Here is a 230,686-nt window from a genome sequence, read left to right as displayed (position 1 = left end):
CAACGAAGGTAAATCTCTGGAAGGAACGCTATGGGCCGATACCCGACCGTCATTGATGCTGACTCTTGAGGAACAACAGATTACGCCGCTGCGCATTAAACGTATGCGTGTCAAAATCTCGCACTGGAGCCGTACAAGAAGTGCCGAAACCATACACCAGTTGGCGACATTGCTAAAGGCAGGGTTAACGCTCTCAACAGGGCTAGCTCTGCTTGCTGAACAGCATCCCAGCAGTCAATGGCAGGCGCTACTGCGTACGCTGGCTTACGATATGGAACAGGGCATAACCCTCTCCGCCTCGTTATCACAATGGCAACACGTTTTTCCGCCCCTTTACCAGGCAATGATCCGTACCGGAGAACTTACGGGTAAGCTGGACGACTGCTGTTTTGAACTCGCCTACCAGCAAAAGAAACAACAGCAACTTGCTGATAAAGTTAAAAAATCCCTGCGCTATCCGATCATCATCATAACAATGGCGGTGATGGTCGTATTTGCGATGCTGCAGTTTGTACTCCCTGAGTTTGCCGCTATCTACCAGACGTTCAACACCCCGCTACCGGCGCTCACTCAGTGGATTATTACCATCGCACACTGTAGCAGCCAATGGGGATGGCTGGCGGTAGCGCTTGGCCTGGTAGCAGTTGCCACACATCATTTGATAAAGCAGAAACCGTACTGGCTCATTCTGCGCCAGAAATTGCTGCTCAGCCTCCCGGTCATAGGGCCGATGGTGAGAGGGCAAAAACTCACGCAGATATTCACTGTTCTGGCGTTAACGCAAAATGCGGGCATTCCCTTTTTGCAGGGTCTTGAGAGCGTTACCGAAACGCTGGCTAACCCTTTCTGGTCGCAACGTTTAGCACTGGTTCAGCAGGACATTAGCTCTGGAAAACCGATCTGGTTAGCGCTTAAAAATAGCGGTGAATTCAGCCCATTGTGTATACAGCTGGTCAGAACGGGTGAAGCTTCCGGCTCGCTGGATGCAATGCTGCGCAATCTTGCTCATCACCATGGCGAGAAAACCCTGGCTCAGGCTGAGAATTTGGCTGCATTACTTGAGCCTGCGTTGCTGGTCATTACGGGGCTTATCATCGGTACGCTGGTCGTCGCGATGTATTTACCGATTTTCCATCTGGGAGATGCGATGAGCGGGGTGGGATAGATTCAAATGCCGGATGGCGGCGTAACGCCATCAGGCATTTCACAGAACTAGCTGTTCTTACAGGCTATTGAAAACGCGGTTTTCTTGTTCCTGTACACGAATAAACGTTGTACGTTTGGTCAGCTCTTTCAGACGGGATGCGCCCACATAGGTACAAGCAGAACGCAAACCGCCGAGAATATCGCGAGCGGTATTATCAACCGGGCCGCGCAGTGGCAGCTTGACGGTTTTACCTTCTGCAGCGCGGTACTGTGCAACACCACCTACGTGACGCGTCATGGCAGATTCAGAGCTCATACCGTAGAACAGCATGAATTTCTCACCGTTCTCTTCAACAATTTTGCCGCCACTTTCTTCATGACCAGCCAGCATGCCGCCGAGCATCACGAAGTCTGCACCGCCACCGAACGCTTTTGCCACATCACCCGGCATGGTGCAGCCGCCGTCGCTGACAATCATTCCACCCAGACCGTGGGCTGCATCGGCGCATTCAATAACCGCAGAAAGCTGTGGATAGCCAACGCCGGTTTTTACACGCGTGGTACATACAGAACCTGGGCCAATGCCGACTTTGACAATATCAGCACCGGAGAGCACCAGCTCTTCACACATTTCACCGGTGACCACATTGCCCGCACAGATCGTTTTAGTCGGCCATGCTTCACGCGCTTTCGACACGAACTGAACAAAATGCTCTGAGTAGCCATTGGCCACATCAATGCAGATAAAGTTCAACGCGGGGTTGAGCGCCAGAATCTGTTTAGTTTTTTCGAAATCTGCATCAGACGTACCGGTTGAAACCATTACGTGTTTGAGCACATCGGCAGAGCTCTCTGCGATGAAGGCGGCCCAGTCTTCAACAGAATAGTGTTTGTGCACAGCGGTCAGGATGTCGAAGGAAGCCAGTGCCGTTGCCATGGCAAACGTCCCGACAGTGTCCATGTTCGCGGCAATAATAGGTACGCCGGACCAGGTCTGACCTGAATGCTTAAAGGTAAATTGACGTTCCAGCTCAACATCGGAACGGCTTTTGAGAGTAGAACGCTTAGGGCGGATAAGAACGTCTTTGAAACCTAACTTCAGATCTTCTTCGATACGCATGTGCGGATTCCTGGGGTTAATGGCGAAAAATCGAAACTCACAACTCCAGTGACGCTATCATACGCACTAATCAATGCCGCGCAAGACTGCGAAATTCTCTTTTTTTACGCTACAATCCCATAAATTTACCTGGCGAATAGTAGGTTAATCCTGCAGCAGCCTCGCCTTCGCACGCATAACTTTTAACTGTTTGATAATCAAACTTAAACTCCAGGATCGGCATCTATGAGGTATACGGTAGCCTTAACCGGCGGCATTGGCAGTGGTAAAAGCACCGTTGCAAATGCGTTCGCTGACCTCGGAATAAACGTCATTGATGCAGATATTATTGCGCGCCAGGTGGTTGAACCCGGCACACCTGCTCTTAAGGCGATCGAAGAACATTTTGGTTCCGACGTTATAGCCGCAGACGGATCGTTGCAGCGACGCATTTTACGCGAACGCATTTTTTCCAATCCTGAGGAGAAAAGCTGGCTGAATGCTCTGCTTCATCCGCTTATTCAGCAGGAAACCCAGCGTCAGTTTCAGCAAGCAACCTCTCCTTATCTGCTATGGGTTGTCCCTTTGCTGGTGGAAAATTCGCTGTATAAAAAAGCCGACCGCGTACTCGTGGTGGATGTCACCCCCGAAACCCAGCTCAGACGCACCATGCAGCGTGATGACGTCACGCGTGAGCATGTTGAACAAATTCTTGCTGCCCAGGCAACGCGTGAAGCGCGGCTGGCCGTGGCAGACGATGTTATTGATAATAATGGCGCACCGGAAGCCATCGCCTCGGATGTCGCCCGCCTGCACGCGCTCTATTTGCAATGCGCGTCGCAGTTTGTCTCACAGGAAAAACCGTAATGCACACCCAGGTCCTTTTTGAACACCCTCTCAATGAGAAGATGCGTACATGGCTGCGCATTGAGTTTTTAATCCAACAGCTCTCCGTTAATTTGCCCATTGCTGACCATGCCGGCGCTCTGCATTTTTTCCGCAATATCGGAGATTTACTGGATGTATTTGAACGCGGCGAAGTCCGTACCGAACTCCTCAAAGAACTGGAGCGACAGCAGCGTAAACTCCAGGCCTGGGTCGAAGTTCCCGGCGTCGATCAAAGCAGAATAGACTCTTTGCGTCAGCAGCTAAAAAGTGCAGGCAGCATTCTGATTTCTGCCCCGCGTATTGGACAGACGCTGCGCGAAGATCGTCTGATTGGTCTCGTACGTCAGCGTTTAAGTATTCCTGGCGGGTGCTGCAGTTTCGATCTGCCGACCCTGCATATCTGGTTACACCTGGCACAGTCGCATCGTGACGCGCAGGTTGAAACCTGGCTTGCCAGCCTGAATCCGCTCAACCAGGCGCTGTCGCTGGTACTGGATTTAATTCGCAACTCAGCACCGTTTCGTAAGCAAACCAGCCTGAATGGTTTTTATCAGGACAACGGCGAAGATGCAGATCTGCTACGCTTGCAGCTGCCGCTTGATTCGCTGCTTTATCCGCAAATCTCTGGTCATAAGAGCCGTTTTGCCATCCGCTTTATGCCGCTGGATAGCGAGAATGGTCAGGTGCCTGAGCGCCTCGATTTTGAACTGGCGTGCTGTTAAGGAGTCAACATGTCTGAACAAACCATCGTCAACTGCCCAACCTGCGGCAAGCCTGTAGTATGGGCTGAGGTCAGTCCGTTTCGCCCATTCTGCAGCAAGCGCTGCCAGTTAATCGATCTGGGAGAGTGGGCCGCGGAAGAGAAACGCATCCCAAGCTCTGGTGATCTGTCAGAAAGCGACGACTGGAGTGAAGAGCAGAAGTAATTCTGCTAAAACGGTGGGTCGGATAAGGCAATGCCGCATCCGACATTTTATGTTGTTTTGCCTGATGGCGCTGCGCTTATCAGGCCTACGAACTAAAACGTAGGGCGGGCAAGCGTAGCGCCCCCGCCATAATTTGCCGGATGCGGCGTTGCCTTATCCGGCCTACAGCACCATTAGCCAGCTATCAGCTTTTCAATGACCGGTGCATTCGCGGGCGGGAAATCCTGCGCATTCAGAGCATCTTGCGCAATCCACTGCGCCGGTTGCCCCTCTTTTCCCCACGGCTCGCCTTCCCAGCTTTCAACCAGCCAGAACCACAGAGTGATATGCCTGTCCGGAAACTGATACTCCAGCTTTTCGAACAATGAGCTTTGAGTCGGCGTGATCCCCACTTCTTCCTGTAGCTCGCGAATCAGCGCCTGCTCCGGCGTTTCGCCCGCTTCAATTTTCCCGCCGGGGAACTCCAGCTTATTGGCCATGTGAGCATCAGCCGCACGCTGGGTGATAAAAATTTCATGTTGCTGATTACGAATAATCCCGACGGCAATTTGCAGTATTTTCATCTTTATCGTCCATAAAAAAGGCGCAGAATTCTGCGCCTTTTCAGTAAGTTATTTTCTTAGCTCAGACGGCCGTGGCACTGTTTGTATTTTTTGCCAGAGCCGCAAGGACACGGATCGTTACGACCCACTTTACGATCGCCGGTTTGTGCTGCCAGCTCTTCTGCCGCGGCAGAATCGTCGCCTTTATGACTCAACTGCTGCATCTGCGCTAAGCGCTCAGCTTCTTCACGACGCTGCTGCTCCATGGCTTCGACTTCTTCAGGCATACGCACCTGAACTTTGCTCAGGGTGCTGATCACTTCATATTTCAGTGATTCCAGCATTGACGCAAACATAGAGAAGGATTCACGCTTGTATTCCTGCTTCGGATCTTTTTGCGCATAACCACGCAGGTGGATACCCTGACGCAGATAGTCCATCGCAGCAAGGTGCTCTTTCCACAGAGAGTCGAGAGTTTGCAGCATCACGCCTTTTTCGAAGTGACGCATCATCTCCGCGCCCACAACTTCTTCTTTACGCTGATAAACTTCGATGGCGTTTGCCAGGATACGTTCACGCAGCGTTTCTTCGTGCAGCTCAGGCTCTTTATCCAGCCACTCTGAAATCGGCATCTCAAGATCGAAGTCGTTTTTCAGACGTTCCTGCAGACCCGGGATATCCCACATTTCTTCCAGAGACTGCGGCGGAATATAGGCATCAATAGTTGCTTTGAAGACATCTTCACGGATGCTGTTGATGGTTTCGCTAACGTCAGTTACGTCCAGCAGTTCGTTACGCTGGGTGTAGATAGCACGACGCTGATCGTTGGCAACGTCATCATATTCCAGCAGCTGCTTACGAATATCGAAGTTGCGGCTTTCCACTTTACGCTGCGCGTTAGCAATTGCTTTGGTCACCCATGGGTGTTCAATGGCTTCACCTGGCTTCATACCCAGTTTACGCATCATGCCTGACACGCGGTCAGAGGCAAAAATACGCATCAGCGCATCTTCCATCGACAGATAGAAACGGGAAGAGCCCGCATCACCCTGACGACCCGAACGACCACGCAGCTGGTTATCGATACGGCGAGATTCGTGACGCTCGGTACCGATAATATGCAAGCCACCGGCAGCTAATACCGCGTCATGGCGAACCTGCCAATCGGCTTTAATCTGCGCGATTTGTTCCGGAGTTGGGTTTTCCAGCTCGGCAACTTCCGCCTGCCAGCTACCGCCCAGCACGATATCGGTACCACGACCGGCCATGTTCGTCGCGATAGTCACGGCTGACGGGTAACCCGCCTGGGCGACGATTGCAGCTTCGTTGGCGTGGAACTTGGCGTTCAGAACATTGTGTTTGATACCCGCTTTGCTCAGCTCGTTAGACACTACTTCCGATTTTTCAATGGAGATAGTACCTACCAGTACCGGCTGGCCATTTGCGGTACGCTCTTTAATATCTTCAATGATTGCCTGAATTTTTTCCGCTTCGGTCATGTACACCAGATCCGGTAAATCCTTACGGATCATCGGACGGTTGGTCGGCACAACCACGGTATCCAGTTTGTAGATGGAGCTAAATTCAAACGCTTCAGTGTCGGCTGTACCGGTCATACCGGCCAGTTTTTCGTACAAACGGAAGTAGTTCTGGAAGGTAATAGATGCCAGCGTCTGGTTCTCGTTCTGGATCTCTACGCCTTCTTTAGCTTCAACAGCCTGGTGCAGACCATCGGACCAGCGACGCCCCTGCATGGTACGACCGGTGTGTTCATCGACGATGATAACTTCGCCGTCTTTCACGATGTAGTCTACGTCGCGGGTAAACAGCACGTGCGCACGCAGTGCGGCAGTCACGTGGTGCATCAGCATAATGTTGCCTGGAGAGTACAGTGACTCGCCCTCGTCCATAATGCCTTCGTTAACCAGCAGCTCTTCAATCAGTACCAGACCACGTTCGGTCAGGTTAACCTGGCGCGCTTTCTCATCAACTGAGAAGTGGCCTTCGCCCTGGAACGTGTCGGAATCTTCCTTCTCCTGACGGATCAGGTGCGGGATGATTTTATTCACTTTTTTGTACATTTCCGAGCTGTCTTCAGCCGGGCCGGAAATGATCAGCGGCGTACGCGCTTCATCGATCAGGATGGAGTCGACTTCATCGACCAGCGCATAGTGCAGTTTACGTTGAACACGCTCTTCCGGACTAAACGCCATGTTGTCACGCAGGTAGTCAAAGCCGTATTCGTTGTTGGTACCGTAAGTAATATCGGCGTTGTAGGCTTCACGCTTGGCTGGTGCAGGCAGGCCAGACATGTTGATACCAACGGTCATGCCGAGGAATTCAAACAGCGGGCGGTTATTTTCGGCATCACGCTGAGCCAGATAGTCGTTCACGGTAACCACGTGTACGCCCTTCCCGCTTAATGCGTTCAGGTAGGCTGGCAGCGTCGCGGTAAGGGTTTTACCTTCACCAGTACGCATTTCCGCGATGCAGCGATCGTTCAGGACCATACCGCCCAGCAGCTGAACGTCGAAGTGACGCATACCGAACACGCGTTTACTCGCTTCACGCACTACTGCGAACGCTTCCGGGATCAGGCTCTCAACGCTGGCACCTTTTTCCAGACGGGCGCGGAATTCAGCGGTCTTCGCTTTCAGTTCATCATCGGAGAGTTTTTCCATCTCCGGTTCCATCGCGTTGATGACATTGACCACTTTACGCATACGACGCAGCGTACGCTCGTTACGGCTACCGAATACTTTCGTTAATAATTTAATTAGCATAATAAAATCTCAAACGCCCCGCGGTGCGGAGTCAAAAATTATAAGTTGGAAGGTTCTTTTTTAGCTGAGGCGTTGAGGACCAGCGCGGATACCCTGCAGCTGGCTGATCCAGACCGGAACGCTAAACGCGGCCTGAGAGGTAAAGTGTGCGTATGTCACGCGACTTACTGTCGCGGGCGGAGTGCCTTCCTGCGTCAGCATCGCGCTGAGCGTATTCAGTAACGCAAGATGGTGCGCCTGGATTGGCAATGGCTCTTCGGCAACGGGCAACGCCTGAGGCGCCATGGCAAAAGAAAGATGGCGGATAACCGTACGAATGGCATGTTGATGCCAGTAATCGACGGTAAAATTTGGGCGGCGATTAGTCGCTTCCAGCAAAGCAAGCTGGCTAAAGTTAACTTTAGCACCTTGATCGTGATTGCTGGCGGTCGCCTTCGCGGGGGTATTAGGTTCAGCAGCATTACCGAGCGCGGGCAGGCCAAAACTAGCCGCGACCATCCCCAACAGGAGATGCGGCCAGAAGTACCGTCTGCCTAACTGTCGCCAGCGCGTCAGTATTCCACTCACGTTATTGCCACCTGATATACCCTGCGTTTGGGGTTACAAATGCAAAACCATTTTTTGCGCACAAATCTTACCATTAATGCGTTCGCACCACAGCAGTAATGACAGCAAGTCGCGGGTAAATATGCTTAAGAAAGCAGCGATCGAACGGTATTTTAATCTACCTGTGGGGAAAAAGTCGCTTCAGATAAGGTGGTTTGCACTCGGAAGATAAAAAAACGACTGGCTCACCTGGCCGGAGAGAGTGCCAGATTGACCAGTCGAATTTATGCGACAACGTATGTCGTTATGCCAGTACGGTCGAAGGTGCTTTGAACGCCAACGGCAGTTCTGCATCGTCCTGGAAGGTCACATATTCCCAGGCTTCCTGTTTTGCCAGGACCGCCTGCAACAGTTTGTTATTCAATGCATGACCGGATTTATACGCGGTAAATGCACCAATAATGTTGTGACCACACATGAACAAGTCACCGATCGCGTCGAGCATTTTGTGACGAACGAATTCATCTTCAAAACGCAGGCCGTCTTCGTTCAATACGCGATAATCGTCAACAACGATGGCACAATCGAAGCTGCCGCCCAGGCACAGGCCGCGGGACTGCAGATATTCGATATCACGCATGAAGCCGAAAGTACGCGCACGGCTGATCTGACGCATGAACGCATCCGCAGAGAAGTTCATCGCGTAGCGCTGCGTGCTGGAGTCGATCGCCGGATGGTTAAAGTCGATGGTGAAATCCAACGTAAAACCATTATACGGCTTAAACTCAGCCCACTTATCGCCATCTTCGACACGAACGGTCTCTTTGATGCGAACAAATTTTTTGGCGCTGCTCAGTTCTTCAATACCTGCATCAAGCAGCAGATAAACGAACGGAGCGGCACTGCCATCCATGATCGGGATTTCCGGTGCGTTAACTTCAATAACGATGTTATCGATACCTAAACCCGCCAGAGCAGCATTAAGGTGCTCTACGGTTGAAATCCGTACATCATGCTCATTGACCAGACACGTACAGAGCATGGTATCACGCACAGATTTGGCATCGGCCGGGAAATCTACCGGAGGATTCAAGTCGGTGCGACGATAGATGACCCCGGTGTTGGCCGGCGCAGGGCGTAATGTCAGGGTGACTTTTTTGCCGGTATGCAAACCGACGCCAGTCGCCTGAACGATACGTTTAAGAGTCCTTTGTTTGATCATCGTATAATCTCGCCAAATTACCTATCCAACCGAAGTGTACTATACATTCGGTGGGCCAGTTTAGCACAAAGAGCCACAATTCCCAAATTCCAGCTAATTCTTAATCAGCTTGCTTACGCAGGAATGCTGGGATATCCAGATAATCCGGCTCTTTGGTGGTTTGCGGCGTATTGTCGTTAACCACTTTCGCTACCGGTTTCTGCTCTTGCGTCAACGGCGCCATGCCGTGCTGCTGGTAACGATCCATTACCGGCTGCTGTACCTGCTTGTTGGTCACCAGAGTGATTTCAGGACGTTTGTCCATACCAATTCCAGTTGCAACAACGGTCACGCGCAGTTCGTCGTTCATATCCGGGTCCAGGGAGGTACCGATAACCACGGTCGCATTATCCGATGCAAAGGCACGAATCGTGTTACCGACGGTTTCGAACTCATCCAGACGCAGGTCGAAGCCCGCAGTAATGTTGACCAGCACGCCGCGCGCGCCAGACAGATCGATGTCTTCCAGCAGCGGAGAAGAGATAGCCATTTCAGCCGCTTCTTCTGCACGGTCTTCACCGCTTGCCACGCCTGAACCCATCATCGCGTAGCCCATTTCGGACATCACGGTGCGCACGTCTGCAAAGTCGACGTTCATCAGGCCCGGACGAGTAATCAGTTCAGCGATACCCTGGACTGCGCCTTTCAGCACGTCGTTCGCTGCGCCAAACGCATCCAGCAGGGAGATACCGCGACCCAGCACTTTCAGCAGCTTGTCATTCGGAATAGTGATCAGAGAGTCCACATGTTTGGACAGCTCGGTGATACCCTGCTCCGCGAATGCCATACGCTTCTTACCTTCAAAGTTGAAAGGCTTAGTCACGACAGCAACGGTCAGAATACCTAAATCTTTTGCTACTTCAGCAACCACTGGCGCTGCACCGGTACCGGTACCGCCGCCCATGCCAGCTGCGATAAACACCATGTCTGCGCCGTCAAGCGCTGCACGCAGAGCTTCACGATCTTCGTCTGCCGCATTACGGCCTACTTCCGGGTTTGCACCCGCGCCCAGACCTTTGGTGATGCCGCTACCAATCTGAATGGTCTGTCCAACCGCCGTTTTACGCAACGCCTGAGCGTCGGTATTTACCGCGAAGAATTCAACACCTTCGATGCGCTCGCGCACCATGTGTTCAACGGCATTACCGCCGCCGCCGCCGACGCCGATGACTTTAATCACCGCGTCATTGGTAAGTTCCATAGGTTCAAACATAGTTTCTCTCTCCGTTGTGCCTGTCGCCTGAGACCGTTAATGTGCGTTGGTCTCTTTAAAAATTAAAACTCTTTTCGCAGCCAGCTATTGAGTCGTTTGATCCACGAGCCAACTGATGCCGTAACGCGTTTTTCAACTTCAGCCTCACCACTCAAATGGGATTCTTTCCCGTAGTGAAGCAGCCCCACTGCCGTTGAATAATACGGCTCCTGGGCATAATCCGTCAGACCAGTGATATTCAGCGGTGCGCCAATACGTACTTGCGTATGGAACACGCGCTGTGCGCAGGCCGCAAGACCTTCAATTTGCGCAGCGCCACCGGTTAACACAATCCCCGCCGCCAGATGATGTTTCACACCCTGCTGGCGAAGCTGTTCTTGTAATTGCAAAATTTCTTCGTTGACCAGGTTGAGCAGCTCGGTATAACGCGGCTCAATGACCTCTGCCAGGGTCTGACGTTGCAGGCTACGCGGTGGACGACCACCTACGCTTGGCACTTCAACGCTTTCGTCTTTACCCACGATGGAGCCCAGCGCGCAACCATGGCGCACTTTGATGGCTTCAGCATCGCTTGGCGGCGTACCAAAGGCATACGCGATATCGCTGGTCACTACATTCCCTGCATAAGGGATAACTTTAGTGTGGCGCAACGCCCCGCCAGTATAAACGGCGATGTCCATTGTACCACCACCAATATCCACCACGCAGACACCCAGCTCACGTTCATCTTCCGTCAACACGGAATAACTGGCTGCCAACCCGGCAAAAATCAGTTGGTCAACTTTCAGACCACAACGTTCAACGGCTTTGACAATGTTCTTTGCCATGTCGTTGTGGCAGGTAATAAGATGGACTTTTGCCTGCATACGCACGCCGGAAAGACCGACCGGATTTTTAATGCCTTCCTGGTAGTCGATGGCGTATTCCTGCGGAATAACGTGCAGAACACGATGTTCATCGCGAACGCGTACGGATTTTGCCGTATGTACCACGTTTTCCACATCTTCCTGCGTCACTTCCTCTTCGGAAATGGGCACCATACCAATTTCATTTTGACAGCTAATATGTTTACCGGAAAGTGCCAGATACACCGAGGAAATCTGGCAATCTGCCATCAGTTCAGCCTGGTCAATGGCGCGCTGTACGCACTTCACCACTGACTCAAGGTCATTCACCCCGCCTTTATCCATACCTCGCGATGGACAACTGCCCACGCCAATGATATTGACCATACCGTCGGGCAGAACTTCCCCTACTAAAGCGGCTACCTTCGCGGTGCCAATCTCCAGTCCAACTACCAGTTTTCTGTCCGTCGCCTTGATCATTGTTGTTCTGCCTGTGCCTGATTCTGTTGCTGATTAGATTCCTCAGGAGGCAAGGGAACCCAGCCTACTGCCGCTCCTGAGTCATAACGCAAATCAACGTAGCTAATCCGTTTGCCATCGGTTTGCGCCTGCTGCTGTAAAACCGGGTAGAGTTCCACAAAGCGAGCCAAACGTTTTATCGTATCGCCCCTGCCCAGATTCAGCTTAATATCGTTATTCAGCGTCAACTGCCAGGAACGACGAGCGGTCATCGCCGCTTCCTTCAGGGTGAATCTATCCTTAGCCAGCACCTGCCCCATATCGCGGAACCCTTGCAACACTTCACTTGCGCTGCCTTCCGGTCCATACAACATGGGTAATACCTGCTTATTGGCCCGACCGGTTGGAACACTGAACGTATTTCCTTCAGCATCCACCATATGTTGGTCATTCCAACGCGCAATGGGCACATATTCAACCAGATGAATCTTCAATTCATCGGGCCATTGCTTTCTGACGCTCGCCTGTTTAATCCAGGGGAGGCGTTCAATTTGACTCTGGATGATGTTCACATCCTGAGTCATAAAGGTTCCCGGAGCGCCCAGTGCCAAAATGGACTGACGAATATCGTCATTGCGCGTGTAATGCCGTTCGCCGGTTAACACCAGTTTCGATAAAGGCAAACGTTGCGCATCTTCCATCCATCCCAACACTACCCAGCCGCTGACAAACACGGTGCACAGCACTGTCAGCAGGAACAATATTCCTGCAAGACGCGTTCCATTATTGCGGCGTGAGGAGTTTACTTCTTCTTCATCACCGTTTCGCGTGTTCAGCGCAGCCTGCGACATATCAGTCCGCCAACTCCAGAATTCTTACCACCAACTGCGAGAAGCTCAGGCCCGCCTGACGCGCCGCCATCGGCACCAGACTGTGGCTGGTCATACCCGGAGAGGTATTCGCTTCCAGCAGATAAAACTGGCCATCGCTGTCCAGCATGACGTCAATGCGACCCCAACCTTTACAGCCCAATGTGGTCCACGCTTTCAGGACTAATTCCTGTAAACGGGCCTCTTGTTCGACTTCCAGACCGGCAGGGCAGAAATATTGTGTCTCATCAGAGAGATACTTCGCCTCATAATCATAGAAGGTTCCCGCAGGTTGGATACGTATTGACGGTAAAATTTCTTCACCAAGTATCGCAACTGTAAATTCCGGGCCACTGAGCCATTTTTCGATCAGTACTTCTTCATCATGCTGAAAAGCCAATGCTAATGCACCATGCAAAGCATTTTCTTCTTCAACTTTTGACATCCCTACGCTTGAGCCTTCACGGCTGGGCTTCACAATCAGCGGCAAACCTAGCGCAGAAATCTCCGTAACCACCTCATCATTAAGGCCTTTTTCGAACTCAGCGCGGGTCAATGCGACCCAAGGCGCGACCGGTAAACCGGCCCCCTGCCACAGTAGTTTGCTGCGCAGTTTGTCCATCGAAATCGCAGAAGCCATGACGCCACTACCGGTGTACGGCAGACCAATCAGCTCCAGCATGCCCTGCAACGTGCCATCTTCACCACCACGACCGTGCAGCGCAATAAACACCTTTTGAAAACCCATCGATTTCAAAAGCGTGACATCAACCTCTTTTGGGTCAATTGGATGAGCATCCACACCACCTTCGCGTAACCCTGCCAGTACGGCCGCGCCGGAATTCAGCGAAACGTCACGCTCTGCGGAGGTTCCCCCTAACAGGACCGCGATTTTATCAGCCATGTTGTTCTTCCTCCGGGTTTTGCGGCTTCAGTTTGATTTCAGCTAAGGAACGCGCGATTTTGCCGATATTTCCAGCGCCCTGCACCAAAATCAGATCGTTGCCGGTTAATACCGGCGCCAGCATGTCTGCCACCTGAGCCGGATCGGAAACCAGAATCGGGTCGATCTTACCGCGACCACGGATCGTACGGCACAGCGAGCGGCTGTCGGCTCCTGGAATCGCGGCTTCACCCGCGGCGTACACATCCAGCATCAACAGTGCATCGACCTGAGTCAGCACGTTGGCAAAGTCGTCATACAGATCGCGAGTACGCGTAAAGCGGTGCGGCTGGAATAGCATCACCAAATTTTTGTCCGGCCAGCCCGCGCGTGCAGCTTTAATCGTGGCATCCACTTCCGTAGGGTGATGACCATAATCATCCACCAGCATCGCCGTCCCGGCTTTACCGTTTACCGGCTCAAGCGGGAATTCGCCGAGGAAGTCAAAACGTCGTCCGGTGCCCTGGAAACTTTCCAGCGCGCGCAGAATTGCGTCGTCTTCAATGCCTTCTTCTGTTGCAACTGCTACCGCCGCCGCCGCGTTCAGCGCATTGTGACGGCCCGGTGCGTTCAACGTCACGCGTAAATCGGCCATCCCCTGACGCAGCAGCGTGAAGTGTCCTTGTGGACCAATCTGCTGGTAATCTTCGACGCGCACATCAGCATCATCGCTGAAACCATAGGTTGTGGTTTGACGACCAACTCGCGGCAACAACTCGCGGATCACTGGGTCGTCAACGCACATCACCGCACGACCATAAAACGGCAAGTTATGCAGGAAATTAATAAACGTCTGCTTTAAATTTTCGAAGTCGCCATGGTAGGTATCCATATGATCGGCTTCGATATTGGTAACAATCGCTACCATCGGCTGCAAATGCAGGAACGACGCATCGCTCTCATCCGCCTCCGCTATTAAATAACGGCTATGACCCAGACGCGCATGGACGCCTGCGGCCTTCACCAGACCGCCGTTGACAAACGTCGGATCCAGCCCCGCTTCCGCGTAGATACTGGAGACCATCGCTGTGGTCGTGGTTTTACCGTGCGTCCCGGCAATGGCGATACCGTGACGAAAACGCATTAACTCCGCCAGCATTTCAGCACGACGGATCACCGGAATGCGCGCTTCATGCGCCGCAACAATTTCCGGGTTATCCGCAGAAATGGCGCTGGATACCACCACCACGCTCGCATCGCGCACGTTTTCCGGGCGATGGTTGAAGAAAATCGTGGCGCCCAGATTCGTCAACTGCTGCGTCACCGGGTTCGGCGCTAAGTCAGAACCGCTGATCTGATAACCTTCGTTGGCCAAAACTTCGGCAATACCGCCCATACCAGCACCACCGATGCCGACAAAGTGAATGTGCCGAACGCGACGCATTTCGGGCACGATGGAACGCAGTTTTGCCAGTTGTTGTGTATTCATTCTTTAGCCATTAACTTCTTAGTTCATGCGATGCAAAAGGCATCACCACAATTACGCCCGGGCAGCCCGGCTCACTTCATTAGCAACGCGCTCTGTAGCATCCGGAATGGAAGCGGCGCGCGCACGTTCTGCCATGGTTAATAAGGTTTCTCGCGACCACCCGGAAAGGGTGTTAGCGACGGCATCCACAGTAAACTGCGGCTGCTCAAGAATTTTGGCGGCGCCCGCTTTCTCCAGCGGCAGCGCATTCCAGTACTGCTGTCGGTCTTTATGCTGAAAAGGCACAAACAGCGCAGGCAAACCTGCCGCGGCAATTTCGCTTACCGTCAACGCGCCGGAGCGACAAACTACAACATCCGCCCACGCGTAGGCAGCTGCCATATCATCAATAAACTCAGTGACCTTGTGCTGCGGTTGTCCCGCGTCGGCATACGCCTGTTCAACGGTTTGCTGCGCGCCTTTGCCACTCTGGTGCCAGATAGTCACCGCGTCATCAAGCTTTGCGGCAACCTGCGGCATCGTCTGGTTCAATACGCGTGCGCCCTGAGATCCCCCGACGACCAGCACGCGAACCGGGCCTTCACGCCCCGCCAGACGCGCTTCGGGCAACGGCAGCGCCAGAACGTCGGTGCGTACTGGGTTACCCACTACTTCCGCATTCGGGAAAGCGCCAGGAAAAGCCTGCATCACCTTCGTTGCAATCTTCGCCAGCCACTTGTTAGTTAATCCCGCAATGCCGTTCTGCTCATGCAGGACAACCGGAATGCCTAATGACCAGGCAGCCAGACCGCCAGGGCCGGACACGTAGCCGCCCATCCCCAGCACCACATCAGGCTTAAACTGCTTCATGATGGCGCGCGCCTGACGCCAGGCATTAAAAATACGCACGGGGGCGGCAAGCAGCGCGTTGACACCTTTGCCACGCAAACCGGAGATGCGAATAAAGTCAATTTCAATGCCATGCTTCGGCACTAAGTCCGCTTCCATACGATCGGCGGTGCCCAGCCAACGAACCTGCCAGCCCTGGGCCATTAAATGGTGCGCGACCGCCAGCCCCGGGAACACATGCCCGCCGGTACCGCCTGCCATCACCATTAACCGCTTCGGTTGACCACTCATCGTGCACCTCGTGTAAACGCCTGGGCTTTTTCCAGACGCGTTTCATAATCAATACGTAACAAAAACATGATGGCCGTCGACATAATCAACAAACTGGAACCACCATAACTGATCAGCGGTAACGTCAGACCTTTTGTTGGCAGCATACCTGCTGCCGCGCCGACGTTTACCAGGGCCTGGAAGCTAAACCAAATCCCGATGGAGCAGGCTAAAAAGCCTGAAAAACGGTGGTCAATTTCCAGCGCTTTGCGGCCAATCGACATCGCGCGAAAAGCGACGAAGAATACCATTAAAAGTGCCAATACCACACCGATATAACCCAGCTCTTCCCCAATGATGGCGAAGATGAAGTCGGTGTGCGCCTCCGGTAAATACTCCAGTTTTTGCACTGAATTACCTAACCCCTGACCCCAAACCTCACCGCGACCAAAAGCCATCAGCGATTGCGTTAACTGATAGCCGCTGCCAAACGGATCTTCCCATGGGTTCCAGAAAGAGGTTACGCGGCGAATACGATACGGTTCGGCAAGGATCAGCAGCACCACCGCCGAAATCCCCATGCCGATAATGGCAATGAACTGCCACAGTTTCGCACCAGCGAGAAACAGCATCGCCAGCGTCGTGACAAACAGTACCACTACCGTACCAAGGTCAGGCTGCGCCAGCAGTAAGACTGCCAGCACCAGAATCACACCCATCGGTTTTAAGAAGCCGCGCAGGTTATTACGCACCTCATCGACTTTACGCACCAGGTAGTTAGCGAGATAACAGAACAGCGACAGCTTGGTGAATTCCGCAGGCTGAATACGCAGCGGCCCCAGCGCAATCCAGCGCGACGCCCCGTTAACGGAGCTACCCACCACCAGCACGATCAACAACATGATGATCGAGGCGATCAGCATCGTCGTGCTGTACTTTTGCCAGAACTCCATCGGCAGACGCAGCGTCACCATCGCCAGACAGAACGCGAGGAAGATATACAGCGCGTCACGCTTAGCAAACAGGAAGGGATCGCCTGCCAGGCGTTGCCCTACGGGCATCGATGCCGATGTCACCATCACAAAACCGATCGCTGCCAGACCAAAAGTCAGCCACAGCAGCATGCGGTCATACATGATCAGGCTGTCCGCGTCTTTATCACGCGAAGCCATCACCCAGCCTTTAAGTGCCGCGAAGATCCACGCCAGGACACCCAGTCCCGGTACGCGCGGCATTTTCAGACGAGGGAGAGAGAAGCGCATCAACCCAACTCCTTCGCCAAACGGGTAAAGACGTCACCGCGTTGCTCAAAGTTCTTGAACTGGTCAAGGCTGGCGCAGGCTGGCGACAGCAGCACCATATCACCCGACTTCACACGCGGTGCGAGCAGACGCATTGCCTGCTCCATGGTTTCAGTGTGTTCCGCAACCTCAGGACGCAGAGCGGCAAGCTGCGCGCCATCGCGACCAAAGCAGTACAGACGAATGTTGTCGCCAGTCAGGTAGCGTTGCAGCGGCATAAAGTCGGCGGATTTCCCATCGCCGCCCAGCAGCAGGTGCAACGTACCGTCAACGTGCAGACCATTCAGTGCCGCTTCTGTGCTGCCAACGTTGGTGGCTTTTGAATCGTTGATCCAACGCACACCGTTATGATTCAGTACCAACTGGAAACGATGCGCCAGACCGGTAAAGGTAGTCAGCGCTTTCAGGCTGGATGCCCGCGGCAGACCCGCAGCATCCGCCAGCGCCAGCGCCGCCAGAGCGTTGGTATAGTTATGCTGGCCGGTAAGCGTCATCTCTTTCACGTTCAGGACTTTTTCACCCTTCACCCGCAGCCAGGTTTCACCCTGCTGACGATTGAGATGATAGTCACCCATGTTGATGCCAAAGCTCACGCAGCGCTCATCCGCCCCGCGAATCGGCATGGTCAGCGCATCATCGGCATTAACCACACACACTTTCGCATTCTCATAGACGCGCAGTTTGGCCGCACGGTACTGCTGCAAGCCAAACGGATACCTGTCCATATGATCTTCGGTGACGTTCAAAATGGTGGCGGCTACGGCCTGTAAGCTGGAGGTTGTCTCCAGTTGGAAGCTCGACAGCTCCAGTACATACAGCTCACGTTCGTCATCCAGCAGCATCAGCGCGGGCAGGCCGATATTTCCGCCAACACCCACGTTCACACCAGCCGCTTTCGCCATTTCTCCCACCAACGTGGTGACGGTGCTTTTCCCGTTGGAACCGGTGATCGCGACGATCGGCGCCTGCGCTTCACGACAGAACAGCTCGATGTCACCGACAATTTCGATCCCTGCATCAGCAGCGGCGCTCAGCGAAGGATGCGCCAGGGCAATACCAGGGCTGGCGACGATGAGATCGGCGGCCAGCAGCCAATCATCATTCAGGCTGCCAACATGACGCTCAACCGCTTCCGGCAATTTATCCAGGCCAGGTGGCGTTGCACGGGTATCCATCACACGCGGCGTCACGCCACGCGCCAGAAAGAAATCCACGCAGGACAGCCCGGTCAATCCCAGACCGATAATGACGACTTTTTTACCCTGGTAATCAGCCATGATTAACGTACCTTCAGCGTTGCCAGGCCAATCAGCACCAGCATCAGCGAAATAATCCAGAAGCGCACAATTACGCGCGGTTCCGGCCAGCCTTTCAGTTCATAGTGATGGTGAATCGGCGCCATACGGAAGATGCGCTGTCCGCGCAGCTTAAAGGAGCCAACCTGCAGAATGACCGACAGCGTTTCCACAACAAATACGCCGCCCATAATTACCAGCAGGAATTCCTGACGCAGCAGCACGGCAATAATGCCCAGCGCGCCGCCCAGCGCCAGAGAACCGACGTCGCCCATAAAGACCTGCGCCGGATAGGTGTTAAACCACAGGAAGCCTAACCCCGCACCGACAATCGCCGTACAGACGATCACCAGTTCGCCGGCATGGCGTAAATAGGGAATGTGCAGGTAGTTGGCAAAGTTCATGTTACCTGTAGCCCATGCCACCAGCGCAAAACCTGCGGCCACGAACACGGTCGGCATAATCGCCAGACCGTCCAGGCCATCGGTGAGGTTTACCGCATTGCCAGTACCCACAATAACGAAGTACGCCAGCAGCACGTAGAACAGCCCCAATTGCGGCATGACATCTTTAAAGAACGGCACCACCAGCTCGGTAGCCGGGGTATCTTTACCGGCGAGGTACAGCGCAAAGGCTACACCCAGCGCAATCACCGACATCCAGAAGTACTTCCAGCGGGCAATCAGCCCCTTGGTATCTTTACGCACCACTTTGCGGTAGTCATCGACAAAACCGATAATGCCGTAGCCAATCAATACCACCAGCACGCACCATACGTACGGGTTCGACGGATATGCCCACAACAGAACGGAGATAACAATCGCGGTGAGGATCATGATCCCGCCCATGGTTGGCGTACCGCGTTTACTGAAGTGCGATTCCGGGCCGTCGTTACGTACGACCTGTCCAAAGGACATTTTTTGCAAGCGGGCAATCATGCGCGGGCCCATCCACAAAGAGATGAACAGCGCGGTCAGCAGGCTGACGATGGCGCGAAACGTCAGATAGGAAAAGACGTTAAAGCCGGAATAATATTTGACCAAATGTTCGGCCAGCCAAACTAACATGTCCCATTCTCCTGTAATGCGCGTACTACCTCTTCCATGGCGGCACTACGTGAACCCTTCACTAAAATCGTCATGACCTGATGTTCTGCAATCAATGCTTTAAGATGCGCGGCCAGCGCGCTTTTATCCGCAAAATGTTCGCCAACGCCGCTGGCGTCGCTAATTGCCTGACTCAGTTTTCCTGTACTCAGTACACGGTCGATACCTGCTGCTTTCGCAGCAACACCTACCTGTACATGGCATGCTTCACTTTCTGCGCCAAGCTCTGCCATATCGCCAACGACCAGTACGCGATAGCCCGGCATTTCAGACAGCACCTGCACCGCTGCGGTCATCGAACCGACGTTCGCGTTATAGGAGTCATCCAGCAGCAGCTGATTTTCTGCGAGTTGAATCGGGAACAGACGTCCCGGTACCGCTTGCAGATCCTTCAAACCCGCTTTGATCGCCTCGTGCGTCGCGCCTACCGCCATAGAAAGCGCCGCCGCCGCAAGGGCGTTAGCGATATTGTGGCGACCCGGTAACGGCAGCAGGACATCAATGCTCCCGGTCGGCGTTTGCAGAGAAAATTCTGTACCATGCGAGGTCACATGAACGTTGGTTGCCGAAAAGTCGCTGTTGGCCGCATTCGGGGAGAAGCGCCAGACTTTGCGTTCGCCGATGATGCTTTGCCAGTTCAACCAGTCGTTGTTGTCGGCATTCATAATGGCGATACCATTCTCAGACAGGCCGGTAAAAATCTCACCTTTTGCCTTCGCAACGCCCGCCAGAGAGCCGAAACCTTCCAGGTGCGCGGCGGCCAGATTGTTCACCAGCGCCGCTTCCGGACGCGTCAGGCCGACGGTCCAGGCGATTTCGCCCTGATGGTTGGCGCCGAGCTCAATCACGGCATAGTCGTAATCGTTGTTTAAGCGCAGCAGCGTCATCGGTACGCCGATGTCGTTATTCAGATTGCCCGCGGTATATAGGGTGTTACCACACTGGCTCAGAATAGCAGCCGTCATCTCTTTGACGGACGTTTTACCGGATGAGCCGGTCAGCGCGACAACGCGCGCCGGAACCTGAGCGCGAACCCACGCCGCCAGTTCACCAAACGCCAGACGCGTATCTTTAACAATCAGCTGCGGCAGGTTGGTGTCCAACGGGCGGCTGACCAGCAGCGCACCCGCCCCGCTCTCTTGCGCTTTGTCTGCAAAATCATGGGCATCAAAGCGTTCGCCTTTCAGCGCCACAAACAGGCAGCCCGGCGTCACTTTACGCGTATCGGTTGTTACGGCATCAAGGGTCAGATCGGCCCCTTTCAGTTCGCCACGGAGGATCTCCGCCAGTTGGCTGAGCGTTACGCTAATCATGCGATAACCCCCAGCAGACGCGCTGCGGTCACGCGGTCAGAATAGTCGAGACGCTGCGAGCCGACGATCTGGTAATCTTCGTGACCTTTCCCGGCCACCAGCACCACGTCGTTTTCTTTCGCCTGCATAATGGCGTTTGTCACGGCTTCTGCGCGCCCTTCCATCACCTTCGCCTGTCCGGCATCCAGCATACCCGCCAGAATGTCGTTAATAATGGCGCGCGGCTCTTCGGTACGCGGGTTGTCATCAGTCACCACGACAACATCTGCAAACTGCTCAGCGATTGCGCCCATCAACGGACGTTTGCCTTTATCGCGATCGCCGCCGCAGCCAAAGACGCACCACAGTTTGCCAGTACAGTGCAGACGTGCCGCCTGCAGCGCTTTTTCCAGCGCATCTGGCGTATGAGCGTAATCAACCACCACGGTGGTTTTACCCGGCGCGCTGAATACTTCCATACGTCCGCAAACCGGCTGCAATTGTGTCGCCGTTTTCAGTAAATCAGCTAACGGATAGCCCAGTGCCAACAGCGTTGCCAGCGCCAGCAGAAGATTGCTGACGTTAAACGCCCCCATCAGGCGGCTTTCAATTTCGCCGTCGCCCCATGAGGAGGTAAAACGAATCGTTGCCCCACTGTCGTGATACTTCACGTCAACCGCTTTTAACCAACGACCATGACAGTTCGGGTTGATGTGGTCTCCCATCGAAACGGCAACCGCATCCGGGAGTTTCGCCAGCCAGCGACGACCGACTTCATCATCCGCATTGACGATGGCCTGACCGCAATGGTGCGTGGAATACAGCAGCCATTTCGCGGCTTCGTAATGTTCCATGTCGCCGTGGTAGTCGAGATGGTCGCGGCTTAAGTTAGTAAATACTGATGCGGCAAACTTCAGCGCCGCCACGCGATGCTGAACCAGGCCGTGTGAAGAGACTTCCATCGCGCCAACCGTTGCGCCCTGCGCAGCCAGCCCCGCCAGCACATGCTGGACATCAACGGCTGAACCGGTGGTATTTTCCGTCGGGATCACTTTGCCCAGCAGGCCATTGCCTACTGTTCCCATTACCGCGCTGGTTTCGCCAAGCAGTTGGCTCCACTGGGCCAGCAATTGGGTGGTGGTGGTTTTACCGTTAGTCCCGGTTACGCCGACCAGACGCATTTTCTCAGAAGGCTCGTGGTAAAAACGGCCCGCCAGTGCAGATAAACGTTCGTTAAGCTGACTGAGATAGATGACCGGAACACCATGCATTTCACGGATTTCACCATCAGTAGCTTCATCTTTTGCTTCTGCAATAATGGCAGCCACACCTTGCGCTATCGCCTGCGGGATATACCGACGCCCGTCCGCCTGATGACCCAATACTGCGACAAAGAGATCGCCTGATGCAGCCACACGGCTGTCAAGCGTCATCTCCCGCAGTGCTCGCTCCGGTGCACCCGGCACCCATGGAGCAAGAAGGTCGCGCAAATTACGATCTGCCACCTGTTGCCTCGCCTTGATTATTCACAAATTCATTTTTATCGCCCGTTGTCAGCGCATCCGGCTCGATGTTCATGGTGCGCAGTACGCCGCCCATGATGGCACCAAAGACCGGCGCGGAAACGGCGCCACCGTAGTATTTACCCGCCTGCGGATCGTTGATAACAACAACCAGCGCGAAGCGCGGCTGACTCGCAGGCGCAACGCCTGCGGTATAAGCAATGTATTTGTTGATGTAGCGGCCATCCGGCCCTACTTTTTTCGCTGTACCGGTTTTAATAGCGATGCGATAGCCTTTAATCGCCGCCTTCACGCCGCCGCCGCCCGGCAGCGCCACGCTTTCCATCATATGCACGACGGTACGCACGGTATCTTCCGGGAAGATACGCTCACCCGGAACAGGAGGGTCAACTTTGGTAATCGACAGTGGACGATAAACGCCGTAGCTGCCGATCGTTGCATAGACTCGCGCTAACTGTAACGGCGTTACCATTAGCCCGTAGCCGAAAGAGAAGGTGGCCCTCTCTATGTCAGACCACCGTTGTTTTTGAGGATATAAGCCACTGCGTTCTCCGACCAACCCCAAATTGGTCGCTTTTCCCAGCCCAAAACGTGAGTAAGTATCTACTAACGCTGAGGACGGCATCGCTAACGCCAGCTTGGAAACACCGACGTTACTCGACTTCTGCAAAACCCCGGTGAGGGTTAATTCGCTATAACGCGCCACGTCTTTGATTTCGTGACCATTAATTCGGTAAGGGATAGTGTTAAGGACGGTATTTTCGCGTACCACTCCACGCTGCAGCGCGGTCATCACCACCATCGGTTTAACGGTAGAACCCGGTTCAAACACGTCGGTGATGGTACGGTTACGCATCGCGTCTTTTGGCGTACCGGTGAGATTGTTCGGGTTGTAGGACGGACTGTTGGCCATGGCCAGCACTTCACCGGTGTTTACATCCACCAGTACCGCACTGCCTGACTCCGCCTTGTTGAACGCCACGGCGTTATTCAGTTCACGGTAGACCAGTGCCTGTAAACGCTCATCAATGCTCAACGCGAGGTTATGCGCCGCCTGGCTGTCGGTAGAGGAGATATCTTCAATGACGCGGCCATAACGGTCTTTACGTACAATACGTTCGCCAGGTTGTCCGGTGAGCCACTTATCGAAGCTCTTCTCAACGCCTTCAATCCCCTGGCTGTCGACGTTAGTAAATCCGATGAGGTGAGCAGTCACTTCTCCGGAAGGATAGTAACGGCGGGATTCTTCGCGCAGGTGGATACCTGGCAGCTTCAGTTTCTTGATGTAGTCGGCCATGTCAGGGTTTACCTGACGCGCCAGATAGATGAAGCGCCCTTTCGGGTTGGCGTTAATGCGGGAAGCCAGTTGATCGAGCGGGAGATTCAGCGCGGTTGACAGCGCTCTCCAGCGTTCGCCAACGCTCACGCCGCCTGCATCATGTACTTCTTTCGGGTCGGCCCATATCGCTTTAACCGGAACGCTCACCGCCAGCGGGCGACCAGAGCGGTCGGTAATCATTCCGCGTGATGTAGACACTTCCTGGACGCGTAGAGAGCGCATATCACCCTGACGCACCAGCATGTCCGGCGCGATGATTTGCAGCCAGGCAACGCGCCCCAGCAGAAAACCCAGTGCCAGCAAAATACAGCCGCACAGTAACGCAAAACGCCAACTGATAAAGTTGGCTTGTTCTTCCTGGCGTTTTGGTTTGTGCGTTTTTGCCGCTGCTTTCATGCGTCGCGTTTATCCTTATTTTTGTACTACGATATTTTCTTGTGAGGGATCGACATGCTGCATTTGCAGCTTTTCCGTTGCGATCCGTTCAACACGGCTATGGTCGCCGAGCGCGTTCTCCTCAAGGATCAAGTTGCGCCATTCGATATCCAGCGCATCTCGCTCCAGAACCAGCTGCTCACGCTGCGCAGTCAGTAAGCGCGTATGGTGTGCTGTTGTCACGACGGTAACCGCCGTCAAAATAATGCAAATGAACAGGCAGAGTGGCAGCTTCCCAAACCGCAAAAGATCGTCACCGATCACGCCAGGCAAGGCATGGCGCTCGTTGCTTCCTATCGATCCTTTAACTTTGCTGAGGGCTTCTGTCACTCTGCTGATCATGCGTTCGTCCTCTCTGCAATACGCAGAACTGAACTACGGGCACGAGGATTCTCAGCTACCTCTTCTTCACCCGGCATCATCTTGCCTAGTGCTCTTAACTCACGGCCGCCCAGCTTTTTGATCTGCGCTTCGGTCATCGGTATTCCAGCCGGTACCTGAGGACCACGGCTTTGTTCACGCATAAAGCGTTTCACAATGCGGTCTTCAAGCGAATGGAAACTGATGATCGAAAGGCGACCACCTGGAGCCAGCACGCTGAGCGAGCTTTTTAGCGCCTGCTCTATCTCCTCCAGTTCACTGTTCACCCAAATGCGCACCGCCTGGAAGGTACGGGTCGCGGGATGTTTGAATTTGTCCTTCACCGGCATTGCCGCTGCAATAACTTCCGCCAGCTCTTTGGTGCGGGTCATCGGTTCGATGCGGTTGCGCTCCACGATGGCGCGCGCAATGCGTTTGCCGAAGCGCTCTTCGCCAAAGGTTTTAATCACCCAGGCAATGTCTGCTTCATCGGCGGTTTGCAGCCATTCGGCCGCTGACTGACCGCGTGTTGGGTCCATACGCATATCTAACGGACCGTCACGCATAAACGAGAAACCGCGCTCTGCGTCATCGAGCTGCGGTGAAGAAACGCCGAGATCGAGAAGAATCCCGTCGATCTTACCGGTCAGTCCACGCTCGGCGACATAGTCAGTCAGCGCAGAGAAAGGTCCATGTACGATGGAGAAACGGGGATCGGTAATCGTTTTTGCAACAGCAATAGCCTGCGGATCGCGATCGATTGCCAGTAAACGTCCCTCTTCGCCAAGCTGGGAGAGGATCAGACGTGAGTGACCACCGCGACCAAATGTCCCGTCAATGTAGATGCCGTCTGGACGAATATTCAGGCCGTTTACGGCTTCATCCAGCAACACCGTTGTATGTTTATAATTTTCCGTCATTTTATAGAGACAAATCCTGCAATCGTTCCGACAACGCGCCAGTAACAGACTGCTCAGCGTCGATATCTTCCTTGACCTGTTGATACCAGGTCGTTTCATCCCACAGCTCAAACTTATTGAACTGCCCAACCAGCATCACTTCTTTCGTTAGCCCTGCGTGTTGCCGCAGAATGGGTGCTATCAGTAATCGACCAGCGTTATCCATCTGACATTCGCTGGCATGACCCAACAATAAGCGCTGTACGCGACGCTCAACTGGATTCATGCTCGACAGACGCGATAGCTTCTGCTCGATTATTTCCCATTCAGGCAGGGGGTACAGCAGCAGGCACGGGTGATGGATGTCAATGGTGCAAACCATTTGACCGGTAGCGCTCTCAAGCAGTTGATCCCGATAACGGGTAGGCACGGATAAGCGCCCTTTACTGTCGAGATTAACTAACGTTGCTCCCCGGAACATGCCAGTCTCACCCCCAATTACCACTTTATCCCACAAATTCCCACTTAAAGGAGTTTACGGAGCGGAGGAAAACCTTGTCAAGCAAGTCGCGGCGCTTAGCGGAGCAAAAAACCCATTGTTTACGGCTAATATCAGCGTTGAACAAATTCCGTACAGCAAACGAAGCAAATTAACGTCATGAATATTTGTAAGAAAAAAATCCAACAACTCATCATTGTTTAAAACAACTGAATATCATCCAAAGAAAATATAAAGTGTCAGTTTGCGACGCGAGCGGCATTTTAGGACAATATGCAGCGAGTTAACAGTACCAGTTAATCGGTCTGTACGCCGCGCAGAGCCGAGGAAAGCACCAGATGGCCGCAATACGAGAGCAAAGTGTTTGTTAATTCGGCAAATCCATACATGCATGTAACAAAATAATACAAGCGTAACGCGTCGTTACGTATCAATAACCCAAAAATGGATAGTTGCATTTTTAATTCGGGGTATTTCAAGAATGAATTTCAGATAATTCTAAAGAATATTCTTAAATATAATGCGGTTATTTCTGAGAATAGAAAAATTGAAGACGTCAGGGGCTTATCCCGCCGACGTCATCAATTGAGGAAACTTAGTTACGGCTGAGAATACCGCGACGGTACAGATTACGCCGTATACGCGTTAAACCTGGTTTTGGTTTACGCGGTTCGTCCAGACTTGCCAGTACAATCTCCAGCACGCGTTCCGCGACATCACGATGGCGCTGTGCCACTGCCAGTACCGGGCACTGCAGGAAGTCGAGCAGTTCGTGATCGCCAAAAGTCGCAATCGCTAAATCAGACGGCAGTTGCCCATCACGACGCAGGGTCACATCCATCACGCCCTGCAACAGGGCAAACGACGTGGTAAACAACGCCTGAGGCATTGGGTGCGTTTCCAGCCATTTATCAAACAGCTGCGCAGCCGCTTCCCGCTCATAGCTGTTGGCGTACAGGAAATGGACTTCACGCGGATCGTCCTTCCACGCGGTACGAAAACCCTGCTCGCGCAGGAAACTGACGGATAATTCAGGAAGCGCGCCCAGATAGAGAACGGTTTCAGCAGGGAATTTGCGTAACTCCTCTGCCAGCATTTCCGCATCATCCTGATCCGCACCCACAACGCTGGTAAAATGTTCGCGGTCCAGTGCACGGTCCAGCGCCACAATCGGGAATGAACTGTTTGCCCAGCGTTGGTAGAACGGATGCTCAGGCGGCAATGAAGTCGACACAATAATGGCATCGACCTGGCGCTGTAAAAGATGCTCAATACAGCGCATTTCGTTATCCGGCTGATCTTCAGAGCAGGCAATCAACAGCTGATACCCACGCTGACGCGCCTGGCGTTCCAGATAGTTTGCGATCCGGGTATAGCTTGTGTTCTCAAGATCCGGGATCACCAGCCCGATAGAACGTGTGCGTCCAGCACGCAGCCCGGCCGCCACGGCATTCGGGTGGTAATTATGCTCACGCACCACCGCCATGACTTTTTCAACCGTTTTGTCGCTTACGCGATATTGCTTTGCTTTGCCATTAATAACGTAGCTTGCAGTCGTTCGCGAAACGCCGGCCAACCGAGCGATTTCATCCAGTTTCACAATTGCCCCTTGCGTAAAATGTACAAACCATAACCTTTTAGATGGCATGGGTTAAACTTCTTAACATCTAAGCGCAGAATAATGACTGCGGCAACCGCTTTTGTCTCTGGTTACTGCTGATTTCGCAAAAAAAAGCGCAGCAGGTAGCATCAGCGAAAGCGGGTTCGTTACCTGCAGGCAGGATAAGGCGTTTATGCCGCTATCCGGCATGACCTCCACGATGAGGCCTGATAGCGCTTTGCTTACCAGGCCTACGGTTGACGATTAGCGCATAATTTTATCGCCACGGGAGAGTCCCACCACACCGGAACGAGCAACTTCCACAATTTTGGCGACTTCACGCAAGGTTGCCAGAAACGCATCCAGCTTGTCGCTGGTGCCCGCCAGTTGTACGGTGTAGATAGACGGCGTCACGTCGATGATTTGCCCGCGGAAAATCTCCGTGTTGCGTTTCACCTCCTCCCGGCCATAACCGCTGGCCTGGATTTTCACCAGCATGATTTCTCGTTCAACATGGGCACCCTGCCCCAGCTCGCTAACGCGCAGAACATCCACCAGTTTGTGGAGCTGCTTTTCGATCTGCTCAAGGACTTTCTCATCCCCTACCGTCTGAATCGTCATCCGCGATAAGGTGGGGTCGTCGGTCGGCGCGACGGTCAGGCTTTCAATGTTGTATCCACGCTGGGCGAAGAGGCCAATCACCCGCGACAATGCACCCGACTCATTTTCCAGCAATACTGATAATATCCGGCGCATAATCAGGTCCTCTCCGTTTTGCTTAGCCACATTTCATCCATCCCGCCCCCACGAATCTGCATCGGGTAGACATGCTCACTGCCGTCGACGGTGACGTCGACAAACACCAGGCGATGGTTACGCACATGCTCCAGCGCTTCACCCAGCTTGCTCTCCAGTTCATCTGGATGATTAATCTGGATACCGATATGCCCATAAGCCTCAGCAAGGCGCACAAAATCGGGCAGCGACTGCATGTAAGACTGGGAGTGACGCCCGGAGTAGATCATGTCCTGCCATTGTTTGACCATGCCGAGATAACGGTTGTTAAGGTTGAGCACCAGCACCGGCAGTTCATACTGCAGCGCCGTCGACAGCTCCTGGATGTTCATCTGAATGCTGCCATCCCCGGTGACGCACACTACCGTTTCATCCGGCAATGCCATTTTCACCCCTAACGCCGCAGGTAAACCGAATCCCATCGTGCCGAGGCCGCCTGAGTTAATCCAGCGACGCGGTTTATCGAACGGATAATAAAGTGCGGCAAACATCTGATGCTGGCCAACGTCAGAGGTCACATACGCTTCCCCTTTCGTCAGACGCCAGATGGTTTCAATCACCGCCTGCGGCTTAATGCTTTCGCTTTGCGTGTCGTATTTCAGACACTGACGGGCGCGCCAGTGCTCAATCTGTTGCCACCAGTCACGGTTATCATCCAGTGGCTGCTGTGATTTCTCTTGCTCCAGCAGTTCGAGCATTTGATCCAGCACCAGACGGGCATCACCCACAATCGGAATATCCGCAGTAACGGTTTTAGAAATAGAGGTCGGGTCGATGTCGATATGCAGCACGGTCGCATTCGGACAGTATTTTGCCAGGTTATTTGTCGTTCGATCGTCAAAGCGAACGCCGACAGCAAAGATCACATCGGAATGATGCATGGTCATATTCGCTTCGTAGGTACCGTGCATCCCTAACATGCCCAGCGCCTGACGATGCGTGGCCGGAAACGCGCCCAACCCCATTAGCGAGGATACAACCGGCAGATTCAGCGCTTCAGCAATCTGAGCTAACTGCTCATGGCAAGCAGCATTGACCGCGCCACCGCCCACATAGACAACCGGTTTCTTCGCCGCAACCAGCGTCTGTAGCGCCCGTTTGATCTGTCCTTTGTGCCCCGTCGTCGTCGGATTATACGAGCGCATACTCACCGAGTCCGGCCAGCTATAAGGCAGTTTCTTCGCCGGATTCAGAATATCCTTCGGCAAATCCACCACCACCGGCCCAGGACGACCGCTTGCTGCCAGCCAGAAGGCTTTTTTCAGCACCTGTGGGATATCTTCCGTTTGTTTGACCAGGAAGCTGTGTTTTACCACCGGGCGGGATATACCTACCATGTCGCACTCCTGGAAGGCATCGTAGCCAATCAGCGACGTTGCGACCTGTCCGGAGAGGATCACCAGCGGAATGGAATCCATGTAAGCCGTTGCGATTCCGGTAATCGCGTTGGTCGCCCCCGGTCCGGAGGTAACTAATACGACCCCCACTTCTCCCGTGGCACGCGCAAGGCCATCAGCCATATGTACCGCCGCTTGTTCATGGCGGACCAGCACATGATCAATACCGCCGACCGTATGCAGCGCATCATAAATATCGAGGACGGCCCCCCCGGGATAACCGAATACCTGCTTCACACCCTGATCGATGAGCGATCGGACGACCATCTCGGCTCCAGACAACATCTCCATGGCTTGCCTCACTCTTATAATGAATTACGGTTTAACAACACATTAACCGCTGACGATGACGCATGGCAATTGACTCCGAAGGGGTGTCACTGGAGTAAATAAGAATAAAAAGGAGGAAAGACGCGAATAAACGGAGAATTAAACCAGCATAAGCAATCAGTATGATAAATAATCGCTTAAAAATGGGAACTTACAGCAATTACTCTATTTTTTGACACTTTTGGACAGACGTAAAAAATAGAGTTCAGCATAAAATTTCAGTTATAAAGACAAAAGCAGAATAAACAGGATGTATTGTCCGGTTTACTCTGCCGAGTGCTACTGCTTACAAACGGAGACTAACAGCTCTTCCATCCATTGATGTCCTTTATCCCGGCCCGCGGCTTCATGCCAGGAAAGATAGCATGTGCGGCTGTTCAATTTTAACGGTAAAGGTAAGATCTGTAGTTCTAAAGAATCGGCAAATTCTTCTGCTAACCAACGCGGCGCAATAGAGACCAAATGCGTTTGCGACACAATATTAAGAACGCTAATTAATGCCATGCCCTGATAAGCTACGCAGGATTGTTTATCCGGTGTGTCATACCATGGTTGGCTGAATGATGCGAAGCGATCAAGTGACACCACCGCATGCTGTTCATTATAGACATCGCTTTCCAGTAACGGACCACTAATGCGCGGATGCTTTTTACTTGCGACTAACACCATTTCGTCATTGAATAACGGAATACTGGTAAATTCAGGACGACGGAATTCTTCATAGCTAATAACGAATTCTGTTTCCTGGTAACGTAATTGATGCTCTGTATTTTGATTGAGTGAAGATTTAAATACGACATGAATGTTTGGCGCTACTTGCTCAACCCGATTATAAATCAACGACGTCAGAATATTATCCAATGGGCTGCATACGCAAAGATTGAATACGCGCTCGCTGCTGGCTGGCTCAAAACCCGATCCAGGCAGTTCATTTTGCACTAATTGCAATGCCTGGCGAACAGAACCAAATAGCTGGAAGGCTCTTGCTGTCGGCTGGATACCGCGTCCATAACGAACAAAAAGCTCATCATTAAACATCACTTTCAGGCGCGCGACCGCATTACTGACAGCGGGTTGGGACATCCCCAAAGTATGCGCGGCACGGGTAATGTTTTGTTCTTGCATCACCGCATCAAAGACGGTTAATAAATTAAGATCAACCATGCGAAGCTGTGGCTTCCCCATATCTATAATATTTGTTTTATCTATTATTTTTACTTCTGGCATATTTAACTCCACTGTCACTCTAAACTCCCTTTTCCCAGACGGAGTGAAGAAATAATCTCCGTTAATATGATTTACCATACATATAAGATGAGAAAAAGAAAAAACATTAAAATTAGGAAAACATAAAGGCACAAACCTAAATGAACAAAAAACCAATGCGAGCGCAGTGTGGCAGGTGTCACTGCACGGTGATTCATATGTTTAAATTTCAAAAACAATATAACCATAAGCATGGCGAATATACAATCATACGTATCGTGAATACGTATTTAAGTTTTAATTAAATGTTTATATTATTAATACATTAAAAGTTAACATTAATTTATCAATTATGTGGAGTCATACCGCACATAGCCATTCACGATTACTATAAAAACAGTCAAATCATAAAGATATGAAATCCCAAGAGCGGCCTTTTCTTCAGTTCGCCGTTACAATAAATGCAAATAATTATGCTCAAATATGTCAAACCATGAAAAGTATGTACAACCATCAACTGATTAATTTTATGTACTCCGCAAAATTCAGCACAATTCGCTTAAGTTTTGCAGAAACTTCTCCCCTCAAGTAAGGCATTTGCAGGGGTGAGGGTTGACATCAGTCTTCATATCCAGTACCACTAAAAGCATATCGCATTCGCCTGGAGCTTAATTGATGACTTACATTGCTCGTTTTAACGGTCTACTACTACTAAACGCATCTTTATTGCGCGGTAGACTGGTGGACGACATTCAGCATTAAGTCAGCTCCAGTTAAGACAAAAACCCGCGCCGTTGCGCGGGTTTTTTTATGCTCGAAGCAAGGCGCCCTAAGAAACCAAGGACCTAAACCATGAGCCAGCAAGTCATTATTTTCGATACCACCTTACGCGATGGTGAACAGGCGTTACAGGCAAGCCTGAGTGTGAAAGAAAAACTGCAGATTGCGCTGGCCCTTGAGCGTATGGGCGTTGACGTGATGGAAGTAGGTTTCCCCGTTTCTTCACCGGGCGACTTTGAGTCAGTTCAGACCATTGCTCGTCAGGTTAAAAACAGCCGCGTTTGCGCCTTAGCACGCTGCGTAGAAAAAGATATCGACGTCGCAGCAGAATCGCTGAAAGTCGCTGAAGCTTTCCGTATTCATACGTTTATCGCCACCTCGCCGATGCACATCGCGACGAAATTACGCAGTACGCTGGATGAGGTCATTGAGCGCGCGGTCTACATGGTTAAGCGTGCGCGTAATTATACCGATGACGTGGAGTTCTCCTGCGAAGATGCAGGCCGTACCCCTATCGCCGATCTGGCTCGCGTGGTTGAAGCTGCCATTAACGCGGGTGCTAAAACCATTAACATCCCCGATACCGTCGGTTACACCATGCCTTTCGAATTTGGGGCAATCATTTCTGGCCTGTATGAACGCGTACCAAATATCGATAAAGCCATCATCTCCGTACACACCCATGATGATTTAGGTTTGGGCGTCGGCAACGCGCTGGCAGCCGTTCACGCCGGAGCGCGTCAGGTGGAAGGCGCGATGAACGGTATCGGCGAACGCGCCGGTAACTGCTCACTGGAAGAAGTGATCATGGCGATCAAGGTGCGTAAAGATATCCTGAATGTACAGACCCGCATCAATCACCAGGAGATCTGGCGTACCAGTCAGTTAGTCAGCCAAATCTGCAACATGCCAATTCCGGCAAACAAAGCCATTGTCGGTAGCGGCGCCTTTGCCCACTCCTCCGGCATCCATCAGGACGGCGTACTGAAAAACCGTGAAAACTACGAAATCATGACGCCTGAATCCATTGGTCTGAACCAGGTACAGCTGAACCTGACCTCCCGTTCCGGACGCGCCGCGGTGAAACACCGTATGGATGAGATGGGATATAAAGAAAATGAATACAGCCTGGACAACCTGTATGACGCATTCCTGAAACTGGCGGATAAAAAAGGTCAGGTATTTGATTACGACCTGGAAGCGCTGGCCTTCATTAATAAACAGCAGGAAGAACCAGAGCATTTCCGTCTGGATTACTTCAGCGTGCAGTCCGGCTCAAACGACATCGCCACCGCCTCCGTCAAGCTGGCCTGCGGTGAAGAAGTTAAAGCCGAAGCGGCGAACGGTAACGGTCCGGTCGATGCTATTTATCAGGCCATCAACCGTGTAACTGAGTACAACATCGAACTGGTGAAATACAGCCTGACCGCCAAAGGGCACGGTAAAGATGCGCTGGGTCAGGTGGATATCGTTGCCAACTATAACGGTCGTCGTTTCCACGGCGTCGGTCTGGCGACGGATATCGTCGAATCTTCTGCTAAAGCGATGGTGCATGTGCTGAACAACATCTGGCGCGCCGAAGAAGTCGAAAAAGAATTGCAACGCAAAGCTCAGAACAACGAGAACAACAAGGAAACCGTGTGATGTCGAAGAATTATCATATTGCTGTTTTGCCGGGTGACGGTATTGGCCCGGAAGTGATGGCGCAAGCCCTGAAGGTACTGGACGCAATCCGTAACCGTTTTAACATGCGCATTACCACCAGCCACTACGACGTGGGTGGTGCCGCGATCGATAACCACGGTCAGCCGCTGCCACCTGCAACGGTTGAAGGCTGTGAACAAGCTGACGCCATTTTGTTTGGCTCCGTTGGCGGCCCGAAATGGGAAAACCTGCCGCCAAACCAGCAGCCAGAGCGTGGCGCACTGCTGCCATTGCGTAAGCACTTCAAATTATTCAGCAACCTGCGCCCGGCTAAGCTCTACCAGGGGCTAGAAGCGTTTTGCCCTCTGCGCGCAGATATTGCCGCGAACGGTTTCGACATCCTGTGCGTACGCGAACTGACTGGCGGGATTTACTTCGGTCAACCAAAAGGCCGCGAAGGCAGCGGACAACATGAAAAAGCCTTTGATACCGAGGTTTATCACCGTTTCGAGATCGAACGTATTGCGCGTATCGCGTTTGAATCCGCTCGCAAACGTCGCCGTAAAGTTACGTCGATTGATAAAGCTAACGTACTGCAAACGTCTATTCTGTGGCGCGAAATCGTCAATGAAATTGCTAATGAATACCCGGACGTTGAACTGGCGCATATGTACATCGACAACGCGACTATGCAATTAATTAAAGATCCATCCCAGTTCGACGTGTTGCTGTGCTCTAACCTGTTTGGTGACATTCTGTCTGATGAGTGCGCCATGATCACCGGTTCAATGGGCATGTTACCGTCCGCCAGCCTGAATGAGCAGGGCTTCGGTTTGTACGAGCCTGCTGGCGGCTCCGCTCCGGACATCGCCGGAAAAAACATTGCCAACCCTATCGCCCAGATCCTGTCGCTGGCGCTGCTGCTGCGCTACAGCCTGGATGCCAATGATGCGGCAACCGCAATTGAGAGCGCCATCAACCGCGCATTAGAAGAAGGCATTCGCACCGGTGACTTAGCCCGTGGCGCTGCCGCAGTCAGTACCGATGAAATGGGCGACATCATTGCCCGTTACGTCGCAGAAGGGGTGTAATCATGGCCAAAACGTTGTACGAAAAATTGTTTGATGCGCACGTCGTCTTTGAGGCGCAAAACGAAACCCCACTGTTGTACATCGACAGGCATCTGGTGCATGAAGTGACCTCTCCGCAGGCGTTTGATGGTCTGCGCGCGCATGGCCGTCAGGTGCGCCAGCCAGGTAAAACCTTTGCCACCATGGACCACAACGTCTCTACCCAGACCAAAGACATCAACGCGTCGGGTGAGATGGCGCGCATCCAGATGCAGGAGCTGATTAAGAACTGTAACGAATTTGGCGTCGAGCTGTACGACCTGAACCATCCGTATCAGGGTATCGTTCACGTGATGGGGCCAGAACAAGGCGTGACGTTGCCGGGTATGACCATCGTCTGCGGCGATTCCCACACCGCTACACACGGCGCGTTCGGCGCACTGGCGTTTGGCATTGGCACCTCTGAAGTTGAACACGTTCTGGCGACGCAGACCCTGAAACAGGGGCGCGCCAAAACCATGAAGATTGAAGTCAACGGTAAAGCAGCCGCTGGCATTACCGCCAAAGATATCGTGCTGGCGATTATCGGTAAAACCGGTAGCGCAGGCGGAACCGGACACGTGGTTGAGTTTTGTGGCGAAGCCATCCGTGCATTGAGCATGGAAGGCCGGATGACCCTGTGCAACATGGCCATTGAAATGGGCGCCAAAGCGGGTCTGGTCGCACCGGATGAAACGACCTTTAACTATGTTCAGGGTCGTTTACACGCACCGAAGGGCGAGGATTTTGACCACGCGGTTACATACTGGAAAACCCTGAAAACCGACGACAACGCGACGTTTGATACCGTCGTTACCCTGCAGGCAGAAGAGATCGCTCCGCAGGTCACCTGGGGAACAAACCCGGGTCAGGTCATCTCGGTGAACGATAATATTCCCGACCCGGCGTCATTTGCCGATCCCGTTGAGCGTGCATCAGCTGAAAAAGCGCTGGCGTATATGGGGCTGAAACCGGGTATTCCGTTAACGGAAGTGGCTATCGATAAAGTGTTCATCGGTTCCTGCACCAACTCGCGTATTGAAGATTTACGCGCCGCGGCAGAAATCGCCAAAGGGCGCAAAGTTGCGCCGGGCGTGCAGGCACTGGTGGTGCCGGGCTCTGGTCCGGTGAAAGCGCAGGCGGAAGCAGAAGGTCTGGATAAGATCTTTATCGAAGCCGGTTTTGAATGGCGTTTACCGGGCTGTTCCATGTGCCTGGCGATGAACAATGACCGCCTGAACCCTGGCGAACGCTGCGCATCCACCAGCAACCGTAATTTTGAAGGTCGTCAGGGCCGCGGTGGTCGCACGCATTTAGTCAGCCCGGCCATGGCCGCCGCTGCCGCCGTAACCGGTCATTTTGCCGACATTCGCAGCATCAAATAAGGAAACTACCATGGCAGAGAAATTTACCCAGCATACCGGCCTGGTTGTCCCACTGGATGCCGCCAACGTTGATACCGACGCAATTATCCCTAAACAGTTTTTGCAGAAGGTTACGCGCACCGGTTTTGGCGCCCATCTGTTTAACGACTGGCGTTTCCTGGACGAAAAGGGCCAACAGCCGAATCCTGAGTTCGTTTTAAACTTCCCGGAATATAAAGGGGCATCAATTCTGCTCGCACGGGAAAACTTTGGCTGCGGCTCTTCACGCGAACATGCGCCGTGGGCACTGACCGATTACGGCTTTAAAGTGGTGATCGCACCAAGCTTCGCCGACATCTTCTACGGCAACAGTTTCAATAACCAACTGTTGCCGGTGACCCTGAGCGACGCGCAGGTAGATGAAATGTTCGCGCTGGTGAAAGCCAATCCGGGCATTAAATTTGAAGTGGATCTGGAAGCGCAGGTGGTGAAAGCAGGCGATAAGTCCTACAGCTTTAAAATTGACGACTTCCGCCGTCACTGCATGCTGAACGGTCTGGACAGCATCGGGTTGACGCTGCAGCATGAAGCGGCCATCACCGAGTACGAAGACAAGCAGCCAGCATTTATGCAGTAATCTCTTCCGCTGGTCACCGCACGGTGGCCAGCCCTTTCTCTTCGCCTACAGCGTATCGCCGTAATAGATTTGGTAGCCAAGATTGACGCTGCCCGGCGCATCTTTCCCGTTCAAACGCTTAATCAGAATATCCGCCGCCGTTTTGCCAATCTCAAAGCGTGGCGTAATCACGCTGGCGATTTTTTGCAGCCGCGCACGGCCAATTTCCAGCCCGTGGAAACCGGCAATCGCCATTTTTCCCGGCACATCGTACTGCTGTGCCTGACACTCCAGCAGCGCGCCAACCGCCAGGTCATCGTTGGTACAGAAAATAGCGTCAATATCCGGCTTTTCCGCCATCGCCTGCTGGAACATCTTGCGGCCCAGCGCCACCGACGAAATAGTTTTTGGCGCCAGGTGGTACGCTTCCAGTCCCTGCGCCGCCAGCGCTTTCTCGGTGCCGCGAAAACGGCTAAGGTCTCGGGGGTCATCCATCGAGCCAAAGAAAGCAATGCTGCGTTTACCGCTGTCGATAAAAGCCTGCGTCATTTCAAAAGCGGCTTTTTCGTTATCAAACCCAACCTGTATATCAAGATACTGGCCGCTAATATCCATCAGTTCCGCCACCGGTACGCCGCTGGCGCGCACGTACTGGATCATTCGCTCGGTATGCAGCTTTCCCGTGAGGATCAGGCCGTCGATATTGTAAGAGAGCAGGTTCAGCACCTCGCGTTCTTCACGCTCGGCATCATATTCGTAGTTGGCGATCAGCGTCTGGTACTGGCAGGCCGAGGTGACGGATTCAATCCCTGCCAGCACGTCGGCAAAGATCTGATTACGAAACGAGGGGATCAGCACACCAATGGTTTTGCTGCGTGCGTTGAGCAGAATTTCCGGGGCGCGGTTGGGGATGTAGTTGTTCTCTTCCATCACTTTCGAAATCAATTCGCGGCTGCGTTGCGACACCTGATTTGGGTCACGCAGATAACGGCTGACCGTCATCTTATTCAGCCCGGCCAGATTAGCGATATCCTGTAATGTCATCCGATTGTTTTTCATGAGGTTCTCTACGACCAACAGCCCATTATGCTCGCAGAGAACCTTATCACAGCCGGTTAGCGACTGCACTCCTCGCTCAACCTTAACGCGTAGCCATCTCAGCCGACGGCGACGTGGTTTCATTTTGCGCACGAACGCAGTACATCAGCACCACCGACGCCAGCAGAGCAATCGCCATGAAGGTGTAGGAAAAGCCCGGCCCGCCGGTCACGCCGTTGAGGTAACCCACCAGCCACGCGCCGAGGAATGCCCCTAACGCGCCAAAACTGTTGATCATCCCCATCGACACGCCGGAGACGTTGCGCGGCAGCAGTTCGGGGATCAGCGCAAAGAACGGCCCGTAAGGCGCATACATACAGGCGGCGGCCACAACCAGCAGCGCGTAGGAGAGCCAGAAGGACTGGTTGCCCAACAGCCACGAGGCAAAGAACGCGATGGCGGCAATCAACAGCAGCGGCCAGATAAACAGTTTACGATTTTGGAACTTATCGGACAGCCAGGAGACGGTCAGCATCAGGCAGATCGCCGCCAGATACGGTACCGCTGCCAGCCAGCCCACCGCCACGATGTCCATCTGCGCCGCATTTTTGAGGATTGACGGCATCCACATCATGAAGCCATACACCCCGATGCTCCACAGCGCATGCACCGCGCAAAGCATAATGACGCTGCGTGAACGCATCGCTTCACCGTAGTTACGCATCGGTTTGATGTCGCGCTGCTCGCGATCCATCGCCTGCTGTAATGCCTGTTTCTCCTGCTCGCTCAACCAGCCCGCATCCGCCGGTTTGTCGCGTACCAGAATCACCCAGCAGAACGCCCAGATCACCGCCGGGATACCTTCGATAATAAACATTTCGCGCCAGCCCCAGGCTTCAATCAGGTAGCCGGAGACTATCGACATCCACAGCACTGTGACCGGGTTGCCAAGAATTAAAAAGGTGTTGGCGCGCGAGCGTTCAGTTTTGGTAAACCAGTTGCTGATATAAATCAGCATCGCGGGCATCACCGCTGCTTCGACGATGCCGAGAATAAAGCGGATCGCCATCAGCGTTGGGATATTGCTGACAAAGCCGGTCGCCGCGGCACAAAGCCCCCAAAGGATCAGGCTGTAAAAAATCATTTTGCGCACGCTATGTTTAACGGCGTACATCGCGCCCGGCACCTGGAAAAAGAAATAGCCCAGGAAGAATAACGCGCCAATTAACGATGCTGTTCCCTGAGTAATCCCTAAGTCATGTTCAATACCGGCGGCAGCGGCAAAGCCGTAATTGGCGCGGTCGAGATAAGCTAAGCTGTAGGTAATAAAAATAATCGGCATTAAATACCACCAGCGACGCGCTGGCAGTTTTGCGAGCATATTCATACTCACTCCTTGGATTATTGTTTTATCGCTCAGGCCGCGCGTTGCGGCCCATTATTGATCAGACCGCGGCCAGCATGCCGCCGTCCACAAACAGAAGATGCCCATTCACAAAGTCAGAAGCGGGCGCGGCAAGATAAACCGCCGCGCCGATCAGCTCCTCCGGGTTACCCCAGCGAGCGGCGGGCGTGCGCTGGAACAGCCAGGCGGAGAATGCTTCATCGTTGACCAGCGCGGTGGTCATGTCGGTGGCGAAATAGCCGGGAGCAATGCCGTTGACCTGAATATTGTATTCCGCCAGCTCCACGCACATGCCACGGGTTAACATTTTGACCGCGCCTTTTGACGCCGCATATGGAGTAATGGTTTTACGACCTAATTCGCTTTGCATTGAGCAGATATTAATAATCTTCCCGCGGCGGCGTTGCACCATGTAGCGGGAAACCTGCTGCGACACCAGAAAGACCGATTTCTGGTTTACATCAATCACTTTGTCCCATTCAGCCTCCGGGAATTCGGTGAAGGGAAAACGACGCTGAATTCCGGCGTTGTTAATTAAAATATCAATGGCCCCAACTTCCTTTTCAATTTGCGCGATGGCGCGCGCCACCTCTTCCCCGTTGGTGACATCAAATCCATAGCCAACGGCGCGATAGCCTTCGGCAACCAGTTTGTCCGCCGCCGCCTGAGCGCGCTGCTGGGTAATATCGTTAATCACAATCTCAGCACCGTGCGCCGCCAGACCGTTGGCCAGCAGGTTACCAATGCCCTGAGCGGAACCGGTAATCAGCGCGCGTTTACCGGTCAGGTCGAATAGGTTCTTCATAAAAAACTCCTTTTTTTCTACTGTTACGCGTAACTGTATACGCGTAACAGTAGAAAAAAGAAGAACCAGGAAGAGGAAAATGATCGTTATGTGATCAACATTGCATTTACGTGCAAGATGAAAAAAAGAGGGATTAGCCTGATAAGCGTAACGCGATCAGGCCGTAAGGACAGGTTGCCGGATGGCGGCGTAAACGCCTTATCCGGCCTACAAAAACGACAAAAGCGAATACGAAATGTCGTCCGGTCGAGCACTGCAACGCCGGGACTGCACCGGACTAAACATCCTTCACCCGACCAGTCATCCACAGCGTCACCACCGAAATCACCGCAATCACCCAATAGACGGCATAGTGACCGTAGCTTTGCGCAACAGCCCCCTGAATCACCCCTGCCAGAATGACTCCCGTTGAAATACTGTTGGTAAATAATGTGGTCGCTGAGCCCGCACGTCCGGGCATCAGATCCTGAAACCACAGCATGCCTATCCCGGCGATAATACCGATAAATACCGCGTTAAACAGTTGCAGCACCAGCAGCGCCGTACGGCTGTGAAAGAAGATCAAACCAAGATAAAACAGCACGCCTGCCGCGACGGCCGCGATCATCATTCGCCGTTTGCCAAAGCGCTTCACGTAATAGCCCGCAAGAATCATCGCCGGAATTTCCAGTCCAGCCGCCGTCCCCATTAGAATCCCGGCCAGCTTGTCCGGCAAGCCCAGTTCGAGGCTTATCCACAGCGGCATATCGATGATGTACATGGTGTTGCAGGTCCACATCAGCGTGGAGGCAATAAACAACATACGCACATTTTTGTCCTGCCAACCGCCGGTCTGTTCCAGCGGCACGTCTACAGGCTGCTCCACCCGAGCAACTGACGGCAGTATCAGCGCAATCAGCACCAGGCTAATGGCAAAAATCCCTGCGGCAATGGAAAACATCGCCGTAAAGCCGTAATTCAGCGCCAGCATAAAAGCCAGCGGTGGGCCAATTACCCAGGCCAATGAAAGCTGCGCACGCATCACCGAGCTAAACATCACCACTTCACGCGCGGAGTTATCAGCATATTCCCGCGCCAGCGCAAACAGCTGCGGCATGGCGGTGTTCGCCAGCGAGGCCAGCAGCACACCGCAGGTGATCAGCGTAAGATAGTGACGATTAAAGGCAAACAGCAACGCATTGCCAATTGCCATCAGGCAGCAGAACATGATCAACTTACGTCGATCGCCCTGGCTGTCGGATCGTTTCGCGAGGCCAAGGCTGACGACGATCCCGACAATCGCATTGACGGTGTAAAACAGCCCGACCCAAAATGGCTGCGCCCCGACTTCACGGCTCAGGAACAGACTCAGCGTGGGTGCCTGCAATGCCCCCGCCACGCCCATCATAAAAGCGACCAGCATAAATGCTGCGTAAACGCCGTTGAGGCGCCGTCCCATGGTCATAATCCAGAGCATTGTTATCCCTATTGGCTGGGCTGATACGAAAAAAGCCAGCAGAAAAAATCTGCTGGCGGGTGATTTTACACCAATACTCAGTCACACATGATGTCTGCAATTTCCAATTCAGGAGTCAGATGTCATCTCCCACTGCATCAGCTCTTCGAGCATCTTTAAGCGCTGCGGGGCACTCAGGCAAGCCAACCAGGACGATTTTTCTGTCGCGGTAAAGTACTTCAACCAGAACTGACGCATAGATGACCCCTTCGTTGTCTCATCGCTTCATCGGAATCTATTATTGGCTTAATATAGGGATTATAAAATTGCTGAGTTTTCCGCAGGAGTTCCCCTTTTATGTCTTCTGGTCGTTTGCAACAACAGTTCATCCGTCTGTGGCAATGCTGTGACGGCAAGACGCAAGACACGACGCTCAACGAGCTGGCGGATCTGCTGAGCTGCTCGCGCCGCCATATGCGTACGCTGCTTAATACCATGCAGGATCGTGGCTGGTTAACGTGGGAAGCTGAAGTTGGACGAGGCAAACGCTCGCGACTGACATTCCTCTATACCGGGCTGGCGCTCCAGCAGCAGCGCGCGGAAGATCTACTGGAACAGGATCGCATCGATCAACTAGTGCAGCTTGTCGGTGACAAAACGGCCGTACGGCAAATGCTGGTCTCCCACTTGGGCCGCAGCTTTCGCCAGGGTCGGCATATCATGCGCGTTCTCTATTATCGCCCGATGCACAACCTGCTCCCCGGCACGGCATTACGCCGCTCCGAAACCCATATCGCCCGGCAAATCTTCAGTGCCTTAATTCGGGTAAATGAGGAAAATGGGGAACTGGAAGCGGACATTGCTCATCACTGGCAGCAAATTTCACCTTTGCATTGGCGGTTCTTCCTGCGCCCGGGGATCCATTTCCATCATGGCCGCGAGCTGGAAATGGAAGATGTTATCGCCTCGCTGAGGCGCATTAACGCTCTGCCGCTGTATTCGCACATCACGCAAATAGTTTCTCCCACGGCCTGGACGTTGGATATCCATCTGGCCCAGCCCGATCGCTGGCTTCCCTGGCTATTGGGGCAGGTCCCCGCCATGATCCTGCCGCGAGAATGGGAAACGCTAAACAACTTCTCCAGTCACCCGATTGGTACTGGTCCGTATGCGGTAATACGGAACACCAGTAACCAATTGAAAATTCATGCGTTTGATGATTACTTTGGCTACCGTGCCTTGATCGACGAAGTGAACGTTTGGGTATTACCCGACATCGGAGAAGAGCCTGGCGGCGGGTTGACGCTAAAAGGTCCCACAGAGGATGAAAAGGCGATCGAAAGCCGCCTCGAAGAAGGTTGCTACTACCTGTTGTTTGATGCGCGTAGCCACCGTGGCGCTAATCAGGAGGTTCGCGAGTGGGCAAGCCGCGTTCTCTCGCCAACGAATTTAATCTGCCACGCCGATGAACAGTACCAGCGGTTGTGGTTTCCCGCCTACGGTTTGCTTCCCCGCTGGCATCACGCCAAACCTGGCCATGGTGAAAAACCCGCCGGGCTGGAAACGCTGACGATCACCTACTATCGCGATCATATCGAACACCGGATTATCGCGCAGATCATGAAAACGTTGCTGGCGCAGCATCAGGTACAGTTGAATATTCAGGAGATCGACTACGATCAATGGCATGCAGGTGAAATCGTCAGCGATATCTGGCTCAACAGCGCCAACTTTACCCTCCCGCTGGACTTCTCACTGTTCGCCCATTTGTGCGAAGTCCCTTTGCTGCAAAACTGTATCTCGCGGGACTGGGAAAACGATGCGGCTCGCTGGCGAACGGGCGAAATGAGCCTGGCAGCATGGTGCCAACAGTTGCTCGCCACAAAGGCCATTGTGCCATTAATCCACCACTGGCTGATCATTCAGGGACAGCGCAGCATGCGCGGGCTGCGCATGAATACCCTCGGCTGGTTTGATTTTAAATCGGCATGGTTTGCGCCGCCGGATCCTTAATTGCTGCTGAGCAACAAAATCATTACACTAACGCCGTTCTCAACGGGGTGCTAAATAAAAAACATACACAAGATCATTCATGATGCATCAAGGCGGCAAGCGAGTGAGTCCCCAGGAGCATAGATAACTATGTGACTGGGGTGAGCGAGCGCTGCCAACACAGAGGCAGCGTGAATGATGAAGTGTATGGGCTGAGAGATACCCGTCGAACCTGATCCGGATAATGCCGGCGAAGGGATTTGAGGCTTATCTCAAGTCCTTTGCCACCCAACTCTTGAGGTGCAAAGTGTTTAAAAAATGTCTTCCGCTGTTACTGCTGTGCGCAGCGCCTGTCTTCGCCAAACCTGTACTGACCGTCTATACCTACGACTCGTTTGCAGCTGACTGGGGCCCGGGCCCGACAATCAAAAAAGCCTTTGAAGCTGACTGCAACTGCGAGCTAAAACTGGTCGCGCTGGAAGATGGCGTTTCGCTGCTTAACCGCTTGCGCATGGAAGGAAAAAACAGCAAAGCCGACGTCGTACTGGGTCTGGATAACAACCTTCTGGAAGCCGCTACACAAACCAAACTGTTTGCCAAAAGTGGTGTTGCAAACGACGCCGTTAACGTACCCGGCGGCTGGAAAAACGATACCTTCGTTCCGTTTGATTACGGCTATTTCGCCTTCGTTTATGATAAGAACAAGCTCAAGAATCCGCCCAAAAGCCTGAAAGAACTGGTAGAGAGCGACCAAAAATGGCGCGTCATTTATCAGGATCCACGCACCAGCACGCCAGGATTGGGTCTGCTGCTATGGATGCAGAAAGTCTATGGTGATAAAGCGCCAGAGGCGTGGCAGAAACTGGCAGCCAAAACCGTCACCGTCACCAAGGGCTGGAGCGAAGCCTACGGCTTGTTCCTGAAAGGTGAAAGCGATCTGGTGCTCAGTTACACCACCTCTCCGGCCTATCACATCATCGCCGATAAAAAAGACAACTACGCCGCGGCCAACTTTAGCGAAGGCCACTATTTGCAGGTGGAAGTCGCCGCCCGTACCGCGGCCAGCAAGCAGCCGGAACTGGCCGAGAAATTCCTGAAGTTTATGGTATCCCCGGCATTCCAGAATGCGATTCCGACCGGCAACTGGATGTATCCCGTGACGCAAGTCGCCCTACCGCCAGGATTCGAGCAACTGAATAAACCGGCCACCGCGCTGGAATTTACGCCGCAGCAGGTTGCGGCTCAACGTCAGGCATGGATTAGCGAATGGCAACGCGCCGTCAGCCGTTAATCCCCGGCTGGCTGGTTCCAGGGCTTACCGCCGCCACGCTGATGGTGGCCGTTGCCCTGGCCGCATTTTTGGCACTGTGGTTTAACGCCCCGCAGGGAGAATGGCTCTTGCTGTGGCAAGATGACTACCTGTGGCACGTGGTGCGCTTTTCTTTCTGGCAGGCATTTTTATCCGCTGTGCTGTCGGTTGTCCCGGCGATTTTCCTTGCCAGAGCGCTCTATCGTCGCCGTTTTCCTGGACGTATGGCGCTGCTGCGTCTGTGCGCGATGACGTTAATCCTGCCAGTGCTGGTCGCGGTATTCGGTATTCTTAGCGTCTACGGTCGCCAGGGTTGGCTGGCCTCGCTCTGGCATACATTCGGGCTGGAGTGGACGTTTTCGCCATACGGTTTGCAGGGCATTCTGCTGGCGCATGTCTTTTTCAATCTGCCGATGGCCAGCCGCCTGCTGTTACAGTCGCTGGAGAATATTCCCGGCGAACAGCGGCAGTTAGCCGCTCAGTTGGGTATGCGTGGCTGGCATTTCTTCCGTTTTGTTGAATGGCCGTGGCTGCGTCGTCAGATCCTGCCCGTCGCGGCACTTATCTTTATGTTGTGCTTCGCCAGCTTCGCCACCGTTCTGTCGCTTGGCGGCGGGCCACAGGCCACCACCATCGAGCTGGCTATCTATCAGGCGCTGAATTTTGATTACGATCCTGCCCGCGCAGCCATGCTGGCGTTGATCCAGATGGTTTGTTGTTTGGCGCTGGTGCTCCTCAGCCAACGTCTGAGCCGCGCGATTGCTCCCGGTGCTACCCTGGTACAAGGCTGGCGCGATCCCGACGATCGCCTGCACAGCCGACTGGCTGACGCAATCCTGATTATTCTTGCCCTGTTGCTGTTACTGCCGCCGTTGCTGGCGGTGATTGTCGATGGCTTAAACCGCCATGTTCTGGATGTACTGATGCAGCCAGTGCTGTGGCAGGCGCTGGGAACCTCGCTGCGCATCGCATTAGCAGCAGGAGCGTTATGCGTCGTGCTCACTATGATGCTGTTATGGAGCAGTCGTGAACTTCGTGCCCGACAGCAACTGCTGGCAGGTCAGATGCTGGAGTTGAGCGGCATGATGATCCTCGCCATGCCGGGCATCGTGCTGGCAACCGGCTTCTTTCTGCTGCTCAATAACACCATTGGTCTTCTTGAATCTGCCGACGGCATTGTCATTTTTACCAATGCATTGATGGCGATCCCTTACGCACTGAAGGTACTGGAAAACCCAATGCGTGACGTCACTGCGCGCTACAGTATGTTGTGCCAGTCGTTGGGCATTGAGGGATGGTCGCGCCTGAAAGTGGTTGAACTGCGCGCCCTGAAGCGCCCGCTGGCGCAGGCGATGGCGTTTGCCTGCGTCCTGTCGATTGGCGATTTTGGCGTAGTGGCGTTATTTGGTAATGAGGATTTCCGTACCCTGCCGTTTTATTTATATCAGCAGATTGGCTCTTATCGCAGTCAGGATGGCGCGGTTACGGCGTTATTACTGCTGATCCTGTGCTTTACGCTGTTTACCGTTATTGAGAAATTGCCGGGTCGAAATGTTAAAACTGATTGATATCACATGGCTGTATCACCATTTGCCTATGCGCTTTACGCTGTCGGTCACGCGCGGTGAGCAAATAGCTGTACTCGGGCCCAGCGGCGCCGGGAAAAGTACGCTGCTGAATCTGATTGCCGGCTTTCTCACGCCTGCCAGCGGTACCATGATGATTGACGGTGAAGATCACACCACCACGCCTCCCTCACGCCGTCCCGTTTCCATGTTGTTTCAGGAAAATAACCTGTTCAGCCATCTGAGCGTACAGCAAAACATCGGCCTGGGCCTGAATCCGGGATTGAAGCTGAACACATCGCAGCGGGAGAAAATGCACCACATCGCTCAACAAATGGGACTCGACTCTCTGCTGGAACGCCTCCCCGGCGAACTTTCCGGCGGGCAGCGACAGCGCGTGGCGCTGGCGCGTTGTCTGGTGCGGGAACAACCTATTTTACTGCTTGATGAACCGTTCTCAGCGCTCGATCCCGCGCTGCGCCAGGAGATGCTAACGCTGGTCGCCGAAGTCTGTCGCGAGAAGCAGCTGACGTTACTGATGGTTTCTCACAGCGTAGAAGATGCGGCGCGAATTGCGTCCCGCTCGATTGTGGTCGCCGATGGGCGCATCGCGTGGCAGGGCAAAACGGACGATCTGTTAAGCGGCAACGCCAGCGCCTCGGCGCTATTGGGCATTAAAGCATAATGCGTTGCCGGATGACGGCGTGAACGCCTTATCCGGCCTGTAGGTCGCACATTTTGTAGGCCGGATAAGGCGAAGCCGCCATCCCGCAAAGGTATCGTCAGTAACCTACAACCTTACGCAGAATGTCGATATACACCGGCATCAGCGGATGGCGCAGTAACGCCACCAGCGCGACCACGCCGATCCCGAGCGTTAACGGCGCCAGATACAGCAAACGGCTGCGGGGGAAATACGCCGTTAAGCGATCAACAGCCGCTTTGCCACTACGCCATAGCCGCCAGCAAAACCAGCCGCCCACCCAGAGCAACACCGCCGTCGCCAGCAGCAACCATTTAAAATCCCCGCTCTGCATATCAGAAGGGATATCAATTGCCGCTCCCGCTAGGATCCCCGGCAGGAAGTAGAACGGTGGCCACAGCACGCAGCCAATAATATTCGGGACGATAAATTTAGCGACAGGCAGATCCAGCATGCCTGCTACCATCGGCACCAGCGGGCGCGTCGGTCCGACAAAACGCCCCACCAGAATAGTAAACATGCTGTGCTGATGCAGGGCGTGCTCGGTTTTATCCAGCAACGCCTTGTTCTTTTTCATGAATGACCAACGGTGCAATGGCTTTTTAAAGCGCCAGCCCAACCAGAAGGAGATCCAGTCCCCCAACAGGCAGCCGACAATGCCCGCAAGCCAGGCATGCCAGAAGTTCAGTTCGCCGCTGCCAATCAGCGCGCCCAACCCCGCCATCATCACGGTCCCGGGCAGAATCAGACCAACCAGCGCCAGCGACTCCAAAAAAGCCACCAGAAGTACGGCGATCAGAGAGTACAGGGCGGACTGGAGAATAAAGTGTTCCAGCAATGCTTGCATAATGTGTCCGTCAAATTTACGAAGCAGGGATTTTGATAACCCCTCTCAACTTCGTCAAGCCATCAATTGTCTGAATAGATTGCGAGTTATGACAACTTTCAGGATACATCATTCACTTTTTATTCACATCCTGCACGAAACTCGCTCGGACTGGCACCGGTACATTTTTTGAAAACACGAGAGAAATAGAGCTGGTCGTCAAAGCCAACATTGCGACCCACGGTGGCAATGGGCATACGTGTGGTACTCAGCAGTAACTTCGCCTGGCTGATGCGCTGGTCCTCGCGCCAGCTTAATACGCTGATCCCCAACTGCTGACGGAACAGATGCGACAAACGGGAAGGCGACAGGCAGACGTGCTGCGCGACGCTGGCGATATCAAAATTGCTGTCCGCCAGGTGATCGCTGATGTACTGGCAGGCATCGCGGACGCGGTTGTCCATGGGCGGGTGTAGCGATTCATTGATGGCTTCCATACGTCGGAGCAACAACTGCTCCAGTAAATTAATCGCCAGCAGTTCGGAATAACGACCTTCTCCCTGCCCTGCGTTAATTATCTGCCCAAACAGTTCGTTAAAATGCGGCTGATGTGCTTCATCCGGGCGGAAAAAACCGGTCTGGCCAAAAATGGCCGGCCAGGTCAGCCACTCCTGCCAGTAGGCGCGCGGACGAAAGTAAACCCACTGGTGATACCACTCGCTGGCATCAGGGTGGCGCCCGTAGTGATGAATTTCTCCAGGTGGAAACAACAGAATATCGCCAGGCCGGCAGACAAACTGCTTGCCCTGATTATTGATAACCCCTTCGCCACGGATGGTGAGATTGAGGATATAGCCCTTCATTCCCAGCGGCCTGTCGATAAAAAAATCCAGGTATCCGTTCGCCTCAATGGGGGTTAATCCGGCCACCAAATGCGCGTTAAACGAATAACCTGGCAACAGGGGATCGTTTTGCGTTTCAGCCATAATTTCAATACTCCCTACGTCCTGCCAAGAAACAATTTGTCCATATTACGCCAGACATCATCGCTGTCGCCCCTGCGGGCCGCTGTATTTGCGGCAATGGACCACCAACCCCGCTTGTGAAAAGCTCTTTGTAAAAAACATGTACTACGCCAACGTCAAAATCGGCTAACAAAAGTGTCTATAACTACGGCAGAAATGTCCACATTGATTATTTGCACAGCGTCACACTTTGTGATGCCACAGCATTTTAGTCCATAAGATTAGCGGATCCTGCCTGACGGTTTTTATCGCTACTCACTACTGTTTATCCATACCCGTATTTTTGGATGGAGTAAGACGATGGCGATTGCAATTGGCCTCGATTTTGGTAGTGATTCAGTACGCGCTTTGGCGGTGGAATGTGCCACCGGCGAAGAGATCGCCACCAGCGTTGAGTGGTACCCACGTTGGCAGGAAGGGCAGTATTGCGATGGCCCAAACAACCAGTTTCGCCATCATCCGCGCGACTACATTGAATCCATGGAAGCGGCGCTGAAAACCGTACTGGCCGAACTGAGCGCTGAGCAGCGCGCGGAAGTGGTCGGTATTGGCGTTGACAGTACCGGCTCAACCCCGGCCCCCATCGATGCAGATGGTAATGTACTGGCGCTGCGTCCGGAGTTCGCGGAAAACCCGAATGCGATGTTTGTCCTGTGGAAAGATCACACCTCAGTAGAAGAAGCCGAAGAAATCACCCGCCTGTGCCATACACCGGGCAAGATCGATTACTCCCGCTATATCGGCGGCATTTATTCCAGCGAATGGTTCTGGGCCAAAATCCTGCATGTCACTCGTCAGGACCACGCAGTTGCCGAGGCTGCGGTTTCGTGGATTGAGCTATGCGACTGGGTTCCGGCCCTGCTCTCCAACACCGTACGCCCACAGGATATTCGTCGCGGTCGCTGCAGCGCCGGGCATAAATCTCTGTGGCATGAAAGCTGGGGTGGTCTGCCGCCAGCCAGTTTCTTTGACGAACTCGACCCCATCCTCAACCGCCATCTGCAATACCCAATGTTTACCGATACCTTCACCGCGGATCTGCCGGTTGGCACCCTGTGCGCCGAGTGGGCACAGCGTCTGGGGCTACCGGAGAGTGTGGTGATTGCAGGCGGTGCTTTTGACTGCCATATGGGCGCGGTCGGCGCAGGTGCACAGCCTAACACGCTGGTGAAAGTCATCGGCACGTCAACCTGCGACATTCTGATTGCCGACAAGCAAAGCGTTGGCGAGCGTGCGGTGAAAGGCATTTGCGGCCAGGTTGATGGCAGCGTGGTGCCGCATTTTATCGGTCTGGAAGCGGGGCAATCTGCTTTCGGCGATATCTATGCCTGGTTTAGCCGTGTATTGAGCTGGCCGCTGGAACAGCTTGCCGCGCAGCACCCGGAACTGAAAACACAGATTAAAGCCAGCCAAAAACAGCTGCTGCCTGCGCTCACCGAAGCCTGGGCGAAAAATCCGTCGCTGGATCACCTGCCGGTGGTGCTCGACTGGTTCAATGGTCGTCGTACGCCGAATGCCAACCAGCGTCTGAAAGGCGTCATTACCGACCTGAATCTGGCAACCGATGCACCAGCGCTGTTCGGTGGTCTGATTGCCGCCACGGCCTTTGGCGCACGCGCCATCATGGAATGCTTCACCGAACAAGGCATTGCGGTTAACAACGTGATGGCGCTTGGCGGTATCGCGCGCAAGAACCCGGTCATCATGCAGGCCTGCTGTGACGTGCTGAACCGTCCGCTACAGATTGTCGCTTCAGACCAGTGCTGCGCACTCGGTGCGGCTATCTTCGCCGCCGTTGCCGCGAAAGTACACGCCGATATCCCTGCCGCTCAGCAGCAGATGGCAAGCGCCGTGGAAAACACGCTGCAACCTCGCCCAGAGCAGGCTCAACGTTTTGAACAGCTTTACCGCCGCTATCAGCAGTGGGCAGTAAGCGCTGAACAGCAATACCTTCCGACTGCCGCTCCGGCGCAACAAGCCCCGGTAGACCTGGCAACCCTGACACATTAAGGACACGACAATGACGATTTTTGATAACTATGAAGTGTGGTTTGTGATTGGTAGCCAGCATCTGTATGGCCCTGAAACCCTGCGTCAGGTAACCCAACATGCCGAGCACGTCGTTAACGCACTGAATACTGAAGCCAAACTGCCCTGCAAGCTGGTATTAAAACCGCTGGGCACTTCCCCTGACGAGATTACCGCTATCTGTCGTGACGCGAACTACGACGATCGCTGTGCAGGGATGGTGGTCTGGCTGCATACCTTCTCCCCGGCCAAAATGTGGATTAACGGTCTGACTATCCTCAACAAGCCGCTGATGCAGTTCCACACCCAGTTCAATGCCGCCCTGCCGTGGGACAGCATTGATATGGACTTTATGAACCTGAACCAGACTGCGCACGGCGGTCGTGAGTTCGGCTTCATCGGCGCGCGTATGCGTCAGCAGCATGCCGTGGTCACCGGTCACTGGCAGGATAAACAAGCGCACGAACGCATTGGCTCCTGGATGCGCCAGGCCGTGTCCAAACAGGATACCCGCCACCTGAAAGTCTGCCGTTTTGGCGACAACATGCGTGAAGTTGCGGTCACCGATGGCGATAAAGTCGCTGCGCAGATCAAGTTCGGCTTCTCGGTAAACACCTGGGCCGTGGGCGATCTGGTGCAGGTAGTGAACGCAATTAGCGACGGTGAAATCAACGCGCTAATCGATGAGTACGAAAGCACCTACACCATGACGGCGGCGACGCAAGTCCACGGTGAAAAACGTCAGAATGTCCTGGAAGCGGCCCGTATTGAACTGGGGATGAAGCGCTTCCTGGAACAGGGCGGATTCCACGCCTTCACCACCACATTTGAAGATTTACACGGCCTGAAACAGCTCCCTGGTCTGGCCGTACAGCGTCTGATGCAGCAAGGCTACGGCTTTGCGGGCGAAGGCGACTGGAAAACCGCCGCTCTGCTTCGCATCATGAAGGTGATGTCAACCGGTCTGCAGGGCGGCACCTCATTTATGGAGGATTACACCTACCACTTCGAGAAAGGCAACGATCTGGTGCTCGGCTCGCACATGCTGGAAGTGTGCCCGTCCATCGCGGTGGAAGAGAAACCGATCCTCGACGTACAGCACCTCGGCATTGGTGGTAAAGACGATCCTGCCCGTCTGATCTTCAACACCAAAACCGGCCCGGCAGTGGTTGCCAGCCTGATCGATCTCGGCGATCGCTATCGCCTGCTGGTTAACTGCATCGACACGGTACAAACGCCGCACTCCCTGCCAAAACTGCCTGTCGCTAACGCACTGTGGAAAGCTCAACCGGATCTGCCAACCGCTTCTGAAGCCTGGATCCTGGCCGGTGGCGCACACCACACCGTGTTCAGCCACGCGCTGGATCTGAACGACATGCGTCAGTTCGCTGAAATGCACGATATCGAGATCGCGGTGATCGATAACGATACCCGCCTGCCGGCCTTTAAGGACGCGCTGCGCTGGAACGAAGTGTATTACGGTTTCAAACGTTAATTGGTGAAACGGATTGCCCGGTGGCATTTCATTTACCGGGCCTACAAATTACGTAGGCCGGATAAGCGAAGCGCCATCCGGCATTCAGGAGTTAACATGCTAGAAGATCTTAAACGTCAGGTACTGGAAGCGAATCTGGCGCTGCCAAAGCACAACCTGGTGACGCTGACCTGGGGAAACGTTAGCGCCGTCGATCGCGAGCGCGGCGTGTTTGTGATTAAACCTTCCGGTGTCGATTACAGCGTCATGACCGCAGACGATATGGTTGTTGTCAGTATCGCCACTGGGGAAGTCGTTGAAGGCACGAAAAAGCCCTCCTCCGATACTCCAACACACCGTTTGTTATATCAGGCATTCCCGAGCATTGGCGGTATTGTTCATACCCACTCGCGCCACGCGACAATCTGGGCGCAGGCGGGTCAGTCAATTCCAGCGACAGGCACCACCCACGCGGACTATTTCTACGGTTCGATTCCCTGCACACGCAAAATGACCGACGAAGAAATCAACGGCGAATATGAATGGGAAACCGGTAACGTAATCGTTGAAACCTTTGAAAAACAAGGTATTGACGCCGCACAGATGCCTGGCGTGCTGGTGCACTCTCACGGTCCATTTGCCTGGGGAAAAAATGCCGAAGATGCGGTGCATAACGCCATCGTGCTGGAAGAAGTCGCCTATATGGGGATCTTCTGTCGCCAGCTCGCGCCGCAGTTACCGGATATGCAGCAAACCCTGCTAGATAAACACTACCTGCGCAAACACGGTGCAAAAGCGTATTACGGGCAGTAACCTCTTCTGAGCATGACAACTGTATAAAATCACAGCTAATCTATCAGAACCAGGCTATAATAATGCCTGGTTTTTTGACGGATACGCAGCGTGGCGCAAGCAGGTTTTATTTTAACCCGGCACTGGCGGGACACCCCGCAGGGAACTGAGGTCTCATTCTGGCTGGCTACAGACGATGGGCCGCTGCAGGTCACGCTCGCGCCTCAGGAGTCGGTCGCGTTTATTCCCACCAGTCAGGTTCCTCGCGTAATGTCATTATTACCCACTGAAAACGGCTATCACCTGAAATCGCTGCAATTGCAAGACTTCCACCGCCATCCTGTTTCCGGCCTGTATTGCCGCTCACATCGCCAGCTCATGCGGTTGGAAAAACTGCTGCGCGAAAACGCAGTCACCGTCTATGAGGGCGACGTACGCCCACCTGAGCGGTATCTGATGGAGCGCTTTATCACCTCCCCTGTTTGGGTCGAAGGCGACAGACATAATGACATGCTGCTGAATGCCCGCCTGAAGCCGAACCCTGACTATCGACCACCGCTAAAATGGGTATCGCTGGATATTGAAACCACGCGCCACGGCGAACTCTATTGCATCGGTCTTGAAGGCTGTGGGCAGCGTATTGTCTACATGCTCGGCCCGCCAAACGGCGACGCCTCTACGCTTGATTTTGAACTTGAGTACGTAGCAAGCCGCCCGCAGTTGCTGGAAAAACTCAATGACTGGATTGCCCGTCACGATCCTGATGTGATAATCGGCTGGAACGTCGTGCAATTCGATTTACGCGTCCTGCAAAAGCACGCCGAACGTTACCGCATTCCCCTGCGTTTTGGTCGTGATAATAGCGAACTGGAGTGGCGCGAGCATGGCTTCAAAAACGGCGTGTTCTTCGCGCAGGCTAAGGGGCGCCTGATTATCGACGGTATTGAGGCGCTAAAATCAGCGTTCTGGAATTTCTCGTCATTCTCGCTGGAAACGGTGTCGCAAGAATTGCTGGGTGAAGGCAAGTCGATTGATAACCCGTGGGACCGAATGGACGAAATTGACCGTCGGTTTGCCCAGGATAAACCCGCGCTCGCCACCTACAATCTCAAAGACTGTGAGCTGGTCACGTGCATTTTTCATAAAACCGAGATCATGCCATTTCTGCTGGAGCGCTCGACGGTCAACGGTCTGCCGGTCGACCGTCACGGTGGTTCGGTTGCCGCCTTCGGCCACCTCTACCTTCCGCGCATGCACCGGGCGGGTTATGTGGCGCCGAATCTCGGTGAAGTCCCCGCGCACGCCAGTCCCGGCGGCTATGTGATGGACTCGCGCCCAGGCTTATACGACTCCGTACTGGTGCTGGATTACAAAAGCCTGTATCCCTCAATAATTCGTACTTTTTTAATCGATCCGGTGGGGCTTATCGAAGGGATGGCGCAGCCGGATCCGGAACACAGCACCGAAGGTTTCCTTGACGCCTGGTTTTCACGCGAAAAGCACTGCCTGCCTGAAATCGTTACTCAGATCTGGCACGGGCGCGAAGAAGCAAAACGCCGCGGCAATAAGCCACTCTCGCAGGCGTTGAAAATCATCATGAACGCATTTTACGGCGTGCTGGGCACCACCGCCTGTCGCTTTTTCGACCCGAGACTGGCCTCGTCCATTACCATGCGCGGCCATGCGATCATGCGCCAGACCAAAGCGTTAATTGAGGCTCAGGGTTACGATGTCATTTATGGCGATACCGATTCCACCTTTGTCTGGCTGAAAAAGGCGCACTCAGAAGACGATGCAGCCCGAATTGGTCGGGAACTGGTGAGCTATGTCAACACCTGGTGGGCGCAATCGCTGAAGCAACAAAATCTGACCAGCGCGCTGGAGCTGGAATTTGAAACCCATTTTTGTCGCTTTCTGATGCCGACCATTCGCGGTGCAGATACCGGCAGTAAAAAACGCTATGCGGGGATGATTCAGGACGGTGCTGAGCAACGTATGGTGTTTAAGGGACTGGAAACGGTACGAACCGACTGGACGCCGCTGGCCCAACAGTTTCAGCAGGAGCTATACCTGCGAATTTTTCGTAACGAACCTTATCAGGAGTTTGTTCGTGAGACTATTGACCGTCTGATGGCCGGTGAAATGGATGAACAACTGGTGTACCGCAAGCGCCTGCGCCGCCCGTTAAGCGAATACCAGCGAAATGTTCCACCACACGTTCGTGCCGCGCGACTTGCCGATGAGCAGAATGTAAAACTGGGGCGTCCACCGCAGTATCAGAATCGCGGAACCATAAAATATGTCTGGACGGTCAATGGCCCAGAACCTGTTGATTATCAGCTATCTTCGCTCGATTACGAGCATTATCTGACCCGCCAGATCCAACCTGTTGCTGAGGGAATTCTTCCCTTTATTGACGATAATTTTGCTACACTACTCACAGGACAACTGGGGTTATTTTGACGCGTGACGAAACCGCCGCCATCCAGTACCATAGCGCCCTTTCCATTCCTGGACCCATTTAACACCACTACCACTGATTTATTAGCCTGGTAGCGGGGTCGTATGCTCTCAATAACGGGGATTAGCCCGGAAAATGACGAGTATTGCCTGCAATTAAAGATATAGAGCCGAACATATATGCCTTTTACACTTGGTCAACGCTGGATCAGCGATACAGAAAGCGAATTGGGACTTGGTACTGTTGTCGCCATGGATGCGCGAACCGTCACTTTACTTTTCTCATCGACGGGCGAAAACCGTCTGTATGCGCGCAGTGATTCCCCCGTGACCCGCGTGATGTTCAATCCTGGCGATACGATAACAAGCCATGAAGGCTGGCAACTGCATGTCGATGAAGTAAAAGAAGAAAACGGCCTGCTTGCCTATATCGGAACCCGCCTGGATACCGAAGAAACCGGTGTCATGCTGCGTGAAGTACTGCTCGACAGCAAACTGGTATTCAGCAAACCACAAGATCGCCTGTTTGCTGGCCAGATTGACCGCATGGATCGCTTTGCTCTGCGCTATCGCGCCCGTAAATTTCAGAGCGAACAATACCGTATGCCGTGGAGTGGGTTGCGTGGTCAACGTACCAGCCTGATTCCTCACCAGCTGAACATTGCCCATGATGTTGGCCGTCGTCATGCCCCTCGCGTTTTACTGGCAGATGAAGTGGGTTTAGGTAAAACCATTGAAGCCGGGATGATCCTGCATCAACAACTGCTGTCCGGCGCCGCAGAGCGCGTGCTGATCATCGTCCCGGAGACATTACAGCACCAGTGGCTGGTCGAAATGCTGCGCCGCTTCAACCTGCGTTTTGCGCTGTTTGATGATGAGCGTTATGCAGAAGCGCAGCACGACGCCTACAACCCGTTTGAAACCGAACAACTGGTCATCTGCTCGCTGGACTTTGCCCGTCGTAATAAACAACGTCTGGAGCACCTGTGTGACGCCGAGTGGGATCTGCTGATTGTCGATGAAGCCCATCACCTTGTGTGGAGCGAAGACGCGCCCAGCCGCGAATATATGGCCATTGAACAACTGGCAGAACGTGTGCCGGGCATCCTGCTGCTAACCGCGACACCGGAGCAGTTGGGCATGGAAAGTCACTTTGCACGCCTGCGCCTGCTGGACCCGAGCCGTTTCCATGATTTCGCCCAGTTTGTTGAAGAGCAAAAAAATTATCGTCCGGTCGCCGACGCCGTCGCCATGTTGCTGGCAGGTCACAAGCTGAGTAACAATGAGCTGAACATGTTAGGCGACATGATTGGCGAGCAGGACATTGAGCCGCTATTGCAGGCGGCAAACAGCGACAGCGAAGACGCCCAGAGCGCGCGTCAGGAACTGGTTTCGATGCTGATGGACCGCCATGGCACCAGCCGTGTGCTGTTCCGTAACACCCGTAACGGTGTGAAAGGCTTCCCGAAACGCGAGCTGCATACCATCAAGCTGCCGCTGCCGACCCAATACCAGACGGCGATTAAAGTCTCCGGCATTATGGGCGCGCGTAAAAGTGCAGAAGACCGGGCACGCGACATGCTCTATCCGGAACAGATTTATCAGGAATTCGAAGGCGACACCGGCACCTGGTGGAACTTTGACCCGCGCGTGGAATGGCTGATGGGCTACCTGACCAGCCACCGCTCGCAAAAAGTATTAGTTATCTGTGCAAAAGCCACCACCGCGCTTCAGCTGGAGCAGGTTCTGCGCGAACGCGAAGGTATCCGCGCTGCCGTATTCCATGAAGGGATGTCGATCATTGAACGTGACCGCGCCGCAGCATGGTTTAGCGAAGAAGATAGCGGCGCCCAGGTAATGCTGTGCTCTGAAATCGGCTCCGAAGGGCGTAACTTCCAGTTCGCCAGCAATCTGGTGATGTTTGACCTGCCGTTCAACCCGGATCTGCTGGAACAGCGTATTGGCCGTCTGGACCGTATTGGTCAGGCGCATGATATTCAGATTCACGTTCCGTACCTGGAAAAAACCGCGCAATCTGTGCTGGTGCGCTGGTACCACGAAGGTCTGGATGCGTTCGAACACACCTGTCCGACCGGCCGTACTATCTATGACACGGTCTATAACAATCTGATCGGCTACCTGGCTGAACCAGAAAATACCGAGGGCTTTGACGATCTGATCAAAACCTGCCGCGAACAACATGACGCGCTGAAAGCACAGCTAGAGCAAGGTCGCGATCGCCTGCTGGAGATCCACTCTAACGGCGGCGAAAAAGCACTGGCGCTGGCTGAGAGTATTGAAGAACAGGACGACGATACCAGCCTGATCGCCTTCGCCATGAACCTGTTTGATATCGTCGGTATTAATCAGGATGACCGTGGCGACAATTTAATCGTGCTGACGCCGTCCGATCATATGCTGGTGCCGGATTTCCCTGGGCTGCCGGAAGATGGCTGCACCATTACATTCGAGCGCGATGTCGCCCTGTCGCGTGAAGATGCCCAGTTTATTACCTGGGAGCATCCGCTGATCCGCAATGGTCTGGATCTGATCCTCTCCGGCGACACCGGAAGCAGCACTATTTCGTTGTTGAAAAACAAAGCATTACCTGTTGGTACACTGCTGGTTGAGCTGGTCTATGTTGTTGAAGCGCAAGCGCCGAAACAACTGCAGCTAAACCGCTTCCTGCCACCAACGCCGGTACGCATGCTGCTGGATAAAAACGGCAATAACCTTGCTGCACAGGTTGAGTTCGAAACCTTTAACCGTCAGCTCAGCGCCGTTAACCGCCACACTGGCAGCAAACTGGTCAACGCCGTGCAGCAGGATGTTCATGCCATTCTGCAACTCGGTGAAGCGCAGGTGGAAAAATCAGCCCGTGCGCTGATCGACGCAGCGCGTAAAGAAGCTGACGAGAAGCTGACGGCAGAACTTTCCCGTCTCGAAGCGCTGCGTGCCGTTAACCCGAACATCCGTGATGACGAACTTAGCGCAATTGAAAGCAACCGTCAGCAGGTGATGGAAAGCCTGGATCAGGCGGGCTGGCGTCTCGATGCCCTGCGCCTGATCGTCGTGACGCATCAGTAACGGAGCCATACATGGGGATGGAAAACTACAATCCGCCGCAGGAACCCTGGCTGGTCATCCTGTATCAGGATGAGCACATTATGGTGGTCAACAAGCCGAGCGGCTTGTTGTCTGTGCCAGGTCGTCTGGATGAGCACAAAGACAGCGTGATGACGCGTATTCAGCGCGATTATCCGCAGGCTGAATCCGTGCATCGTCTGGATATGGCAACCAGCGGCGTGATTGTAGTCGCGCTAACCAAAGCGGCAGAGCGCGAGCTAAAACGCCAGTTTCGCGAGCGCGAACCGAAAAAACAGTATGTCGCACGCGTCTGGGGGCATCCTGCTCCGGCCGAGGGTCTGGTTGATTTACCGCTGATTTGCGACTGGCCAAACAGGCCAAAGCAAAAAGTGTGTTATGAGACCGGGAAATCGGCGCAGACCGAGTATGAAGTTGTGGAGTTCGCGGCGGATAACACCGCCCGGGTAGTGCTCAAGCCCATTACCGGACGCTCCCACCAGCTGCGTGTGCATATGCTGGCTTTAGGGCATCCTATCCTGGGCGACCGCTTCTATGCTCCGCCGGAAGCTCTGGCGTTAGCGCCGCGCCTGTTGCTGCATGCAGAGATGTTAACCATCACGCATCCCGAATACGGCAACAGTATGACGTTTAAAGTCCCGGCGGATTTTTAAATTCTGAGCCAATTTATGCCGGGGGCGCTTCGCTTACCCGGCATACATTCATTAACGTAGGCCGGATAAGGCGCTAGCCGCATCCAGCAATTCAATCACTTGAATCCTTTTTGATCCTTAATCAGCTCGTAAGCCTTTTGGATTTCCTGCGCTTTTTGTTTCGCCATTTCCATCATCTCTGGCGGCAGACCTTTCGCGACCAGTTTGTCCGGATGGTGCTCGCTCATCAGCTTACGGTAAGCCCGCTTGATGGTGGTCGCATCGTCGGTCGTTTTCACACCCAGCACATTACAGGCGTCTTCCAGCGTCGGGCCGCGTTGCGCCTGCTGCCAGCCACCGCCGCCAGACTGCTGCTGATATCCGCCGCCAAACTGTGCGCCGCCCTGCATCATGCGCAGGAACTGATCAAATTGGGTGCGTGAGATCCCCAACTCTTCAGCAATCACATACAGCACTTCACGTTCGTTAGGATGCAACGACCCATCGGCAAATGCCGCCTGGATCTGAATCTCCAGAAACATGCGGATCAGATCGAATCGACCAAAACAGACGCTGCGAAACTGACGCATCTTTTCACGTAATGGGTAATTATCCGATTTTCCTACCCGGAAGGCATGTTGTGCAGCCGTTCGCGAGTCACCGTGCAAATTCATCCGATCCATCAACTGGCTGGCGATATGTATATCGGCTTCCGTGACGCGACCTTTGGATTTGGTCAGATGTCCCATCACCTCAAAAGTGGTGGCAAAAAACAGCGCCTGGCGTTCACGTTGGTTGGCAAACCACGCCATTTTGCGCATGCGGGCTTTGTCGAACATGTGGCCAACTAACAGCCCCAGAACCACACCCCAGAAGCCGCCGCCCATCATTAAGGCCACGGCTACACCAATTATCTTTCCCCAATACTGCATAGACTCCCCAAATCTTTCCGCTCTCAGCCAGGCTATGTCCCACAATATAAGGTGCTTTTACCGATTTACGGCTGCGGTCAATTGTGGGACATCGCCTATAATTTGCATTATCATACCTGTCATTCAATGCCGTGCCTAACACCACAAACGCTATACCCGTTGGATTTCAAGTTGCAGCAAGGCGGCAACGTAGTGAGTCCCCTGGAGCTTACCCATGTAAGTGACTGGGGTGAACGAGGAAGACAACGAAGATGCAGCTTGAAAGGTGGCGGGTATAAAATGGGCAGGATTAATACTAGCGAAGTGAAGATGAGATAAGTTAGGCTGTGACCGTTTGTCACGCGCGACGCTACTGATGATGGAACAATAAATACAACGTATGAAAAAACGTATTCCCACTCTTCTGGCCACCATGATTGCCAGCGCCCTCTATAGCCATCAGGGCCTGGCAGCCGATCTCGCCTCACAGTGTATGCTGGGCGTGCCGAGCTATGACCGTCCTCTGGTACAGGGCGAGACTAATGAGTTACCCGTCACCATCAATGCCGACAACGCAAAAGGGAATTATCCCGATGACGCGGTGTTTACCGGCAACGTGGATATCGCACAGGGTAACAGCCGCCTGCAGGCCGACGAAGTACAGCTTCATCAGAAGCAGGCTGAAGGCCAGCCGGAGCCAGTACGTACCGTCGATGCGTTGGGCAATGTCCATTATGACGACAATCAGGTTATTCTGAAGGGACCGAAGGGCTGGTCCAATCTGAATACCAAAGATACCAACATCTGGGAAGGTGATTACCAGATGGTGGGCCGTCAGGGGCGCGGGAAAGCCGACCTGATGAAACAGCGTGGGGAAAACCGTTATACCATTCTGGAAAACGGTAGCTTTACCTCCTGTCTGCCAGGTTCAGATACCTGGAGCGTCGTCGGTAGCGAAGTTATCCACGACCGTGAAGAACAGGTCGCGGAGATCTGGAACGCCCGTTTTAAACTGGGTCCGGTTCCGGTCTTTTACAGTCCTTATTTACAGTTACCCGTCGGCGATAAGCGCCGTTCCGGTTTCCTGATCCCGAACGCAAAATATTCCACCAATAACTATTTTGAGTTCTACCTCCCGTATTACTGGAACATTGCGCCCAATATGGACGCCACCATCACGCCACATTATATGCACCGTCGTGGCGGGATCATGTGGGAGAACGAATTCCGCTACCTCACCCAGGCGGGTGCGGGCTTGATGGAGTTCGACTATCTGAATTCCGATAAAGTGTACGAGGACGAACATCCGAATGATGACAATTCACGTCGCTGGCTGTTCTACTGGCAGCACGCTGGCGTAATGGACCAGGTGTGGCGTTTCAACGTCGACTACACCAAGGTCAGCGACATCAGCTACTTTAACGATTTCGATAATAAATACGGCTCCAGTACCGACGGCTACGCCACGCAGAAATTCAGCGTCGGCTACGCGGTACAAAACTTTGACGCTACGGTATCGACCAAGCAGTTCCAGGTCTTCGACGCACAAAACAGTAATAGCTACTCTGCGCAGCCGCAGTTAGACGTCAACTATTACCAGAATGACGTTGGTCCATTTGATACCCGTATTTATGGCCAGGCGGTCCATTTCGTCAATACCAATGACAACATGCCGGAAGCAACGCGTGTTCACCTGGAACCGACGATCAATCTGCCGTTGTCGAATAACTGGGGCAGTATCAATACCGAAGCGAAGCTGCTGGCGACACACTATCAGCAGACCAATCTGGATTGGTACAACAACAACCCGAGTAACGTTAACAAGCTCGACGAGTCAGCCAATCGCGTCATGCCGCAGTTTAAAGTTGACGGCAAAATGGTATTCGAGCGCGACATGCAAATGCTGGCACCGGGCTATACCCAGACGCTGGAGCCGCGCGCGCAGTACCTTTACGTCCCGTATCGCGACCAAAGTCATATCTATAACTATGACTCCTCCCTGCTGCAATCTGACTACAGCGGCCTGTTCCGTGACCGTACTTATGGCGGCCTGGACCGTATTGCTTCTGCCAACCAGGTGACGACCGGGGTCACATCTCGCGTTTATGATGACGCGGCCGTTGAACGTTTTAATATTTCTGTGGGTCAAATCTACTATTTCACCGAGTCTCGCACCGGCGATGACAACATCAAATGGGAGAATGACGACAAAACGGGTTCACTGGTATGGGCCGGCGATACCTACTGGCGCATCTCCGATCGTTGGGGTTTACGCAGTGGGATCCAGTACGACACGCGTCTGGACAGCGTTGCAACCAGCAGTAGCAGTATCGAATACCGTCGCGACGAAAATCGTATGCTGCAATTGAATTACCGTTACGCCAGCCCGGAATATATCCAGGCGACTCTACCGTCTTACTACTCTACGGCAGAGCAGTATAAAAACGGGATTTCGCAGGTGGGCGCGGTGGCAAGCTTCCCGATCGCCGATCGTTGGTCGATTGTTGGTGCTTACTACTTCGATACCAACGTGAACAAAGAAGCAGATTCAATGTTGGGCTTACAGTACAACTCCTGCTGTTACGCCATTCGCTTTGGCTACGAGCGTAAGCTGAACGGTTGGGATGACAAAATGCAGCACGCGATTTATGACAACACGATCGGCTTTAATATCGAACTGCGCGGCCTGAGCTCAAACTACGGTCTCGGCACGACTCAAATGTTACGTTCGAACATTTTGCCGTATCAAAGCGCTTTATGATCTGATTGATTTACAACGTAATCCGCATTGCGGTTAATTAATAATGGAAAAAGTATGAAGAACTGGAAAACGCTGCTTCTCGGTATCGCCATGATCGCGAATACCAGTTTCGCTGCCCCACAGGTAGTCGATAAAGTTGCAGCCGTCGTCAATAACGGCGTCGTTCTGGAAAGCGACGTCGATGGCTTAATGCAGTCAGTAAAACTGAATGCAGGTCAGGCAGGTCAGCAATTACCGGATGACGCTACGCTGCGTCATCAGATCCTGGAACGTTTGATCATGGATCAAATCCTCCTGCAAATGGGTCAGAAGATGGGGGTGAAAATCTCTGACGAGCAGTTGGATCAGGCTATTGCCAACATCGCCAAACAGAACAACATGACGCTGGATCAGATGCGCAGCCGCTTGGCACAGGATGGCTTAAGCTATTCAACCTATCGTAGCCAGATCCGCAAAGAGATGACCATCTCCGAAGTGCGTAACAACGAAGTTCGCCGTCGCATCACCATCCTGCCTCAGGAAGTAGATGCCCTGGCGCAACAGGTGGGCAACCAAAACGATGCCAGCACCGAGCTGAACCTGAGCCACATTCTGATCCCATTACCGGAAAACCCAACGTCTGACCAGGTTAACGCGGCTGAAAGCCAGGCGCGCTCTGTTGTTGATGAAGCGCGTAACGGTAGTGATTTCGGCAAACTGGCTATTACTTATTCCGCTGACCAGCAGGCGCTGAAAGGCGGTCAGATGGGTTGGGGACGTATTCAGGAGCTGCCGGGTATCTTTGCCCAGGCGTTAAGCACTGCGAAAAAAGGCGATATCATTGGCCCAATTCGTTCCGGTGTCGGCTTCCACATCCTGAAAGTCAACGATATGCGTGGCCAAAGCCAGAGCATCTCCGTGACTGAAGTTCATGCTCGCCACATTCTGCTTAAGCCGTCGCCGATCATGACCGATCAGCAGGCGCGTCTGAAGCTGGAACAAATCGCGGCAGATATTAAGAGCGGTAAAACTACCTTCGCGGCAGCCGCTAAAGAGTTTTCTCAGGATCCAGGCTCTGCCAACCAGGGCGGCGATCTGGGCTGGGCTGCAGCAGATATTTTCGACCCTGCTTTCCGCGATGCGCTGACCAAACTTAACAAAGGCCAGATGAGCGCCCCGGTGCACTCCTCTTTCGGTTGGCATCTGATCGAACTGCTGGATACGCGTAACGTTGATAAAACTGACGCAGCGCAGAAAGACAGAGCTTACCGTATGCTGATGAACCGTAAATTCTCGGAAGAAGCAGCAACCTGGATGCAGGAACAGCGCGCCAGCGCTTACGTTAAAGTTCTGAGCAACTAATGACTCGTGCTCAACGCGTTGTTATCACTCCCGGCGAACCCGCCGGGATTGGCCCGGACCTGGTGGTTCAGCTCGCCCAGCGCGATTGGCCTGTAGAACTTGTTGTCTGTGCGGATGCAGCACTCCTCAATGACCGGGCAGCGATGCTCGGTTTACCGCTTTCACTCCTCCCCTACTCTCCAGATACCCCAGCCAAACCGCAATCAGCAGGCACATTGACGCTGTTACCGATTGCGCTGCGGGCACCTGTTGTCGCGGGTCAGTTGGCGGTAGAAAACGGGCAATATGTGGTGGATACGCTGGCTCGCGCCTGCGATGGCTGTCTGCAAGGTGAGTTTGCGGCGCTGATCACCGGCCCGGTTCACAAGGGCGTTATCAATGACGCTGGCGTCCCGTTTACCGGACATACCGAGTTTTTTGAAGAGCGCTCACAGGCAAAGAAAGTTGTTATGATGCTGGCGACCGAAGAGCTGCGCGTTGCCCTGGCAACCACGCATTTGCCGCTCAGAGCCGTTGCCGACGCCATTACGCCCGCCCTGCTTCAGGAAGTGATCGGCATTTTGCATCATGATTTACGCACCAAGTTCGGCATTGCCGATCCGCATATTCTGGTGTGCGGTCTTAACCCGCATGCTGGTGAAGGCGGTCATATGGGAACGGAAGAGATAGATACCATCATTCCGGTACTCGATGAACTGCGTGCGCAGGGAATGAAATTAAACGGTCCGCTGCCCGCAGATACGCTGTTTCAGCCCAAATATCTCGACCACGCGGATGCCGTGCTGGCAATGTACCACGATCAGGGTCTCCCCGTGCTAAAATACCAGGGATTTGGTCGCGGTGTGAATATCACGCTGGGCCTGCCCTTTATTCGCACATCCGTCGATCACGGCACCGCACTTGAACTCGCGGGCCGTGGACAAGCAGATGTCGGCAGTTTTATTACGGCGCTTAATCTCGCCATCAAAATGATTGTTAATACCAATGAATAATCGAGTCCATCAGGGCCATTTAGCCCGTAAACGTTTCGGGCAGAACTTCCTCAACGATCAGTTTGTGATCGAAAGTATTGTCTCTGCTATCAACCCGCAGAAAGGTCAGGCTATGGTCGAAATCGGCCCAGGCCTGGCGGCATTGACCGAACCAGTAGGTGAACGTCTGGACAAGCTCACGGTCATTGAACTCGACCGCGATCTGGCAGCACGCCTACAGACACACCCGTTTTTAGGGCCTAAGCTGACGATTTATCAGCAAGATGCCATGACCATGAACTTCGGCGAACTGGCACAAACGATGGGACAGCCGCTGCGCGTATTCGGCAACCTGCCGTACAACATCTCCACGCCGCTCATGTTCCATCTTTTTTCCTATACTGATGCCATTGCCGACATGCATTTCATGTTGCAAAAAGAGGTGGTGAATCGTCTGGTTGCAGGGCCAAACAGTAAAGCGTATGGTCGATTAAGCGTCATGGCGCAGTATTACTGCAATGTGATCCCGGTACTTGAAGTACCGCCTTCCGCATTTACGCCAGCGCCTAAAGTTGATTCAGCCGTTGTGCGTCTGGTCCCTCATACGACGATGCCGTACCCGGTTAAAGATGTTCGTGTGCTGAGCCGTATTACCACTGAAGCGTTTAATCAGCGCCGTAAAACGGTACGTAACAGTCTCGGCAACCTGTTTAGCGTTGAAGTACTGACAGAGCTGGGCATTGATCCGGCGATGCGAGCGGAAAATATCTCTGTCGCGCAATACTGCCGGATGGCTAACTATCTGTCAGAAAACGCGCCATCGAAGGAGAGTTAAACATGATCAATTCGCCCCGAGTGTGCATTCAGGTACAAAGCGTCTACATTGAGGCGCAATCCTCACCTGATGATGAACGTTACGTTTTTGCTTACACCGTAACTATCCGCAATTTGGGGCGAGCGCCTGTGCAGCTGTTGGGGCGTTATTGGTTGATCACTAATGGTCATGGCCGCGAAACCGAAGTTCAGGGTGAAGGCGTGGTTGGCGTCCAGCCCCACATCGAACCCGGCGAAGAGTACCAGTACACCAGCGGTGCGGTGATTGAAACACCGCTGGGCACCATGCAGGGTCATTACGAAATGATCGATGAACAAGGCATCGCCTTTACCATCGATATTCCCGTATTCCGACTCGCCGTTCCAACACTCATTCATTAAAACAATAACTATGGCGACATACCTTATTGGCGACGTTCACGGTTGTTACGATGAACTGGTAGCCTTGCTGCATCAGGTAGACTTTAATTCCGAAAAAGACACCCTATGGCTCACCGGCGATCTGGTCGCTCGTGGACCGGGCTCGCTGGATGTTTTGCGCTACGTGAAATCACTGGGCGACAGCGTGCGGTTAGTATTGGGTAATCACGATTTACACCTGCTGGCCGTATTTGCTGGTATCAGTCGTAATAAACCTAAAGACAGGGTCACATCGCTGCTCGAAGCACCGGATGCCGACGAATTACTTAACTGGCTCCGCCGTCAACCGCTGTTGCAGGTAGACGAAGAGAAGAAGCTGGTGATGGCGCATGCCGGTATTACCCCACAGTGGGACCTGCAGACGGCAAAAGACTGTGCTCGCGATGTTGAAGCCGTGTTGTCGAGCGACTCGTATCCCTTCTTCCTTGATGCGATGTACGGCGACATGCCCAATAACTGGACCCCGGAACTGACCGGGCTGGCACGCCTGCGTTTTATTACCAACGCCTTTACCCGCATGCGCTACTGCTTCCCTAACGGTCAGTTGGATATGTACAGCAAAGAGTCACCAGAAGACGCACCTGCCCCGCTGAAGCCCTGGTTTGCCATTCCTGGACCTGTCAGTGAAGCATACAGCATTGCATTCGGGCACTGGGCATCGCTGGAGGGTAAAGGCACGCCAGAAGGCATTTACGCGCTGGATACGGGGTGTTGCTGGGGAGGCGATCTCACCTGTCTGCGCTGGGAAGATAAACAGTACTTCGTGCAGCCGTCAAATCGCCATCTGAATCTGGATCCTGGCGAAGCGGTCAACGCCTGATAGTCGTTTGCCGGATGCGGTGCTCGCACCTTATCCGGCCTACATTAGCTGGATGATAAGGCGTTTCGCCGCTATCCGGCACTTACAGTATTAACGACGTTCCAGAATCTCGAAGCAGTAGCTGTGAGAGTTTTGCGCGTCGGAATCGTGGAATTCACTGAACACCGACTCCCAGTCATCCGGTTCGTAGTCCGGGAAATGCGTATCCCCTTCCACTTCCGCATCAATGTGCGTCAGATACAGTTTCTGTGCTTTTGGCAGGAACTGCTCATACACACGCCCACCGCCAATTACCATAATTTCAGGTTCATCGCCGCAGGCCGCAATTGCTTCATCCACAGACTTCACCCACTGCACGCGATCGTCGGTGCCAGGCTTACTGCTGATGACGATATTTTTACGCCCAGGTAACGGTCGCCCGATGGATTCCCAGGTATGGCGTCCCATGACAACCGGCTTGTTTAAGGTATTACGTTTAAACCAGGCGAGATCGGCAGGGAGGTTCCACGGCATGGCGTTCTCCATACCGATGACGCGATCTACCGCTAACGCCGCAATCAGACTGATCATTGAATATTTCCCGGATACAAAAAAATTGTCGCCACTATACGGAAAGCGCAATCTTTCGTCGACTGGCGGAAAGAGGATGAACAGGAAAATTTTCCGTTCTGCTGGCGAACCGACCTATTTAAGGTGGTACGCCAGCATTACAGTAGTTCAAAAACAGCCAATTAGCAGTAAAGTTTGCAGAACATCACATTTTTTACCCTATGCTGACGGTTTCACTTCCGGCTCATCGGCGACGTCGCCCGTATGCTTACCTTCATCCGTGCCTTGCCAGCCATGGCGCTGAATTAACGATAAGTGCTGACGATCTTCCGCAATAATTTCACTCAGCATTGCGCTGGTGCGTTTATAAACGGCCGCGCGGGAAGTCGCGTCATTTTCCCCTTTCACCATCTCCTCTACCATCATGGTATTGAATCGGCGGAATACGTCAGCCCGCTCACGTGCCTCATAGCGCCCAAGCCCGAGACCTTCCAGCGCCAGACGTCCGGTCTTCAGTGCACCTTCAAAGGTTTCACGTTCCGGCATATCCACGCCCGCCTGGCGCAGGCGGATGTAATGATCCACGTCGCGCGCACGAGCAATAATTTGCAGATGCGGGAAATGCTCTTTCACCATTTCGGTTAATTGCAGACTGGTTTGCGGATCGTCAATGGCATTAATAATGACTTCAGCTTTCGCCGCCCCGGCAGACTCCAGCAGATCCATCCGGGTCGCGTCGCCATAGAAAACCTTCATCCCGAATTTACGCAGCGTTTCGATATGGTCCGGGTCATGATCAAGAACCACCATTTTGACCCCGCTCGACAACAGCAAACGACCGGTTATCTGGCCAAATCGCCCAAACCCGGCAATGATCACCCTAGGTTGTTCCTCATCGATTTCATCGGCTTCGCGCTCTTCCTCAGTCGCCGATTTTTCCAGACGCGTCAAAATCACCAGCAAAATCGGCGTAGCCGCCATCGACAACGCCACCGCCAGCGTCAGCGATTTCGCCCAGTCAGGATCGAGCACATTTGCCATTTGCGCCGCGCCAAACACCACAAAGGCAAACTCACTGCCCTGCCCTAATAATACGGCAAACCAGCGACGCTGCTTGTTCGGCACCTGCAACGGTTTCGCTATCAACCACAACATGACGGTTTTGATAACCAGGAAACCGACCAGTAGAATGATAATACGCAAGGGATTATCAATCAGCGTACCAAAGTCGATAGACATCCCTACACCGATGAAGAACAGCCCCAGCAGCAGTCCTTTAAATGGCTCAATGTCGCTTTCCAACGCGTGGCGATACTCAGAGCTTGCCAGCAGCACCCCGGCCAGGAATGCCCCCATCGCCATCGACAATCCAACCTCTTCCAACAGCAGACCGAAGCCAAACACGAGGAACAGCGCAACGGCACTGAACACTTCCCGTAGGCCCGAACGGGCGACAAAACGCAAGGCAGGACGTGTGACATAACGACCTAACAGCACCACCAGCACCAGTGCGCCCGCTACCTTAAGGGCAGACAATGCAAACGCCCCAAGCGTTGTTGATGCGCCACTCGCTGCCAGTAATGGGATCATCGCCACCAGTGGAATAGCAGCGATATCCTGGAACAGCAGCACGGCAAACGCGCTGCGGCCCATTTGCGAAACCATCAGGTTGCGTTCATTCATTGCCTGCATAGCGATAGCCGTAGAGGAAAGCGCCAGCGTCATGCCGATCAGCTCCGCTACCTGCCAGCGCAGGCCGAGGAACATACAGAACACACCAATCAGGCCTCCGCAGACCACCATTTGCAATGCGCCGCCGCCGAACACCGAGGCTCGCAGTTTCCACAAACGTTGCGGATCCAGCTCCAGACCAATGACAAACAGCATCAGCACCACACCGATCTCCGCAAAATGCAGGATGGATTCGGCGTCCGTCACCAGCCTCAGGCCCCATGGGCCGATAATGCACCCGGCGATGAGATACCCCAGTACCGACCCGAGCCCCAGCCGTACGGCGATGGGGACAATCAGTGCCGCCGATCCGAGATAAATCAGCGCCTGTATCAGCGTATGGCTATCCATGGTGTGCCTCCTGCCATTCCATCAGACGCTGTTTGTAGTGACGCGCCTGCGCTTGCAGGGTTTCATCATCACAGATAAACGTACAGTGCATCGCAAACGGCGGTAGCCATTTGAGGCCACAATAAAGTGCCGTCGCCTGTAAGGGTTGAGAAAGCACATCAAATCCGGGATGGGAGCCAATATCGAAGTGGTTTTCACCGCCGCCGGTCGTCACCGCCCACAGCAGATGTTTACCGTGCAGCGCAGTACCGCCATGGCCATACGCCCAGCCGTGCGAAAGGACTTTATCCATCCACAGCTTGAGTAATGGAGGTGTGCTGTACCACTGCATCGGATGCTGCCAGATGATCAAATCAGCACGTGCCAGCGCATCCTGTTCAGCGGCAATATCGATATTGAAGTCGGGGTAGAGCTGGTAGAGCGAGCGGATCTCCACGCCCTCCAGCGTCCTTGCCTGTTCAAGCATCCGCTTATTCGCATGCGAATGCTGCGGATAGGGATGCGCATAAATGATGAGGATCATGATTAGCCTGTTTCACTGCATTATTGTAATAACAGTGAGTTTAGTCAGTTAATCCACAGGCTAACAGTCAATATTATTGAGTGGCTGAATGGAGAAAACTGAACTAGTTATCAAGTTCACTCATATCCTTAACCTGATCGCGGTTAATCTGTTCCGTCTTACCCGTTTGCGCATTTTTATACGACACCAGGCCAGTATCATCATCGACTTGCGGTTTGCCGTCAGTGACGATTGTTTTACCATCGGTGGTTTTAACCGCCTGGTTTGAGGAACAACCGGCCACGGTAAACAGTGCTGCTGCAGTAAAAATTGAGGTGATCAGGATATGTTTTTGCATGGTGTTCTCCCTGCTTTTCAGTTGTTTTCTGTGATATACCCAGTTAACTGTAGGCTAACTGACTGAGTTGCAGGGAAAATACAGAACACTCCTAATAACTCGCTCTGGTCACGGGCTTACTGCGAATCGTCATTTGACTGGTTTGAGCCAGCGTCAGACCTCGCGTTTCCGGGGCGAAAGCGATGGACACCAGCAGGCCAATCAGCGAAATTCCTGCGCCCATCAGCATGACATTGCTGATCCCGTATTTGGTAATGAACACCGGCAGCGCCCAGGTTGAAACAATGGTGCCAATGCGGCTTAAGGACATAATCACCCCGACGGCAGATGCGCGAATGTCGGTAGGGAACAGTTCATTTGGGTACAGCCACTGAAGATTTCCCGGTCCCCCCGAGAAAAAGGCGTACACGGCAAACGCCAGCACCACCAGCCACGCTCCCATATCAGGAATTAACCCCAGCACGGCCAGCGCCAGCGTCATCATAATAAAGCTGCCAATTAACAATGGCCGACGGCCCGCGCTATTGAGCCAGAACATGGGCGGAATGCACCCCAGCATAAAGCACAGGCTTATCACCACATTGCCCAACGCCGCGCTTTTCCCGGCACCAAGCCCCAACAGTCCAACAATCTGCGGACCAAAGGTATAAATGGCGAACATCGGGATCACCTGACAGGTCCAGATAGCGGCAACAAACAGGACAAACGGGAAATGACGGCGGTTAAACAGCTGTAGGAAGCGCGTCTCCTGCGGCGCCTCTTCGTCGAACACCACCGGTTCGCCGAACAGCTTGATCATCATCGCTTCACACTCTTTCACCCGACCTTTACGCAGCAGCCAGCGCGGCGATTCAGGAAGATCGAAGCGCCCAATCAGGATCAAAATACAGGGGATCACCGCGCTGCCCAGCATCCAGCGCCATCCTCCCTCAACATCATATAGCCAGTAACCGACCAGATCGGCACAGGTGGCGCCGACATACCACATCGCGGCGATAAAACCGATGGAGAAAGCGCGCTGGCGGGTATTGGAGAACTCGGTAATCATCGAGGTAGCAATCGGATAATCGGCACCAATCACAATACCGATCAGCACACGCATTACCAACAGCTCAATGGGTGAGGAAACAAACATGGTTGCCGCCGATATCACGCCAATGGCAATAATATCGATGATAAACATTTTCCGCCGCCCGACCTTATCGGAAATGTAGCCAAACAGCGACGTCCCCACAAACAGACCGGCGAGCGTGCCGGCCCCCAGCAGACCAATCCACTGAGCGTCCAGTTTCAACGCTGGCGTGAGCTGTTCCAGCGCCACGCCAATCATCACCAGCACATAACCATCCAGAAATGGCCCACCGCTTCCCCACAGCATTATCCGGCGGTGAATAGAGGTAAATTTGATGTCATCAAAGTTCCTGGGCTGCTGCATAGCGACTTCCTGTTCCAACACGGGCAAAGCGTCATCTGTAAGCCGGATAAGGCGTTTACGCCGCCATCCGGCATTGGCGCCACATGATTGCCGGATGGCGACGCTACCACGTCTTATCCGACCTACGGGTGCACAACCTCGTACTTATTAGCCGTAGCGAAACTCCACGCCAAATGTCCCGCGCGGGTATTCCCATTTTTCCAACGCTGTATCAAGTCCGAGAATGCGGCACGTTCCGCACTCCAGGCATCCGGCGTAATCAAAACGGACGCTGCCGTCGTCCTGCTTTTTATACAGTCCGGCCGGACAGGCCTTAATCAGTACTTCCAGCGCCTGTTTATCAGGATCGGTTTTGAGAATGATATGCGGGCTGTCTTCATCCACATTGAACTTATTGACGCCCAGTTTGACGTCCACATTGACGGGAGATGTCATAATACGGTCACTCCTTTCAGGCCATCTTTCATCAGGTTGATGAAGCCCACTTTCTTCGCATGACGCAGGATTTTTTTGCGCATTGGCACCGGAGCAGAGCCATCTACGGTGAACAGGTCGCGCGCGATGCTGACCGCCATTTCGGGATAGGCGGTAAACATGCGTGGGTTATCTAGGAAAGCGGGAAGCTTCTGATACATGCGCATATCGCGCATTGGACCATCATCGAGATGCTGACGGTATTCGCCCAGCGACTGTTTGCTGAAGTCGTCGCGCTTCATTGCGGAAAGCACCGTTTTCGCGGCCGCTTCGCCTGCGGATATGGCGAGATCCATACCGCGGATGGTAAAGCCGAGGTTCATACACATTCCGGCAGCATCACCGGCAATCAGCACACCGTCACCCACCAGTTCAGGCTGCATATTCATACCGGCCTCCGGTACGACGTGCGCGGCATATTCCACCAGCTTGCCACCGGCGATCAGTGGGGCAACCGCCGGATGCTGTTTGAAATCTTCCAGCATTTGTGGGACCGATTTTTTAGCATCTTTCAGATGATGAAGACCGCAGACCAGCCCCAGAGAAAGGGTCGTTTCATTAGTATAGAGGAAGCCCCCGCCCATCAACCCATCGGTTGGAGAACCGGCAAACAGGCAAGCTGCACCTTCGTTCCCCTGTAACTGGAAACGATCTTCAATCACCGATTTTGGCAATTCGATCAGCTCTTTTACGCCAACGGCAACATGCGATGCCTCAACGCGCTTTGCCATGCCCAGTTTTTCTGCCAACAGAGAATTCACCCCGTCAGCGAGGATCACCACTTTGGCTTCCAGAATATCGCCGTCGGCTTCCACGCCCACGACTTTGCCTTCGCGTTGCACAACGTTATCCACCCGAATACCGGTGATAAGCTGGGCTCCCGCCTCCTCGGCCTGCTCCATCAGCCAAGCGTCAAATTTGCTGCGTAAGACGGAATAAGAAACCTGCGACGATGCGGCCTCTTCACCATTGCAATAGTCGATGGTCATCGCCCCTTTGTCGGTCATAAAGGCGAGTTTTTCGTGGGTGATTATGCGTTCAATGGGGGCCTGCTCAGCAAAGCCGGGAATGATGCGTTCCAGGCTATGGGCATACATGCGCCCACCGGTGACATTCTTCGCGCCAGCAGAATTGCCGCGCTCGATGACCAGCACCTGTGCACCTTCCCGAGCCAGCACCAGCGCCGCAACCGAACCGGCCAGACCTGCACCCACGATGATGGCATCAAAGATATCTTCGGACATACGTACTCCTGTCAGTGGCAGGATACTTTCGCACCCTGCCCGAATGGTTTAACGCGCCAGAGCAGCCGTCAGCGCAGGCAGGATCTTCAGCGCATCGCCAACGATGCCAAAATCTGCGTACTGGAAGATCGGCGCATTTTTATCTTTGTTGATGGCGAAAATCGTCTGCGCGCCGTTGGCGCCGACCATATGTTGGATCTGCCCGGAGATCCCCACGGCCAGGTACAGTTCTGGCTTGAGCATCAGGTTGGAAATGCCGACGTAGCGTTCGTGCTCCATCCACTTCTCGTTTTCCGCCACCGGACGTGAACAGGCCAGCTCAGCGCCAATCGCCTGGCACAGCGCTTCGGCCAGCGAGATATTTTCTTTGCTACCAATACCGCGTCCCACGCTGACCACCAGACGGGCTTTGTCGAGATCGACGCTGTTGCTCTGACGCGCCTGCGTTGCCGTACGGGTCACGGCGATAGTCGGAGCCTGCCACTGAACGGTGTGCACCTCGCCGCTGCGGGCGGTATCCGGTTGCTGCGCGTCAAACGTTCCGCTACTGAGAGTGATCACGGCAAACGGTGAAGCGATTGTTTCTGCTCCCATCGCCAGGCCGCCGTAGACCATATGTTTGACCGCCGCTTTTCCGTCCTGTACTTCGACTGCGCTGGCGTCGTTTGAGACTGCAGCCGACAAGCGAAAGCCCAGCTTTGCCGCTAACAGCTTGCCCCGACGCGTATTCGGCAGCAGCACCGCGCCGCCCTCGCTGTGCTGACGAATGGTTTCGGCCATCGCATCGGCGTAGTCTTCAACCATACGGTCTTCTGGTTTGCCGCTGAGCAGCCAGACATGATCCGCACCTAAATGGCATGCCGCCGCGCTGTCCTCATCGCTGAGCACAAACGTGTTAACGTTTTCACCTAAAGCCTGCGCACCATTCATCAGTTCCGGCAGACGAGAAGGGGTATCGCTGAATACCCAGACACTGGAAAATTTGTTCATAACATCCCCTGATAATTAAATGATTTTGCGAAGATTCTCGACAAACGCGGCAATCTGTTCTTCACCGTCACCTTCAATCACAACGCGCTGACGCTCGCGCTGCTTCGGTGCGGCAACCTGTTGTTCGGAATACGCTTGCGCGCCGTTCAGCCCAATGTCCGCAGACGACCAGACCTGGACCGGTTTTTTCGCTGCACCAAGAATGGCTTTCATGGAAGGGATTTGAGGGGTGTTGATGTCGGTAGAGACCGCGATCACCGCCGGAAGCGGGATACTCAGGGTTTCAACTTCATCTTCCAGTTCACGCTCTACCGTCAGCGTGCTGTCGGTAAGAGAGAGGATTTTACTCACGCCGTTAATCGCCGGCACGTTCAGCATTTCGCCCACCAGCAGACCAACCTGCTGTGCATAAAGATCGGAAGAACCGTCGCCGCAAATAAGCAGATCAAAACCTGATTTTTGTGCGGCGGCAGCCAGCGCAGTGGCGGTTTGTTGCGGCAGCGCCTGTTCAAATTGATCGTCAATGACAACAATCAGTTCATCAGGGCCACGGGAGAGCACATCTTTGCGCCCTTTTGCATTGGTCAGCGCTTTGCCGCCGACGCTCATGGCCACAACCTGAGCCTCTCCCACCTGCTGTTTTAACTGGCAAGCCGCTTCGATCGCATTCAGATCATATTGGCTGATTTTGCCATCTGCTTTGCTGAAATCGAGTGTTCCATCAGCATTATTAATCGCAATATCCTGCTCATCAGGTACGCATTTGTAGCAAGTAATTATCTTCATTGCATCTCCAGAAATCATGAAGGAAACGTATTTATATCGGCGGTGTTAAATACAGATATCACGCTCTTTAATTCGGAAATAAAACATTAATCACCAATATTGAAAATGTCACACATTGATATTCGTAACTTTCAATAGTGTTATGCACCTCACCAATATTGAAAGAAACATGTCAAACACGAAAATTTTCAATATTGTTTGCTGGTTCAACAATATTGAACGTCAGTCACTTAAAAAAGTTAAAAAAGCAACATCAACATTATGATTAACAAGGGAATTATTTGTATTTTCAGACAAAATAACTAGCATAAGAAAGTGTGACGCAGATAACAGAATAGCCGGAAATGAATACCCATTATGAGTTACTCACTGAGGCGCCCAGAGGTTAAAAGGTTATCAACAAATCATTAATAATAAATAAACAAACGATCACATACGGGCACGCTAAATAAATTTCGTTTTCACACTGGAATTCACTTATGAAAAATGAAAAGAGAAAGTCGGGAATTGAACCGAAGGTTTTTTTTCCGCCATTAATAATTGTTGGGATACTTTGTTGGTTAACAGTAAGAGATCTTGATGCCGCTAACGTCGTTATTAATGCGGTATTCAGTTATGTCACCAACGTCTGGGGCTGGGCATTCGAATGGTATATGGTCGTCATGCTCTTCGGCTGGTTCTGGTTGGTCTTTGGCCCGTATTCGAAAAAGAAATTAGGCGACGAAAAACCTGAGTTTAGTACCGCCAGCTGGATTTTTATGATGTTCGCTTCCTGTACATCCGCCGCGGTGCTGTTCTGGGGTTCCATCGAGATCTACTACTATATCTCTACCCCGCCGTTTGCTCTCGCCCCCAACTCCGTTGGCGCAAAAGAGATAGCTCTGGCGTACAGCTTGTTCCACTGGGGACCGCTGCCGTGGGCGACCTACAGCTTCCTTTCAGTCGCGTTCGCCTACTTCTTCTTTGTACGCAAAATGGACGTTATCCGCCCCAGTTCCACGCTGGTACCGTTAGTTGGCGAGAAGCATGCTAAGGGCTTGTTCGGCACCATCGTCGATAACTTCTATCTGGTGGCGCTGATCTTCGCGATGGGCACCAGCCTCGGTCTCGCTACCCCGCTGGTAACCGAGTGTATGCAATGGCTGTTCGGTATTCCGCATACGCTGCAACTCGACGCCATCATCATTACCTGCTGGATCATATTGAACGCCATTTGCGTGGCCTGCGGCCTGCAAAAAGGGGTCAAGATCGCCAGCGACGTACGTAGTTATCTGAGCTTCCTGATGCTCGGCTGGGTGTTTATCGTCAGTGGCGCCAGCTTCATCATGAACTACTTCACCGACTCGGTCGGCATGCTGCTGATGCATCTGCCGCGCATGCTGTTCTATACCGATGCCATCGGCAAAGGCGGCTTCCCGCAGGGCTGGACTGTTTTCTACTGGGCGTGGTGGGTTATTTACGCTATCCAGATGAGTATCTTCCTGGCACGTATTTCTCGGGGTCGTACCGTACGTGAACTGTGTTTCGGGATGGTACTGGGCCTGACCGCTTCCACCTGGATCCTGTGGACCGTCCTTGGCAGCAACACGCTGCTGCTGATGGATAAAAACATTCTCAACATCCCACAACTGATTGAACAACACGGCGTGGCGCGCGCCATTATCGAAACCTGGGCTGCTTTACCGCTCAGCACCGCCACCATGTGGGGATTCTTTATCCTCTGCTTTATTGCCACCGTCACGCTGATTAACGCCTGCTCCTACACCCTGGCGATGTCCACCTGTCGCGAAGTTCGTGATGGTGAAGAACCGCCGCTGTTGGTGCGTATCGGTTGGTCCGTTCTGGTCGGCGTCATCGGCATCGTTCTGCTGGCGCTGGGTGGGCTGAAGCCTATTCAGACCGCAATTATCGCCGGGGGATGTCCGCTGTTCTTCGTCAACATCATGGTGACGCTGTCCTTTATTAAAGACGCCAAAGTGCACTGGAAAGACAAGTAATTCTTATTAACCCAATTGATCAAGAGGCTGAAAGATGGATTTCAACTTAAATGACGAGCAGGAACTGTTTGTCGCCGGTATTCGTGAACTGATGGCCAGTGAGAACTGGGAAGCTTATTTTGCCGAGTGCGATCGCGACAGCGTCTACCCTGAGCGTTTTGTAAAAGCGCTGGCGGATATGGGCATCGATAGCCTGTTGATCCCGGAAGAACACGGCGGGCTGGAAGCCGGTTTTGTCACCGTTGCCGCCGTCTGGATGGAACTCGGACGTCTTGGCGCACCGACTTACGTGTTGTACCAATTACCAGGCGGTTTTAACACTTTTCTGCGTGAAGGTACCCAAGAGCAAATTGATAAAATCATGGCGTTCCAGGGCACCGGTAAGCAGATGTGGAACTCTGCTATCACCGAACCGGGAGCGGGATCGGATGTTGGCAGTCTGAAAACCACTTATACACGCAAAAATGGTAAGGTTTATCTTAATGGCAGTAAGTGCTTTATCACCAGTAGCGCCTATACCCCGTACATCGTAGTGATGGCGAGAGATGGTGCATCACCGGATAAACCTGTTTATACCGAGTGGTTTGTTGACATGAGCAAAGCGGGTATCAAGGTCAACAAACTGGAGAAACTCGGTCTGCGCATGGATAGCTGCTGTGAAATCACCTTTGATAACGTTGAACTGGACGAGAAAGACATGTTCGGTCGGGAAGGTAATGGCTTCAACCGTGTGAAAGAAGAGTTTGACCATGAACGCTTCCTCGTCGCGCTGACCAACTACGGTACGGCAATGTGCGCTTTTGAAGACGCCGCGCGTTACGCCAACCAACGCGTACAGTTTGGCGAAACGATCGGCCGTTTCCAGCTGATCCAGGAGAAGTTCGCGCACATGGCGATCAAACTGAATTCCATGAAAAACATGCTGTTGGAAGCCGCATGGAAAGCGGATAACGGCACCATTACTTCTGGTGACGCGGCAATGTGTAAATACTTCTGCGCCAACGCCGCGTTTGAAGTGGTAGACACCGCCATGCAGGTACTGGGAGGTGTTGGTATCGCGGGCAACCACCGCATCACGCGTTTCTGGCGTGACCTGCGCGTTGACCGTGTTTCTGGTGGTTCTGACGAAATGCAGATCCTGACGTTGGGTCGTGCGGTACTCAAGCAATACCGATAGAACGACGCAACCTGTAGGCCTGATAAGACGCCTTAGCGTTGCCATCAGGCAATCAATGCCGGATGGCGGCGCGAGCGCCTTATCCGGCCTACATGGACACCCATAAATGCCAGGAGAAAAATGATGAATCATTTACCAATGCCAGCCTTCGGCCCGCTTTCCGGGGTACGCGTTGTTTTTTCAGGGATCGAAATCGCCGGTCCGTTCGCCGGACAGATGTTCGCCGAATGGGGTGCCGAGGTTATCTGGATTGAAAACGTCGCATGGGCCGATACCATCCGCGTACAGCCTAACTATCCGCAGCTCTCACGCCGTAACCTGCACGCCCTGTCGCTGAATATTTTCAAAGATGAAGGCCGGGAAGCGTTTCTGAAGCTGATGGAAACCACCGATATTTTCATTGAAGCCAGTAAAGGTCCGGCCTTTGCCCGCCGAGGTATTACCGATGAAGTGCTGTGGGAACATAACCCGAAACTGGTTATCGCCCACCTTTCCGGCTTCGGCCAGTTTGGTACCGAGGAGTACACCAATCTTCCGGCGTATAACACCATCGCGCAAGCGTTCAGCGGCTATCTGATCCAAAACGGCGACGTGGATCAGCCAATGCCCGCCTTCCCGTACACCGCCGATTACTTCTCCGGGATGACCGCAACGACAGCAGCGCTGGCGGCCCTGCACAAAGTGCGCGAAACGGGTAAAGGTGAAAGCATCGATATCGCTATGTACGAAGTGATGCTGCGCATGGGTCAGTATTTCATGATGGATTACTTCAACGGCGGCGAAATTTGCCCACGCATGACCAAAGGCAAAGACCCGTATTACGCTGGCTGCGGCCTGTATAAATGCGCCGATGGCTATATCGTTATGGAGCTGGTCGGCATCACGCAAATCAACGAATGCTTCAAGGATATTGGCCTCGCCCACATTCTTGGCACACCGGAAGTCCCGGAAGGCACCCAGCTTATCCATCGTGTTGAATGCCCTTACGGCCCGCTTGTGGAAGAGAAACTGGACGCCTGGCTGGCAACGCACACCATCGCCAAAGTCCAGGCGCGCTTTGCTGAGCTGAACATCGCCTGCGCGAAGGTGCTGACTATTCCTGAACTGGAAGGCAACCCGCAGTACGTTGCCCGTGAATCTATTACGCAGTGGCAAACAATGGATGGCCGCACCTGCAAAGGGCCAAACATCATGCCGAAATTTAAAAACAACCCGGGGAAAATCTGGCGTGGCATGCCGTCACATGGCATGGATACTGCCGCCATTCTGAAAAATATTGGTTATAGCGAAGCAGACATAAATGAGCTGGTCGGCAAAGGCCTGGCCAGAGTTGAGGAATAAACGCGACGCGCTGACCCCTCGATGGTTAGCGCTCACGCCTGATTTCAGTGGATAAAGCAATATGGATATCGTTGGCGGACAAAACTTACGTCAGATGTGGGACGACCTGGCCGGGGTGTACGGAGATAAAACGGCGTTAATTTTCGAATCCTGCGAAGGAGTCGTTCGGCAGTTTAGCTATGCCTCGCTCAATGAAGAGATTAACCGCACGGCAAACCTGTTCCATTCCTTAGGGATCCGCAAGGGCGATAAGGTCGCATTGCATCTGGATAACTGTCCGGAATTCATTTTTTGCTGGTTTGGGCTGGCAAAAATTGGCGCCATCATGGTACCGATTAATGCCCGCTTGCTGGGTGAAGAAAGTGCCTGGATCCTGCAAAACAGCCAGGTAAGTCTGCTGGTCACCAGCGCCCAGTTTTATCCTATATACCGCCAGATACGGCTGGAAAATAGCACCCCGCTTAATCATATCTGTCTGATTGGCGAACAGCTTCCGGCTGACGACGGCGTGAGTCACTTCACCCAACTGCAATCCCGCCAGTCCACCACGCTGTGCTATACGCCCGCGTTATCCACTGACGATACGGCGGAAATTCTGTTTACTTCAGGCACCACCTCACGGCCTAAAGGGGTGGTAATTACCCACTACAACCTGCGTTTTGCAGGCTACTACTCTGCCTGGCAAATCGCCCTGCGCGATGATGACGTCTACATGACGGTGATGCCCGCGTTTCATATCGACTGTCAGTGTACCGCCGCAATGCCCGCATTCTCCGCTGGCAGCACCTTTGTGCTGCTAGAGAAGTACAGTGCCAGGGCATTCTGGAATCAGGTGCATAGATATAAGGCGACCGTTACCGAATGCATTCCGATGATGATCAGAACGCTAATGGTGCAGCCCGCTACACCAACCGACAGACAGCATCACCTGCGCGAAGTGATGTTCTATCTCAATTTATCCGAGCAGGAAAAAGACGATTTTACCGAACGCTTTGGCGTCAGGCTGCTGACCTCCTACGGTATGACTGAAACCATCGTCGGTATTATCGGCGACCGTCCCGGTGACAAACGACGCTGGCCCTCCATTGGTCGCGTGGGATTTAGCTATGAAGCCGAAATCCGTGACGATCACAACCGTCCCCTGCCCGCCGGAGAAATTGGCGAAATCTGTATTAAAGGCGTGCCGGGCAAAACAATCTTCAAAGAGTACTACGCGCAGCCGGAGGCTACCGCCAAAGCGCTGGAACCTGAGGGCTGGTTACATACCGGTGATTCGGGCTATCAGGATGAGGATGGCTATTTTTATTTCGTCGACAGGCGCTGCAACATGATTAAACGCGGCGGGGAAAATGTCTCCTGCGTCGAGCTGGAAAATATTATTTCTGCGCATCCCAAAATTCAGGACATTGTGGTTGTCGGTATTAAAGATTCGATCCGTGATGAAGCTATTAAAGCGTTTATCGTCCTTAATGAAGGTGAAACATTAAGCGAAGCCGAGTTCTTCAGCTTCTGCGAAAACAATATGGCGAAATTCAAGGTTCCCTCTTTTATGGAGATAAGAACCGACCTGCCGCGCAATTGTTCAGGAAAAATAATCAAAAAAAATCTGAAATAACCCTTCCGACAGGAACTCCTCCTGCCGGGAAATCTATTTATCTGGAGATGAACTATGAGTGATTCATTACATCTGACCCGTAACGGCCCGATCCTGGAAATTACCCTCGACCGGCCTAAAGCCAATGCCATTGACGCCAAAACCAGCTTTGCCATGGGTGAAGCGTTTCTTAATTTTCGTGACGACCCGGAATTACGCGTAGCGATTATCACCGGCGGCGGTGAGAAATTCTTTTCTGCGGGCTGGGACTTAAAAGCGGCAGCTGAAGGTGAAGCACCAGATGCCGATTTTGGCCCAGGCGGCTTCGCCGGTTTAACCGAAATTTTCGACCTCGATAAGCCGGTCATCGCTGCGGTAAACGGCTATGCGTTTGGCGGTGGTTTTGAGCTGGCGCTGGCAGCGGATTTTATTGTCTGCGCGGAAAACGCCAGCTTCGCACTGCCGGAAGCCAAGCTCGGGATCGTGCCTGACAGCGGCGGCGTACTGCGTCTGCCTAAGCTGCTGCCACCGGCAATCGTCAACGAAATGGTGATGACCGGCAGACGAATGAGCGCCGAAGAAGCGCTGCGTTGGGGCATCGTCAACCGCGTTGTCAGCCAGGGCGAACTGATGGATAGCGCGCGTGAACTGGCGCAGCAGTTGGTCAATAGCGCTCCGCTGGCTATCGCCGCACTGAAAGAGATCTATCGCACCACCAGCGAAATGCCGGTGGAAGAAGGCTACCGCTACATCCGCAGCGGCGTGCTGAAACACTATCCATCTGTACTGCATTCGGAAGATGCGCTTGAAGGTCCGCAGGCGTTTGCAGAAAAACGCGACCCGGTGTGGAAAGGTCGTTAATGAGCCGATGCCGGATAGCGATTCGCTGATCCGGCAATAAAACCGAGATAAAACGATGAGCTACTACGCCTTTGAGGGCCTGATCCCGGTGGTACATCCGGATGCCTTTGTCCATCCCAGCGCCGTGCTGATTGGCGATGTCATAGTGGGTGCCGGAGTTTATATTGGTCCGCACGCGTCATTACGCGGTGACTATGGTCGCTTGATCCTGGAGGCAGGTTCTAATCTGCAGGATGGCTGCATTATGCACGGCTACTGCGACACCGACACCATCGTGCATGAGAACGGACACATCGGCCATGGCGCAATCCTGCACGGTTGCGTGGTGGGCAGAGATGCGCTGATCGGCATGAATAGCGTCATTATGGACGGCGCAGCGATTGGCGAAGAGAGCATTGTCGCCGCCATGAGCTTTGTCAAAGCCGGATTTCAGGGAGAGGCAAGGCAGATGCTGGTTGGCTCACCCGCTCGCGTATTGCGTGAAGTCACGGACCAGGAACTGCACTGGAAACGGCTAAACACCAAAGAGTATCAGGATCTTGCAACTCGCTGCCACACAGGTCTACACGAAACACTACCCTTAACGCGGGTCGAAGAAAACCGGCCACGCCTGAAAGGCACAACGGACGTAAAACCCAAATCAGCACAGTAATTGATGCCGGATGCGCTCACGCTTATCCGGCCTACGCGTCAATCACCGTTTATGCCGCCATCAGGCAAACTGATTATTAGCGACGCATACTCTTGGAGAGCATCATCTGCCATTTCTGCTCACGGTTGAGCTCTGTTGGAGGAACGGCAGACAGGCGTGGCGTTTTCGCCATGCTCACCTTTTTCTCCTGCAAATTGTGATTCAGTCGGCTATAGAGATGAGAGTCAATGCTCACGACTTTCACCAGACGCTGGCACTGACAACCCCGGCCGGCAATCTGATTAGGGATCATCTTAACTTCACAAACAATTTCTCCCACTTCCGACAGAATATAAGAGAGCGTATTAATTGCTTTGCAGTGCTCGATATCAAAATGGCGGGAAATTTCCTTTGCGGTGATCCAACGATCCTCGGCCATCATCCAGTCAGCAATTAACAAATAAAGCGGTCTTTCAACATATTTTTCACACATAAGCACACCATTTTCACAAATTAAAAATCTGGCTACGGCCTGTCCAAATTAATAAAAACTAAGCCATATTAAAATTGTGGATATAAAGGATAGTATGCGACTTGAATGTTGATTAGTGTGAGCAATATCGTGCTTATTACATTGAAAATGTGGTTACGGAAACGGACTTGTCCAGGAATGACCTTACGCAAGACAAAAAAAGGGTTTCTTTACAGAAACCCTTTCAAAATTATATTACAGATCCGGTTAGAGCAATATTCACCGGACCTTTTGTTTATTACTTTTTGATCTGCGCGTGCATTTCCTGCACCGAGGTTACCTTCTCGGTGGCATCGGCATTCAACGCCATCGCTGTGGCGAAACCGCCGTTCAGCGTAGTGTCATAATGCACTTTGTACTGCAGCGCGCTGCGGCGAATAAGCTTGGAGTCTTCAATCGCCTGACGACCTTCGGTGGTGTTGATGATATAGGTGTACTCGCCATTCTTGATACGGTCCTGAATGTGCGGACGACCTTCATGCACCTTGTTCACCAGACGTGGATTGATACCCGCTTCACCCAGCACAATCGCGGTCCCGTGCGTCGCATCCAGCTCGAAGCCAAACTTCAGCAGTTTCGCTGCCAGGTCAACCACACGCTCTTTATCGCCTTCGCGAACGGAGAGCAGTGCACGACCCTGTTTTTTCATGGTGGAGCTGCTGCCCAGCTGTGCCTTGGCGAACGCTTCCGCGAAGGTACGGCCCACGCCCATCACTTCCCCGGTAGAGCGCATTTCTGGCCCTAACAGCGGGTCAACGCCCGGGAACTTGTTGAACGGCAGCACCACTTCTTTTACCGAGTAGTACGGCGGGATAACTTCTTTGGTTACGCCCTGCTGTGCCAGCGTTTTCCCGGCCATCACGCGCGCCGCGACTTTCGCCAGCGGTACACCAGTTGCCTTGGAGACGAACGGAACGGTACGTGCCGCACGCGGGTTCACTTCAATCAGGTAAACTTCGTTATTCTTCACCGCAAACTGGACGTTCATCAGACCGCGAACCTGCAGTTCGAAGGCCAGTTTCTGCACCTGTTGGCGCATCACATCCTGAATTTCCTGGCTCAGGGTGTAAGCAGGCAGAGAACATGCGGAGTCACCGGAGTGCACGCCCGCCTGTTCGATGTGCTCCATGATGCCACCAATCAGCACCATTTCACCGTCGCAGATAGCGTCCACGTCCACCTCAACCGCATCGTCAAGGAAACGGTCCAGCAGTACCGGCGCATCGTTAGAAACGCTGACTGCGGTCTGGAAGTAGCGACGCAGGTCGGCTTCGTCGTAGACGATTTCCATCGCGCGACCACCGAGAACATACGACGGACGCACTACCAGCGGGTAGCCAATCTCTTTCGCCTTCTCAACAGCCTGTTCGATAGCCGTTACGGTAGCATTCGCCGGTTGTTTCAGCTTCAGACGGTCAACCGCCTGCTGGAAACGCTCGCGGTCTTCCGCGCGGTCGATGGCATCCGGGCTGGTACCGATAACCGGTACACCTGCCGCTTCCAGCGCACGCGCCAGCTTCAGCGGGGTCTGTCCGCCGTACTGTACGATGACGCCTTTCGGCTTCTCGATACGAACGATTTCCAGTACGTCTTCCAGCGTGACCGGTTCGAAGTACAGGCGGTCAGAGGTGTCGTAATCAGTTGAAACGGTTTCCGGGTTACAGTTGACCATGATGGTCTCGTAACCGTCTTCGCGCAGCGCCAGCGAGGCGTGTACGCAGCAGTAGTCAAACTCAATACCCTGACCGATACGGTTTGGACCACCGCCCAACACCATGATTTTATCGCGGTCAACGGACGGGTTCGCTTCGCACTCATCTTCATAGGTGGAGTACATGTAAGCGGTGTCGGTGGCAAATTCTGCCGCACAGGTATCCACGCGTTTGTAGACCGGGTGCAGATTGTACTGGTCGCGCAGTTTGCGGATTTCCGCTTCGCGAACGCCGGCCAGTTTCGCCAGACGCGCATCGGCGAAGCCTTTGCGCTTCAGTACGCGCAGGAAGTCAGCGTCGAGGCCGTTGATGCCAAGGTCGGTGACTTTTTCTTCCAGACGTACCAGCTCTTCAATCTGCACCAGGAACCAGCGGTCGATGTTGGTCAGATTGAACACGCCATCGACGGACAGGCCAGCACGGAAGGCATCGGCGATGTACCAGATACGCTCAGCGCCAGCGTCTTTCAGCTCGCGGCGGATTTTGGTCAATGCTTCCGGATCGTCGAGGCTTACTTTCGGGTCGAAGCCGGTTGCGCCCACTTCCAGACCGCGCAGCGCTTTCTGCAACGATTCCTGCTGGGTACGACCAATCGCCATCACTTCACCGACAGATTTCATCTGCGTGGTCAGGCGGTCGTTAGCACCAACGAATTTCTCGAAGTTGAAGCGTGGTATTTTCGTCACAACGTAGTCGATGGACGGTTCAAACGAGGCCGGAGTACGACCACCGGTGATGTCGTTCATCAGTTCGTCGAGGGTGTAACCTACGGCCAGCTTGGCGGCAACTTTCGCAATCGGGAAGCCGGTAGCTTTGGACGCCAGCGCCGAGGAGCGGGACACGCGCGGGTTCATCTCGATGACAATCAGGCGACCGTTTTTCGGGTTTACCGCAAACTGGACGTTAGAGCCGCCGGTTTCTACGCCGATTTCACGCAGTACCGCCATCGAGGCGTTACGCATGATTTGATATTCTTTGTCGGTCAGCGTCTGGGCAGGTGCTACGGTGATGGAGTCACCGGTATGGATGCCCATCGCGTCGAAGTTTTCGATGGAGCAGACGATGATGCAGTTGTCGTTTTTATCACGCACCACTTCCATCTCGTACTCTTTCCAGCCAATCAGTGATTCATCAATCAGCAGCTCGTTGGTTGGGGAAAGATCCAGACCGCGTTCGCAGATTTCTTCGAACTCTTCGCGGTTATAGGCGATACCGCCACCGGTGCCGCCCATGGTGAAGCTAGGGCGGATAATGCACGGGAAGCCAACGTCAGCGGCAACCGCCAGCGCTTCTTCCATGGTGTGAGCGATGCCTGAACGTGCGGTGTCGAGACCAATCTTTTTCATCGCGATATCGAAGCGACGACGATCTTCCGCTTTATCAATGGCATCCGCCGTTGCGCCAATCATGGTCACGCCGAATTCAGCCAGTACGCCCTGGCGTTCCAGTTCCAGCGCACAGTTCAGCGCTGTCTGACCGCCCATGGTTGGCAGCACCGCATCCGGGCGTTCTTTCTCAATAATTTTGCGCACCACTTCCCAGTGAATCGGCTCGATGTAAGTGGCATCGGCCATTTCCGGATCGGTCATGATGGTTGCCGGGTTCGAGTTCACCAGAATAACGCGGTAACCCTCTTCACGCAGGGCTTTACACGCCTGCGCGCCGGAATAGTCAAACTCACACGCCTGACCGATAACAATCGGACCCGCGCCCAGAATCAGGATACTTTTTATGTCTGTACGTTTTGGCATGGCTCTATTACTCCTGATTATTTCGCGGACTGACGGTATTGCTCAATTAACTCGATAAAGTGGTCGAACAACGGTGCAGCGTCGTGCGGACCCGGACTCGCTTCAGGGTGTCCCTGGAAGCTGAACGCCGGTTTGTCGGTACGGTGAATCCCCTGCAAGGTGCCGTCGAACAGTGACTTGTGGGTCACGCGCAGGTTGGCAGGCATGGAAGCTTCATCTACAGCAAAACCGTGGTTCTGTGCGGTGATCATCACGGTATTGTTATCAATATCTTTTACCGGATGGTTACCGCCGTGGTGGCCAAACTTCATCTTAATGGTCTTCGCACCGCTCGCCAGCGCCAGCAGCTGATGGCCGAGGCAGATGCCAAATACCGGAATATCGGTTTCGAGGAATTTCTGAATCGCGGTAATTGCATAGTCGCACGGCGCCGGGTCGCCAGGGCCGTTGGACAGGAAGATACCGTCCGGATTCATCTTCAGAACGTCTTCTGCTGAGGTTTTCGCCGGTACAACCGTCAGGCGGCAGCCGCGGTCCGCTAACATACGCAGAATGTTACGTTTGGCGCCGAAATCGTAAGCCACAACGTGGAACGGCATTTCATCGGCAGATTTCGCTTCCGGCAGGTCACCGGCTAGCGTCCAGCTCCCCTGCGTCCAACTATAAGGCTCCGCGGTGGTCACTTCTTTCGCCAGATCCATACCGTTCAGGCCTGGGAAAGCTTTTGCTTTTTCCAGTGCCAGCGCCGCATCCGGGTTATCGCCCGCGATGATGCAGCCGTTCTGTGCGCCCTTTTCACGCAGCAAACGCGTCAGCTTACGGGTATCGATATCAGCAATCGCCACAATGTTATGGCGCTTGAGGTAAGAAGAGAGGTCTTCAGTATCGCGGAAGTTGCTGGCAATCAGCGGCAGGTCGCGGATGACCAGGCCTTGCGCATGTACCTGAGAAGATTCTGCATCGGCTTCATTGGTGCCGACATTACCGATATGAGGATAAGTAAGAGTGACGATTTGGCGGGAATAGGAAGGATCAGTGAGGATTTCTTGATAACCGGTCATTGAAGTATTGAAAACGACTTCCCCAACCGCCGAACCTGTTGCCCCTATGGCCCGACCGTGAAACTGGGTTCCGTCTTCCAGAACCAATAGCGCTGACTTAATCAAAACACCCTCCAGAGAATATTCACTCACTTTATTTGCATATTAATTCATTAACACCTCATGAATCAATGCAAATTTGCTTACCTATGGATTTCTGGCAAACGGCGGCATTCTAGAGATAGCTCACACAAAAGTCTACCCAAAAGGGCTTTTTTTATTATTATTTTGCGCCACTGGGATAAAACACACGATTTAACAGGCAAAAAGATCAGCTAACTCAGGGTAGAAAACGCTTGCGGTAGGCAAAGAGTGTAAAAACAGAATGCGGGAGAGAAAAAAGTGGACCATTTGGTCAAAATTTACATTGAGATAACACAAACACCCAACAAAACATATAAAAACACTAATCTTAAAGAAAAAATACACCAAAAAGTGAAAAATAATAGGGCAATAAAATATTGCCCTATGCAATCAAATAATTATGATTACAATAACCACATCACGAAGGGTAATGAAAGCTATAAACTGCGTAAATCAAGCACATCTTTCATGTCAAAAAGACCATTTGACTTTGATTTTAGCCAAATTGCCGAACGCACTGCGCCATTGGCAAAAGTCATGCGGCTGGACGCTTTATGCGTGATCTCAATACGCTCGCCAATATCAGCAAACATCGCGGTATGCTCACCGACGATATCCCCCGCCCGCACCGTGGCAAAACCGATCGTGCCCGGTACGCGCTCGCCGGTGTAACCTTCACGCGAATAGACGGCACACTCTTTTAAATCCTTATCCAGCGCCCCGGCAATCGCCTCGCCCATCGCCAGCGCAGTGCCTGACGGCGCATCAACTTTATGGCGGTGGTGAGCTTCAATAATCTCAATATCGGTGTAATCGCCCATCACTTTCGCCGCCTTCTCCAGCAGCTTAAGCATAACGTTCACGCCGACGCTAAAGTTCGCGGCGAAAACAATCGCAATCTCCTGCGCGGCATCACGAATAGCCTGTTTACCGGCATCGTCAAAGCCGGTGGTGCCAATCACCATCCCTTTACCGTGCTGGCGGCAAAACGCCAGATGCGCCAACGTGCCTTCCGGGCGGGTAAAATCGATGAAAACATCGAAATCATCTTTCACCGCGTCAAGGCTGCTTTGCACGGTAACGCCCGTTTTTCCGGCCCCCGCTAATTCTCCGGCATCGCTTCCCAGTAAGGACGAGCCTTCGCGCTCTAACGCGGCACCCAATTGAACACCTTCCATCGCCATGGCGGCCTGGATTAACTGCCGTCCCATGCGGCCACCGGCGCCGGCAATGGCGACACGGATTTGTGCTTCATGCATAGCTATTCTCTTTTATAAAAATTGCGTAAACCGTTTTCAGAGTAACCAGCGCGCCCGGAGGCCGCTAGCTGAAAACACCCATAATTAGAATTTAATGATAAACAGAGGGGAATATCAGTAAAAGACATGATTCATCCCGCAGGATGAATCATTGCTGGAGCACAGGAAAGAAGTCAAACTTACTCAGTATGGCGCAAAATGATGGGAAAACGACGGAAATACGAGCAGAAATCAGCCAGTCTGCGTAGATATTTTCGCGAGTGTGGTTTTATGGCACGAGCGTGTAGTTGACGATCATTTGCCCTTTTTTCATCTTCACCTGAGTAATCGTCACCGGTCCAATCTCAGAGAGATGGGCAACATGCGTCCCTCCGCAGGGATAAGCGAGGAGAGGACCAAATCCAACCTGCCGCAACCCGTCGGTGAATGTCACTTGTCTGGAGAGATTGTCTGCCTGCCAGGCGTTGATTTTCTCCTGCAGCGATAGCGTATCCGGTAACGTACCGTTTTCACCGGCGGCGAAAGTAATGCGCCCCTCATTGGGCCAATGGTGTGCTTTCACCGGGAGCCAGCCAAACGCTGTACCCGCCAGGCCGATAAGATGTCCTGCCGAGTGCAGGCGGGCGTGCAGTTGACGCAACGCGGCATCCACACACAGGTTCACGATGCCGGGGAGGAGCGGTTTTGCCACGATGTGCACCACATCGTCACCGCGCGCGAGGACTGTTTCAACCCGCTCATCATCAATCCAGCCCGCATCCGCAGGCTGCCCGCCTCCCTGCGGGTGAAAAAGGGTTCTATCCAGTACCACCGCGTACCGTCCATCCGGTTCAGCCGAGCAACTCAGTAAGTTAGCCTGGCCTTCAGTGTTATCGCTGGTGTAATAAAGACGTTCAGTCATGATTGCTCTCCTCTTGATGGGAAGAGTATATTCACTTTACTGACGGCGATAATCCTGCGCTGGTTCAATGCATTTTTGCCTGGTACGCACAAATGAATCCTAACCTTCTTCCCGACCTTGCCACCTTTGTGTTGATTATCGACCAGGGGAGCTTCTCCGCTGCCGCCAAAGCCTCGGGTGCTACGCCTTCCGCTATTAGCCGCAGCGCTTCACGCCTCGAGAAGGCGTTGGGCAGTAAGCTGCTGCACCGTACGACGCGCAAGCTGGCGCTCAGCGAAACGGGCAAAATTGTGTATGCACACGCGCAGGAAATGCTGCATGCGGCGCAAATGGCCGTCGACTCAGGCAGCAGTCGACAAACCATCGCGCAAGGGCAACTGACCCTCAGCGTGCCGAAAGCGGTGGGGCGATTTGTCATTCATCCACTGATGGCCGAATTCTTTACGCGCTACCCGCAAGTGGACGTCTGCCTTCGGCTGGAAGACCGGTATATGGATTTAATCGACGACGGCGTCGACCTTGCACTGCGCATCAGTCAGTCGCCCTCCCCGGGCCTGTACGGGAAACCGCTGATGCCGGTCAGCCATGTGATATGCGCAACCCCCGAATACTTACGCAAGCACGGTACGCCCGAGCATCCACAGGCACTGCGCGAGCATAGCTGTATCAGTCTTGGCGAGACACCTGCGGATTCACGTTGGAAGTTTCGACGCGGTGAGCGCATGGAGACCATTCAGACTCATGGCCGCTACGCCGCCAACCACACCGGTGTACGTCTGGACGCGGTAAAAAAGGATCTGGGAATCGGCAGCCTGCCACTGTTCACCGCCAGCGAGGCACTCGCCAATGGCGAGATTGTCCAGGTACTGCCAGAATGGGAATTTATCAGCGACTACAGCGGGGAACTGTGGCTGCTATGGACGCGCAATCAACATATGCCCGCCAGAATGCGGGCGATGATTGATTATCTCAGCGAGAAGGTGCCGTTGCACAACACCTGATTACAGCGCGCGGGCAAATACCTCTGCCACCCACTGCTGGAATCCCTCAACGTCAAGATCCAGCGCAACCTGCGCATTTGCCGGATGCCCCAAGCGTCCTTCGATGTCCACCACCGTCGTACCCGAGGTATATTCGCCCTGGGTTTCAACCGCCACGAAACACGACTGCAGGGTAAACAGTTCCGGGCGCACCAGCCAGGCAATGGCACACAGATCGTGCATTCGCAGCCCCGTATTCATGCTGCCGCTACGGTAATGGCTAAACAGTGCATGCAGCATTTTTCCCGTCTGGTTAAGTTGAGGCAACGTCGCCAGATAGTCTGGGGCGAGCATGGCCTGATTGGTCACATCCAGCCCACACATCACAATCTCCAGCCCACTCTGGAAGACTTTCGCTGCGGCCTCGGGATCGATAGCAATATTAAACTCGGCGTTGGGTGTGAAGTTCCCACGCCCGGCAGAGCCGCCCATAATCACCAGACGGTGAATGTTGAATACGCATTCAGGATAATGGGTCAGCAGCAGCGCAATGTTGGTCAGCGGGCCAATTGCCACCAGCGTCACGGGCTGCGGGGCATGCATCAGCGCATCGCGAATCGCCTGGAAGGCGGGTTTTGCCATCGCCTGCCGGTCGTGCTCGACAAATTCATACCCTTCCATACCGGACTCGCCGTGCACGGAAGCGGCATCACGCAGCGGTCGCACCAGCGGCATTGATGCTCCCTGCGCTAGCGGAACATCCGCATTCCAGAAGTGCAGCAGTTGCAACGCATTACGGGTGGTTTTTTCCACCGACACATTGCCTGCTACCGTGGTCATCAGTTGCAGATCCAGCTCAGGGGCAAACAGCGCGGCGGCAATGGCCGCGGCATCATCAATGCCGGGATCGGTATCAAGAATGATCGGTAAGCGCATGGTTTCTCCATAAAAAATGCCAGACGTTAAGTCTGGCATCTTCTCATAATCGTAACCGGAAAGACTTACTCTACTTCACGAACATCCACACGCAGCTCTTTCGGCACTTCGAAAACGATGTTCTCTTCGCGGCCTTCCAGTGGGATCGCTTCCCCACCGCCAAGCTCTTGCAGGCGAGCAATCACGTTTTGCACCAGGATATCCGGCGCCGAGGCTCCGGCCGTCACGCCCACACACTTCGCTTCTTTCACCCACGCTTCCTGAATGTCGGTCGCATCGTCAATCAAATACGCCGCTTTCCCCATTCGCTGGGCCAGTTCAGCCAGACGGTTGGAGTTAGAGGAGTTCTTCGAGCCGACCACCAGCACAACATCAGCCTGTTCCGCCAGCGCGCGAACCGCTTCCTGACGGTTGGTGGTGGCATAACAGATATCGTCTTTGCGCGGCCCGACAATTTTCGGGAAGCGTTGACGCAGCGCATCAATAACGTCAGAAGTGTCGTCAACGGAAAGCGTTGTCTGCGTCATGAAGGATAATTTTCCTTCATTTTTCACATTCAGTTTCAGCACATCATCTGGTGATTCAACCAGATACATTCCCCCTTGCGGGTTGCTGTACTGGCCCATCGTGCCTTCGACTTCCGGGTGCCCAGCGTGACCAATCAGAATGGATTCTTCGCCACGACGACTGGCACGGGCAACTTCCATATGCACTTTCGTTACCAGCGGGCAGGTCGCATCAAAAACCGTGAGGTCACGGCCTTTGGCTTCGTTACGCACCGCCTGAGATACGCCATGAGCGGAGAAAATCAGGATCGCGCCATCCGGCACTTCGCTGATTTGCTCGATAAAAATAGCACCGCGCTCGCGCAGGCTATCCACCACATAGCGGTTATGCACCACTTCGTGACGGACATAAATCGGCGCGCCATAAATAGCCAGCGCGTTTTCCACAATGCTGATAGCGCGGTCTACGCCAGCGCAAAAACCGCGCGGGTTGGCCAACAGGATCTGCATTTTACGCCTCCAGTGCCGGTTCGACTTCCAGCACTTCAATATCAAAATGAACGGTATGCCCGGCCAGCGGATGGTTGAAATCAACCGTGATCGAGTCACCGTTGATTTCGCGGATCACGCCAGGCATCTCACTGCCGTCCATTGCGGTAAAGAGCATGATAGCGCCAATTTCTGGCTCGCCCGCGTCCATAAACTCCCGACGCGAGAAATACTGAATTAAGTCCGGACTTGACACGCCAAAGGCGGCATCCGGTTCCAGAGCAAAAGTGGTTTTATCACCTTCTTTTAGCCCCAGCAGGTGTTGTTCCAGTCCTTCAGACAGAGAACCGTCGCCCAGGCGAAACAGCGCAGGCTTGCCGTTATTGCGGGTTGACTCTGCGGTTGAGCCATCGTCGAGCTTAAGGGTGAAGTGCACCAGCACCGCACTGTTACTCTGTACTGATTTAGACATGCAGGTTGCTCTTTAAAATTGCTGCCGCCTGTTTGCCCGGTGGCGCTACGCTTACCGGGCAAACAAGGATCGCAGTATATTGTAGGCCGGATTAGCATAGCGCCATCCGGCATTTTTTTATGCGGCTTTTTTCTCTTTCGACGGCAGGAAGCCTTCGAGAACAATCAATGCCGCGCCGATACAGATAGCAGTATCGGCCAGATTGAAGGTCGCGAAATGCCAGTCGCCGACGTAAAAGTCAATCATATCAACCACGAAGCCGTGCCACAGGCGGTCGAACAAGTTGCCCAGCGCACCGCCAATGATTAACGCATACGCGATGTTGTTCAGCTTTTGCGTCGCCTTCGAGCGATACATCATCACCATCAGGATGACGCAAATACCGATGGCGATGCCGGCAAAGAACCAACGTTGCCAGCCGCCGCTGTCGGCTAAGAAGCTAAACGCCGCACCATAGTTACGCGCGTAGTGCAGATTAAGCGACGGAAACAGCGACACTGTATCCCCCAGAGCAAAGTTCTGGAGGATCAGGTATTTGCTGCCTAAATCGATAATCAGCACGACTACCACCAGCCACAGCCAGCGTAGTCCTGTTGAACAAAGAGGCTTACTCATCAGGCAAACTTACGTTGTTCGCCATCACCGGCGATGTTGCTGACACAGCGTCCGCAGATATCTGCATGTTCCGCCACCTGGCCGACGTCGGTAGTGTAATGCCAGCAGCGCGGGCATTTCTCACCTTCGGCTTTGCTCAGTACGATTTTCAGACCTTTGAGCAGTTCGCTCTGCTGAGCATCAGCAGGAGCCGCTGCATAATCCGCAACCGTCGCACCAGAGGTCAGAAGTACAAAACGCAACTCTTCGCCCAGCGCGGTCAGTTTCGCCGCCAGCTCAGGTTCAGCGTACAGGGTCACTGCAGCCTCCAGAGAACCACCGACTTTCTTATCCGCACGCGCCTGTTCGATGACCTTGTTCACTTCACCACGCACTTTCAGCAGTTCGTCCCAGAAGGCGTCGTTCATCGCCTCGGTTTCGCCTAAGCCAAACAGACCTTCGTACCACTCACCGGTAAAGACGTACTTCTCACGATCGCCCGGCAGGTAGCCCCAGATTTCATCGGCGGTGAAGGACATGATCGGCGCCATCCAACGAACCAGCGCTTCAGCGATATGGAACAGCGCAGTTTGGCAGCTACGACGCGCCACGCTGTCCGCTTTCGCGGTGTACTGACGGTCTTTGATGATGTCGAGGTAGAACGAACCCATTTCGACGGAGCAGAAGCGCATCAGGCGCTGTACCACTTCGTGGAAGTCATAGGCTTCATAGGCTTTCAGGATTTCGTCCTGCGCCGCTTGCGCACAACCTACCGCCCACCTGTCCAGCACCACCATCTCTTCCGGTTTCACCATGTCTTTAACCGGATCGAACCCATTCAGGTTCGCCAGCAGGAAGCGCGCGGTGTTACGGATACGACGATAGCTGTCGGCAGCACGTTTCAGAATTTCGTCAGAAACGGCCATTTCACCGGTATAGTCGGTTGAAGCCACCCACAGACGCAGAATATCCGCGCCCAGTTTGTTCATCACATCCTGCGGAGAAACGGTGTTACCGATAGACTTGGACATCTTACGGCCCTGACCATCAACGGTGAAACCGTGAGTCAGTACCTGGCGATAAGGTGCTTTGCCTTTCATGGCGGTGGAGATCATCAGAGATGACATGAACCAGCCACGGTGCTGGTCAGAGCCTTCCAGATACATATCTGCCGCATGGCCTGCAAACTCAGGACGTACGTCCACGACGGAGGAGTGGGTTGAACCAGAGTCGAACCACACGTCCAGCGTATCCGGGACTTTGACATACTGGTCAGCTTCGTCACCGAGGATATCTTTCGGATCGAGATCCCACCACGCCTGGATGCCGTCAACTTCAACGCGTTTAGCCACTTCTTCCATCAGTTCGATAGCGCGCGGATGCAGCTCTTCGGTGTCTTTGTGAACAAACAGAGACATCGGCACACCCCACGTACGCTGACGGGAGATACACCAGTCAGGACGGTTGGCAACCATCGATTCAATACGCGCCTGGCCCCAGTCCGGGATCCACTGCACGCCTTTGATCTCTTTCAGGGACTGCGCGCGCAGGCCTTTCTGATCCATGCTGACGAACCACTGCGGCGTCGCACGGAAGATGATCGGTGACTTGTGACGCCAGCAGCATGGGTAGCTGTGCTGCATCTTCTCAACGTGCAGCAGCGCGCCTTTTTCGCTCAGCAGCGCAACGATTTTGTCGTTGGCTTTAAAGACGTTCACACCGTCCAGATCCGGATAAGTACCCGCCAGGTATGCGCCGTCCGGGCCAACCGGGTTAGCGATTTCCAGACCGTATTTCTGGCTGATGACGTAGTCATCCGGACCGTGACCGCCAGCGGTATGAACCGCACCGGTACCCGCATCCAGCGTAACGTGATCGCCAAGGATAGCTGGCACATCAAAGCCCATAAACGGATGGGTAAAGCGCAGCAGTTCCAGCTCAGCGCCTTTAACGGTGCCGAGAATGGTGTATTCAGCCGCGCCAATACGCTGCATGACGCTTTCAACCAGATCTTTCGCCAGAATCACAGCCTGGCCGTCAATCTGCACCAGCGCATAGTCAAAATCAGGTGCCAGAGAGATTGCGCGGTTCGCCGGTAACGTCCACGGGGTAGTGGTCCAGATAACCAGAGAGATCGGGCCGTTGACGTCAGAAACGCCAAATTTCGCTTTCACCGCGTCCTGATCGGCGGCGTGGAACGCCACGTCGATGGACGGGGAGGTTTTGTCATAATACTCAACTTCCGCTTCCGCCAGCGCGGAACGGCAGTCAACGCACCAGTGCACCGGCTTCGCACCTTTGTGCAGGTGACCGTTACCGATGATTTTACCCAGCGCACGAATGATGTTGGCTTCGGTTTTGAAGTCCATGGTCAGGTACGGATGCGACCAGTCGCCCAGTACGCCAAGACGGATAAAGTCTTTACGCTGACCGTCAACCTGGGTCGCTGCGTATTCGCGGCACTTGGCACGGAACTCAGCGGCGGTAAACTTCTCGCCCGGTTTGCCGTATTCCTGCTCTACTTTCAGCTCGATCGGCAGACCGTGGCAGTCCCAGCCCGGAACGTAAGGCGAGTCATAACCCGTGAGTCCTTTGGACTTCACGATAATGTCTTTCAGAATCTTGTTAACCGAGTGACCAATATGAATGCTGCCATTCGCATAAGGAGGGCCATCATGCAGAATGAAGGTTTTTTTGCCTTTTTTGGCCGCACGAATGATGCCGTACAGGTCATCATCAGTCCAACGCGCCAGCATTCCCGGTTCGCGCTTGGCGAGATCGCCGCGCATCGGGAACCCTGTTTCCGGCAAATTCAGGGTTGATTTATAGTCACTCATCAGATTCTCGGTTCCGTATTTAAAACTCGTATAGGCATTAAGCCGGTTTTGTTAGCCCAAAAAATTCACGGGCAGTCAACTCATCACGCGCAATCTGCGCTTTTAGCTCATCCAGCGAGGCAAATCGCTGTTCACTGCGTATTTTTTTACGCAGTACTACATCTATATGGCGACCATACAGGTCCATTACAACGTCCAATAGATGCACTTCCAACTGTTGGCGTACGCCTGCTACCGTCGGGCGGGTGCCGATGTTGGCGACGCCGGGCAACGGTTTGTCACCCAGTCCCATCACTTCAACCGCATAAACCCCTTTCACCGGAGAAACCTGGCGACGCAGCGGTAAGTTTGCCGTCGGAAAACCGATGGTGCGCCCTAATTCATCACCGTGAACGACACGTCCTGAGATAGTAAAAGGATGCCCAAGCAGGCTTTCGGCCAGTTGCAGGTTATCTTCTGCCAGCGCCTGACGTACCGCAGTGCTGCTAATGCGCACACCGCCTTCGCAGAAGGTTTGGGTGCTGGTGATATCAAAACCATACTCAGCGCCCGCTTCCTGTAATAACAAGAAATCGCCCGCTCGGCTAGCGCCAAAGCGGAAATCATCACCAACGGCAAGAAATTGTACACCAAGGCGCTTAACCAGCAGATCGCTGATGAAGGTCTGCGCCGTTAATGCCGCAAAGCGCCTGTCAAAACGCACGCACAGCACGTAGTCCACGCCGCATTCCGCCAGATAACGCAGTTTTTCGCGCAGGCGAGTGAGGCGCGCAGGAGACTTGTCGGTCGCAAACAGCTCTAGCGGCTGCGGCTCGAAAATCATCACCATCACCGGTAAATTGCGTTTGCGCCCTTCTTCCCGTAAACCCTGCAGCAACGCACGGTGGCCACGGTGCACGCCGTCGAAATTACCAATAGTCAGCACACACCCATGCGGGGCCTGACTGAGATTATGTATGCCTCGTATCAGCTTCATGTCTGGCTCAAAACAGTGAAAATCGTGAAAGTATACCCTGTACCGCGGTCAACGTTAACCGGCGATTGTTTCTACGAAACAGAAAGAGGATTGTTTTCATTGTTATGAAACAAATTGCAGACCTTCACGGGCACGCCAATGCAATTTTTCTCGTGGAAAAGCTGTATTCACGCCACGCAAGCTGGTAGAATCCTGCGCCATCACTACGCAACGAGTGCTGCAATTTAAACGGCGCTTATTTGCACAAATCCATTGACAAAAGAAGGCTAAAAGGGCATATTCCTCGGCCTTTGAATTGTCCATATAGAACACATTTGGGAGTTGGACCTTGGCTAATATCAAATCAGCTAAGAAGCGCGCCGTTCAGTCTGAAAAGGCCCGCAAGCACAACGCTAGCCGTCGCTCTATGATGCGTACTTTCATCAAGAAAGTATACGCAGCTATCGAAGCTGGCGACAAAGCTACTGCACTGAAAGCATTTAACGAAATGCAACCAATCGTGGACCGTCAGGCTGCTAAAGGTCTGATCCACAAAAACAAAGCTGCACGTCATAAAGCAAACCTGACTGCACAGATCAACAAACTGGCTTAATCGCCTGCTTGTTGTCGCTTTGTGAAAAACCCGCGCAAGCGGGTTTTTTTATGCCTGCTATCTGACGTTTTTCTCTTTAGCCACTGATGTTGTTCTCGCTCGTTCACACTCTTCCTGACCAGCCTGTTTTTTCAGCTATCCCTTCCTCAGTCGCGTCGCGTAATACGTGAAAGTTATTTTCTTTCACTGTTTTCCTTTTTTTATTTCATTATTAAAAAAACTGTGACTACCTTAGCAAATAGAAACATCGTTCATTCAAAAACGAATAAACGCAATCCTGATGTAAGATTTGATAATTGATTGCTGCGGTAGGGTTAACTACTTTTCATGTACACCTTACTCACTCATTTTAATCTGAGGTTAAATTCAGTAACGACATAAAAAATAATATTTAAAACTTGCTTGGAAAGTAGAAGCTGTTTTTCTGGGCGTATCGTTCCAGTATCGGAGTTATTATTATGAGTTCTGTTATTGAGGATACCCAGTCATGCGGGTCAACATCATTATCTTTACTACAGCGTATTAGCTACGGCTCTTTGGATGTGGCGGGTAATCTGCTGTATTGTTTCGGTTCAACTTACATTTTATATTTCTACACAGACGTTGCAGGTATTAGCCTCGCCGTAGCAGGCGTCATCCTGCTGCTGGCGCGTATTGTCGATGGCATAGACGCCCCCATATGGGGGATCATCATCGATAAAACGCGTTCGCGTTACGGTAAATGCCGCCCCTGGTTTTTATGGTTGCCATTACCTTTTGCCGTATTCAGCGCCCTGTCATTTTGGTCTCCTGATATCAGTATGACCGGAAAAGCTATCTATGCAGCAATATCTTATATGATTGCCAGCATTCTATTTACCGGACTTAACACACCGCTCAGTGCAATATTACCCCTGATGACCTTATCTCCTAAGGAAAGACTGGTTTTAAATTCCTGGCGAATGACCGGTGGGCAAATTGGGGTTTTATTAATGAATGCGACCGCACTGCCGTTAGTTGCTTTTTTAGGTAACGGAAATGATCATGCGGGTTTTATTTATACGGCGATTATATTTGCCGTAATATCCTGTTCGTTAACGCTTTTCGCCTTTAAAAATATCCGAGAAATGAATACGGATAAAATTCAACAAGAACCTAAATTGCCGATGAAAAAGAGTTTTGCGGCAATGAAAGGCAACTGGCCATGGATCCTGATGGTGCTGGCAAACCTGATCTTCTGGATTGCCCTACAACAACGCTCCACAACGATTGTCTACTATCTGACCTACAATCTCGACCGCAAAGATCTGGTTCCGCTGATTAATAGCCTGGCGACAATTCAGATCCTGTTTATCATCGCTATCCTCTTCTTTAGCAAATACCTGGCTAAAACATGGATATGGGTAGGCGGTCTGCTGGTCGCCGCGCTTGGCGGCGTCATGATGTGGCTGGCAGCGGACAACATTCCTTTTCTCATCGCCGCCTGGGTACTCGGCAATATCGGCAGCGGTATCGCCTGCTCAATGCCGTTTGCCATGCTGGGCTTCGCAGTCGACTTCGGCGCATGGAAGACGGGTATTAAGGCTACCGGCATTCTTATCGCCTTCGGCAGCACCTTCTGCATCAAGATGGGTAGTGGCCTCGGTACCGCTTTCGCTGCCTGGATCATGAACAGTTTTGGCTATGTCCCCAACCATGCCCAGAGTGCTGCGGGTCTGGAGGGAATTACCTGGGCCTTTATCTGGGCACCCGCCCTACTCTTCGCGCTCGCAGCGATCCCACTACTTTTCTTTCGTAAATACGAAGCGATGGAAGAGAAGATTCGCCACGATCTGGAAACCATCAACTAAAAACGATCTTTACCTTCACCCTCGAAATATGGGAGGCACCACCATGCCATTTATGCAACATGACCCGCGTCGCCTGGTCTGGCAGCAAAACGATCGCTATTTATGGATTGAACCCTGGGGCGAGAACAGCCTGCGCGTACGCAGTGGCCGTCATCTGCCGGTAATGAGAAATGAAGACTGGGCATTGACTGAGCCAGTCGCAGAAAGCCACTGCCACATTGATTATGAGCACCACCAGGCGACGCTGACCAACGGCAAAATTATCGCTATCGTCAATCAAAAAGGACAAGTTACCTTTTACCGCCATCCACACAAACCTCTGTTGCAGGAGTTCTGGCGCCTGCGGGGCGAAATTGGCGAGGATGAATCTTCTCACGGCCAGTACGTCAGCGCACTCAACCTTGAAGGGCGCGAATTCCGACCTATTCAGGGTGGGAAATATTCACTTAAAGCCCGCTTCGAAGCCACCGAAGGGGAAAAAATTTATGGTATGGGGCAGTATCAACAGGCTAACCTGGATCTCAAAGGATGCGTTCTTGAGCTGGCGCAACGTAACTCCCAGGCCTCAGTACCGTTTATGCTCTCCAGTCTGGGCTACGGATTTTTATGGAACAACCCGGCAGTCGGGCGCGTAACCTTTGCCCACAACGTTACCGAATGGGAAGCACAGGTCAGCGAACAGCTGGACTACTGGATCACGGCTGGCGATACCCCAGCAGAAATTAGCCGGGCATATGCGCTGGCTACCGGCACACCGCCGATGATGCCGGACTACGCCATGGGCTTCTGGCAGTGCAAACTCCGCTATCGTACGCAGGCAGAGCTGCTGGAGGTTGCCCGCGAATATAAGCGCCGCAATCTGCCTATCTCGGTGATCGTTATCGACTTCTTTCACTGGCCGAATCAGGGTGACTGGATGTTCGATGCGCGCGACTGGCCCGACCCTGATGCCATGATTGCCGAGCTGAAATCGCTGGGAATTGAGCTGATGGTCTCCGTCTGGCCGACGGTGGATAACCGCACCGAAAGCTATCGGGAGATGCGCGAAAACGGCTGGCTGGTACAAACGGAACGTGGCTTGCCGATCAATATGGATTTCCTCGGCAACACCACTTTCTTTGATGCTACCCATCCGGGTGCGCGGGACTACGTCTGGGGAAAAGCCAAACGCAACTATTATGATAAAGGCGTGAAGCTATTCTGGTTAGACGAAGCCGAACCTGAGTTCAGCGTTTATGACTATGACAACTATCGCTACCATGCCGGGCCGGTACTGGAAGTGGGCAATATCTACCCGCGAATGTACGCCAAAACCTTTTTTGATGGTATGAAAGCCGATGGTGAAGACAAGGTTATCAACCTGCTACGCTGCGCCTGGGCCGGCAGTCAAAAGTATGGCGCACTGGTCTGGTCAGGTGATATTCACTCCTCGTTTAGATCGCTACGCAACCAGTTTGCCGCCGGACTCAATATGGGAATCGCGGGGATACCGTGGTGGACGACGGATATCGGTGGTTTTCATGGCGGTAATATTCACGACCCACATTTCCATGAACTGCTGATCCGCTGGTTCCAGTGGGGCGTATTTAGCCCGGTGATGCGTCTGCACGGCAACCGCGATCCGCAGATTTTACCGGAACAACCGTACCGGGATGGTATCGCCCAGTGTCCTACCGGTGCACCGAACGAAGTCTGGAGCTACGGTGAGGACGTGTGCGACGTACTGACGGGTTGCCTGGCGTTGCGAGAGAAACTGAAGCCCTATATCAAAGCGCTGATGGAGGAAACCCATAAGCACAATACGCCAGTGATGCGCCCCCTGTTTTTTGATTTCCCCGAACAGGAAACAAGTTGGGCAATCACCGACCAGTACTGTTTTGGTCCTGACCTGCTGATCGCCCCCGTAATGCATGAAGGTATGCGCGAACGTGATATCTGGCTACCGGAAGGGGAAACATGGACGGATCTTACGACCGGCGAGAGTTATTCGGGAGGGCAAACGTTGCACTATGCCGCGCCATTGAACAGAATTCCGGTATTTATCCGCGAAGGTGGGCAGTATCGTAGCTTATTGAGGCTATAGCATGAAACCGGCTGCGGGTGAGTACCGCAGCCGGAAGTAATACGGTAAGTATGTCTACTGTGGCTTGAACAATGCCGAGTAGTCCGCATTGCAAATACGCTGCACCGCCGGATGCTGGATCATTCTTTCCGCAAATATGGCGTGATACTCTTCCATCACATTTTCTACGCGTCCAATTTCAACAATAGAATCATCAGCATAGAAATTGTGCGAATACAGAGTTGGTGCAACAAAAATAGCATTATGCGTTGCCCCAAACGCTTTCATCAGCGCAGCGTCATCAAACTCACCGAGGATTTCGACATTCAATCCTTGTGAGTTGATCCAGTTCAGCAGCTTACGTCCGAGCATCGAACGACGTCCTGGGATCAGTAACCGACGTTCCTCAAGGCAGGCCGGGAATGGTTTTTCAGGCAGCGGTTTGGTGCACCAAAAACTCACGCTGCACTCGCCTATCCGCACTGAGAACAACCCTTCCTGCTGCGTAGAATCGATCGGGCAGTCGGAGATAATCATATCCAGCTTATGCTGGCTGAGTTGATCCAACAGCATCTCGTGCGTTGACTCAAAACAACGCAGATGGATTTGTTCATCTTCAACCACAGCGGCATCCAGTACGCTGCTGACCAACTGCTTCGATAGCGCATCCGCCACGCCGACATCGAACAGCAAATTAGACTCTTTGCGGTAGTTCACGATATCCAGCATTTCCTGGCTTAAGGTGAACATCTTATCCGCGTAACGAAAAACCAATTCGCCTAACTCACTGGGCTCCAGCCCACGCCCCTTCCGCTTAAACAATTTTCCCTGTAAGCGTTCCTCAAGCGCTTTAATCTGCCCGGTAATGGTCTGCGGTGTCAGATAAAGCGCTTCTGCTGCACCAACCACTGACCCTTCTTTATAGACATGCCAAAAGTAGTACAGATGGTTGTAATTTATATGAGACATACTCTCTCCCTGAAAATTGCCACGAAAGGGTTATCCCGTCAGGCTGATGCGTTCAACCGGGCACGTAACCAGCAATAACCTATCACTGCCGACAACAAGGAGCCGATCAGGATCCCCAGTTTTGCCCAGTTAATCAGCTCAGGATCGACGTTGCCAAACGCCAGGCTGGCAATAAAAATCGACATCGTAAAGCCAATACCGCAAAGAATACCGACCGCCATAATCTGCTGGAAATTCGTTCCTTCCGGCAATTGCGCCACCTTGAGGCGTAACGCCAGCCAGCAAAACAGACTGATACCCAACGGTTTGCCGATCAACAGGCCGGCAATGATCCCCAGCGGTAATATCGAGGTCAGTCCATCAATAGTGACGCCCTGCAGTGAAACGCCCGCGTTGGCGAAAGCAAACAGTGGCAGGATCAGGTATGCCACCCATGGATGCAGAACATGCTCCAGTCGCTTCGCCGGTGAACGCCCGTGTTTTTCCTTCAATGGAATGAAGAAGCCCACGATCACGCCCGCCAGCGTTGCATGCACGCCAGACTTCAGTACGGCAGTCCACAGCACTACGCCGACCAGAATATAAATACCGGTGCGTCTCACTCCGCACAGATTCAATCCTGCCAAAACAAGGATTGCGCACGCGGCAACGCCCAGCGACAGCAGCGAGAGGTCGCTGGTATAGAACAGTGCGATGATTACGATAGCGCCGAGGTCATCAATAATCGCCAGCGCCATCAGGAAGATTTTCAACGCCAGTGGTACACGACTGCCCAACAACGCCAGCACACCTAACGCAAAAGCAATATCCGTTGCCGCCGGGATCGCCCACCCTTCACGGGTGATGGGATCGGCATAGTTGAATGCCAGGTACAGCAGCGCCGGGACAATCATGCCCCCGATAGCAGCAATGATCGGGAACGCCGCCTGACGCAGACTGGCCAGCGAACCTTGCATTAACTCGCGCTTTACTTCCAGACCAATCAACAGGAAGAACACCGCCATCAACGCGTCGTTGATCCACAACAGCATATTTTTGTTGATCTCAAGCGCGCCAACCCGCAGTTGAACGGGCGTTTCCAAAAAGGCGTGGTACCATCCACTGGTAACCCCGATATTTGCCATCAGCATAGCGACCACGGCTGCGATGATCAGAATGATGCCCCCCGAGGCGTCACTACTAAAAAAACGATGCAGATGTTTCACTTTTATTCTCTCTATTGGGTGAATACTTCGTAAATACTATCTTACACCCTCAAAAAGCTCGTTAAAATTAGATTATTCATGATGGATAAATCGGTTTTTACGATCTATACAGAGTAAGTCGATAAAGATTTTCCGAGCGGAAAACAGAAATAAAAAAGCCTGAGACTTTTCAGTCCCAGGCTTTTTATTCGAGATAAAACTGCGAATTAGCGAGTCAGATCGTCAAAGAACTTCTTCACACCGTCGAAGAAACTTTTGGAGCGCGGACTGTTTTGTTCGCCGGTCGGGCCGCCAAAGCTGTCCTGCAGATCTTTGAGCAGTTGCTTCTGCTTGTCGTTCAGGCCCACTGGGGTTTCAACCACCACGCGGCACAGCAGGTCGCCCTGAGCGCCACCGCGTACAGACTTGACGCCCTTTCCACGCATGCGGAAAAGTTTGCCAGTTTGCGTTTCGCCCGGAATTTTTAGCTTCACGCGACCGTCCAGCGTTGGGACTTCAATCTCGCCGCCCAGCGCAGCCATCGCAAAGTTAATCGGTACTTCGCAGTACAGGTTATTGCCTTCACGTTCGAAAATTGGGTGCTGTTTTACCTGCACCTGAACGTACAAATCACCTGCTGGCGCACCATGTTCACCGGCTTCACCTTCGCCCGCTAAACGAATGCGGTCGCCGGTATCAACCCCTGCCGGGATCTTAACGGACAGCGTTTTGCTTTTCTCAACACGACCATGACCGTGGCATTTGTTGCACGGATCTTTGATCAGCGTACCGCGGCCCTGACAGTGTGGACAGGTCTGCTGTACGGCAAAAAAGCCCTGACGCATCTGTACCTGACCAGAACCGTGACAGGTTGGACAGGTCTGTGGCTGAGTACCTGCCTTCGCACCGCTACCGTGGCAGACGTCACACTCTTCCAGAGTCGGAATACGGATCTCTTTGGTGACGCCACGCACGGCTTCTTCCAGAGTGAGATCCATGTTGTAACGTAAATCAGCACCACGTGAGGCGCGCTGACGACCACGACCGCCGCCAAAGATATCGCCAAACACGTCACCAAAGATATCGCTGAAGTCAGCCCCGCCGCCAAAACCGCCGCCGCCGCCCATGCCGCCTTGCTCAAACGCAGCATGACCGTACTGATCGTAAGCCGCACGTTTTTGCGCATCGGTCAGGATTTCGTACGCTTCTTTGATCTCTTTAAACTTGGCTTCGGCCTCTTTATCACCCTGGTTGCGGTCCGGGTGAAATTTCATGGCCAGGCGCTTGTAGGCCTTTTTGATTTCACGCTCTTCCGCTGACTTGGAAACGCCTAAAATCTCGTAATAGTCTTGCTTAGCCATCTCTTTTTATCTGCCCCTAACATGCGTGCACGGGCGGAGAGGAAACCTCTTCGCCCGTGCCAGTAATTACCCGTTCAAAGGGCGATTATTTTTTGTCTTTCACTTCTTCAAACTCGGCATCGACAACGTCGTCATCTTTAGCGTTGTTTGCAGAAGCATCAGCGCCTGCTGCACCAGCCTGCTGCTGTGCGTGCTGCTGCTGAGCGATTTCCATCAGTTTCTGGGAAACCTGTGCCAGCGCCTGCATTTTCGCTTCGATATCCGCTTTGTCTTCGCCTTTCAGAGAAGTTTCCAGCGCGGTCAGTGCAGACTCGATGGCAGTTTTGTCGTCAGCTGGCAGTTTGTCGCCTGCTTCTTCAACCTGCTTACGAGTGCTGTGCAGCAGATGGTCACCCTGGTTACGAGTCTGAACCAGCTCTTCAAACTTACGGTCAGATTCTGCGTTCGCTTCTGCTTCGCGAACCATTTTCTGAATTTCTTCTTCGTTCAGACCAGAAGAAGCCTTGATGGTGATCTTCTGCTCTTTACCGCTGTTTTTGTCTTTCGCGGAAACGTGCAGGATACCGTCGGCATCGATGTCAAAAGTAACTTCGATCTGCGGCATACCGCGCGGAGCCGGGCTGATACCATCCAGGTTAAACTGACCCAGATCTTTGTTATCAGCGGCGCGTTTACGTTCACCCTGCAGCACGTGGATGGTTACCGCAGACTGGTTGTCTTCAGCGGTAGAGAACACCTGGCTGTGCTTGGTCGGGATAGTGGTGTTTTTCGCGATCAGTGGAGTCATCACGCCACCCATGGTTTCGATACCCAGAGACAGCGGGGTAACGTCCAGCAGCAGCACGTCTTTCACATCACCGGTCAATACACCACCCTGAACGGCAGCACCGATTGCCACTGCTTCGTCCGGGTTAACGTCTTTACGCGGCTCTTTACCGAAGAACTCAGCAACTTTCTTCTGTACCATCGGCATACGAGTCTGACCACCGACCAGGATAACGTCCTGAACGTCGGAAACAGACAGACCAGCATCCTGCAGAGCAACTTTCAGCGGCTCGATAGAACGGTTAACCAGGTCTTCAACCAGGCTTTCCAGTTTCGCACGGGTCACTTTGATGTTCATGTGTTTCGGACCAGTCGCGTCTGCAGTAATGTACGGCAGGTTCACGTCGGTCTGCTGAGCGGAAGACAGTTCGATCTTCGCTTTCTCAGCGGCTTCTTTAAGACGCTGCATCGCCAGCGGGTCATTACGCAGATCGATACCCTGATCTTTCTTAAATTCGTCAACCAGGTAGTTGATCATACGGCTGTCGAAGTCTTCACCACCCAGGTGGGTATCACCGTTGGTTGCCAGAACTTCGAAGGTTTTTTCGCCGTCAACTTCGTCGATTTCGATAATAGAGATATCGAAAGTACCACCACCGAGGTCATAAACCGCGATAGTACGGTTGCCGACTTCTTTATCCAGACCGTAAGCCAGTGCCGCTGCGGTCGGTTCGTTGATGATACGTTTTACTTCCAGACCTGCGATACGGCCAGCATCTTTGGTTGCCTGACGCTGAGCATCGTTGAAGTATGCAGGTACGGTGATAACCGCTTCAGTTACCGGTTCGCCCAGGTAATCTTCAGCCGTTTTCTTCATTTTTTTCAGCACTTCAGCAGAAATCTGCGGCGGTGCCATTTTCTGACCTTTTACGTCAATCCATGCATCACCGTTGTCAGCACCGATGATTTTGTACGGCATGATGGCTTCATCACGCTGTACTTCTTCGTCCTGGAAGCGGCGGCCAATCAGGCGTTTAATCGCAAACAGGGTGTTTTGCGGGTTTGTCACTGCCTGACGTTTAGCCGGCTGACCAACCAGAGTTTCACCATCCTGGGTATAAGCAATGATAGAAGGCGTGGTGCGATCGCCCTCGGCGTTCTCCAGCACACGTGCAGTAGTGCCATCCATAATCGCTACACAAGAGTTGGTAGTACCCAGGTCGATACCAATAATTTTACCCATCTAAACGTCTCCACTAAAAATTCGGTCATCATGTGGTTGTGAATCTGTAATAAGGGCGAAACGTGCGGTTTCAACTACCCTGAATCGTTTTTTTTCAGACTCACCACTGCGGTTGTCTACAAGATGGGGTCGTAACCCACGTCATCAAGGGGGGCATGAAAATTTTTTTTAGCACAGTGGCGATAAAATTAAGGTAAAAGGCAGAAAGGCAAAAAAACGAATAGTTTCCAATCAAAATCAATTCACAAAACAAATCAAAACCAGCACGGTCATTCATGTGAAAATTGTAATAAAAAGAAAAGATTACGACCATGAAACGGTTTCCCGTCGGCGGTAAGATAGTCTGATGTCACACACTTTTACAGCCGTCAAAGAGAAATTCCATGAAATCCGTGTTAACCCTTTCCACCAGCCTGCTTATGGGCCTGCTGCTGAGCAGCGCCGCGCACGCTAACGATCATAAAGTTCTGGGTATGATTGCGATGCCCCGCAACGCAACCAACGATCTCACGCTGAGAATTCCCGTTTGCCGGGTAGTGAAGCGCATTCAGCTCACCGCCGATCGCGGTGATATTAAACTTAACGGCGCATCCGTCTACTTCAAAGCAGTACGCACTTCCAGCCAAAGCCTGAACGTCCCGTCATCTATTAAAGAGGGACAAACGACCAACTGGATCTCTATTAATAGCGACAACGACAATAAACGCTGCGTGTCTAAAATCACCTTCTCAGGCCAGTCAGTAAACTCCTCTGACATGGCAACGCTGAAAGTTATTGGCGACGATTAATTCTGCACATTTTGATTCAGAAGCCATAGAAAACATGCGGGGCAGACACGCGGTTGATGTGAAAGCCTTTGATCTGGAATAACCACTGCCGCGCCCATGACGCAGCGCCATCTGGCGATGGGTATTTCTTACCAGATCGTCCACCAAATCCCTCAGTTCCCGGCGGTACTTCAAATCGTCTGTCTTAGCAAAATGATCAACCACGCGTAAGCGTGATGCCCATCACAGGGAAAATAATTCATTTTCCCTTCGTTAGATCATAGACAGTGCCCTCTCCCCTGATTATCATGCCGCGCCCCGAAGACAGTGATCGTTATTTGGGGAAACTATTTCACCATTCAATCAATGATGATTTTGAGGAATTATGGGCAACACTAAGTTGGCTAATCCGGCACCGCTGGGCCTGATGGGCTTTGGCATGACCACCATTCTGCTTAACCTGCACAACGCGGGTTTCTTCGCCTTTGACGTTATTATTCTGGCGATGGGCATTTTCTACGGCGGTATCGCGCAAATATTTGCCGGTCTGCTGGAATATAAAAAGGGCAATACCTTCGGTTTAACCGCCTTTACCTCCTACGGTTCGTTCTGGCTGACGCTGGTTGCAATCCTGATCATGCCGAAAATGGGCCTGGCGGATGCAACCAATGGTCAGTTCCTGGGCGTATACCTGGGTCTGTGGGGCGTGTTTACACTGTTCATGTTCTTCGGCACGCTGAAAGCTAACCGCGCGTTGCAGTTTGTCTTCCTGAGCCTGACAGTGCTGTTCGCACTGCTGGCGGTCGGCAACATTGCAGGTAACGAAGCGATCATTCACGTTGCTGGCTGGATTGGCTTAGTGTGTGGCGCAAGCGCCATTTACCTGGCGATGGGTGAAGTGCTGAACGAACAGTTTGGCCGTACCATCCTGCCGATTGGTGAAGCGCACTAATCTGACGCTATCCCCCCGAACGGGGGGATATTCCTTACAAGCGCTGTAACTCTCCCTGCACGCTCGTATCGCGATGATAAATATCCTGTCGCAGCCAAACCCCCAGACCTAATCCCACCAGCGATAACGCCAGCACATACCAGGCCGGAGCCATTGGCGACACGCTCATTAACATCGTCACGGCGATTGGTGTCAGACCACCAAAAATGGCGTACGACACGTTGTAAGAAAAGGAGATTCCGGTAAAGCGGACCTCCGCCGGAAACGCCCGCACCATCACATAAGGCACAGCCCCCACCACGCCAACGCACAACCCTACCAGCCCGTATAGCAAGAACAAGTGCTGAGGATGGCTGCCGGTCAGATGATAGAAAAACCAGCTTGAACAGGCCAGCAGCAGGCTGCCGACAATAAAGGTTTTGCTGGCGCCGACCCGGTCGACAATAAACCCGGCCAGCAGACAGCCGACGCACAGCATAATGGTCGCGACACTGTTGGCTTGTAACGTCAACGCCGGTGCAAAACCATACTGCTTCTGCAACCAGACTGGCGACATCAGGATCACCACCACAATCCCGGCCGATAACAGCCAGGTCAGCAGCATAGAAATAACCACCGCTTTTTTATGTTTGCTCACCACCGACTTCACCGGTAGCTCTTGCGCCAGCGCTTTACGCTGCTGCATTTCGAGGAAAATGGGCGTTTCCTGCAACCAGCGACGCAGGTACATCGCCACCAGCCCAAACACGCCCCCCAGCAGGAACGGGATACGCCAGCCGTAGTCATGCACCGCCTGCTGCGTCAGGCTGGTATTCACCAGCGTCGCAACCACCGATCCCAGCAGAATCCCCACCGTCAGCCCGGCGGTCAGCGTGCCACAGGCAATGCCGATGCGGCGCTCCGGTACGTGCTCTGCCACGAACACCCACGCGCCCGGCACTTCTCCGCCGATGGCAGCGCCTTGCAAAATGCGCATCAGGAGTAACAGCAGCGGCGCGAGGATCCCCATTGAGGCGTAGGTAGGCAAAAGACCAATCGCCAGCGTCGGTATCGCCATCAGCAAAATGCTCAGGGTGAACATTTTCTTACGCCCGACCAGATCGCCAAAGTGCGCCATGATGATGCCACCCAGTGGACGCGCCAGATATCCGGCGGCAAAAATGCCGAAGGTTTGCACCTGACGTAGCCATTCAGGAATGTCTGCCGGGAAGAAGAGTTCGCCAACAACAGCGGCAAAGAAGACGAAGATAATGAAATCATAAAACTCAAGCGCACCGCCGAGGGCAGCAAGCGTAAGAGTTTTATAATCCTGGCGATTCAGCGGTCGAGTGTGTTGTGACATAGCAAACCATGAGTCAGTGGAGTTATTGAATCTGTCTGTCGATATATGTAAAGCAAAAATTACTATATCGTAAACAATTCAATACTCCACTGTCATTGGCACTTATGTCACGATCGGGCTACTTTCAGGCGTTTGTATCGCGGATTGCGCTTTTAGGACGAAAAGATGCTACAACAGCCGGTGCGGTTTCCACATACGGCCCATCCAGTAACTGTATACAATACGGTACACTTGCAAAAATACCCGGCACGATAACCTTACCGTCGGCATCTTTCACGCCTTCCAGCGTTTCTTTGATCGATTTCGGCTGCCCTGGCAGATTCAGAATCAACGCCTGTTTGCGAATCACACCAACCTGGCGGGAGAGAATAGCCGTTGGCACAAAGTGCAGGCTTATCTGGCGCATCTGCTCGCCAAAGCCCGGCATCTGGCGGTCGGCTACGGCCAGCGTGGCATCAGGCGTTACATCGCGGCGGGCCGGACCCGTTCCGCCGGTAGTCAGCACCAGATGACAGCTCATTTCATCCACCAGCTCACATAAGGTCTGTTCGATGATCGCCTGTTCATCCGGGATCAGTCGCGTTTGCAGCTCAAAAGGGGTGGTAAGGGCAGATGCCAGCCACTCTTCAAGGGCCGGGATACCTTTATCCTGGTAAACGCCGCTGGAAGCACGGTCAGAAATGGAAACCAGGCCAATGCGTAAAGTATTCATGATTATTCCGTTTAAACAGTCTCGTTAAACAGAATGATACACTGCGAAGGGAAGGACAGACAGGTTTCAGAAGAGGTAGCGTGACCCATATCAGGGCCACGCATTAATGATTACAGCAGATCGCCGATCATTTTTTCCAGTTTACCCTGGTCTACAGCAAACTTACGGATACCGTCCGCCAGTTTGTCTACAGCCATCGGATCCTGGTTGTGCTGCCACAGGAACTCAGCTTCGGTGATGCGTGCAGGACGCGCTTTCACTTCACCAGAGAAGGACAGTTTACGTTCGATAGTGCCTTCGCTTTCCGCCAGTTCTTTCAGCAGTGCCGGAGCAATAGTCAGACGATCGCAGCCTGCCAGCTCAATGATTTCGCCGACGTTACGGAAGCTCGCACCCATCACCACGGTTTCGTAACCGTGCTGTTTGTAGTACTCATAGATTTCCGTTACGGAAACCACACCCGGATCTTCTGCCGGTGCATACTCTTTCTTGTCAGTGTTGGCTTTGTACCAGTCCAGAATACGACCAACAAACGGAGAAATCAGATATACGCCAGCTTCTGCACATGCGCGCGCCTGAGCGAAGGAGAACAGCAGAGTCAGGTTACAGTTGATACCTTCTTTTTCCAGCTGCTCAGCGGCACGGATGCCCTGCCAGGTTGAAGCCAGTTTGATCAGAATGCGATCGTTGCTGATGCCAGCATCGTTGTACATTTTGATCAGACGTTTTGCTTTCGCGATGGACGCGTCGGTGTCGTAGGACAGACGAGCGTCAACTTCAGTGGAGATACGACCCGGGACCAGTTTCAGGATCTCCAGACCGATATTTACTGCCAGTTTGTCGGTCGCGTCGACGATCTGCTGTGCGCGGTCGTTGCTCTGCTGCTTAGCCCAGGCTACAGCGTCATCAATCAGCTTGCGGTATTCTGGGATCTGCGCTGCGTTAAGAATGAGAGAAGGGTTAGTTGTGGCATCCTGAGGCTGATACAGCTTCATTGCCGCGATGTCTCCGGTGTCGGCCACTACTGTGGTGAACTGACGAAGGGAGGTCAATTTGTCCGTCATGATAGCGATTCTCTTTAAACAGCTTGTTAGGGGGATGTAACCGATCTTCCCTGATGATAGCACGACGCACTCTCAGCGCAACCGCCTGGATTGTCCGACCCGCCGCTCAGCCCTGATTACGCATCTCACAGCTCGTGATGCGCAATTAAGGATATACCCATTGTTATGGTAAACTCCCGCAATCAATCACCTTATAAGGTATATACTGGTCGATAATTGGTAGCGCTTACACGGGATTATTCGCGCTTACCGGCATCAACAAGAGGGATGTTAATGCCTGATTTTTTCTCATTTATTAATGAAATACTCTGGGGATCGGTGATGATCTACCTCCTGCTTGGCGCAGGATGTTGGTTCACCTGGCGTACAGGGTTCGTGCAGTTCCGCTATATTCGCCAGTTTGGCAAAAGTCTTAAAAACAGCATCAGCCCGCAGCCGGGCGGTTTAACTTCTTTTCAGGCTCTGTGCACCAGTCTTGCCGCGCGCGTCGGTAGCGGAAATCTGGCGGGTGTGGCGTTGGCGATCGCCGCCGGCGGCGCGGGAGCCATTTTCTGGATGTGGGTCTCGGCGGTCATTGGTATGGCAACCTCATTCGCCGAATGTTCCCTTGCCCAGCTGTATAAAGAGCGCGACAGCAAGGGACAGTTTCGCGGCGGTCCTGCATGGTACATGGCCCGTGGATTGGGCATGCGCTGGATGGGCGTGCTGTTTGCCATCTTTTTACTCATTGCCTATGGCCTGATTTTTAACAGCGTGCAGGCAAACTCAGTCTCTCGTGCGTTGACCTTTGCTTTTGACATCCCTCCCCTCTTCTCCGGTATCGCACTGGCAATAGTGTCATTACTGGTCATCGTCGGCGGCATTAAAGGCGTTGCCCGCCTGATGCAATGGTTTGTTCCGATGATGGCGCTGCTGTGGATCGGTTGTAGCCTCGTCATCTGCCTTTGGCATTTCGGACAGCTCCCCGGCATTATCATGACCATCATAAAAAGCGCCTTTGGCTGGCAGGAAGCCGCGGCCGGTGCAGCCGGGTATACGCTAAGCCAGGCCATTGCCAGCGGTTTTCAGCGCGGTATGTTCTCTAATGAAGCCGGAATGGGCTCAACTCCGAACGCGGCTGCCTCGGCAGCATCCTGGCCGCCACACCCTGCAGCACAAGGCATTGTGCAAATGATTGGTGTATTGGGCGATACGCTAATTCTTTGTACGGCCAGCGCAATGATCATTTTACTGGCGGGTAATGGCACCACTTATGTGCCAATGGAAGGCATCCAGTTGCTGCAACGAGCCATGGTCTCGCTGACGGGTGAATGGGGGGCCGGATTCGTTGCCTTAATAGTGATTCTGTTTGCCTTTAGCTCTATCGTCGCCAACTACATTTATGCGGAAAACAACCTCATATTTCTGAAACTGGACAACATCCGGGTTATCTGGCTATTACGAATCGCCACCGTTTGCACAGTCATTGGTGGTACGTTAATCAGTTTTCCGCTGGTTTGGCAACTTGCCGACATCATCATGGCTTGTATGGCCATTACTAACCTGACGGCGATTCTGCTGCTTTCTCCGGTTGTACATACCATCGCCAGCGATTATCTGCGCCAGCGAAAACTCGGGGTGCGCCCGGAATTCGATCCGCGCCGTTATCCTGATATCAGACAACAGCTTGCGCCCGATAGCTGGGATGAAACGCCGCGCGAATAGCGCGGCAATCGCAACCATCGATCAATTCAGTCGTTTTTTTTGCTAAAGTCGCAGTAAATTTCCTGCAAGGACTGGATATGCTGATTCTGATTTCACCTGCAAAAACGCTCGACTACCAAAGCCCGCTGGCAACGACACGTCATACGCTGCCCGAGTTGCTGGATCACTCTCAGCAGCTTATTCACGTGGCACGCCAGCTCTCTGCACCGCAGATTGGCAAGCTCATGGGGATTAGCGACAAGCTGGCGGATCTGAACGCCACCCGTTTCCATGACTGGCAGCCTGACTTCACGCCGGACAATGCACGTCAGGCCATTCTGGCGTTTAAAGGCGACGTCTATACAGGGTTGCAGGCTGAAACCTTCAGCGAGGCGGATTTCGACTTCGCTCAACAGCATTTACGGATGCTGTCCGGGTTGTACGGCGTTTTGCGTCCGCTGGATTTGATGCAGCCATACCGTCTGGAGATGGGCATTCGTCTGGCCAATGCGAAGGGTAAAGATCTCTACCAGTTCTGGGGAGATACCATCACCGATAAACTTAACGAAGCGCTGGAAGCGCAAGGCGACAGCGTGGTGATCAACCTCGCCTCGGATGAGTATTTTAAATCCGTGAAGCCGAAAAAACTCAACGCTGAGCTTATCAAACCGGTCTTCCTCGACGAGAAGAACGGCAAGTTTAAAGTCATCAGCTTCTATGCCAAAAAAGCGCGCGGCCTGATGAGTCGCTACATTATTGAGAACCGCTTAACGCAACCGGAACAGCTGACCGCATTTAACAGCGAAGGCTACTTCTTTGATGAAGAAGCATCAGGAAACGGCGAACTGGTGTTTAAACGCCACGAGCAATAGTAAAAAGGCCGGATGACGGCTAACGCCTTATCCGGCCTACAGGTTTTGTCGGCCCGCTATGCAAAGCGCCAGCGGGCGCAACCGTTAACCGCGGGTCATCATCAGCTTGCGCAGTTCAGCAAAATCAGCTGGCAGGTGATGAGAAAGCAGCGGCAGGTCCGCGCGTTCCGCCAGTTCTTTTGGCAACGCCAGCGTCAGGTCAAGAATCTCTTCAACGCTTTCTTTAAACTTCGCCGGATGCGCAGTACCAAGGAACAGGCCGTACTCGCCTGGATTCAGTTGGTCACGCAGCGCTCGGTAAGCCACCGCCGCATGCGGTTCTGAGGTGTAGCCTATCTCATGTAACTCACGCATCGTGTCCTGAGTCGTCGCATCGTCAACAGCGGCATAACCCAGCTCATTCAGACGCCAGATTTTACGGCGGAACAGTTCTTCCACGCGCGGCCAGTTGTTCGGCTGGCTGACATCCATCGCATTCGACAACGTTGCCTGGGTCGCTTTCGGCGCCCACTCACCTTCTGCAAGGAAACGCGGAACCGTATCGTTAACGTTAGTCGCCGCGATAAAACGCTTCACCGGCAAGCCCAGTGATTTCGCCAGCAGCCCGGCGGTCAGATCGCCAAAGTTACCGCTGGGAACGGAAATCACCAGTTGATTACGCGCCTCTTGCGGCAGTTGGGCCACAGCCTCAAAGTAGTAACAGATTTGCGCCAACAGACGGCTGATGTTAATTGAGTTAGCCGAGTTCAGTCCCAGAGCCACCTTCAGCTCTTCGTCATCAAACGCCTGTTTCACCAGCGCCTGGCAGGCATCAAAATCGCCATCAATCGCCACAGTTTCAATGTTACCGCCCAGCGTACAGAACAGTTTTTCCTGTAATGGGCTGATCTTGCCTTTCGGATAGAGGATCACCACGCGCACATTTTTCAGGCCATAAAAGGCATGCGCAACCGCCGCCCCGGTGTCTCCGGAAGTCGCCGTCAGAATCGTTACCGGTTTGTCGCCACTGATGTGCGTCAGCATCTGCGCCATAAAGCGCCCGCCAAAGTCTTTAAATGCAAGCGTAGGGCCGTGGAACAGTTCCAGACAGCCGACATCCGCGGCAACCTGGGCAACCGGAGCCGGAAAGGCAAATGCCGCACGCACGCGCTCTTCCAGAATTTCCTGAGGGATCTCATCACCAATAAATGCGGACAGGATCTTCGCGCTGCGGCTAACGAAGTCCTGGTTCAGCATCTCATCCACTTCTGTCAGATTGAATTCCGGTAGATCGTGCGGAAAAAACAATCCCTGATTCTTGCCCAGTCCTTGCGTAACAGCCTGTGCAAAGCTGACCTGTTCGTTGTGATCTTTCAGATTATACAGTTTCATTGATTATCCCAGTACCCGTGCGCCCGCCGTGTCCAGCCGGCAAATATGAACAAAGCCTTCCTGATTTTGTAGGTAATTTTTACCCAGCCAATCTGCTACGCGCTGTGCCGTATCCGGCTTATCGCACAAAGCGAACAGCGTCGGCCCTGACCCGGATATACCGCTGGCCAGCGCGCCAATTTCTGCGACCGCCTGACGCGCCTGGCTAAAGCCTGGCAGCAAGCGGGTACGATACGGCTCAGCAATGACATCTTTCATCAGCTTCGCGGCCAGAAGAGGCTGACGGGAATAGCAGGCATGGATGAATCCAGCCAGATGCCGCCCGTGAGCGATACAGTCCTGACGGCGATACTGCGCTGGGAGAATCGCCCGCGCTTCAGCCGTCGACACTTTAATCCCTGGATACGCCAGTACCCACAGCCACTCATCAAAGCCTGGCACCTGCTGGCTAATAATGCCGTTTTCTTCAATCATTAACTGCATACCGCCCAAAAAGCACGGGGCGACGTTATCGTAATGAATGCTGCCGGAGATACGCCCTTCAAGTTCGCCCATTATCGCTAACAGGCGCGTATCGTTGAGCGGCTTGCCGCAGTGTTCGTTCATAGCGACTAACGCCGCCACGACGGAACAGGCGCTGGAGCCTAACCCGGAGCCAATCGGCATATTTTTTTCCAGCGTCATCGCCACCGGAACGGTTTTACCCAACTCCTGGCAGAATCGCTCCCAACACTGGTAGACAATATTTTCACGTGGCTCGGACGGCAGTTTGTTGGCAAAGCGCCCAAGGTTGTTCAGGCTGAACTGGTCAGCCGCCTCAACAGACACCACATCACCCAACAGCGAACCGTCCACCGGAGTTACCGCCGCACCGAGTACATCAAACCCGACGCTCATATTGGCACTGGAAGCCGGGGCATAAACTCTCACCATGTCAGACTCCTAACTTCCATGAAAGGGTGCGTAGCAGGTCGGCAAAGACGCCCGCCGCCGTCACATCGTTACCCGCGCCATATCCGCGCAGAACCAACGGTAACGGCTGATAATAGTGGCTATAGAACGCCAGCGCGTTTTCACCGTTTTTCACTTTAAACAGCGGATCGTTGCCGTCTACTGCATCAATTTTCACGCGACAAACGCCGTCCTCTTCGATATTGCCAACATAGCGCAATACTTTTCCCTCATCACGGGCTTTCGCCACGCGCGCGGCAAAGACGTCATCCAGCTGCGACAATTTCGCCATAAACGCGGAAACATCACCGGAGTCATCAAACTCTTTTGGCAGGACCGGCTCAATGACAATGTCAGAAAGCTCCAGCTCACGACCGGTTTCACGGGCCAGGATCAGCAGCTTACGCGCCACGTCCGTACCGGAAAGATCGTCACGCGGATCGGGTTCGGTATAGCCCATCTCACGCGCCAGGGTGGTGGCCTGCGAGAAGCTCATGCCTTCATCCAGCTTGCCGAAAATAAACGACAGTGAGCCAGAAAGGATGCCTGAAAAACGTTGCAGTTCATCACCTGCGCTGAGCAGATTTTGCAGGTTTTCAATAACCGGCAAGCCCGCGCCCACGTTGGTGTCGTACAGGAATTTACGACGAGACTTCGCGGCGGCAAAACGCAGCTGATGATAGTAATCCATCGACGACGTGTTGGCCTTTTTGTTCGGCGTAACCACGTGGAAGCCTTCACGCAAGAAGTCGGCATATTGATCCGCTACCGCCTGGCTTGACGTACAGTCGACAATCACCGGATTGAGCAGATGGTATTCTTTCACCAGACGAATTAAGCGCCCAAGGTTGAAAGGCTCTTTCGCGCTCTCCAGCTCCGACTGCCAGTTTTCCAGATTCAGACCGTGGACGTTGGTCAGCAGGGCCTTCGAGTTCGCCACACCGCACACGCGCAGATCGATATGCTTCTTTTTGAGCCAGGTTTGCTGACGTTTAAGCTGCTCCAGCAGCGCACCGCCCACGCCGCCTACGCCAATCACAAACACTTCAATCACCTGGTCGGTGTTGAACAGCATTTGATGGGTCACGCGTACGCCGGTGGTCGCGTCATCGTTATTCACCACCACCGAAATAGAACGCTCAGACGAGCCCTGGGCTATCGCTACAATATTGATGTTCGCCCGAGCCAGCGCGGCAAAGAACTTCGCCGAGATGCCGCGCAGGGTGCGCATACCATCGCCAACAACAGAGATGATGGCCAGACGCTCAGTCACCGCCAGCGGCTCCAGCAGGCCTTCTTTCAGCTCGAGGTAGAATTCATCCTGCATGGCGCGTTGTGCACGCGTGCAGTCGCCCTGCGGGACGCAGAAGCTGATGCTGTATTCAGAAGAGGATTGGGTGATCAGCACTACCGAGATGCCCGCACGCGACATTGCGGCAAAAACGCGCGCCGCCATGCCCACCATGCCTTTCATTCCAGGGCCGGAAACGCTAAACATCGCCATGTTATTGAGGTTAGAAATACCTTTTACCGGCAAATCATCGTCATCACTGCTGGCACCGATCAGCGTACCGGGCGCTTGCGGATTGCCGGTATTTTTAATCAGGCACGGGATCTGGAACTGGGCAATAGGGGTAATGGTGCGCGGGTGCAGCACTTTAGCGCCGAAGTAAGAAAGCTCCATCGCTTCCTGATAAGACATCGACTTAAGCAGTCGGGCGTCGGGTACCTGACGCGGATCGCAAGTATATACACCGTCGACATCGGTCCAGATTTCACAACAATCGGCACGCAAACAGGCGGCCAGTACGGCGGCAGAGTAGTCAGAGCCATTACGCCCCAACACCACTAACTCACCTTTTTCATTTCCAGCGGTAAACCCTGCCATCAGAATCATGTGGTCCGCAGGAATACGGCTGGCGGCGATGCGGCGCGTAGATTCGGCGATATCAACGGTAGATTCGAGGTAATGGCCGACAGCCAGCAATTTCTCCACCGGGTCGATGACCGTTACGTTATGCCCGCGTGCTTCCAACAGGCCGGCCATGATAGCAATCGACATTTTTTCACCACGGCAGATAAGCGCGGCATTGATACTGTCCGGGCACTGTCCCAGCAGGCTGATGCCGTGCAGGACGTGCTTAATCTGGGCAAATTCTTGTTCAACAAAGGCTTTGAGCTGCGCCAGCGGAAAACCTGGTTGCTCGGCGGCAAGACCCGCCAGCAGCTCGGAGAAAATGCGTTCGGCGTCGCTGATATTAGCTAAAGCATCCTGACCACCGATGGTCTTCTCAATCATTGCCACCAGATGGTTGGTAATTTTTGCGGGGGCAGAGAGAACGGTCGCGACCTGCCCCTGTCTGGCATTGCTTTCCAGAATATCGGCAACCCGCAGAAAGCGCTCTGCATTTGCCACTGATGTACCGCCGAACTTCAACACTCGCATGGTTTACCTCATTGCCTTTGGTCGAAAAAAAAGCCCGCACTGTTTAGGTGCGGGCTTTTTCTTGTGTTTCCTGTACGCGTCAGCCCGCACCGTTACCTGTGGTAATGGTGATGGTTGTAGTAATGGTGATGCTGATGCGTTTCATGATGTTGTGTGCTCTGTAATTATTTATTATCTGTCCTGTATTCTTTTAGGGTTAAAGTATCTGCTGACCTAAGTCAATAAATTTTTAAATTGATCACATTCCGAAACTTGTTCATGAGCGACTGCTTGCCCTTTTACTTTCAACCAATACAGCATGTTGAGCCCACTTGAACCAAGAACAAAACACTACACAACAAAGATTGTTCGACATTTTATTTTGTGATGTTTTTTTCAATATCATGTAAAAAACGGTGCAACATTGCCGTGTCTCGCTGCCCCAACAGACCCATTCGCTGTTGCAACCAGTCCGTCAGCTTGATGTCGTCAGAAACGTTCAGCGTGGCTAATAAACGCAAAACGCGTGCGCGCAATGCCTGCAGCTGAAGTTCATCCGTCACCTCAACGTTTTTGGCCGGTTGTTGTATTAAACCTGCTAATTGATAGCAATACACCATCACCGCCTGCCCCAAATTGAGTGAAGGATAGTCAGCGACCATCGGTACACCAGTGAGTACATCTGCCAGCGCTAATTCTTCATTGGTCAGCCCCGAATCTTCACGACCAAACACCAGCGCTGCATGTTCCATCCACGTGGATTTCTCCTGTAACAGGGGAACCAGTTCGACCGGGGTGGCGTAATAATGGAACTTCGCCCGGCTACGCGCGGTGGTCGCAACGGTAAAATCAACGTCGTGAAGCGCATCGGCTAACGTTGGAAAAACGTTAATATTATCAATAATGTCGCCCGATCCATGCGCGACCCATCGCGTGGCGGGTTCCAGGTGCGCCTCGCTGTCAACGATACGTAATTGAGTGAATCCCATGGTCTTCATCGCACGGGCAGCCGCACCAATATTTTCCGCTCTGGCAGGGGCAACCAGAATAATTGTTAAACGCATTTCGATACTCTTTTTGGTCAGTCTGCAAGTAATAATGTGACGCACGTCAACATATTACGCAGCGCAAATTTACATTTTTTTAACAGAAGTCACTGAAAAAGGATTTCGCATCCGGTAAAAAATGCTAAACTATTTCCAAACTGTACTATTGCTTTTTATGTTAACAAAAGTTGTATATCCCTCTGTTTATCCATGATAATTTATTTTAAAATGGATCGCATTGGTTGGATTCATTACATTTATTAATTAGCTCGTGCAACTAGTTGTAATATTGCAATTTTGTGATGAAAGCAAACATTTGGATACGTTGATTTCATCAAACTGTTAACGTGCTACAATTGAACTTGATATATGTCAACGAAGCGTAGTTTTATTGGGTGTCCGGCATGTCTTAGCCTGTTATGTTGCTGTTAAAATGGTTAGGATGACAGCCGTTTTTGACACTGTCGGGTCCAGAGGGAAACTACCCACGACCAAGCTAATGATGTTGTTGACGTTGATGGAAAGTGCATCAAGAACGCAATTACGTACTTTAGTCATGTTACGCCGATCATGTTAATTTACGGCATGCATCAGGCAGGTCAGGGACTTTTGTACTTCCTGTTTCGATTTAGTTGGCAATTTAGGTAGCAAACATGCAGACCCCGCACATTCTTATCGTTGAAGACGAGTTAGTAACACGCAACACGTTGAAAAGCATTTTCGAAGCAGAAGGCTATGATGTATTCGAAGCGACAGATGGCGCGGAAATGCATCAGATTCTCTCTGAATATGACATCAACCTTGTGATTATGGATATCAATCTGCCTGGGAAAAATGGCCTCCTGTTAGCGCGCGAACTTCGCGAACAAGCTAACGTTGCGCTGATGTTCCTGACGGGCCGTGATAACGAAGTCGATAAAATTCTCGGCCTCGAAATCGGCGCAGACGATTACATCACCAAGCCGTTTAACCCGCGCGAACTGACTATCCGTGCTCGTAACCTGCTGTCCCGTACCATGAACCTGGGTACTGTCAGCGAAGAACGCCGTAGCGTCGAAAGCTACAAGTTCAACGGCTGGGAGCTGGACATTAACAGCCGCTCTCTGATTGGTCCTGACGGCGAGCAGTATAAACTGCCACGCAGCGAATTCCGTGCAATGCTTCACTTCTGTGAGAATCCGGGCAAAATCCAGTCTCGCGCAGAACTGCTGAAAAAAATGACCGGTCGCGAACTGAAGCCGCATGACCGTACCGTTGACGTGACTATCCGCCGCATTCGTAAACATTTCGAATCTACGCCGGATACGCCAGAAATCATCGCCACCATTCACGGTGAAGGCTACCGTTTCTGCGGCGACCTGCAGGATTAATTCAATCCTCACAGGTAAAAAAACGGCGCGTTATGCGCCGTTTTTCATTTCCCCACCGCCCTATTTCCATAGGCGAAACTCGTCACTCTGCGCAGGCAGAGGCTCCGGAATTTCTGTCGGCTTTGGTTTTGGCTGTGCCAGCGAGTGCCAGTCAAGATGACGCGTCAGGAACATCACGCCACACAACGCGACCAACAGCACGCCGGTTCCCAGCAGTAAAGAGCTGTCCTGTGAACGTAGCAGCACCCACATCACCCCATCCAACCCCAGCAGCGCCACGGTGAATAAAATACTGTTCCGCCAACTCTGTAATATCGCCTGCAGATACACCCCGTTCATTAACGCGCCTACCAGGCTTGCCGTAATCCACGCCGCCGTAAACCCAATGTGCTCAGACAATGCCAGCAGCAGCAGATAAAACATCACCAGCGATAGCCCCACCAGCAGATACTGCATCGGGTGCAGACGCAGGCTGGTCATACTTTCAAGCACGAAGAAAGACATAAAGGTCAGTACAATCAGCAGGATGGCATACTTGGTAGCCCTGTCCGTTAACTGATACTGATCCGCTGGCGTGGCGACGGCAACGCTAAATGCAGGCATTCCCTTCCAGCCAATCTTTTCGCCATCAAAGCGTTCGCCGAGGTTATTCGCGAACCAGCTGCTCTGCCACTGGGCCTTAAATCCTGATTCGCTGATTTCGCGCTTCGCCGGGAGGAAATCCCCCAGAAAGTTGGGATGCGGCCAGTTGCTGGTTAAAGTCATTTCACTGTTACGGCCAACCGGAACAACGGAGAAATCTCCGGTTCCGCTCAAATTCAACGACAGCACCATGCTCAGGTTTTGCTCCGCCCAGCTCGCGTCAGGTAGCGGTATGTGGATCCCTTGAGCTCCCCCATCCAGCCCCGTCCCTGGCTCAACGGCCAGCAATTCCCCATTGACCTGCGGCGCTTGCACCACACCAATCCCGCGCGCATCCCCCACGCCAACCACGATAAACGGTTTGCCGACGCTGACGTTGGGATGGTTTAAATCGCGCAAGCGTTCAGCGTTAAACTCGGCCTTCACCGAGAGGTCATTGTGCCAGACCTGGCCTTCGTAAATACCGATTTTACGCGCTTCAACGTTCTGATTCCCCTCAACCACCAACGACTCCGGCAGCCAGAAATGGATATAGCTGCGCTTACGCTGGATCTGTTTGTCGCCTTCCAGCTCGATATACAGTTCCGTCACCGGGACGGCAATCAGCGGCCCGACCATCTTTTGCGGCCCGCTGGTGCTCTGACGAATAGCATCTTCGACTTCATCACGATAATCCGATCGCTCAACGATTATCTGCCTGACCATCGTCAGTGGAATTAACAGCAATAATATGGCGCCGCCTAAGGTGACGATTTTCCAAAACAGGGGTGATTTAAACATAGCGTTCTCCTTTGCAATATCAGTAAGGTAGAACAGCTATGTGCGGAGAATTTGAAGTTATGTGAAGTGACGGTGAAGCGTAAACGAGGCCTGGGCGCCGCCCTCTGGTCGGTTAGATAATGTCACCGTACCTTCATGCAGTCGTGCAACTTCATTGACAAACGCCAGCCCCAAACCGCTGCTCTTGTGTCCATTCTCGCGGGGCAGCGAGTAGAAGCGCTCAAAAATACGCGGCAACGCAAAATCAGGGATCCCGCTACCGCTGTCGGTAACCTGCAATGTGACCAGCTCCTCCTGCTGATGCGCGCTCAACGTAATCGTCCCGCCCTGTGGCGTGAAGTCGATAGCGTTGTCGAGCAAGTTCCCCAATGCCTGCTCCAGTAACGCGGGATCGGCAGCGACGCTAAGCGATGAAGGCAGAATGGTCAGCGTAATGTTTTTTGCCGCCAGCTGCACGCTACGCGCCTCTTTGAGCTGAGCAAAAAGCGTATCTACCTCCACCGCCGTCAACGTAATGTCCTGTCGATTCTCCAGTCGCGCCTGGCGCAGCAAAGTTTCGACCAGCGCCTGCATGCGCGCATTTTGCGTCAGAATATTATCGGTAAAACGCGCTACCACGTTTGGCGGCGGGCCTTCGCGCAATATCTCTGCCGCGCCACGAATGGCCGCCAGCGGACTTTTCAGCTCATGCGTTAACGCGTAGACATACTGCTCAATGTAGTTCTTGCCTTCGAGCTTCAGACGCATACTTTCCAGCGCCTGCGCCAGTTTGCGTAACTCGCTGCTGCCTAAATCAGGCAGTGGGACGGGGCGATTCTCGGTAACGGAGTCGGCATAACGCGCCAGCCGGGCAATGGATCGGTTTATCCACCATACCATCCCGAAGCCAATCACCAGGGCAATGCCCAGCAATACGGCGCTGGCCCACAGCATTCGCCGTTCACTGCGTTTAATCACCGGTGCCATCGCCGCATTTGGTTTGCCGACACTGAGCACGCCGATAATACGCCCACCGTCTACGATCGGCGCGGCAACGTACATCACTGAGCTTTCCGGATCGTTCGGGTTTTGCGGCGTGCTGCGGGCACCATACTGCCCACGCAGCGTTAACCACACATCGTTCCAGCGGGAGTAGTCCTGACCGACGGCCTGGTTAGCTGAATCAAACAACACCTTGCCCTGCGCGTCCGTCATGTAGACATGGTATTCATTACGCACTTTGTTAATGCCGCTGATGTTGGCGTTAAATGGGCGGTTATGCAGCTGCGCAAATGCCTGCGCCAGCTTGCCGTTAGCCGGTGAGTCAGAGAGCACGTCATCACGCGCCAGTGCAGCCAGCAGCGTGGCGGTATCAATTAGAGTACCTTCGGTCGCCCGACGAACGCCTGGCTTAATTTCCTGCACAAAGATCGACAGAACAAACCAGGCGGCGACCGCGACAATCAGAAAATAGCCGAGCAGCAAACGCATGCCAATGCGCATCAGCAGTTCCTCAGGCTGTATCCCATACCGCGATGTGTATTGATGGGGGAAAGCTCCGGATTGATAGCCCGCAGCTTGGCACGCAGCGTTTTGATGTGAGTATCAACCGTTCTGTCAAAGGTATCCTGCGCGTCTGCCCAGACTAAATCCATCAGCTGCTGGCGAGAGTAAATACGTCCCGGCGACATCAGCAATGTTTTCAGCAGCAGGAATTCATAGCGCGTCAGGTTCAACGGCATGTCGAACCAGGTAATCTGCGCGGCCAGCTCATTAAGTTCAAAATCCCCACAGCGCGTCGTCGATGAAGGCGTGGAGAATTTTTGCACCCGCCGCAGCAGCGTACGCACACGAGCGCACACCTCACGCGGCGAGAAAGGCTTGGCAACATAGTCATCTGCGCCAATTTCCAGCCCCAACAGGCGATCCACTTCATCGCTGCGCGCGGTCAGAAAGAGGATCGGCAACGCCGGGTGGCGTTCCAGTAAACGTCGGCACAGTTCAAAACCACTGATATCCGGTAGCCCGACATCCAGAATGATGGCATCAGGGCATTGCTGGCGAGATTTCTCCAGCACGGGAAATCCGCGCTCAAACGCCTCTACACTAAACCCTTCCTGTTGCAGCATGTAGATAAGCGTATCAGCGATTCCCTGCTCATCCTCAACCAACCAGATCAACGGCTGTTGCATTGTGCTTCCTTGTTATTGCCGCCACGGCATGATGGGTACCGCGCTAATGGCATTTTTGGGCGATCCATCGACCACTTTATCTGAATAGGCCAGATAGGCCAGCGCATTACGTTTCGCATCGTAAAAACGCACGACCTGTAAAGATTTAAACACCAGCGAGGTACGTTTCTTAAATACCACTTCGCCCTGAGCTTTACCGTTCTTGATTCTGTCGCTCAGTTCTACCGGCCCAACCTGCTGGCAAGAGATGGCGGCATCGGAGGTATCTTCCGCCAGCCCCAGTCCACCTTTGATGCCGCCGGTCTTCGCACGACTCACGTAACAGGTCACATTGGTAACATCCGGATCGTCAAACGCTTCGACCACAATTTTATGATCCGGCCCAAACATTTTGAACACCGTATCGACAGATCCAATCTGCTCCGCATGGGCGACCTGCGCCAACATCAGCAGAATTGAGGAAATGACTAAGCTCTTATATTTCATATTGTTACCATTCTTAAAAGTTGTTCTGCGTAATTATTAAACATTCTAAGATAAAATGTATACAGATCACAGGATTACAATAATCACGCTTTCGTATGTCCGAAAAAAGCACTTATGAGCAAAAAAAACACTGAATGCTAAAACAGCAAAAAATGCTATTATCCTCATACCTGACGTCAGGTACTCGTTGTTGAAAGGATGAGGATATTTTATGGATCAGGCTGGCATTATTCGCGACCTATTAATCTGGCTGGAAGGTCATCTGGATCAGCCTTTGTCGCTTGACAATGTGGCGGCAAAAGCGGGCTATTCCAAGTGGCACCTGCAGAGAATGTTTAAGGACGTGACGGGCCATGCTATTGGCGCCTATATCCGCGCCCGTCGTTTATCGAAATCCGCAGTGGCGCTGCGCCTGACTGCGCGTCCAATTTTGGATATTGCGCTGCAATATCGCTTCGACTCTCAACAAACCTTTACTCGCGCGTTCAAGAAACAATTTTCGCAGACACCAGCGCTGTATCGCCGTTCACCGGAATGGAGTGCGTTTGGTATTCGCCCGCCAATGCGACTGGGTGAATTTACGATGCCTGCGCACGAGTTTGTCACCCTGGAAGATACGCAACTGCTCGGCACCACGCAAAGCTATTCCTGCTCGCTGGAACAGATTTCAGATTTCCGTCATGAAATGCGTATTCAGTTCTGGCGCGACTTCCTTGCTCAGGCTCCGGCGATCCCGCCAGTGCTGTACGGGCTTAACGAAACGCGTCCGAGCATTGAAAAAGACGACGAACAGGAAGTGTTTTACACCACAGCACTGACGCCGGAACAGGCCAATGGCTATGTGCCGTCGGCGCAGCCTATCCTGTTACAGGGTGGCGAGTATGTGATGTTTACCTACGAAGGGCTGGGAACCGGCGTGCAAGAGTTTATCCTGACGGTTTACGGCACATGCATGCCGATGCTGAACCTGACGCGCCGTAAAGGACAGGATATCGAGCGATACTACCCGGCAGAAGATGCCAAAGCGGGAGATCGCCCGATCAACCTGCGCTGCGAATTCCTGATTCCGATTCGCCGCTAGCGCTGTAGTTCATCCAACGCAGGGGCGTCCAGATGTGAGATGTCCCCTGCCGTTTCAACGACCCATCCCGGCGCCAGCCATAAGCTTTCCTGGTAATCAACACGAGAAATTGAACAGTTGCGCAGACGCAAGCGACGTTCAGCCCATGCCGGTAATCCCAGAATTGTGCTCACCAGGCAACCCAGCGCGATACCGTGGCTGACCAGCAGTGGACGACTTCCCGGCGGCAGCTCCAGACAGGATGCCAGCGCCGCATTGACGCGATCGCTCAGCTCCTGCATCGATTCCCCTTCCGGAATACGACCATCCACCGTGCCGTTCACCAACTGGCGACGCCAGCCCTCTTCCTCTGGCGTCAGCGTATCGATGTGACGTTTTTCCAGCACCCCCATATTCAGCTCACGCAGACGAGAATCATAGGTGATATCACAGCCGCAGGCCTGGGCGATGATTTCTGCGGTGCGTCGTGTACGACCAAGATCGCTACTGATGACATGCGTAATACCAAACGAGCGGGCGCGTTCTCCCACCTGCATGGCTTGTTGTTCACCTTTAGCGGTTAGTGGGCTGTCTGACTGGCCTTGAATACGTCGCTCGGCGTTCCACTGCGTTTCGCCATGGCGAACAAGGTATACCTGTAACATGCTTTTTTTCCGTTATATACTCGTCATACTTTGAGTAGACTCTGCGATGAATTTTCAAACTGAGCTTAATTATGCACAAGGTTATCTCTGCGACCACCAATCCTGCCAAAATTCAGGCAATTCTGCGGGCATTTGAAGAGATTTTCGGGGAAGGATCCTGCCATATTGAACCCGTCGCCGTCGAGAGTGGCGTGCCGGAACAACCTTTCGGAAACCAGGAAACGCGCACTGGCGCACGAAATCGCGTTGATAACGCTCGCCGCCTGCACCCGCAGGCTGATTTCTGGGTCGCCATTGAAGCAGGAATTGACGACGATGCCACCTTTAGTTGGGTGGTGATTGATAACGGCATTCAGCGCGGTGAAGCCCGTTCAGCCACGCTGCCATTGCCTACTGTCATTCTCGACAGAGTCCGTAAAGGTGAAGCGCTCGGCCCGGTGATGTCGGACTATGCGGGTATTGATGAAATTGGCCGTAAAGAAGGCGCAATCGGCGTTTTTACCGCGGGCAAGCTGACGCGCTCAAGCGTCTATCACCAGGCGGTGATTCTGGCGCTCAGCCCGTTTCATAACGCGATATACGATGAGTCATTGTAATTTGTAGGCCTGATAAGCGTAGCGCCATCAGGCAAGCAGCGCGCACCATTGCCGGATGGCGGCTTCGCCTTATCCGGCCTACGAGAGAATCAGACACTTTTTAGCAGTACCTGCTCCAGCCACTGACGCAAATCCACCGGTGCGGATTTGAGGCTGTTCGACCCCCGCGTAATAGTGGCAATTCCCGCCCCGAGCTCGTTTTTAAGCTCACGCTGGCTCATCTCGCCGCGCAGCAGCTCTTCAATGATACGCACACGCGTGCCCAACGCTTCACGCTCATCCGGCGTTAACATCAAATTGAGCAGTGGCAGGTGTAAATCTTGTTCGTAGGCGTGTTTAAGCAGATCGACAAAACGTAACCACTCCTGGTGACGTTGTTCTGCCATCTCTGCTGAATAGGGTGATTGCTGAGTCATAAGATATCGCCATCGTTGCGGGGGAAGCGTGCTTGCTTCCCCCTTTTGTACTCTTTAACGAGTACGATAGCATAACACAATCGACACGATCAGTAACGACGTTGCCATTCTGCGTCGCTCATCAACTCCGGTTTATCGCCGAGGAAATAGCGATAGTACGCATCATAAGCCAGCACGTTCTTCACATAACCACGCGTCTCTGAGAATGGAATACTTTCGACAAACGCCACAGCATCAATGCGGCCAGCGCTATTGCCAAGCCAGGTGCGAACGCGTCCCGGACCGGCGTTATAGGCTGCCGACGCAAAGATGCGGTTATTGTCGAATTGCTGATATACGTACTGCAAATAGCTGGTACCAATGTTGATGTTGGTATCAGGATCCAGTAGCTGGCTCGGACTGCTGTAACCTGGAATCGAGAACATTTTCACCGTATGCGTCGCCGTGCCCGGCATAATCTGCATCAGCCCGCTGGCGCCGACCGGTGATTTCACTTTCGGGTTCCAGGCGCTTTCCTGACGCGCTATCGCCATCGCATAGCTTGGCTGAATATCCTTGCCGCTGGTGTAACGGGTAAACAGATCTTTATAGGCCAATGGGAAGCGCTCTTCCAGATGATCCCACAGCTTACCGGCGATCGTCGCCTGAACGCTCAGATCCCACCAGTGATTGTTGAACGCGTAACGTGCCAGTTGAGCCTGCTCGGACTTGGTACGGCTGGTAACCAGATTCGCCCATTCACTGCGCGCGGTATTATCCATGTTCCAGTACATTAGCTCGCGTACGCGTGCCATTTCTGGCCCCTGAGTCAGCGCAGAATCAACGTTCGCTGGCGCTTTATCCACTTTCAGCTCGTACTCTTCGCCCAGGCGCTGTGCCGCCACCATCGGATAGAAACCACGCTGCTGCATAAGCTGGTGCAGGATCTCTTTGGCTTCCGCATCACGTCCGCGCTCCAGCAGCAGATCAGCCTGCCAGTAGCGCCACTCGTCTTTTTCTTTTGCTTCCATTGGCAGACGTGCCAGCCAGGTATTCAGGCCACGACGATCGCCGGTTCCCAGCGCCATGCGCACGCGACGCTCCACAAGCGAGGTGGAATTGGAGCGCATAATCGCATCATCACGCCATTTGGCCTGCTCGTCAGTGACGTCATTGCCCATCAGACGCCAGGCAACAATATCGCGTAGCTCCTGGGTTTGCTCGTCATTAAGCTGTTGCGCCTGTACCAGGGACGGGATCATCAGGCGGGCGTTTTCCACATCCTGACGCGCCACGCTGGCAAAGGCGACCGCCGCCATCTGTCGGGTGAAATCCGTGGCGCCGGTGGTACGTGCAAAAGTCATCACCGAATTCGGATCGTTGGCCAGCGAGATGATCGCAGAGGCAATGGTTTGGTATTGCGCGGGCATCTGTCCGGCCAGCGCCGTCACCAGACCGGTATTCCCGGCTTTCATCGCCAGACGAATACGCTCCAGATACGCCAGCGGATCCTGAGTGCCTGAGGCGCGCCATACGCCAAATAATTTGTCACAGGCATTCGGCTGACTTTTCCCGGTCAACCACAGCTCTTTCGCGCCCTGCCAGGCTTCTTCGGTTTGCCCGGTACTCCATTTCGCGAAGTAATAGTTACATTGCGCTTCCGTGGTACCCGGTTTTTCCGGGCTGAACGCCAGCAGTCCGCGCCAGTCTTCGCGGCGCGCCAGTTCATTCACGAAACGCGATTGCAGCGTACGCGCAGGGGGCAGTGTCGGATTGGCACGCACAAAATTGGTAACGGTAATGGTGGGCTGATTCATCAGATCGTCAGTGATCTGACGATATTCCAGATACGGGTACAGAGGATAGTTCTTCAGGCCGGGCATCATCTGCTCTACGACATCCATCTGTCGGTTGTCCCAGGCTTGCTTGATTTGCGCATAACGATTGCGCTGCTCATCCAGGGAGTCGGCTCGCGCCACCTGACTTACCGTCAGCAGACATACGCTGGCTGCCAGCAGGCGCCAGGTAAATTGATTGGCTTTGTCCACAAGCTCTTCCTCTTCTCATGTTACGTCTGTGCAGCATCATGCCGCTTAATTAATTCATGCTAACCAGACATTGCAGAATGCGCCACGTCACGGACACTTTTTTACTTTTGTTGCGAGTGGGATCTGCTGGCTGGGATTGGGCAATGAAAAAGGCTACACTTCGCCTTTGATAACTATTTACCAATAATTAGCCCTAAATAATTCAAGTTGCAGCAAGGCGGCGAGGAAGTGAATCCCCTAAGCGTACAAAAGTACGTGACTGGAGTGAACGACACAGCCAACGCATCTGCGGCTTGAAGTATGACGGGATAAACATAGAGGCGAGTCCAACGTGGCCCAATTCGTTTATACCATGCATCGTGTCGGCAAGGTCGTTCCGCCGAAACGTCATATTCTTAAAAACATCTCACTGAGCTTCTTCCCTGGCGCCAAAATCGGTGTTCTCGGTCTGAACGGTGCGGGTAAATCTACCCTGCTGCGCATCATGGCCGGTATTGATACCGATATCGAAGGTGAAGCTCGCCCACAGCCAGGCATTAAAATCGGTTACCTGCCGCAGGAACCAAAACTGAACCCAGAACATACCGTTCGTGAATCCGTTGAAGAAGCGGTTGCCGAAGTGGTTAGTGCACTGAAAGGTCTGGATGAAGTTTACGCCAAGTACGCCGAGCCGGACGCCGACTTCGATAAACTGGCCGCACAACAGGGCAAGTTTGAAGAAATTATCCAGGCGCACGACGGCCATAACCTGAACGTGCAGCTTGAGCGTGCCGCTGACGCCCTGCGTCTGCCGGACTGGGACGCTAAAATTGAGAATCTCTCCGGTGGTGAACGCCGCCGCGTTGCGCTGTGCCGCCTGCTGCTGGAAAAACCAGACATGCTGCTGCTCGACGAACCGACCAACCACCTGGATGCGGAATCCGTCGCGTGGCTGGAACGCTTCCTGCACGATTTCGAAGGCACCGTAGTGGCGATTACCCACGACCGTTACTTCCTCGACAACGTTGCGGGCTGGATCCTGGAGCTGGACCGTGGTGAAGGTATTCCGTGGGAAGGTAACTACTCTTCCTGGCTGGAGCAGAAAGATCAGCGTCTGGCCCAGGAAGCCTCTCAGGAAGCGGCTCGCCGTAAATCCATTGAGAAAGAGCTGGAGTGGGTGCGTCAGGGCGCTAAAGGTCGTCAGTCTAAGGGTAAAGCCCGTCTGGCACGCTTTGAAGAGCTGAACAACACCGAATACCAGAAACGTAACGAAACCAACGAACTGTTTATTCCACCTGGAGCACGTCTGGGCGATAAAGTCGTTGAAGTCACCAATCTGCGTAAATCCTACGGCGATCGCGTTCTGATCGACGATCTGACTTTCTCCGTACCGAAAGGCGCAATTGTCGGCATCATCGGTCCGAACGGCGCGGGTAAATCTACCCTGTTCCGTATGATGTCCGGTCAGGAACAGCCTGACAGCGGCACCATCACGCTGGGTGAAACCGTCAAACTGGCCTCCGTTGACCAGTTCCGTGACGCCATGGACAACAGCAAAACCGTGTGGGAAGAAGTTTCCGGCGGGCTGGATATCATGCGAATCGGCAACACCGAGATGCCAAGCCGTGCCTACGTGGGCCGCTTCAACTTCAAAGGTGTGGATCAGGGCAAACGCGTCGGCGAGCTGTCCGGTGGTGAGCGTGGTCGTCTGCACCTGGCGAAGCTGCTGCAGGTTGGCGGCAACATGCTGCTGCTCGATGAACCAACCAACGACCTGGATATCGAAACCCTGCGCGCGCTGGAAAACGCCCTACTGGAATTCCCGGGCTGCGCGATGGTTATCTCGCACGACCGTTGGTTCCTCGACCGTATCGCCACCCACATTCTGGATTACCAGGATGAAGGTAAGGTTGAGTTCTTCGAAGGTAACTTTACCGAATACGAAGAGTACAAGAAACGTACGCTGGGCGCCGATGCGCTGGAGCCGAAACGTATTAAGTACAAGCGTATTTCTAAGTAATTAGCGTTAAGCGCCGGATGGCGGCGTTACGCCTTATCCGGCCTACGAGGTTAGTGCGACTTGTAGGCCGGATAAGCGCAGCGCATCCGGCATTAAAATCTACCTTTGCTCACCCATTAGTTCTTTCACCAACTCCACGCAGCGCAGGAAGCGGCCGTCGTAGTCAGGCTCCTGAACGTGCACAAAATTGATATTGTTTTCCTGCAGCATCTCGACCAGCAGCGTCTGAAACGCTTTTCTGTCAACTGAGCTTCCAAGGCTGCGTAAGCCATCCGCCACCCATGGGGTGTTGTTTTCCAGCAGGATCACCAGGTCGAAGCGATACTCATCAATAAGCGCTTGCACAAACGGGTGTTCACGCCCTTCATACTTTTTACAGAAGGCCTGAGTGGTCACGAAATCGGTGTCGATGAATGCCACTTTATTGGCGTATTTAACAGCAAAATCGATGTATTGCGCTTGTCCCAGGGCGATTTTATCGTAGTCAGAATACTGCAACGCCATCTCATCGCCGCCCAAATGGGAGAAGACATAATCACGCCCGTATTCCCACGCACTGGTGGTGTTAAAGATATTGGCGAGCTTATTCACCAGCGTCGATTTACCGCTCGACTCCCCGCCGAGGATCGCCACGGTGCGCACGAAGAACGGCTTCACTTCGGTCGGAATGTACTCCCAGTAGCGAAACGGGTTTTCACGGATTTGCCCGCCGCTGATGCTCATGAACGTCCGCTTAGGATCCACCAGCACGGTTTCGATCCCCAAATGTTCGAGATACTGCGGGGCATCTGATTCTTCAGAGGTGTAGATCCAGTTTGGCTGGATCCCTTTCTCCTGCATAAACCTTTTGATCCCGTTGCTCCACACGTCCCAGCCGTGCGGATACGGCTCCATGCCTTCTTCGTTGAAGGCATGAATACGGATATTTTTCTGATACTTAAAGGTTTGCAGCAGCCAGCGTAAACGATCGGGCACCGTAGGCTGTTGTGACATGGCACTGTCTTCAAACAGGCTGCGATCGCGCGTGTCGTCATAGCCCATGATGATATGCAGTTCATCGACCTGGCTACAGGCGCGCTGGATAAGATAGATATGGCCGGTGTGCAGCGGATAAAACTTGCCGAATACCACACCGATATTTTTCTGCTGGCGCGGAAACTCCAGACCGAGAAAGCGGTGCAACGCCTCCAGCTTCTGCGCGCTGGGGCTTTTGATTTTGGCATTCAGCAGTTGGCTTAGGTATCCCTTGGTCATGCCACTGGCATCCGCCACCTGTTGCAGGGTACAGCCCTTTTGCTTTATGGCGGTTTTCAGATATTCAAATGACACAAGAGCCTCCTGCTGGAAAAATCGCGTAACACTGCCTGATGGCGCTTCGCTTATCAGGCCTACTAAATCAGTATGTACGGGTATTTGATTATAGGTCGTCAAACACGCTTAACGCATCCGCAAGCTTCTTAACGCCAAAGACCTGCATGCCTTCCGGTACTTTTTTCGGTACGTTAGCGGCAGGGACAATCGCCCGGCGAAAGCCGTGCTTCGCCGCTTCCGAAATACGCTCCTGCCCGCTGGGTACCGGACGGATTTCGCCCGCCAACCCCACTTCGCCAAAGACCACTAAATCCTGTGGCAGCGGTCTGTCACGCAGGCTGGAGACCATTGCCAGCAGCAACGCCAGGTCGGCGCTGGTTTCGGTGACTTTTACGCCGCCGACTACGTTAACAAACACGTCCTGATCCGCCATCTGCAAGCCACCGTGACGATGCAGCACCGCCAGCAGAATCGCCAGACGGTTCTGTTCCAGACCGACCGCCACGCGACGCGGGTTCGCCATCATTGAGTGATCGACCAGCGCCTGAATCTCTACCAGCAGCGGGCGCGTACCTTCCCAGACCACCATCACCGAACTGCCGGAGGTGACCTCATCGCCACGGCTTAAGAAGATAGCGGAAGGGTTGCTGACTTCACGCAGGCCCTGTTCGGTCATGGCAAAGACGCCCAGCTCATTCACCGCGCCAAAGCGGTTTTTATGGCTACGCAGAGTGCGGAAACGGGAATCGGCGTCACCATCGAGCAGTACCGAACAGTCAATACAGTGTTCGAGCACCTTCGGCCCGGCCAGCGAGCCGTCTTTGGTGACGTGGCCGACCATCACAATCGCCACGCCGCGCGTTTTGGCAAAGCGCGTCAGATAAGCCGCCGTTTCACGCACCTGCGCCACGCTGCCCGGCGAAGACTGAATATCCGCCATGTGCATTACCTGAATGGAGTCGATCACCATCAGCTTCGGCTGTTCTTCTTCGGCAATCAGGCAAATTTGTTCGATACTGGTTTCCGACAGCATATTCAGATTCGCTGTCGGCAAACCGAGCCGGTGCGCACGCATCGCCACCTGCTGCAGTGACTCTTCACCGGTGACGTACAGAGTTTTCATCTGCTCAGCGAGCTTGCACAGCGTTTGCAGCAGCAGCGTTGATTTCCCCGCGCCGGGGTTACCGCCAATCAGAATAGCGCTGCCGGGTACCACACCGCCGCCCAGCACGCGGTCAAACTCTTTAAATCCAGTGGAAAAACGCGGTAGTTCTTCAAGGCTGATGTCAGACAGCTTCTGCACTTTTGCCACGCCTGCATTCCCGGCATAGCCACTGAGCCGCTCGTTACGCGCCACCGTTGGCGATGCGGCAAGGCGCACCTCGGTAATGGTATTCCATGCCTGACAGGCGCTGCATTGCCCCTGCCAGCGCGGGTAATCGGCCCCGCATTCATTACAAACAAAGGCGCGTTTTGGAGCTTTGGCCACGTTTTACCTCTTTCGTTAACGCTTTTGCCGGATGGCGCAGGCGCTTATCCGGCCTACGGACACCTTGCCATCAGGCAATTTAATCATTTCTGGTTCATGCTGCCGGAGAGAATGCAGAACACGCCCATCAGGTCAGCGTGGCGGATAGTAATCTCCGTCTTTTCATTCACTTTCGGTTTAGCATGATACGCAATACCCAGCCCAGCCGTTTTGATCATCGGCAGATCGTTAGCACCGTCGCCGATCGCCACCGTCTGCGCCATCGGGATCTCATACTCTTGCGCCAGGCGGGTCAGGGTATTGGCTTTGTACTGGGCATCGACGATATCGCCGATCACGTTGCCGGTAAATTTACCGTCCATGATCTCCAGCTCGTTTGCTACAGCCGCCGTCAGACGCAGTTTATTACGCAGGTAATCGGCAAAGAAGGTAAAGCCGCCAGAGGCAATAGCCACTTTCCAGCCGAGCGTTTCCAGTTTTAACACCAGCTGTGTCAGGCCTGGCATCAGCGGTAGCGTTTCGCGCACCTGGTGCAGAATATTGGCATCAGCGCCCTTCAGCGTCGCCACGCGACTACGCAGGCTGGCGGTAAAGTCCAGTTCGCCGCGCATTGCGCGTTCCGTGACTTCCGCAACCATCTCACCGGTTCCAGCCAGTTTAGCAATTTCATCAATGCATTCGATCTGGATTGCCGTTGAGTCCATGTCCATCACCAGTAAACCCGGTGTGCGCAGATGCGGAATTTTGCCTAACGGGGCAACATCCAGTTTGGCATCATGCGCCAGTTTTGCCGCGCGCGGCGTTAACGAACCCGCCAGGCGAATCACCTGATAATCCTCGACGCACCAGGCAGCAACAATCACCATCGCTGCACCCAGTTTGCTCTGGTATTGCGTTAAACGTTGTTTATCCAGCCCACGACCGTACAGCAGCCAGCCACTGCGGCCCGCGTGGTAGTCCAGCGGCATGACTTCATCGCCACTTAAAGAGAGAGGCAGACCTGGCCACAGAGAAACATCTTCAGGTAGATCGCACCAGGTTATGTTAGGCATTAAAGCTCCTGTAAAATCGTTCGGGTCGGAATCATCAGGGGAAAATAACGCATGAGGCTACCCTGTAACCAGCGCTTCTGGCAACATTAAGTCTCAAATTTTCAGCAGGTGGAATATGGCTCGCGCAAAACTGAAATTCCGACTTCATCGTGCAGTGATTGTATTGTTCTGTCTTGCTCTGCTCGTCGCCCTGATGCAGGGCGCATCCTGGTTTAGTCAAAGTCACCAGCAGCAGCGTAATCCGCAGCTCGAAGAGCTGGCCCGTACGCTGGCCCGCCAGGTGGCGCTAAATGTTGCTCCGCTAATGCGTACCGAAACGCCGGATGAAAAACGCATCAAAGCGGTACTCACACAGCTGACGGAAAGTAGCCGTATTCTGGACGCTGGCGTGTACGATGAACAGGGAGACCTGATTACGCGTACCGGCGAGAGCGTCAACGTTCGTGACCGACTGGCGCTCGACGGCAAAAAAGCCGGGGGTTATTTTAACCAGCAGATTGTCGAACCCATTCAGGGGAAAAATGGTCCGCTGGGCTATTTGCGTCTGACGCTGGATACCCACACCCTCGCCACCGAGGCGAAGCAGGTAGATAACACCACCAATATCTTACGCCTGATGCTGCTGCTGGCGCTGGCGATTGGCGTCGTGCTCACCCGTACCTTATTGCAAGGCAAGCGTACCCGCTGGCAGCAATCCCCTTTCCTGCTAACCGCCAACAAACCGGTGCAGGAAGAAGACAACGAGAAAAAAGAGTAAAAGCAGTAAAAACTGTAAAACAGAAGGGAAATCAACCATGACTACACTACGCCTGCTTATCTCAGACTCTTACGATCCGTGGTTTAACCTCGCGGTCGAAGAGTGCATTTTTCGCCAGATGCCCGCCACGCAGCGCGTCCTGTTCTTGTGGCGTAACGCCGATACGGTGGTGATTGGCCGGGCGCAAAACCCGTGGAAAGAGTGTAATACCCGCCGTATGGAGGAAGACAACGTGCGGCTCGCCCGCCGTAGCAGCGGCGGCGGCGCGGTGTTCCATGACTTAGGTAATACCTGCTTTACCTTTATGGCCGGTAAACCGGAGTACGACAAAACCATTTCCACCGCGATTGTCCTCAACGCATTGAATTCTCTGGGTGTGACGGCGGACACCTCCGGGCGTAACGATCTGGTTGTGAAAACGCCAGACGGCGATCGCAAGGTTTCAGGCTCTGCTTATCGGGAAACGAAAGATCGCGGCTTCCACCACGGCACGCTGCTGCTAAATGCCGATCTCAGCCGCCTGGCAAATTATCTCAATCCCGACAAAAAGAAACTCGCGGCCAAGGGGATCACCTCTGTCCGCTCACGGGTGGCGAATTTGACGGAGCTGTTACCGGGCATCACCCATGAACAGGTCTGTCAGGCCATCACGGAAGCCTTTTTTGCTCATTATGGCGAACGCGTTGAAGCGGAAGTGATCTCACCAGATAAAACGCCGGACCTGCCAAATTTTGCCGAAACCTTTGCCCGCCAGAGCAGTTGGGAATGGAATTTTGGTCAGGCACCTGCTTTCTCGCATCTGCTGGACGAGCGTTTCACCTGGGGTGGCGTTGAGCTGCATTTCGACGTCGAAAAAGGTCATATCACGCGCACACAGGTGTTTACCGACAGTCTCAATCCCGCGCCGTTAGAAGCGCTGGCGGAGCGGCTACAGGGCTGCCAGTATCGCGCCGATGTTTTACAGCAGACTTGCGAAGCGCTGGTTACGGAATATGCGGATCAGGAAAACGAGCTGCGTGAACTGGCAGCGTGGGTGGCGAAGGCCGTGCGTTAAGCGATTAGTGGCGAATTGCCGGATGGCGGCTGCGCCTTATCCGGCCTACAAGACCGCTCCTGTAGGCCTGACAAGCGAAGCGCCATCAGGCATTAATAGCGGCATTTCCGTAGGCCCGGTAAGCGAAGCGCCACCGGGCCACAACAACCCTTACTCTTTATCGCCCAGCAGAACGGATTCCAGCGCGATTTTGATCATGTCGTTGAAGGTCGTCTGACGTTCAGCGGCAGTGGTCTGCTCGTGAGTACGGATATGGTCGGAAACGGTGCAGATGGTCAGCGCTTTTGCACCAAATTCCGCAGCAACACCGTAGATGCCCGCCGCTTCCATTTCCACGCCCAGCACGCCGTATTTTTCCATCACGTCGAACATTTCACCGTCCGGAGAGTAGAACAGGTCAGCAGAGAACAGGTTGCCCACGCGCGCGTCTACACCCAGTGCTTTTGCCGCATCAACCGCGTTACGTACCATGTCAAAGTCAGCGATAGCCGCAAAGTCATGATCTTTAAAACGGATACGGTTCACCTTGGAGTCGGTGCAGGCGCCCATACCGATAACCACGTCACGCAGTTTAACGTCCATACGCACAGCGCCGCAGGAGCCTACGCGAATGATTTTCTTCACGCCGAAATCGGTGATCAGCTCTTTGGTGTAGATGGAGCAGGACGGGATACCCATACCGTGACCCATAACGGAGATCTTACGGCCTTTGTAAGTACCGGTAAAACCTAACATGCCGCGAACGTTGTTCACTTCACGAACATCTTCGAGGAAAGTTTCAGCAATATGCTTTGCACGCAGCGGGTCGCCCGGCATCAATACGACGTCAGCGAAATCACCCATTTCTGCATTAATATGTGGAGTTGCCATTTTTTGTCCTTATTTCGTTGTTATTGCCTGATGGCGGCTACGCCTTATCAGGCCTACAAAACGTATGCAAAACAGTGAAATACCCTAAGGATTTCGCGTTGTAGGAAGGCGACGAATTCGTGAATCCCCGGGAGCATAGATTCACTATGTGACCGGGGTGAGCGAATGAAGTCAACGCATCTACAGCGCGAAAGACAACGGGTATTACAGCATGTTTTTACCGTAGTCCATCGGTGACGTACCAAAGTAGCTCGCCAGCGTCTGACCGATATCCGCGAAGGTTTCACGGTGACCTAAAGAACCTGGTTTCACTTTCGGGCCGTAGACCAGTACCGGGATGTGTTCACGGGTGTGGTCAGTGCCGGTCCAGCTTGGGTCGCAGCCGTGGTCAGCGGTCAGGATCAGAATGTCATCTTCACCCACCAGCTCCATCAGCTCAGGCAGACGGCGGTCGAACAGTTCCAGGCCCGCAGCATAACCGGCGATATCGCGACGATGTCCCCAGGAAGAGTCGAAATCAACGAAGTTGGTGAAGACGATGGTCTTATCACCTGCTTCTTTCATCTCTTTGATGGTGGCGTCGAACAGCGCGTCCAGACCGGTGGCTTTCACTTTTTTGGTGATGCCGCAGTTAGCGTAGATATCCGCGATTTTACCGACGGAAACCACGTGACCGTCTTTTTCGTCGACCAGTTTCTGCAGCACGGTCGGTGCTGGCGGCTCAACGGCCAGGTCGTGACGGTTACCGGTACGCTGGAAGTTACCGGCTTTATCACCGATAAACGGACGTGCGATAACACGACCGATGTTGTAACCACCTTCGGTCAGCTCTTCACGTGCGATTTCGCACAGCTCGTAGAGTTTATCCAGGCCAAACGTCTCTTCGTGGCAGGCAATCTGGAACACGGAGTCAGCGGAGGTATAGAAAATCGGCTTGCCGGTTTTCATATGCTCTTCACCCAGCTGATCCAGGATCACGGTACCGGAAGAGTGGCAGTTGCCGAGGTAGCCTGGCAGGTTGGCACGTTTTACCAGTTTATCCAGCAGTTCCTGCGGGAAGCTGTTTTCATGATCGGAGAAATAACCCCAATCAAACAGAACCGGGACACCCGCGATTTCCCAGTGGCCAGACGGCGTGTCTTTCCCGGAAGAAAGTTCATGCGCCCATGCGTAGGCACCAATCACTTCCGCGTTACCGTCCATACCAGCAGCAATTTTACCGGTAGAACCTTCGTGAGCTTTCACCAGGCCCAGACGGGTCAGGTTAGGCAGATTCAGTGGACCTTTGCGACCATTGTCAGCCTCACCTTTCGCACAGGCTTCTGCAATGTGTCCCATAGTGTCTGAACCTACGTCGCCAAAGCGATCCGCATCTTCAGTCGCACCAATACCAAAGGAGTCCAGCACCATAATAAATGCACGTTTCATCTTGTTCTCCATACATCTGCGCCGCAAAAAAGCGATCAGATCAGTATACAGTTATTCGGTAATACGACGATAGACTGTCGGTGTAATTTCTGGCGCTTTATCGTCAAGGCTAATTGCCGCTTTGACCGCTTTCGCCGCTTCCTGCCAGCTGGCTTCGTCTTTCGCGTGGATCACCGCCAGCGGGCGTTGTCCGTCTACGCTGTCGCCCAGACGCGCCATATCGCTAAAGCCAACGCTGTAATCAATGGTGTCCGAAGCCTGACGACGACCGCCGCCCATGGAAACGACCGCCATCCCCAGCGCGCGGGTATCCATCGCGCTGACAAAGCCTTCGGTATCAGCATATACCGCTTTGCTGAGCATTGCCGTCGGCAGATACTTCGCATAATTTTCGACGAAATCGGTCGGGCCTTTTTGCGCCGCAACCATGCGACCAAAAATCTCTGCCGCTTTACCGTTGTCCAGCACGGTCTGCAATTTCGCACGGGCTTCGGCGTCATCTTTCGCCAGATTACCGGAGATCAGCATTTCCACGCACAGCGCCATGGTGACGTCTAACAGACGTGGATTGCGGTATTCACCGGTCAGGAACTGCACCGCTTCGCGAACTTCGACCGCGTTACCTGCGCTGGAGGCCAGCACCTGGTTCATATCGGTTAACAGCGCAGTGGTACGTACACCCGCACCGTTTGCCACACCGACAATCGCTTCAGCAAGAGCTTCAGAAAGCTCGTAGGTCGGCATAAAGGCGCCGCTGCCCACTTTCACATCCATCACTAGCGCATCCAGCCCTTCCGCCAGTTTTTTCGCCAGAATGGAACCGGTAATCAGCGGGATGGAATCCACCGTCGCGGTAATATCGCGGGTGGCATAAAAACGTTTATCCGCCGGTGCGAGCGAGCTGGTTTGCCCAATAATCGCCACACCCACGTCTTTAATAATTTCACGGAAGCGCGCGTCGTCCGGGAAGATGTCAAATCCAGGAATCGCTTCCAGTTTATCGAGCGTACCGCCGGTATGCCCCAGGCCACGCCCGGAGATCATCGGAATATAGCCGCCGCACGCTGCGACCATCGGGCCTAACATCAGTGACGTTACGTCACCCACACCGCCGGTAGAGTGTTTATCCACAATCGGGCCGTTCAGCTGCAGGCTTTTCCAGTCCAGCACGGTTCCTGAATCACGCATTGCCATGGTCAGCGAAACTCGCTCAGGCATTGTCATATCGTGGAAGAAAATGGTCATCGCCAGGGCGGCGATTTGCCCTTCAGAGATGGTGTTGTCGCGAATACCATTGATAAAGAAACGAATTTCTTCATCGCTCAGCGCATGACCATCACGTTTTTTACGAATAATTTCTTGTGCGAGAAACACGGTAACCCCCAGGGGAAAAGAGTAGAAGGCCGTTGTAGGCCGGGTAAGCAACGCGCCACCCGGCAGTCGTCTTAATGCCGGATGGCGGCTACGCCTTATCCGGCCTACGTCGCTACAGCTCCGGCAATATAAGGCTTAGTAGCTGCTTGCGCTCTTGCCGTCGCCGTGACCCAGCGCTTTCAGCAGGCTCGCCAGCAGGCTGGATGCGCCAAAACGGTAGTGACGAGAATCAGCCCAGTCAGCGCCAAACAGTTCATCGGCAATCGCCAGGAACTGCTGTGCATCTTCTGCAGTGCGCACGCCACCAGCCGGTTTGAAACCTACAGTTTTAGAAACACCCATGTCGCGGATCACTTCCATCATGATGCGTGCGCTTTCCGGCGTCGCATTGACCGGCACTTTACCGGTAGAAGTTTTGATGAAATCAGCACCGGCTTTGATGGAGATTTCAGACGCTTTGCGAATCAGTGCTTCTTCTTTCAGCTCACCGGTTTCGATGATGACTTTCAGCAGCACGTTTGCCGCCGCACACGCGTCTTTGCAGGCTTTAACCAGATCGAAACCAATCTGCTCGTTACCGGCGATCAGCGCACGGTACGGGAACACCACGTCAACTTCATCTGCGCCGTAAGCAATCGCCGCGCGGGTTTCAGCCAGCGCAATCTCGATGTCGTCGTTGCCGTGCGGGAAGTTGGTTACGGTTGCAATGCGGATGTCCGGCGTGCCCTGCTCTTTCAGGGTCTTACGCGCAATAGGGATGAAACGCGGATAGATACAGATTGCGGCAGTGTTGCCAACCGGGGTCTTCGCCTGATGACACAGCGCGATCACTTTTTCATTGGTGTCGTCGTCATTCAGGGTAGTCAGGTCCATCAGTTTCAGTGCACGCAGGCTGCTTGCTGTTAAATCGGTCATAACATTCTCCAACGGCATCGCCGTATAAAATTTCACCTTGCGAGTTTGTTAGTATTCTAACATCCGCTCGCTATTACACTTCGATATACATCACAGTTAATGAAAACCACATACAGATTTGCATTACTCTAATGAGATCTACTTCAAATAAATCACCTTTTCTAAAGGGATGCGGTGGCATCAGGCGCATCCGGATCAAAGGTTGCGGCGGCGTTGCTTTCTACAATGGCGTTACACCTTCGGGATAAAAAGGAATCAACGATGCCCACTTCAAGCGAACTCGCGCTGCAACAGCGTTGCCAACAAATCGTGACCAGCCCAGTGCTCAGCCCTGAGCAGAAACGCCACTTTCTGGCGCTGGAAGCTGAGAACGCGCTGCCTTACCCGCAACTGCCTGCACAGGCACGTCAGGCGCTGGATGATGGGGTAATCTGCGATATGTACGAAGGTCATGCCCCGTTCAAACCGCGCTATGTTTTACCCGATTACGCGCATTTTCTGGCCAATGGCTCATCGTGGCTGGAGCTGGAAGGCGCCTGGGATCTTGATGACGCATTATCCTTACTCACTATTCTTTACCACCATGTTCCGTCAGTGACGTCGATGCCGGTTTATCTCGGCCAGCTCGATGCCTTGCTGCAACCGTATGTTAGAATTCTAACACAAGACGAGATCGATATTCGAATAAAACGTTTCTGGCGTTATCTCGACAGAACCCTGCCAGACGCGTTTATGCATGCCAATATCGGCCCCGCCGATACACCAGTCACCCGTGCAATTTTACGCGCAGACGCAGAGTTAAAGCAGGTTTCGCCTAATCTGACATTCATTTATGACCCGCAAATCACACCTGACGATCTGCTGCTCAACGTGGCGCAAAATATCTGCGAGTGCAGTAAGCCGCATATTTCCAACGGCCCTGAAAATGATAAAATTTTCACAAAAGGTCAGTATGGCGTCGTCAGTTGTTACAACTCTTTGCCGCTCGCCGGGGGGGGAAGCACGCTGGTCAGGCTTAATCTGAAAGCCATCGCAGAGCGCAGCACCTCTGTCGATGACTTCTTTACGCGCACCCTACCGCACTACTGCCAGCAGCAAATCGCCATCATTGATTCACGATGTGAATTCCTCTATGAGAAATCACATTTCTTTGAGAATAGCTTCCTCGTGCAGGAAGGGTTGATTGATCCCGAACGTTTTGTGCCTATGTTCGGGATGTATGGTCTGGCGGAGGCGGTTAACCTGCTGTGCGATAAGTCGGGACAGAATGCGCGCTATGGGAAAGATGAGTTCGCCAATCAGCTCGGCTATCGTATTAGCGCCTACCTGGCTGAGTTTGTCGAAAACACCCCGGTGAAATATGGCTGGAAGCAGCGCGCGATGCTGCATGCACAGTCGGGGATCAGTTCTGACATCGGCACCACGCCAGGGGCACGCCTGCCTTACGGCGATGAGCCGGATCCGATCACCCATCTGCAAACCGTCGCGCCACATCACGCGTTTTATCACGCCGGGATCAGCGACATTCTCACGCTGGATGAAACCATCAAGCGTAATCCTCAGGCGCTGGTGCAGTTGTGCCTCGGGGCGTTTAAAGCCGGAATGCGCGAGTTTACCGCCAACGTGAGCGGCAACGATCTGGTTCGCGTTACGGGTTACATGGTGCGCCTGTCGGATCTGGAAAAGTATCGCGCCGAAGGGTCACGAACCAACACCACCTGGCTTGGCGAAGAAGCCGCGCGCAATACGCGCATTCTGGAACGACAACCTCGCGTGATTAGCCATGAACAGCAGATGCGCTTTAGTCAGTAGGCTGATTCCTTTCTCCTGCGTCGATGGGCCGGGCAGTCGTCTGGCTCTGTTTCTGCAAGGATGTAATCTGCGCTGTAAAAATTGCCACAATCCGTGGACGATGGGACGCTGCAACGACTGCGGGGAGTGTGTGCTGCATTGCCCGCATGAGGCGCTGAGCCTGAGCGCAGGGAAAGTGTGGTGGCAGTCCGATGTGTGTCAGCAGTGTGACACCTGCCTGCACATGTGCCCCCAGCAGGCCACGCCGATGGCGCAGAGTATGAGCGTTGATGAAGTGCTGCAACATATTCGTAAAGCGTCACTGTTTATCGAAGGGATAACCGTTAGTGGCGGTGAAGCGACTACCCAGCTCCCCTTTATTGTGGCGCTATTTACCGCGATAAAAACCGATCCGCAGTTGCAACACCTGACCTGCATGGTCGACAGCAACGGCATGCTGAGCGAAACCGGCTGGCAGAAGCTGCTGCCGGTGTGCGACGGCGTAATGCTGGATTTAAAAGCCTGGGACAGCACGTGTCATCGGCAGCTTACCGGCCGCGATAACACGCTGATTAAACAAAGCATTACCTTTTTGTCCGGGCAGAGCAAACTGGCGGAACTCCGCCTGCTGGTTATTCCTGGTCAGGAAGATTATCTACAGCATATCGATGCGCTGGCGGCGTTTATCAAACGCACCGGCGACGTACCGGTACGGTTGAATGCCTTTCATGCGCACGGGGTGTATGGCGAAGCGAAGGACTGGCCGAGCGCCACGCCGAAGGATGTGGAACACCTGGCGCAAAGATTGCGCGAGCGCAGGGTGGATAATTTGATCTTCCCGGCGCTGTACCTGTGATTGCCGGATGCGGCTACATCATTTGCAGGCCGGAGAAAACACAGCCACCATCCGGCAAAGTTATGCCTGATGCGCTTTGCTTATCAGGCCTACGGAGCGCCTACTTTTGTAGGCCGGATAAGACGCAGCCGCCATCCGGCGAAGTTATGCCTGATGCGCTTCGCTTATCAGGCCTACGGAGCGCATACTTTTGTAGGCCGGATAAGGCGCAGCCGCCATCCGGCAAAAATATGCCTGATGCGCTTTGCTTATCAGGCCTACGAAGCACACACTTTTGTAGGCCGGATAAGACGCAGCCGCCATCCGGCAAAGATATGCCTGATGCGCTTCGCTTATCAGGCCTACGAAGCGGACACTTTTGTTGGCTGGGTACGCCATCCAATCACATGTTAAACAACGCCGTGGCATTACGATACAGCGCGTCAGCGATCACGTCCGCAGGTTCCGGGCGCAGTTCGCATAAGACGTCAAAGACTCTGACTACCTGCTCCGGGCGATTGGGCTGCCCCTGAAAGCCGTTGAGCGGCATATCCGGCGCGTCGGTTTCCAGCAACAGCGATTCCAGCGGCAGTTGCGCTATTACCTCGCGGGTTTTACTGGCGCGCGGATAGGTAATAGTGCCTCCCACGCCAATTTTGTATCCCAGTTGCACAAAGCGCTCTGCCTGCTGCACGCTCCCGGAAAAACCATGCACCACGCCAGTTCGTGGCAAAGTATGACGTTTCAGGTGCATCGCCAGCTTGTCATGGGTACGCCGCGAATGCAGGATCACCGGCAATTCATACCGCTTCGCCAGCTTTAGCTGCGCTTCCAGCACCCGCTCTTGCTTATCGAATTGCGGATCGTCCCGATACAGATCCAATCCAATCTCGCCTAGCGCCACCAGCTTTTGTGGGCGCTTATCCAGCTCCTGTCGCAACTGGTCCAGGCTGTCATCGCTATGTTGTTCGATAACAATGGGATGCAGACCAAGCGCGGCAAACAATGGAGGATAATTTTCCGCTAACGCCAGTACGCGGGGAAAATTCGCCGCCTGGGTGGCCGGAACGATAATGCTCTGTACACCAACCTCCACCGCGCGCTGAATGCTGGCAGATTCATCTCCGGTAAACGGCGGGAAATCAAAGTGACAATGCGTATCGATAAAACGATAACTCACGCCAAATCCTCATTATCAAACGTCGTGTCGTTCGCCTGAGGCGCATTGGTCACCACTGGCACATGGGCATCGTTGGCCACCGGCGCGGGAGGAACTACCACCGGTCCCGGCACTACAATCTTCGGCGTCTGACGAGGCAGCGGCGCATTTTTCGCCAACAGTTTGCCAACTGTCGCCAGAAAGTAACGACCGCACAGGCGTCCGGTTTTGTAATCTTCCCGCAGTGCCGGAATACGGCTGCCCAACGCCATGCTATGGAGTGGTTTTGGCGGATAGATCTCAAAAATACGCAGCTTGCCCGGCGGCTTCTCAATAAAGCTCTGGATAGCACGATAGCTGGTCTCATGATGCTGCACCAGATTCAGAAACGGTTGCAGGCTACTTTCACCCAACCAGCGCTCCATACGTTTGAACCACTGCGGGGTGTAGTACATTTGCGAAGGCACAGTGCGAATCACTACCAACGTTTTTGCCCCCTGCTTCGCTGCCTCCTGCACAGGTATGGCATCACTAACTCCTCCATCCAGATAGTTCACACCGTCCAATACAACCCCTGTGCGGTAGAACCCAGGAATCGCGCTGGAGGCTCGAATGAGGTCGAGCCAGTTTTGCCGGTTCGGCGAAAAATAGCCGGGCGTGTAATCATCGCCCCGACAGGCGCACATATAAAACGCTTTCCCTGCGGCAAACAGACGCTCGGCGTTATCCATTGCCAGCGGCATCTGGGACGCAGTCGAATCCACCAGCCAGTCGAGATCGATTAAGTTTCCCCCGCGCACAAAGCGCACCGGGTCAAAAAATTCGCGTCGGGTAGTGTATCGCATAATAACTTTGCGGCCGTAACCGGGCTGGTTACAGAGATAGGCTGAAAGGTTTTGCGCGCCAGCGGACGTCCCGTAGAAGAGCTCAAAAGGATTAAACTGCGCGCGCATGAATTCATCCAGTACGCCAGCGGTAAAGATACCTCTTTGTCCCCCACCCTCGCACACCAGCGCCATATTGCCTGGTTGAAACGGACGTAACGATAACGGCGCAATATTACCGAGCGTGACGGGTATTCTCTGCCCCACCTCTGCCTTCCTGTTGTTTTTGTAATAGAGCAACAAAGTAACGCAAATTGCCTGACGCTAAAACCGTAAAAGCCAGTCCAATGGACTGGCTTAGTAGCAATTTTTCTTTACGGCTATGGGCTAGGGTCGTTTACGCCCGGTAAACAGGCTGACCAAAAACAGAATGATCCCCACCACAAACACAATTTTCGCTGCGCCGGCTGCAGTACCCGCCAGTCCACCAAAACCGAGTGCGGCGGCAATTAACGCGATAACCAGAAATATGATGCCCCATCGAAACATATGCTTCTCCTTTACCATAGTTAATTTCACCGCTTGATATGAGCGCTCAGGCTGCCCATCGGCGATATTTTCAGTGTGGTGCACAACACGCCTCCCGACAAACGTCAGGAGGACGAATTAAGTCTAATTACTGAGTTTTGAGATCGTTTTTGACGCTTTTCACGCCATCAATCGCTTTGGCGATGCTCTCAGCACGATCGCTTTGAGCCTGTGAATCGACGGTGCCTGAAAGTTGCACTACGCCCTCGGTGGTCTCAACTTTCACCTTGCGGGAAGGGACGATATCATCGGCCAGCAGCTTGGCTTTTACCTCACTGGTGATTGCCGTATCGCCCGCATAGCCTTTAACGGAGGTGTCTTTACTATCACGCACATGCAGTTTGTCGCTAACGGAGGTCACGCCCTCAACGCCTTTCGCCACTTTCACCGCTTCTTCGGCCTGTGCCTGGCTTTCAACAAACCCGCTTAGTGTCACCACCTTTTGATCTGTTTTGACGGAAATATCGGTGCTCTTAATGCTTTCGTGGTCCACCAGCGCGGCTTTTACTTTCGCGGTGATGGTGCTGTCATCCATGAAATTACCGACTTTGTTCATAGAGCTATCGACTTTCTGCCCCGCACTTTCGACGCCGGATTGCGCTTTATCCATCGTGGCGTTTTCTGCATAAGCAGAACCCGTTGCAACAGCGGAGGTCAGCATCACGGCCAGCAGCGTTTTAGAAATCTTAAGTCCTGTCATTGTCATCGATGTATTCCTGTATGTTTTGCCAAACGCTATGCTCTGCCGTTAAACGGCTTGAGCCAGCAACTAATCTTGTAAGTGGAATAAATATCAGCAATAGACGCTGCAACAGGCAGCCTAAAAAGCATTTAACGCCGATATTTATGTCATCACATTGTTAAATATAGTTCACGATTTCGTGATCGCAGTCAGAATTGATTAAAAAACAGGCAAACAAAAGAAAAACGCGAGGTTTTAAGAACATTCCGCAAGGGATTTAAAAGACAGGAAAAGTTGCAGGACACGGCGGATACCGTGCCCTGGAAGGTCGATTAGTGTTCGCGTGTTTTACGGAACTGAACGTCCGGGTAACGTTCCTGGGTGAGATTCAGGTTAACCATGGTTGGTGCGATATAGGTGAGGTTATCGCCGCCATCCAGCGCTAGCTGAATTTCGTTCTTACGCTTAAATTCTTCGAATTTCTTCACGTCAGAACATTCTACCCAGCGCGCAGTCGCCACGTTGACGGATTCATAAATCGCTTCAACGTTGTACTCGCTCTTCAGACGTGAGACCACCACGTCAAACTGCAGCACACCGACAGCGCCCACGATCAAATCGTTATTGGCGATCGGACGGAATACCTGCACTGCGCCCTCTTCTGACAACTGAACCAGCCCTTTCAGCAGCTGTTTCTGCTTCAATGGATCCTTCAGACGAATACGACGGAACAGCTCCGGTGCGAAGTTCGGAATACCGGTGAACTTCATCATTTCGCCCTGGGTAAAGGTATCGCCGATCTGGATAGTGCCGTGGTTATGCAGACCGAGAATATCGCCCGGATACGCTTCTTCCACATGAGAACGGTCACCGGCCATAAAGGTGAGTGCGTCGGAGATCACCACGTCTTTACCAATGCGCACCTGGCGCATTTTCATGCCTTTCTCATACTTGCCGGATACCACACGCATGAACGCCACGCGGTCACGGTGTTTCGGGTCCATGTTGGCCTGAATTTTAAACACGAAACCGGTGAACTTCTCTTCTGAGGCTTCGACGACGCGGGTGTCGGTTTTACGCGGCATCGGCGCAGGCGCCCACTCCACTAGGCCGTCCAGCATATGGTCAACGCCGAAGTTACCCAGCGCGGTACCGAAGAAGACCGGGGTGATTTCGCCCGCGAGGAACAGCTCATGGTCGAACTCGTTGGACGCGCCCTGCACCAGCTCCAGCTCGTCACGCAACTGCTGCGCCAGGTCTTCACCCACGGCAGCATCAAGTTCCGGGTTGTTCAGACCTTTAACAACACGCACTTCCTGAATGGTGTGGCCTTTACCGGTCTGATACAGGTAAGTTTCATCTTTATAAAGGTGATAGACACCTTTGAACAACTTACCGCAGCCAATCGGCCAGGTGATTGGCGCACAGCCGATTTTCAGTTCGTTCTCGACTTCATCCAGCAGCTCCATCGGATCGCGGATGTCACGGTCGAGTTTGTTCATAAAGGTCAGGATCGGCGTATCGCGCAGACGGGTAACTTCCATCAGCTTACGGGTACGATCTTCGACGCCTTTTGCAGCATCGATAACCATCAGGCAGCAGTCCACCGCCGTCAGAGTACGATAGGTATCTTCGGAGAAGTCTTCGTGCCCCGGGGTGTCCAGCAGGTTCACCAGGCAGTCATGATACGGAAACTGCATCACAGAGGTGGTAATGGAGATACCACGCTGCTTTTCCATTTCCATCCAGTCAGATTTTGCATGCTGGCTGGAGCCACGGCCTTTTACCGTACCGGCGGTCTGAATGGCCTGTCCGAATAACAGTACCTTTTCAGTAATTGTCGTTTTACCGGCATCCGGGTGAGAAATAATGGCAAAAGTGCGGCGTTTGGCCACCTCTTGCAAATAAGGAGACAACGTCATAGTCAAATCTTCTTAGGTAAGCACGGCAACGGGCCGGGCAAGTTGAATACGAAAAATTGCGGCTATTTTACCCATCAACGGGGGGGAGGCAATCAGTGTTTACACAGGAGCTGCTCCAGTTCGCTTAATGACGCTACGGTCCAGGTCGGCTGAATGCCCGCTGGCTGCTCGCGGTGGTGCGTATTTAGCCAGCAGGTGGATAGCCCGGCGTTAATGCCGCCAAGAATATCGGACTCTGCGGTGTCACCCACCATCAGCACGCGAGAACGGTCCGGATTACCCGCCTGCTCCAGCGCATGGTCAAAAATACGGGGGTCGGGTTTTGCCACCCCAACCTGCTCAGAAATCACCAGCAGGTCGAAATAGTCGCGCAGCCCCGTCCGCTCAAGTCGGATTTGCTGCAACGCGGTAAAACCGTTAGTAATGATACCGATTTTCGTTTTATCACGAATCGCATTGAGCAGAGAAACTGCCCCCGGCAACGGTGAGCAGATCTCCGCCATCGCATTGATGAATGCGTCATTAAGCTGGCCCGGTTCAACCTTCAGGCGTTCGGCCCAGCTCTGAAAACGAGCATGCTGCAGTTGTAATGAGGTAATCGCGCCGTTTTGGTAATCCACCCACAGCGGTTTATTCACGGCCTGGTAGTCCTGAAAATCTTCAGCGGTAAAGGTAATGCTATAGTCGAGAAACATCCGCTGTAAGCCGGTAAACGAGTCAAACGTAAACAGCGTTTCGTCGGCATCAAAGAAAATCCAGTCCCACTTCTTCATCATTATACCTTATCTTACATGCTGATTGGCAACGCCATGATGATGGCGTCTTCGTGACCATCGGCCGTTGGATAGTAGTTGCGACGGATCGTCGCCTCGTTAAAGCCTAAGCTTTCGTACAGCGCGATAGCGGCCGCATTCGAGGCGCGCACTTCAAGCCACAGGGTCAAAATGCCACGCTTTTCCAGCTCATCGATCAGATGCTCCAGCAGCTCACGTCCCAGGCCCCGGCGCTGAAAGTCAGGATCGACGGCGATATTGAACAACGTCGCTTCATCCAGTACGACCTGCGTAATTGCAAAGGCGGCCATCACGTCGTCAACCCTCAACTGAAAATTGAGGTAGCGATCGCCCTGGTTGCTGGCAAATGTTTTTTCACTCCACGGAAAAGCGTGGGCGCGTTTTTCAATCTGAAATGCTGCGGGTAAATCAGTCGGCTCGAGGGAAGAAATCGTGTTCATATGCGCAGATTTGTTGCCATAACGCGGCGCGTGCCGCTGGGTTTTCCCGTAATTCATTAAACGCAGGACTCTCGACCTGAGCGCCCTCCAGCAGCAGCGGCTCTTCGGTTCCCAGCCGCCAGCTATTACAGCGACTGCCTTGCGGCAGCATGGCGACACGGTCAGGCGTCAGTTGTAAAACCTGATCCGGGCTAACGGTTAATGCGCGTAAAATATCGCTGATCAACGGTTCGGTTAGCGCGGGTAACTGTGCAGCAACCATCACCAAACGGACATGCGCAGGAATGGAAATCGCGATCTCGCCCTGCAGTGCGCCAGGACGACGCAACGACCACTGCGTAATGCCCAGTTGCTGTAACTGCCAGTCTCGTCGGGATGTCATAGCGAAACACTCCTGTCTATCAGGGGCGCAAATATAGCAAATTTGTCGAATCCGTGCCATCAAACAACTATAATCCCCCGCTGTACAATTTAAGGAGCATTCCATGTCTGCTTTTACCCCGGCAAGTGAAGTCTTGCTGCGCCACAGTGATGATTTCGAACAAAGCCGTATTCTGTTTGCCGGTGATTTGCAGGATGACCTGCCTGCCCATTTTGAAAGCGCTGCCAGCCGTGCGCACACCCAGCAACTTCACCACTGGCAGGTGCTTAACCGCCAGATGGGCGACAACGTCCGCTTCAGCCTCGTCGCGCAGGCCGATGACGTTGCCGATAGCGATACGCTGATCTACTACTGGCCGAAGAATAAGCCGGAAGCCCAGTTCCAGTTGATGAACATTCTGTCGCTGTTACCGGTGGGCACCGATATTTTTGTTGTCGGTGAGAATCGCAGCGGCGTACGTAGCGCAGAGCAGATGCTGGCCGAATACGCACCGTTAAACAAAGTCGACAGCGCACGTCGCTGTGGCCTGTACCACGGTCGTCTGGAAAAACAGCCGGTCTTTGATGCAGAAAAATACTGGGATGAATACCAGACAGAAAATCTGACCATCAAAACGCTGCCGGGCGTCTTCAGCCGTGACGGCCTGGATGTTGGCAGCCAACTGCTGCTCTCCACGCTGACGCCGCACACCAAAGGCAAAGTGCTGGATGTCGGCTGTGGCGCAGGCGTTCTCTCCGTCGCCTTAGCCAGCCACTCGCCGAAAGTGCGCTTAACCCTGTGCGATGTTAGCGCAGCCGCCGTTGAAGCCAGCCGCGCAACGCTTGCAGCTAACGGCATTGAAGGTGACGTCATCGCCAGTAACGTCTTTTCTGACGTGACGGGTCGATTTGATATGATCATATCCAACCCGCCGTTCCACGACGGAATGCAGACCAGCCTTGATGCCGCACAAACGCTGATTCGTGGCGCAGTGCGTCATCTCAACAGCGGTGGTGAACTGCGTATCGTGGCAAACGCCTTCCTGCCTTATCCGAAGGTTCTGAATGAAGTGTTTGGCTTCCATGAAGTTATCGCGCAGACCGGACGTTTCAAGGTCTATCGCACCGTGATGACGCGCCAGGCGAAAAAAGCCTAACTGCTCCAGGCCAGATAAGGCGTTTACGCCGCCATCCGGCGTGACACCGAGCAACGCCGGATAGCGCTATCGCTTATCCGGCCTACATAAAACGCCAAAAACCGAAGAAACGCCTTTTTTTTCGGCAATCACGTTAAGTTCGAAAATTAACTGTTGACGCCCTGCATAAAATCTCTAGAATTCGCCCCCGTGGTAACGATACTTTTTGAGTGTCGATGGTATGCGAAGGTGGCGGAATTGGTAGACGCGCTAGCTTCAGGTGTTAGTGTCCTTTCGGACGTGGGGGTTCAAGTCCCCCCCCTCGCACCATAATCCACGTTGATATTGCTCGCACTGGGCGAAGGTGGCGGAATTGGTAGACGCGCTAGCTTCAGGTGTTAGTGTCCTTAGGATGTGGGGGTTCGAGTCCCCCCCCTCGCACCAACGAAGCGATATCAAAAAAATAAGATGACTGTGCGAAGGTGGCGGAATTGGTAGACGCGCTAGCTTCAGGTGTTAGTGTCCTTAGGATGTGGGGGTTCGAGTCCCCCCCCTCGCACCAATTATCTTATTTCCCTCTCGATTTCCTTCTCTGTTTTGTTCATCCCTGATTCCAGTTCATCATTACCAAAACAATGCCACCAATCAGTGCCGCGCATGAAGGTAACAAAACAAAGTGCCGTAAACGTTTGTGGTACAGCATGAGCGAAGTCAGCAGTAATCCTAATACAATCATCACCTTCCATACGTAGACCGACAGGTCGCTATATGCCATCCCGGCAATCAGCATTCCCGGCAGCAGAACACCCCATCCACTGCCCAGCGTACGTTGCAACATGATTTCACCTATGACATTGATAATGATAACCAATATCATATGATAAAATTTCTCATTTGTCAGCCGTGAAGCACTATCAATTATATGAGTTTTACTTAACGATTGATGACATGAATAATCCAAGGTGATAAATTGCTCACCGGTTAGCTCTTCAACTAAAAACAATAAAAACCTCTGCGAATGATACCCCGTTCGTTATTTGTTTTATTTACCAACACACCTTCGTACATTGCAGATAACTAACAATATTTACCTATGACAGTACAATCCTGGCGAACTCTGCGCACAAAAAAATACCAACTCTCTTTACGACTGTTTCTGCTGCTCAACGCAGTCTCCGCGCTGTTTACGCTTTTTTTCCCACTGTTTGCGGTCAAAGCCTTATCAGTACCGGCGTTGCTGATGCTGGTGATGAGTACACTGCTGCTGGTATGGCATGGGAAATACGCGGATAAAAGAATTAATCTCCCTTTTATTTCAATCGTTTTTGGCTTGTTATGGGCGTTACATATATTCTTGAAATATAATGCTCTAGGTCAGAATGATTATTATTTCCTGTTAATAGCGCTGCTCAGCGTACTGTTTATTGGCTCTATCGCTTTTGCCAATAATATCATCGCGTTTACGCTCCACTCACTCCCCTCCGTCGCCGTTTGTTTATGGCTTAACGGCAGCGAACATGGTTTGCGGATTTTCTATTTTATGGCGCTGCCTATGGCCGGTATCGCCATTCAGCATGTGATACAAAAGCGCTACGATGGATTCGCTCAGCAACTGATGTACAAACTGCTGGAGGAAAGGGAAACCCTGAACGGGCTCAGCATGCTCGACCCGCTAACCGGTTTGTATAATCGCCGGGGGCTGCAACACCGGCTCGATACGCTGTTGGCTCTGAGTAATTCGAGGCACTTCGTTCTGCTGCTGGATATCGACCATTTCAAATCCTATAACGATCATTACGGACATATGATGGGCGACCAGGCGTTGATCCGTGTTTCTGCCGCCATCCGAGACTCCGTACGCTCCCGGGACGTGGTGGCGCGTTTTGGCGGTGAAGAGTTTATGATTTTGCTGACCGCGGTCGATCCACAGCAGGCCCAGGCTGCCGCCGAACGTATCCGCCAGAAAGTGTACGACCTTAAAATCCCTCACATGTTTAATGAGAGCGTGGCAACCAACGTAACCGTCAGTATCGGCATTGCACCTCTGGTAGAACAGGATATTGATGCTGCTATCGCCAAAGCGGATAAAGCCCTTTACGAGGCCAAGAATCTTGGGCGTAACAATACCCTGGTCAGCGATGAGCTGCGGGTAAACTGCCCCTCTACCTGAGCTTTCTGTGCGCTGCCGCTCGGGATGGCGACAAAGATCTTGCCATCGCTTAATGTCAATTATAGGATTAGCAATCATTATCATTAAGATTAACATCCTTATATCGACATGGCTTATCGTTCCGCACCGATCGTTGAAGATGTCATCTGGCGTAGCCATCTCCCCTCAGAGATGCCCTCGCTGGCTGCAGCCGTACGCGCAACGATAGCCAAAACTCGCGAGCACCTGCTGGACTTCATTCGTCTTGACGAAACGCCTGTGCCAGGTGCAATGACGCTGCATGAATGGACGCAACCGGCGACGCTTAGCTCGCTGCTGGCCGTTTATTCAGACCATATCTATCGCAACCAGCCCACGCTACCCCGCGAAAATAAGCCCCTGATTTCTCTTTGGGCGCAATGGTATATCGGCCTGATGATGCCTCCGTTAATGGTGGCCCTACTGACGCAAAAAGAGGCTATCGACGTCTCTCCTGAACATATGCGCGTAGAGTTTCACGAAACAGGCCGTGCGGCCTGCTTCTGGATCGACGTCCATCAGGATCACCAGGCTACAGCCCTGTCTCCTCAACAACGCATGGAAACGCTGATTCTCTCAGCGCTGACGCCGGTTGTGCAGGCGCTGGAAGCGACGGGCGAGATCAACGCTAAGCTTATATGGAGCAACACCGGATATTTAATTCACTGGTATTTAACGGAAATGAAGCCGTTGCTAGGTGAGGAACTGCTGACCACGCTGCGCCAGACCTGCTTTTTTGAGAAACAACTCTCCTGCGGTCAGGATAACCCTCTATGGCGAACCGTTGTTCCGCGTGAGGGGCTGTTAGTACGCAGAACCTGCTGCCAACGCTATCGCCTGCCTGACGTTCAGCAATGCGGAGACTGCACGCTGAAGTAAGCGAGGAGCCGTAGCCCCTCGCCAGATAGTTATGCAACCTGCTGGTTTTCCTCTTCCATACGCTGCGCCTCTTCTTTTTCCTGCGCCAATAGCTGCTTTTCGTAGACTTTAAAGAACGGGAAGTAGATAACGGCCGACACCAGCGCCAACAGCACCACCAGAATAGCCGCACGATAATCCCAGCCTAATGCCCATGCCGCGCCAACCGGTGCAGGTGCGGTCCAGGGAACCACTGAAATGACCCGCCCAATTAAATCCAGTTTCATCGCCGCCCAGGCCAGTACCGCATTCACCATTGGGGCCAGCAGGAAAGGGATAAAAAACACCGGGTTCATGACAATCGGCGTACCAAAAATCACCGGTTCGTTAATATTAAAAATGCTGGGGACTACGCTCAGACGCCCAATCGAGCGTAGATGAGCCGAACGACTACGCAGATAGCAAATCACCAACCCCATCGTTGCGCCTGACCCTCCGACCACAATAAAGAACGTCCAGAACGCTTCCATAAAGATATGCGGTAACGGCGCGCCCTGCGCCAGCGCCGACTGGTTCATCCCAAGATTAGTTAGCCAGAACATTTGCAGCATTCCCGACACAATTGCCGCGCCGTGAATACCCGCAAACCACAATAGATGGCCAATCAATACCGCCAGAAGTATCGCCGGCAGAGAATCTGCAGCCGACACCAGTGGTTTAAAGATGGCCATAATGGCCTGCGGGATCAGCATGTCAAACTGCGACTGTATCACCAGACTCAGCGGGTACAGCGTCAGTACTACCACCAGCACCGGGATCAGCAGATCGAAAGAGTTTTTGATCATCGGCGGCACCTGATCGGGTAAACGGATGCCGATGTTGTGCGCCTTCAGGAAGCGCATCATTTCAACACAGTAAATGGCCACCAGGATGGCGGTGAAAATCCCCGTTCCTCCCAGACTATCAACTGGCATTGTGCCTTTGGTTTTTGGCGCGGCAATCAGCAAAAAAGCCATGATTGATAGCATCGCACACATAAACGGATCTAACTGATGCGACTTCACATAGTGCTTGCCCAGGTTATAAGCAATAGCCGCACATATGTAGACCGACATAATCCCCATCGTCATATCAAACGGTGTGAGGATTTGGCCTTCAAACTGTTTTGCCAGATCCAGCCACGCGCGAGCAAATCCCCAAGTGGTATCCGGAGAAAAAGGCGGGTAGGCAAAAACCAGCAGAAAAGAGCCTACAATCATAAAAGGCATCGCCGAAATAAAACCGTCGCGAATGGCCATTACATGTCGTTGTGAAGAGATGCGCCCGGCAACAGGGCTGACGTAATTTTCAACAAATCGGAAAATCACGTTAAACACAGCATGGTTAGTAGACATAGCCGTTCTCCCGTTGTGCAAAACCCTGCAACCGTGCTGGCATCAACACCGCCACCACGTAAAGCCCATTACCACTTTTCGCAACCGTGCCGGGAGGAACACCAGCGCTACCGCTTTTCGAGTTAAGTTTCATAGATGGCTCTTATTATGTGATACAGAGGAAGTGACAACTTCAGTATTAATCGTCATTTCAGCATTCTGCAACCGGTTACTGTAACCGGTTTCTTTGATTGTGAAGACGATCGAAAAACTGCTAATGTTGCTATGTTGTTACAATAAAATATTTACAGTGTGGTTGCCCCTATGACAAATTACATCCTGCAGTTTTCTGCTGTGCAGGGCTATCTGTAAGCGATAGGGAGAGAAGAATGAGTTTGCAATCAGTACGCCAATTCCTGGCGCAACATGCACCAGATATCGAGATAATCGAATTAAACCAGAGCACAGCAACCGTTGATCTGGCAGCAAAAGCCCATAACGTTGAACCTGGCCAAATAGCGAAAACACTTTCGCTAAAGGTGAAGAACGATATCATCCTGGTCGTGGCAAAAGGCGATGCCCGACTGGATAATAAAAAGCTTAAGAGTACGTTCGGTGCCAAAGCCCGAATGTTAAGTAGTGATGAGGTCGTGAACGCGACGGGGCACCCCGTTGGCGGCGTTTGCCCCTTCGGATTAGAAACACCGATATCAGTGTACTGTGATGTTTCTCTGAAACACTACGCTGAAGTGCTGCCTGCCGCTGGTGCCATCCACAGCGCGGTTCGCATCACGCCTGAAAGGATGGCTGAACTGACTTCTGCCACCTGGGTTGACGTGTGTCAGTAATGTTCCACGCGCTAAACCGGCTGCCAAGCCCGGCAAGAAACACGTCAACGTTGCCCGTCACGAAACCGCCTGCATAAAAGGCGCTGGCTCGCCGGCACGCAGATACAACAGGATGTCGGCGGCATCCAATAACCCGGCATCCGAGCTGACCCCCAGTTTGGACATCACATTAAATTTGTGTGCCCGAATGGTTTTGATGTTCCGTTCAAGCTGAACAGCAATCTGTGGCATCGAATAACCATTCGACATAAAGCGCAGTATTTCTCGTTCTGTCGGGCTGAGCATACGGCTTTGATTAATATACCAATGGTTTTTCGTGCCTTCGGTTCCCCGGCCAGGGCTGCTTAACGCCGTAAATAACGCGTCCTGCAACACCGTTAACGAAGAAGCTTTACTCACAACGCCATCTAACGGCAAGGGGGACAGGGAACCAATTAAACGCGCTTCAGCGTCATCATCGGCAATCACCACACGGCGAATCCGCGGATAATTTATCGCCAGCTCCGTTAAATAGGTCAACCCTGCTCTTCGATCGGTTCTGATTGCAGAGAGGGAAAAAATAACTGCCGAAAACGACATCTTTAACATTGCCTGGCTAAAAGCGGGCTGGTTTGAAAAGAGATGAAGTTTATATTGGTCATCCGGCATGGTATTAAATAAACTCTTAATACCCACGCTGCTCATCGTGCACTTTTCTACCAGTGCAACGTTTCTTTTGATGATTCTGCTTTCCATTCCGTGGTTTCTCCATAAACTGAAGGTAAATTAAGTTCTCGCGATCCTTGAGAACTATTTATCCAGGCATACATTTCTGCATTGCTATTTATCGACAAGCGACGCATAGCGCTATTCTTTTGGGCACTGATTGTTTTATTGCTTTTTTTCAGCAACGCCGCAATCTGGTTAATCCCCCATCCTTTCCCAAGGAGGCGCAATACTTTTCTTTCAGAGAGAGTGAGAACGATAGATCGTGCGCTATGGTCTAACAATTGAGGCATAGCAGGCGGAGAGAGCAGCGCCTTGCTTATTCTCTCTGCTCGTGTATTTCCCGCGTGAATAACATTCACTAAACTTTCAATCGGCTCGGCGTCAGAGAGCAGCGAGCTGACAGGACACATCAGTAGTTCAACCGCCAGAGGATAAAAGATACGAGATACGAGAAATACCCAGTGAATATCACGGTATTGAGATAATAAAGAATAATATTGTTCGCAAACTGCACGTGGATGATTGCAGTCTCCGGTTAAATTAGCAATTACCAAATCAGCACACCGTAGCTGTAATAACGTCAGTTCTTCAACAGAACGACAGTAGGTAAGTTCGTAATCGGAGAACTTTCCCTGCATTATACCTTTAAGCCCAGTTTGTATAATCGGTGATTTACTAATAATAATTGCGTTTTTGCAGCGTCCTGGCAACATATCCCCTCCACACTCACCAGTCCGCAATCGTACTTAATTAAATTCTCCCGGGTGGATTAATAATCTTAACTCACAGGAAAATACTCCGAACAATAAGCGGGGTGAATTGTTATCCTTGGTGTTTATTTCAAATAAGTATTGACGGCACCATCCAAATAGCGCCAAATTCTAAGCTATTATTGCACAATTACGTATAAATACATTATCTGTACAATTATAATAACTACAATAGATCGTTAGCATGGCTTACGTATTTGCCATCCGGGAAAATAGCGCTACATTTCAATCATGTCTCCCTCTCGTACCTTAGCGAACGGGGGCGTTAAGATGCCACAACCGTATCACCTGTGTCTTTTTTCGACACAAAGATTGATCTTAGCCAGAGCCAGCGGGCTCATGCTTCATGATAAAAAGAAGACATTCGTCACTCAAAGAGATCCTTTTCAGTCAGAGCGAGCCATGCAAACAGAGCAGTCGTCACAGCGAACGGTTACACGGTTATGTATTCAATGCGGACTTTTTTTACTTCAGCATGGGGCAGAAAGCGCTCTGGTTGACGAGTTATCCACCCGACTCGGGCTGGCACTTGGCATGGATAGCGTAGAAAGCGCCATCTCCTCTAACGCTATCGTCCTGACCACCATTAAAGACGGGCAATGCCTGACATCAACGCGAAAAAATCAGGATCGCGGCATTAATATGCACGTCGTGACGGAAGTGCAGCACATTGTCATTTTGGCGGAACATAAACTGCTGGATATTAAAGGGGTAGAGAAACGCTTTAGCCAGATTAAGCCGCTACGCTATCCAAGATGGCTGGTCGCCTTCATGGTCGGTTTGTCCTGCGCCTGCTTTTGTAAACTCAATAACGGCGGATGGGATGGTGCGGTGATCACCTTTTTCGCCAGCATGGTGGCAATGTATATCCGCCAGATTCTGGCGTCCCGGCATTTGCACCCGCAAATTAACTTTTGCATCACCGCGTTTGTGGCGACAACGATTTCTGGTCTGCTGCTGACGCTACCGACGTTTAGCCACACCCCGACCATCGCCATGGCCGCCAGCGTGCTGCTGCTGGTTCCGGGCTTTCCGCTGATCAACTCCGTCGCGGATATGTTTAAGGGACACATTAATACCGGGCTCGCCCGCTGGGCGATTGCCAGTTTGCTGACATTGGCAACCTGCATTGGCGTGGTCATGTCGATGACCTTATGGGGGCTGCGCGGATGGGCGTGATCGATTTCATATTGGCGTTAATGCAGGACATGATCCTGTCGGCGATCCCGGCGGTAGGCTTTGCCATGGTATTTAATGTCCCTCATCGGGCGCTCCCCTGGTGTGCGTTACTCGGCGCGCTCGGCCACGGTTCGCGAATGGTAATGATGAGCGCAGGGTTTAATATCGAATGGTCGACCTTTATGGCATCGTTGCTGGTCGGCTGCATTGGGATCCAGTGGTCGCGTTGGTATCTGGCACATCCGAAAGTCTTTACCGTTGCGGCAGTGATCCCGATGTTCCCTGGGATCTCCGCCTACACCGCCATGATCTCGGCGGTAAAAATCGGTCATTTTGGCTACAGCGAAGCGCTGATGATCACCCTGCTGACCAATTTCCTGAAAGCCTCATCGATCGTCGGCGCGCTCTCCATCGGACTATCCGTGCCAGGATTATGGCTGTATCGCAAACGCCCACGCGTTTGACGGTGCACTTTCTTTAATACCATGCAGAGAGGGGAATCTCCCCCCTCATCTGCTGCTCTCCTTCTTCTCTGTGTTACTATAAAAGCAGTCCCCTTCTCGGTTGTTGTTCAGTATTGAGAAACATTATGCCCTGCAAAATTTTGACGCCAGACGTCACTAGCATTGACGCCTTATTACACGATCACCACGCCGTGCTGGCCAAGTCTGCGGGTGGCGCCGTAGCCGTATTCGCTAACAATGCGCCAGCGTTTTACGCGGTGACGCCTGCGAGACTGGCTGAGCTGTTGGCGCTTGAGGAGAAACTGTCACGCCCGGGAAGCGATGTGACATTAGATGATCAATTTTATGAAGAGCCGCAAGCCGCTCCCGTTGCCGTACCAATGGGGAAATTTGCGATGTACGCTGCCTGGCAGCCTGATGCCGACTTTCAGCGTCAGGCTGCTTTATGGGGCGTAGCGTTGAGAGAGCCGGTTACTGCTGAAGAGCTGGCCTCATTTGTTGCCTACTGGCAGGCTGAAGGAAAAGTCTTTCATCATATTCAGTGGCAGCAAAAACTGGCGCGCAGCATTCAGATTGGACGGGCCAGCAATGGCGGAATGCCAAAGCGCGATGTGAACAGCGTCAGTGAACCTGACAGCCACATTCCACCGGGTTTTAGAGGATAACGATGAAAAACGTTGGCGACCTGATGAAACGTCTGCAAAAAATGATGCCACCTAATGTCGAGCCCGCCTTTAAAACGGGCGAAGAACTGCTGGCATGGCAAAAAGAGCAAGGTGAAATTCGTGCCGCAGCGCTGGCCCGCGAAAACCGGGCTATGAAAATGCAGCGCACATTCAACCGCTCCGGTATCCGTCCGCTGCATCAGAACTGTTCGTTCGAAAACTATCGGGTAGAGTGCGAAGGTCAGATGAACGCCCTGAGCAAAGCCCGCCAGTATGTTGAAGAGTTTGACGGCAACATCGCCAGCTTTATCTTCTCCGGCAAACCCGGCACCGGCAAAAACCATTTAGCCGCCGCCATCTGCAACGAACTGTTGCTGCGAGGCAAGTCGGTACTGATTATTACCGTGGCCGATATCATGTCGGCGATGAAAGAAACGTTCAGTAATCGTGAAACCAGCGAAGAACAGCTGCTCAACGATCTGAGCAATGTGGATCTGCTGGTGATCGACGAGATCGGCATGCAGACCGAATCCCGCTATGAAAAAGTGATCATTAATCAGATTGTCGATCGCCGTTCGTCCTCAAAACGTCCGACCGGTATGTTAACTAACAGCAATATGGATGAAATGAATAAGCTGCTGGGTGAGCGCGTGATGGATCGTATGCGCCTTGGCAACAGTCTGTGGGTCATTTTTAACTGGGAAAGCTACCGTAGTCGGGTAACCGGGAAAGAGTATTAACGTATTAGGACCACTCCTAAGACTGCCAGCGCTATACTGCGCTGAAAAGGCATAACACGAGTTGCATATAATGATGAAAACTACCAAACGTCTGCTGTGCTGTGCGCTTGCCGCCAGCACGCTCATCTCCACCAGCGTTTTCGCCGCCTCCTGGCAGGATTCGCTCGCGGCCAGTGAGCTGAGCAAACAAAGCTCCGGCTCGCAAAGCAGCTCGTCGCTCTCTTCCCTGACCAGCCTGCTGAACGGCAGCAATCAGTCTTTGACCTCCAGCAGCATGAATAACGCCGCCGGGATCCTGGAATACTGCGCTAAACAGAAGCTGGCCTCGGTCACCGACGCGCAAAACGTCAAAAACCAGGTGCTGGATAAACTGGGACTCAGCGCGCCAGAGCAGAAACAAGATACCAACTATATGGACGGGATTCAGGGGCTGCTCAACGCCAAAGATGGTCAACAGCTGGACCTGAACACAATTGGCAACAGCTCGCTGGCGAAGCAGGTAAAAACCAAGGCCTGCGATCTGGTGTTAAAACAGGGCATGAACTTCATTTCCTGACGCACGACATGCCGCGTATAACCTGCGCGGCATCTATTTATTTTCGACAATACATTCACATTCCAAATAAACAGTATTTCCCCACAAAAACGCGCATATCTAAACCAATTCTGAATAACAACGTAATTTAATGTCACTACAATTGCAGCAATGTAACAACGCTATTACATTGTTCTCTCACCAAATGATTAGCCTGCCAGGCAATTGCCCGGTTTACTGAGGATCGACCGTTGTCAGAATTAATCTCCATCACTCTGTTTCTCGCTTCAGTGCTGATTTATGCCTGGAAAGCGGGTCGCAACACCTGGTGGTTTGCCGCCACGTTAACGGTGCTGGGGATTTTTATTGTCTTGAATATCACGCTGTACGCCAGTGATTATTTCACCGGCGACGGGATCAATGACGCGGTTCTCTATACGCTGACCAACAGCCTGACCGGCGCAGGCATCGGCAAATATATCCTGCCGGGCGTTGGGATCGCGCTGGCGCTGACGACCGTTTTTGTCGCTCTCGGCTGGATCCTACGCCGCCGTCGCCATCATCCACATCATGTGGGTTACAGTCTGCTGGCCCTGCTGCTGGCGCTGGCCTCCGTTGACGCCAGCCCGGCGTTTCACCAGATAACCGAACTGGTGAAGTCGCAATCACGCGATGGCGATCCGGATTTCCCGACGTATTATAAAGAGCCATCGAAAACCATTCCCAATCCGAAGCTGAACCTGGTGTATATCTACGGTGAGAGCCTCGAACGCACCTATTTTAATAACGACGCGTTCCCGGATCTGACCCCGGAACTCGGCGCGTTGAAAAACGAAGGTCTGGATTTCAGCAACACCATGCAGCTGCCGGGTACGGATTACACCATCGCGGGCATGGTCGCCTCCCAGTGCGGAATTCCGCTGTTTGCGCCGTTTGAAGGCAACGCCTCTGCGTCGGTTTCAAGTTTCTTCCCTAACAATATCTGTCTGGGCGATATCCTGAAAAACTCCGGCTATCAGAACTACTTTGTTCAGGGTGCCAACCTGCGCTTTGCTGGCAAAGACGTGTTCCTGAAATCTCACGGCTTTGACCATCTGTATGGTGCGGAAGAGTTAAAAAGCGTGGTGGCGGACCCGACCTATCGTAACGACTGGGGCTTCTACGACGATACCGTGCTGGACGAAGCGTGGAAAAAATTCGAAGAGCTTTCGCGCACGGGCCAGCGTTTTTCACTGTTTACCCTGACCGTGGATACCCATCATCCGGATGGATTTATCTCCCGTAGCTGCAACCGTAAACGTTATGACATCGACGGGAAGTCCAACCAATCGTTCAGCGCGGTCAGCTGCAGCCAGGAAAACATTGCCGAATTTATCAATAAAATCAAAGCATCACCGTGGTTTAAAGATACCGTTATCGTGGTGTCTTCCGATCATCTGGCGATGAACAACACCGCATGGAAGTATCTGAACAAGCAGGACCGCAACAACCTGTTCTTCGTACTGCGCGGCGATCAACCGCAACAGGACACGCTGGCGGTAAAGCGTAACACGATGGATAACGGCGCAACGGTACTGGATATTCTCGGCGGCGATAACTTTATCGGCCTTGGCCGCAGCAGCTTGTCGAGCGAATCCGTCTCGGAAGTTTTCCTGAACATCAAAGAAAAAATGCTGGCGTGGAAGCCCGATATCATTCGCCTGTGGAATTTCCCGAAAGAGATGAAAGAGTTCACCGTCGACCAGGACAAAAATATGATCTCTTTCTCCGGCAGTCATTTCCGCCTGCCGCTGCTGCTGCGCGTATCGGACAAACGCGTCGAGCCGCTGCCGGAAAGCGAATACTCGGCCCCGCTGCGCTTCCAACTGGCAGATTTCGCCCCACGCGATAACTTCGTCTGGGTCGATCGCTGCTACAAAATGGCGCAACTGTGGGCGCCGGAGCTGGCACTCTCTACCGATTGGTGCGTATCACAGGGGCAGCTGGGCGGACAGCAAATCGTACAGCACGTCGATAAAGCCAAGTGGAAAAGTAAAACCGTATTTAAAGACACGGTAATCGACATGGAGCGCTATAAAGGTAACGTCGATACGCTGAAAATTGTCGATAACGACATTCGCTACAAAGCAGATAGCTTCGTTTTCAACGTGGCGGGCGCGCCGGAAGAGGTCAAACAGTTTAGCGGCATTTCACGCCCCGAATCCTGGGGACGCTGGTCCAATGCGCAGCTCAGCGAAGAAGTAACGATTGAGTACAAAGCCCCGCTACCGAAGAAATTCGATCTGGTCATTACCGCGAAAGCCTTCGGTGACAATGCCAATCGTCCGATCCCCGTGCGCGTTGGCAACGAGGAGCAGACGCTGGTGTTAGGCCATGACGTCAGCACCACCACCTTACATTTTGATAACCCGGCGGATGCCGATACGCTGGTAATTGTTCCACCCGATCCGGTCGCCACCAACGAGGGCAATATTCTCGGTCACTCACCGCGTAAGCTGGGGATCGGGATGGTTGAAATCAAAGTCGTGGCTCAGGGTTCGTAACATGAAAGGCCTGATAGCGCTTTGCCTATCAGACCTATCGTAAACCGAATGTATTGTCTGAAAAAAAAACAGCGCCCAACACCACACCGGGCGCTGCATGGCAACCTTATTCCAGACCGTTCACCGCCTGGCGCATCCCCTGTACCAGAATCATCTCCAGATTGGCCGTCACCTGCCCGGCAAGCCCAGGTAACAACGTCAAATCCTCTCCCCAGTGTGCCGCATCGCCAAGCACGGCATCCACCAGTTCACGCAACGTTAAATCGTTGCCAACTCGCGGCCACAGGCTGGCATACAGGCTTACCCACTGCTCATCATCCTGTATCGGATAGCGTTCCCCGTCGCGCTCTGCACGATAAAACGCCAGTAGCGCAGCGAGGGCAAACGTTAACCGCACGGGCCAGCGCCCATTGTGCTGACCCGCCAGCAGCTGCGGCAAAATTCGGGTGCGGAATTTGGTCATCCCGTTAAGCGCAATGGAAAGCAACTGGTGGCGAATGTAGGGGTTCTGAAAACGCCCGCTCACCGCATCGGCAAATTCACGCAATTCGTCCGCTGGGAGATCCAACACCGGAATAATCTCCTCACTAATCGCCCGCTCGACAAAGCGGCGGACATCAGCATCCTGCATCGCCTCGCCAACGGTCTCCAGCCCGCACAGCCACGCGACCGGCACCAGAGCCGTATGCGCACCATTGAGGATAGCGACCTTGCGCTCTTTGTACGGTTTGATATCGCTCACCACACGGATATTCAGCGGACACTGCGCCAGCTTCAGCTCCTCTGCCAGCCACTGCGGCCCCTGGATCACAAACAGGTAAAAATGCTCCGCGGTATCGAGAAACGCATCGTGATAGCCAAGCGTCGCTTCCAGCGTAGCGGCTTCTTCGCGCGGGTAGCCGGTGACAATACGGTCAACCAGCGTGGAACAGAACGTGTTTGCCGTCTCCACCCAGTCGGCAAATGCCGGAGGAAGCTGCCACTCCTGCGCATACCGCAACACCAGCGTTTTGAGCGCCTCACCGTTATAGTCGATAAGCTCGCACGGGATAATTACCCAGCCCTTATCCACCGCGCCCGCAAAGTGGTTAAAACGCTCCAGCAGCAGGCGTGTCAGCTTGGCCGGAAAACTCACCGGCGGCGCATCATCCACACGGTCAGCTGCGTGATAGCTAATTCCGGCTTCGGTGGTATTCGAAAACACAAAACGGATGTCCGCATTGTGCGCCAGCGCCAGATACGCCGCGAAATCCTGATACGGGTTGATTTCGTTATTCACCGAACGGATAAGCCGTGCCTCACTCACTGCCTCACCCTGCTCGTTTAGCCCGCGAATAAGCGTGGTATACAGCCCGTCCTGGGTATTCAGCGACGGCGGAAAATCGGTATTGATCGGGCGAACGATGGTCACACCAGCGTTCAGATCGGTTTGCTCGTTGAGGATATCCAGTTGCCAGTCAACAAACGCCCGCAGGAAGTTACCTTCACCAAACTGGATCACGCGCGTTGGGTAGCAGGCTCCCGGAAAATCACGTCGATTCAATGTCTTCATCGCATTTCCCCTCTCAGAACGTGATCACGCCTTTAATCAGTTCACGGTTGTTAATCACATCCCGTTCGTAGATTTCTGCCAGTGTGGCAAACGCGTAACGGTGCGTGAGCATCATGTCGGCGGTAAGTTTGCCTTCCGACATCAGACGGCCCACTTTGGCGAAATCTTCCGGCGTGGCGTTGCGGCTGCCCATCATGGTGGTCTCTTTCTTGTGGAACTCAGGGTCAGAGAACTGCAAATCGCCTTTGAACAGCCCAACGAAAACGATGCTGCCGCCATGACGAATCAAATTCACAGTGTTGTTCATCGCATGCTGATTCCCCGTGGCATCAATAACCTTTTGCGCCAACGAACCGCCAAACTGAGCGCGCAGCTGCGCATCAAAATCTTCAGCGGATGGGTCGATAACCGGGAGTCCCAACCGGGAAGACACGTGCTCCCGGCGTGCTGGACTGGTATCGGCGACCACCACCTGTGCGCCATCGGCTTTGGCAATCGCTGCCGCCCCCAGACCAATCGGACCCGCGCCGACCACCAACACCTGCTCACCTGGCGCCACCGCCGCCCGACGTACCGCATGCGCGCTGATAGCGTAAGGCTCAATCAACGCCGCCGCCTGCGGGTCAATCCCCTGCGCATCCAGCAGGTTGGTCACCGGAACGGACAGATATTCACTGAATCCGCCATCCTGGTGCACGCCAATCACTGAAATCTTCTCGCAGCAGTTGGTGCGCCCGCTCAGGCATGCCGGACACTGCTGGCAGGCCACGTAAGGAATAACCGCCACCTGCTGACCATTTTTCAGATTCTGTATATTCTTACCCAGACCGACAATTTCCCCACATATTTCATGCCCTAATACACGCGGGTAGCTGAAAAAAGGTTGATTGCCACCCCAGGCATGAATATCAGTACCACAAATTCCTACCGACTTAATTTTAATTAATGCTTCACCCTCACCCGGAATAGGTATTTCGCGCTCTTTCCAGACTAATTTTTTAGGTTCCTGGCAAATCAACGTATTCATCGTAGACATGATTCTGCTCTCCTGTTTTTTTGTTGCCTCAGATATCAACGAAAATAAAAAAGACGGAGAAAGCAGAAACACAATCTGTGAATTCCAGCGCATAAAAATGTTTTAAATCGGGTTTTAATAGATAAAAAGGAGAAGCCATGAGCCGTTCGCAGAACTTACGCCACAATGTGATTAACCAGATAATCGATGATATGGCGCGTGGTCATATCCCTTCCCCACTCCCCTCACAAAGCGCACTGGCGGAGATGTACAACATCAGCCGCACCACCGTGCGCCATATGCTGAGCCACTTAGGCGAGTGCGGCGTGCTGACCCAGGTCGGCAGCCACTATGTCATCGTGCGAAAACCCGACCATGACGACGGTTTTGCCTGCACCACTGCCTCCATGACCGAGCAAAACCGGATTTTTGAGCAGGCGTTTTTCACCATGATCAACCAGCGACAGCTGCGTGCAGGCGAGAGCTTCTCCGAACTGCAGCTTGCCAGAGCCGCAGGCGTCAGCCCGGTGGTAGTGCGGGAATATCTTTTAAAATTCGAGCGTTACAACCTGATTAAAAACGAAAAACGCGGTCAGTGGAGCATGAAGCAATTCGATCAGGCCTATGCTGAACAGCTGTTTGAACTCAGAGAGATGCTGGAAACGCATTCTCTGCAGCATTTCCTCAATCTGCCCGATGATGACCCGCGTTGGTTGCAGGCTAAAACGCTGCTGGAGCGCCATCGGATCCTGCGCGACAGCATCGGCAGCAGCTTTCGCATGTTCTCGCAGTTAGATCGTGAGTTCCATGCTTTGCTACTCTCTGCTGCCGATAATGTATTTTTTAATCAATCACTTGAAATCATCTCTGTGATTTTCCACTTCCACTATCAGTGGGATGAGAGCGATCTCAAGCAGCGTAACATCATTGCCATTGATGAGCATATGACCATCCTCAGCGCGCTGATCTGTCGCAGCGACCTGGATGCCACCCTCGCGCTCTGTAACCATTTGAATTCAGCCAAACAATCGATGATTCGCTCCATCAACCAGGGTTGTAACGTCGCTCATTAAGTACCGATAAAAAACAGCAAATCATTACCGGGAGCACGATTTTATAAAAATAAAAACGCCTGAAAAATACCTCTTGCCTATGCTCACGCTAAGTCGACTGCATTAAAAACTTTTGTGAGCGGTGATGAGCAAATTGATTCATCACTGGTATTTTTTCAATACTGCACAGTCCTGCTGTGTGAAAAATAAATTATTGAGGTTCAGGAGTCCGGCGTGGAAAAAAATAATATTACCCTCGACCCAAGTTCTTCGTTTGGCACGTCGTCATCTGCGGATATTAATGTTCCGCCTGAGGGCATGGTGCAACGCAGTAGCCGAATTAAACGTATCCAGACCACAGCAATGATTTTATTATTTTTTGCTGCGGTGATTAATTACCTCGACCGCAGCTCACTGTCTGTCGCCAACTTAACGATTCGTGAAGAACTGGGGCTGAGCGCCACGCAAATCGGCGTGCTGCTGTCGGTATTCTCTCTCGCTTACGGTATTGCGCAACTGCCCTGCGGCCCGCTGCTGGATCGCAAAGGTCCGCGCATTATGCTGGGATTGGGGATGTTCTTCTGGTCGCTGTTTCAGGCGCTGTCCGGCATGGTGCACAGCTTCACCCAGTTTGTGTTGGTGCGTATCGGGATGGGGATTGGCGAAGCGCCAATGAACCCGTGCGGCGTAAAGGTCATCAACGACTGGTTTAACATCAAAGAGCGCGGCCGCCCGATGGGATTATTCAACGCCGCCTCCACCATCGGGGTTGCCATTAGCCCGCCGATTCTGGCTGCCATGATGCTGGTAATGGGCTGGCGCTGGATGTTCATCACCATTGGCGTGCTGGGTATTTTCCTCGCCATCGGCTGGTACATGCTGTATCGCAACCGCGAGCAAATTGAGCTGAGCGCCACGGAACAAGCGTACCTGAACGCCGGTAGCGTCAATGCCCGCCGCGATCCGCTGAGCTTTGCCGAATGGCGCAGCCTGTTCCGCAACCGTACCATGTGGGGCATGATGCTGGGCTTTAGCGGCATCAACTATACCGCATGGCTATACCTGGCCTGGCTGCCGGGCTACCTGCAAACCTCCTACAACCTGGATTTAAAAAGCACCGGATTAATGGCGGCGATCCCGTTCCTGTTTGGCGCAGCCGGCATGCTGATTAACGGTTTTGTCACCGACTGGCTGGTGAAAGGCGGTATGGCACCGATTAAGAGCCGTAAGATTTGTATTATCGCCGGGATGTTCTGCTCCGCAGCCTTCACCTTCGTCGTGCCGCAGGCCACAACGTCAATGGCCGCCGTGTTACTGATCGGTATGGCGCTGTTCTGTATCCACTTCGCAGGTACCTCGTGCTGGGGTCTGATCCACGTCGCCGTCGCCTCACGTATGACCGCTTCCGTGGGCAGTATCCAGAACTTTGCCAGCTTTATCTGCGCGTCGTTCGCACCGATCGTCACCGGTTTTATTGTTGATACCACCAACTCTTTCCGCCTGGCGCTGATCATCTGCGGCTGCGTCACCATGGTGGGTGCCCTCGCCTACATCTTCCTGGTTCGCCAACCCATCAGCGATCCGCGTAAAGATTAATCCTCCAGATGCCCGATAACACCGCGTTTATCGGGCATGTTATGCTCCTCGTATGAACATCACCTTGCGCGCCACTACTCTGGCAGACACTGCCTCTCTTCCCGCCATCGAACGATCTGCGGGGCAACGTTTTTTACGCATCCCCGAACTGGCGTGGATTGCTGAAGACCAGATTTTATCGGCTGCTCAGCATCAGGCTTTTGCCGCCGCAGGCATGAGCTGGCTGGCGCAGGTCGATGCGCTTCCGGTCGGTTTTTTGGTTGCCGAAACGCTGGGATCATCGCTGTTTATTGCTGAACTGTCGCTGCATCTGGAGTGGCAGGGAAAAGGAATTGGCCGCAGATTGATTGAGTATGTTGCCGAACAGGCGCGCGAGAAAGGTTACACGTCGCTCACGCTGACCACCTTCCGCGATGTGCCGTGGAATGCGCCATGGTACGCGCGACTGGGATTTGAAATGCTGGCTGACGAGACGCTGCCTGCAAAGTTGCGCCAGAAAAGAGAAGATGAAGCGGTGCATGGACTGGCATTTGAATCGCGCTGCGCCATGCACCTGATGTTGCGCTAATTGCCCGATGGCGGCTACGCCTTATCGGGCCTACGTAACATTTCCGGTAAGCCTGATAAGCGGCAGCGCCATCCGGCAACCACGTATCTTTCCCCGTAGGCCGGATAAGCGACAACGCCATCCGGCAACCACGTAACTTTCCCGTAGGCCGGATAAGCGACAGCGCCATCCGGCAACCACGTAACTTTCCCGTAGGCCGGATAAGCGATAGCGCCATCCGGCAACCACGTAACGTTCCCGTAGGCCGGATAGCGATAGCGCCATCCGGCATCACAGGCTTAGAACGTTTCCCAGTTATCCCCGGCATCCGTTACCGCGGCTTTGCGCGGCTGGACCGTTGAAACCGGTTTAGCGGCCGCAACGTCACGCGCGCGCTGTTGGTCATGCTGAATACGGAACACGGCAACGGCCTGAGTAAGGCGGCTAGCCTGCTCTTCCAGCGCCGCAGCGGCGGCGGCGGATTCTTCCACCAGCGAGGCGTTCTGCTGCGTCACGCGATCCATCTCGGCAACGGCCAGACCCACCTGGTCAATACCGCGGCTCTGTTCATCAGAAGCAGAGGCGATTTCACCCATGATATCGGTCACGCGGGTTACCGCATTGACGATCTCATCCATGGTTTCACCGGCGCTTTCTACCAGGGTTGAACCTACATCCACGCGGCTGACCGAGTCTTCAATCAGGCTCTTGATCTCGCGCGCGGCCTGCGCACTACGCTGGGCCAGGTTACGCACTTCACCCGCAACCACCGCAAATCCACGGCCCTGCTCGCCTGCACGTGCTGCTTCTACCGCGGCGTTGAGCGCCAGAATGTTAGTCTGGAAGGCAATGCCGTCGATGACACTGATAATGTCGGCGATTTTCTGCGAACTGGACGCGATATCACGCATGGTTTGCACCACGTTATCCACCACTTTGCCGCCTTTCTGCGCGGTTTCAGAAGCACTCAGCGCCAAATGGCTGGCCTGACGCGCGTTTTCGGCGTTCTGCTTCACGGTCGCCGTCAGCTGTTCCATGCTGGCTGCGGTTTCTTCCAGAGATGCAGCCTGCTGCTCGGTACGGGAGGAGAGATCGTTATTGCCCATCGCAATCTCGCTGGCCCCACTGTAAATCGCGTTGGCACCGTTACGCACGTCACCCACGGTATTCATCAGCTCACCCTGCATATGGCGCAGGCTTTCCGCCAGTTGCCCAATCTCGTTGGACCCTTCCACTTCAATACGTTTCACCAGGTCACCGCTGGCGATATGACGAATGCTGTCGATCAGACGGTTCATTGGGGAGATAAGGGTCAGCTTGATACCAAACCACACCGCAATAATCGCCGCCAGTACGGTAATCAGCACACAAACCAACACCCACATCGCCTGGCTGTAAGAGCTGTTGTTATCTGCCACCGCGATGTCATACAGGCGATCGTTCTGCTGCATGTAGTTGATATATTGCTTCTCAAAACCATCCTGATAGCTCTGTGTCGGTTGATCAAAGAATGCGTTGATCTTCCCGTCACCCAGTAACTGGATCAGCTCCGCCAGCGCGCCGTGGTAGATGTCATAGGTGCGATTGATCTCCTGGAACGCGGCTTCGCTTTGACGCGGATCGCGTGGGAGCGACTCGTAAATCGCCCAGTTTTTTTCCGTCAGTTTCAGCGCCGTACTCGCCACCTGCATCAGCTCGGCAACGGTCGCGCCGCTGCCGATATTGCTCTGATCCATCATGTAGCGAATGCCTGCCCGGTTCAGGGTGTTACGCGTTTGCAGCAGCTCAACCCAGGTGGCGTTCAGTGCAGACTGTTGCTGGCGAATGGTTTGCAGAACGGTAAAGTTCTCTTTGTCATTCTTAAGTGAGTTAAAAAACAAGCCGCCCGAGGCGAGCTGTAAAAGGCCAAATAACGCCAATACCAGCAGTAAGCTGGTAACAATCTTCATTCGTTTTAACATGTTTTCTCTTTCCGCTAGACAGATACTCTGGTTTTCGGCCTGGAAAGAGAAAACTTTATGGTGCCAGCAATTGCCACAGAATTATCGTTTTCACATTAAATACCGTTCCCTATGACAAATTACGCAAAAAATTAGTCGTTCCATTACGTCTTAGGTGTAGGATTCCGTTTTTTGAAGGAAAGGATGCTTCTATGTTAAATCGCGATTTTGATCACCTATCCACCCTCGCACACCACTTTTTTGAACGTGAAGATATTCGCCAAAAGCTCAATATCATCGATCAGTACAACATCTCCGGTTGGGAAGTCTGGATGCAGATAGAATTTGCCAATCTGCTAGCTTCGACGGGTCATGAATGGTGGCGTGAGCAAACTCTTGCTTGCGATCTCCGGAAAAATCCACAGCGCTTGTCTGTACGTGCAGATTTCTTGTTGCGGAAAAAAGGCTGGACGCAGGATAGCTACATTGCGCTTGAACTCAAACAGAACCAGGATCCGACAAGCTGCGTCAGAAATATGATTGCTGATTTGGTTAAAAGCGCAAAAATCAAACGTTCGGAATTAGAGCTGCGTAGCTTCTGGACGCTGGGGGTAACGCCTCGCATAGATAAAGAGCGCCTCGATGAACTCATTGACTACTATCTGGATGAAAAATATTACCTGACTAAATCACGTAAGAAACATGTATTGCTCAGAGACATCGAACATACGCCTTACTGTTATATCGTAATCTGAGTCTCTCAGTGAGGTGCTTTGTCAGTGGGAAAACACGGCATGTAGACAGGCAAACACTATAATGCCGTGATCTCAATCACATAAATTTCCCCGTTCCCCCCGCAGTTTACCGCTCACTGACACTTGAGACCGCTTAAGCTGACATACAACCGCTCACTTATTTACCTTACTTTACGCGCGTAATTCTCTGGCAAGATCCCCCCAACATAGCAGTCAATTTACCTCCTCAAACACAAGATCAAACCCACGCGGCTTCGGCCAATTATTAATTAGATACCAGGTTTTACTATGGATACGAAAAAGTTATTCAAGCACATACCCTGGGTGATTCTCGGAATCATCGGTGCATTCTGCCTCTCGGTAGTGGCATTACGTCGGGGTGAACACATTAGTGCCCTGTGGATCGTTGTCGCCTCAGTTTCTGTTTATCTGGTGGCCTATCGTTACTACAGCCTGTACATCGCCCAAAAGGTGATGAAACTTGACCCAACGCGTGCCACGCCGGCGGTCATCAACAATGACGGTCTGAACTACGTTCCAACCAACCGTAACGTCTTGTTTGGTCACCACTTTGCCGCTATCGCAGGTGCTGGTCCGCTGGTTGGGCCGGTACTGGCTGCGCAGATGGGCTACCTGCCTGGTACGCTGTGGCTGCTGGCAGGCGTCGTGCTGGCCGGTGCGGTGCAGGACTTCATGGTGCTGTTTATCTCTTCCCGCCGTAACGGCGCATCTCTGGGTGAGATGATCAAAGAAGAGATGGGCCCGATCCCGGGAACCATTGCACTGTTCGGCTGCTTCTTAATCATGATCATCATCCTCGCAGTACTGGCGTTGATCGTGGTAAAAGCGCTGGCGGAAAGCCCGTGGGGTGTGTTCACCGTCTGCTCAACCGTACCTATCGCGTTGTTCATGGGGATCTACATGCGATTCCTGCGACCGGGACGTGTGGGCGAAGTGTCGGTGATTGGTATAGTGCTGCTGGTTGCTTCTATCTACTTCGGCGGCGTGATTGCCCACGACCCGTACTGGGGCCCGGCGCTGACCTTTAAAGACACCACCATTACCTTTACCCTGATCGGCTACGCATTTATCTCTGCGCTGCTGCCGGTATGGCTGATCCTCGCCCCGCGCGACTATCTGGCTACCTTCCTGAAAATCGGCGTTATCGTCGGTCTGGCGGTGGGGATTGTTATCCTCAACCCGGAACTGAAAATGCCGGCAATGACGCAGTACGTTGATGGTACTGGCCCGCTGTGGAAAGGCGCTCTGTTCCCGTTCCTGTTCATCACCATCGCGTGTGGTGCGGTATCTGGCTTCCACGCGCTGATTGCTTCCGGTACCACACCGAAGCTGCTGGCCTGTGAAACCGACGCGCGCTTTATCGGTTACGGCGCGATGCTGATGGAATCCTTTGTCGCAATTATGGCGCTGGTTGCCGCGTCTATCATCGAACCAGGTCTGTACTTCGCGATGAACACCCCGCCTGCGGGCCTTGGCATCACCATGCCGAACCTGCATGAAATGAGCGGCGAAAACGCACCGCTGATTATGGCGCAGTTGAAAGACGTCACCGCACATGCGGCAGCGACTGTCAGCTCCTGGGGCTTCGTCATTTCGCCTGAGCAGATCCTGCAAACCGCGAAAGACATCGGTGAACCGTCCGTTCTGAACCGCGCAGGTGGCGCACCGACGCTGGCTGTTGGTATCGCTCACGTGTTCCACAAAGTGCTGCCGATGGCTGATATGGGCTTCTGGTACCACTTCGGTATTCTGTTCGAAGCGCTGTTCATCCTGACCGCACTGGATGCCGGTACCCGTTCTGGCCGCTTTATGCTGCAGGATTTACTGGGTAACTTCGTGCCGTTCCTGAAGAAAACCGACTCCCTGGTTGCGGGTATCATCGGTACTGCGGGCTGCGTAGGTCTGTGGGGTTACCTGCTGTATCAGGGCGTTGTTGACCCGCTGGGCGGCGTTAAGAGCCTGTGGCCGCTGTTCGGTATCTCTAACCAGATGCTGGCTGCCGTGGCACTGGTTCTCGGCACCGTGGTACTGGTTAAAATGCAGCGCACCAAATACATCTGGGTTACCGTTGTTCCGGCAGTATGGCTGCTTATCTGCACCACCTGGGCGCTGGGTCTGAAACTGTTCAGCACCAACCCGCAGATGGAAGGCTTCTTCTTCATGGCGAATCAGTACAAAGAGAAGATTGCTAACGGCGGCGAACTGACCGCTCAGCAGATTGCCAACATGAACCACATCGTCGTCAACAACTACACCAACGCAGGTCTGAGTATTCTGTTCCTGGTGGTGGTGTACAGCATCATCTTCTACGGGTTCCGTACCTGGCAGAAAGCCCGCGCCATCAACGGTCGCTCTGATAAAGAGACACCGTATGTGCCGGTGCCGGAAGGCGGCGTGAAGACCTCTTCACACCACTAACCTGAAACCGGGTGGCGCACAGCGCTCCCGGCCTACAAAGTAAGTTAACGTAGGCCGGATCAGGCGCAAGCCGCCATCCGGCTTTATTCATTAACAGGGCGTTCCATGTTTGGTACTTTAGGTCAGGCAAAAAAATATCTCGGTCAGGCGGCGAAGATGCTGATTGGCATTCCGGACTACGACAACTACGTCGAGCACATGAAGACCAACCATCCCGATAAGCCGTACATGACCTACGAAGAATTCTTCCGCGAGCGCCAGGAAGCCCGCTACGGTAGCGGCGGAAGCAGTTGCTGTTAGAAGGAGAAGTGAATGACCCCGATTGCAGTTACCCTACTCACCGGTTTTCTTGGCGCGGGTAAAACCACCCTGCTGCGCCATATTCTCAACGAGCAGCACGGTTACAAGATTGCCGTTATCGAAAACGAATTCGGCGAAGTCTCGGTGGACGATCAACTGATTGGCGATCGCGCCACGCAGATCAAAACCCTGACCAACGGCTGTATTTGCTGTACCCGCTCCAGTGAACTGGAAGACGCATTGTTAGACCTGCTCGACAACCTCGACAAAGGCGCCATCAATTTCGACCGTCTGGTGATCGAGTGCACCGGCATGGCCGACCCCGGCCCGATTATTCAGACCTTTTTCTCCCATGAAGTGATTTGCGAACGCTACCTGCTGGACGGCGTAATTGCGCTGGTTGACGCGGTACATGCCAACGAGCAGATGAACCAGTTCACCATCGCCCAGTCGCAGGTAGGCTACGCAGACCGGATCCTGCTGACCAAAACCGACGTCGCAGGTGAAAGCGAAAAACTGCGTGAGCGCCTGGCGCGCATCAACGCCCGTGCGCCGATTTACACCGTGACACATGGTGATATCGACCTCTCCCTGCTGTTCGATACCAACGGTTTTATGCTGGAAGAGAACGTAGTCAGCGCCAAACCGCGCTTCCACTTTATCGCCGACAAGCAAAACGATATCTCCTCGATCGTCGTCGAGCTGGATTACCCGGTAAACATCAGCGACGTGTCGCGAGTGATGGAAAACCTGCTGCTGGAATCCGCCGAGAAGCTGCTGCGCTACAAAGGTATGCTGTGGATTGAAGGCGAGCCAAACCGCCTGCTGTTCCAGGGCGTCCAGCGCCTGTACAGCGCCGACTGGGACCGCCCGTGGGGCGACGAAACACCGCACAGCCTGCTGGTGTTTATCGGCATTAACCTGCCGGAAGACGAGATCAGAGCCGCGTTTGCGGGATTGAAGAAGTAATCCCCTGCTGAATTGCCCGGTGGCGCTACGCTTACCGGGCCTGGAAATCCTGCTCCTTGTAGGCCGGATCAGGCGCAGCCGCCATTCGGCACTTGCCCCCACTCACTCGGTAATCACAAACCGCGTCGCGGCAAAGCAGTTCAAAACCCGGTGCACCAGAAATACCATGGTGAGCGTTGCCACCAGCGCGACGGTGACGGAGGTGATGCGGTACAGATCGCTGAATACCAGGTCCTGATCCGGATGAAGGTTCTGGCCAAACATAATGCCGATAGTAGTGATACTGGCAAAACCCACGCCCGCGCCGACTTTTTCCATTACGTGCAGGCGGGCGCTGAACGCCAGCCCGAGGCCAATCAGCGGCATCATCAGCACCATATGGTTGCTGAAATCATAGATAAGCAGCTGTACCAGCAGAATATACAGGCAGGCCAGCACCACGCCGACCACGCGCCAAATCGAGCTGATCACCGCGCCGCGGTAGTGCATCGGAAACAGGATCAAAATGCCTGCCATCAGCGCCGACAGCGAATCACTCAAATCGCAGATCTGGAAGACCACAAAAATCATCGTCGCCACCGTGCCGGAAAGCAGCGATTCATGGCGCACCCGGGCGGCATCTTTCTCAATGCGCGGCGGTGGCTGGCGGGGTTCCACGTCCGGAATCAGATAATGCAGCAGCGCGCTCAGCGCCACCGCCATTACGCAGGCTTCCATATTGGAGAACATCAGCGTATGCCAGTTGGTGGTGGAATAGCTCATAAAGTTGAGCATCGTACTCTGGCACACCACGCCCATCGAACCGAGCAGAAACAGCGGTCCTTTGCTCATAAAACGAAAACGCATCACATACAGGCCGAACACCACCAGCGTCATAACCAGCGGCCACTGTAAGAAATAGCCGACGATCAGCACCATTTCGACACAGTTCACCGCCGCGCTGAACACGAACTGTGTTGCCACATGGCGGTTGAATACCGGTACCAGCGACAGCAGCATCAGCGGATAAACCACAAAGAACACGCCGTACTGCACGTTGTAGAAGGTCGAAATACTCAGCGCGATTGTCCCGGCAACGGAGATACGCAGGGTCTGGCGAAAATCATTGGCGGTGTAGACAATATTCCCGTGCGGCGTAAAGACGTGGGCCAGCGTGTTAATAGACATAGTGCAGCCAGCTGACGAGGTGGATCTGTACCCCGGCAAAGGTGCGGGCAAACACGCCCTCGCTGTTATACAGCTGTACCGTTGCGCGCGCCCCGGTCGGTAACGGCGTGTCGAGCGGTTCGTTCAGCGCGACGTGAATGCGCATACGCCGGGCATCGCGCACCCAACGGGTAGACTGTTCCGGTTGCGACAACTGGCCATTAACCTGTTCCTGGCCCGCCAGAATACCGGCATCGCTGCTGGTGACGCGGGCAGAGAAAACCTTGCCCGGCAAGGCATCGAACACCACGGCAGCATCAGTATCCACTTTAGTGTGGCGCAGACTTTTCTCGCGAAAGTCGGCCACGATATCGGTCTGATGGCTGACCAGCGCCAGCAGCGGCGTGGCGGCCGTGGTGTAAAGTCCTGGGCTAAGCTGGAGGTTACTCACCGTGCCGTCGGTCTGGGCATATACTTTGCTCCAGCCGAGGTTCAGCTGCGCCTCTTCCAGCGTGTTACGGTATTTTTGCAGCGTTACGTTACGTTTGTCATCGCGCTCGCCGCGCTGGATCAGCAGGTTCTGAATACTGGCATTCAGCGCCGCCACCGACTGCTCGCTGGTTTGCCAGGCGGTACGCACCTTGTCGAGATCGGATTGCGACACGTTCTGCATGGCGCTCAGGCGCTGATAGCGGTCTAAGGTGGTCTTATCGTTGCGGGCGTTGAATTGCGCGGTGCGCAGGTTGGCGCGGGCAGAGACGATCTGCGCATCCAGCTGTTGGTTACTCAGCTTCGCCTGCTCAAGGGCAATTTGCGCAGCCTCGACCTTATTGATAAATGGCGTCGGATCCAGTTCGTACAGCAAATCGCCCTTCTTCACCTGGCTATTATTGTGTACATGCACCTGCGAGACGTAGCCGGAAACGCGTGAGGAAACAGGCGTTACCACGCGCATAACCGTGGAGTCCGGCGTCAGCGGGATCCAGATATCGGCAACGATAAACCAGGCGAATATTACCAGGAAAGCGGCAATACTCACCCTTACCCAACGGGCAAATTTTTGTTCTGGGGTCATCATAGTTTTTTAGATCTTGTTATCTTCTTCGCGGATTGTCCGCAGATTGCAGGCGATTTGATTGAGCGTGGCGCTGAAGGAAGCGAGTTCCGCCTCAGGGATGGTGCAGGTGACGCGATGTTGGTATGTCTCTATCACCCGGTTGAGTTCGTCCAGCCTTGCGCGGCCTTGCGCGGTCAGCGCCAGCAGGCGGATGCGTTTGTCATAGGGCGATGTGGAACGCAGCAGATAGCCCTGCTTTTCCAGCTGCGAGAGGGTGCGCATCAGCGGCGGCAGTTCGATGCCCTGCATTTGTGCCAGTTCACTGACTGAGACGTTGTCTCCCAGTTGATACAGTTGCATCAGTACCGTCCAGCTGGACTGCGTCAGGCCAGTATCGGTGATGGCAGCATCAATAATGGCCCGCCACTGGCGCACCACCATTGCCATGCGCATCCCCATCGGGCGACGGGCAAACAGTTCATCTTCAGTCATCTTACTTTCCTCTCATCGCTGAAGAGAAAATAATACTTATCAGGATAAGTATCAAGAAACGGACTAACCAGAAGCATAAATTGATAAATATTGTGAATGTAAAAGAGGCTGGGGCGATAACCCCCAGCCTCTGTCGATGAAAGAAAATCACTCCACCTGATCGCGTCGCAGCCCGACGTCCCGCAGCCGCTCATCACTCATCTGTTGCAATACGCGCCGCGTTTGCGCTCGCAGCCGCCACGCCTTGTATGCCCGCCAGATCAGTACAAACCCAATAAACGGCTGTTTTGCTTTATTCTCGTGAAATTCCATACCTTGCCTCCCCGCCTTGCCAGAGGCTTTATCTTCACGGATCTGGCCTAAAACAATACAGACTCACAAAGTACTTTTATTTAACATACAGATTGGTTAAAAAGAGTTCTGCATCGCTTTTTTCACGCCAATCTGTACTGATTTTTTAATCTGTATGGTACCCATGAGGGATACAGCATGACGCGTTACCAACATCTGGCCAATCTGCTGGCCGAACGCATTGAGCAAGGGCTGTATCGCCATGGCGAAAAACTGCCCTCGGTTCGCAGCCTGAGCCAGGAGCATGGGGTCAGCATCAGCACCGTCCAGCAGGCGTATCAGACGCTGGAACAGCGCCAGCTGATCACGCCCCAGCCACGTTCCGGTTATTTTGTCGCGCCACAAAAAGCGCAGCCACCCGTGCCACCGATGTCGCGTCCGGTACAGCGTCCGGTCGAAATAACCCAGTGGGATCAGGTGCTGGATATGCTGGCAGGTCATGCGGACAAATCGATAATCCCGTTTAGCAGCGGCGTGCCCGATATTAATCAACCCAGCCTGAAGCCGCTGTGGCGCGAACTCAGCCGCGTGGCACAGCATAATCTGCGCGCGATACTGGGCTACGATGAAATCTCCGGATGCCGTGAACTGCGTCAGCAGATTGCGCGGCTGATGCTGGACGGCGGTTCGGTGGTCAATGCAGATGATATTGTGATCACCAGCGGCAGTCAGAGCGGAATGTCGCTGGCGCTGCTGACGGTCTGCCAGCCCGGAGATATTGTCGCCGTTGAATCACCGGCCTACTACGGCACGATGCAGCTACTGCGCGGCTTAGGGATCAAGGTGATTGAGATCCCAACCGATCCGGATACCGGGATCAGCATTGAAGCGCTGGAGCTGGCGCTGGATCAGTGGCCGATCAAAGGTGTGCTGCTGGTTCCCAACTGCAACAACCCGCTCGGATTCATTATGCCGGATGCGCGTAAACGGGCGGTGCTCGCCCTCGCCCAGCGTCACGACATCGTCATTTTTGAAGACGATGTGTATGGCGAGCTGGCCACAGAGTACCCGCGCCCGCGCACGATCCACTCCTGGGACAGCGACGGCCGCGTAATACTCTGCAGTTCGTTTACCAAATCCGTCGCCCCCGGTCTGCGCGTGGGTTGGGTGGTGCCCGGTCGTTATTACAACAAACTGCTGCACATGAAGTACGCCGTCATTGGAACTAACGTTCCCGCTACGCAACTGGCAGCGGCTTCCTTTGTGCGCGAAGGTCATTATCATCGACATATTCGTCGTATGCGCCAGATTTATCAGCGCAATATGGAGATCTACACCTGCTGGGTACGGGAATACTTCCCCTGCGGGATCTGCGTCACCCGACCGAAAGGCGGCTTTATGCTGTGGGTCGAGCTGCCGCTCCAGGTTGATATGGTCTGTGTCGCTAAGCAGCTCTGTCGCCTCAAAATCCAGGTTGCACCGGGTTCTCTGTTCTCCGCATCGGGGAAGTATCGCAACTGTGTGCGCATCAACTGCGCATTGCCGCCAAACGATAAGCATCGGGAAGTAATGCAGAAGCTCGGAGAGGCGGTAAAAACGGCAATAGAGTAGATCGAGCTGCCCGGCGCTTCCGGGCAGGCAATTAGGCAGTTTAAGCTATATCTAATGGCTTAAACCCTGAATATCTTCAGCGGAAAGTCGGGTGATTTTTTGTACCATGCTGATATCGATGCCATCTGCCAGCATGGTGCGGGCAATACGCAGTGCCTCATCACGTCGCCCCTTTATCAGTCCTTCCTGTTTGCCTTCTTTTTTGCCTTCTTGTTTACCTTCCAGCTTGCCTTCAAGCCATCCTTTTTGAAATCCTGCCTCATGTAATCTGTCCGCGATCGTCATCAAATGCTCCTTGTGCTGCGGTGAACGTTCGGCAACCCCGCGAATAAACTCACTGAATCGAGGTGCATCGCCAGTTCGTAAAATATAATTAAACAGCGTCTTTATCTGAGTGTCATTAGTCAGTCCGGTAAGTAGCAGGGAAACAATTTGCTCGACCAACCCCATAAGATCGCGTTGACGGATATGTTTTTGGATTAACTCCAGCAGCGCCATACGTCGATGCTGCACAATTTCGTCATCCGGAATAACCGTAATATCCACCAGCGGAAACGCCGCAGCATACAGCTGACGAGCCAGCTTCGGGTTGGCAAACTCATCCAGCCAGCACAGCGAATAAGGGTACGGGCTTTTAGCGCCGTGATAAAACAGCATCGGCACCACCAGCGGCAACTGCTGATGCCCGGCATCTAAATGTTTCTGCATGGCCGCTACCGCATAGCGCATCAGTCTGAATGCCATATGCGCATCCGGTGTGCTTTGGTGTTCAATCACTACATAAATATATCCATCCCCATCCGTCGTTTTCACCGACCACAGCACATCGGAATAGTACGCACGTAAATTCTCTTCGATAAAACTGTCTGACTCGAGTTTAAGCGTCTGAAGATCGCAAAGCTCGCGCAGCGAAGCGGGAAGATGTATTTGTAGGAAATCCCGTGCAGTCTCAGGGTGACGTAAAAATGTTTTAAAAACCGCATCATGCGGTGTTGAAGCGGAAGCTTTGTTCATGGCGATCCTTCACCTGAAAATAAGATGCCATGACTGTAGCGCCGGAAAACCACATCCTCACCTGCAACTTTCTCTCTTTGCGAGGCGATTTCCGGGATAACAACGCCCTTATGTAACGTCTACATTTGTCTGGAACACGTCACGCAGAATCGCCATCTCAATGCGCATTCCCACTTTTTCACCTCCCGGCCTGTGCTATAACAAACCATCACTTTCAGGGAGGACACGATGTGACGCATACCCGAGATATTCCACAATCGTTCTGGCGTGATGAGCAGTTGCCGTGGCTGGAGCTGCGCAGCACCTGGCAGAGCCAGCAGGCCTATAAGCGGCATCACCACTCTCAGCTCTCGATTGGAGCAATTCTCGAGGGGGAAACGTGCTGTCTGTGCGATGGCGAGGAATACCATCTGCAGGTGGGCGATCTGATTGTGATACCGCCGCTGGCACCTCACAGCTGTAATCCTGTTAACGGACAGTTTCGCAGCTATCATATGCTTTATCTTGATACCCAGTGGTGTCTTGCTAATCTGCCTGCACAGAACACCAATAAGCGGCTTTGCACGCCTGCTCCCGTTATCCGCGATGCGCAATTATTCCAGCGTTATATGCACCTTGTGGCGCTCATGCCGCAACGCCAAACCGCGCAAATAACGGATGCCGCACAAGCATTGCTGCACACGCTGCCGTTGCAGTCGGTCACACAAGACAACCTAAGCGCCACCAGCCAGTATCTGCGCGAACGGTTGCAGTCCAGCCTGCTCGCGCCGCCCTCACTCGATGAGCTGGCACATGAGTGTCACATGCGTAAAGAGACGCTGATCCGTACCTTTAAGCAGGACACCGGGCTGACGCCAGGAAGTTATCTGAACATCATACGGATTGACTATGCTCGCCAGCGGCTGCGGGCCGGAGACGAAATTGCCGATGTCGGCTACCAGAGCGGGTTTGCCGACCAGAGCCATTTCCATCGCACCTTTGTTCGCTACACCGCCGCCACACCGCGCCAGTACGCGTTGGGACGATCAATATCAGACAATAATTAGCGCTGCGTCAGGCGTACGGTGATCTCAGATTCATTCTCTGAGGTCGCTATGTCGCTGCTTTCTGTACTTTTTCCTTCTGCTTTTCCCGCGCTGGCGCTGGCGCATTTCGTCGCATTGCTTAGCCCCGGGCCGGACTTCTTTTTACTGGTCGGTTACGCCGCACGATACCGGATGCGCGGCAGCGCCGGGTTGTGCGTGGGGATCGCTTTCGGCAACGGGCTGTATATCCTGCTGGCAATTATCGGTTGGGGGATCCTGCGCCAGCTTCCCCTGTTGTTTACGGTTATTGAGCTGCTGGGCGCGCTCTATTTATTGTGGATTGGCAGCCTGCTGGTACGCAGCCGCCCGCAAACGCTGACCGGAACAGACGCCCAGTCTACCTGTCCAGGATTTGGCAAACAGCTACTGCTGGGATTGGGTTCGTCACTGCTCAACCCAAAAAATGCGCTGTTCTATCTGGCGCTAATGACCGCCCTGCTCGGCCCGTCGGTGACGCTGCTGCAACAAACCATGAGCGGGATCTGGATGACCAGCGTAGTGCTGTGCTGGGATCTGCTGATCGTGATGTTCATCGGTTTACCGCAGATCCAGCGACGGTTATCCAGAGGGATATTATGGGTAGAACGTATCGCTGGCGGTGTATTGATTATCTTCGGTTGTGCCATCGCTCTGCGGTTTTTGCAGAGCATCGTAGTCTGATTTGCAGGGCGATTTTCTGCACATAAACCGGATAAACTCGTTTAATTAATATCCAATCCGCATTAAACTGCGGATGGTTATTACCCGTTCAACTTACTCTTCCTGAGGTGCGATGTGCTGATTGTTACCTGTAATCGTTACGTTTTCTGACCCCGCGTCAGTGAGCGTATCTTCTGTTTGCGCTTCGCGCAGACAGCGTTTTTGATTACATGAAATTCAGTACATTTGCAGTCTGCTTTTTTCTGTCATCGGTCTGACGTCTCAAAGACGGTATTGAATTTCGCTATTCCCGTTGAGGGTTTTCTCCCGACAAGGAGCTGTTTTATGCAACGGATTCTCGCGTTTTTCTCCCAACGCGCCACAACGCTATTTTTTCCTGTCGCGTTGATTTTATATGACTTCGCCGCCTATCTGTCGACGGACCTGATCCAGCCTGGCATCATCAATGTGGTACGTGATTTCAACGCCGATGTTAGCCTGGCACCCGCTGCGGTGAGCCTCTATCTGGCGGGCGGCATGGCGCTGCAATGGCTGCTGGGGCCGCTTTCCGACCGAATTGGCCGTCGACCCGTGCTGATTGCGGGGGCGTTAATCTTTACCCTCGCCTGCGCTGCCACGCTGTTCACTACCTCAATGACGCAGTTTCTGGTAGCCCGATTTGTGCAGGGCACCAGCATCTGCTTTATCGCGACCGTTGGCTATGTCACGGTGCAGGAGGCGTTTGGGCAAACGAAGGCCATTAAGTTAATGGCGATAATCACTTCCATTGTGTTGGTTGCACCGGTTATCGGCCCGCTCTCCGGGGCCGCGCTGATGCACTTTGTACACTGGAAGATCCTGTTTGCCATCATTGCCGTCATGGGGCTTATCGCCCTGATTGGGTTAATGTTAGCCATGCCGGAAACCGTCCAGCGCGGCGTGGTGCCGTTCAGTGCCCGCGGCGTAGTGCGTGATTTCCGCGACGTTTTCCGCAACCGGGTGTTCCTGTTTGGCGCAGCCACGCTGTCGTTAAGTTATATCCCGATGATGAGCTGGGTAGCGGTCTCGCCGGTTATTCTGATCGATGCTGGCGGCATGACCACATCGGAGTTTGCCTGGGCACAGGCCCCGGTGTTCGGCGCAGTGATCGTCGCCAATATGGTGGTGGTTCGTTTCGTGAAAGATCCGACCCGACCGCGCTTCATCTGGCGAGCCGCACCTATACAGCTGAGCGGGCTGGCGGTGCTGATTGTCGGCAATTTACTGTGGCCGCACGTCTGGCTGTGGTCGGTGCTGGGGACCAGCCTGTATGCGTTTGGTATTGGGATGATCTTCCCGACGCTGTTCCGCTTTACGCTGTTTTCCAACAAGTTACCGAAGGGTACGGTTTCCGCATCGTTGAATATGGTGATCCTGACGGTGATGGCGGTTTCTGTCGAAATTGGACGCTGGCTATGGTTTAACGGCGGCAGGATTTCGTTTCATCTGCTGGCGGTTGCGGCAGGGATAGCTGTCGTGTTCACGCTGGCAGGCTTACTCAAACGGGTACGCCAGCATGAGGCAACGACGTTAGCCACTGAAAACTAACCTGCCCGCTTATCCGGCCTACGACAACTATGTAGGCCGGATAAGGCGCTTGCGCCGCTTCCGGCTACGGTCACCTCACCTTACGCAATGCGTGCAAATCCCGCGTCCAGATCGGCAATCAGGTCGTCGATATCCTCAAGGCCGATATGTACCCTGACCAGCGTGCCGCTGAAATCTACCTCTCCGGCCGGGCGAATGCTGTTCAGCTCTTCCGGCTGGTTCGCCAGAATGAGCGACTCAAATCCGCCCCACGAATAGGCCATATGGAACAGCGAGAAGTTATCGAGGAAATTCGCCATCTGTTCGTCGGTCAGTCTCTTTTTCAGCACAAACGAGAACAGGCCTGAGCTTCCGATAAAATCACGCTGAAAATACTCATGGCCCGGACATTCCGGTAATGCCGGATGATTCACCCGTGCCACTTCCGGCCTTGCCGACAGCCAGCGGGCAATATGGATGCTGCTCTCCTGATGCTGCTTAAGGCGTACCGCCAGGGTGCGCAATCCGCGGCTGCCGTTGTAGGCCGTATCGGCATCCAGCGTTTGCCCCATCAGATAGGAGTTCTCGCGTAAACGATCCCAACAACGGGCGTTCGACACCGCCGTGCCCAGCATGGCGTCCGAATGGCCGATGGTGTACTTCGTTCCCGCCTGAATGGAAATATCCACGCCATAATCCAGCGCTTTGAACAGCACGCCCGCCGCCCAGGTGTTGTCGATCATAATGACAATCTCCGGATTCACCGCGCGGATAGCCTTCACCATCCCCGGCACGTCCTGGACTTCCATGGTGATAGAACTTGGTGACTCAAGGAATACAACCTTTGTTTCCGGACGCAGAAGATCGACGATACCTGCACCAATCAGCGGATCGTAATACGTTGTTTCCACGTTGAATTTACTCAGGATCTTATTGCAAAAATCCTGGGTTGGTTCATAGGCCGCACCCGTCATCAGAATATGATCGCCACCCTGAACAAACGCCAGAATCGCATTGGTCACCGCCGCAGCACCACATGGGTACAGCGCGCAGCCAACGCCGCCTTCCAGTTCGCTCATTGCCTTCTGGAAGGCAAAGTGGGTATAGGTTCCGCGACGACCATAAAACAGCTCGCCGTTCGCGCGATTGGCGGTGGCAAATTTCTTGTCCTTCACGGTATCAAATACCAGTGACGATGCGCGTTGGATAACCGGATTCACCGCTCCCTGGGTGTAGCGTTTGTCGCGACCAGCAACAACCAGGTGCGTTTCAAGCTTCATTGCGTCTTTCATAACATCTCCTGTTCTTAATCCGTGTGAAACCTATACCACCGCAGCAGTAGAGTTTATTTCAGTGTTGGTCTGCTTTTTTCCAGCGAACCGTTCAACAATCTGCGCCGCATTCAAATCATGGATAACGTTAATCAGTGTGGCCGGCGCATCGGTAATGGTGCCCAGCACCACCAGCATCGGGATTGCTTCCATCGGCAGGCCCAGCGTGGTGACGATAAAGATTTCCCCGAGGAACGCCCCGCCCGGCACGCCACCAACGATAATGGCGGAGAGCACCGCAATCAGCATCGTCAGGAAGAAGGTTTCGGTGGTGAATTCCATGCCCAGCACGGAATAGATAAAGACAATTTTTAGCGCGGCAATCATCGCCACGCCGCCCTTGTTGAGGTTAACCAGCAGCGGAATGGAGACATCAACGATTTCCGGGTTAATCCCCATCGCCTTACCGGCACGCAGCGTTACCGGCAGCGTCCCCAGCGAAGAGCAGGTCCCCAGCGCAGTAGCAGACGGCTCAATCGCGTTACGCCAAAAGGCTTTGACCGCCGGAATACCGCCGCCAATATACGAATAGAGAATCGAGCCAAAGACAAAGTAGACCAGCGTGGCAACCATAAACAGGCCGATGGCGCGGGCAAAGGTTAACAGTAGTGCAGAGTCCTGACTGGCCATGGTGGCGGCGAAGTAGCAGCCCAGACCAATCGGCGCGACCTTCATAATGATCGAAACGATCTTCATGATCACGGTATTGGCGTCTTCCAGCAGCGACGCAATACGTTTACCGGCCTGATCCGACTGGCCAATTGCGACACCGGCGATGATCGCCATTACGATCAGCGCCAGAATATTGGACTTAGAAAACAGTCCGATAAAGTCGCTGGTGGTGATCATACTGACAAAATCCATCTTACCGCTGCCCGCCTGTACCGACTGCGAGAGATCGATAGTGACGCCCTGCGCCGGGTTATACCAGAGCGCCAGCGCGACGATCCCGGCGGCTGGAATAAAGGCCATGGCGATCGAAACAATAAAGATAATCGCCATAATGCGCCCCAGCCTTTTCAGGTCGGTCATACTGGCGATCGAAGACATAACGCTGATACCCACCAGCGGCACAATAATCATAAATAGCAGGTTTAAGAATATCTGACCTATTGGCTGGAGTTTACTTGCAAACGATGGGGCAAAAATACCTAATAAGCCGCCAATCACCAGAGCAACTAATAAAATAATCGACGATTTGTAGGGTTCGAGTCGTGACCACATAATCGGTACCTTTAGAATAATAATTAATGAGATTAAATTCACAATGTGATGAGTTTCCGTTTCGCCTCCTTTTATTTTGTGACGTAACTCACCTAAGTTGTTATTTTTTCATTTTGCCAGCAAGTTGTTTCCTGTGATTCAATAGTTGCATTTTTAAAACGCGAATGTAACGGCCTATTCGTACCGTTTTTGCAAATCACTTGTGAATTAAAGGAAACTATGAGTACGCCGATTTCACTCAAGCATCTGGAGTTTTTTACTAAAATCGTCGACTGCGGAGGATTGTCAGAAGCCGCGGCGCAGCTCAACGTATCGCCGTCTGCGGTCAGCAAAAGTCTGGCCGCGATGGAAGACACGCTGGGCACGACATTAATTAAACGCACCACCCGCAGTATTACCCTGACCGACGCAGGGCAATATCTCTTCAACCGCGCTAATAAGCTTTTGAAAGAATTCGATGAAACGCTGAATACCACCTCCGGTTATTACCACAGCCCGCAGGGTGAATTACGCATAACCTGCTCAATTGCGTTTGGTTATTCCCGGCTGGTGAACCTGGTGGATAAATATCGCTCCCAGTTCCCGGATGTAAATCTGTATATCGATCTCAACGATAACTTTGTGAATCTGAACGAAACAGATTTCGACATCGCCCTGCGCATCTCCACCGCACCGCCGCAAAACTATGCGATGCGCAAGCTGGTGCCTGTTCGCTGGGCGTACTGTGCCTCACCCGGCTACCTCGCCAAAAAAGGCATGCCCCAGCGTCGAAGCGATCTGGTGGATCATGATTGTCTGGTTTATCCCGGCCTCACACCGGTGCTGAAGGTGGCGGATGAACAGGATCGTCTGCATCAGTTGAAACTGCATATGCCGATCCAGGCCAACAGCAGTCTGGTATTGCTGAAGTCAGTGTTAGAAGATCAGGGAGTGGCGTATTTGCCCACCTATCTGATTGGCGATCATATTCAAAAAGAAGAGATAACGCCGCTGATGCTCGACGGCACTATCACCTGTGAAACTCACGCCCTGTATGCGCTGTACTTTCCCAGCAAGTACAGCAATCCGAAGGTGCGATCGTTTATCGATTTTCTGGTGGCGGAACTCGGCCCCTTGCCCGCCTGGGACAACTGGATCCCTGAGTAAGCCCAGCCCACCTGAAAATGGGAGGCGCTCCACATTTTTTGCGCGATCCCCCCGTCTGGCTCTATCCTTAAGCCTATGAATAAAATTGCTGAACTCAAACGCGCCAAGCGACTGGCGCTCTCATTGCTGCTGATTGCCGCTGCCACCTTCGTCATCACGCTGTTTCTGCCGCCTAACTTTTGGGTACTGGGGATCAAAGCGATCGCCGAAGCGGCGATGGTGGGCGCACTGGCGGACTGGTTTGCCGTGGTGGCGCTTTTTCGCCGGGTGCCGATCCCGTTTATCTCGCAGCACACGGCGATTATCCCGCGCAATAAGGATCGAATCGGCGAAAACCTCGGGCAATTTGTGCAGGAAAAATTTCTCGATACCCAGTCGCTGGTCGCGCTGATCCGCCGCCATGAACCGGCGCTGTTGATCGGCAACTGGTTCAGCCAGCCGGAAAACGCCCAGCGCATCGGCCAGCATCTGCTGCAAATTATGAGCGGTTTTCTCGAACTGACCGACGACTCGCGCATTCAACGGCTGATCAAGCGGGCGGTGCACAAGGCCATCGACAAGGTCGATCTCTCCGGTACCAGCGCGCTGATGCTGGAAAGCATGACCAAAAACAATCGCCATCAGGTGCTACTCGACACGCTGATCGCCCAACTGATCGCCCTGCTCCAGCGCGACAGCTCGCGAGCGTTTATCGCCAGACAGGTCGTGCACTGGCTGGAAACCGAGCATCCGCTGAAAGCGAAGATCCTGCCAACAGAATGGCTGGGCGAGCACAGCGCCGAGCTGGTGTCTGATGCCGTTAACTCCTTGCTGGATGACATCAGCCACGATCGCGCACATCAGATCCGCCATGCCTTCGATCGCGCCACGTTTAAGCTCATCGATAAGCTCAAACACGATCCGGAGATGGCCGTGCGGGCCGAAAGCCTGAAAAGCTATCTGAAGGAAGATGAAGCCTTCAACCGTTATCTTGGCGAGCTGTGGGCAGATCTGCGTCAGTGGGTGAAAACCGACATTAACGCCGATGATTCCCGCGTGAAGCAGCGCATCGCCAGCGCCGGGCAGTGGTTCGGCGAAACGCTGGTAGCCGACAGTGCCCTGCGCACCTCACTGAATGGGCATCTGGAGCAGGCCGCACATAAAGTGGCGCCAGAGTTCGCCACCTTCCTGACGCGCCACATTAGCGACACGGTGAAAAGCTGGGATGCACGCGATATGTCGCAGCAAATCGAGCTGAACATCGGTAAAGATTTGCAGTTCATCCGCGTCAACGGCACGTTGGTTGGCGGTTCTATTGGGCTGGTGTTATATCTGTTGTCGCAAATTCCTTCCCTGCTGACGCTGGCGAATTTTTAAGGAGAAAAATTCAATGACGATGAACATCCGCATTTTTTCCCTGCGCGAAACACCGGAAAAACTGCACGAGGTCACCGCTTACTTTCAGCAACAATGGGCCTCAGAAGACTCCATGAGAGTTTACGAGGATGCACTGCATCGTTGTATTGGCGCAAAGAACCCGCTACCGCAGTGGTACTGGCTGCAGGACGGCGACAGCATTGTTGGCTGCGCCGGATTGATCACTAATGATTTTATCAGTCGCGGCGAACTGTGGCCGTGGCTATGCGCACTCTATATCGATCCTCGCTATCGTGGTCACGGTCTGGCGTTTCGCCTGATTGAACATATTGCGCAGCAGGCCAGACAGTTAGGCTTTATGCGGCTTCATTTGTGTACTGACCTGGAAGGCTTATACGAGAAAGCGGGATTTTACTTTGACGGGGCGGGCTATCATCCGTGGGGGGAAGTCTCACGGGTCTACAGCCGTAATCTGTAAGCGCGCAATTGTTGTACATCAATAAAACCAGATAAATTGCAGGGTTATAATGCGACGTCTTTTTACTGTCTCCCGTGTTACGGGGAAGGAAAATCATGTCGCTAATCACCGATTTACCCGCCATTTTTAATCAATTCTCCGACGCCCGTCAGAAAGGTTTTCTCACCGTAATGGATCTTAAAGAGCAGGGTATCCCGCTCGTTGGAACCTATTGCACCTTTATGCCACAGGAGATAGCGATGGCGGCAGGTGCGGTCGTCGTTTCGCTATGCTCAACCTCTGATGAAACCATTGAAGAGGCCGAAAAAGATCTGCCACGTAACCTGTGTCCGCTGATCAAAAGCAGCTACGGGTTTGGTAAAACGGATAAATGTCCGTACTTCTACTTCTCTGACCTGGTGGTGGGCGAAACGACCTGCGATGGTAAAAAGAAGATGTACGAGTACATGGCTGAATTTAAAGCGGTACATGTGATGCAACTGCCCAACAGCACCAGTGATGCGGCTTCACGGGCGCTGTGGAAAGCCGAGATCCTGCGTTTGCAGCAGGTAATCGAAGCCCGTTTTGGCACCCCGATTACCGAAACTGCGCTACGTGAAGCTGTTATTCTAAAAAACCAGGAACGTCGTGCACTGGCAAACTTCTACCGCGTTGGTCAGCTCAACCCACCCGCACTCAGCGGCAGTGACATTCTGAAAGTCGTCTACGGTGCAACCTTCCGCTTTGATAAAGCAGCACTGATCGACGAGCTTAATAGCATGGCCGAACGGGTACATCAGGAATGGCAGGCCGGGAAACGCCTGGCATCACGTCCACGCATACTGATAACCGGTTGCCCCATTGGCGGCGCGGCAGAAAAAGTGGTGCGTGCCATTGAAGAAAACGGCGGCTGGGTGGTGGGTTATGAAAACTGCACCGGCGCGAAAGCCACTGAGCAGTGCGTGGCGGAAACTGGCGACGTCTACGACGCACTGACCGATAAATACCTCGCCATCGGCTGCTCCTGTATTTCCCCTAACGATCAACGTCTGAAAATGCTCAGCCAAATGGTTGAAGAGTACCAGGCTGACGGCGTCGTCGATGTCATTTTACAGGCTTGCCACACTTACGCCGTTGAATCACTCGCCATCAAACGCCACGTCCGCCAACAGCACAACATTCCCTACATCGCCATTGAAACTGACTACTCCAGCGCGGATATCGGCCAGCTTAGCACTCGTGTCGCCGCGTTCATTGAAATGTTGTGAGGAACAGGGATGACATACTCAATAGGGATAGATTCCGGCTCCACAGCGACTAAAGGTATTTTGCTGGAAAGTAACGTCATCAGACGTCGCTTTCTCTGCCCAACACCTTTTCGCCCTGCCGAAGCAATCGCGCAGGCATGGGAAACACTGCAGGCGGGGCTGGACGTTAGACCATTTTTAACCCTCACTGGCTACGGACGGCAGCTCGTGGATTATGCTGACAAACAGGTCACTGAAATTTCCTGCCACGGACTGGGGGCACGCTTGCTGGCTCCCGGTACCCGCACAGTGATTGATATCGGCGGTCAGGACAGTAAAGTCATCCAGCTAGATGATGATGGTAACCTCAGCGATTTCTTGATGAACGACAAATGTGCGGCTGGGACCGGACGTTTTCTGGAAGTCATCTCACGCACGCTCGGCGCCAGCGTAGAGCAGCTAGATGCGATTACCACTGGCGTCGAACCACATGCCATCACCAGCATGTGCACGGTTTTTGCCGAGTCAGAGGTTATCAGCCTGCGCTCTGCGGGTGTCGCGCCGGAGACCATTTTAGCGGGTGTGATCAACGCGATGGCCCGACGCAGCGCGAATTTCATCGGACGGCTTTCAGGGCAGGCTCCACTGTTATTTACCGGGGGAGTAAGCCACTGTCACGCCTTTGCTCGTATGCTTGAAGGCCACATTGGCATTCCCGTACACACGCATCCCGACGCGCAGTTTGCTGGGGCGATTGGGGCCGCGTTAATTGGTCAGCGTCAGGGGAAACGTGAGTGAAGGAAACACTGTTCTTGTTTCATACTACCCTCGGCGTCATCAAAACGCGTAAAGCGCTACAGGCTGCGGGTATGTGCTTTCGGGTGGCAGATATTCCCCGCGAGCTACGCGGTGGCTGCGGGCTGTGCATTTACATCGACTGTGTTGCTGGCAAGGAGGATGAGTGGATAATTCCGGGTCATACCGAATCTATCTACCATCTTGAAAACGGAGACTGGCGCTGCCTTGCCACTTTTCCTCCTTCCTGAACGTGCCAGGGGACTTATTTTTATTTTACTTTTCATTATCATTTACACATGTAATATAACAATTATCAGCTAACAGCGCGAAATGAGAGTCCGTATGTCCCAGGGAAGCCCAGATTCAAATCGTCATGCCATCAGCGTCGCGCTTTTTGGCATGCTGGTCTTAACACTGGGTATGGGAATTGGGCGCTTTCTGTATACGCCAATGCTGCCGGTGCTGCTGTCGGAAGGTCAATTTACATTTGACCAACTCTCCTGGATTGCCAGCGCCAACTACGCCGGGTATCTGGCAGGAAGCCTGCTCTTCTCCTTCGGGCTCTTCCATCTTCCCTCTCGCTTACGCCCGATGTTGCTAACGTCCGCGCTCGCTACCGCAGGGCTGATTCTGGCGATGGCCAGCTTTACGCAGCCCGCGCTGGTGATGCTGATCCGCTTTCTGGCGGGCGTCGCCAGTGCCGGTATGATGATCTTTGGCTCAATGATCGTTCTGCATCATACCCGGCATCCCTTCGTGATCGCGGCGTTGTTCTCCGGCGTTGGTGCAGGTATTTTGCTGGGCAATGAATATGTCATTAGCGGTCTGCATTTTGCGCTTTCATCGCACACGCTCTGGCTGGGCGCAGCGGCAGCCTCGGCTCTGTTCTTCGTGCTACTGGTTATACTCCTGCCATCTCGCGATCACGTGCTCCCCGCTGCGGCCCCGGTAAAAACAGAGCATCAGCCTATGTCCTGGTGGCTGCTGGCGCTACTGTACGGGCTGGCCGGATTTGGCTACATCATTGTCGCCACCTACCTGCCGCTAATGGCGAAAAGTGCCGGTTCGCCGCTGTTGACTGCCCATCTCTGGTCGCTGGTCGGCATATCGATAATTCCGGGGTGTTTCGCCTGGCTGTGGGCCGCCCGACGCTGGGGAGTATTGCAATGCCTGACGGCGAATTTGCTGATTCAAAGCGCCTGCGTGGTCATGACGCTCGCCAGCGGCTCCTTGCCGCTGCTGGTGATAAGCAGCATGGGGTTTGGCGCAACGTTTATGGGAACCACTTCACTGGTGATGCCGCTTGCCCGTCAACTAAGCGTACCGCGCAATATTAATCTGCTGGGCCTGGTCACTCTGACTTACGGCATTGGACAAATACTTGGTCCGCTATTAACCAGCCTTCTGGGAAGCGGCGCACATGCGATCGTTAACGCCACGGTGTGCGGCGCGGTCGCGTTGTTTATTGCGGCACTTATCAGCCTCACGCAATTATACAAACAGCGTTTCGCCTCGCCCAAAAGGGTATAACCGGCTAACGTCTAAAGAAGATATATTCGGATTAGTCCGTAATTAAATGTCAGCATTTAATAAACCGCAAATAATCGGCAATTACCCGTCAGACAATTTATAATTCCCGGCTGTTCATTTATAAACTCAATTTAAAATGCGTAAAAATGGACATATTAATTCAACATCAACACCATCTTCGGGAAAAGTTTATGTCGTGGTTTAAAAAAATACTACTGGGGTTAATTATTTTGGCGGGTTTAATTGGCACGCTAAAGGATTATAAAGACTTTGGCCTGTTTGGCGCACTGGGATTGTTTATTATCTTCCTGTTATCAACAACATTCTTATGGCAATGGGCCTCTGGCAAGTTACCGGAGATAACAAAGTTACATGCCATACTTATTTTACTGGCCAGCGCGGTAGCCTCTATTTTTGTTATCAATATGGCAATTGCCGGAAATTTGCATGTGGATTTAATGGAAGTCATGCGCGTTACCATTACCCATAATCCGCTTTTTTATCTGATCCTCTGCGTGGTCGCATGGGTAAAAGTGGGCATCTGGCAATGGCTGTTTAGCGGTGTACAGATGAAAGAAAGTCAGCCAGTTTAAACTCCAGCAGATGTAAAAAAGGCGTCTTAACCAAGACGCCTTTTTCATACCAGAACAAAAAACTTAGAACTGATAGGTCAGACCCGCAACAACCTGGTTGTCGCCGTCTTTGCCATCGAGCAGGTTAATTTTGTAACCCACATCAGCAACCATGTTTTTGTTGAAGTAGTAGTCTGTGCCCAGCGCAACGTATTCGGTCAGATCGTTATTGTTGTTGTCACGCGTATGGACGTAGCCCACGTTCGGACGCAGACCAAAATCAAACACATACGCCGCCATCGCTTCAAAGTGCTGCGCTTTGTCCGCATCCTGAATCAGGTTGTGGGATTCGCCGTACATGGTCGCAACGTAGATAGCGTTTGCATCATATTTCAGGCCAGCACCCCAGAATTCTGCGTTTTCGCCATCCCAACCATTTTGTTTCTGCTGAGCAGTCACAGAACTGTTGGTGTAGGCTGCAATGGCAGATACGCCGGAATCCGCGATATTGTCATAACCCAGGGAGAAGCCGTAGCCATTGCCGTGCTGTTTGGTCGGATCCTTATTGGTATCATCCTGACCCTGATATTGCGCGCCAACATTCAGGCCATCAACGGCACCAAACAGATTTTTGGTACGGAGTGTTGCAACGCCAGAAGTGCGTGTAGTAAGGAAGCGGTCAGTATTTTCAAAGGAGTCACCGCCGAACTCTGAGAGAGTGTCAGTGTAAGCTCCCACGTCGTAAGCGATACCGTAGTTACGACCGTAGTCAAAGCTAACGTCATGGCCGTAATCCAGGCCAGCAAACGCCAGACGTGTGTTAACGCCATTCTGAGAACCTTCTGCTTTAGAGGCATCAAACTGACTCTCAAATTGGCCATAACCGGTCAGTTGATCGTTGATTTGTGTCTCACCGCGAAAACCCAGACGCGCGTAGGTACCATCGGCATTAGTGCCATCACTCCAGGAGTGGACCGCTTTGACTTTGCCGTACAGATCCAGTTTGTTGCCATCTTTATTATAAATTTCCGCTGCATGAACGGAAGTGACCCCTAATGCTATTACAGCTAATGCCACTACTGACTTTTTCATGTTATTACTCACTTTTAATTGTGAATTTTGCTATCAACTTTGTTATGAAGGCGGAATGCCCACATAAAAAAGTCCCCTCCAGATAAGGGGAAACACCAATAACACACCGAAAAAATATACCAATAAAGGCAATAATGAAGTGGCAAGACCTATTTCAATTTTGGGTTTTAAATAAAACCCGAACAGAGAGTAATTACTTAGATTCTTCGCTTGTGCTCTCATTAATAGAGCGATGCAACATTAATGCCTCGGCAATAATGTCTTGTTTACTTTTACGGGTTTCAAATGCCAGCGTCCGAACATATTCCCATAGAGAAGTATCGACACGGGCACTTAATAGAACCATATCTTTTGATCGGGTTCCCCTGGCTTTTCGGATATCGGGATAATCTCGAGAAGGCATCGTCATCATCTCCTGAACGCAATAAGACGCTTATGGCGATGAAATATGCAGTCAGTGTAAAAACATGTCAACGGTAAAAAACATTCACAATCGTAATAAAACTGTTAATAAAACAAGGTAAAATGGAACGATATTTCAAGTGAAAGATAACTTGTTTATAGAATAATGTGTAATTTTAACTTTACATATATTCATTTTTATTCATTTGATTAAAAACACATGAGGCATTGACAAAAATCAGCATAAGCAATCAAAACATCATTACAGCCAATAAGTTACGCACCGTTATTAATGTCTACTTTTACGCGAACTGCTTGTTTTTATGTACTGTTATGCAAAGAGATCGCACCCAAAGCACTACGGGAATCACTTTGATTCTCACTTAATGCTGGCCTGTTTTGTCTAAAAATAAGCACGAAAAGGTAAAGATAAGGTAAATAACCCATTTTTTCGCATGCGAAATTAAGTTGTTTTTAATTGATGAAAATCAAATTACATCACACAGGGGCAGCGAAAAAATGATCATTGAAGACTATGGAAACCATTTTTTACATGAGGTTTAAGACGTGAAAAGAAAGGTTGCTATGCAATGCCGAGCGGGCCGGAACAGCCCGCATGAGAGGTGGTAAAATCAAGCGTTAACTTTATCCAGCGGCCAGGAGTCAAACAGATAGCCATCGAAGTCGATGTCATCAACATTTGAAAACTCCAGCAGGCGCTGTTTGACGTTTTCCAGATGCTGCCACATCGCCAGCTTGGCCGCGCGGGCATCCTTTTTGATTAACGCCGCCAGGATCTGTTTGTGGTCACCCATCCACTCTTTACGATAGTGGGTATCATCGAGATGGCTATGAAGCTGGATCCACATCGGGTTGTTCTCGCGCCACTGCCATGACTGGCGGAACAGCTCCACCAGCATGCTGTTATGCGTGGCCTCGGCGATAGCGAGATGGAACTGCATGTCACCGCTTTCAGAACCGTTCGGTTCGCTGGAGGCCAGTTCCCGCTCTTCCAGTTGCAACGCCTGGCGCATTTTGACGATATCTTCGCGGGTGGCCTGCAGCGCGGCAAATTCGGCGATGTTGCTTTCCAGCAGCTGTCGCGCCTGGAGCAGCTCAAACGGGCCTGCATCATTGCAATGATTCACATCCGAACTGTCGATGGTCTGAGCTTCTGCATTGTCGAGTACGTAGATCCCGGCGCCACGACGCACGTCCACCAGACCTTTAATTTCCAGCATGATTAACGCTTCGCGCACCACCGTGCGAGTGACATTGAGTCTCTCGGCAATTTCACGCTCCGGCGGCAAGCGCTCACCAGGCTGGTACGGCGTCTGGACAATCAGATCGCGGATCATTGCACCCACTTCCTGGTAGGGTCTTTGCTGAGAAGTGTTTGATTTCATCGTGTTATGTCCGTCAGATGCGTCAATTCAGAATCCGGAGGCTGGATGGCTGCGCACACCTTATCCGGCCTACCAATAACGTTTTTTCGCCTGAACTATAGCATTTGCGGGAAGCCAAAAACAGAAAACGGGTCAACCAAATTAGTATTTTGATTGACCCGTCATACCTGGATGGTTATGCGTCAGCGCTTAACGCTGCAACGCACTCGCGTGCGCCGTTTTCACACAACTGTTGATACGCTGCGGTAACCGTCGCAACAAAGTCGACGTTTTCCGCCAGATCATGACCAAAAATGCCGCTCAACCCCAGCAGAGCCGTCACGCGTTCGGCTCCCTGGAACTGTTGGTTAATGCGCTGGAATTCGGCCTGCATTGGGTCGACAACATCAATGACCTGCCCCTGTTCATCCACACCGTGGGTGTAGCGCATCCAGCCCGCGATGCCCAGTGCCAGATGACGCCAGCCGCTGCCGTTTTGCAGATGCAGACGCACCGGATCCAGCAGGCGCTGTGGCAGTTTCTGGCTACCGTCCATCGCAATCTGCCAGGTACGGTGGCGCAGAGACGGGTTGCTGAAACGCTCGATCAGCAGCGTCGCGTAGGCGTTGAGATCGGTACCTTCCGGCATCGACAGCGTTGGCGCTTGCTCCTGCATCATCAGCGCAAACGCCGCTTTGCGGTATGCTGGATTGGTCATGGTGTCAGCGATGGTTTCATAACCGCCGAGATAGCCCAGATAAGCGAGGAAAGAGTGGCTGCCGTTGAGCATGCGCAGTTTCATCATTTCAAACGGTACTACGTCGGCAACAAACTGTGCGCCGACTTTGTCCCAGTCAGGGCGACCGTTAACAAAGTTGTCTTCAATCACCCACTGGCGGAACGGTTCGCAGGCGATAGCGCACGGATCGTAAACGCCCAACTGGTCGGCAATCTCCTGCAACGTTTCCGGCGTTGCCGCCGGAACAATGCGGTCTACCATGGTGCACGGGAAAGTGGCGTTTGCTTCAATCCACTGCGCCAGGTGCGGGTCACGCGCCTGCGCCAGGCCCAGCACCGCGACTTTCGCCACATGCCCATTTTCACGCACGTTATCGCAGGACATCACGGTAAAGGCCGCCAGCCCCTGCTCACGACGCAGATGCAGCGCCTGTACGATGTAACCAATTGCCGATTTCGGCGCGGCCGGATTTGCCAGATCGTGTTTAATCAGTGGGTTATTGAGATCTAACTGGCCGCTGGCAGCATCGGTGCAGTAGCCTTTTTCCGTGACCGTCAGCGAGACAATTGCCGTCTGCGGGCGCGCCATGGCCTGTAAAATACCATCACAGCCATCAAGCTCCGGGTGCAGCGCTTCTTTCATTGAGCCGATCACTTTCAGCACGGTGTTGTCCGCGCCTTTTTCTGCCACGGTATACAGCAATTGTTGCTTGCGCAGGTTTTCAATCAGTATGCAGTCATTACCCGGCATCAGGTTAACTTCACAGATACCCCAGTCGCTGTCGGTGGTTTCCAGCAGATGGTGGGTGTACAGCGCCTGATGCGCGCGGTGAAAAGCGCCGCATCCCAGGTGAACAATGCGGGATTGCAGACGAGAGCTGTCCCATGCGGGGCGCGCAACCGGCAGGTTGCTATTGGCAATTGTCGTTGTCATCGTGAACTCCAGATCCCGTCGGAAAGACCAACGGTGAGAAAAGAAAAAAGCCGGCCAGACAGGCGACCGGCAACACTGCTTTAGCGGCTAAAGAAAGCGCGCTGGATAGCCATCTCAACGCCACGCACTTCCGCCAGGCCTTTCAGGCGACCAATCGCGGAGTAACCTGGGTTGGTTTTCTTTTTCAGGTCGTCAAGCATCTGGTGACCGTGGTCCGGGCGCATAGGGATCAGATCCTCTTTGCCCTCGGCTTTACGGCGCTGTTCTTCCTCAACGATCGCTTTCACCACTTCGTACATGTCAACGTCGCCATTTAGATGCGCCGCTTCATGGAAGGTTTTCGGGTTATCTTCACGCAGCGTGGAGCGCAAATGGGTGAAGTAAATGCGCGGGCCAAACTGTTTGATCATGTCGACCAGGTCGTTATCCGCACGAACGCCGTAGGAGCCGGTACACATGGTGAAACCGTTCGCCATGCTGTTGACCGTATCGACCATCCACTGCATATCTTCCACGGTGGAAACAATGCGTGGCAGGCCAAGGATTGGGCGCGGCGGATCGTCCGGGTGTACCGCCATGCGCACACCAACCTCTTCTGCTACAGGAATAATCGCCTTCAGGAAGACGGCAAAATTCTCACGCAGCGCAGCTTTATCGATATCCTTATAGCGTTCAAGATGCTGGCGGAACTGGTCGAGCGTGTAGCCCTCTTCCGCGCCCGGCAAACCGGCGATGATATTGCGGGTCAGACGTGCTTTGTCTTCTTCGCTCATGGTGGTGAAGCGTTCATTCGCCTGCGCAATCTCTTCGGCGGTGTAGTCCGCTTCCGCGCCCGGTCGTTTGAGGATATGCAGCTCAAAGGCGGCAAATTCAATTTGATCGAAACGCAGCGCTTTGGAGCCGTCCGGCAGGACGTATTCCAGGTCGGTACGGGTCCAGTCGAGAACCGGCATAAAGTTGTAGCACACGGTACGAATGCCGCACTCGGCCAGGTTACGCAGGCTTTGCTGGTAGTTGGCAATCCACTGCTGATAGTTGCCGGAACGGGTTTTAATGTCTTCGTGGATCGGTACGCTTTCGACGACCGACCATACCAGGCCCGCCTGCTCAATAATGGCTTTGCGTTTCAGGATCTCATCAACCGTCCACACTTCCCCGTTCGGGATATGGTGCAAGGCAGTGACAACGCCCGTTGCACCCGCCTGACGCACATCCGCTAAGGTGACCGGATCGTTAGGACCATACCAGCGCCATGTCTGTTCCATGTTTTATTCCTCGTTTACGTTATGGACTCGACGATATGGCACATAAATTCCTCCTTTTGGTATTACATGTCAACCTGAAGCGATAAATTGGTTAACCAAATCACGATATCTGCTGACCATACCGCTAATTAACGGCCATACAACCCAGTATTAATGTAAACATGTAACGCAATGTGACATCCATCGCATCATAGGTTGACCAATATACGTAACATCTCAACCAAAATCATAATAGTTCAACCAAAGTAAGGTAGACGTTATATGCACGTTCTCAATATTCTGTGGGTTGTATTCGGCATCGGCCTGATGCTGGTGCTCAATTTAAGATTCAAGATAAACTCGATGGTCGCTCTGCTGTTGGCGGCACTCTCGGTCGGTATGCTGGCGGGAATGGATTTAATGGAACTGCTGCATACCATGAAATCCGGTTTTGGCAGCACGCTGGGTGAGCTGGCGATTATCGTGGTATTCGGGGCCGTCATCGGTAAGCTGATGGTTGATTCCGGGGCGGCGCATCAGATTGCCCATACGCTGCTGGCGCGACTCGGTCTACGTTACGTGCAGCTGTCGGTGATCATTATTGGTCTGATCTTCGGCCTGGCGATGTTCTATGAAGTGGCGTTTATTATGCTGGCACCGCTGGTGATCGTCATTGCCGCGGAAGCGAAGATCCCGTTCCTCAAGCTGGCGATTCCTGCGGTTGCCGCCGCCACCACCGCTCACTCACTGTTCCCACCGCAGCCGGGTCCGGTCGCGCTGGTTAACGCCTACGGCGCTGACATGGGCATGGTTTACATCTACGGTATCCTGGTGACCATTCCGAGCGTGATCTGCGCCGGACTTATCCTGCCGAAATTCCTCGGCAACCTCGATCGTCCAACGCCGTCATTCATGAAGGCCGACGTACCGGTTGACCAGAACAACCTGCCGTCCTTCGGCGTGTCTATCCTGGTGCCGCTGATCCCGGCGATCATCATGATCTCCACTACCATCGCCAACATCTGGCTGGTGAAAGGGACGCAGGCGTGGGAAGTGGTCAACTTCTTAGGCTCCTCGCCGATTGCAATGTTTATCGCCATGGTTGTCGCCTTCGTACTGTTTGGTACCGCGCGCGGTCACGACATGCAGTGGGTAATGAACGCCTTTGAAAACGCGGTGAAAAGCATCGCCATGGTGATCCTGATCATCGGCGCGGGCGGCGTACTGAAGCAAACCATTATCGATACCGGCATCGGCGATACCATCGGCATGCTGATGTCGCACGGTAATATTTCTCCCTACATCATGGCGTGGTTGATAACCGTGCTGATTCGTCTGGCAACGGGTCAGGGCGTGGTCTCAGCCATGACGGCGGCGGGGATTATTAGCGCAGCGATCCTCGACCCGGCAACCGGTCAACTGGTGGGCGTCGACCCGGCGTTGCTGGTGCTGGCAACAGCGGCCGGCTCCAACACCCTGACCCATATCAACGATGCTTCGTTCTGGCTGTTCAAAGGCTACTTTGACCTGTCGGTGAAGGATACGCTGAAAACCTGGGGTCTGCTGGAGCTGGTAAACTCCGTGGTTGGCCTGATAATCGTGTTGATCATCAGCATGATTGCATAACGTCGATACCGCTCTGGCCTATAGCGCCAGAGCGGTTTTCCATCCTGCCTCAACAATCCTCAATAATCAGATACACCGCTTTCACCGGGCCATGCACCCCAACCACCTTGATAAGCTCAATATCCGCCGTCGAGCTGGGTCCACTGATGATATTAATGCACGATGGCATACGCTCACCGGCCTGCGCTTTCTGATGCAGTTTTTCTGCCAGCTGCGCCACGCGCGGCAGAATGGAGCTTTTACGCAGCACGAAAATCGAGGACTCCGGCAACAGACTCAGGGAGCGCCCGCGCTCTGGTGCGGAAAACAGTACCACGCCGCCGGACTCGGTCAGGCCATACTCGGCATACACCACGCCCACTTTCGCCTGCTCGGCCTGGGTAATATTTTCGCTACCACGCGCCGGATCCCAGACCACGGCGTGGCATTCCTGCTGCAAGCGTTCGGTGATGCCCAGCTCCACCAGCCGGCTGTCGCCGCTCAGCACCACAGGCTGCTGACCCAATTCTTCGCACAGGCGCAGTGCCGCGTCTGCGGCCTGGTCCTCGCTGGTCAGTTCGCAGCGGGCCAGCATCACTTCGCTGGCAAACTGGATAAACGCAGAGCAGCGCTGCTCGGGGCTAAGCTCGGTCAGGCGCTCGTTGGCATAGTTGTTAACCGGTGCGGCATCCGCTTGCGGTTCGAAGCGCAGCGGGCGACCCAGCGCCTGGGCGATGGTGTTTAAAAACGCGGTACGGTTATCCATTCTTTTTCTCCTGCGCCTGATGTTTCTTAAACCAGCTACGGAAGCTCTCGCCGTCAGCATCAGGCAGATCGCGCGCCTCCATCCAGTCACCAATCGCGCCAACCTTGAGCGGGGTTTTGCCGCCATTGATAAACCAGCTCGCCGCATGCGCGCCCGCCATCATCCCGACTTTCCACAGCCCCGGATGGCTATTGGCATAGGCGAACATCTTGATCGCCCGTCGCTCGGCTTTCGGCGTAATGCCCTCCTCGGCCATCACCCGGCGATGACGCAGGATCAGTTTTGACAACGGAATACGCACCGGGCAGACGCTGTCACAGGCCGTGCATAAAGAACAAGCGTACGGCAGGTCTTTAAAATCTTTATAGCCACCGAGCAGCGGAGAAATCACCGCGCCGATAGGTCCAGGATAGATAGAGCCATAGCCGTGTCCGCCGATGTGGCGGTACGCCGGACAGGTGTTCATACAGGCTCCGCAGCGGATGCAGCGCAGCACATCGCGAAACTCTGAGCCCAGCACCTGCGAGCGACCGTTATCGACAATCACCAGATGGAACTCTTCCGGTCCGTCAACGTTATCCGCCTCACGCGGGCCGGTCAGCCAGGTGTTGTAGCCCGTCAGACGTGCGCCCACGGCGCTGCGCGCCAGCATGGTGATCAGCACATCCACCTCGGCAAAGGTCGGCGCGATACGCTCCATGCCCATCACCGCAATGTGCGTTTTCGGCAGCGTGGTGCACATGCGCGCGTTGCCTTCGTTGGTCACCAGACACACCGAGCCGGTTTCCGCCACGGCAAAGTTACAGCCAGTAATACCGATTTCGGCACTGAGGAAATCCTCGCGGATCTTCTGACGAATGAACAAGGTCATAGCTTCCGGGGTTTCCGGGCCGTCGTACCCCAGACGTTCGTTCAGCACGCGGCGGATCTGGTAGCGATCTTTATGAATCGCCGGAACCACGACGTGCGAAGGCGGATCCTGATCCAACTGCAGAATATATTCCCCGAGATCGGTTTCGATCACCTGGATTCCGGCATCCTGCAGCACGTGGTTGACGCCGATTTCTTCGGTCACCATCGACTTGGACTTCACCACCTTCTTCGCATTTTTACTCTGCGCGACCTGCAAAATGTAGCGAGTGGCGTCTTCTTTGGTTTTGGCGAAATAGACGTGTCCGCCGTTTTCCGTCACTTTCTCGGAGAGTTGGTACAGGTAAGCGTCGAGGTTGCTCAGAACGTGATCGCGGATCTGGCTGGCACGATCGCGCCAGTCTTCCCAGTGGCCTAACTCATCGACCATTTTTTGCCGATTCGCGCCGATACGCTCCTGCGCATTAGCCACGGCTTTGCGCATGATCGGATCTTCTATCTGCTGACGAATGCGCAGTTTAAATTCTACATCGCTGGTTTTTATCGACATCTCTTTCCCCTCAGCGGCTCATCAGCACTTCAGCAATATGCATCACTTTGACCGGCTGGCCTTCCCGTTGCAGTCGGCCGCCAATGTTCAGCAGGCAGCTAACGTCTGCGCCAATCAAATATTCCGGCTTTGCATCCATCAGATGTAAGACTTTCTCTTTCACCATCTCACCGGATATCTCGGCCATCTTGACCGAGAACGTCCCGCCAAAGCCGCAACAGGTATCCTGATCGGCAAACGTCAACAGCTCCAGTCCGCGCACGTTTTTCAGCAGCGTGAGCGGCTCTTCCTTCACTCCCAGTTTGCGGGTCAAGCTACAGGAAGGATGATACACAGCGCGCCCCTGCAGGCTGGCACCAACGTCCACCACGCCCAGTTTGTTGACGATAAAGGAGGTGAGATCCTGCATACGCGCGGAAACTTTCTCAGCACGCAGCGCCCATTCCGGTTCATCGGCCAGATACGTCGGGTAGCTTTTTACCGCGTAGGTGCAGGAGCCTGCTGGGGAGATAATCGGATCGTCGTTGTCTTCCAGCGCGGCGATCAGGTTTTTCATCCCGGGGATCGCCTCTTTGATGTATCCGCTGTTGATGGCTGGCTGACCGCAACACCCTTGCTTCTCGGGGAAATTCACGCGACAACCCAGTTTTTCCAGCAGCAATACGGAGTCTCGTGCCATCCGTGATTTCAGTGCGTCACCAATGCAGGTAACAAAGAAATTTACATTCACAATAACTACTCCATTGCTTCATTTCTGTTTATTGCGCTTGATATCGCGATATCAAGCAAAGATTCAGCTGTATTTCACGCCCAGTTTTTGTATTTGCTTGTTTTACTAATGTCTGGGTTCATTATGATGCACGGATCGTTTTCCTTTGATAGCGACTCTCCTCTTCTTATATCAGGACAATCGCAAATGTCTGTATTTTCATTTGTATGACAAAACAAAATAATCCACTAATCAACATGCATATGCAATACCCATGTTTATTTATTTCGGACTTGCTCACATTTTTATATTGAAAACAACAGTGTTATTAACACCTTATAAAATAGTTTCGAATGATTACTACCTTCGTCACTACCATTATTAAAAATGTTATTAAATAACTACTTATGGGTATTTACCTTGCTCTTAAGTATATTTATCTGGCATTGAATTTTAATTAAAAGATTACAATAGTTACAAAACTAAAAATCATAATTACTTTATTCACTGAAGCGATTCAGTTTACATATTTTATTTACACGGCAATGTAGCCTTCCCGCCATAAATATAAATCAGGTTTAATGAACCAATCAGGAATAGCAATGAACGAATATTTTATGTTTGCCCTGGCACTATCTCCTTTACTACTTATGGTATTTTTAATACTGAAATTAAAAATGCCCATCCATTATTCCGTACTGATTTCTTTGGTATTCACCGCTGCACTATCGGCAATATTCTGGGAAATGCCCGTACAAAATCTGAAAGCCGCGATAGGCTATGGCGCACTGAAGGGGTTATGGCCGATTGTGATTGTGATCCTCGGCGCTATTTTCAGTTATAACGTCATGCAGGCGACCAAAGCGCTGGATATTTTGCGCGATATTCTCGCCAGCATTAGCGAAGATAAGCGTATTCAGGTGCTGCTGATTTCATGGTGTTTTGGTGGATTTCTTGAAGCCGCAGCGGGCTATGGCACGGCGGTCGCTATTCCGATCGGCATTCTTATTGCGCTGGGATTCAACCCGCTGAAGGCTGCTATTGCTTCTCTCGTGGCGAATACCGTTCCCACCGCATTCGGCGCGGTCGGGATCCCGGTTTCTATTCTGGCAGAGCAGGTTAATCTGCCGGTATATACCTTAGGCGGAACCATTATTTTGCAGCTCGCGCTGTTTAATATCCTGCTGCCGTTTGTGATTGTCTGCATTATTGGCGGCGGCCTGAAAGCCATTCGTGGCGTATTTCTGATCACGTTGATTTGCGGCATCACCACGCTGGTTCCGCAATATTTTGTCGCCATCCATCTTGGCGCGGAATTACCCGCTTTTGCCGGTAGCCTAGTCAGCCTGTTTGCCGTGGCGATGGTCAGTCGCCTGCGCAAAGGGAAAACCGATCCAGAGTGGCGCATTGAGGTCAGCCATACCCGCGAAACCACGCCGCGCTCGGCAAAAGTGCTGTTCCGCGTGGGCTCTATCTATCTGTTTATTTTTGTGTTTATCCTGCTGTGTTCGCCGCTGTTCCCGACAATAAAAGGCGCGGCGTCCCAACTGGCTTCGGTGCTGCATTTCACGTTGGCTGACGGTAAAACGATGGCACTGAAAGTTGAATGGGTGACCACACCAGGGATGCTGATCATCTTTGCGACCATTATCGGCGGTTTTATTCAGGGGGCGTCCGCACGCGGGATGCTGGAAGTATTTATCAAAACCATTTTCCAGCTTAAAAACTCTATCGTCGCAATTATGGCGATCGTCGCGCTGGCCACGGTGATGGACCTCAGCGGGATTATCTCCACGCTGGCGCAGTCGATTGTCGATCTGACCGGCAGCTCGTACGTCTTCCTCGCCCCGGTGATTGGCGCGCTGGGCACGTTCGTTACCGGCAGCGATACCAACTCGAACATTCTGTTCGGCAAGCTGCAAACCATTGCTGCCAGCAAGTTGCATATCGATCCTAACTGGCTGGCGGCGGCCAATACCTCTGGCGCTACGGGGGGGAAAATGATTTCGCCGCAAAGCATCGCCATCGCGGTTTCTGCCACCAAAATGGACGGTCAGGCCAACCAGATTATGTCTGGCACCATGAAATACTGCTGCGCCTACATTGTGATCCTCGGCCTGAAAGTCGGTCTCTTTTATTACTGGTTTATGGCGTAAGCCATTGTCAACCCCGTCAAATTCGCGGCAATCGTATTTGACGACACAGTGACCAAAAAGGTTTACACCGTCCCAGGAACGGAACAAGGCGACAGGCTTTACGATTTGTCGGCGCTGACTAAAATAGCGCCGATGTTTCAAATCGAGGATTGTTGTTATGTTGTTCTGGAAAAAGATGGTGAAGAAGTTCGACGCCTTTTCCGCGTTGATTCCACCACGCTACTTCCGCGTGTAATACCTGGCACTTATGCCTGATGGCGCTTCGCTTATCAGGCCTACATTTCACACTCATTTGTAGGCCTGCGTTTCACGCTCATTTATAGGCCGGATAAGGCGCGAGCCGCATCCGGCAGCGACAGCAGCGTAAAATGCTCACCCCTTTCTCTTACGCAGTCCGCATGCTCTTAACACCGCCACCCACAGACGAAGCCACGCGAAACGGTAGACCAGAGGATGCTGAAGCCGCAGCAATGTCAGAAACATAGAGCCCCCTCGTGGCGCTACAGTACCGCTGCCCGATAGCGAATTTGCGGATCCATTATCTGGTGACGCGCATCTATCAGCCGCAGTTCATACGAATCATGCTCTTTTGTCAGTCGCATCACCGCATCGACGACACTGGTGGTCCGCTCCAGCGCCTGCTTGTCCTCATAACCATTGAGCAGTGAGGCCAGCATCACGCTGCAAATCAGATCCCCAACGCCCACCGGCATTTTGGCAAAGGTATACAGCGGCCGGGCAATGTGTAACGTCTGTTCCGGCGTCACCAGCAGCATTTCAAACGCCTGTTTGTCCCGCGAACAGTCGCCGAGATGCTTCACCAGCACCTTCTTCACACCCCACGACACCAGTTGCTGCGCAGCTTCCACCACCTCGTCAAAACCACGCAGTTGTCTGCCCGTCAGCACGCCCAGCTCATAGAGATTCGGCCCCATGATGTCGGCCAGTTGAATGGCATCATCGACAAAAAAGGACTCTACGCCCTTCGCGACAATGCAGCCTTTTTGCGGATCGCCCATCACCGGATCGCAAAAATAGAGCGCCTGCGGATTACGCTGACGAATGGTGGTGACCGCGTGCTTCACCTCTTCACAATGGCGTTTATCCCCGAGATACCCGGACAGCACGGCGTCGCATTGCGCCAGCTTTTGCAGGTCATCCAGCCCGCTGATGATGGCGCTCAGCTCGCCGTGCGGCATCGCCATGCCCTGCCACATCCCGTACTGGGTGTGGTTGGAAAACTGTACGGTGTAAAACGGCCAGACATCGATCCCCGAAAGCTGCATCGGCAACACAGCGGCTTTATTTCCGGCATAGCCATAAACGACTGACGACTGAACAGACAACACGTTTTTCATTTTGACTCCGTCTAACGAAACGTTGGCAGCAGACCAAATACGTCCAGAACAACCGTCAGATAGACAACCGCTCCACAGACAATCACCAGGTTAAGTACGGTGTTATTACAGGGCGCGGTATAGCTGGCGGTCGGAAAACGTTTCCGCGCGGCTTTCACCAGGAACGGCGGCAGGATCACGCTCCAGATGGTAAAGGCCAGACCGGCATAGCCAATCGCGTGCACAAAACCGTTCGGGAAGAAGAAGCACACGGCGGCTGGCGGGAAGTAGGTCACCAGCGCGGTTTTCAGTCGGCCCATGCCGTCATCCGGGAAGTGAAACAGGTCGGCGATGTAATCGAACAAGCCAAGCGTCGCCGCCAGCAGAGAACTGGCTACTGCGAAGTTGCCGAAGAAGGTCAGGATCAGATCCATATACCTGCTGGTGAACAGCTCGCTGATGGCTTCAACAAACACGTCGATATTGCCGCCTTTGGCGATAATTGGCGGGAACGCGGAACGGCTGATGTTACCCATCGTGACGCCCAGCCAGAAGATGTACAGCAGCAGGGCAAACAGCGTACCGATGATAATCGAACGCGTGATATTCGAGACCCCACTCTTGCCATACAGCTTGACCAGGCTCGGCACGTTACCGTGAAAACCAAACGAGATAATACAGAACGGCAACGTCATCAGAATGTAAGGCAGGTACTGTGAGTTGGGCAGCGCCACCGCCACGCTGTCGACAAGTTTCGCCACTTCAATATGACCAACCAGCCCGGAGAAAGTAGCAAAGAACGCGATAAACTTACCGATAATCAACACGGTAGTGATGCGTCCGACCAGCAAGGAGCTGTACCAGGCAATCGCGCCGACCAGCATACTGACGATCACCACCGAGATATTCGCCGGAAAGCGCACACCGCTGTATTTGAACACGGTTTGCGCCATCACCGCTGACGATCCGGAAATATAGGCATAAGTCAGAATATACAGCACAAAGCCGAAAGCGATACCGACAACGATATTCCACTTACGGCCTAATAAATCCTGAGTAAAGGTATTAAAACTGGCACCGGCGCCATAATGCAGGTTGACTTCAACCAGCATCAGACCGGTTAATAACATCATGATGGCGATAAACAGAAGAATAACAGACGCACCGGGGAACCATACGCCGGCCATCGCAATCGGCAGGGAGAACATCCCGCCACCCACTACGGTCGCGATAACCAACATGGTTCCGCTAATCAGTCCGGGGGTACTACTCTGTCGCTCAATGGCATTAATATCCATGATAAATGTTCCTGTAGACTATTCGTTATAATTACAGCTGTCATTTGTACATCATGCGGATAATAAAAATGTCGGAGTCAGGGTTTACTTTTTTTAGTTATGTCACGGTAACGGGCACCGCAAAGGCTTCCTGTTCATGGAAAAGGAATACAAAAAAGCCCCATCGCGTGATGGGGCCATAACTATTTTTTAGATGTAATCAAAGCGTGCAGTAAAGAAACGCAACTGCTTCGGCTCGTAAATAAACTTCAGCCCGCGAATATCTTCTTTGTGCTGGTAAAGTTTAATAATACCGTCAGCCACGACATCCATATGTGCGTAGGTATAAACACGGCGTGGAATAGTCAGACGCACGGTTTCCAGTTTCGGTCTGTGGTGTTCACCAGTCACGTTATTACGGCCCGCAGAGATAATTCCACGTTCCATACTACGTACGCCGGTTTCCACATAGATGCTGGCGGCCAGACTTTGTGCCGGGAACTCGTCCTGCGTCAGATGCTCGCAGAAGCGACGCGCATCGAGGAATACCGCGTGACCACCTACCGGTTCAACAATCGGTACGCCAGCGGCTTTCAGCTTATCGCCCAGGTAGCGAACCTGCTTCACGCGGTGCTCGATGTACTCGTACTGCATGGCTTCGCGCAGGCCAATCGCCATGGCTTCCATGTCGCGTCCGGCCAGGCCGCCGTAAGATGGCATACCTTCGTAAACCACGACTAACTCTTTGGCAGAAGAGAACATTTCGTCATCGTTCATGCACAGGAAGCCACCGATGTTCACCAGACAGTCTTTTTTACCACTCATGGTACAACCGTCGGCGTAGCTGAACATCTCATGCACGATCTCGGCGATGCTCTTGTTCTCAAAGCCCTGCTCTTGCTCTTTGATAAAGTAGGCGTTTTCCACGCAGCGGGTAGCGTCGTAGAACACTTTAATGCCGTGCGCTGCCGTCAGTTCACGCACCGCACGCATGTTCGCCATCGAGACCGGCTGTCCGCCCGCGAGGTTAACCGTCACCGCCAGGCAGATATACGCAATATTCTCTGCGCCTTTTTCATCAATCAGTTTTTGTAATTTTTTAAGATCGATATCACCTTTAAACGCAATATTCAGACCGGCATCGTGCGCTTCGTCACGAACGATATCGACAAACACCGCACCATTTTTTTCCTGGTGATAACGAGTGGTAGTGAAATACATATTCCCGGCAACATATTGCCCTGGTTTAATAGCTAGTTGTGATAATAAGTTTTCTGCGCCGCGGCCCTGGTGAGTCGGAACAATATGTTTAAAGCCGAACAGCTCCTGCACGGTTCTTTCCAGATGATAGAAGTTTTCGCTGCCCGCGTACGCTTCATCACCCATCATCATTCCGGCCCACTGCTTGTCGCTCATTGCGTTGGTGCCACTGTCGGTCAGCAGGTCAATATAAATATCTTTCGAATTTAACAGGAAAGTATTGTAACCCGCTTCCTGCATTTTCTTAAGGCGCTCATCACGCGGGATCATAGATACAGTTTCAACGCTTTTAATACGGAAGGGTTCTGCCGGATAATTCATTTTGTTTCTCCAGTAACAGTGGTCATGTACGTATTAATGTGAAGTAAATCATACCTGGTTCATCAATAAAGTCTGATGAAATATAACTATTCGCCTCCTGAGCCAGGGGGAGAAATAATGTGGAGGCACTATGCAAGATTTGATTGATTATGGAAATAGCCCGGTCAACATTAATCACTGGCAATAATTTAAAAAGCTGTAAATGTGAGTGATGCAAATCACACGTCATTTTTTTACCCGTTCATATTCAACAAGTTTTTTTTGCGTGTAGATTTGTCGTTCACGGTTGTGCGCCCACAGAGGGGGGGAAATACTGAAAACTTAACTTTCCAGGCTGTGCTCATAATGTATTGCTCAATGAGTACACCCCAATTTGTGAGAGTCGGATCACTTCACGGGTTTATATTTGTGATTGACATCACTAAAAGTGTAAAGCAAAGTGTACAATTAAGCGTTGTTTCAGAGTTTGCTATTTGCTTCAGTGAGTTAGATCGCATTTTTGGCCTGATGCCGACAGGCGTTGTTTTCTGGAGCATGGGGATATTCAGGCGCGTGAAAGATAATGAATTAATGCGATGAATAATACCGGATTTATTGGGATGAAGGCGTTTTCTATTTATTCCGAAAGCGTGCTATTCGCGCTTATTTCATCTTATTTACATCTGGACTTACCGAAGATCACTGGGGGAATTTACATGGGTTTTATTAGCGCGATACGAAGGTGCGCCAACACCTGCGCATCGCTAATCACAGTAACTATTTATATAAACGTATAACATGAGGGACATCATCCCTCCTGTTCTCGCGATAATTATTTCACTAACGCAGATATATCCTTGAACAGCGAATGGGCTATTTCCACACCGTCACGAGTTGTACGCATACGGGAATGATAGCGACGCTCGCCCGGCAAACGCGCCCCTTGCCGCTGCATATCGGCAAAGAGTCTCTCGGCACGTGCAAGATGCTGCGGAGCCTCCAGTCCCAGAAAGCGGGCCGGGTCCAGGGCCAGAATCAGCTCGCCACCATAGGGCAACCCGCCAGCTCCCTTATCCCACGCCAGCGATTCCGCGCTGGTCATATCGCCGATGAGCGGTCCGGCAAGCAGTTCCACCATTGCCGCCAGTGCAGACCCTTTATGCCCGCCAAACGTCAACATCGCACCGTCGAGGATCGCCTGCGCGTCGGTGGTGGCCTGACCGTCACCGTCAATTCCCCACCCTTCCGGCACCGCTTTTCCCGCCCGTTGATGGAGTTGGATCTCTCCCCGTGCCGCCGCACTGGTGGCCATGTCGAAGATAAACGGGAGTTTTTCTTCACGCGGCCAGCCAAATGCTATCGGGTTAGTGCCAAAAAGCGGCTGCGTCCCGCCTGCGGGAGCAACCCACGCATGGCTGGGCGTCGCCGCCAGCGCCACCAGCCCAGCCTCGGTGAGCGGCTCAACGTCGGCAAACAGCGCCGAAAAGTGCACACAGCGGTTAATCGCCAGGGCTGCAATACCACTGTGGCGCGCCTTTTCTATCAGCAGCGGAAGCGCGCGCTCGAATGCCAGCAGGGAAAATGCCCCACCGGCGTCCACCTTCACAATGGCCGGAGCGGTATCGGTGATAACCGGTTCAGCGTCAGGTGACACCTTTCCTTTACGTCGCGTCTCCACAATCCCCAGCAACCGCCACAAACCATGCGAGGCACAGCCATCACGCTCACCGTGGGTCACGTTGGTCGCGATCGCCACGGCATGCGCTTCACTGAATCCGTTCCCGCGCAGCACCTTATATGCCAGCGCATAAGCCTCTGTTAACGAGAGGTTTACCATCTCCATGACCGACTCCTTTACTCTTCTTCATCACCGGTAAAGTTAGCCCGCGGCAGACAGGTTCGCTCACCCCAGTAGTAAATTCCCAGCGACATCACCGCTACCACCACCGTATCCCACGGATGACCAATCACCCCTGTGCCCCCAAAACTACCCAGCCAGGAGAAGAGCATAATCAGCGCGTAGAAGGCGATAAGCCACAGAGACGATTTCACCTGCTGCGCCAGACTCACGGTGTGTACCGGCACTTTTGATTTGCAAAGCACATAGACGACAAACATCACAATCTGCAGTCCCAGCAGCCATGACAGCGTGCCCCAGCCAGACCAGAATACAATCAGTGCCGAAATCACAAACGACACCGGACCGATAATCCCGAAGGCACGCACGCGGAATGGGCGCGGCAAATCCGGTGCATTACGACGTAGCCCCGCCGCCGTGACCGGGGCAATGGCGTAGCTTAGTACCAGCGCCGCCGACACCACGCTTATCAGCTGTTCCCATGACGGGAACGGCAATGTCCAGAAGATAGACAATGCAAAGGTCAGCCACAGCGCCGGACGCGGAATGCCAGACTCTTTATCGATGTGGGTAAACGTCTTAAAGAAGGTGCCTGCTTTCGCCCAACCATAAATCACGCGCGGCGTGGCGTTCATGTAGATATTGCCGGTACCACTTGGGGAGACAATCGCGTCGCACACCACCATAAACGCCAGCCAGCCCATACCGAGCGTAATGGCGATATCCCGGTACGGCAGCGAGAATTGCTTGCTGATCTCCGCCCAGCCGCCACCCAGCATATCGGTCGGAATACTGCCAAGAAATGCCAACTGCAACAGCACATAAATAATCGTCGACAGCACCACGGATAAAATCAGCGCCACCGGGATGGTACGCTGTGGATTCTTTACTTCACTCGCCACAGAAATAATTGGCGTCAACCCCAGGTAGGCGAAGATGATCCCACCGGCGCTAATCGCAGCCTCAACGCCCGACATACCAAAGGGTGCAATTCCCTGAACGTGCAGGTTCTCAGGTTTGAAAAAGGTAAATAGCGTCACAACGACCGCCAACGGCACCAAAAATTTCAGAATACTGATGATGTTATTGGAACGGGCAAACGTTTTAACGCTGTAGTAATTCAGCCCGAAGAACAAACACAGCAGCAAAAACTGCACTGCCCATCCCAGCAACGTTGGGTCGCTTGAACCAGTTTGAGTCAGCATCGGGAACCATGCTGCCGCATACTGCCGTGCAGCAACTATCTCTATGGAGATGAGGCTTGAAAACGCAATCAGCGTAATAAATCCAAGCAGATACCCCATCAACTCACCGTGGGAAAAGACCGGATAACGGATAATCCCCCCGGCACGAGGCAGTGCCGCGCCCAGCTCACAATAGACAATCCCTAACAGCAGAACGGCAATCCCGCCGATGACCCACGAGGCAATGCCCGCAGGTCCGGCAATCGATGCCACATGGCTTGCGGCAAACAGCCAGCCGGAACCGAAGATAGCCCCAAGCCCAATAAACGTCAGGTCGGTTAGCGTTAGCTGCTTTTTAAATTTACCCACCTCAGCAACGCGGGCCTGTGTTTGGTGCGTAGAGTGAATCGTCATGGTCATGCCCTTCAGTCAACAGAGGGGGAAATGGCTTCCCGGGTCCACTGCCCGTTAATCAGGCGCAGCAGGTTCAGAGGGTTGTCATCCTGGACAGCAGGCGGAAGCAGCGCGGCAGGCACATTTTGCAGGCATACCGGGCGTAAAAAACGGTCGATGGATTGCGTCCCTACCGAGGTACCGCGAGCATCGGTGGTGGCAGGCCACGGACCACCGTGCACCATGGCATCACAAACCTCGACACCGGTTGGATAACCGTTAAACAAAACGCGTCCCGCTTTTTCAGTGAGGGCTGGCAGCAGGCGCTGCGCCAGCGGCCCATCATCAGATTCAGCGTGCACAGTAGCCGTCAGTTGGCCCGGAATCACACGCAAAATGGACTGCAACTCCGCCTCATCGGCCACCTCGACCAACACCGCCAGCGGGCCAAACACCTCCTGCTGTAGCAGTGGATCCTGTGCCAGCAGCAGCGAAGCCGGAGCCTGATACAACCGGGCCTGCGCGCGGCCGATAACCGATTCATCAGACCCTGCCAGACGCTGAATATGCGGATGTGCCTCAAGCGCGCTGACCCCCTCTTCATAATGGGCGAGCGTCGGGGCATTCAGCATGATCTGTACCGGGGTCTGGTCAACCGCGACCTTCAGCGCCTGCGTGAAGCTGGACATACCCTCGCCGCGTAAGACAAGGATCAGCCCCGGCTTGGTACAAAACTGCCCACATCCCAAAGTGAAAGAGGACACCAGCTCATTGGCCAGCGTTTCTGCCCGCGTGGCGACGGCCTGCGGCAGAATAATCAGCGGGTTAATGGCCGACATTTCCGCAAAGACGGGGATCGGCTGCGGACGCTGCTGCGCCAGCTGCCAGAGCGCCTTACCGCCGCGCAGCGAACCGGTAAAACCCACCGCCTGAATCGCCGGATGGCGAACCAGATCCGCGCCAATATCGGTGCCGAAAATCATGTTAAAAACGCCCGCAGGCAGGCCAGATGCCGCGACCGCACGCACAATCGCCTGGGCAGTCAATTCCGCCGTCGCCATATGTCCGGGATGGGCTTTCACCACCACCGGACAACCCGCCGCCAGCGCGGATGCGGTATCGCCTCCTGCCGTAGAAAAGGCCAGCGGAAAATTGCTGGCCCCGAACACCGCCACCGGGCCAAGCGCGGTCAGATACTGACGCAGATCCGGACGTGGCAGGGGCTGGCGGTCAGGGAGTGCGGTATCAATGCGTACGCCAAAGGCATCGCCCCGACGCAGCACCCCGGCAAACATGCGCAGCTGATTACTGGTACGGGTGCGCTCTCCCTGTAACCGCGCCAGCGGCAGTGCCGTTTCCTGGTGGGCTATGGCGAAAAAATCCTCGCCGAGCAAATCCAGCTCGTCGGCAAGGGTGTCGAGAAAGCGGGCACGCACGTCTGGCGCGGTCTGTGAATAGACAGGAAACGCCTGGTCAGCCGCCTCCGCCGCGGCGGCGGCCTCCTCACGAGAGGCCGGGTAAAAATGGTATCCGGTCAGCTTACCGTCAGCGGCACGCAGGCTTGGCAGCGTCGCCTCACCGCTTGCCACGCGGCGTCCGGCGATAAACTGCTGACCCGAAACAGAGAGAGGTAGCGTCATCATCACTCCTTTACTTAAAGGCCAACATCCGGCAGCTGTGGACGGGTCGCCAGCGCCTTCTCAACAATCGCCACCACTTGCGCACGGGTATCCCCTTCCAGCGCAAGACGCGGTGGACGGGTAATGGCGCTGCCACGCCCCAGCAATTCTTCACAGAGCTTGATGCACTGCACCAGATCCGGGCGCGCATCCAGATGCAGCAACGGCATAAACCAGCGGTAAAGCGCCATCGCTTCCTCATAACGCTGTTGTTTCGCCAGGCGGAACAACGTCTCCCCTTCACGCGGGAAGGCGTTCGACATTCCGGAGATCCAGCCTTCCGCCCCAACGGCAATGCTCTCGACCACCACATCATCCAGCCCAGCGAACAGCACAAAGCGGTCGCCAACAGAGTTACGCAGGTCGATAAAACGGCGGGTATCGCCGGAGGAGTCTTTGAAACAGACGATGTTGTCGCAGTCGGCAAGCGTCGCCAGGATATCCGGCGTCACGTCGTTTTTGTAAATCGGCGGGTTGTTGTACACCATGATAGGCAGGTCGGTAGCCGTAGCCACACTGCGGAAGTGGGCCGCTGTTTCATGCGGTTTTGAGGAATACACCAGCGCAGGCATCACCATAATACCGTCGACGCCCACGCGCTCTGCCTCTTTCGCCATCTTCTGTGCAAACGCGGTGGTGAATTCGGCCACCCCCGCAATGACTGGGATCTGACCGCCCGCTGCATCTTTCGCTACTTCGATGATCTGCAGCTTTTCCTGCGTGGTCAGAGAGGTGTTCTCCCCCACGCTGCCGCACACCACCAGGCCAGAAACACCATCCTTGACCAGGTTTTTCATCACCGTATGGGTGGCATCCAGATCCAGGGAATAATCGCTACGAAACTGGGTGCTGACTGCCGGGAATACACCGCTCCAGTGAATGGCTTTCTTGCTCATGTTCGGTTCCTTGTCGTCAATTTGTTGATTTAAAGTGAATGAATGGTGAATATTCACTGACAGATTGACGTTTCAGGCGACCGACTGCTTGGTGGTTTTCTTCCTCTTTGATGACGAAATTAGCACAGTGAGTGTGTCTTACCCGGCAAGCGTAATGCGAAAATCACGCGGCGTAGAGCCCGTCATCGCCTTAAACTGGCGGCTAAACGCGCTGTGATCGGTATAACCGCACTGCAACGCAATATCGGTAATCGGCGTATCGCCCGCCAGCAGTTCGGTGGCTTTTTCCAGCCGAACTTTGTGGATCATCTGGCGCGGAGTGAGATGAAAAATACGCTTACAGTAGCGCTCAATTTGCGCCACCGACATGCCGCTCAGGGCGGTTAGTTCTTCCATCGCGATGGGACGGTGATAATGGTTGCGGATATGATCGTCGACGATCGCCAGCCGCTGCCACGCCGGGTGACGCGCCTGCGCTTCCTGCAGATCGTGTGAAATCCCCGCCATACCGATGACCTGGCCCTGCGCATCCCGCAGCGCCAGCTTCTGGGTCAAACACCAGCCGCGTTCACGACCGTTGTAGAGATGCATTTCCAGCTGATCGCGCAGCGTTACCCCTTCGCGCAGCACCCGCATATCCTGCTCGGTATAGCCCAGCCCAAGCGCTGAAGGGAAAACATCGGCAGAGGTTTTACCCAGCAGAGAAACGACCGTCTTAAACCCGCAGCGTCGTGCCAGGGTCATATTGACCATCAAATAGCGGGCCTGCACATCTTTGATAAAAAAGACCACATTCGGAATAGCATTGAGCAGCGGCGCAATCAATGCCATCGCATGGAGCAACGTCTGGATATTGTCCGGACGCTGACGCGCCAACCCCTCACATATCTGGCTAAGTTCAGCCACTTCAGGCACCGGCGACGGGGCCCGCACATCATTAATCACACAGGACATCACGCTTCCTCCCGATTAGTGATCTGAATATTTATTAACTTTTTGTTAACTCAGCAAGCATCCTTACTGCGTTTTGCGATCCTGCCGTAGATTTATAATTTCCCCTTTTCCAGCCACTGGCGCGGTTGCCTTTTTTGGTTTACCACACCACTAACAAAATGATTAATAACAAATAAATATGATATCGCCTTAACGATGACATCGGCCATTATGCTGATTTCGTCATTTACGGTGACGAAAGCGATCAAGCCGGGACGCAAAGCTTGCGTCAGCATTTAGCAACAAAACATTAACTTTCCGGAGATCCTATGACAGCACAGTACAGTGAACTGAGAGTGATTGATTCTCACACCGGCGGTGAACCCACTCGCCTGGTCATCGACGGCTTTCCGGATCTGGGAACGGGGAACATGAGCGAGCGTCGGGAGCGTTTTTCCCGCGACTACGACGACTGGCGTAAAGCCATTATTCTTGAGCCACGCGGTAACGACGTTCTGGTCGGTGCATTGCTCTGTGAGCCAGTTTCGCCACAGGCCACGGCGGGAGTCATCTTCTTTAACAACTGCGGCTTTTTGAACATGTGCGGTCACGGCACCATCGGGCTGATTGCCTCGCTGGCATGGCTTGGGCGCATTCAACCCGGTAAACATCTGATTGAAACGCCGGTGGGCGATGTGACCGCCACGCTGCACGAAGACGGCAGCGTCTCGGTCGAAAACGTGCCGGCCTACCGCTGGCGTAAGCAGGTACAGGTTGAAACCATCCACGGTACGGTAACGGGTGATATCGCCTGGGGCGGCAACTGGTTCTTCCTTGTCAACGATCATCCGTTCGCGGTCTCGCCGGAAAAGATCCCTGAATTGACGGAGTACGCATGGGCAATCCGTGAAGGGTTAGATCGTGCAGGCATCCGTGGCGAACATGACGGTATTATCGATCACATCGAACTGTTTGCAGAAGATGATCGTGCGGACAGCCGCAGTTTTGTACTCTGCCCCGGTAAAGCCTGGGATCGATCGCCCTGCGGCACCGGCACCAGCGCCAAACTGGCCTGTCTGGCAGAGGACGGAAAACTCAAATCCGGAGAATCCTGGCGGCAGGCGAGCATCATCGGCAGCGAATTTACGGCGCATTTCGTGCCACATGGCGACAAGATCGTTCCGACGATCCGCGGAGAGGCATGGGTCTGTGGTGATAACAAGCTGATCCTCAATCCTGAAGATCCGTTCTGCTGGGGGATCTCGCTGTGATCGAAAGTGACGTCATCGTCATCGGTGCCGGGATTATCGGGGCCGCCTGCGCCTGGCAGCTGGCCGCTCGCGGACAGCGAGTCACACTGGTCGATGACGGCAATGCGGGCGCGACGGCGGCGGGTATGGGTCACCTGGTGTGCATGGATGACGATCCTGCGGAGCTCGCACTCTCCGCCTGGTCTCTGGAGAGCTGGCGCAAACTGACGCCCCGGATGCCGGAAAGCTGTGCCTGGCGCGGATGCGGCACGCTGTGGCTGGCGGAAACGCCGCAAGAGCTTGCGCTGGCAGAAGAAAAAAAACAACGGATGGCACAATACCAGGTTGTCAGCGAAATGCAGACTCGCGATCGGCTCGCCGCACGCGAACCACTGCTCACCGCCGGACTCGCTGGCGGGCTGTGGGTCCCCGGCGACGGGATAGTTTACGCCCCAAACGTCGCCCGCTGGTTTATTAACGATGCCGATTTAACGCACCTTCGGGATAGCGCCCTCTCTGTTGATGCCCCTTACGTCACCCTACACAGCGGCAAACGACTGCGCGCACGCGCCATCGTCATCGCCAGCGGTCTGGGTGCCAACACGCTGCTGGGTGAAAACTGGCTCAGACCCAAAAAAGGCCAGTTGGCGATCACCGACCGCTACGGCCCATTGCTCAGTCACCAACTGGTAGAGTTGGGATACGGTGCCAGCGCCCATGCAGGCGGCACCTCAGTGGCATTTAACATTCAGCCACGCCCCACCGGACAGTTGCTGATTGGCTCCTCCCGCCAGTTTGATAACACCGACCGCGAGGTTGACCTCCCCCTGCTGGCACAGATGCTGGCGCGCGCGCGCCATTTTTTACCCTCTCTGGAGACGCTAAATATCATCCGTTGCTGGAGCGGTTTTCGCGCGGCATCGGCTGACGGTAACCCGCTGATTGGCCCACATCCTGCGCGTCCGGGTATCTGGCTGGCGCTGGGACATGAAGGACTGGGCGTCACAACCGCGCCAGCAACCGCCGAGTTACTTTGCGCCCAGATCCTTGGCGAGCGCCCGGCGGTGTCCCCGGATGCCTGGCTTCCCGCACGCCTGCACAAGCAGGAGGCCATCGCATGACAACCCTGAACGTAATTATCGACGGCCAGACCTGCGAGGTTCCCGTCGGAATGAGTATTGCAGCAGCACTGGCCCTGGCAGGCAACGGCGTGACCCGTCGTTCGGTGAGTGGTCAACTGCGCGCGCCCTTCTGCGGAATGGGAGTGTGCCAGGAGTGCCGCGTCACGGTGAACGGACACCGGGTGCTGGCCTGCCAGACGGAATGCCAGCCCGAAATGGTGATTGAAAGGAGCCATCATGCAAAGCGTTGACTGTGAGATCCTGATCCTTGGCGCAGGGCCAGCCGGATTGTCGGCGGCACTGGCTGCCGCACGCTGTGGAAAATCAGTGATAATCCTTGATGATAACCCGCGCCCCGGCGGGCAAATCTGGCGCGACGGGCCGCAGGTCTCGCTCCCCCGGCACGCCAGACGGCTTCGTCAGGCGGTAGCTGAACATCCCAACATCACACTGCTGAGCGGTGCCCGGCTAATTGCCCGCCCCACCCCACATTCCGTAGTCTTCGAAACCGCAGACGACTGCGGCGAAATCCGCTGGCAGCGGCTGATTTTATGCTGCGGCGCCAGAGAACTCTCGCTGCCTTTTCCCGGCTGGACACTACCCAATGTGACGGGGGCCGGAGGCCTGCAGGCGCAGATAAAACATGGCCTGCAACTCAAGGGGGAACGCGTGGTCATTGCAGGCAGCGGTCCTCTTCTGCTGGCGGTCGCCAGTACGGTGAAACGCGCTGGCGGGAATATCGTCGCCATCATCGAACAGGCCCCGATGACCGCACTGGCCCGTTTCGCAACCGGGCTATGGCGCTGGCCTGAAAAATTGCGCCAGTTCGGCGAGCTCTTTCCAGCCCGATATCATTCGGCAAGCCAGGTCATCCAAGCGCAGGGTGATACCTGTCTGCAGTCAGTGACCGTGCGCCACCAGGGGCAAACCCGGGAGATCGCCTGCGACAGGCTGGCCATTGGCTATGGGCTGGTACCGAATACAGAACCTGGCGCAATCTTTGGCTGCAAAACAGAAAATCAGGCTATTTGGGTCGATGCGGAGCAACGCACCAGCGTGCAGGATATCTATGCGGCAGGAGAATGCACCGGCTTTGGCGGCAGCGAGCTGGCGTTAGCCGAGGGAGAAATTGCCGGCTACGCCGCCGCAAATTGTCCGCAAAAGGCCCAAAGCGCCATCTCCGCGCGCACCCGCTGGCAGCGTTTTGCCCAGGCGTTGCATACGACGTTTGCGCTGCCGGAGTCGCTAAAAACCGCGACCACCGCGGATACGCTGCTCTGCCGTTGTGAGGATATTCGTTGTGGCGACGTGCAAAACGCCGAAAGCTGGCAGGCGGCAAAGCTCGCCTCACGCTGTGGAATGGGGGCCTGCCAGGGGAAAGTCTGCGCCACCAGCGCCCGCTGGCTGTACGGCTGGCCGCTGCCGCAGCCGCGCGAACCGCTCTCCCCCGCGCGTGTCGACACGCTTATCCATCTTGCAAAGCCTGAGGGGTGATGGTCAGGTATAAAGGCGCCCACTGGCGCCTTTTTTGATGTGGTGTATCCGTAGACCTTTTCGTCAAAGGGAATAATTTTTATCTTCACCCGTATCTATTTCGCTCTGTGTATTGGGAACCGAGCGTCCTATTTCTGCCAAACATTCAAAAATATAAAGGGAATGTAATGCATGTTTAAAATATGATAAACCCAACACTTCAAACTACCGATATTGCTTTTATTAACAAACAGAAACAAGCATAACACCCCAGGAAATAACCTTTTCTTTTCGTATAGTTAGAAAAATAACACTTACTAAAGCAAGGTTTTTTATACCCCCCCTATGAATGAGCATGAATAACTTAAAAATAATATGGCGAAAAAAGTGTTTTATTTAATCTGCGAATTCGATAATGAATATTGTTTTTAGTGTTGGCCGAAATAGACACAGCAACGCTTGATTAAGTGATATTTTGCGAGCATCATCGCAATTATTTACCCGCAAATGAAATCAATGACTTCCAGTAAATCCCTGCAACAGGCAATTGCCGACATCACTATCTGGCGTAAAGGCGAGCAGCGTGCGCCGCACAAGCCTCTGCTGCTGCTTCATGTGCTGGCGGGGTATCAGCAGGGTCACGGTCGCCTGTTTGACTACGGTTCAGAAGTTCGCGACCCGTTGCATAGCCTGCTGGAGCGATTTGGACCACAGCGCGCGCAGTACCGCCCGGATATGCCCTTCTGGCGCTTACAGGGCGATGGATTCTGGGAGCTCCAAAACGCCGAGCATTGCTCAACATCCGGCAGCAGCAAACAGCCCCCTGCCGGAGAACTGGTGATGCATAACGTTGCCGGAGGCTTTGATGAACAGCATTTTGTCCTGCTGAAAAAGAGCAACAACCTCATTAACACCCTGGCACAGCAAATCCTTGAGGCGCACTTCACCGAAAGCATCCAGGAAGAGATCGCGGATGAACTGGGGTTTGATATCCTGCAAATCCGCAAACAGCGGGACCCATTGTTCCGCCAGCAGGTTCTGCGTGCCTATAACTATGAATGCGCCATTTGTGGCTTCAATATGCGCCACGACAGCACTTCGGTTGCCCTGGAAGCCGCCCATATCAAATGGAAACAGCACGGCGGCCCGTGCGAGATTTCAAACGGCCTGGCGCTGTGTGCAATTCATCATAAAGCCTTTGATAAAGGTTCGATTGGGCTGGATGAGAGTATGCGAGTTCAAGTGTCGCCCGCAGTGAATGGCAGCGGTATGGTGGGCAGACTATTCTGGGATTTCGACGGTAAATCGATAGCGCTACCGATGATGCGAGAGAATTACCCAAAAGAAGGGTTTGTGGAGTGGCACAGGAAGGAGGTGTTTAGGGGGTGAGTGCGAAGGCCGGACTCAAAACACAATGTAATAAACTGAAAACAAAGAAAATAAAAAAGAACACATGTTTATGTGCCCCCTTTTGTGCCCCCATGGTTTTTTAAGCCCCTTAAGTTCACAACTGATTGGTATTCAAAAGGAAATTGATATTTTCCCCATCGGTTAGGTTCCGATATACGGATCCTAACCGGGGTAATATTGAACATCAGTAAAATTCTTTTTTTCCATATAACTGTTCACACTGTTCACCTTTTCATTTTTCTTTTTAATATCATAACGATAAGTGGTGAATGGTTGGTGAAGAGTGAACAGTCGACTCTTCACCTTTGTGATTTGTGCTCGTTCTGGAACCGTCCGCTCAGGCGATGTGAGGGGTGATAAAAAGTTTTTTCAGGTTTTACTGTTCACACTGTTCACCTCTGGTTTTTTATCAATAATTTCATGGTGATACAGGGTGAATATACGGTGAAGGGTGAACAGTGGATTGTTCACCCTGTGGCAATGAGCAGAAAGGAAAAGACCGGCTGTTGCCGGTCTGAGGTAGGTTATATCGCTGTGGGTTCGTCGCACTTAGGCAGCCAGTCGCCGTAGCTTTCCTCTTTCAGCGACAGGTTAGTCTGTATCCCCTGCTTGGTGTGCCGCTTCTCATAATTCAGGCCGTACTCTTTCAGCATCATGGGCAGCCCCAGCCCGAACATTTTCAGGCTGAGCACGTTTCTGTATCCGTTGGCCTCCATATAGGCCAGATACGCATGATAGAGATATTTACGATAATTACGCGGGATGATGCTGGCATTCCCCATAAACATCCCGTTGGTCTGCGGGAGCATTTCCAGATAGCCGCAAAAATCAAACGTCGGGTCAGCATCGCGCTTGATGCTGAGTGCCTCGTCGGAGTTCTGCTGCGACTGGAGCAGTGCGCGTGCAGTCATCGGGTCGCTGAATTTCTGCATAAGCTGGCGCACAATCACGGCCAGCTCGCGCGCAATTTTATCCCTGAGCTGCGGGTCGCGTTCCTCCGGCGCAATCTGCTCCGGGAAGTGGATAATCACCCGGCGGCGCGACACACCGCCGCTGCGGTCGGTGAAGCGCATCGGGTTGTTGTTCACGGCCAGAATCACCGCCGGAATATGTGTTGAGTACGGGTTCTGGTATTTCGGGTCAACTGAGACCGCATCGCCGCCGGTGATGGCCTTAAGTCCTGCGCCGTCACCGCTCCATTTTTCCTGGTCTGGCAGACGGATAAGCGAGAAGCCAATCAGGGAGGCACGCTTGCGCGGGTCTTCCAGTGTGTCGATATCGGCTGACGTGGCGTTATCTTCCCCGGCGAGCAGGGTCGCGATTTCGGCCAGAATACTTTTGCCGCTCCCGCCGGGACCGGTGACTTCGAGAAAGAGCTGCCAGTCGTAACGGTTCGCCAGCACCATAAACAGCGCAGCCAGAATCACGTCGCGTTTTTGTGGATTTTTACCGGCCGCACGGTCGAGCCAGCGCCAGAAGTTCGGCGCGTGAGTCTCCAGCGTTTCCCCTTCCACCGGCGGGGTAAAATCCACATCACACAGCGTGCGCAGCCAGTGCGATTTATGGTGCGGGCTGAATACGCCGCTTTGGGTATCGAGTACCCCGTTGCGAAAGCCAATCAGACGACGTGCCGGTGTATCCTGCTGCGGAATAATCAGTTTCAGGGTCTCCACCACCGAGGCGATTTTCCCGGATGAGAACGGGGCGCGCAGGCGCTGGAATAAATCAGCCACATTCCGTGAAAAAGTGGCGGCAGGGATATTTTTCCAGATGCCGTTTTCATAGCGGGACAGGAGCTGGCCGTTCGCATCCACCGCCAGCGCTTCGCCGTAATGCTCATGCACCCGCAAAGCCTTGTCGCTGGCGCTCATGGCGGTAAATTCTGCCTCGCTCATGGTATCGAACGGACTTTGCGCCGGTGGCCTGATGGCGTCATAAATGGCTTTGCGAGTGGCCTCCTCGCCGTACTGTATAAACGCATCATTCCAGTCACCGAATACCGGCGGCAGGGCAACAATGCCCTCACAGGCATCTGTGGCCGCTGCGGCTTTACTCTGGCCGTCGCCGTTAAGGTCACGGTCGGCAGCGAGCACAATCTGACAGGCCGGATATTTCTGACGGGCAAGGCTCGCCAGAGAAAGGAGGTTCACGGAGGACAGCGCCACCATGACGGTTTCCCCGGTCAGGTGATGCACGGTGAGTGCGGTCGCATAACCCTCTGCAATCCACAGGCGTTTTCCGGCCTGTTTTTTCCCTTCGATGATATGACATGCCCCTTTGACCTGCCCGCCTTTCAGGGTGCGTTTGAGACCGTCAGCATTGATAAGCTGAAGGTTAACCAGTGCGCCGGTATCGTCATACAGCGGGACAGCCACATCACCGGTGCGGAACGCCACGCCGCCGGTTTTATGCATGACGGTGAGCGTCAGACATTCCAGAGCGGGGAAGCCCTTTCGGGTGAGGTAGGCGTTGCCGGTGGCTGGTCGGGTTTTCTCCATCAGTTTCGCGGCCAGCCCGGCCGCCGCTTTGCGGTCGGCATCGGTTTCAGCCTCTGCGGCCGCAATCACTTCCGGGGCAACCGGTGACAGATTGCCGGTCACGGCGTTCACCTTCCCGGCAGCTTCTGACGGGGTCACGCCAAACACTTTCTCTACCAGCTTAAGCCCGTCACCTGCGCCACACTGATTGCAGAACCACGTCCCGCGCCCCTCTTTATCGTCAAAGCGGAAACGGTCAGAGCCGCCACACACCGGACAGGCCTGATGGCGGTTTTTAATCACCTTCACACCCAGCGCAAGGAGAATGCGCGGCCAGTGGCCGCACGCCTGTTTTACCGTTTCTGTTACGTTCATTTTCATCGTTGTTTTCTCCCTCAGTGCAGTACCGGCGACGTGATATGACGGGCGCAAAGCTCATCCATCACGGCCAGCCCGAGAAAGGACAGCGATGGCGCGGCTTTGAGTGGTCCGGTTTCCATTAAATCTTCCAGTAGTGCACAGGCAATCTGGCGGCCTTTTTCCTCGCCGTGCTGGCGCAGGTAGAAGCCTTCCAGCTCGGCGGCAATGGCGCTTTCCAGCGCGTCGAGGGTGAGGTGCGGGTAGCGGTGCTGGCGTTCGCACAGGGTCAGCCAGGCACAGGCCACGGCGCGACGATACAGCGCGGCGCGTAATACGGGCGGTAATGGCTTTTTCATACGTTACCCTCCCCGGTCAGCCACTGCTGATTGCAGCGTTCGACCACGCCGTCGAGCTGGGCGGTCATGAGGTAAATCACGGAGGTGAGCTGTAACTGCTGCGCAGGGTCACGACGAACGGTGGCGCAGTCCTGCACCTGCATCAGGTCGC

At 53.3% G+C, this 230,686-nt stretch carries 203 protein-coding genes, 3 tRNA genes, 1 pseudogene and 1 other annotated feature (1 of these 208 cut by a window edge); of the genes and pseudogenes, 86 read left to right on the top strand and 121 right to left on the bottom strand.

Annotation, left to right across the window (positions count from 1 at the left end):
* Positions 1-1,165: the 3' portion of a protein transport protein HofC gene (gene hofC / locus OGY09_RS11560; RefSeq protein WP_032942368.1), read on the top strand. The gene continues 38 nt to the left of window position 1, outside the view; the window shows 1,165 of its 1,203 coding nt (coding positions 39-1,203); its start codon lies beyond the left edge, outside the window; it ends in the stop codon at positions 1,163-1,165.
* 57 nt (positions 1,166-1,222) lie between these two features.
* Here the strand turns inward: hofC and OGY09_RS11555 are convergent, their stop codons facing one another.
* Positions 1,223-2,266 carry a GMP reductase gene (locus OGY09_RS11555; RefSeq protein WP_003829510.1) on the bottom strand — a complete coding sequence of 348 codons (1,044 nt, stop codon included), beginning with the start codon at positions 2,264-2,266 and terminating at the stop codon, positions 1,223-1,225.
* A gap of 225 nt (positions 2,267-2,491) precedes the next feature.
* On the opposite strand from OGY09_RS11555, the gene coaE reads away from it, so the two are divergent.
* The 3 genes from coaE to yacG are packed head-to-tail and all read left to right on the top strand — an operon-like array spanning position 2,492 to position 4,059.
* Positions 2,492-3,112 (top strand): dephospho-CoA kinase, encoded by a 621-nt coding sequence (gene coaE / locus OGY09_RS11550; RefSeq protein ID WP_003829511.1) that lies wholly within the window; start codon positions 2,492-2,494, stop codon positions 3,110-3,112.
* The gene (gene zapD, locus OGY09_RS11545; protein ID WP_003829513.1) at positions 3,112-3,855 is read left to right on the top strand and encodes a cell division protein ZapD; all 744 of its coding nucleotides are present in this window, start codon (positions 3,112-3,114) and stop codon (positions 3,853-3,855) included. Before coaE ends, zapD begins: the two co-directional genes overlap by 1 nt.
* 9 nt (positions 3,856-3,864) lie before the next feature.
* Positions 3,865-4,059, top strand: coding sequence for a DNA gyrase inhibitor YacG (gene yacG / locus OGY09_RS11540; protein WP_003018740.1), 195 nt, complete (start codon positions 3,865-3,867; stop codon positions 4,057-4,059).
* A gap of 173 nt (positions 4,060-4,232) precedes the next feature.
* Here yacG and mutT read toward each other — a convergent pair whose 3' ends face one another.
* The 23 genes from mutT to leuO form a co-directional block, all read right to left on the bottom strand.
* On the bottom strand, positions 4,233-4,622 hold the full coding sequence (gene mutT, locus OGY09_RS11535) for an 8-oxo-dGTP diphosphatase MutT (protein ID WP_008786200.1): 390 nt from the start codon (positions 4,620-4,622) through the stop codon (positions 4,233-4,235).
* A 56-nt stretch (positions 4,623-4,678) separates the two neighbouring features.
* Complete coding sequence (gene secA, locus OGY09_RS11530) at positions 4,679-7,384, bottom strand: preprotein translocase subunit SecA (protein WP_008786199.1); 2,706 nt, start codon at positions 7,382-7,384, stop codon at positions 4,679-4,681.
* 60 nt (positions 7,385-7,444) lie between these two features.
* Positions 7,445-7,951 carry a secA translation cis-regulator SecM gene (gene secM / locus OGY09_RS11525; RefSeq protein ID WP_003829520.1) on the bottom strand — a complete coding sequence of 169 codons (507 nt, stop codon included), beginning with the start codon at positions 7,949-7,951 and terminating at the stop codon, positions 7,445-7,447.
* Positions 7,952-8,234: 283 nt separating this feature from the next.
* Positions 8,235-9,152: a UDP-3-O-acyl-N-acetylglucosamine deacetylase gene (gene lpxC, locus OGY09_RS11520; RefSeq protein ID WP_006686706.1), complete on the bottom strand. Its 918-nt coding sequence runs from the start codon at positions 9,150-9,152 to the stop codon at positions 8,235-8,237.
* 100 nt (positions 9,153-9,252) lie between these two features.
* Positions 9,253-10,404: a cell division protein FtsZ gene (gene ftsZ, locus OGY09_RS11515; protein WP_003018753.1), complete on the bottom strand. Its 1,152-nt coding sequence runs from the start codon at positions 10,402-10,404 to the stop codon at positions 9,253-9,255.
* A gap of 62 nt (positions 10,405-10,466) precedes the next feature.
* On the bottom strand, positions 10,467-11,729 hold the full coding sequence (gene ftsA, locus OGY09_RS11510; RefSeq protein WP_003018755.1) for a cell division protein FtsA: 1,263 nt from the start codon (positions 11,727-11,729) through the stop codon (positions 10,467-10,469).
* On the bottom strand, positions 11,726-12,559 hold the full coding sequence (gene ftsQ, locus OGY09_RS11505) for a cell division protein FtsQ (protein WP_003018758.1): 834 nt from the start codon (positions 12,557-12,559) through the stop codon (positions 11,726-11,728). The genes ftsA and ftsQ overlap by 4 nt, the downstream gene beginning before the upstream one ends.
* 1 nt (position 12,560) lies before the next feature.
* Positions 12,561-13,481 (bottom strand): D-alanine--D-alanine ligase, encoded by a 921-nt coding sequence (locus OGY09_RS11500; RefSeq protein WP_032942366.1) that lies wholly within the window; start codon positions 13,479-13,481, stop codon positions 12,561-12,563.
* Positions 13,474-14,949 (bottom strand): UDP-N-acetylmuramate--L-alanine ligase, encoded by a 1,476-nt coding sequence (gene murC / locus OGY09_RS11495; RefSeq protein ID WP_003018763.1) that lies wholly within the window; start codon positions 14,947-14,949, stop codon positions 13,474-13,476. Before murC ends, OGY09_RS11500 begins: the two co-directional genes overlap by 8 nt.
* A 51-nt stretch (positions 14,950-15,000) precedes the next feature.
* Complete coding sequence (gene murG, locus OGY09_RS11490; protein WP_032942365.1) at positions 15,001-16,068, bottom strand: undecaprenyldiphospho-muramoylpentapeptide beta-N-acetylglucosaminyltransferase; 1,068 nt, start codon at positions 16,066-16,068, stop codon at positions 15,001-15,003.
* Positions 16,065-17,309, bottom strand: coding sequence for a cell division protein FtsW (gene ftsW / locus OGY09_RS11485; protein WP_003829529.1), 1,245 nt, complete (start codon positions 17,307-17,309; stop codon positions 16,065-16,067). The genes murG and ftsW overlap by 4 nt, the downstream gene beginning before the upstream one ends.
* Complete coding sequence (murD, locus tag OGY09_RS11480; RefSeq protein ID WP_032942364.1) at positions 17,309-18,625, bottom strand: UDP-N-acetylmuramoyl-L-alanine--D-glutamate ligase; 1,317 nt, start codon at positions 18,623-18,625, stop codon at positions 17,309-17,311. Before murD ends, ftsW begins: the two co-directional genes overlap by 1 nt.
* 2 nt (positions 18,626-18,627) lie before the next feature.
* Positions 18,628-19,710 (bottom strand): phospho-N-acetylmuramoyl-pentapeptide-transferase, encoded by a 1,083-nt coding sequence (gene mraY / locus OGY09_RS11475; protein WP_003018774.1) that lies wholly within the window; start codon positions 19,708-19,710, stop codon positions 18,628-18,630.
* Positions 19,704-21,062 (bottom strand): UDP-N-acetylmuramoyl-tripeptide--D-alanyl-D-alanine ligase, encoded by a 1,359-nt coding sequence (murF, locus tag OGY09_RS11470; RefSeq protein ID WP_032942363.1) that lies wholly within the window; start codon positions 21,060-21,062, stop codon positions 19,704-19,706. The genes mraY and murF overlap by 7 nt, the downstream gene beginning before the upstream one ends.
* Positions 21,059-22,546, bottom strand: coding sequence for a UDP-N-acetylmuramoyl-L-alanyl-D-glutamate--2,6-diaminopimelate ligase (gene murE / locus OGY09_RS11465; RefSeq protein ID WP_032942362.1), 1,488 nt, complete (start codon positions 22,544-22,546; stop codon positions 21,059-21,061). Before murE ends, murF begins: the two co-directional genes overlap by 4 nt.
* Complete coding sequence (ftsI, locus tag OGY09_RS11460) at positions 22,533-24,299, bottom strand: peptidoglycan glycosyltransferase FtsI (protein WP_003829538.1); 1,767 nt, start codon at positions 24,297-24,299, stop codon at positions 22,533-22,535. Before ftsI ends, murE begins: the two co-directional genes overlap by 14 nt.
* A gap of 15 nt (positions 24,300-24,314) precedes the next feature.
* A complete protein-coding gene (gene ftsL, locus OGY09_RS11455) occupies positions 24,315-24,680 on the bottom strand; it encodes a cell division protein FtsL (protein ID WP_000625651.1) in 366 nt (121 codons plus the stop codon).
* Entirely contained in the window at positions 24,677-25,618 is a 942-nt protein-coding gene (gene rsmH / locus OGY09_RS11450; RefSeq protein WP_032942360.1) for a 16S rRNA (cytosine(1402)-N(4))-methyltransferase RsmH, read from the bottom strand. The genes ftsL and rsmH overlap by 4 nt, the downstream gene beginning before the upstream one ends.
* Before the next feature lies 1 nt (position 25,619).
* Entirely contained in the window at positions 25,620-26,078 is a 459-nt protein-coding gene (gene mraZ, locus OGY09_RS11445; protein ID WP_003018792.1) for a division/cell wall cluster transcriptional repressor MraZ, read from the bottom strand.
* Between the two features lie 613 nt (positions 26,079-26,691).
* A complete protein-coding gene (gene cra / locus OGY09_RS11440) occupies positions 26,692-27,696 on the bottom strand; it encodes a catabolite repressor/activator (RefSeq protein ID WP_003018794.1) in 1,005 nt (334 codons plus the stop codon).
* A 264-nt stretch (positions 27,697-27,960) separates the two neighbouring features.
* Positions 27,961-28,452, bottom strand: a complete 492-nt coding sequence (gene ilvN, locus OGY09_RS11435; protein WP_003829566.1) for an acetolactate synthase small subunit — start codon at positions 28,450-28,452, stop codon at positions 27,961-27,963.
* A gap of 2 nt (positions 28,453-28,454) precedes the next feature.
* Positions 28,455-30,179: an acetolactate synthase 3 large subunit gene (gene ilvI / locus OGY09_RS11430; RefSeq protein WP_020996230.1), complete on the bottom strand. Its 1,725-nt coding sequence runs from the start codon at positions 30,177-30,179 to the stop codon at positions 28,455-28,457.
* Positions 30,180-30,497: 318 nt separating this feature from the next.
* Positions 30,498-31,445 (bottom strand): transcriptional regulator LeuO, encoded by a 948-nt coding sequence (gene leuO / locus OGY09_RS11425; RefSeq protein WP_020996231.1) that lies wholly within the window; start codon positions 31,443-31,445, stop codon positions 30,498-30,500.
* 654 nt (positions 31,446-32,099) lie between these two features.
* Here leuO and leuL point away from each other — a divergent pair.
* The 5 genes from leuL to leuD all read left to right on the top strand — a co-directional run bounded on the left by leuL (position 32,100) and on the right by leuD (position 36,958).
* Positions 32,100-32,186, top strand: coding sequence for a leu operon leader peptide (gene leuL / locus OGY09_RS25285; protein ID WP_122973771.1), 87 nt, complete (start codon positions 32,100-32,102; stop codon positions 32,184-32,186).
* 90 nt (positions 32,187-32,276) lie between these two features.
* Positions 32,277-33,848 (top strand): 2-isopropylmalate synthase, encoded by a 1,572-nt coding sequence (leuA, locus tag OGY09_RS11420; protein ID WP_003829569.1) that lies wholly within the window; start codon positions 32,277-32,279, stop codon positions 33,846-33,848.
* Positions 33,848-34,939, top strand: a complete 1,092-nt coding sequence (gene leuB / locus OGY09_RS11415) for a 3-isopropylmalate dehydrogenase (protein ID WP_003829570.1) — start codon at positions 33,848-33,850, stop codon at positions 34,937-34,939. The genes leuA and leuB overlap by 1 nt, the downstream gene beginning before the upstream one ends.
* A 2-nt stretch (positions 34,940-34,941) precedes the next feature.
* Positions 34,942-36,342, top strand: a complete 1,401-nt coding sequence (leuC, locus tag OGY09_RS11410) for a 3-isopropylmalate dehydratase large subunit (RefSeq protein WP_032942358.1) — start codon at positions 34,942-34,944, stop codon at positions 36,340-36,342.
* A gap of 10 nt (positions 36,343-36,352) precedes the next feature.
* Positions 36,353-36,958, top strand: coding sequence for a 3-isopropylmalate dehydratase small subunit (leuD, locus tag OGY09_RS11405; RefSeq protein ID WP_003829572.1), 606 nt, complete (start codon positions 36,353-36,355; stop codon positions 36,956-36,958).
* A 45-nt stretch (positions 36,959-37,003) separates the two neighbouring features.
* On the opposite strand, the gene idnR is transcribed toward leuD, so the two are convergent.
* From idnR to sgrT, 5 genes are all read right to left on the bottom strand, one after another.
* Positions 37,004-37,996, bottom strand: coding sequence for a DNA-binding transcriptional regulator IdnR (idnR, locus tag OGY09_RS11400; RefSeq protein ID WP_032944294.1), 993 nt, complete (start codon positions 37,994-37,996; stop codon positions 37,004-37,006).
* A gap of 82 nt (positions 37,997-38,078) precedes the next feature.
* Positions 38,079-39,362, bottom strand: a complete 1,284-nt coding sequence (locus OGY09_RS11395; protein ID WP_032942356.1) for an MFS transporter — start codon at positions 39,360-39,362, stop codon at positions 38,079-38,081.
* A gap of 58 nt (positions 39,363-39,420) precedes the next feature.
* A complete protein-coding gene (idnO, locus tag OGY09_RS11390; RefSeq protein ID WP_008786186.1) occupies positions 39,421-40,185 on the bottom strand; it encodes a gluconate 5-dehydrogenase in 765 nt (254 codons plus the stop codon).
* A gap of 277 nt (positions 40,186-40,462) precedes the next feature.
* On the bottom strand, positions 40,463-41,641 hold the full coding sequence (locus OGY09_RS11385; RefSeq protein WP_003829576.1) for a sugar efflux transporter: 1,179 nt from the start codon (positions 41,639-41,641) through the stop codon (positions 40,463-40,465).
* A 108-nt stretch (positions 41,642-41,749) separates the two neighbouring features.
* The gene (gene sgrT / locus OGY09_RS11380; protein ID WP_020996233.1) at positions 41,750-41,878 is read right to left on the bottom strand and encodes a glucose uptake inhibitor SgrT; all 129 of its coding nucleotides are present in this window, start codon (positions 41,876-41,878) and stop codon (positions 41,750-41,752) included.
* 99 nt (positions 41,879-41,977) lie between these two features.
* Between sgrT and sgrR the strand changes: the two genes are divergently transcribed.
* From sgrR to thiQ, 4 genes are all read left to right on the top strand, one after another.
* Positions 41,978-43,633, top strand: coding sequence for an HTH-type transcriptional regulator SgrR (gene sgrR, locus OGY09_RS11375; protein ID WP_032942355.1), 1,656 nt, complete (start codon positions 41,978-41,980; stop codon positions 43,631-43,633).
* Between the two features lie 286 nt (positions 43,634-43,919).
* On the top strand, positions 43,920-44,903 hold the full coding sequence (gene thiB / locus OGY09_RS11370; RefSeq protein WP_032942354.1) for a thiamine ABC transporter substrate binding subunit: 984 nt from the start codon (positions 43,920-43,922) through the stop codon (positions 44,901-44,903).
* Positions 44,879-46,489 (top strand): thiamine/thiamine pyrophosphate ABC transporter permease ThiP, encoded by a 1,611-nt coding sequence (thiP, locus tag OGY09_RS11365; RefSeq protein ID WP_032942353.1) that lies wholly within the window; start codon positions 44,879-44,881, stop codon positions 46,487-46,489. Before thiB ends, thiP begins: the two co-directional genes overlap by 25 nt.
* Positions 46,473-47,171: a thiamine ABC transporter ATP-binding protein ThiQ gene (gene thiQ, locus OGY09_RS11360; protein ID WP_032942352.1), complete on the top strand. Its 699-nt coding sequence runs from the start codon at positions 46,473-46,475 to the stop codon at positions 47,169-47,171. Before thiP ends, thiQ begins: the two co-directional genes overlap by 17 nt.
* 97 nt (positions 47,172-47,268) lie before the next feature.
* Here thiQ and OGY09_RS11355 read toward each other — a convergent pair whose 3' ends face one another.
* Entirely contained in the window at positions 47,269-48,036 is a 768-nt protein-coding gene (locus OGY09_RS11355; RefSeq protein WP_003829584.1) for a DedA family protein, read from the bottom strand.
* A gap of 119 nt (positions 48,037-48,155) precedes the next feature.
* Positions 48,156-49,001, bottom strand: a complete 846-nt coding sequence (gene araC, locus OGY09_RS11350; protein ID WP_003829586.1) for an arabinose operon transcriptional regulator AraC — start codon at positions 48,999-49,001, stop codon at positions 48,156-48,158.
* A 339-nt stretch (positions 49,002-49,340) separates the two neighbouring features.
* Between araC and araB the strand changes: the two genes are divergently transcribed.
* The 6 genes from araB (at position 49,341) to rluA (ending at position 59,552) form a co-directional block, all read left to right on the top strand.
* Positions 49,341-51,050 (top strand): ribulokinase, encoded by a 1,710-nt coding sequence (araB, locus tag OGY09_RS11345; RefSeq protein WP_032942351.1) that lies wholly within the window; start codon positions 49,341-49,343, stop codon positions 51,048-51,050.
* A gap of 10 nt (positions 51,051-51,060) precedes the next feature.
* Positions 51,061-52,563, top strand: a complete 1,503-nt coding sequence (gene araA / locus OGY09_RS11340; protein WP_003829590.1) for an L-arabinose isomerase — start codon at positions 51,061-51,063, stop codon at positions 52,561-52,563.
* Between the two features lie 96 nt (positions 52,564-52,659).
* Complete coding sequence (araD, locus tag OGY09_RS11335; RefSeq protein WP_032942350.1) at positions 52,660-53,355, top strand: L-ribulose-5-phosphate 4-epimerase; 696 nt, start codon at positions 52,660-52,662, stop codon at positions 53,353-53,355.
* 90 nt (positions 53,356-53,445) lie between these two features.
* Positions 53,446-55,797 (top strand): DNA polymerase II, encoded by a 2,352-nt coding sequence (gene polB / locus OGY09_RS11330; RefSeq protein ID WP_032942349.1) that lies wholly within the window; start codon positions 53,446-53,448, stop codon positions 55,795-55,797.
* Positions 55,798-55,974: 177 nt separating this feature from the next.
* Entirely contained in the window at positions 55,975-58,881 is a 2,907-nt protein-coding gene (rapA, locus tag OGY09_RS11325) for an RNA polymerase-associated protein RapA (protein WP_032942348.1), read from the top strand.
* An 11-nt stretch (positions 58,882-58,892) separates the two neighbouring features.
* Positions 58,893-59,552 (top strand): bifunctional tRNA pseudouridine(32) synthase/23S rRNA pseudouridine(746) synthase RluA, encoded by a 660-nt coding sequence (gene rluA, locus OGY09_RS11320; protein WP_003018849.1) that lies wholly within the window; start codon positions 58,893-58,895, stop codon positions 59,550-59,552.
* A 95-nt stretch (positions 59,553-59,647) separates the two neighbouring features.
* Here rluA and djlA read toward each other — a convergent pair whose 3' ends face one another.
* A complete protein-coding gene (gene djlA / locus OGY09_RS11315; RefSeq protein ID WP_008786173.1) occupies positions 59,648-60,463 on the bottom strand; it encodes a co-chaperone DjlA in 816 nt (271 codons plus the stop codon).
* Positions 60,464-60,842: 379 nt separating this feature from the next.
* On the opposite strand from djlA, the gene lptD reads away from it, so the two are divergent.
* Genes lptD through apaH form a run of 6 tightly spaced genes read left to right on the top strand, consistent with a single transcriptional unit; the run spans position 60,843 to position 67,589 of the window.
* Positions 60,843-63,203, top strand: a complete 2,361-nt coding sequence (lptD, locus tag OGY09_RS11310; RefSeq protein ID WP_008786172.1) for an LPS assembly protein LptD — start codon at positions 60,843-60,845, stop codon at positions 63,201-63,203.
* A 54-nt stretch (positions 63,204-63,257) separates the two neighbouring features.
* Complete coding sequence (gene surA / locus OGY09_RS11305; RefSeq protein WP_032942346.1) at positions 63,258-64,544, top strand: peptidylprolyl isomerase SurA; 1,287 nt, start codon at positions 63,258-63,260, stop codon at positions 64,542-64,544.
* Positions 64,544-65,536, top strand: a complete 993-nt coding sequence (pdxA, locus tag OGY09_RS11300; RefSeq protein WP_008786171.1) for a 4-hydroxythreonine-4-phosphate dehydrogenase PdxA — start codon at positions 64,544-64,546, stop codon at positions 65,534-65,536. Before surA ends, pdxA begins: the two co-directional genes overlap by 1 nt.
* The gene (gene rsmA / locus OGY09_RS11295; RefSeq protein ID WP_003829609.1) at positions 65,529-66,350 is read left to right on the top strand and encodes a 16S rRNA (adenine(1518)-N(6)/adenine(1519)-N(6))-dimethyltransferase RsmA; all 822 of its coding nucleotides are present in this window, start codon (positions 65,529-65,531) and stop codon (positions 66,348-66,350) included. Before pdxA ends, rsmA begins: the two co-directional genes overlap by 8 nt.
* A gap of 2 nt (positions 66,351-66,352) precedes the next feature.
* The gene (gene apaG, locus OGY09_RS11290; RefSeq protein ID WP_003018867.1) at positions 66,353-66,730 is read left to right on the top strand and encodes a Co2+/Mg2+ efflux facilitator ApaG/CorD; all 378 of its coding nucleotides are present in this window, start codon (positions 66,353-66,355) and stop codon (positions 66,728-66,730) included.
* 10 nt (positions 66,731-66,740) lie between these two features.
* Positions 66,741-67,589: a bis(5'-nucleosyl)-tetraphosphatase (symmetrical) ApaH gene (gene apaH / locus OGY09_RS11285; RefSeq protein ID WP_003829612.1), complete on the top strand. Its 849-nt coding sequence runs from the start codon at positions 66,741-66,743 to the stop codon at positions 67,587-67,589.
* 90 nt (positions 67,590-67,679) lie between these two features.
* Here apaH and folA read toward each other — a convergent pair whose 3' ends face one another.
* The 9 genes from folA to OGY09_RS11240 all read right to left on the bottom strand — a co-directional run bounded on the left by folA (position 67,680) and on the right by OGY09_RS11240 (position 76,009).
* Positions 67,680-68,159, bottom strand: a complete 480-nt coding sequence (folA, locus tag OGY09_RS11280; protein WP_122973770.1) for a type 3 dihydrofolate reductase — start codon at positions 68,157-68,159, stop codon at positions 67,680-67,682.
* Positions 68,160-68,357: 198 nt separating this feature from the next.
* Positions 68,358-70,220, bottom strand: a complete 1,863-nt coding sequence (gene kefC, locus OGY09_RS11275; RefSeq protein ID WP_003829616.1) for a glutathione-regulated potassium-efflux system protein KefC — start codon at positions 70,218-70,220, stop codon at positions 68,358-68,360.
* Entirely contained in the window at positions 70,213-70,743 is a 531-nt protein-coding gene (kefF, locus tag OGY09_RS11270) for a glutathione-regulated potassium-efflux system oxidoreductase KefF (RefSeq protein ID WP_003829618.1), read from the bottom strand. The genes kefC and kefF overlap by 8 nt, the downstream gene beginning before the upstream one ends.
* Before the next feature lie 103 nt (positions 70,744-70,846).
* Positions 70,847-71,080, bottom strand: coding sequence for a YgdI/YgdR family lipoprotein (locus OGY09_RS11265; protein WP_003018880.1), 234 nt, complete (start codon positions 71,078-71,080; stop codon positions 70,847-70,849).
* Between the two features lie 91 nt (positions 71,081-71,171).
* Positions 71,172-72,515, bottom strand: coding sequence for an MFS transporter (locus tag OGY09_RS11260; protein ID WP_020996234.1), 1,344 nt, complete (start codon positions 72,513-72,515; stop codon positions 71,172-71,174).
* A gap of 147 nt (positions 72,516-72,662) precedes the next feature.
* A complete protein-coding gene (gene fixX, locus OGY09_RS11255) occupies positions 72,663-72,950 on the bottom strand; it encodes a ferredoxin-like protein FixX (RefSeq protein ID WP_000203736.1) in 288 nt (95 codons plus the stop codon).
* Positions 72,947-74,233, bottom strand: coding sequence for an FAD-dependent oxidoreductase (locus tag OGY09_RS11250; RefSeq protein ID WP_003018887.1), 1,287 nt, complete (start codon positions 74,231-74,233; stop codon positions 72,947-72,949). The genes fixX and OGY09_RS11250 overlap by 4 nt, the downstream gene beginning before the upstream one ends.
* A gap of 48 nt (positions 74,234-74,281) precedes the next feature.
* Positions 74,282-75,223, bottom strand: coding sequence for an electron transfer flavoprotein subunit alpha/FixB family protein (locus tag OGY09_RS11245; RefSeq protein WP_032942344.1), 942 nt, complete (start codon positions 75,221-75,223; stop codon positions 74,282-74,284).
* 15 nt (positions 75,224-75,238) lie between these two features.
* Positions 75,239-76,009 (bottom strand): electron transfer flavoprotein FixA, encoded by a 771-nt coding sequence (locus OGY09_RS11240; protein WP_032942343.1) that lies wholly within the window; start codon positions 76,007-76,009, stop codon positions 75,239-75,241.
* A gap of 479 nt (positions 76,010-76,488) precedes the next feature.
* Here OGY09_RS11240 and caiT point away from each other — a divergent pair, with 479 nt between their 5' ends.
* The 6 genes from caiT (at position 76,489) to caiE (ending at position 83,631) form a co-directional block, all read left to right on the top strand.
* Positions 76,489-78,006, top strand: a complete 1,518-nt coding sequence (gene caiT / locus OGY09_RS11235; protein WP_003829695.1) for an L-carnitine/gamma-butyrobetaine antiporter — start codon at positions 76,489-76,491, stop codon at positions 78,004-78,006.
* 34 nt (positions 78,007-78,040) lie between these two features.
* On the top strand, positions 78,041-79,183 hold the full coding sequence (gene caiA / locus OGY09_RS11230; RefSeq protein WP_032942342.1) for a crotonobetainyl-CoA dehydrogenase: 1,143 nt from the start codon (positions 78,041-78,043) through the stop codon (positions 79,181-79,183).
* A 123-nt stretch (positions 79,184-79,306) separates the two neighbouring features.
* Positions 79,307-80,524, top strand: a complete 1,218-nt coding sequence (gene caiB, locus OGY09_RS11225) for an L-carnitine CoA-transferase (protein WP_032942341.1) — start codon at positions 79,307-79,309, stop codon at positions 80,522-80,524.
* 61 nt (positions 80,525-80,585) lie between these two features.
* Positions 80,586-82,139 (top strand): crotonobetaine/carnitine-CoA ligase, encoded by a 1,554-nt coding sequence (caiC, locus tag OGY09_RS11220; protein WP_032942340.1) that lies wholly within the window; start codon positions 80,586-80,588, stop codon positions 82,137-82,139.
* Positions 82,140-82,193: 54 nt separating this feature from the next.
* A complete protein-coding gene (gene caiD, locus OGY09_RS11215) occupies positions 82,194-82,979 on the top strand; it encodes a crotonobetainyl-CoA hydratase (RefSeq protein WP_032942338.1) in 786 nt (261 codons plus the stop codon).
* A gap of 55 nt (positions 82,980-83,034) precedes the next feature.
* Positions 83,035-83,631, top strand: a complete 597-nt coding sequence (gene caiE / locus OGY09_RS11210; protein WP_008786161.1) for a carnitine operon protein CaiE — start codon at positions 83,035-83,037, stop codon at positions 83,629-83,631.
* 76 nt (positions 83,632-83,707) lie between these two features.
* Here the strand turns inward: caiE and caiF are convergent, their stop codons facing one another.
* The 5 genes from caiF to OGY09_RS11185 all read right to left on the bottom strand — a co-directional run bounded on the left by caiF (position 83,708) and on the right by OGY09_RS11185 (position 90,949).
* A complete protein-coding gene (gene caiF, locus OGY09_RS11205; RefSeq protein ID WP_003829705.1) occupies positions 83,708-84,103 on the bottom strand; it encodes a carnitine metabolism transcriptional regulator CaiF in 396 nt (131 codons plus the stop codon).
* A 277-nt stretch (positions 84,104-84,380) separates the two neighbouring features.
* Entirely contained in the window at positions 84,381-87,605 is a 3,225-nt protein-coding gene (carB, locus tag OGY09_RS11200) for a carbamoyl-phosphate synthase large subunit (RefSeq protein ID WP_003829707.1), read from the bottom strand.
* A 17-nt stretch (positions 87,606-87,622) separates the two neighbouring features.
* Positions 87,623-88,771: a glutamine-hydrolyzing carbamoyl-phosphate synthase small subunit gene (carA, locus tag OGY09_RS11195; RefSeq protein ID WP_003829709.1), complete on the bottom strand. Its 1,149-nt coding sequence runs from the start codon at positions 88,769-88,771 to the stop codon at positions 87,623-87,625.
* Positions 88,772-89,226: 455 nt separating this feature from the next.
* Positions 89,227-90,048, bottom strand: coding sequence for a 4-hydroxy-tetrahydrodipicolinate reductase (dapB, locus tag OGY09_RS11190; protein WP_008786159.1), 822 nt, complete (start codon positions 90,046-90,048; stop codon positions 89,227-89,229).
* A gap of 268 nt (positions 90,049-90,316) precedes the next feature.
* Positions 90,317-90,949 (bottom strand): serine-tRNA(Ala) deacylase AlaX, encoded by a 633-nt coding sequence (locus OGY09_RS11185; protein WP_032942337.1) that lies wholly within the window; start codon positions 90,947-90,949, stop codon positions 90,317-90,319.
* A 92-nt stretch (positions 90,950-91,041) separates the two neighbouring features.
* Here OGY09_RS11185 and OGY09_RS11180 point away from each other — a divergent pair, with 92 nt between their 5' ends.
* A complete protein-coding gene (locus OGY09_RS11180; protein WP_032942336.1) occupies positions 91,042-91,950 on the top strand; it encodes a LysR family transcriptional regulator in 909 nt (302 codons plus the stop codon).
* On the opposite strand, the gene rihC is transcribed toward OGY09_RS11180, so the two are convergent.
* The 7 genes and pseudogenes from rihC to OGY09_RS11145 form a co-directional block, all read right to left on the bottom strand.
* Positions 91,951-92,865, bottom strand: a complete 915-nt coding sequence (rihC, locus tag OGY09_RS11175; protein ID WP_032942335.1) for a ribonucleoside hydrolase RihC — start codon at positions 92,863-92,865, stop codon at positions 91,951-91,953. It abuts the gene before it with no gap.
* A 65-nt stretch (positions 92,866-92,930) separates the two neighbouring features.
* Entirely contained in the window at positions 92,931-93,881 is a 951-nt protein-coding gene (gene ispH / locus OGY09_RS11170; protein ID WP_003018925.1) for a 4-hydroxy-3-methylbut-2-enyl diphosphate reductase, read from the bottom strand.
* 1 nt (position 93,882) lies between these two features.
* Positions 93,883-94,332 carry an FKBP-type peptidyl-prolyl cis-trans isomerase gene (fkpB, locus tag OGY09_RS11165; RefSeq protein ID WP_003018929.1) on the bottom strand — a complete coding sequence of 150 codons (450 nt, stop codon included), beginning with the start codon at positions 94,330-94,332 and terminating at the stop codon, positions 93,883-93,885.
* Between the two features lie 117 nt (positions 94,333-94,449).
* A complete protein-coding gene (lspA, locus tag OGY09_RS11160; RefSeq protein WP_003018932.1) occupies positions 94,450-94,947 on the bottom strand; it encodes a signal peptidase II in 498 nt (165 codons plus the stop codon).
* On the bottom strand, positions 94,947-97,763 hold the full coding sequence (ileS, locus tag OGY09_RS11155; RefSeq protein ID WP_003829724.1) for an isoleucine--tRNA ligase: 2,817 nt from the start codon (positions 97,761-97,763) through the stop codon (positions 94,947-94,949). Before ileS ends, lspA begins: the two co-directional genes overlap by 1 nt.
* 37 nt (positions 97,764-97,800) lie before the next feature.
* On the bottom strand, positions 97,801-98,739 hold the full coding sequence (ribF, locus tag OGY09_RS11150; protein ID WP_003829725.1) for a bifunctional riboflavin kinase/FAD synthetase: 939 nt from the start codon (positions 98,737-98,739) through the stop codon (positions 97,801-97,803).
* A 7-nt stretch (positions 98,740-98,746) separates the two neighbouring features.
* Positions 98,747-98,962, bottom strand: a pseudogene (locus tag OGY09_RS11145) (DUF2575 domain-containing protein).
* A gap of 105 nt (positions 98,963-99,067) precedes the next feature.
* On the opposite strand from OGY09_RS11145, the gene rpsT reads away from it, so the two are divergent.
* The 3 genes from rpsT (at position 99,068) to OGY09_RS11130 (ending at position 103,243) form a co-directional block, all read left to right on the top strand.
* Positions 99,068-99,331: a 30S ribosomal protein S20 gene (gene rpsT / locus OGY09_RS11140; protein WP_003018940.1), complete on the top strand. Its 264-nt coding sequence runs from the start codon at positions 99,068-99,070 to the stop codon at positions 99,329-99,331.
* A gap of 458 nt (positions 99,332-99,789) precedes the next feature.
* Positions 99,790-101,160 (top strand): MFS transporter, encoded by a 1,371-nt coding sequence (locus OGY09_RS11135; RefSeq protein WP_286590407.1) that lies wholly within the window; start codon positions 99,790-99,792, stop codon positions 101,158-101,160.
* Between the two features lie 43 nt (positions 101,161-101,203).
* A complete protein-coding gene (locus OGY09_RS11130) occupies positions 101,204-103,243 on the top strand; it encodes a glycoside hydrolase family 31 protein (RefSeq protein ID WP_032942333.1) in 2,040 nt (679 codons plus the stop codon).
* Between the two features lie 54 nt (positions 103,244-103,297).
* Here the strand turns inward: OGY09_RS11130 and nhaR are convergent, their stop codons facing one another.
* The 4 genes from nhaR to dnaK all read right to left on the bottom strand — a co-directional run bounded on the left by nhaR (position 103,298) and on the right by dnaK (position 108,744).
* On the bottom strand, positions 103,298-104,191 hold the full coding sequence (gene nhaR / locus OGY09_RS11125; RefSeq protein WP_032942332.1) for a transcriptional activator NhaR: 894 nt from the start codon (positions 104,189-104,191) through the stop codon (positions 103,298-103,300).
* A gap of 38 nt (positions 104,192-104,229) precedes the next feature.
* The gene (gene nhaA, locus OGY09_RS11120; RefSeq protein ID WP_008786152.1) at positions 104,230-105,396 is read right to left on the bottom strand and encodes a Na+/H+ antiporter NhaA; all 1,167 of its coding nucleotides are present in this window, start codon (positions 105,394-105,396) and stop codon (positions 104,230-104,232) included.
* Between the two features lie 206 nt (positions 105,397-105,602).
* A complete protein-coding gene (gene dnaJ / locus OGY09_RS11115) occupies positions 105,603-106,736 on the bottom strand; it encodes a molecular chaperone DnaJ (RefSeq protein WP_003829737.1) in 1,134 nt (377 codons plus the stop codon).
* Between the two features lie 85 nt (positions 106,737-106,821).
* A complete protein-coding gene (dnaK, locus tag OGY09_RS11110) occupies positions 106,822-108,744 on the bottom strand; it encodes a molecular chaperone DnaK (protein ID WP_003829739.1) in 1,923 nt (640 codons plus the stop codon).
* A gap of 383 nt (positions 108,745-109,127) precedes the next feature.
* On the opposite strand from dnaK, the gene OGY09_RS11105 reads away from it, so the two are divergent.
* Entirely contained in the window at positions 109,128-109,532 is a 405-nt protein-coding gene (locus tag OGY09_RS11105) for a DUF2541 family protein (protein ID WP_008786150.1), read from the top strand.
* A 364-nt stretch (positions 109,533-109,896) separates the two neighbouring features.
* Positions 109,897-110,463: an acetate uptake transporter gene (gene satP / locus OGY09_RS11100; protein ID WP_003829744.1), complete on the top strand. Its 567-nt coding sequence runs from the start codon at positions 109,897-109,899 to the stop codon at positions 110,461-110,463.
* A 34-nt stretch (positions 110,464-110,497) separates the two neighbouring features.
* Here satP and OGY09_RS11095 read toward each other — a convergent pair whose 3' ends face one another.
* The 3 genes from OGY09_RS11095 to tal all read right to left on the bottom strand — a co-directional run bounded on the left by OGY09_RS11095 (position 110,498) and on the right by tal (position 113,581).
* Positions 110,498-111,805 (bottom strand): MFS transporter, encoded by a 1,308-nt coding sequence (locus tag OGY09_RS11095; protein ID WP_032942331.1) that lies wholly within the window; start codon positions 111,803-111,805, stop codon positions 110,498-110,500.
* A 124-nt stretch (positions 111,806-111,929) separates the two neighbouring features.
* Positions 111,930-112,517, bottom strand: a complete 588-nt coding sequence (gene mog, locus OGY09_RS11090) for a molybdopterin adenylyltransferase (protein ID WP_003018973.1) — start codon at positions 112,515-112,517, stop codon at positions 111,930-111,932.
* 110 nt (positions 112,518-112,627) lie between these two features.
* On the bottom strand, positions 112,628-113,581 hold the full coding sequence (gene tal / locus OGY09_RS11085; protein ID WP_003829752.1) for a transaldolase: 954 nt from the start codon (positions 113,579-113,581) through the stop codon (positions 112,628-112,630).
* A gap of 273 nt (positions 113,582-113,854) precedes the next feature.
* Between tal and OGY09_RS11080 the strand changes: the two genes are divergently transcribed.
* Together OGY09_RS11080 and yaaA are read left to right on the top strand one after the other, a co-directional pair.
* Positions 113,855-115,285, top strand: a complete 1,431-nt coding sequence (locus OGY09_RS11080) for an alanine/glycine:cation symporter family protein (RefSeq protein WP_020996236.1) — start codon at positions 113,855-113,857, stop codon at positions 115,283-115,285.
* 77 nt (positions 115,286-115,362) lie between these two features.
* A complete protein-coding gene (gene yaaA, locus OGY09_RS11075; RefSeq protein ID WP_032942329.1) occupies positions 115,363-116,136 on the top strand; it encodes a peroxide stress protein YaaA in 774 nt (257 codons plus the stop codon).
* Positions 116,137-116,220: 84 nt separating this feature from the next.
* Here yaaA and thrC read toward each other — a convergent pair whose 3' ends face one another.
* The 6 genes from thrC to yjjY form a co-directional block, all read right to left on the bottom strand.
* On the bottom strand, positions 116,221-117,507 hold the full coding sequence (gene thrC / locus OGY09_RS11070) for a threonine synthase (protein ID WP_032942327.1): 1,287 nt from the start codon (positions 117,505-117,507) through the stop codon (positions 116,221-116,223).
* Positions 117,508-117,510: 3 nt separating this feature from the next.
* Positions 117,511-118,440 (bottom strand): homoserine kinase, encoded by a 930-nt coding sequence (gene thrB / locus OGY09_RS11065; RefSeq protein ID WP_008786144.1) that lies wholly within the window; start codon positions 118,438-118,440, stop codon positions 117,511-117,513.
* Between the two features lies 1 nt (position 118,441).
* Positions 118,442-120,904 carry a bifunctional aspartate kinase/homoserine dehydrogenase I gene (gene thrA / locus OGY09_RS11060; protein ID WP_032942326.1) on the bottom strand — a complete coding sequence of 821 codons (2,463 nt, stop codon included), beginning with the start codon at positions 120,902-120,904 and terminating at the stop codon, positions 118,442-118,444.
* 23 nt (positions 120,905-120,927) lie between these two features.
* Positions 120,928-121,054: a sequence feature (Thr leader region), on the bottom strand.
* The gene (gene thrL / locus OGY09_RS11055) at positions 120,984-121,049 is read right to left on the bottom strand and encodes a thr operon leader peptide (protein ID WP_032337689.1); all 66 of its coding nucleotides are present in this window, start codon (positions 121,047-121,049) and stop codon (positions 120,984-120,986) included. (Overlaps the previous feature by 66 nt.)
* A 206-nt stretch (positions 121,055-121,260) precedes the next feature.
* Positions 121,261-121,947, bottom strand: a complete 687-nt coding sequence (locus tag OGY09_RS11050; protein WP_003829762.1) for a tRNA/rRNA methyltransferase — start codon at positions 121,945-121,947, stop codon at positions 121,261-121,263.
* A gap of 399 nt (positions 121,948-122,346) precedes the next feature.
* Positions 122,347-122,487, bottom strand: a complete 141-nt coding sequence (gene yjjY / locus OGY09_RS11045) for a YjjY family protein (RefSeq protein ID WP_042998021.1) — start codon at positions 122,485-122,487, stop codon at positions 122,347-122,349.
* Positions 122,488-122,582: 95 nt separating this feature from the next.
* Here yjjY and arcA point away from each other — a divergent pair, with 95 nt between their 5' ends.
* A complete protein-coding gene (gene arcA / locus OGY09_RS11040) occupies positions 122,583-123,299 on the top strand; it encodes a two-component system response regulator ArcA (protein WP_001194359.1) in 717 nt (238 codons plus the stop codon).
* 60 nt (positions 123,300-123,359) lie between these two features.
* Here the strand turns inward: arcA and creD are convergent, their stop codons facing one another.
* The 4 genes from creD to creA are packed head-to-tail and all read right to left on the bottom strand — an operon-like array spanning position 123,360 to position 127,378.
* On the bottom strand, positions 123,360-124,721 hold the full coding sequence (creD, locus tag OGY09_RS11035; protein ID WP_032942325.1) for a cell envelope integrity protein CreD: 1,362 nt from the start codon (positions 124,719-124,721) through the stop codon (positions 123,360-123,362).
* A gap of 57 nt (positions 124,722-124,778) precedes the next feature.
* Positions 124,779-126,203, bottom strand: a complete 1,425-nt coding sequence (gene creC / locus OGY09_RS11030) for a two-component system sensor histidine kinase CreC (protein WP_032942324.1) — start codon at positions 126,201-126,203, stop codon at positions 124,779-124,781.
* Positions 126,203-126,892, bottom strand: coding sequence for a two-component system response regulator CreB (gene creB, locus OGY09_RS11025; RefSeq protein ID WP_032942323.1), 690 nt, complete (start codon positions 126,890-126,892; stop codon positions 126,203-126,205). Before creB ends, creC begins: the two co-directional genes overlap by 1 nt.
* Before the next feature lie 12 nt (positions 126,893-126,904).
* Positions 126,905-127,378, bottom strand: coding sequence for a protein CreA (gene creA, locus OGY09_RS11020; RefSeq protein ID WP_003018998.1), 474 nt, complete (start codon positions 127,376-127,378; stop codon positions 126,905-126,907).
* Between the two features lie 211 nt (positions 127,379-127,589).
* Between creA and robA the strand changes: the two genes are divergently transcribed.
* The gene (robA, locus tag OGY09_RS11015; protein WP_003829933.1) at positions 127,590-128,459 is read left to right on the top strand and encodes an MDR efflux pump AcrAB transcriptional activator RobA; all 870 of its coding nucleotides are present in this window, start codon (positions 127,590-127,592) and stop codon (positions 128,457-128,459) included.
* On the opposite strand, the gene gpmB is transcribed toward robA, so the two are convergent.
* Positions 128,456-129,103 carry a 2,3-diphosphoglycerate-dependent phosphoglycerate mutase GpmB gene (gpmB, locus tag OGY09_RS11010; protein WP_003019006.1) on the bottom strand — a complete coding sequence of 216 codons (648 nt, stop codon included), beginning with the start codon at positions 129,101-129,103 and terminating at the stop codon, positions 128,456-128,458. The two genes, robA and gpmB, sit on opposite strands and share 4 nt — an antisense overlap.
* Positions 129,104-129,174: 71 nt before the next feature.
* Between gpmB and yjjX the strand changes: the two genes are divergently transcribed.
* Positions 129,175-129,699: an inosine/xanthosine triphosphatase gene (yjjX, locus tag OGY09_RS11005; RefSeq protein WP_032942322.1), complete on the top strand. Its 525-nt coding sequence runs from the start codon at positions 129,175-129,177 to the stop codon at positions 129,697-129,699.
* 89 nt (positions 129,700-129,788) lie between these two features.
* Here the strand turns inward: yjjX and trpR are convergent, their stop codons facing one another.
* Positions 129,789-130,115, bottom strand: a complete 327-nt coding sequence (gene trpR, locus OGY09_RS11000) for a trp operon repressor (protein WP_032934222.1) — start codon at positions 130,113-130,115, stop codon at positions 129,789-129,791.
* Between the two features lie 89 nt (positions 130,116-130,204).
* Positions 130,205-132,142, bottom strand: a complete 1,938-nt coding sequence (sltY, locus tag OGY09_RS10995) for a murein transglycosylase (protein ID WP_032942321.1) — start codon at positions 132,140-132,142, stop codon at positions 130,205-130,207.
* Positions 132,143-132,473: 331 nt separating this feature from the next.
* Here sltY and ettA point away from each other — a divergent pair, with 331 nt between their 5' ends.
* On the top strand, positions 132,474-134,141 hold the full coding sequence (gene ettA, locus OGY09_RS10990; protein WP_032942320.1) for an energy-dependent translational throttle protein EttA: 1,668 nt from the start codon (positions 132,474-132,476) through the stop codon (positions 134,139-134,141).
* 99 nt (positions 134,142-134,240) lie between these two features.
* Here the strand turns inward: ettA and nadR are convergent, their stop codons facing one another.
* From nadR to serB, 3 genes are all read right to left on the bottom strand, one after another.
* On the bottom strand, positions 134,241-135,470 hold the full coding sequence (gene nadR / locus OGY09_RS10985; protein WP_032942319.1) for a multifunctional transcriptional regulator/nicotinamide-nucleotide adenylyltransferase/ribosylnicotinamide kinase NadR: 1,230 nt from the start codon (positions 135,468-135,470) through the stop codon (positions 134,241-134,243).
* Between the two features lie 88 nt (positions 135,471-135,558).
* Entirely contained in the window at positions 135,559-136,941 is a 1,383-nt protein-coding gene (gene radA / locus OGY09_RS10980) for a DNA repair protein RadA (RefSeq protein ID WP_003829944.1), read from the bottom strand.
* An 83-nt stretch (positions 136,942-137,024) separates the two neighbouring features.
* Positions 137,025-137,993, bottom strand: a complete 969-nt coding sequence (gene serB, locus OGY09_RS10975; RefSeq protein WP_003829946.1) for a phosphoserine phosphatase — start codon at positions 137,991-137,993, stop codon at positions 137,025-137,027.
* A 115-nt stretch (positions 137,994-138,108) separates the two neighbouring features.
* Here serB and OGY09_RS10970 point away from each other — a divergent pair, with 115 nt between their 5' ends.
* Both OGY09_RS10970 and lplA read left to right on the top strand, forming a co-directional pair.
* Positions 138,109-138,750 (top strand): YtjB family periplasmic protein, encoded by a 642-nt coding sequence (locus tag OGY09_RS10970; RefSeq protein WP_003829948.1) that lies wholly within the window; start codon positions 138,109-138,111, stop codon positions 138,748-138,750.
* A 37-nt stretch (positions 138,751-138,787) separates the two neighbouring features.
* Entirely contained in the window at positions 138,788-139,804 is a 1,017-nt protein-coding gene (gene lplA / locus OGY09_RS10965; RefSeq protein ID WP_032942318.1) for a lipoate--protein ligase, read from the top strand.
* A gap of 150 nt (positions 139,805-139,954) precedes the next feature.
* Here the strand turns inward: lplA and deoD are convergent, their stop codons facing one another.
* The 4 genes from deoD to deoC all read right to left on the bottom strand — a co-directional run bounded on the left by deoD (position 139,955) and on the right by deoC (position 144,391).
* Positions 139,955-140,674 carry a purine-nucleoside phosphorylase gene (gene deoD / locus OGY09_RS10960; protein WP_000224864.1) on the bottom strand — a complete coding sequence of 240 codons (720 nt, stop codon included), beginning with the start codon at positions 140,672-140,674 and terminating at the stop codon, positions 139,955-139,957.
* Between the two features lie 204 nt (positions 140,675-140,878).
* Entirely contained in the window at positions 140,879-142,102 is a 1,224-nt protein-coding gene (gene deoB, locus OGY09_RS10955) for a phosphopentomutase (RefSeq protein WP_003019037.1), read from the bottom strand.
* A gap of 51 nt (positions 142,103-142,153) precedes the next feature.
* Positions 142,154-143,476 (bottom strand): thymidine phosphorylase, encoded by a 1,323-nt coding sequence (gene deoA, locus OGY09_RS10950; protein WP_003845626.1) that lies wholly within the window; start codon positions 143,474-143,476, stop codon positions 142,154-142,156.
* Between the two features lie 135 nt (positions 143,477-143,611).
* Positions 143,612-144,391: a deoxyribose-phosphate aldolase gene (gene deoC / locus OGY09_RS10945; RefSeq protein WP_003019042.1), complete on the bottom strand. Its 780-nt coding sequence runs from the start codon at positions 144,389-144,391 to the stop codon at positions 143,612-143,614.
* Between the two features lie 261 nt (positions 144,392-144,652).
* Here deoC and OGY09_RS10940 point away from each other — a divergent pair, with 261 nt between their 5' ends.
* Positions 144,653-146,203, top strand: coding sequence for a YjjI family glycine radical enzyme (locus OGY09_RS10940; protein ID WP_032942316.1), 1,551 nt, complete (start codon positions 144,653-144,655; stop codon positions 146,201-146,203).
* A complete protein-coding gene (locus OGY09_RS10935; RefSeq protein WP_032942315.1) occupies positions 146,175-147,038 on the top strand; it encodes a YjjW family glycine radical enzyme activase in 864 nt (287 codons plus the stop codon). Before OGY09_RS10940 ends, OGY09_RS10935 begins: the two co-directional genes overlap by 29 nt.
* 382 nt (positions 147,039-147,420) lie before the next feature.
* Here OGY09_RS10935 and OGY09_RS10930 read toward each other — a convergent pair whose 3' ends face one another.
* The 8 genes from OGY09_RS10930 to holD all read right to left on the bottom strand — a co-directional run bounded on the left by OGY09_RS10930 (position 147,421) and on the right by holD (position 153,808).
* A complete protein-coding gene (locus OGY09_RS10930; RefSeq protein ID WP_032942314.1) occupies positions 147,421-148,197 on the bottom strand; it encodes a metal-dependent hydrolase in 777 nt (258 codons plus the stop codon).
* The gene (locus tag OGY09_RS10925; protein ID WP_032942313.1) at positions 148,194-149,267 is read right to left on the bottom strand and encodes a patatin-like phospholipase family protein; all 1,074 of its coding nucleotides are present in this window, start codon (positions 149,265-149,267) and stop codon (positions 148,194-148,196) included. Before OGY09_RS10925 ends, OGY09_RS10930 begins: the two co-directional genes overlap by 4 nt.
* 120 nt (positions 149,268-149,387) lie before the next feature.
* Entirely contained in the window at positions 149,388-149,549 is a 162-nt protein-coding gene (locus OGY09_RS10920) for a DUF1328 domain-containing protein (protein ID WP_003019081.1), read from the bottom strand.
* A gap of 127 nt (positions 149,550-149,676) precedes the next feature.
* The gene (osmY, locus tag OGY09_RS10915; RefSeq protein WP_032942312.1) at positions 149,677-150,294 is read right to left on the bottom strand and encodes a molecular chaperone OsmY; all 618 of its coding nucleotides are present in this window, start codon (positions 150,292-150,294) and stop codon (positions 149,677-149,679) included.
* Between the two features lie 308 nt (positions 150,295-150,602).
* Positions 150,603-152,192, bottom strand: a complete 1,590-nt coding sequence (gene prfC, locus OGY09_RS10910) for a peptide chain release factor 3 (protein WP_003829982.1) — start codon at positions 152,190-152,192, stop codon at positions 150,603-150,605.
* 92 nt (positions 152,193-152,284) lie between these two features.
* Entirely contained in the window at positions 152,285-152,965 is a 681-nt protein-coding gene (yjjG, locus tag OGY09_RS10905; protein ID WP_008786125.1) for a pyrimidine 5'-nucleotidase, read from the bottom strand.
* Positions 152,966-152,979: 14 nt separating this feature from the next.
* A complete protein-coding gene (rimI, locus tag OGY09_RS10900; RefSeq protein WP_003829985.1) occupies positions 152,980-153,426 on the bottom strand; it encodes a ribosomal protein S18-alanine N-acetyltransferase in 447 nt (148 codons plus the stop codon).
* Positions 153,395-153,808 (bottom strand): DNA polymerase III subunit psi, encoded by a 414-nt coding sequence (gene holD, locus OGY09_RS10895; protein WP_003829988.1) that lies wholly within the window; start codon positions 153,806-153,808, stop codon positions 153,395-153,397. Before holD ends, rimI begins: the two co-directional genes overlap by 32 nt.
* A gap of 103 nt (positions 153,809-153,911) precedes the next feature.
* Here holD and rsmC point away from each other — a divergent pair, with 103 nt between their 5' ends.
* The 4 genes from rsmC (at position 153,912) to OGY09_RS10875 (ending at position 155,484) form a co-directional block, all read left to right on the top strand.
* Positions 153,912-154,943 carry a 16S rRNA (guanine(1207)-N(2))-methyltransferase RsmC gene (gene rsmC / locus OGY09_RS10890; RefSeq protein ID WP_032942311.1) on the top strand — a complete coding sequence of 344 codons (1,032 nt, stop codon included), beginning with the start codon at positions 153,912-153,914 and terminating at the stop codon, positions 154,941-154,943.
* Between the two features lie 222 nt (positions 154,944-155,165).
* Positions 155,166-155,252 (top strand) — tRNA-Leu (locus OGY09_RS10885).
* A gap of 28 nt (positions 155,253-155,280) precedes the next feature.
* Positions 155,281-155,366 (top strand) — tRNA-Leu (locus tag OGY09_RS10880).
* A gap of 32 nt (positions 155,367-155,398) precedes the next feature.
* Positions 155,399-155,484: transfer RNA gene (locus OGY09_RS10875), tRNA-Leu, on the top strand.
* 39 nt (positions 155,485-155,523) lie between these two features.
* Here the strand turns inward: OGY09_RS10875 and OGY09_RS10870 are convergent.
* Positions 155,524-155,760, bottom strand: coding sequence for a DUF1435 domain-containing protein (locus OGY09_RS10870; protein ID WP_003019100.1), 237 nt, complete (start codon positions 155,758-155,760; stop codon positions 155,524-155,526).
* Between the two features lie 255 nt (positions 155,761-156,015).
* Between OGY09_RS10870 and OGY09_RS10865 the strand changes: the two genes are divergently transcribed.
* Positions 156,016-157,092: a GGDEF domain-containing protein gene (locus OGY09_RS10865; protein ID WP_003829994.1), complete on the top strand. Its 1,077-nt coding sequence runs from the start codon at positions 156,016-156,018 to the stop codon at positions 157,090-157,092.
* Between the two features lie 108 nt (positions 157,093-157,200).
* Positions 157,201-157,989, top strand: a complete 789-nt coding sequence (fhuF, locus tag OGY09_RS10860) for a siderophore-iron reductase FhuF (RefSeq protein WP_032942310.1) — start codon at positions 157,201-157,203, stop codon at positions 157,987-157,989.
* Between the two features lie 29 nt (positions 157,990-158,018).
* Here fhuF and OGY09_RS10855 read toward each other — a convergent pair whose 3' ends face one another.
* Together OGY09_RS10855 and OGY09_RS10850 are read right to left on the bottom strand one after the other, a co-directional pair.
* Positions 158,019-159,362 carry a PTS cellobiose transporter subunit IIC gene (locus OGY09_RS10855; RefSeq protein ID WP_003829998.1) on the bottom strand — a complete coding sequence of 448 codons (1,344 nt, stop codon included), beginning with the start codon at positions 159,360-159,362 and terminating at the stop codon, positions 158,019-158,021.
* Positions 159,352-159,495, bottom strand: a complete 144-nt coding sequence (locus tag OGY09_RS10850) for a hypothetical protein (protein WP_020996240.1) — start codon at positions 159,493-159,495, stop codon at positions 159,352-159,354. The genes OGY09_RS10855 and OGY09_RS10850 overlap by 11 nt, the downstream gene beginning before the upstream one ends.
* A gap of 235 nt (positions 159,496-159,730) precedes the next feature.
* On the opposite strand from OGY09_RS10850, the gene OGY09_RS10845 reads away from it, so the two are divergent.
* Positions 159,731-160,189, top strand: a complete 459-nt coding sequence (locus OGY09_RS10845) for a YbaK/EbsC family protein (protein ID WP_003830001.1) — start codon at positions 159,731-159,733, stop codon at positions 160,187-160,189.
* Between the two features lie 57 nt (positions 160,190-160,246).
* Here OGY09_RS10845 and bglJ read toward each other — a convergent pair whose 3' ends face one another.
* Positions 160,247-160,924, bottom strand: a complete 678-nt coding sequence (gene bglJ / locus OGY09_RS10840; RefSeq protein WP_008786120.1) for a DNA-binding transcriptional activator BglJ — start codon at positions 160,922-160,924, stop codon at positions 160,247-160,249.
* Complete coding sequence (locus OGY09_RS10835; RefSeq protein WP_275399078.1) at positions 160,885-161,610, bottom strand: helix-turn-helix transcriptional regulator; 726 nt, start codon at positions 161,608-161,610, stop codon at positions 160,885-160,887. Before OGY09_RS10835 ends, bglJ begins: the two co-directional genes overlap by 40 nt.
* A 459-nt stretch (positions 161,611-162,069) precedes the next feature.
* Here OGY09_RS10835 and OGY09_RS10830 point away from each other — a divergent pair, with 459 nt between their 5' ends.
* From OGY09_RS10830 to opgB, 6 genes are all read left to right on the top strand, one after another.
* A complete protein-coding gene (locus tag OGY09_RS10830) occupies positions 162,070-162,846 on the top strand; it encodes a threonine/serine exporter family protein (RefSeq protein ID WP_032942309.1) in 777 nt (258 codons plus the stop codon).
* Entirely contained in the window at positions 162,837-163,310 is a 474-nt protein-coding gene (locus tag OGY09_RS10825) for a threonine/serine exporter (protein WP_020996241.1), read from the top strand. Before OGY09_RS10830 ends, OGY09_RS10825 begins: the two co-directional genes overlap by 10 nt.
* A 125-nt stretch (positions 163,311-163,435) precedes the next feature.
* Entirely contained in the window at positions 163,436-163,975 is a 540-nt protein-coding gene (gene dnaT, locus OGY09_RS10820) for a primosomal protein DnaT (RefSeq protein ID WP_008786116.1), read from the top strand.
* Positions 163,976-163,977: 2 nt separating this feature from the next.
* Positions 163,978-164,715, top strand: a complete 738-nt coding sequence (dnaC, locus tag OGY09_RS10815; protein WP_003019133.1) for a replicative helicase loader DnaC — start codon at positions 163,978-163,980, stop codon at positions 164,713-164,715.
* A 70-nt stretch (positions 164,716-164,785) separates the two neighbouring features.
* Complete coding sequence (locus OGY09_RS10810) at positions 164,786-165,271, top strand: YjjA family protein (protein WP_275399077.1); 486 nt, start codon at positions 164,786-164,788, stop codon at positions 165,269-165,271.
* A gap of 230 nt (positions 165,272-165,501) precedes the next feature.
* Positions 165,502-167,793, top strand: a complete 2,292-nt coding sequence (gene opgB / locus OGY09_RS10805; RefSeq protein WP_032942308.1) for a phosphatidylglycerol--membrane-oligosaccharide glycerophosphotransferase — start codon at positions 165,502-165,504, stop codon at positions 167,791-167,793.
* Positions 167,794-167,899: 106 nt separating this feature from the next.
* Here the strand turns inward: opgB and OGY09_RS10800 are convergent, their stop codons facing one another.
* Positions 167,900-169,345: a tagaturonate reductase gene (locus tag OGY09_RS10800; protein WP_032942307.1), complete on the bottom strand. Its 1,446-nt coding sequence runs from the start codon at positions 169,343-169,345 to the stop codon at positions 167,900-167,902.
* Positions 169,346-169,358: 13 nt separating this feature from the next.
* Complete coding sequence (locus tag OGY09_RS10795; protein ID WP_032942306.1) at positions 169,359-170,381, bottom strand: zinc-binding alcohol dehydrogenase family protein; 1,023 nt, start codon at positions 170,379-170,381, stop codon at positions 169,359-169,361.
* Between the two features lie 137 nt (positions 170,382-170,518).
* On the opposite strand from OGY09_RS10795, the gene OGY09_RS10790 reads away from it, so the two are divergent.
* From OGY09_RS10790 to OGY09_RS10780, 3 genes are all read left to right on the top strand, one after another.
* Entirely contained in the window at positions 170,519-171,433 is a 915-nt protein-coding gene (locus OGY09_RS10790; RefSeq protein ID WP_003830023.1) for a GntR family transcriptional regulator, read from the top strand.
* Positions 171,434-171,646: 213 nt separating this feature from the next.
* On the top strand, positions 171,647-173,008 hold the full coding sequence (locus tag OGY09_RS10785; RefSeq protein ID WP_003830025.1) for an MFS transporter: 1,362 nt from the start codon (positions 171,647-171,649) through the stop codon (positions 173,006-173,008).
* A 52-nt stretch (positions 173,009-173,060) separates the two neighbouring features.
* On the top strand, positions 173,061-173,576 hold the full coding sequence (locus tag OGY09_RS10780; RefSeq protein WP_032942305.1) for a GNAT family N-acetyltransferase: 516 nt from the start codon (positions 173,061-173,063) through the stop codon (positions 173,574-173,576).
* A gap of 278 nt (positions 173,577-173,854) precedes the next feature.
* Here the strand turns inward: OGY09_RS10780 and tsr are convergent, their stop codons facing one another.
* A complete protein-coding gene (gene tsr, locus OGY09_RS10775; RefSeq protein WP_008786110.1) occupies positions 173,855-175,516 on the bottom strand; it encodes a methyl-accepting chemotaxis protein in 1,662 nt (553 codons plus the stop codon).
* Positions 175,517-175,707: 191 nt separating this feature from the next.
* Here tsr and OGY09_RS10770 point away from each other — a divergent pair, with 191 nt between their 5' ends.
* The 4 genes from OGY09_RS10770 (at position 175,708) to yjiA (ending at position 179,958) form a co-directional block, all read left to right on the top strand.
* A complete protein-coding gene (locus OGY09_RS10770) occupies positions 175,708-176,250 on the top strand; it encodes a hypothetical protein (RefSeq protein WP_003830032.1) in 543 nt (180 codons plus the stop codon).
* 288 nt (positions 176,251-176,538) lie between these two features.
* Positions 176,539-178,689 (top strand): pyruvate/proton symporter BtsT, encoded by a 2,151-nt coding sequence (btsT, locus tag OGY09_RS10765; RefSeq protein WP_032942303.1) that lies wholly within the window; start codon positions 176,539-176,541, stop codon positions 178,687-178,689.
* Between the two features lie 105 nt (positions 178,690-178,794).
* The gene (locus OGY09_RS10760) at positions 178,795-178,989 is read left to right on the top strand and encodes a YbdD/YjiX family protein (RefSeq protein WP_003830038.1); all 195 of its coding nucleotides are present in this window, start codon (positions 178,795-178,797) and stop codon (positions 178,987-178,989) included.
* Positions 178,990-179,001: 12 nt separating this feature from the next.
* Complete coding sequence (gene yjiA / locus OGY09_RS10755; protein WP_032942302.1) at positions 179,002-179,958, top strand: GTPase; 957 nt, start codon at positions 179,002-179,004, stop codon at positions 179,956-179,958.
* 102 nt (positions 179,959-180,060) lie between these two features.
* Here the strand turns inward: yjiA and OGY09_RS10750 are convergent, their stop codons facing one another.
* From OGY09_RS10750 to OGY09_RS10735, 4 genes are all read right to left on the bottom strand, one after another.
* Positions 180,061-181,125: a DUF2955 domain-containing protein gene (locus OGY09_RS10750; RefSeq protein ID WP_032942301.1), complete on the bottom strand. Its 1,065-nt coding sequence runs from the start codon at positions 181,123-181,125 to the stop codon at positions 180,061-180,063.
* The gene (locus OGY09_RS10745) at positions 181,115-182,182 is read right to left on the bottom strand and encodes an HlyD family secretion protein (protein WP_032942300.1); all 1,068 of its coding nucleotides are present in this window, start codon (positions 182,180-182,182) and stop codon (positions 181,115-181,117) included. Before OGY09_RS10745 ends, OGY09_RS10750 begins: the two co-directional genes overlap by 11 nt.
* 6 nt (positions 182,183-182,188) lie before the next feature.
* Positions 182,189-182,653 carry a MarR family winged helix-turn-helix transcriptional regulator gene (locus tag OGY09_RS10740; RefSeq protein WP_008786106.1) on the bottom strand — a complete coding sequence of 155 codons (465 nt, stop codon included), beginning with the start codon at positions 182,651-182,653 and terminating at the stop codon, positions 182,189-182,191.
* 147 nt (positions 182,654-182,800) lie between these two features.
* The gene (locus OGY09_RS10735) at positions 182,801-182,965 is read right to left on the bottom strand and encodes a DUF1127 domain-containing protein (protein ID WP_008786105.1); all 165 of its coding nucleotides are present in this window, start codon (positions 182,963-182,965) and stop codon (positions 182,801-182,803) included.
* 177 nt (positions 182,966-183,142) lie between these two features.
* Between OGY09_RS10735 and OGY09_RS10730 the strand changes: the two genes are divergently transcribed.
* The gene (locus OGY09_RS10730) at positions 183,143-184,555 is read left to right on the top strand and encodes an aminotransferase-like domain-containing protein (protein ID WP_032942299.1); all 1,413 of its coding nucleotides are present in this window, start codon (positions 183,143-183,145) and stop codon (positions 184,553-184,555) included.
* A 51-nt stretch (positions 184,556-184,606) separates the two neighbouring features.
* On the opposite strand, the gene OGY09_RS10725 is transcribed toward OGY09_RS10730, so the two are convergent.
* Entirely contained in the window at positions 184,607-185,569 is a 963-nt protein-coding gene (locus OGY09_RS10725; RefSeq protein ID WP_032942298.1) for an Rpn family recombination-promoting nuclease/putative transposase, read from the bottom strand.
* 230 nt (positions 185,570-185,799) lie between these two features.
* Between OGY09_RS10725 and OGY09_RS10720 the strand changes: the two genes are divergently transcribed.
* The 3 genes from OGY09_RS10720 (at position 185,800) to mdtM (ending at position 188,880) form a co-directional block, all read left to right on the top strand.
* On the top strand, positions 185,800-186,615 hold the full coding sequence (locus OGY09_RS10720) for an AraC family transcriptional regulator (protein WP_032942297.1): 816 nt from the start codon (positions 185,800-185,802) through the stop codon (positions 186,613-186,615).
* 48 nt (positions 186,616-186,663) lie between these two features.
* Positions 186,664-187,314 (top strand): LysE family translocator, encoded by a 651-nt coding sequence (locus tag OGY09_RS10715; RefSeq protein ID WP_032942296.1) that lies wholly within the window; start codon positions 186,664-186,666, stop codon positions 187,312-187,314.
* Between the two features lie 324 nt (positions 187,315-187,638).
* The gene (mdtM, locus tag OGY09_RS10710) at positions 187,639-188,880 is read left to right on the top strand and encodes a multidrug efflux MFS transporter MdtM (RefSeq protein ID WP_032942295.1); all 1,242 of its coding nucleotides are present in this window, start codon (positions 187,639-187,641) and stop codon (positions 188,878-188,880) included.
* 80 nt (positions 188,881-188,960) lie between these two features.
* Here the strand turns inward: mdtM and metC are convergent, their stop codons facing one another.
* Together metC and OGY09_RS10700 are read right to left on the bottom strand one after the other, a co-directional pair.
* Positions 188,961-190,151: a cystathionine beta-lyase gene (metC, locus tag OGY09_RS10705; RefSeq protein ID WP_032942294.1), complete on the bottom strand. Its 1,191-nt coding sequence runs from the start codon at positions 190,149-190,151 to the stop codon at positions 188,961-188,963.
* 30 nt (positions 190,152-190,181) lie between these two features.
* Positions 190,182-191,414, bottom strand: coding sequence for a dicarboxylate/amino acid:cation symporter (locus tag OGY09_RS10700; protein ID WP_032942293.1), 1,233 nt, complete (start codon positions 191,412-191,414; stop codon positions 190,182-190,184).
* A gap of 219 nt (positions 191,415-191,633) precedes the next feature.
* Here OGY09_RS10700 and OGY09_RS10695 point away from each other — a divergent pair, with 219 nt between their 5' ends.
* The 8 genes from OGY09_RS10695 to OGY09_RS10660 all read left to right on the top strand — a co-directional run bounded on the left by OGY09_RS10695 (position 191,634) and on the right by OGY09_RS10660 (position 198,541).
* Positions 191,634-192,560, top strand: coding sequence for a LysR family transcriptional regulator (locus OGY09_RS10695; protein ID WP_003845596.1), 927 nt, complete (start codon positions 191,634-191,636; stop codon positions 192,558-192,560).
* Between the two features lie 75 nt (positions 192,561-192,635).
* The gene (locus OGY09_RS10690; protein WP_032942292.1) at positions 192,636-193,916 is read left to right on the top strand and encodes a DUF445 domain-containing protein; all 1,281 of its coding nucleotides are present in this window, start codon (positions 192,636-192,638) and stop codon (positions 193,914-193,916) included.
* A 13-nt stretch (positions 193,917-193,929) separates the two neighbouring features.
* Entirely contained in the window at positions 193,930-194,394 is a 465-nt protein-coding gene (locus tag OGY09_RS10685; protein ID WP_032942291.1) for a GNAT family N-acetyltransferase, read from the top strand.
* A 95-nt stretch (positions 194,395-194,489) separates the two neighbouring features.
* Complete coding sequence (locus OGY09_RS10680) at positions 194,490-195,641, top strand: double-cubane-cluster-containing anaerobic reductase (protein WP_032942290.1); 1,152 nt, start codon at positions 194,490-194,492, stop codon at positions 195,639-195,641.
* A 9-nt stretch (positions 195,642-195,650) separates the two neighbouring features.
* Positions 195,651-196,418, top strand: coding sequence for a putative 2-hydroxyacyl-CoA dehydratase activator YjiL (gene yjiL / locus OGY09_RS10675; protein ID WP_032942289.1), 768 nt, complete (start codon positions 195,651-195,653; stop codon positions 196,416-196,418).
* Entirely contained in the window at positions 196,415-196,666 is a 252-nt protein-coding gene (locus OGY09_RS10670; protein WP_008786094.1) for a putative Se/S carrier protein, read from the top strand. The genes yjiL and OGY09_RS10670 overlap by 4 nt, the downstream gene beginning before the upstream one ends.
* A 94-nt stretch (positions 196,667-196,760) precedes the next feature.
* Entirely contained in the window at positions 196,761-197,948 is a 1,188-nt protein-coding gene (locus OGY09_RS10665) for an MFS transporter (protein WP_032942288.1), read from the top strand.
* Positions 197,949-198,139: 191 nt separating this feature from the next.
* Positions 198,140-198,541, top strand: coding sequence for a hypothetical protein (locus OGY09_RS10660; RefSeq protein WP_032942287.1), 402 nt, complete (start codon positions 198,140-198,142; stop codon positions 198,539-198,541).
* Positions 198,542-198,604: 63 nt separating this feature from the next.
* On the opposite strand, the gene OGY09_RS10655 is transcribed toward OGY09_RS10660, so the two are convergent.
* The 5 genes from OGY09_RS10655 to uxuA form a co-directional block, all read right to left on the bottom strand.
* Positions 198,605-199,612, bottom strand: a complete 1,008-nt coding sequence (locus OGY09_RS10655; protein WP_032942285.1) for a porin — start codon at positions 199,610-199,612, stop codon at positions 198,605-198,607.
* A gap of 193 nt (positions 199,613-199,805) precedes the next feature.
* Positions 199,806-200,015 carry a hypothetical protein gene (locus OGY09_RS10650; RefSeq protein WP_003830087.1) on the bottom strand — a complete coding sequence of 70 codons (210 nt, stop codon included), beginning with the start codon at positions 200,013-200,015 and terminating at the stop codon, positions 199,806-199,808.
* 631 nt (positions 200,016-200,646) lie between these two features.
* Positions 200,647-201,420: a Uxu operon transcriptional regulator gene (uxuR, locus tag OGY09_RS10645; protein WP_008786090.1), complete on the bottom strand. Its 774-nt coding sequence runs from the start codon at positions 201,418-201,420 to the stop codon at positions 200,647-200,649.
* A 175-nt stretch (positions 201,421-201,595) separates the two neighbouring features.
* Positions 201,596-203,071: a fructuronate reductase gene (locus OGY09_RS10640; protein WP_032942284.1), complete on the bottom strand. Its 1,476-nt coding sequence runs from the start codon at positions 203,069-203,071 to the stop codon at positions 201,596-201,598.
* 80 nt (positions 203,072-203,151) lie between these two features.
* Positions 203,152-204,336, bottom strand: coding sequence for a mannonate dehydratase (gene uxuA, locus OGY09_RS10635; RefSeq protein ID WP_032942283.1), 1,185 nt, complete (start codon positions 204,334-204,336; stop codon positions 203,152-203,154).
* 261 nt (positions 204,337-204,597) lie between these two features.
* Here uxuA and gntP point away from each other — a divergent pair, with 261 nt between their 5' ends.
* Positions 204,598-205,941 carry a gluconate permease GntP gene (gntP, locus tag OGY09_RS10630; protein ID WP_003033260.1) on the top strand — a complete coding sequence of 448 codons (1,344 nt, stop codon included), beginning with the start codon at positions 204,598-204,600 and terminating at the stop codon, positions 205,939-205,941.
* 49 nt (positions 205,942-205,990) lie between these two features.
* Here gntP and OGY09_RS10625 read toward each other — a convergent pair whose 3' ends face one another.
* From OGY09_RS10625 to OGY09_RS10615, 3 genes are read right to left on the bottom strand one after another with little or no spacing between them, the layout of a single operon-like run.
* Positions 205,991-206,686, bottom strand: a complete 696-nt coding sequence (locus OGY09_RS10625) for a LutC/YkgG family protein (RefSeq protein ID WP_032942282.1) — start codon at positions 206,684-206,686, stop codon at positions 205,991-205,993.
* On the bottom strand, positions 206,679-208,106 hold the full coding sequence (locus OGY09_RS10620; RefSeq protein ID WP_008786085.1) for a LutB/LldF family L-lactate oxidation iron-sulfur protein: 1,428 nt from the start codon (positions 208,104-208,106) through the stop codon (positions 206,679-206,681). Before OGY09_RS10620 ends, OGY09_RS10625 begins: the two co-directional genes overlap by 8 nt.
* 10 nt (positions 208,107-208,116) lie before the next feature.
* On the bottom strand, positions 208,117-208,836 hold the full coding sequence (locus tag OGY09_RS10615; RefSeq protein ID WP_001102107.1) for a (Fe-S)-binding protein: 720 nt from the start codon (positions 208,834-208,836) through the stop codon (positions 208,117-208,119).
* A 581-nt stretch (positions 208,837-209,417) separates the two neighbouring features.
* Between OGY09_RS10615 and OGY09_RS10610 the strand changes: the two genes are divergently transcribed.
* Positions 209,418-210,971, top strand: a complete 1,554-nt coding sequence (locus OGY09_RS10610) for an L-lactate permease (protein WP_008786084.1) — start codon at positions 209,418-209,420, stop codon at positions 210,969-210,971.
* 500 nt (positions 210,972-211,471) lie between these two features.
* On the opposite strand, the gene pdxY is transcribed toward OGY09_RS10610, so the two are convergent.
* From pdxY to OGY09_RS10570, 8 genes are all read right to left on the bottom strand, one after another.
* Positions 211,472-212,329: a pyridoxal kinase PdxY gene (pdxY, locus tag OGY09_RS10605; RefSeq protein ID WP_032942281.1), complete on the bottom strand. Its 858-nt coding sequence runs from the start codon at positions 212,327-212,329 to the stop codon at positions 211,472-211,474.
* 11 nt (positions 212,330-212,340) lie between these two features.
* The gene (locus tag OGY09_RS10600) at positions 212,341-213,606 is read right to left on the bottom strand and encodes an aromatic amino acid transporter (protein WP_032942280.1); all 1,266 of its coding nucleotides are present in this window, start codon (positions 213,604-213,606) and stop codon (positions 212,341-212,343) included.
* A 189-nt stretch (positions 213,607-213,795) separates the two neighbouring features.
* Entirely contained in the window at positions 213,796-215,166 is a 1,371-nt protein-coding gene (locus OGY09_RS10595; protein WP_016155590.1) for a tyrosine phenol-lyase, read from the bottom strand.
* 811 nt (positions 215,167-215,977) lie between these two features.
* Positions 215,978-216,988 (bottom strand): Ldh family oxidoreductase, encoded by a 1,011-nt coding sequence (locus tag OGY09_RS10590; protein WP_032942279.1) that lies wholly within the window; start codon positions 216,986-216,988, stop codon positions 215,978-215,980.
* A gap of 11 nt (positions 216,989-216,999) precedes the next feature.
* The gene (locus OGY09_RS10585; protein ID WP_050592463.1) at positions 217,000-218,601 is read right to left on the bottom strand and encodes an APC family permease; all 1,602 of its coding nucleotides are present in this window, start codon (positions 218,599-218,601) and stop codon (positions 217,000-217,002) included.
* An 11-nt stretch (positions 218,602-218,612) separates the two neighbouring features.
* Positions 218,613-220,220 carry an aldehyde dehydrogenase (NADP(+)) gene (locus OGY09_RS10580; RefSeq protein WP_032942278.1) on the bottom strand — a complete coding sequence of 536 codons (1,608 nt, stop codon included), beginning with the start codon at positions 220,218-220,220 and terminating at the stop codon, positions 218,613-218,615.
* Positions 220,221-220,234: 14 nt separating this feature from the next.
* Positions 220,235-221,155: a dihydrodipicolinate synthase family protein gene (locus OGY09_RS10575; protein WP_003830108.1), complete on the bottom strand. Its 921-nt coding sequence runs from the start codon at positions 221,153-221,155 to the stop codon at positions 220,235-220,237.
* Positions 221,156-221,293: 138 nt separating this feature from the next.
* Positions 221,294-222,109 carry an AraC family transcriptional regulator gene (locus tag OGY09_RS10570; protein ID WP_008786078.1) on the bottom strand — a complete coding sequence of 272 codons (816 nt, stop codon included), beginning with the start codon at positions 222,107-222,109 and terminating at the stop codon, positions 221,294-221,296.
* Between the two features lie 308 nt (positions 222,110-222,417).
* On the opposite strand from OGY09_RS10570, the gene OGY09_RS10565 reads away from it, so the two are divergent.
* From OGY09_RS10565 to OGY09_RS10545, 5 genes are all read left to right on the top strand, one after another.
* Complete coding sequence (locus OGY09_RS10565) at positions 222,418-223,359, top strand: 4-hydroxyproline epimerase (protein ID WP_032942276.1); 942 nt, start codon at positions 222,418-222,420, stop codon at positions 223,357-223,359.
* Entirely contained in the window at positions 223,356-224,459 is a 1,104-nt protein-coding gene (locus OGY09_RS10560; protein WP_032942275.1) for an NAD(P)/FAD-dependent oxidoreductase, read from the top strand. The genes OGY09_RS10565 and OGY09_RS10560 overlap by 4 nt, the downstream gene beginning before the upstream one ends.
* The gene (locus tag OGY09_RS10555) at positions 224,456-224,710 is read left to right on the top strand and encodes a 2Fe-2S iron-sulfur cluster-binding protein (RefSeq protein WP_032942274.1); all 255 of its coding nucleotides are present in this window, start codon (positions 224,456-224,458) and stop codon (positions 224,708-224,710) included. Before OGY09_RS10560 ends, OGY09_RS10555 begins: the two co-directional genes overlap by 4 nt.
* The gene (locus tag OGY09_RS10550; protein ID WP_032942273.1) at positions 224,697-225,953 is read left to right on the top strand and encodes an NAD(P)/FAD-dependent oxidoreductase; all 1,257 of its coding nucleotides are present in this window, start codon (positions 224,697-224,699) and stop codon (positions 225,951-225,953) included. The genes OGY09_RS10555 and OGY09_RS10550 overlap by 14 nt, the downstream gene beginning before the upstream one ends.
* Before the next feature lie 495 nt (positions 225,954-226,448).
* Positions 226,449-227,321: a phosphorothioated DNA-binding restriction endonuclease gene (locus OGY09_RS10545; protein ID WP_080685909.1), complete on the top strand. Its 873-nt coding sequence runs from the start codon at positions 226,449-226,451 to the stop codon at positions 227,319-227,321.
* 545 nt (positions 227,322-227,866) lie between these two features.
* Here OGY09_RS10545 and OGY09_RS10540 read toward each other — a convergent pair.
* Positions 227,867-230,200, bottom strand: a complete 2,334-nt coding sequence (locus OGY09_RS10540; protein ID WP_286590381.1) for a primase-helicase zinc-binding domain-containing protein — start codon at positions 230,198-230,200, stop codon at positions 227,867-227,869.
* 14 nt (positions 230,201-230,214) lie between these two features.
* Positions 230,215-230,535, bottom strand: coding sequence for a DUF5375 domain-containing protein (locus OGY09_RS10535; RefSeq protein WP_251867071.1), 321 nt, complete (start codon positions 230,533-230,535; stop codon positions 230,215-230,217).
* Positions 230,536-230,686: the final 151 nt, after the last annotated feature.

Source organism: Citrobacter sp. Cpo071, from assembly GCF_030332765.1.
Taxonomy (GTDB): Bacteria; Pseudomonadota; Gammaproteobacteria; order Enterobacterales; family Enterobacteriaceae; genus Citrobacter; species Citrobacter portucalensis.
Note: the sequence above shows the minus strand (reverse complement) of the source record. Positions and strands in the feature narration are given on the sequence as shown.

Excerpts from the sequence above, each read along its gene's own strand:
- OGY09_RS11555 (WP_003829510.1), bottom strand. The coding sequence starts at position 2,266 with ATGCGTATCGAAGAAGATCTGAAGTTAGGTTTCAAAGACGTTCTTATC.
- coaE (WP_003829511.1), top strand. The coding sequence starts at position 2,492 with ATGAGGTATACGGTAGCCTTAACCGGCGGCATTGGCAGTGGTAAAAGC.
- zapD (WP_003829513.1), top strand. The coding sequence starts at position 3,112 with ATGCACACCCAGGTCCTTTTTGAACACCCTCTCAATGAGAAGATGCGT.
- yacG (WP_003018740.1), top strand. The coding sequence starts at position 3,865 with ATGTCTGAACAAACCATCGTCAACTGCCCAACCTGCGGCAAGCCTGTA.
- mutT (WP_008786200.1), bottom strand. The coding sequence starts at position 4,622 with ATGAAAATACTGCAAATTGCCGTCGGGATTATTCGTAATCAGCAACAT.
- secA (WP_008786199.1), bottom strand. The coding sequence starts at position 7,384 with ATGCTAATTAAATTATTAACGAAAGTATTCGGTAGCCGTAACGAGCGT.
- lpxC (WP_006686706.1), bottom strand. The coding sequence starts at position 9,152 with ATGATCAAACAAAGGACTCTTAAACGTATCGTTCAGGCGACTGGCGTC.
- ftsZ (WP_003018753.1), bottom strand. The coding sequence starts at position 10,404 with ATGTTTGAACCTATGGAACTTACCAATGACGCGGTGATTAAAGTCATC.
- ftsA (WP_003018755.1), bottom strand. The coding sequence starts at position 11,729 with ATGATCAAGGCGACGGACAGAAAACTGGTAGTTGGACTGGAGATTGGC.
- ftsQ (WP_003018758.1), bottom strand. The coding sequence starts at position 12,559 with ATGTCGCAGGCTGCGCTGAACACGCGAAACGGTGATGAAGAAGAAGTA.
- OGY09_RS11500 (WP_032942366.1), bottom strand. The coding sequence starts at position 13,481 with ATGGCTGATAAAATCGCGGTCCTGTTAGGGGGAACCTCCGCAGAGCGT.
- murC (WP_003018763.1), bottom strand. The coding sequence starts at position 14,949 with ATGAATACACAACAACTGGCAAAACTGCGTTCCATCGTGCCCGAAATG.
- murG (WP_032942365.1), bottom strand. The coding sequence starts at position 16,068 with ATGAGTGGTCAACCGAAGCGGTTAATGGTGATGGCAGGCGGTACCGGC.
- ftsW (WP_003829529.1), bottom strand. The coding sequence starts at position 17,309 with ATGCGCTTCTCTCTCCCTCGTCTGAAAATGCCGCGCGTACCGGGACTG.
- murD (WP_032942364.1), bottom strand. The coding sequence starts at position 18,625 with ATGGCTGATTACCAGGGTAAAAAAGTCGTCATTATCGGTCTGGGATTG.
- mraY (WP_003018774.1), bottom strand. The coding sequence starts at position 19,710 with ATGTTAGTTTGGCTGGCCGAACATTTGGTCAAATATTATTCCGGCTTT.
- murF (WP_032942363.1), bottom strand. The coding sequence starts at position 21,062 with ATGATTAGCGTAACGCTCAGCCAACTGGCGGAGATCCTCCGTGGCGAA.
- ftsI (WP_003829538.1), bottom strand. The coding sequence starts at position 24,299 with ATGAAAGCAGCGGCAAAAACGCACAAACCAAAACGCCAGGAAGAACAA.
- ftsL (WP_000625651.1), bottom strand. The coding sequence starts at position 24,680 with ATGATCAGCAGAGTGACAGAAGCCCTCAGCAAAGTTAAAGGATCGATA.
- rsmH (WP_032942360.1), bottom strand. The coding sequence starts at position 25,618 with ATGACGGAAAATTATAAACATACAACGGTGTTGCTGGATGAAGCCGTA.
- mraZ (WP_003018792.1), bottom strand. The coding sequence starts at position 26,078 with ATGTTCCGGGGAGCAACGTTAGTTAATCTCGACAGTAAAGGGCGCTTA.
- ilvN (WP_003829566.1), bottom strand. The coding sequence starts at position 28,452 with ATGCGCCGGATATTATCAGTATTGCTGGAAAATGAGTCGGGTGCATTG.
- ilvI (WP_020996230.1), bottom strand. The coding sequence starts at position 30,179 with ATGGAGATGTTGTCTGGAGCCGAGATGGTCGTCCGATCGCTCATCGAT.
- leuO (WP_020996231.1), bottom strand. The coding sequence starts at position 31,445 with ATGCCAGAAGTAAAAATAATAGATAAAACAAATATTATAGATATGGGG.
- leuL (WP_122973771.1), top strand. The coding sequence starts at position 32,100 with ATGACTTACATTGCTCGTTTTAACGGTCTACTACTACTAAACGCATCT.
- leuA (WP_003829569.1), top strand. The coding sequence starts at position 32,277 with ATGAGCCAGCAAGTCATTATTTTCGATACCACCTTACGCGATGGTGAA.
- leuB (WP_003829570.1), top strand. The coding sequence starts at position 33,848 with ATGTCGAAGAATTATCATATTGCTGTTTTGCCGGGTGACGGTATTGGC.
- leuC (WP_032942358.1), top strand. The coding sequence starts at position 34,942 with ATGGCCAAAACGTTGTACGAAAAATTGTTTGATGCGCACGTCGTCTTT.
- leuD (WP_003829572.1), top strand. The coding sequence starts at position 36,353 with ATGGCAGAGAAATTTACCCAGCATACCGGCCTGGTTGTCCCACTGGAT.
- idnR (WP_032944294.1), bottom strand. The coding sequence starts at position 37,996 with ATGAAAAACAATCGGATGACATTACAGGATATCGCTAATCTGGCCGGG.
- OGY09_RS11395 (WP_032942356.1), bottom strand. The coding sequence starts at position 39,362 with ATGAATATGCTCGCAAAACTGCCAGCGCGTCGCTGGTGGTATTTAATG.
- idnO (WP_008786186.1), bottom strand. The coding sequence starts at position 40,185 with ATGAAGAACCTATTCGACCTGACCGGTAAACGCGCGCTGATTACCGGT.
- OGY09_RS11385 (WP_003829576.1), bottom strand. The coding sequence starts at position 41,641 with ATGCTCTGGATTATGACCATGGGACGGCGCCTCAACGGCGTTTACGCA.
- sgrT (WP_020996233.1), bottom strand. The coding sequence starts at position 41,878 with ATGCGTCAGTTCTGGTTGAAGTACTTTACCGCGACAGAAAAATCGTCC.
- sgrR (WP_032942355.1), top strand. The coding sequence starts at position 41,978 with ATGTCTTCTGGTCGTTTGCAACAACAGTTCATCCGTCTGTGGCAATGC.
- thiP (WP_032942353.1), top strand. The coding sequence starts at position 44,879 with ATGGCAACGCGCCGTCAGCCGTTAATCCCCGGCTGGCTGGTTCCAGGG.
- thiQ (WP_032942352.1), top strand. The coding sequence starts at position 46,473 with ATGTTAAAACTGATTGATATCACATGGCTGTATCACCATTTGCCTATG.
- OGY09_RS11355 (WP_003829584.1), bottom strand. The coding sequence starts at position 48,036 with ATGCAAGCATTGCTGGAACACTTTATTCTCCAGTCCGCCCTGTACTCT.
- araC (WP_003829586.1), bottom strand. The coding sequence starts at position 49,001 with ATGGCTGAAACGCAAAACGATCCCCTGTTGCCAGGTTATTCGTTTAAC.
- araB (WP_032942351.1), top strand. The coding sequence starts at position 49,341 with ATGGCGATTGCAATTGGCCTCGATTTTGGTAGTGATTCAGTACGCGCT.
- araA (WP_003829590.1), top strand. The coding sequence starts at position 51,061 with ATGACGATTTTTGATAACTATGAAGTGTGGTTTGTGATTGGTAGCCAG.
- araD (WP_032942350.1), top strand. The coding sequence starts at position 52,660 with ATGCTAGAAGATCTTAAACGTCAGGTACTGGAAGCGAATCTGGCGCTG.
- rapA (WP_032942348.1), top strand. The coding sequence starts at position 55,975 with ATGCCTTTTACACTTGGTCAACGCTGGATCAGCGATACAGAAAGCGAA.
- rluA (WP_003018849.1), top strand. The coding sequence starts at position 58,893 with ATGGGGATGGAAAACTACAATCCGCCGCAGGAACCCTGGCTGGTCATC.
- djlA (WP_008786173.1), bottom strand. The coding sequence starts at position 60,463 with ATGCAGTATTGGGGAAAGATAATTGGTGTAGCCGTGGCCTTAATGATG.
- lptD (WP_008786172.1), top strand. The coding sequence starts at position 60,843 with ATGAAAAAACGTATTCCCACTCTTCTGGCCACCATGATTGCCAGCGCC.
- surA (WP_032942346.1), top strand. The coding sequence starts at position 63,258 with ATGAAGAACTGGAAAACGCTGCTTCTCGGTATCGCCATGATCGCGAAT.
- pdxA (WP_008786171.1), top strand. The coding sequence starts at position 64,544 with ATGACTCGTGCTCAACGCGTTGTTATCACTCCCGGCGAACCCGCCGGG.
- rsmA (WP_003829609.1), top strand. The coding sequence starts at position 65,529 with ATGAATAATCGAGTCCATCAGGGCCATTTAGCCCGTAAACGTTTCGGG.
- apaG (WP_003018867.1), top strand. The coding sequence starts at position 66,353 with ATGATCAATTCGCCCCGAGTGTGCATTCAGGTACAAAGCGTCTACATT.
- apaH (WP_003829612.1), top strand. The coding sequence starts at position 66,741 with ATGGCGACATACCTTATTGGCGACGTTCACGGTTGTTACGATGAACTG.
- folA (WP_122973770.1), bottom strand. The coding sequence starts at position 68,159 with ATGATCAGTCTGATTGCGGCGTTAGCGGTAGATCGCGTCATCGGTATG.
- kefC (WP_003829616.1), bottom strand. The coding sequence starts at position 70,220 with ATGGATAGCCATACGCTGATACAGGCGCTGATTTATCTCGGATCGGCG.
- kefF (WP_003829618.1), bottom strand. The coding sequence starts at position 70,743 with ATGATCCTCATCATTTATGCGCATCCCTATCCGCAGCATTCGCATGCG.
- OGY09_RS11265 (WP_003018880.1), bottom strand. The coding sequence starts at position 71,080 with ATGCAAAAACATATCCTGATCACCTCAATTTTTACTGCAGCAGCACTG.
- OGY09_RS11260 (WP_020996234.1), bottom strand. The coding sequence starts at position 72,515 with ATGCAGCAGCCCAGGAACTTTGATGACATCAAATTTACCTCTATTCAC.
- fixX (WP_000203736.1), bottom strand. The coding sequence starts at position 72,950 with ATGACATCTCCCGTCAATGTGGACGTCAAACTGGGCGTCAATAAGTTC.
- OGY09_RS11250 (WP_003018887.1), bottom strand. The coding sequence starts at position 74,233 with ATGTCCGAAGATATCTTTGATGCCATCATCGTGGGTGCAGGTCTGGCC.
- OGY09_RS11245 (WP_032942344.1), bottom strand. The coding sequence starts at position 75,223 with ATGAACAAATTTTCCAGTGTCTGGGTATTCAGCGATACCCCTTCTCGT.
- OGY09_RS11240 (WP_032942343.1), bottom strand. The coding sequence starts at position 76,009 with ATGAAGATAATTACTTGCTACAAATGCGTACCTGATGAGCAGGATATT.
- caiT (WP_003829695.1), top strand. The coding sequence starts at position 76,489 with ATGAAAAATGAAAAGAGAAAGTCGGGAATTGAACCGAAGGTTTTTTTT.
- caiA (WP_032942342.1), top strand. The coding sequence starts at position 78,041 with ATGGATTTCAACTTAAATGACGAGCAGGAACTGTTTGTCGCCGGTATT.
- caiB (WP_032942341.1), top strand. The coding sequence starts at position 79,307 with ATGAATCATTTACCAATGCCAGCCTTCGGCCCGCTTTCCGGGGTACGC.
- caiC (WP_032942340.1), top strand. The coding sequence starts at position 80,586 with ATGGATATCGTTGGCGGACAAAACTTACGTCAGATGTGGGACGACCTG.
- caiD (WP_032942338.1), top strand. The coding sequence starts at position 82,194 with ATGAGTGATTCATTACATCTGACCCGTAACGGCCCGATCCTGGAAATT.
- caiE (WP_008786161.1), top strand. The coding sequence starts at position 83,035 with ATGAGCTACTACGCCTTTGAGGGCCTGATCCCGGTGGTACATCCGGAT.
- caiF (WP_003829705.1), bottom strand. The coding sequence starts at position 84,103 with ATGTGTGAAAAATATGTTGAAAGACCGCTTTATTTGTTAATTGCTGAC.
- carB (WP_003829707.1), bottom strand. The coding sequence starts at position 87,605 with ATGCCAAAACGTACAGACATAAAAAGTATCCTGATTCTGGGCGCGGGT.
- dapB (WP_008786159.1), bottom strand. The coding sequence starts at position 90,048 with ATGCATGAAGCACAAATCCGTGTCGCCATTGCCGGCGCCGGTGGCCGC.
- OGY09_RS11185 (WP_032942337.1), bottom strand. The coding sequence starts at position 90,949 with ATGACTGAACGTCTTTATTACACCAGCGATAACACTGAAGGCCAGGCT.
- OGY09_RS11180 (WP_032942336.1), top strand. The coding sequence starts at position 91,042 with ATGAATCCTAACCTTCTTCCCGACCTTGCCACCTTTGTGTTGATTATC.
- rihC (WP_032942335.1), bottom strand. The coding sequence starts at position 92,865 with ATGCGCTTACCGATCATTCTTGATACCGATCCCGGCATTGATGATGCC.
- ispH (WP_003018925.1), bottom strand. The coding sequence starts at position 93,881 with ATGCAGATCCTGTTGGCCAACCCGCGCGGTTTTTGCGCTGGCGTAGAC.
- fkpB (WP_003018929.1), bottom strand. The coding sequence starts at position 94,332 with ATGTCTAAATCAGTACAGAGTAACAGTGCGGTGCTGGTGCACTTCACC.
- lspA (WP_003018932.1), bottom strand. The coding sequence starts at position 94,947 with ATGAGTAAGCCTCTTTGTTCAACAGGACTACGCTGGCTGTGGCTGGTG.
- ileS (WP_003829724.1), bottom strand. The coding sequence starts at position 97,763 with ATGAGTGACTATAAATCAACCCTGAATTTGCCGGAAACAGGGTTCCCG.
- ribF (WP_003829725.1), bottom strand. The coding sequence starts at position 98,739 with ATGAAGCTGATACGAGGCATACATAATCTCAGTCAGGCCCCGCATGGG.
- OGY09_RS11135 (WP_286590407.1), top strand. The coding sequence starts at position 99,790 with ATGAGTTCTGTTATTGAGGATACCCAGTCATGCGGGTCAACATCATTA.
- OGY09_RS11130 (WP_032942333.1), top strand. The coding sequence starts at position 101,204 with ATGCCATTTATGCAACATGACCCGCGTCGCCTGGTCTGGCAGCAAAAC.
- nhaR (WP_032942332.1), bottom strand. The coding sequence starts at position 104,191 with ATGTCTCATATAAATTACAACCATCTGTACTACTTTTGGCATGTCTAT.
- dnaJ (WP_003829737.1), bottom strand. The coding sequence starts at position 106,736 with ATGGCTAAGCAAGACTATTACGAGATTTTAGGCGTTTCCAAGTCAGCG.
- dnaK (WP_003829739.1), bottom strand. The coding sequence starts at position 108,744 with ATGGGTAAAATTATTGGTATCGACCTGGGTACTACCAACTCTTGTGTA.
- OGY09_RS11105 (WP_008786150.1), top strand. The coding sequence starts at position 109,128 with ATGAAATCCGTGTTAACCCTTTCCACCAGCCTGCTTATGGGCCTGCTG.
- satP (WP_003829744.1), top strand. The coding sequence starts at position 109,897 with ATGGGCAACACTAAGTTGGCTAATCCGGCACCGCTGGGCCTGATGGGC.
- OGY09_RS11095 (WP_032942331.1), bottom strand. The coding sequence starts at position 111,805 with ATGTCACAACACACTCGACCGCTGAATCGCCAGGATTATAAAACTCTT.
- mog (WP_003018973.1), bottom strand. The coding sequence starts at position 112,517 with ATGAATACTTTACGCATTGGCCTGGTTTCCATTTCTGACCGTGCTTCC.
- tal (WP_003829752.1), bottom strand. The coding sequence starts at position 113,581 with ATGACGGACAAATTGACCTCCCTTCGTCAGTTCACCACAGTAGTGGCC.
- OGY09_RS11080 (WP_020996236.1), top strand. The coding sequence starts at position 113,855 with ATGCCTGATTTTTTCTCATTTATTAATGAAATACTCTGGGGATCGGTG.
- yaaA (WP_032942329.1), top strand. The coding sequence starts at position 115,363 with ATGCTGATTCTGATTTCACCTGCAAAAACGCTCGACTACCAAAGCCCG.
- thrC (WP_032942327.1), bottom strand. The coding sequence starts at position 117,507 with ATGAAACTGTATAATCTGAAAGATCACAACGAACAGGTCAGCTTTGCA.
- thrB (WP_008786144.1), bottom strand. The coding sequence starts at position 118,440 with ATGGTGAGAGTTTATGCCCCGGCTTCCAGTGCCAATATGAGCGTCGGG.
- thrA (WP_032942326.1), bottom strand. The coding sequence starts at position 120,904 with ATGCGAGTGTTGAAGTTCGGCGGTACATCAGTGGCAAATGCAGAGCGC.
- OGY09_RS11050 (WP_003829762.1), bottom strand. The coding sequence starts at position 121,947 with ATGCGTTTAACAATTATTCTGGTTGCCCCTGCCAGAGCGGAAAATATT.
- yjjY (WP_042998021.1), bottom strand. The coding sequence starts at position 122,487 with ATGACTAAAGTACGTAATTGCGTTCTTGATGCACTTTCCATCAACGTC.
- arcA (WP_001194359.1), top strand. The coding sequence starts at position 122,583 with ATGCAGACCCCGCACATTCTTATCGTTGAAGACGAGTTAGTAACACGC.
- creD (WP_032942325.1), bottom strand. The coding sequence starts at position 124,721 with ATGTTTAAATCACCCCTGTTTTGGAAAATCGTCACCTTAGGCGGCGCC.
- creC (WP_032942324.1), bottom strand. The coding sequence starts at position 126,203 with ATGCGCATTGGCATGCGTTTGCTGCTCGGCTATTTTCTGATTGTCGCG.
- creB (WP_032942323.1), bottom strand. The coding sequence starts at position 126,892 with ATGCAACAGCCGTTGATCTGGTTGGTTGAGGATGAGCAGGGAATCGCT.
- creA (WP_003018998.1), bottom strand. The coding sequence starts at position 127,378 with ATGAAATATAAGAGCTTAGTCATTTCCTCAATTCTGCTGATGTTGGCG.
- robA (WP_003829933.1), top strand. The coding sequence starts at position 127,590 with ATGGATCAGGCTGGCATTATTCGCGACCTATTAATCTGGCTGGAAGGT.
- gpmB (WP_003019006.1), bottom strand. The coding sequence starts at position 129,103 with ATGTTACAGGTATACCTTGTTCGCCATGGCGAAACGCAGTGGAACGCC.
- yjjX (WP_032942322.1), top strand. The coding sequence starts at position 129,175 with ATGCACAAGGTTATCTCTGCGACCACCAATCCTGCCAAAATTCAGGCA.
- trpR (WP_032934222.1), bottom strand. The coding sequence starts at position 130,115 with ATGACTCAGCAATCACCCTATTCAGCAGAGATGGCAGAACAACGTCAC.
- serB (WP_003829946.1), bottom strand. The coding sequence starts at position 137,993 with ATGCCTAACATAACCTGGTGCGATCTACCTGAAGATGTTTCTCTGTGG.
- OGY09_RS10970 (WP_003829948.1), top strand. The coding sequence starts at position 138,109 with ATGGCTCGCGCAAAACTGAAATTCCGACTTCATCGTGCAGTGATTGTA.
- lplA (WP_032942318.1), top strand. The coding sequence starts at position 138,788 with ATGACTACACTACGCCTGCTTATCTCAGACTCTTACGATCCGTGGTTT.
- deoD (WP_000224864.1), bottom strand. The coding sequence starts at position 140,674 with ATGGCAACTCCACATATTAATGCAGAAATGGGTGATTTCGCTGACGTC.
- deoB (WP_003019037.1), bottom strand. The coding sequence starts at position 142,102 with ATGAAACGTGCATTTATTATGGTGCTGGACTCCTTTGGTATTGGTGCG.
- deoC (WP_003019042.1), bottom strand. The coding sequence starts at position 144,391 with ATGACCGATTTAACAGCAAGCAGCCTGCGTGCACTGAAACTGATGGAC.
- OGY09_RS10940 (WP_032942316.1), top strand. The coding sequence starts at position 144,653 with ATGCCCACTTCAAGCGAACTCGCGCTGCAACAGCGTTGCCAACAAATC.
- OGY09_RS10935 (WP_032942315.1), top strand. The coding sequence starts at position 146,175 with ATGAACAGCAGATGCGCTTTAGTCAGTAGGCTGATTCCTTTCTCCTGC.
- OGY09_RS10920 (WP_003019081.1), bottom strand. The coding sequence starts at position 149,549 with ATGTTTCGATGGGGCATCATATTTCTGGTTATCGCGTTAATTGCCGCC.
- osmY (WP_032942312.1), bottom strand. The coding sequence starts at position 150,294 with ATGACAATGACAGGACTTAAGATTTCTAAAACGCTGCTGGCCGTGATG.
- prfC (WP_003829982.1), bottom strand. The coding sequence starts at position 152,192 with ATGACGTTGTCTCCTTATTTGCAAGAGGTGGCCAAACGCCGCACTTTT.
- yjjG (WP_008786125.1), bottom strand. The coding sequence starts at position 152,965 with ATGAAGAAGTGGGACTGGATTTTCTTTGATGCCGACGAAACGCTGTTT.
- rimI (WP_003829985.1), bottom strand. The coding sequence starts at position 153,426 with ATGAACACGATTTCTTCCCTCGAGCCGACTGATTTACCCGCAGCATTT.
- holD (WP_003829988.1), bottom strand. The coding sequence starts at position 153,808 with ATGACATCCCGACGAGACTGGCAGTTACAGCAACTGGGCATTACGCAG.
- rsmC (WP_032942311.1), top strand. The coding sequence starts at position 153,912 with ATGTCTGCTTTTACCCCGGCAAGTGAAGTCTTGCTGCGCCACAGTGAT.
- OGY09_RS10870 (WP_003019100.1), bottom strand. The coding sequence starts at position 155,760 with ATGTTGCAACGTACGCTGGGCAGTGGATGGGGTGTTCTGCTGCCGGGA.
- OGY09_RS10865 (WP_003829994.1), top strand. The coding sequence starts at position 156,016 with ATGACAGTACAATCCTGGCGAACTCTGCGCACAAAAAAATACCAACTC.
- fhuF (WP_032942310.1), top strand. The coding sequence starts at position 157,201 with ATGGCTTATCGTTCCGCACCGATCGTTGAAGATGTCATCTGGCGTAGC.
- OGY09_RS10855 (WP_003829998.1), bottom strand. The coding sequence starts at position 159,362 with ATGTCTACTAACCATGCTGTGTTTAACGTGATTTTCCGATTTGTTGAA.
- OGY09_RS10850 (WP_020996240.1), bottom strand. The coding sequence starts at position 159,495 with ATGAAACTTAACTCGAAAAGCGGTAGCGCTGGTGTTCCTCCCGGCACG.
- OGY09_RS10845 (WP_003830001.1), top strand. The coding sequence starts at position 159,731 with ATGAGTTTGCAATCAGTACGCCAATTCCTGGCGCAACATGCACCAGAT.
- bglJ (WP_008786120.1), bottom strand. The coding sequence starts at position 160,924 with ATGGAAAGCAGAATCATCAAAAGAAACGTTGCACTGGTAGAAAAGTGC.
- OGY09_RS10835 (WP_275399078.1), bottom strand. The coding sequence starts at position 161,610 with ATGTTGCCAGGACGCTGCAAAAACGCAATTATTATTAGTAAATCACCG.
- OGY09_RS10830 (WP_032942309.1), top strand. The coding sequence starts at position 162,070 with ATGCAAACAGAGCAGTCGTCACAGCGAACGGTTACACGGTTATGTATT.
- OGY09_RS10825 (WP_020996241.1), top strand. The coding sequence starts at position 162,837 with ATGGGCGTGATCGATTTCATATTGGCGTTAATGCAGGACATGATCCTG.
- dnaT (WP_008786116.1), top strand. The coding sequence starts at position 163,436 with ATGCCCTGCAAAATTTTGACGCCAGACGTCACTAGCATTGACGCCTTA.
- dnaC (WP_003019133.1), top strand. The coding sequence starts at position 163,978 with ATGAAAAACGTTGGCGACCTGATGAAACGTCTGCAAAAAATGATGCCA.
- OGY09_RS10810 (WP_275399077.1), top strand. The coding sequence starts at position 164,786 with ATGATGAAAACTACCAAACGTCTGCTGTGCTGTGCGCTTGCCGCCAGC.
- OGY09_RS10800 (WP_032942307.1), bottom strand. The coding sequence starts at position 169,345 with ATGAAGACATTGAATCGACGTGATTTTCCGGGAGCCTGCTACCCAACG.
- OGY09_RS10795 (WP_032942306.1), bottom strand. The coding sequence starts at position 170,381 with ATGTCTACGATGAATACGTTGATTTGCCAGGAACCTAAAAAATTAGTC.
- OGY09_RS10790 (WP_003830023.1), top strand. The coding sequence starts at position 170,519 with ATGAGCCGTTCGCAGAACTTACGCCACAATGTGATTAACCAGATAATC.
- OGY09_RS10780 (WP_032942305.1), top strand. The coding sequence starts at position 173,061 with ATGAACATCACCTTGCGCGCCACTACTCTGGCAGACACTGCCTCTCTT.
- tsr (WP_008786110.1), bottom strand. The coding sequence starts at position 175,516 with ATGTTAAAACGAATGAAGATTGTTACCAGCTTACTGCTGGTATTGGCG.
- OGY09_RS10770 (WP_003830032.1), top strand. The coding sequence starts at position 175,708 with ATGTTAAATCGCGATTTTGATCACCTATCCACCCTCGCACACCACTTT.
- btsT (WP_032942303.1), top strand. The coding sequence starts at position 176,539 with ATGGATACGAAAAAGTTATTCAAGCACATACCCTGGGTGATTCTCGGA.
- OGY09_RS10760 (WP_003830038.1), top strand. The coding sequence starts at position 178,795 with ATGTTTGGTACTTTAGGTCAGGCAAAAAAATATCTCGGTCAGGCGGCG.
- yjiA (WP_032942302.1), top strand. The coding sequence starts at position 179,002 with ATGACCCCGATTGCAGTTACCCTACTCACCGGTTTTCTTGGCGCGGGT.
- OGY09_RS10750 (WP_032942301.1), bottom strand. The coding sequence starts at position 181,125 with ATGTCTATTAACACGCTGGCCCACGTCTTTACGCCGCACGGGAATATT.
- OGY09_RS10745 (WP_032942300.1), bottom strand. The coding sequence starts at position 182,182 with ATGATGACCCCAGAACAAAAATTTGCCCGTTGGGTAAGGGTGAGTATT.
- OGY09_RS10740 (WP_008786106.1), bottom strand. The coding sequence starts at position 182,653 with ATGACTGAAGATGAACTGTTTGCCCGTCGCCCGATGGGGATGCGCATG.
- OGY09_RS10735 (WP_008786105.1), bottom strand. The coding sequence starts at position 182,965 with ATGGAATTTCACGAGAATAAAGCAAAACAGCCGTTTATTGGGTTTGTA.
- OGY09_RS10730 (WP_032942299.1), top strand. The coding sequence starts at position 183,143 with ATGACGCGTTACCAACATCTGGCCAATCTGCTGGCCGAACGCATTGAG.
- OGY09_RS10725 (WP_032942298.1), bottom strand. The coding sequence starts at position 185,569 with ATGAACAAAGCTTCCGCTTCAACACCGCATGATGCGGTTTTTAAAACA.
- OGY09_RS10715 (WP_032942296.1), top strand. The coding sequence starts at position 186,664 with ATGTCGCTGCTTTCTGTACTTTTTCCTTCTGCTTTTCCCGCGCTGGCG.
- mdtM (WP_032942295.1), top strand. The coding sequence starts at position 187,639 with ATGCAACGGATTCTCGCGTTTTTCTCCCAACGCGCCACAACGCTATTT.
- metC (WP_032942294.1), bottom strand. The coding sequence starts at position 190,151 with ATGAAAGACGCAATGAAGCTTGAAACGCACCTGGTTGTTGCTGGTCGC.
- OGY09_RS10700 (WP_032942293.1), bottom strand. The coding sequence starts at position 191,414 with ATGTGGTCACGACTCGAACCCTACAAATCGTCGATTATTTTATTAGTT.
- OGY09_RS10695 (WP_003845596.1), top strand. The coding sequence starts at position 191,634 with ATGAGTACGCCGATTTCACTCAAGCATCTGGAGTTTTTTACTAAAATC.
- OGY09_RS10690 (WP_032942292.1), top strand. The coding sequence starts at position 192,636 with ATGAATAAAATTGCTGAACTCAAACGCGCCAAGCGACTGGCGCTCTCA.
- OGY09_RS10685 (WP_032942291.1), top strand. The coding sequence starts at position 193,930 with ATGACGATGAACATCCGCATTTTTTCCCTGCGCGAAACACCGGAAAAA.
- OGY09_RS10680 (WP_032942290.1), top strand. The coding sequence starts at position 194,490 with ATGTCGCTAATCACCGATTTACCCGCCATTTTTAATCAATTCTCCGAC.
- yjiL (WP_032942289.1), top strand. The coding sequence starts at position 195,651 with ATGACATACTCAATAGGGATAGATTCCGGCTCCACAGCGACTAAAGGT.
- OGY09_RS10665 (WP_032942288.1), top strand. The coding sequence starts at position 196,761 with ATGTCCCAGGGAAGCCCAGATTCAAATCGTCATGCCATCAGCGTCGCG.
- OGY09_RS10660 (WP_032942287.1), top strand. The coding sequence starts at position 198,140 with ATGTCGTGGTTTAAAAAAATACTACTGGGGTTAATTATTTTGGCGGGT.
- OGY09_RS10655 (WP_032942285.1), bottom strand. The coding sequence starts at position 199,612 with ATGAAAAAGTCAGTAGTGGCATTAGCTGTAATAGCATTAGGGGTCACT.
- OGY09_RS10650 (WP_003830087.1), bottom strand. The coding sequence starts at position 200,015 with ATGCCTTCTCGAGATTATCCCGATATCCGAAAAGCCAGGGGAACCCGA.
- uxuR (WP_008786090.1), bottom strand. The coding sequence starts at position 201,420 with ATGAAATCAAACACTTCTCAGCAAAGACCCTACCAGGAAGTGGGTGCA.
- OGY09_RS10640 (WP_032942284.1), bottom strand. The coding sequence starts at position 203,071 with ATGACAACGACAATTGCCAATAGCAACCTGCCGGTTGCGCGCCCCGCA.
- uxuA (WP_032942283.1), bottom strand. The coding sequence starts at position 204,336 with ATGGAACAGACATGGCGCTGGTATGGTCCTAACGATCCGGTCACCTTA.
- gntP (WP_003033260.1), top strand. The coding sequence starts at position 204,598 with ATGCACGTTCTCAATATTCTGTGGGTTGTATTCGGCATCGGCCTGATG.
- OGY09_RS10625 (WP_032942282.1), bottom strand. The coding sequence starts at position 206,686 with ATGGATAACCGTACCGCGTTTTTAAACACCATCGCCCAGGCGCTGGGT.
- OGY09_RS10620 (WP_008786085.1), bottom strand. The coding sequence starts at position 208,106 with ATGTCGATAAAAACCAGCGATGTAGAATTTAAACTGCGCATTCGTCAG.
- OGY09_RS10610 (WP_008786084.1), top strand. The coding sequence starts at position 209,418 with ATGAACGAATATTTTATGTTTGCCCTGGCACTATCTCCTTTACTACTT.
- pdxY (WP_032942281.1), bottom strand. The coding sequence starts at position 212,329 with ATGAAAAACGTGTTGTCTGTTCAGTCGTCAGTCGTTTATGGCTATGCC.
- OGY09_RS10600 (WP_032942280.1), bottom strand. The coding sequence starts at position 213,606 with ATGGATATTAATGCCATTGAGCGACAGAGTAGTACCCCCGGACTGATT.
- OGY09_RS10595 (WP_016155590.1), bottom strand. The coding sequence starts at position 215,166 with ATGAATTATCCGGCAGAACCCTTCCGTATTAAAAGCGTTGAAACTGTA.
- OGY09_RS10590 (WP_032942279.1), bottom strand. The coding sequence starts at position 216,988 with ATGGAGATGGTAAACCTCTCGTTAACAGAGGCTTATGCGCTGGCATAT.
- OGY09_RS10585 (WP_050592463.1), bottom strand. The coding sequence starts at position 218,601 with ATGACGATTCACTCTACGCACCAAACACAGGCCCGCGTTGCTGAGGTG.
- OGY09_RS10580 (WP_032942278.1), bottom strand. The coding sequence starts at position 220,220 with ATGACGCTACCTCTCTCTGTTTCGGGTCAGCAGTTTATCGCCGGACGC.
- OGY09_RS10575 (WP_003830108.1), bottom strand. The coding sequence starts at position 221,155 with ATGAGCAAGAAAGCCATTCACTGGAGCGGTGTATTCCCGGCAGTCAGC.
- OGY09_RS10570 (WP_008786078.1), bottom strand. The coding sequence starts at position 222,109 with ATGTCCTGTGTGATTAATGATGTGCGGGCCCCGTCGCCGGTGCCTGAA.
- OGY09_RS10565 (WP_032942276.1), top strand. The coding sequence starts at position 222,418 with ATGACAGCACAGTACAGTGAACTGAGAGTGATTGATTCTCACACCGGC.
- OGY09_RS10555 (WP_032942274.1), top strand. The coding sequence starts at position 224,456 with ATGACAACCCTGAACGTAATTATCGACGGCCAGACCTGCGAGGTTCCC.
- OGY09_RS10550 (WP_032942273.1), top strand. The coding sequence starts at position 224,697 with ATGCAAAGCGTTGACTGTGAGATCCTGATCCTTGGCGCAGGGCCAGCC.
- OGY09_RS10545 (WP_080685909.1), top strand. The coding sequence starts at position 226,449 with ATGACTTCCAGTAAATCCCTGCAACAGGCAATTGCCGACATCACTATC.
- OGY09_RS10540 (WP_286590381.1), bottom strand. The coding sequence starts at position 230,200 with ATGAAAATGAACGTAACAGAAACGGTAAAACAGGCGTGCGGCCACTGG.
- OGY09_RS10535 (WP_251867071.1), bottom strand. The coding sequence starts at position 230,535 with ATGAAAAAGCCATTACCGCCCGTATTACGCGCCGCGCTGTATCGTCGC.